The sequence below is a fragment of the Bacillus sp. PK6-16 genome (assembly GCF_056530295.1).
Map to the genome: position 1 here is coordinate 3,652,974 of NZ_CP096511.1, position 230,686 is coordinate 3,883,659.

The window sequence follows — 230,686 nt, forward strand, 5'->3', positions numbered from 1 at the left end:
TGTTCTCGCTGTTCTTTACGATTTTCATCTTTATCTGAATAGCTAATTTGAATATTGATTTCTTTTTCTTTTAACTTTAATCTCAATTCATCAAAAATGATTTCAACACGTTTTTTCGCATCGTGTTTTTCCATTTCTACGTGAACGTCAATTTGATCTCCGTGTTTTTTCATAAACACTGTTAATGTACCAAGTTTTTCTGGATTTAACTGGAATAAAACACGTTCTTGTTTCACTACAAATTTTTGCAGCGCTTCTACTTGCGCTTCCATTTTCTTTCCTAAGTCAGGTAATGAAACTTTCTCAGCACCACTATTTGATTTCCCTACTTGTTCGGTACTCGTCGTTTTATTTAATAATTCTGCACCTGCAGAGCTCGAATCGTTTAATGCATCAACTTCTGGCAACTCTACCTTTGCATCATCGCTCTCAAGTTTCGGAAGATCTACCTCTTTAGACTCTTCTTGTTCCTTTGCAATATTACAAGTTTCTGTTTCTACAACCTTCAATGCTTGCATCGTTTGCTCTGGCATCTTCATTTTGTCTAATACCATTTGCATTGTATCTTCTAAACATATAGCATTTTTGATATTCATATTTGAAAGAAGTTCTTGTAATTGTTGTAATTCAGCTGCAGGTAATTCATTAAGTTTAATATTGCCATATTCTTTATATAGCTCTTGTATTTTTTGTATGTATTGATATAACAATTCCGGCTGCACATGTAATTGCTCAATTGCAACCATTTGCTCAGATACAGCTAATAACAACTGTTCTGTCTCTTTTTTTTCTTCTTTCTTTACAATTGGTTCTTCTTTCGTTACCGATGGTTTAGAAAGGTTATATTCTTTTTTCTCTTCTTTTGGTGCTTCTTCTCGTTTCGTTTTCTCCGTTTTTGGCTGCTTTTTATTTTCGATTCTCATCGTACGATCGAATGAAGAATCTTCATTTTTCGATTGTACTTCTAGCCCTTTTTCTTTTTGCGGAGGTAAACTTTGTTGCACCGGTAATACAGACTGTATCACTACATTCACCTCATCCATTCATACACATTTTCAAATCCAGAAGCATTTTTTCTTCCAGCTTTTCTTGTGCTTTCGCAAGCTTTCTGCAATCTTCTTGATACATCTCATCAATGACACGTTCTTTTTCTTTTACTTGCTCTAAAAGGCTTTCATTTTTTTGAATAAAACCTTCTGTTTTTTTAATTTTTCGATTCCATTCTTCTATTCTTTCAGGTGAAAACGTATGTGAAGAAAGCATGCCAGCCATAATACGTTGCCCAGTTTGTACGACTTTACTACGCGATTTCACAACATATAAATCATATTCTTTTTTTTGTTCTATTTTTCTTTTTTCAGCTGTTAATTCATACACTTCTTTTAAAATATGCTCTTTTTCTTGATTTATTTGCAATTTTATTGTGTCGTACTGCTGTTTATCCACCTGTTTTCATAGCCCCTTCCTATTATAACGTTCTCTTTTTCTATTATATAGTTTTTTTCCAAAAAAATCTGTGAAATATTAAAAAACAAAAAAATAAGACCTCTTGGGCAGAGGCCTTATACTATATGGTGTATCGCTTCAACGATATCATCAAATGGGAAACTATCCGATCGGCCTTGCTTTAAAAATGTATTTATGCCTTCTACTTTATTTTTACATTCAAAAATATAAGCATTTTCTTCATTTTCTTGAATCGTTCCTAACTTAAAATACAATTCATTTTCTTTATAAATTGATAAAATCTTTCTCATTTCATTTGCAAGTTGCCAATGATGTGGTGAAACGATTTCTTCCATAATCCTACTTACTGAATCTAATACTGAAATTGCAGGATAATGACTAAGCGTTGCAAGCTCACGCTTTAATACGATATGTCCATCTAAAATACCACGTGCTAAATCTGGTACAGGACCATTTAAATCATCCCCATCAACAAGTACCGTATAAATACCTGTTATAGATCCCTTTTGTGTTTTCCCAGACCGCTCTAACAACTTCTTCATATAACTTTCCATTAACAGTGTTTTACCACCAATCGGTAACTCTTTAACAGCAATATCAACACTTCTTCGTGCATCGGCAAAACGAGTAACAGAGTCCATCATAAGTAATACGTTATTGCCTTGATCACGGAAGTATTCAGCAATAGACGTTGCGAGTTTCGCTGCACGAAGTTGCATAAGGTGACTTTCATCTGACGTCGCTACAACAACGACGCTTTTTCGCATCCCTTCCTCGCCTAACTCTTTTCGAATAAAGTCTTTTACTTCCCGGCCACGTTCTCCTACTAAACTAATAACGTTTATATCAGCTTTTGCATTTTTTGCTATCATTCCAAGTAAAGTTGATTTACCAACACCTGACCCAGCAAAAATACCAATCTTTTGACCGATACCAATTGTTAGCATAGAATCAATTGATTTTATTCCTGTTTCAAATACATCGGTAATCTCTTCACGTTCAAATGCATGTATAGGCGGTGCATCTAGTTTTATTTTCTGTAATGGAATGTTTTCAGCTTCCTCATTTAACACTTCACCATTTGCACTTAACACTTTTCCGAGCAAGTGATTACCACGTGGTACAACAACATCTTCTGAAACTAGTGTCACTGAATCTCCATAACATACTTTTTCTGTCTGTTCAAATGGAAGTAGCATATTATTTTCTTTTTCAATGGCAATCACTTCACATAAGACGTTATGTTCTCCAACGAAGCAAACATCTCCGATCTTCGCTTTCGGCCCTTTTGCTACGAAAAACTGTTCTTGTACACTATGAACTTTGCCTACTTTCGTATACAGCGGTGTTTCAATGAACTTATTCCATTTTTCGTTCTCATTCATTAACAGGCGGCTCATACATTTTGCTCCTCAAATAACTTCTCTTCTTCCCATTTCTGACGAAGTTTCGCAAATATAGGTGCAAATTTAAATTCAAAGAACTCTTTCTCTTCTTCCAGAACAAATTCACCAAACTGCAGGGAGAAATCATATTTCCATTCTACTAATTGTAGTAACCAATATTCTTTCGTATTCTCCTTCTCTTCTTGAATACGTTCAAACGTTTCTGGATGTACTGTAATGATTAATTTTTCAAACGAAGTTGGCAATGTTTGCACGATGCCAGTTAAAATAGGTAGCACATCAAGCAATCGTGAATCTACCGCTTGATTCACGATTTTTTCTGCTAAATGAAATGATTGATCCCATAATAACTCTGTCCATTCATATGCTATTTCTTGTTGTTCTTTTTGAAACTGCACACGCGCTGCTTCCATCTGTTCCATTTGTTCATGAATATGCATTTGAAATTGTTCTTTATCTTGTAATAACTGCTGACGCTCTCGTTCTAGCATTTGCTGCTCTTGCCTTAGCTGATTCATTTCCATATGTAATGATTCTTGCTGGGCGCGAAGCTCTGCATGATCTGCTTGTAATTCTTCCTCTTCTATTTGGACTGAAGCTGGTTTTGGAAATTGTAATTCATACGTTTCTTCAGAAAAAGAAACAGAATTCTTCGGAATTCTGTTTTTAAATAAGGACATCCTCTTCACCTCTTTGAACGATAATTCTTCCTTCTTTCTCTAGCTTTTTCACTGTACCAGTGATCGTTTGCTGCGCTTTTTCAGCATCCGTCATCTTAAGCGGTCCTAAGCCATCTAATTCTTCTAGAATCATCTCTTTACGGTTTGAAGACATACATGTAAATAATTTCTCTTTAATTTCTTCTTTTGCAATTTTAAGTGCTTTCGCAAGAACACCGTTATCTGTAATTTCTTCTAATACACGGCGAAGCGCAAGATCTTCAAGACCAAGTAAGTCTTCAAAGACAAACATATTTTCTTTAATTTTCTCAGATAACTCATAATCGACTTCATCCAGTTTTTGAAAGACTGTTTTTTCAACACCTCGTGAAACATTATTTAAAATGTTTACGATTGTTTTCAAGCCATCAGTTTTATTAATTGCACTAAATGCCATATTATTTAATTTCGTTTTTAACAACTCACCAATTTGATTAATTAATTCACCATCAACTTGTTCTAGTTTCGCAATACCCATTACCGTTTCTACTCGCTTATGATCTGGCAATCTCTCAATTAATTGAGACGCAAGTTGCGGTTTAATATAAGAAGCGATAATTGCAATTGTTTGTGGTGACTCATCATTAAGCACTGTAAGAAGTGGTTCTAAATCTGTAAGTGAATTTAAGAATTCAAATGGATTATCTTTGTTATACCAAAGGTCTTCCAATAATTTTTCCAGTTCGTCTTCTGGCATGTTTTTAAATATACGACGAATATACTCTTTATCTGGAGTGACTAAGTTCAATTCTTTTACATTTAGTTCATATAAGAACTCTCCTAGTACATTCTCTAACGTTTCTGGTTTATATACACGAAACTTCGCAATTTCACGAAGTAATACTTCTTTTTCCTCAGCTGTCATATATTCAATGACTTTTGCTGCCACCCCTTCGTCTAATGTACGAATGAGGATGGCAGCTTTTTCTTTGGAGGAGATTTCATCTAACATCGTTGTTCCTCCCTTACTGTCCGTTTAACCATTTTTTAATTACTTTTGCAGTACCTTCTACATGTTCTTTCGTAGCATCCTGCACTTGTTCATCTAACGTTGGTTCTTTCGGTTCTTCTGGTTCAGGTTTTGGCTCTGGCACTATTTTTTCTTCAGGAATTTCCAAGATACTTTCATTACTTGCAGCAATTTCATCTTCTGCTAAGTATTCTTCATATTCCTCTTCTTCTTTCTTTCTCTTACGTCTTGCTAATAAGAACCATACTAGACCACCGATTGCTAATAAGCCAGCTGTAATTCCACCGAATAACCACCAGTTCATACCACTTTTTTCTGGCTCTTTCTCTTTTTCAGCTTTCGGCTGATCGAACTGAACAGTTACAACGTTAACTTGACCATTTATAAAGTTACCGTTCGGATCAGCTTGAAGTCCTGCCGCTGTTCCAATTGCTTCTTTGAAAGTAGTCATATCAATTCTTCGTTTTACTAACGTATCATTATCTACCCATACAACAACATTTGTTTTCGTTAATTCTGGGTGTTTCTTAATTGTTTCAACTGTTTTATCTATTTCATAGTTTTCGATTTTGTTGCCATTTTTATTATCGTAGACAACTTTACCATTTTGATTATTGTTCGTACCGTAGTTTGGCACTTCACCGTTCGCTGTAATACCAGCACCTTGCTTCGTATCTGCCCCTTCTTGCGCAGTAGAGCTTTCTTCTTGCTCTTGTTTACTACGAAGTACACCTTTATCACCATACTTCTCTGACTGACGTGTAACTTCATCGTAGTTTACAGATACTTTCGTATTCACTTTATATTCATTCGGTTTAAACATCGTCATTAACGTTGCATCAATATCTTGCTTTAATTTACCTTCAAGTTGGTGCTGCATCTCTACTTCTTTCTCATAAGAAGAGGAACTACTAGAATGTGCTTCATCTGCTCCTTTTGAGATAACACCTTTTTTACTATCAATAACACTTACTTCTTCTGCTTTCACACCAGGAACCGCTGCACTAATCATTTGCTGTATACCTGCAACTTGATCAGCCGTTAACAATTGTCCACGTTTCACTCCAACCGTAATCGCCGCTGTTCCTTTCGCTTTTTCTTCATCAAAAATTGTCTCTTTTTCAGGCAATGTAATTTGAACATTTGCCGTTTCAACTGTCGCAAAGTTTCTTACAATATCTTGTTCCAATTGCTTCTTCGTACCGACAATTTGCTTCATTTTTTTATCTTGTTCACTTGAACCGAGAGAGCTTTCTAATAAAATTTCTTCACCGCTTTTCGAATTAAACGGTAAGCCCATCCCATTCATTTCTTTTCGAACCCATGGAGCATCATTCTTTTGCACACGAATTGAACCATCGGCCGCTAATTGGTAATCGACACCTAACTTCGATAATTCTGCTGTAATCTCTTGTTTATCTGCATCATTTAAATTTTGATATACAACAACATATTTATCTGGCAAGGTGAAGTATAAAAGTGCTCCTGTTACAATCGCTAAAAGCGCAGCACCAATTACTAACTTATGCCACGTTTTTAACGATTGGATAACATTTTTCATCTTTTCCATTTAAACACACCCGTCCACTTTCCTAAATTTGCATATTAATTAGTGACTTATAATTTTCAATAAGATTATCACGTACAAGAGCAGCCGTTTTCATTTGAGACTCAGCTTTCTTTTGCTGAATTAAAACGTCATGTGTTTCTCCTACCCCTTTAGTTAGTAAATCATATACTGCTGTTTGTGCATTGTTTTGCGTTTGATTCATATCTTCCAATAAATCAATAAACTTTTTCTCCGGAGCTACCGATGTTTGAGAAGTTTTCGGTGCACCAATTGACTGAATTGCTCCAAATGGTTGTGTATGTAACATTGGTTGAATTTTCATATTACGATCTTCCCCCTTATCCTCGGCCGATTTCTAAATCTTTATCAAGCATTTTTTTATTCGCATTTAATACACTCGTATTCGCTTCATACATTTTTTGAGCAACCATTACATTCGTCATTTCAGCAGTTACATCAATATTTGGATAACGTACATATCCTTCTTCATTTGCGTGCGGATGCGTCGGATCATACACTAAATTTTCCGTTTTGTCTGCTTCAATACTTTTTATTTTTACTCCATTAGTAGGAGCCCCATCTAACATACTTGCAAAACTATTGTTTGATTCTAACACCACACTACGACGCTCATATAAATCTGCCCCCGGAGCCGCCGTCGTATTTGCATTTACAATATTGTTAGAAGTAACTTCCATCCACTTTCTCGCTGTCGTTAGCCCTGAGCCACTTGCATTAATTGCCTGAAACATCCGTTGTCTCTCCTTCTACTTTTAACGTCCGCGTGCCGCTTGGTTAATTGCATATTGTGTATTAATTGCGTTAATTGAAATACCGTATAACTGATTTGCTTTCATTAAATCTAGCATTTCTGTCGTTACATCCACACTATTTCCGTCTTTATTCGTTTGCATTGATTTTGTTTGAATCTTTGCATATGTATTTTTCGTATTTACTGTCGGTAAGTGCATTTCATTCGTTTGATATAAATCTGGATTGCTCTTTAAATCAGCCGCATTATTTTTATATAACGCACTACTTTTATTCATCTGCTCAGCAAATGTTACATCTTGTGCTTTATAGCCAGGTGTATTCGCATTTGCAATATTACTAGAAACAGTATTTCGTTTCGTCACTAAATAATTCATATAATGGCTTACATCACTCACTAAATCTGGCATATTCCACACCCTTCCTTTTCTAACCTAATGATCCACTGATAGAAGTTTCACTTCATTATTTATTTTCTTATATGCGTTTATTAAAATATTTACTATTATGTACCCTTACATATTTTATTCCATTTTTTCATTGTTGTCTTTAGAAAAATACAAAAATATAAAAAAGAATGCAAAAAACTGTATACACATAGTAATCTATAGAACATTTCAATAGATAAACTACAAACTAAAGTCCATTTTTCTATTATTTAGATTACTATTATTTTTTCATCACAGTCATAAAATGAAACCTCAATCAGCGGCGTTCTTTATGTAAACGAAGGAATAGACCCCCTTTTAAAAGGGGAATCTGTTTCCAAACGTTATTATTAATATTTACCGTAAAATGAATTAGCCTTCATTCGCCCATCATTTGTCATAATCATTTCTTCCAAAATCTTTTGCCTATCCCGAATATGCTGAGCTGCCTTAATAATGAACGGGCTTACTTCTGCTGCAACTTGCGCACGCGTTTCTTCATCCAATGTCATCATCCAGCGATTTAACATCTCACTCTTTTCAGCAAACTCTCTGTCTGACACTTGCAATTCACCGATTTCATTAAAACAGCTGACAAACGTCCGATAAATATCATTGTTCATTTTCAAGTGCTCCGCGGTAACCGTCTATTAAATCTTGTAACACTTTCACAATTGCATCAATATCTTTCGCTTCACGCGTTACTTTCATCGTTTGAATTTGAATGCTAATCCAATCATATAAACCATAGAGACTATCATATAAATCTTTCGTAATTTCAGGATTTAATTGAAGCTTTAGCTCTTCAAAAATACGTTCTAATTTTTCAAGAAGTGCGTCCCCTTCTTGTAGTTTAAAAGTATGTAAAAGTTCTTCTAAATTACGAAACTCTACAATACATCTTTCATAAATAAAAATTGTATTTTTAATCGGATTACTCGTCATAATATCATTTTGCATATAACGTTGCCATGCTTGCATACGATCACTTCCTCAACTTTCATTAATCATCACTTTTTTGTTTTGTCATTGCTTTAATTGTTTTTAGTTGGCTATCAAGCGCTGCTAATGTACTCTCTAGCTTTTGATACTTCTTCACAATTTCATCTTGTTTTTGCAAGTTTTGCGTCTCAATATCTTTAATCTTTTTATCTAAATCACTTACACGTGAGTCAATGTTTTTAACTCTCTCGCCGACTACACCTTTATCACCAAATAGTTTGTCAAGCGGTTCTTCCATCATTTTTCCTAAACCGTTAGAACTAAAGAAAAATTGCTTCGCTGCATCTGGCTTCTCTTTTAATGCTTTCGTTAACTTTTCGTCATCAACTTCCATCGTTCCATCTTGCTTTAATTGAATACCAAATGTGAATAAATAATTACCATCTTGAGAAAATGTTACGACATTGTTCATTGCCTGACGTACACTTTGCATAATAGCTTGACCTTGGAAAGCTCCACCTTTTCCAGCAAAGATATCTACTGTAGAAACAGCTTTATTATAATCAGCTACCATTTTTTTAATAACATTCGATGCATCTGTTACGTTTGAATCACTTACTGTAAATTTCAGATCTATACCTTTTGCTTTTGGATCTGTTGTTGTACCAGCATCTGGCGCTCCTTCTACTTTCGGCTCAGTTACCTTTAACAACTCAATTTTCACACCAGGAAGAGCTTCAATTGTATTAGTAGAACCTTCCCCTTTGATACCATTAATAGTATACATAGCATTTTGTGCTTCATTGATTGTATTGAGCGCTGTGCCATCCGCCTTAGCTAAACCCATATCTTGAAATAGTGTAGATGTGTTCGCCTCAAACTTAATCTGTCCATCTGTTCCCTCTTTTTTCGAGGTCATAAAAATTTTATTTCCAAGTGTATAAGCCGATACGCCATAATCTCCATCATTAATCTTATTAATTAAATCTTTATATGTCATATCAGTTGTTACTTTTAGTTCTTTACCACCTAGTTTTAATGTTTCATCTTTAGGAAGCTTTGCATTTATATCTTTAATTTCATTTGAAGCTATTTGATGACGCTGTGCAAGCTGTGTAATCGTCATATTAAAAGTTCCTGCAATCGCACCACCATCAGCTTTTACATTAATATAACCGTCTTGTGTTGTCGTTACTTTTTTCTCATTTCCTTTAAAAGCCGCTAAGTTTTTAAAAGTTTGTGTAAAAGAACTAAATTCTGATTTTAAACTTGTATATAGTAGTTTATCATTTGTAAGGTCATTCTTTTCTTTCGTATATGGTGTTTTCCTCATATCTAAAGCATTCATTTCTAATTCGACGAAGTTAGAAGTATCGATCATATTATTTCCGAGGTTCCAAATTTGTTGTCTACCACCAATACCTGTCATCGTTGTTCCTGCCATTTTTCTCACTCCTTATAGATTACATGTAGTCTAAAATACTCGTTTTACTCATCGTACTAACCGCTTTAAGCGTCGCTTCATACGTTGCATTTATATATGCCAAGTCAGAAATTGCGACCGCTAAATCAACATCCTCAATTTCTTTACGGTTTTCTTGAAGCGCTAAATTTTGCTCACTTAAAATTGTTTTAAACGTCTCCATTGTGTTCATTGTTGAACCAACTTCAGTCGTACGGTTAATGATGCCATCTAAGTTTTTCTTGTTTTCTCCTAATAACGGTTGTAACGCTTTTTGGTCACCTTTTTGCATCGCTTCGCTCATCTGTTTTAACGTTTTTATAACCGGTGATAATAATGCTTCTCCGTTACGAAATGCCTTTAATTCATAACCATCATTTAATTGCCAGTTCACATCATTTTTTCCGCCCTGGTACGTACCATCTTCTGTAAATGGTGACTTTTCTGCACTATCACCACCGAAAATATAACGACCTTGCTCTTTCGTATTCGCTAAATATACAACTTGTTTTAAAATTTGATCAATCTCTGCACCGATGGCTTTCAATTCTTTTTCACCATTTGGCTCATTTAATGCTTGTACCGTTAATTGATCTGCTCTCGTTAAAGATTTAAAAATACCTTGTAAAGTATTCTCAGTTTGTGTTAATACATTTTTTGAGTCAGCTAAATCTTTTTGCATTTGTTCAATATTCGCCAATGAATGTTGAATCGCAAATGATTTACTCGCTGCAAGTGGATCTTCACTCATAAGAAGATTTTTCTTCCCTGAAGTTACTTGGTTTCTATGGTATTGTTGTTGCACATTCAAATCCATTAACTGATTCTTTGCCCAGTTTGCATTTTGAAATGTAGATACTCTCATTTCTATCTCCTCCTTATATATTTCCAATCAATTATTATCACTTATCGAATAATCGAAAATAGACTATCAAACACTTCATTCATCGTAGTAATAGCTTTAGAGTTTGCGACGAAATATTTTTGGAAGGCCATTAAATTTACCATTTCCTCTTCCATATTTACACCTTCAACGCTCATTTTTTCTTGTTGAATACCTTCTAGTAAGTCGCCATGAATTTTTTGATAACCATTTACTGCACTTTTATCAGATGCGACACGAACTATAAATTGGTCTAATGCTTGTTTATAAGAAAGACCTTCTTTATAATCGTCATCTGTAACTGCTGCTAGTTTATTTGCTGTTTCAGCAGACATTTTCATTTTCGAAACATCTTTTTGGAATTCTGGATTTAACTTCATCTCTTTCGCATAATCTCCAACGAAGAAATCTTTTCCCATCACTGTATTCACTTGATTTTTCATCGAACTCATTAAGTCTTCGAGATTTTTTTTATAATCAACAATCTTCGCTTTCGTATCAATCGCTGATTTTATCGCCCCGCTAGTTACAGAGATTTCTGAACCGTAAATCTCAACTGACATTGGGTCTTTTTCTTTATTTAATTGAAGTGGATATGTATCTTGTCCATTTACTGTTAAAATACCATTCATTCTAACACTCGCGATATTAGGATTCATAGATTCATAAGATACTTCGATGTTTGCATACTTAGACATCTCTGTAACGATGCGATCTCTTTCGTCTAAAAGTTGATTCGGCACTTGTGTACCTGCTTGTCCAATTTTATGATTCGCTTCTGCTAAACTAGCAGCAAGACGATTAAATTCATTAACATGCGCCTCAATATCTTCTGCTGTCTGTGCTTCCACTGTATCTAAGTTTTTCGCAAGACGATTCACTTGACTTGTGAACTTCCCAGTTTCAGAAATTAATGTATCGTAGTAGTTTGGTTGTTCTGGATTTTTTGCCACTTCACGAAAGGCATTAAAGAAACCGTCCATTAAACTAGATAATGAATTCTTTCCTGTCGTTCCAACCATAGACTCTACACGTGATAAAGTCGAATTCATGTAGTTATAGTAAGAGAGTTGAGATAATTGATCATTAAACTGCTTCGTCTTTACCTCATCAGTAATACGGTCAACACCTAGCGTTTGTACACCGTAACCAATTCTCTGTTCTGGCGTATGACCATTGCTTGCTCCAACAGATCCGTAATTCACCATTTGACGCACATAACCCGGTGTATGAATGTTAGACAAGTTTTGTTTCGTTGTTTGTAACCCCATTTGAGCCGCTAACATGCCCGATAGCGGTGTATTATAATCAGATAATCTCATAAAGCTTCACTTCTCCTTTACAATAGTTCGTTCATAAAGATTTGCGAATTATTGTTTCGCTCTAAATTATATTCAGAAACAGAATCCACAATACTTTCTGTAGTTTTTAATAGTACGTTTAAGTAATATTGATTTTTCAAAAGAATCATTTTTACATTCTCTTCTAATTCAGTTACGTTTTTTTGTAATTCTTTCATTTTTTCAATTTCTTCTTGAGAAAAATACGAAAATAACGCACTTACACGAAACGATTCAACTCCTTGTTCTTTACAGAACTGAACAACCATTTCTTCAAATGAGCTTGATAACCCTTTTAAACCATCAATGTACTGCAATTGCTCTACTTGTAACTTTTGAACTGCATTTACATTTTTATTTTTTAAATTCTCATATATTTGCTCTCCAAGCGCTTGAATATTTTCATACGCTTTTTGTATAATAACAAGCTTTTCATATAATTGTATGTACATATAGCTTCCTTCCTTTTACAAGACTAAATTTACAATTAAGCCATGGATTTCTCCAATTTGATTTAACATTTCTAAATGTCCTGTTTTCGTGTTAATTAAATTCATAACATCTTCTAATTCATTCAATCCCATTTCTGCCTGTTTCACAATCGTCATTTTCTGTGAATATCCGTAACGTGGGTGACGAGACATGACATCTTTATACTGCAATACATTATCAACGTAGAAATTCAAAAATGATTTTACTGTATTTTTGTATTCCATTACATTATCAAGCGTTAATTCCATTTCAATTTTCTCTTTAATTTCTCCAATATTATCGACAAACGCTTCCATTTGTTCTAGTAATTTATCTTTTTTCGGATCTGCATGCAAATTATCCGAAAATGCAAGTCCTGTTCTGACATTTGCTTCTTTCGGCATTTGAGTAGCAGGCGGTATATGCGATAAAATTGGATTATGCGAGATAGAACGTAGCATATATATCACCTATTTATTTTTTTATTTCTTCCTAAACTTAATCGTAAAATCCAGTTATTTATAATTATACTCTGAACAGTAATATTTTGCAGTTATTTTTTATAAAAGATATGTTACAATTTAGCATGAGGTGGCACAATTCTATGAATATTTTCCTTTGTGGTTCAAATCAATTAACAGCATTAGATCAAGAAGAAATTAAAAAATTTTTAACTGACTATGCTCACAAACATAAAATTTACATATTATGTTATAAATCTATTGAAAATGAGGTTCTTCGTTTTTTCGTTGAGAATGAAAGACTCGCTCAAAATTTATGCCTTTACACGCTGCAACCATTGCAAGCAATTACAGATGAATTCCAAGAAGTCGTTGATTACTTAAAAAAACACGGAGCCGAATATGTTGCTTTTGATCATCCTTCTGACTCCATTTACCGATCAGATTATATGTTTTTTGTTAAACAAATTATTGAAGACACTGATTTAGTTCTCTGTTTTTATAATGGGGACAAACATACATCTGTCATCCCTGTCGATGTTGCAAAAGAAGCAGGTATTGATGCTGTCATTTATGATTTACCAGGATTACATGAAAAGCAAATGAAAAAAAGCTTTGAACAAAAAATTCGTATGATGTAAAGGGGGAGGCACAATATCATTATTGTGCCCATTGTAAATATGATAATTGAACAAGATTATGATCATTTTATCGCGAGTTTTAAACAACAATTCAATATGGACATCGCTTCATATAAACAAGATAGAATGCGCCGTAGAATCGATGCTTTCATTTCGAGAAAAGGCTTCGAAAACTACACTAATTTTTTAAACAAATTACGCGCTGATCAAAATTTATTTTTAAATTTTATTGACTATATTACAATTAACGTTTCAGAGTTTTTTAGAAATAAAGAACGATGGCAAACTTTAGAGTCGAAAGCACTACCAAAATTACTCGAACAAAATAGCGGAAAATTAAAGGTATGGAGTGCCGCTTGCGCTGCTGGTGAAGAACCGTATACACTCTCTTTAATTTTATCGAAGCATCTTGCTCCATTTCGTTTTGAAATTCAAGCAACAGATCTTGATTTTCATATTTTAGAAACCGCAAAACGCGGTCAATATACAGAACGTTCTTTAAAGGAATTACCTACTGATTTGAAAGAACGTCATTTCACAAAAGAGAATGATCTATATTCATTGCATCAAAACATTAAACAAAACGTCTCGTTTAAACAACATGACCTTTTAATGCAGTCATTCGATACAAATTATGATTTGATTATTTGTCGCAATGTAATGATATATTTCACAGAAGAAGCAAGAGTAAAACTTTACGAAAAATTTAGTCGTTCTTTACGAAAAGGCGGTGTACTATTTGTTGGTAGTACGGAACAAATTTTAACACCCGAGCGTTACAATCTTCAGCGATTTGATACATTCTTCTACGAAAAAATATAAAAGAGGTCGTCACAATGGAGTGACGACCTTTTTACATAACTCGAATTAAAATAATACCGACAATCCATACAAAGAGAAAAAGAAGCGTCATAGACCATTTATGTTCTTGCATCGTTTGTTTCAATGCCTGTGATAATTGTGTCATGTTCATTTCCGCAAGCGCTCTCCATACACTTACATCCCGATCTTTAGCAATGCGGTCTGTAACACTAATTAAAATTGTTTCGTTAGACAATTTCGTTATATAAGCAGTAATAACCGTTACCATCAAATTTATATTTCCTTCTGAAGAATCACTTTCCACTCTAGAGATAAGTGCACTCACATCTAGTAACGGAATATGTACTTTTCTACCAAATGATAGTTGTACTTCAGCGAAATCATATGTTCCATCTAACAAAGGAAGTTCTTTTATATGCGCCTGCTTAACAAGCCCTTGTAGGCTTCTAATTACTTGTTCAAATATTTTTTCTGTTTGCTTACCTTCTCCAGATAACGTATGTAACTTTTTAAAAAGTTGTAACACTGTATCCATCTCTTTAGAAAGCATTTCCTTCATAATCTTTCCATCACTTAAACTTGCAAGTAAAATACCTATTTCATTATTTTTCGAAATAATTTTAGACTGTCCAGTAAACACTAAATTGCTACGCTTTCGTTCTTTCTGGATTTCATGCTCCGAAATAGCTGCAGGCTGTTTTAATGGTTGTAACGCCTTATCTTCAATTGTCGTACGTTTAATCTCCATTTAAGCGCCTCCACTACTATGAAATAATTAGCCCCATTCTTTATTACTCTTTAAAACTAAAAACAGTACGAATAAACCTGACATGATAGTAAACACATCAGAAGCTTGCACTCCCTGTTCACCTTTTTCTTCTTTCTTGTCTTTCGGTTCTTCTTTTTGTTCTTTCTTTTTAGAGGCAACTTGTTTGTTATTTTTCTCTTTTTGGTCCTTCGCCTTATGTACTTCCTTGTTGTCTTCGAACGGCTCTTTTATAACGTAAGTAAATTCCTCTTTCTCTTTCAACGGTTCTTTTATAAACTTATTTACGTTCTCATCTCGCTTCGGAATTTGAACAACTGGCAAATTTTCTTCTGGAACCGGATTTTTGACTTTGGAATCTTCTTGCTTCTCATTTTCTTTCTTATTTTCTAATTCATTTTCTAGTTTATTATCTAATTTATCTTCTTTCTCTTCTATCTTTTTATCATCTTCATTTTTTGGCGCCAAAACAGAAATGGTATATTCACTTTCCTCAACAAGTTTATTACCTGCTGCATCTATTATCTCTACAAGCAATTCGTATGGCCCAGCCGGCAATGCTTCTGTTATTTCAAATACTTTTTGCCAATCCATATCATGCTTGTTGTAGTCTAATAAAAACGAAAGCTCTTTATTTTCTTTCCCTTTTAATGTAACGCGCACTTCTTTTACAACCGATTCTATATCTGACGCTTTTACTCGTATATGTATAGAATCTCCCTGTTTTCGTTCAACTAAGTTCTCTTTTACTTCATCAATAGTAACTTTCTGTAACTTTGGCAATTCTTTATCTATAGTTGGCGTTTCATTTTTAATACGAATGAGCGGGACTTTCACTTCATTTTTTATGAGCTCTTCTTTCTCATTCTCTTTGTAACTTTGAACGAGCTGAAGATTCCAATCACCTTGCAAATCAAAATCCCCTACTTTATAGTTAGCAACCCAGCTCTTCGTTTCTTCATCATACTCAAAAGATAACATTCTTTCTTGCGCATATTGCTCCCCATTTTTTTGTAACTGTAATATACCTTTCATACTTTGAATGTTTTTCCCATTTGGTTCTACAGCAATTCGCACCTCTTCGCCAACTTTAAGCTCCAGCTTATTTACTGTAATAATTCCCTGTTCTGTTTCTATCTTTCTTTCACTCAATTGTTTATTTGCTACTTCTTGTTGTTCTGCTTCTTTTTGTTTCTCTTCTTTTTGTTTCTCTTCATCTTGTTTCGTTTCCACTTGCTCTGAAGATTTTTGAGATTCCTTATTTTCTTCTTGTACATTCACTTCATTTATTTTTTGATCTGACTCAATTTGTTCCTCAGCCTGACTTTGCAAGGGGAAGAACAAGCACACATGTATGCATAGCCAACTCATTAGAAAAAACTTTACGTTTTTCATCTACTAGTTCAAACTCCTATTTCAATGCCTTATAGTGATTTCGTCACTTTTACTCCGAAAAATCCATCTACATTTACAAGTTCACCATACGCCACTAATACATCATTTACATAAATACGAATTGGTTCATCAATATCCTCATCTAGTACAACTGCTTCATTTTCTTGTAAACTTAATATATCTTGAATCGTTTTCACTGTACTTCCAAATACAAATTTCACGTTCATTTCTACATTTTGTAGAATGGACGTGTCCATATATACTGGTTCCATTTGTTTTACTTCTTTAAATTCAATAGGTTGCACAACTGGTTCTACAATTTTTTCTTCTTCAATTTCTTCTGTGGCAATCTCTTCTTCTTCCACCATTGGATACAGAAGTCGCCTTACCATTTCTTTCGCTTCAGAAATTGGCAAAATTTGATACATTTTCGATTGAAGCAGATCACCAATTTCAAGATTGAACGTAATTTGAACGAGTTCGTCCACTTCCATTGACTCTCCCAAATACTCCATTTCTTCTTTTAACGTTACAAATTTAACATTTGGCGGCGTCATGTCCATTTTTTCTTGAAACATTTCTGACATCGCCGTAGCAGCGTGACCCATCATTTGGTTCATAATTTCTTTAATACCGCTCAGTTCTAATTCAGTAAGCTCTTTTTCCGGATCAACTTCCCCTGTTCCCATCATCATTAAATCTACCATTGTTAAGGCGACATCTTTCGTAAATACGAATACATTCTCATTCTTTAGCCCTTCAACAAAGTCAACATTTAAAATAACAAATGGCACTGGTACTCCATCATAATGACGAACATTGATTGCTTCCACATTTGGTGTACTAATTGTAACTGGCTGATTTAAAAGCGTTGACAATACTGTTGAAGCGGAACCAATTGAAATATTTGCAATTTCACCAAGTACATCTTTCTCTTCTTGTGTTAAATGCTCTTTTTCAACTTGTTCTTCTACAATCTCAGTTTCCACTACTTCTGCTGGTTCGACTGTTTCTTCTACTTCACCAGATAATTGCATTAATTTATTTACCATTTGTTTCGCATGATCAACTGAAACAATTTGTACAAGTTTAGAGTTTACAAGATTATCTATCTTTAAATCAAACGACACTTTAACAATCGTATGATTCCCATCAATTTCAGAGATTTTCTCCATTTCTTCTGATAACTTTACAACTTTAATCGTCGGCGGAGACATATCTACTGTATCTTGGAAGAATTCCGACATAGATGTAGCTGCGAATCCCATCATTTGATTCATCGCTTCTTGTACAGCACTTAGCTCTAATTCGCCAAGTTCTTTTCCGTCCTCCACTTCACCTGTTCCCATCATCATTAAATCAGCAATGGATAATGCAACATCTTGCTTAAGGACAAGAAGGTTTTCCATATCTAATCCTTTTGTAAAATGAATGTTTAATACAACATGTGGAACTTCGACATCTCTTGAATCATATAAATCTACCAACTCTATGCGAGGAGCAGTAATGCTTACTTGCCTATTTAAAATTGTTGATAATACAGTCGAAGCTGAACCAAATGATATATTTGCAATTTCGCCAAGAATATCGCATTCTTGAGGCGTTAAATGCTCATTTTCTTTTTCTAGCACAATCGTGCTCGTATCCCCTTTTGTGTGTTGCTCAGGCATTTTCCCTGCCTCCTCATTTCTGTTTTTCTATCAAATAATATAAACTCTTATTTTATTTTAGCAAACTCATTAGTATAAAACGTTACTATGTATCCCATTATTAGATTCGTAGCAATTAGCCAAAAAGCTCCCCAATTGTATACAAGTGGGGAGCTTTCCTTCATTCCTATTATAAACCTTCTGGGTTTAAAATGAGGACCACTCGTCCATCACCGAGAATCGTCGCACCAGAGAAATAGTTAGAACTCTCTGCAAAGAAGTCACCTAATGACTTTAAGACTATTTCTCTTTGACCGATAATTGTGTTTACAATAAGTCCATAGCTGCGATGTGTATTACGAACAATTAACACAGGAACCATTTGACCATCATATGACGCAAACGCCTCATCTACTGTTTTTTCACCAAATACAGTACTTAAATGTTTCACTTCAATAATTTGATTACGATAATTTAACACATCTTTCCCTTGTAAGGATTGGATGTCTTCTCTCTTAATTCGAATTGCTTCAACGATATTTCCAAGAGGTAAAGCATAACGCTTATCATTCGTTTGAACAAGCATAGATTGAATAATAGACAACGTTAATGGAAGTTCAATTCTAAATGTACTTCCCTTTCCTTCCTCAGAATCAATAATTAAATGTCCACCTAAACTATGAATCGTATGTTTTACAACATCTAATCCGACACCGCGCCCAGAAAGATCTGATACAACTTCAGCTGTACTAAATCCTGGTTGGAAAATAAGATCAAACACTTCACGATCTGTTAATCTATTCGCATCTGCTTCAGTTACAACGCCATTTTTAATCGCTTTTTCTAATACTTTCCCTTTATTAATACCGTTTCCATCATCCGTAATTTGAATAACGACATGATTTCCACTATGAAAGGCTTCTAATTTAATCGTACCTGTCTCATTTTTACCTGCATCACGTCGTTTTTCAACAGTTTCAACACCGTGATCGATTGCATTTCGAATTAAATGAACGAGCGGATCACCGATTTCATCAATAACAATTTTATCTACTTCAGTATCTTCACCTGTAATTTGTAAATCGATTTTTTTCCCTAAATCTTTCGCTAACATACGTACCATACGCGGGAAACGATTGAACACAGTTTCAATCGGCACCATACGCATATTTAATAGTACATTTTGAATATCTTTTGAAATATCGCCTAATCGATTTAAATGTTCAATTAGCTCCTTGTTTTGAATCGTTTGAGCCAATTCATCAATGCGCCCACGTTCAATTACACTTTCTTCAAACATATTCATTAATCTTTCGATTTTCTCTAATTGAACACGAATTGAACGATTCTCCACTTTAGCATTTTTCGTTTTTGTAGTACTTTTAGCTGGCATAGCACTTGAAGGTTGATTCGTTGCCTCTATTGGTGATTCTACCTGCGTAGCCACAGCTGGTTGTAGCTTTTCTTCTACTTGCACAACTTCTTGTGTAACGACTTTTTTAGAAGCTACTTCCTTCGATATAGGTTCTCCTTGCTTTACTTCCACTTTCTCAATTTCAGAAACATGAAGTACTACTTGTTTCAATTCTTCTATACTACAATCCGTATCCATAAATACTGTAAATTCAAATCCGAAAGCATCTGCTTCAATTTCTTCAATACTCGGAGCTGTTTTTTGTATATTCCCTACATTTTGCAATGCTTCAATACACATAATGGCACGTACTGCTTTTAAAATCGCTTGCTGTTCAACTGTTATATGCACTTCATGCGAAACTGCATCATCGTTGTCTATATGATTTTGCTCTATATGTTCCGTAGGAGTTTCTACATTGCCGTTCAATAACGCTTCTAATTTCTGTTTAGTTGAGGCTACATCAATATTGCCCATTCCACCTTGTTGCACATCTGCAACCATCTTCTCCAAATTATCAATGCACTCAAAAATCACATCAATAATATCCGCATTTACAACTATATTTCCATGACGAATTTCATCTAACACATTTTCCATCTTATGCGTTAAATCAGCCATCTCCGTAAATTCCATACTCGCAGACATACCTTTGAATGTATGAGCGGAGCGGAATATTTCTCCCACAACATCCATATCAGCAGGATTTTGCTCTAACACTAGCACATTTTCATTTAGCGACTGTAAATGTTCTTCTGACTCTTCGAAAAATATATTTAATAGATCTGTTTGCATTTTTATCCCCTACCTGTCTAACAAACATTTCATTTATGTATAACAATTTAGTGTTTTACAATGAGAAAAAAGGGGGCCACACGTCGATCTGCTATCACTGTTTTGATTCCTTGTGGCACCCCTTCTATATTAACTATTTGCTACTTTTGTTAAAGCTTCAATTACACGATCGGCTTGGAATGGCTTTACAATAAAGTCTTTTGCCCCGCCCTTAATTGCATCTAATACCATACCTTGTTGTCCCATTGCAGAACAAATAACAACCTTTGCACTTGAATCAATTTTAATAATTTCTTTTAATGCTTCAAGCCCGTCCATTTCTGGCATAGTAATATCTAATGTTACAATATCAGGTTGAAGTTCTTTATACTTTTGAATCGCTTCTACCCCATTCTCTGCTTCGCCGATAACTTCAAAGTCAGCATTACTTTTTAATAAGTTTTTAATCATCGTTCGCATAAACATCGCATCGTCTACTACTAAAATTTTATGTGCCATTCTTTTTAATTCTCTCCTTCTATGTATAAATATATCTTAATATTTCACCTTATCATTCTCACTCATTATACAAAATAAAATGATAAAATTTAATATTTTTTTAAAAGAATTTTCGTATTTTTATTATTTTATTATTAAAATAATAATATACTACTCTTTTATATAAATAACAACGCGACGGTTTTTTTCCCAGTTTTGCGGTGAATCATTTGGTACAATTGGCTTTGTGTCTGCATATCCTACCGCAGCTAGCCTTTTATCATCCACATTATACACTTCAATTAAATGGTGAATCATATTTGCCGCTCGTGCTGAAGATAACTCCCAATTAGAAGGGAATTTCTCGTTATGAATAGGTCTACTATCTGTATGTCCCTCTACAACAATTGGGTTAGGTACGGATTGAAAAAATCCAACTAATTGACTTATTATCCCTTTCGCTTCGGGCTTAACGTTTGCATCGCCTGTATCAAATATTAAATTATCTACTATAACGACGCTTACCCCTGTATCCTCCCGATATACATTCACTTGACTAATACCGTTATTATCTACATACGCTTTTAACTTCTTATATAATTCATCCATTCTCTTTTTTGAGATCATTTTTTCATCATTTTTTTCATGTGAAATATCTGGTATTGTATTTTCCATTACTTTTGCATCTACTTGCCCCGTATCACTAAACTTTTCAAGCATCTTTGACAATTTTACTGCATCTTGCTTTGATGTAGCAACTAGTAATACAAAGAAAGTTAATAATAACATCGTTAAATCTGTAAAAGTCGTCATCCAACGAGGCGATCCCTTTTGCGGTCCTTTACTCATCATACCACTCCTTGAAATATTAGGCTGCTCCTTTTACCTTTTTTACCTTTGTTTCGTATACGTATGTATCCAGTTTCAACTTTAATTTAGAAGGGATTTGTCCACGATACAATTCTGAAATTGCTTCTATTACAAACTTCTTCTCTGTATATAAATCTTCAATACCACGATATACTTTTTCCGCAAGAGGGATTGCAATCATATTCGCAAGTACAGACCCATATAATGTCGTTAACATCGCAACTGCCATCCCTGTACCAATTTGCGATGTATCTTGTAAGTTTTGGAGCATAATGATAAGACCAATTAAAGTCCCTATCATGCCCCAAGCTGGAGCAAAATCACCAATTTTATCTAATAATGCTGCTCCTTTTCTTAACTCATACACTTCCGTTTCAATATCTTTCAATAACACTTCTTTTAATTCATCTTCATCGTAACCGCTTAACATTAATCGAATTCCTTTTTGAATAAAAGGATTATCCACTTGCTCTCCATCTACCTCTAAAGAAAGCAAGCCGTGCTTTTTAGACTTTTTCGAAAAATCGACAAACAAATCCGTTAACTGTTCTAAATCTTCTTCTCTTCTATGTAAAACAGTAAAAATGCTTTTCGTATATTTTTTTATTTCTCCAAATCGATATGCCACAACAATTGTCGCTGTTGTTCCCCCTATGACAATTAAAATAGATGAAACATCTAAAAAGTTTTTGAAAGCTTTTATTCCACCGCCGCCAAGCATAATTGCCGCTATCACTATAATGAAACCTACTATAATGCCCACTGGGCTAGAAATATCAAACTTCCTTTTTCTTCTTTGTGGTCTAGCTAATACTTGATTTTTCTCTCCCATATTTCTGCCCTTTCCTTTCCATTTTTATATAACATTTTTTTATTTTAATAATACGTTTTCACATATAACATGTATTATACGCTTATCATCTGTTTATCGCAATATACTCATGAAATTGACACATTTCATTTCTATATTAGAATTATGGTATGAATAAATGAGGAGGATCACGATGGAACACAACATTTTACAAGTCATTGCATTAGCAGAAAAACTAAAATATGAAATGCGACATAGCTGGCTTTCCAACGGACGTCAAGAAAGTGTTGCCGAACATACATGGCGTATGTCTCTAATGGCCATTTTAGTTGAACCTTATTTGGATCAAAAAGTAAATATTGAGAAATTACTTAAAATGGTTATTATTCACGACCTAGTCGAAGCCGAAGCTGGTGATATCCCTGCATTTGATACAATGAATAGTCATGAATTACAGCTACAAAAACAAAAAAATGAACTAGAAGCTATTTTAAATATTAAACAAACATTAACAGGTTCTCTCGGTGAGGAATTATATGACTTATGGATAGAGTTTGAAGCGAAAGAAACGTACGAAGCAAAAGTTGCTAATGCACTCGATAAACTTGAGGTAAAAATTCAGCATAACGAAGCTGATATTGATACGTGGCTACCAATTGAACATAAAATGACATTCCAAGTAGCAAAGCATACAAACTTTGATTCTTTCCTATCTAAATTACAAAAAATTATTGAACAAGATGGAGAAAAGAAGTTAATTGCTGCCGGCATTGATGTTGAGGCATGCAAGCAATAATGAAATAAGACACTCAACAAGAGTGTCTTATTTCATTATTGTTGATATAGCCTGCTTATAAATAAGCTGTTGTTTTCCATCCACTAAGATTAAAACTGTAAATTTATCTACTCCAACAACTTCTCCTATTATTCTAACACCACTCTTTAAGAAAATTGTAACTGTACCTTTTTCTTCTTTTATTTGTTTATACAATTCTTCCTGTAAATGTTCCAATTACTGTCCCCCCTTTCCGTGAAACATCTTAATATAAAAAACTATAAATTTTTTATTTATGCACTTTGTCTTTTACATTCATAAACTTATTAATTAGTATATCTAAATCTCGGCTAAATAACAAAACTTTATCATGATCCAATCCGTGTCTCGCAACAAGTTGAATTAACTCTTTCTTTTTGTTTTCTATTTTATTTTTTAATTGTCCCATCTCCATCTCTATACTAAAACTCCCTTTTCCCATAATATTACTTGTAAAATTATAGTACATATTCTCTCATAAAAAAATAAGAAAATGGTTTTTTTTACAATTTTTTATTTTTTATGCCTAAATTATGAATTACGTAAAGGTTTATTTACAAATCACTAACATGCAATCCTAATGAATCTACAGGCATTTGTCTAATTATAAATGAGACTGGCTCGTTTTCTATACAAAAAACATACTGTATATAGTAGTCCATGAACCATATAGATTAACTTACTAAAAAGGAGGAAAACATATGAGTTATGGTGGAAGTTGCGCTGGTTTCGGCGGTGGATTTGCTTTGCTTATCGTACTATTCATCCTTCTAATCATCATCGGATGTAGCTGTTGGGGTGGCGGCGGATACGGATATTAATATATCCTATCCTTGAAAAATGAACTAAAAACTATAGAAAAACAGCTCAAATATGAGCTGTTTTTTTTCATACTTTCGTATGAATTTATATCCCTCTTATTTGCGATTTCAACTAGCAACATATTGTTTACTATGGAATAAGAAACATTTTTCACTGATATAAAAGGTGGTTATACATACATATTACAAACAAAAATCATTTTAACATTAATTCTTGTCGGCATTTCATGGGGGATTATTGGAGGCGCTTATCAACTACTTCTAACGATCTATGCCGAAAAAATTTTCCATACGAACATTGGGATTTTATATACGGTTCAAGGGGCTGGGCTTATGATTGGAAGCCTTCTCGTTAATCTTTATATATCCCATAATAAAGAAAAAATGAAAAAAGTATTCGGTTGGGCCTACTTATTACAAGGAATTTTCTTTCTCGGATTCATTCTATCCGATCAACTTATTATCGGTATCATTACTTTATTCTGTATGCGTATAGCAGGAGGAATTATCGTTCCACTTGATACGACATTACTTCAAACTTACACACACGAAAATATGATAGGTAAAGTTTTTCATTCCATTATTCTATTTACGGATCTCTTATTCAGTTATCGATGTTTTTTACAGGAGGGCTGTTAGAAATTCTTTCTCCTCAAATGATTGGCTGTTTATTAGCTACATGCTGTATTTTTGTAAGTTTTATATGGCTGTTCTTGTTTTACCGCGGGGATCTCAGTGAATAATTTAATGATAATCAATACATTTTGATCCCACTCATTATTTGTTTCCTCATAATAAAATTGTTTAAAAATACAAGTCAGATTTTTTAGTTAAAGAGCCTTATATGGTAACACTATTTGAGAAAAAACTAGATATTTATGTTAAAATACAAATAAGTTTGTGAAATATTGCACTTAAATAATAGACTTTAACTAGTTAAACTTGATTAAATAGGAGGACTGTTTTGGGTATCACATTCATTTTCATATGTATTATATTAGTGGCTTCTATTTTGCAAGCAAGTACAGGTTTTGGCTTTTCCATAATGGCAACCCCTTTCTTACTTATGTTATTTCTACCACAAGAAGCTATACAAATAAATATTATTTTATCTTTAATTATCTCCATTTCACTCATTTGGAAAATAAGAATGGACGTTGATTTTGTTCTACTGAAAAGGTTTATTTTTGGAAGTATAGTTGGTGTTCCTTTTGGCATTTTAATTTTCATTTCCGTTAACATAAACACTTTTAAATTAGCAGTTAGCATCCTACTCTTACTATTAACATTGTTGCTAATATGCAACGTTAAGGTTAGAGCAACACAATCTAGAGATTTCATAGTTGGCGGATTATCTGGTCTTTTAACGACAAGTATCGGTATGCCAGGTCCTCCCCTGTTACTTTATTTTACAGGAACTAATACTGAAAAAGAGAAGTTAAGAGCAACTACATTAGCTTTTTATCTGTTTATATATTTCATTAGTCTAGTAACCCAAATACTCTTTACTGGCACAAACAAAACCATTTGGGAATCAAGTTTTTATGCCATTCCAATTGTATTTTTAGGTTTGTTTATAGGTCAAATTATTTTTAAATGGCTTAATCAACGAATTTTTAAAATATTTACGTATATTCTTTTGAGCTGCACAGGGGGTTATCTTCTTATTGAAAGTTTGAACTTGTTATAGAAGATGCTTTAGATTGCGCCATAACAGATATGTTCAAACAAAATTATTGCTGTATTTTCCGGCAGGGTATTCCATATCAAAACTTAAATAACTTTATTGACAGTTTACAATTAGCAATAATCTTTCTTTCATAAGATAAACATTTCAAATCAAATACTAAATAAAACGATAAAAAGCGGCTATTATGCCGCTTTTACTTACTATTGGCATTTCATTCTCATTTTCTATCACTTTTGTAAAAAATTATTAATTTTTATTTCTATGTATATGATAACAAACAAAATACCTAAGTTCAGAAAGAATAAACAACTTTCTGGGCTTAGGTATTAACAATCAAACTATTCACTTATACTAAAGTTTTATCACAAATCTCTGTTACATTTTTAAAATATTGCAGGTTCTCCTTCGCTTCACCTTCATTAAATAAATTGAGTTGCTTCATTATTTCAGTAGCAAATTCAACGTACGCAGACCCTACCGCTGTTATTATTTTTCCATCAACAGTTACATCTTTATTTTGTTTATATTCCCATTCATGTAAATGCGCTAAGTATTTTTCACCAGATGTTAATGATGTTGAGAATTTCTTCTTATTAAGCACTCCAGCCGCATGTAGTAAAGATGTTCCTGCACAAATATCCGCTATCCATTTATTTTGCTTATGTAATTCGTTCACGATAGATAACAATTGTTCATTTTCTAAATGATCAAAAATAAACTCGCTATATTCACTTCAAATTCTGCAAATCCCTCAAATAAAAAGATTAAAGCTTTTTTCATATTATCCCCCCCCTCTATACTTATTCGAAGACAATGACCTTTCTCCTCCAAAAAAGACAAACCTACATCACAGGTTTGCCTCTTTACTCACTTCTTATTTAATCCTTTTTCACTTAAGAACTCTTTCATATGCATTCTTTTTTCTTTAGACATAAACGAACTCATTGATTCCGTCCATGTTACGTTTTTCTTGTTTGATGATCTTTCTTTATAATACGCGATCATCGTTTCATCATATTCATTTAATAATTCATCATATTTCTTTTCATCATATCCATTTTCATGAAGGATTGCTGCTACTGGTAAACGTGGTTTCACTCCATGATCTTCATCTGGTACGCCGACTGTCATTCCGAATACAGGATATACTTTATCAGGTAAATGAAGCAGTTCACTCACTTCTCTCGGATTATTACGAATACCACCAATATAACAAATACCGTATCCTAACGATTCTGCTGCTAGTGCTAAGTTTTGCGCAAAAAGCGAAGCATCTACCGTCGCAACGATAAAGTCTTCTACTCCCTCATGCTTTATCTCTGTACTATGTTTTTCACATGCAATTTCAAGTCGTTTTAAATCTGCACAACAAACAAAAAATGCTGCACAGTCCTTCACATGACGATTTCCGGATAGCTCTGCTAGTTTAGCCTTTAATTCCTGATCTGTTACATATATAACAGAATACGCCTGTACAAAATGTGATGAAGCTGCATGTTGCGCAGCGTGCACCATCTTTTCTACTACATCTTTCGGAATTGATTCTTCTTTATATTTACGAACTGAAACATGTTGCTCCATCTTATGTATGATCTCATTCATGAAAATCACTCCTTTTTTCTCTTCATAATGAAAAATTAACATATCTTTTTCAATTTTCACAACTTATAAGCACAAAAAGAGCAATTCTTTTTGAATTACTCTTTTTTAAAACGTTTATCGATACGGTAAATGAAATTATACTTATCTTATTACGCCGTTTTCAAAACTTTAATACCTTTTACGATATTCCAAATGAAGTAGTAAATTCCTACAAGAATGAACACTGCATATGTGATAGCCATTCCAATTCCAGCACCGTCAGATTGATTGAAACCTAAACCGTACATGCCTGATACTGCTAGTCCTCCAAATAAGATTGCGTATGGGAAAACATGTGACCAAAATGCTTTTTTCGCGTGATACTTCACTTCATCTTCTGCAACAAAGTACACGATAATTGGTAGTAAAAATGGTGCAAAAAAGATACTAAAGTAACATAACGAAGATAAAATATTATTTCCTTTCATCCGATTCACCTCTAAATAGTTTTTGTTACCTTCATTATGTCAGGAATTCATTCTAGAAACTATCGCTTTACCTTTCACGAACGTGACATATTTGTAAGATTTCCCTCAAACTAAATCCCGCCTGAAGTTTCAGACGGGATCACTTTCACTATATTCGATTCATAAACCAATACTGTGTAATTGCTAAATATTCTCTTATATTCGATGGAATGATGATTGGTTTCGGTGTTTTTGCCGGAAGACCTTCTAATTGTAAACCTTGTTTGGCCGCTATTTTTTTCGCTCTAAACATGTGAAAATCGTTTGTTACGATCATACCTTTTTTCATATCGGCTGGAATTAACGGTTTTGAGAATGTAATATTCTCATCTGTACTCGTAGATTTGTCCTCCATTATAATGCGGTCTTCTGCGATATTTTGTTTTATTAGTCCTTGTTTCATTGCTAATGCTTCTGAAATGTCTTCGCCTTTTCCTTGTCCTCCAGATACGATAGCGATTGTTTTCTCATGTAATTTTAAATATTCAGCTGCTTTATCAATACGATATTGCAATGAATAAGATGGTTTCGTCCCATTTACTTTCGATCCTAGTACAATTATGTAATCAGCATCGTAGGTTGCATTCATATGCCCATGCTTATAAATGTGATATTGTAAAAACCCCGCATACACGGCGCAAATCATTATAACAACTAAAATGCCCTTCATTATTTTCTTCTTTCTCATATTCATATACTCCTATTTTCTTTTACTTCCTTCATGATAATATCCATTTATTTGTTTGTATACAGACAGATTCCAATAAACCCTAATTTATCCTCTGAAAGGTAATATTTATATTACTTTCGGGAATAGTAAGTACAACTTTACACGAAGGAGTGTCTCTATTGCTTCTCTTTTTATGTAACGTGTCGTTCTTTTTTATCTTATTTTTACTATCGCTTAAGTTACTCGGTAAATCCGCGTTAGCACAACTAACTCCTCATGATTTTGGGGCTATAATCTTTTTATCTTATTTAGCTTTCCAGGCCATACCCGTCTCTGGTGCTTTACAAGCATTTCTCGGTATGGTTGTTATCACATGTTTACATTTACTTCTTACAAAATTAAGCCTATTCAACAAACTAAATCGTTTTATTCTTGGACACCCTATCATTTTAATTAAACATGGTGATATTATTTTTGAGAACTTACAAAAAAGTAGATACCCCATTGCAGAACTACTTTCTAATCTTCGCGTTGCAGGATATCCAAGTGTTCATGAAATTGAATACGCTATTTTAGAAGCGAACGGCGCTATTAGTATTTTACCAAAAAGAGAACTTGTACCATTAACTCCAAAAGATTTAAACATAGAAGTTAAGTATGCTGGATTACCAATTGCACTTATCGTCGATTCACAAATTCAATACGATAACTTAAAGTTAATACATAAAGATGAAAAATGGTTATATAAAGAATTAAAAGAAAAAGGAATTACAAATATTAAAAACGTTGCCTTTGCTTCTGTTCAAGAAACAGATGGATCTTTTGCGATTAGTTTAAAGGAATAAAAAACCCCCTTAATTGCTTAAGGGGATTTTCTTCATCATATCGCTTCTTTCTCTCCTGCCATATTTAATGGCACAGGATGTTTCATGCGATTCATCGTAAATACGATAATTGCTGTCATTACTTCAGCAACTGGCATAACGAGCCAAATTCCATTTATACCAAATAATTTCGGCATAATCCATAACAATGGAATAATAAATAGTAATCCTCGGCTCATTATAATAAGTACTGATTTCTTCGTTTGTCGCACTGATTGGAAATACTCTCCATACACAATGTTATAACCTAAAAATACGTATTGGATAAAGAATAAGCTAATACCTGTTAAGGTTAACTCCAATAATTCTGGAGATTGAACATCAAATAAACCAATGATATATTTCCCGAAGAATAATCCGACAATTATCGCAATGCCTCCGAGGACAACTGCAATTTTCACAGCAAACTTCAATCCTTCACGAAGTCTCTCTGATAAATTTGCCCCATAATGGAAACTAGCAATTGGCTGTAATGCTGCTCCAACACCAAAGAATAATAGTAATGTCATTGCATGAATACTATTCACCATCGCATAGGAAGCTACTCCTACTTCTCCTGCATATTGGACGAATGCGATATTAAAACCAATCGTTACGATTGCAACCGTACTTTCTGCTGTAAAACTTGGGAAACCAATCACCATAATTTGTTTGACAGTATCCCATTCAAAATGGAATTTCGTCCACTTTAAAATACTACTTTTTCTAAAGAAATGAGTTAATAATACAAGGAAACCAATCGCTGCCGAAAGAATAGTCGCTGAAGCAGCACCTGTTACGCCCCATCCAAAGATAAAAATAAAGATATAGTCAAACACTATATTTAATACAGCTGTTACAACAAGACCAGCCATTGCTAAATTAGGATTTCCATCATTTCGTATGAATGTACTTAAAATATTTTCTAAAACGTATATCATTCCAAATGTTAATAATACGTGTAAATAGTCTAACGCATATGGTAGAATCACTTCATTTGCACCAAATAAGTATGCTAAATCTTCTATTCTCCATAAGCAAATCGCTGCTAAAATCCCTACGATAACAACTGCTACCGTCATGGATTGAGTAAAAATAGACCTTGCTCTTTCTCGTTTATTTTCGCCTAATGCAATGGAGTATAACGTTGCCCCGCCCATTCCGATCCATAATGAAATAGAGAAGAAAATCGAAAATGCTGGAATAGCCACGTTCACTCCTGCTAAACCGTTCGCCCCAACTCCTCTACTAATCATGACCGCGTCAATTACAATATTCACTGACATTAATACCATTCCAAGAACGGCTGGTATTAAATAAGAAATAAATAAGCTTTTTATCGGTTTTTCTCTTAATTTTTCTGTTGCTTCCATACTCTAATATGCTCCTTTTTTTCAACTCTCTTTTCTTAGTTTAAACCTTCAAGTAACTTGAAGGTCAAGAGAGAATTAAAAAACAGGTAACTGACTTATACTAATGAATGTAAATTTGTAATCAATTCAAAGGTTTTCATCTTATTTTTTTACTACAGGAATTTGAATTTCTGTTACTTGCTCCTCTGGATTTTCTGTTACAGACCAATCAATCAATCCAATCTCAATCGAATCTCCATGTACTTCGTAACCTTCTTTATCAATGTATGTAAGTAACTCCTTGTACGTTGCATCTGTTTCTTCATACGGTCCATGATGATAAGAGCAAGCATATAAACCTTCTTTAATTTCATCTGAAGTATGCACTTCATACGGCATATAATCCAAAAGAATAAATACACTGCTATATGCTTGAAACTCATTTTGCATTAATCCTTTTTTCGCAACAGTTACACCAATATCTCCAGAAAATAAACTATCATCCATTTGCCTCATATTTTTTTGTAACGAATGGATGTAGTACTCAAACATATCATCCGTCGTATTTGGAGCAACCGCAATTGCTGTAATTTTTCGCTGCGGAATCTCTTTAATTACCATTTGTTCAGCTTTTGCTTTTGTTGCTTTCTTAATTAAATGAATTCTGTGCTCCATTTTCGCCAAAGCATACTCAATTTCTCTTTGTTTCTTCAGCATCATCTCTTGTTGTTTTTCCAGTAAATTGAGTGCGTATGCTGGATTTCTTTCATCAATATATTTCTTAATTTCCTTTAACGGAATATTTAACTGGCGTAAAAATTTAATTGTATCTAACAGTGAAAATTGATCGATTGTATAATAACGATAATTCGTTTGAGGATCCACAATGGACGGATGAAAAATTCCTTTTTCATCATAATACCTTAATGTAGATTCTGCGATATTATGCATTTTCGCCATTTCTCCAATTGTAAAACGTTTATTTAATAACATCTTTTATTTCCTTCCATTTCTATTTATTTCATTATATGTTCATTTTCTCTTCAAAACAAAAAAGAATTCCCATACGAGAATTCTTTTTTACTATTAAACCTCTATTATTATAGGAAGAATCATCGGCTTTCGTTTTGTATTTGTATATATATACTTCCCTAATGCTTCTCTTACCTCCCTTTTCAAAATACCCCAGCTATTCACATTCTCTTTCTTTAAATTATTAATCGTAATAACAGCTAATTTATTTAATTCTCTTAGAAATTCTTCTGAATCACGGACATAGACAAATCCACGAGAAATAATATCTGGACCTGAAATTATTTCTCCATCCACTTTATTAAAAGTAATAACTATAACGAGCATTCCATCTTCTGAAAGTTGTTTACGATCACGTAATAATGCATTTCCAACATCTCCAATTCCTAATCCATCTACATATATATTTCCTGCCTGTATTCTTCTAGATTGAATTGCCACTTCATTACTTATATCTACAACATCTCCATTACGTACAATAAAGATATTTTCCTTTTCAATACCAATTGATTCTGCTAACAAACTATGGTGATGTAGCATTCTAAACTCTCCATGAATTGGAATAAAATATTTTGGCTTCATTAATGTAAGCATTAACTTCAACTCTTCTTGATATGCATGACCGGATACATGCACTCCAGTAGAACTACCTGATCCGTAAATCACCTTTGCTCCTAATGCAAATAAATTATCGATAATTCGAGAAACGTTACGTTCATTTCCTGGGATAGGGGTCGCGGCTATAATAACCGTATCTTCTGGTAAAATATCCACTTGTCTATAGTTTCCACTAGCTAAACGCGCTAAAGCTGCCATTGGTTCTCCTTGACTTCCTGTACAAAGTATTGCAACCTGCTTTGGATCTAAACGATTTACCTCATTTGCTTCAATCAACATACCTTCTGGAATATGTAAATAACCTTTCTCTAGAGCAACCTCTACTACATTTACCATACTTCTCCCTAGCAAAGCTAGTTTTCGATTTGTTTTTATACATGCTTCAACTATTTGCTGAACACGATTCACATTAGAAGCAAACGTAGAAATAATTACTTTTCTATTTGCTTTCATAAATATTTCCTCTATCCGTTCTCCTACTGACCTTTCTGATGGAGTAAAACCTGGGCGTTCTGCATTTGTGCTTTCAGATAATAAAGCTAGTACACCTTCACTTCCTATTTTAGCCATTTTATGAATATCAGGATGTTGATTATTTACTGGTGTTAAATCAAATTTAAAATCACCTGTATGTACTACAGTACCTTCTGGTGTATGAAAAACAATACCGAGACAATCCGGAATACTGTGGTTCGTTTTAAAAAAAGTTGCCTTAATAGAACCACAATCAATTTCTGATTCTGAATGAATAACGATTAATTCCGTATCATTTTGAAGATTGTGTTCCTTTAATTTAATTTCAATTAAACCTAACGTTAACTTTGTTGCATAGATTGGTACATTTAGTTGTTTTAAAAAATATGGTATTCCGCCAATATGGTCCTCATGCCCGTGCGTTACTATTAAACCGCGAATTTTTTCTTTATTTTCTTGCAAATATGTGACATCTGGAATTATTAAATCAATCCCTAATAAACTTTCATCTGGAAATTTAGATCCACAATCAATGACGACAATATCATTTTCATATTGGATAGCATACATATTTTTTCCTATTTCATTTACTCCACCTAAAGCAACAATAGACAAGTTATTTTTTAATGCCTTCAAATTATAAATCCTCCCTTTCACAGTTATAGTTCGTGAAATAGTATGTAGAATTTATTATTTGTAATGGAAAAGGACTTCATACTATTTTATACATATAAAATTCACACACTACTCTTACACCTATATCCCAATAAGACAGCTTCTTCCTCAAAAAGCTCCCATTTTTTCATTGATTTTTTATAAAATCTATTATATATTAATTACAGGTTCAAATTACGAGTTCAAAAGAACTTGTAATAAGACCCTTTTGTTTAATGGGTTTTACATATTTTCATTAGGCAAATTCCGAGAAATCGTATGATAAAATTAAAAATGACGAGGAGAGGATCAGATGGAATTCGAATTTTTCTTTCAAATTGCACTTATTTTATTAAGTACAAAGCTTGCTGGTGATCTTAGTGTTAGATTAGGTCAACCTTCTGTACTAGGTAAATTAATTGTCGGTATCGTTATCGGTCCAGCTGTATTAGGTTGGATTGAAAATTCAGAGCTTCTAACTCAATTAAGTAATGTCGGGGTTATTCTCTTAATGTTTATGGCTGGACTTGAAACAGACTTAGAAGAATTAAACGCAAATCGTAATTCTTCTTTAGCAGTTGCACTCGGAGGTATCATTCTTCCATTCGTAGGTGGTTACGTTTCCGGCCTTATTATGGGAATGGAACAAGGAAACGCTGTATTCTTAGGATTACTTTTATGTGCGACAAGTGTTAGTATTTCCGTTCAAACACTTCGCGATTTAGGAAAGATGAAAACACGTGAAAGTACAACTATGCTAGGCGCAGCTGTATTTGATGACATTCTTGTCGTTATTTTATTAGCATTTGCAATGAGCTTCTTAGGTACTGATGATGTTAACTTAACAATGGTTATCTTGAAGAAAGTAGTATTCTTCGCTTCTATTATTTTAATCGGATGGAAAGGTGTTCCTGCGATTATGCGCTGGTTATCACCACTGCGCGTATCTGAGTCTATCGTGAGCGCGGCCCTTATCATCTGTTTCTCATTCGCATATTTCGGCGAATTATTAGGAATTGCTGGTATTATCGGTGCTTTCGCTGCTGGTATTGCAATTTCTCAAACAAACTACAAACATGAAGTAGAAAAGAAAGTAGAACCAATTGCTTACGCTATGTTCGTTCCAGTATTCTTCGTTAGTATCGGTATGAATATTACATTTGACGGTATCGGCAATCAAATTTGGTTCATCTTAGCATTAACTGTTATCGCTGTATTAACGAAATTAATCGGCTGTGGATTCGGTGCACGAATGACTGGATTTGACGCTAAGTCTTCTGCAATTATCGGTGCTGGAATGGTTTCTCGTGGTGAAGTTGCACTTATCATTGCAGGAACAGGACTTTCTTCAGGTCTATTGGCACAAGATTACTTTACAGCAATCGTTATTGTCGTTATTTTAACTACAATGATTACACCACCAATGTTAAAATACACTTTTGGTGCAAAAGATAAAGCAATGAAAGCAAGTAAATAAGTTTACTATAATAAAAGGAGATTGCTATTTTATAAGATAGCAATCTCCTTTTTGTTTTATCTTTAAACAATCTCGTTCTTTTTTAACCATTTTTCAAAAATAGTTCGTGCTTCTTCATCATTGATATCATTACTAAATGAATACACCTTAATACCATAATCATCTATATATTCACCCAGTTTCATTTCCTCCACTTTCTTATAAAAATCGTCTGCCTCATAGTGCGGAAGATAAGCATCCCAAACTGGTTCATTTATTCTTTTGTACGCCGTCACTTCTAAATCATATCCGTCTTCATAATATCCGATGTGATAATGTTTGTTCGGATCATATTTATCCATTAAAAGTCCCCTCCTACTAAACAAAAGCGAGCCTTATATTAAAGCTCGCTCCTCTCTCTATTTATTAAATACGTTCCATCGCCGTCTTCAACGTTCCAACAACAAAGGCAATTTCTTCACTTGAAATAATAAGCGGCGGTGCTAATGTTAAGACGTTATTATACCCTACTGTTGTCATACCATTGCGTCCTATAATTAAGCCCTTTTCTTTACAAGCATTTACAACACTTGCAATTTTGTCGTTATCAATTGGCTCTTTCGTCTCTTTATCATTTACTAATTCAATTCCAACTAATAGGCCTTTTCCTCTAATATTCCCAACAAGCGGATGTTCCCCAATTTCATCTTTTAGTTGCTCTAATAAAAGGGAACCCATTTGCGCAGATCGCTCGATTAAATTTTCATTTTCCATAATCTCTAAGTTTTTAAGTGCTAATGCACAAGCTGCTGGATTTCCACCAAATGTATTAATATGGCGGAAGAATTCATATTCTCCTTTACCTTTAAAAGCCTCATATATTTCTTTTTTCACAGCTGTTGCAGATAATGGTAAATATGCGCTCGTAATGCCCTTTGCCATTGTAATAATATCTGGCTTCACATCATAATTCATAAACCCAAATGCTTTTCCTGTACGACCGAAACCGCAAATTACTTCATCACTAATAAGCAAGGCACCGTGTTTTTGACACGTCTCATGAACAGCTTTCATATAGTCTTGTGGTGGCATTAATATGCCCCCGCCTGTAATAATTGGTTCCATAATAAAAGCGGCAATTGTTTCACTTAATTCCCACGTCATAACACGATCGACTTCTTTCACACATTCTACATCATAAATATGCTGCCCTTCAATCCCAGGCATACGGTAACAATCCGGTGGTGTTACGTGTAAAAAACCTGAAGCAAACGGTTCATATTGATATCTACGCTGCGCTTGTCCCGTCGCTGCCATTGTCGCCATTGTATTCCCATGATACCCACGATAACGTGACATAAATTTATAACGATGTGGTTCACCTTTTTGAGCATAGTATTGTCTTGCTATTTTAAAAGCTGTTTCGTTCGCTTCTGAACCACTATTTGAGAAGAAAATAACATACTCTCCCCCAAGCCACTCATTTAACTTTTCAGCAAGCTTTATAGCTGGCTCATGGGATTGTGACATTGGAAAGTATGATAATGTTTGTAATTGCTTATAAGCCGCTTCTGCGAGCTCCTTTCTTCCATATCCACTATTGACACACCAAAGGCCACTCATACCATCTAAATATCTTTTTCCTTGTATATCTTCAACCCAGCACCCTTCAGCTTTTGCCCCTACCATTGTACTATTTGGACTAAAGGGACGCATTCCGTGCCAAACATATTGCTCATCTTTTGCTAATAATTCATCAGTTTGCTTCGTTTTCATCATTACTTCCACCTTCCATAACAACTTATTTTTCACAAAAGCTGCGCTGGTGCCATGATGACTTAAATTTCTCCCTACTATATTTTCATTCCACAAAATTAAGACAAATCCTACTTACAACTCAGTAATATTTACAAGAAAATGACAAAAGAAAAAAGAGCTTTTCTTATCTATCGAAAAGCTCCTCTTTTATTTAATGTGAAGACGCATCGCTAATACCGTGACCAGTATTAGATTTTACGAGAATTTCATCAAATTTCGCTGCATCTTCTTTCTTACTAGATAAAACAGTTCCTAAATATGCTGCAAGAAATCCGAGCGGAATTGAAATAATTCCTGGTGTCGTATATGGAAATATCGCTTCCCCAACAAAAATAGCTTTTCCAGCTACAGGGTTCCAAACATTCGGACTCAACGCTACGAGAACAATAGCTGATACGAGACCCACAATCATACCAGAAATAGCACCCGTTGTATTAAAACGCTTCCAATATATTGTAAATAAAATCACTGGTAGATTTGCACTCGCTGCAACTGCAAATGCTAATGATACTAAAAATGCTACGTTTAATGTTTGGGCAAATAATGCAAGTATGATAGATAGTATCGCTACTCCAATAGATGCATAACGAGCCATAGATACTTGCTCTTTTTCCGTTGATTTCCCTCTGCGAATGATTTCATTATAAAAATCATGAGCGAATGCTGATGCTGCTGTTAATACAAGACCTGCCACTACAGCCAAAATCGTTGCAAAAGCAATTGCTGATACGAAAGCAAATAAGAAGTCTCCACCTAACGCTTTGGCTAATAAAGGTGCCGCCATATTACCAGCTGGGTTCGCTTTAATAATCGCTGCATTTCCTACAAACGCTGCCGCACCAAATCCTAAGAAAATCGTCATAATATAAAATGCACCAATTAACCACGTCGCATATACGACAGATTGACGTGCAGTTTTTGCATCACGTACTGTAAAAAAGCGGACAAGTATATGTGGTAATCCAGCTGTACCAAGTACTAGTCCTAAATTTAAAGACAGTGTATCAAGACCATCCTTATACTTTACACCTGGATTTAAAAATGAATCTTTTAAAGGGGTAGCTGTTTTCATTTGAGCGAACATTTCAGTCACGCTGAAGTTGAATTTTGCGAAAACGATAACAGAAATAATAAACGTACCAGCCATAAGTAATACAGCCTTTACAATTTGTACCCAGCTCGTTGCTGTCATACCACCAAAAATAACATACACCGTCATAAGTGTTCCAACGATTAATACAGATGTCGTATATTCAATCCCTAATAATAACTTAATAAGTGCACCCGCGCCAACTAATTGTGCAATCATATAAAAGATAGAAATCGTCATCGTATTAAGAGCTGCAACTCCGCGAACTTTTTTCGCGTCAAAGCGTGCTGCAATCATATCCGCCAAAGTGTACTTTCCTAAATTTCTAAGTGGTTCTGCAACAAGATATAGTACAACTAAATAAGCAACTAAAAAACCGATACTATAAAAGAATCCATCAAACCCAGTTAATGCGATTGCTCCGGCTATACCGAGAAATGAAGCAGCAGACATGTAATCTCCAGCAATGGCCAGACCATTTTGCCAACCAGTTAATCCCCCTCCAGCCGTATAAAATTCACTCGCATTTTTCGTTTTTTTCGATGCAAAATAGGTTATGACGAGCGTACCAAGAACAATAATTAAAAATAGTGCAAATGCAGTAGTATTCAAGTTCAGCCCCTCCCTTTTTGCATATCTTGCAGAATTTTCCGGGAGATTTCATCAAATGATTCTGCTTTTTTGCTATAAATCATACATAGTGCCCATGTCATGATAAATTGGGAAAAAGCAAATACCCACGCCCATGTAACGTCTCCAAATGCAGGTGTATTAAGTACCTTTGAATACGATGTTAAAATAGGTAATGCGATAAAAAAACTAAAAAAGAAAATACTCATTGGAATGATAAACTTCTTTTTCGTATTTAATAACAATTGAAATTCTTCCGACTGAACGACCTCTGTATAATTCACCTCATTTTGCAACTTACGTGCTGACGTATCGTCTCGTTTCATTAACCGATCCCCTCTCTTACTTGAAATACACTTCCCCCTTGCATACCTAAAGACTAAATTTTATAAATATTCAGAAACTTACATTCATTTTAGACAATCCATGCATTCATGCAAAGATTTTTTGATAGACATTTTTCGGCAATTTCCCCTAAATTTTTAATATACTTTTTCAAAATAAAGTGACACTTTACTTATTTATCCTCATTAAGACAAAAGCAGTGCTTAACGCACTACTTTTGTCTTTTTTTCCTTTTCTAAATTACGAGCCGTTTCGCTTAGCTCAACATCTTTTCCGTCTTTCAGTGTTCCAAATATAAAATCGAATACTGGATTTGAAACACCAAACCAAAACTTTTCATTTTTATAATGGTGTAATATATGTTGTTTTTTTAGCCATCTTCCAAACTTAGTGACGGGACGAATCGGTCTATGAGCAATATAATGTTTCCATTCGTAAACGAGCAGCATAATAATCATTCCGATTCCAAATGAAAGTGTAATAGTAACACTTTTTGTAATACCATATGCTATAAGTAAATATATAGTAAAACTAGGTATACTAAACCATACAGGTAAAAACAAAAGTTTTAAATCATCTGGATATACGTGGTGATCATAATGCAATCTTCTTAACATTTTTAATAGAAATGTGTTTTTAGGTGGCTTTATATGGAATAAAAAACGATGTGTCATATATTCATTAAGTGTATAGAAAACAATCCCAAACATACATGCTAACATGCCAAACCACGTAAAAAATTGCATTTTTAAAATAATAATGAAAATAAATAGAATGCTATACATAATAACAATATCATGTTGTAAAAAGAACTCTTTCCCCACTTTCTTCATCTTGTTTCCCCCTTTTCCCAAAAAACAGCCGCAACATATCGTTACGACTATTTCTTTTCTATTCTTATTCTATTCACTTTACAAATTTGCCTGCTGTTCTATTGTCGAGAAAAAATTGTTTGGTCCAAATATATTTTGCTTCGGAATAATATGTTCCACTGCAAACACTGTTACTTCTCCTCTTTGCACTTCTCCAATAATGAGCCCAAATATTTCATGATTTACTGCAAACGTCGGTTGCTTTGTTTGTAACAATCTTGCGGCATTATGAAATACCGCTTCATATAGTGGATTTCTATCAGTAATTTCTTTTCGGATTTTTGGCGCTAACGTAATTATAATTTCTTTTCCGTCAATAGTGGTTCGATACATAAAAATCTCCCCTTCAATCTTATGTGAACAACTGTAAAGCTTTGTATGCAAAATGTATAGAGTAACCTACTAAAATAATACCTGCTCCGGCTGTTATGTAGCCAAGCGCTTTTGGTTTTAATAAAGTTCTTCCAAAATGTACAGAAAAAGCAATATTTAAATTCCATAAAATAATACCAACAATAATGCAAAGACTGTACAAAAAAGCTTCTTGTTTCGTTACCTTCGTAAGTAATGAGCTAAGTGTACTTCCATATATACCAAACCAAAAAACAAGATTTAATGGATTGGATATCGCAATTAAAAATCCTGCCATAAACGATTGCTTAAGGCCACCTACCTCTTCTTTTTTATATTCCATATTCGAGTCGAAAATTCCTTGTTTTACACTTTGAAATCCTAAATAAAATAACAAGAAAAAACCCGTGCAATACATGAGGGCTTGTACATATGTATACATAAACACAGAAGATAAACCGAAATAAATGAGAAGCATAAATAAAACATCTGCAGTCATTCCACCAATTCCAACAACCCAAGCGTGCCAAAACCCACGTTCAATTCCTCGTTTTAACATTTCAATATTAATCGGCCCTACTGGCGCAGCTAATGATATACCTAATACGATTTGCTGTATAATTGCTCCAAACATCGCTCTATCCTTTCTACTCTCTTTACTACTAGTTAATGATGTAATTTGAAAAAATAGACTAGCTTTCATAATAAAATACCCTTTTTTATCCAAAATATACAAAAGAGCCATCTAGGTGATGGCTCTTACTTTTCTATCCTATGAAGAAAAGGACATTTCCCTTTTATTGGCTCTACATCGTCTCCTATGAAATATTGTTTCCATTCACGATGCTCTGGGTCACCATAATGACTAATGTTAGGATGTTTCGACAATTGATCCCACTTTTCAACTCGCTCACGGACCATTTGTCTTGAATATGCTCCTTTAGGACGATCTCCCTCTAATCCATCAAAAATAGTGCGTGGCTGAAACCCAATAACGAGAGAATTCCCTAAATGTCTAGTTTTTCGTTGTTTATAAGCTGGCGCATTTCCAAATGCGAATATTGGCTCACCACCAAATGAAAATTCCCATAAATAATGGTCTGGATCTTCAGGAATTTGCTTTGGCCATGCTTGATTATCGTTTTCATGTAAATACTGTAACACTTTCCAAAAGGAATCACGGTAATATTCGAGTGGCTGTTCTTCACATTCCGGTTCTACAAAAAGGAAAAAGCCCCTTCTTACAATCGGCCTCTCTTTCATTAACTCTAAAAAAGATAACATTGTATGTGGCAAATGACTCCAATCATTATGAGAAAGAAATGAATAACGAAGTTCATTCTTTTTCAAAGCTGTTAAACCGAAATAACATGGAAAAGTTGGTTCTAACACAACATTTGAAAAAATCTCAAATTCTTTTGCAACCCAATCCGGTATGTCGGTTCTCGTTCTCATTCCTTCATTATCTAATAAGTAAGACTTATTCATTCTTTCACCTCATTATGTATAGCATTCAATTAAGAATATTACATACTCGGCCTGTCCTATACCTATTTAAAAATTTGACTGAAAAATTATTTAAAAATACAAAAAAATAAAATCGCTTACTTGACTAAATTCTCCCAATTCGTGTATATTTAAATTAATCATTTAGCAGAATATTCAAGAATATAGCATTTTTAGTTTATATTATTTTTTAAAATGAATTTCACTAAATGAAAATAGTAAACGCTTTTAGGAGGAATTGTAACATGCAAGGAAAAGTAAAATGGTTTAACAACGAAAAAGGTTTTGGATTTATCGAAATGGAAGGCGCTGACGATGTATTCGTACATTTCTCTGCTATTCAAGGCGACGGCTACAAAGCTTTAGAAGAAGGTCAAGAAGTATCTTTCGACATTACTGAAGGTAACCGCGGACCTCAAGCTGCTAACGTAGTAAAACTTTAATCCAACATATAACAGGAGGTTACCTTACTTGGTAACCTCCTTTGTTATTCCTTTGTATATTTCCGTTTTACAGAGCAAAAACTATGTGAAATGCGCACTATACAAAGGAGGAATTATTAATGGGATCAGAAGTAAATGATTTTGAAGAAGTGAAATTCCGTGTAGAAACAGCACAAAAAATGGTAGGATCAGCAACAATTTCAATGGATCCAGATACATTAGAGCATGCTACTACTGCTGTAGAAGCAGCTCGCTCTCAGCTTGAAATTATGAAATCTGTTGCGACTGATTTAGATGAACCATTTTTAATGAATGAGGAAAAGAAATTAAATAAATGTGAGCATCAACTAAACGAAGCAAGACACTAAAAAACATCCAGAGAATTTTCTCTGGATGTTTTTCATGACAACTGGTCCCCATACTTTTTCAATGTTTCTCCAACTGTACATTGCCTTATACAAAATGAATGAGCGTAATACTTACTATTTGTCTTTCGATTATGTTCTCGCAAAAAACAGCCTTCACAATACGTTTCTAATAAGTCATTTACCTCTGTAATGAGTTGCTTTTTATCCACCTTTGCACCTCTCTATTCAGTTATTTCTTTATGACTATCAATAACTGTTCCTTCCAATGCTTGCGTAGCTAATTGATGTGCTTCTTTATTTTGTTTTCTAGATATCGGCTCACATATAAGTTTTAATTTCATTTGCTTCGCCTTTTGTTCAATTTGATCTAAATAATGATTTAAATGTTCATCATAACAAGGCCATTCTCCGGCTAATTGCTGCAGTACCACTTGTGAGTCTCCGCGAAGTGTAACTGCTTCATACTTAATCCCTAGTTCCTCGAGTATATTCATACCGTATAATAATGATGCATATTCCGCTTCATTATTATCATATATACCTTCTATATATGCATTGCGGCGAATGCGGTAGTTTGTATTTCCTTTTTTATAATACACACATATACCAACGCCAGCTTCTTTCGTTTGCACATCATACCCACCATCAAAATAAACGAGTATTTCTTGGGGCTCTTCCTCTACTTGCTTACTTAACTTTTTCATCTCTTTTAATGACCATTCTGCGTCCATTTCATCATAAAATGAAAATTCTTTTACTCTTCCTGTTTTCTCAAAATCCTCTGCAAATTGAAGTACTTCTTCTATGCTCATATACTCTGTTGTTAATTCCGTCTGCAACCCGCGCTTCGTTTTATACAACCAATGAATTTTATATTTCATACTACATTCCCCTTATATAAGACTTCTTATATGTAGCCAGCTAATGAAAGCCTCACTTTATTTTATTATATTTTATCTAGAGTCACAGCATAATATTCAATATGATTACATACAAAAAGAGCTATCCCATAGGAATAGCTCTTTCATCTATTACATAAATCTTTCAAATTGTACTCGCTTATTAATCCAGTACATTACAGGCATACCGATCGCCATTACTACGAATTCTCCTGCTGCACATGTTAACCAAGTCCACATAAATGGTAGATCAAATGCAAGATGAAGTTCAATTGCAATCATAAACATTGTAATCGTAAAGATAACTGTATTAAAAATCATACGAGCCCAAACACCTTTAATAAACCGCATAGAAATAATCGTTGCAACTAATGCAAGAATAGATTGACCTACTCCAAATACTAAATCATAAGCGATCATAGGTGAGAAAAAGAGATTCGTTAAAAATACACCTAATACAATTCCGTAAATTGCTTTCTTGTTAAATACAACGAGATGATTAAACATCTCTGAAATACGAAACTGTACATTCGTAAAGCCAAATGGCTGAATAAGCATAGAAACAGCAATATATAATGCCGCTAAAATACCATTACCGACTAATGTTCTAATATTCATGACAAAATCTCCTTAGTTTTTTTACGTGGGATGGTTTCGAACCACGTTATTCGTTTTTTAAGCAACAAGATTATATTTTACGTGGTAGCCCCTCTTTCGTCAATAGATTCCTATCGTGAACTACCTTTTTTCTTTTAGACAACGTATAATAAAACATATGAAAGATTTAGGAGGTTTCACTTCATGACAGCAACAATTCAAAATGAAAAAGTGATCGTTTCCATTTCTGACAAAGGTGCAGAATTACAGAGCGTTCGCTTAAAAGAAGACAACATTGAATATTTATGGCAAGGTGATTCTACTTATTGGGGACGCCGTGCACCAATTTTGTTCCCAATTGTCGGTCGATTAGTAGATAATACATACTACGTAGACGGTAAAGCATATTCATTAACACAACACGGTTTCGCCCGTGATCTTACTTTCTCTGTGAAAGAACAAAGCGAAACAAAGATCACTTATACCGTTACTAGTAATGAAGAAACATTAAAAAAATACCCATACGAATTCGAATTACTCGTTTCTTATGAGCTAGATGGACAAAGTGTTCATGTAACATATGAAGTAAACAATCCTACTTCAAAAGAGATGTTCTTCTCAATTGGAGCACACCCTGGATTCAACTTCCCTTTATTGGACGGTGAATCATTTACAGATTATCACTTATCGTTTAATGGTTTGGAACGCTTAGAAACAAGCGTATTAGAAGGACCTTATCTTTCAAACAAAAAGCAATTAATCGCTGAAAATACGACTGAATTGCCACTTACATATGATTTATTCAAAAATGATGCGCTTATTTTTGAACATATGAATACGAATGAAATTTCGATTCGTTCTCATAAACATAATAAATTTGTAAAAGTAGAATTTGATGGATTTCCATTTGTCGGCGTATGGACACCAGGGAATAACGCACCTTTCTTATGTATTGAACCTTGGTATGGAATCGCTGATGAAGTAAATCCAGCAAAAGATTTCAAGGACAAAAAGGGAATTCAATCTTTACAAGCGAATGAAACATTTACATGTCGTTACAGCATCACAATCGGATAACTACTCTATCCCCTACTTCAAAAAAATATTTAAGTAGGGGATCATCTTATAATTTGGAGGTTTCTCATTTTGATTGAAGTATATATTGATGGTGCATCAAAAGGAAATCCTGGTCCTTCTGGTGCAGGAGTGTTTATTAAAGGCGTTCAGCCGCCTGTACAATTATCAGTACCACTTGGAACAATGTCCAATCATGAAGCAGAATACCGCGCTTTACTTATAGCATTAAAATATTGCATTGAGCATAATTATAGCACTGTCTCTTTTCGTACAGATTCGCAGCTTGTTGAGCGGGCTGTTGAAAAGGAATACGCAAAAAATACAATATTTGTACCTCTTTTAGATGAAGCACTACAGTACATAAAAAACTTCGATCTCTTTTTTATTAAGTGGATTCCAAGTAGTCAAAATAAAGTAGCTGATGAATTAGCTAGAAAAGCTATCTTACAAAATTAACGGGGGTATGAGTGTGAAAAAAGAGTGGATTGCTCCTCTTGCTTTATTATTTGTCTCTTTTATTTGGGGAGCTACGTTTGTTGTCGTTCAAAACGCTATGTCTTTCGTTGGTCCATTTACGTTTAATGGTATTCGCTTTTTATTCGCTGGAATTATTTTATTATTCGTTCAAATTATTTTTTCACAGAAAACTTCAAAACAAGAATTAAAACATAGTAGTTTAGCTGGATTAATGGTTGGGTTCTTCTTATTTGTCGGCTATTTATTACAAACATTTGGCTTACTTTATACAACTTCTTCAAAAGCAGGTTTCTTAACTGGGCTAAGCATTGTTATGGTCCCAATCTTATCATTTATCTTTTTAAAACAAAAAGCCACCATTTTCATCGTACTTGGTATTGCTGTAGCTACAACAGGTTTGTACTTATTAACAGCTGCTGATTCTTTCCAATTAAATATAGGAGATATACTTGTTCTTGGTTGTGCAGTCGCTTTCGCTGCCCATATTCTTATTAACGGCTTCTTTTCTAAAAAAATATCACCTTTATTATTAAGCACATCTCAAGTATTAGCTGTTGGTATATTTTCTTCTATTTGCGCTTTTTTGTTTGAAGATTGGGAAAAGTTATTTTCAGTATCACTATGGACGAATCAATCCTTTTTATTCGCACTCTTTCTAACTGCCCTGTTTGCAACATCTATTGCTTTTTTCATTCAAACATCGGCACAAAAACACACTTCTCCAACGAGGGTAGCAATTATTTTCGCAATGGAGCCCGTTTTTGCTGCATTAACAGGCGTTCTCGTTGCAAATGAACAACTTTCTATTTCTGCTATTATCGGATGTCTATGTATTTTTCTAGGCATGATTTTTGTTGAATTACCTTCCAAAACAAAAAAAGAAGCGCAGGCTGCGTGAAGTTACGCTTGTAACTTCCGCATAAAAGCCTTAGCGCTTTTTTTATCTGTAATTTCTTCCTCTTTCAATCGTTCTAATAACGCAACGAAATAACTACCATCAAACTGCAATTGATGTTTAATTGTGGCTTCTATTGCTGCGTTCACAATCCCATCAGACGCACCAGTATATCCTTGTCCAAACATAATAAACCCTTGTGCTTCCTCTGATAATTTAAATCCTTTCGTATGTAAGAATGAAAGATAATCTTCTACTGTTTGCATGTTATTCCCACCTACTCAAAAATTCTCCATCTCCTATCATACATGTTTTTACACGCTATGAGAATGAAATTTCTTTGACAACTTTGTAAATCAATCTTCTACTTCGCTTACAATGGAGGATTTTCTAACAATCTGAAGGAATATGTACAGTGGAACTTATTTCATATTAAAGGGGAGACACGATGAAACAAGCACTATTAATTATCGACGCTCAGCAAGAATTAATTGATGGAAATGAGCAAGAAAATGAAGTTTTTCGTAAAACTGAGCTATTATCTACACTAAATATAGCCCTGCAGAAAGCAATAGATTCAAATGCCCTTATTGTTTTCGTAAGAGATATCGATGTTGCTTCTGGTAGTGGCGAAGGATTTGAAGTACATAATCAAATTCAAATACCTCAGTCTGCAATCTTTATTAATAAAGCAGCAACCAATTCATTCTACGGCACTTCTTTACTTGAACTTTTAAAAGAAGAAAACATTAATCATATTGTTATAGGCGGATGTAAAACAGAACATTGCATTGACACTGCAGTTAGAGCAGCAACTGTACAAGGATTTGACGTTACATTAATTAAAAACGGTCATTCAACAACTGATTCTAATGTATTGTCTGCAGAACAAATTATTGGTCATCACAATAAAACTTTACACGGTCATTATAACGTTGATCATTTTTCTATGGTGAGAGATATCGAGGAAGACCTCTTTCAGCCGACTCATGATCAATATCGTGATTAGCGAAAAAGAATCCTTCATTCAGAAGGATTCTTTTTCACCCAAAAATTTGTGCTGCAATGCTATATAACTCATTATTCCTTTTTAATAATTGACCGCTATTTTTCATCATAATTGGTGGTGTATTCACCTTTTTAAAACCAGCAATCTCTAATACTTTCATGAAATCTTTCTTTCCTTCTAGTACATCAATTCTTAATTTACCATTATGCCCTTTTGCTAAATCATGTACAATTCTCATTGCCATCTCATCATTTTTAGCAACAACCGGCCCTATTATCTTATTTTCTGGTATTTGTATGCTTAAACCGTAACCTAATACATTTTGTTCCTTGTCCTTTACAACGATACACTGTTCACTTTGCATAATTCTTTTCTTTAAAAACTCTTTTCTATTTGTTCCAAACGCATATTCATCTATTTTTATTATTTTTTCTAAATCACCCTCTTCATAATTCATCACATAATCTTCATTTCTTGCACAATAATCTTTCGCATTGTATGAGTTACATATGTATTTAGAAACATAACTTACTGCCCTAAATCCTAACTTTTCATATAAAGGTTTTCCTTCATCCGTAGCAATAAGCATAATTGGAGTATGAGCTGATACGCTTTTAACGCACGCTTCCGTTATTATCTTTCCAATCCCTCTCCCCTTATAATCTGGATGTACAATCACCATTCCGATAGATGCTAATTTCTCCCCATATAATATTATTGCCGCGCTAGCAATTAGTTCCTCTTTCTCATTCCAAACACCGTATACAATCCCTGCGTTAAAAATAGTCTCAATTTCTTCTCTGTTATAATCCCAACCAATATAAGAAGATAGCGCTACAATGTCGCTTATTTGCTCTTTCCGAAGACGCTCCACTCTAATTTCCAATTCAATCATATTCCATCCCCTTATCTAGACATTTAAATCATTATTACGAAATCAACTTGTACATGTTTCGCTTTATTTGTCACACACATATGTTATTTTGACCAAGACTATATTGTAAATGAGGTGACAACATGCCCATTACGAATCGATTTTCTACCACCACTAACGGCGCACTCGCTATTACAGGTAATACTTTAGGCTTAAGTAAAATCAGCAATCAAAACCGTGCTGGTACAATCGGGGCAATTGGTGCATTCGCAACTACGAATACTGCTTTACAAGTAACTACTTTTCCTGCTGGTACAACATTAAACTATACACAAAATAGTTCTACCGCTATTTTAAATATCCCTGCTGGTAGTACTATTCTTTACGCAGAACTCGTTTGGGGTGGAAACTATTTATCTCGTGATCAAAACATTACGAGTGTATTAGGAAACCCAGTTTCTTTTACAACACCTGTTTCAACATACTCGATTACTCCTTCAGCTGTTACGGCTTCAAATCAAACTTTCGTTTCAAACTCTATTACATTTGGCTTTTACACTCGTTCAGCAGACGTAACAACTCTTATTCAAGCGGGAGGTGCTGGTTCCTATACTACAGGAGCGGTTCCTGGACTTGTAGATCCTATAGATGCTTCTAATGGAACAATTAATTCGGCTGGATGGACGCTTATCGTTGCTTATCAAAACGGGACATTGCCAGCAAGAAACTTAACCATTTATGTAGCTGGTAACCGTGTTTCTGCAGAAACTGGTAGTGCCGATGTATCTGTTTCTGGATTTTTAACACCTTCAGGAGGACCAGTAAGCGGGAGATTATTTTTAAGTTCTACCGAAGGAGATGCAGATTTAACCGGGGATCAAGCTTTATTTGGACCAAATTTCAGTTCATTAAATGCTTTATCTGGACCAAACAATGCTATAAATAATTTTTTCGGTTCTCAAGTTAATAATGCTGCAGGAAACTTAGATACAACAGGGACATTTGGAACGCGAAATCAAAGTGCTTCTACAAGTACAAACATCTCCGCAGGAAGACAGGGCTGGGACATTACTTCCATTGATATTTCTCCTTATTTAACAAACTCACAAGTATCCGCCGCAATCCGTTTAACTACTAACGGAGATGCATATATGTTAAATACAGTCGGCTTACAAATTAATATAAACTCCCCAAATATACAAGCAACGAAAAGCGTAAATAAAAGTGTTGCTGCAATTGGAGATATTCTCACTTATACAGTTACTATCCCTAACACCGGGCTTCTTCCTGCCAATAACGCTATTTTTATAGATAGTCTCCCTAGCGGTACTTCTTTTATCCCTGGCACTGTAACAGTAGATAACGTACCAAAAACAAATGTAAATCCTGCGGCTGGTATATCTCTTGGAACAATTAATAATGGTGCTTCTCGTACAGTAACTTTCCAAGCAACTGTCGTTTCTCTCCCAAGTCAAAACCCTATCTCTAACACTGCTAATATTACATTTCAATATACACCAATTGCCGGAGGAACAACCTTTAACGGTCTTGCAACAAGTAACTCTGCTGGAACACAAATTAACCTTGCAGATATTAATGGAACAAAATCAGTTAACAAACTTTTTACCGATATTGGTGAAACATTAACTTACAGTATTGCCTTAGCTAATATAGGAAATATCGCTGCAACGAATGTGATATATACGGATCCGATTCCTAGCGGGACTACTTTCATTCCAGGGAGTGTAACTGTGAACGGAGTTACTCAAGCTGGCGCAAATCCCGCTAATGGTATAACAATTGGTTCAATTGCCGCAAATTCCACTACTACTATTTCATTCCAAGTGCTCGTTCCTTCTATCCCTCAAACAAACCCAATATTAAATAGTGGAACAACAACATATCAATACATTCCTGTACCTAATCAACCAGCAGTAAGTGGGACTGATACGACAAATATTGTCTCCACTCAAGTGAATAATGCTACTGTAACAATGACGAAAACAGTAGATAAAAATTTTGCAGATATTGGTGATACACTAACGTACACCGTTTCCTTTACAGGTACAGGTAATACAAATGCGAACAATGTTATTTTTACAGATGTCATCCCTACTGGAACAACTTTCGTTCTAAACAGTTTAACAATAGATGGCACGACACAAGTGGGCGCAAATCCCGCTACCGGCGTGAACATTGGATCCATAACAAGCAGCACAACAAAAAATGTTGCATTTCAAGTAGTAGTAAACACAATACCCACGTCAAATGTCGTATCTAACGGATCAAGCGCTTCTTATCAATATACTGTCAATCCTAGCCAATCACCTGTTACAAAAAATATTTCTTCGAATCTCGTTTCCACTCAAATTAACAATGCGAATGTAACATTAACAAAATCAACAAATAAACAATTTGCTACAATTGGTGAAACAATCAGTTATACAATCCTTATTACAAACAGTGGAAATACAGCCGCTAATAACGTGCAACTAACAGATCCACTTCCAAACGGAACGATATTGACTCCTGGTACTGTAACACTAAACGGAGTTTTACAAAATGTAGATTCTCTCGTTGCTTTACCTATCGGCACAATCCCTGGTGGGGCTACTGTTACCCTTTCTTTCCAAGTAACAGTCATCAATATTACGACCCAAAATCCTATCATTAATAACGCCTTCGCTTCTTATCTATATACTGTAAATCCAAGTTTGCCACCGACTTCAAAAACAGCAAATTCTAATTCTGTTACATCAACAATTAGACTAGCAAATCTCCGTGCTAATAAATCTGTAGATAAAACGTTTGCGGAAGTTGGCGATGTATTAACTTACACCTTTTCTCTTACGAACGATGGGAATGTTGCAGCGAACAATGTATTACTATCCGATTCAGTTGCGAATGGAACCGCCTTTGTACCAAACAGCGTTATAGTTAACGGTGTTACTCAGCCAGGCGCAACACCAGCTAGCATCAATATTGGTAGCATCAATGCTAATACTACAATTACAGCTTCATTCCAAGTAGTAATAACTAGCATTCCAAATCCAAACCCTATTTCAAATAGCGCTTCCATTTCCTATAACTTTATCGTTGATCCAAACGCTTCACCTGTAAGTAAGAACACTGCTTCAACTACTACATTTACTCAAGTAAACGATGCAAATGTCATTTCAGCCAAAACAGTGGATCGAGCGTTCGCTACCGTAGGGGATACATTAACTTATACTGTTACTTTGACGAATGCAGGAAGTGTTTCTGCTGATAGTCCTACTTTCGTAGATACGAATCCAGACGGTACCACCTTTATTCCAAACACTTTTCTTATTAATGGTGTACTCCAAAATAACGCAGATCCAAATATAGGTGTTCCACTACCTTCCATTGCTGCTAATGGCTCACTTACTGTCTCTTATCAAGTAACCGTCACCTCTTTACCAACACAAAACCCAACATTAAATTCATCTAGTACACAGTATAGCTTTATTCTAAATCCGGGCGATCCACCAACTATAGAAACATCTGTAAGTAACACTGTAAGTACACAAATTAATTTAGCAAATGTAGTGATTGTCAAAGAAGTAGATTTAACTATCGCCGATGTCGGGCAACCAATCACATATACAATTTCTTTAGCTAATCTTGGCAATACTACAGCAAATAATGTTATTGTTACCGATATAATCCCTAATGGCTCCACTATCGTACCAAATAGTATTTTTATAGGTGGTACTTTACAACAAGGTGCAGACCCTAGTACCGGTCTTCAAGTCGGCTCCATTCCTTCAGGTGGTTTTGCAACGATTGTTTTTCAAATAAGTGCAAATGGGCTACCTTCACCAAACCCAATTCAAAACAGCGCTTCACTTCAATATAGCTTTATCGCTGATCCAAATTTACCTGCTCTCGTTAGAAACGCTGCTAGCAATATAGTAACTACACAAATTAATACTGCTAATATCGTTGCTACAAAACTAACGAGTACAAACTTCGCTGATGTCGGTGATGTCATACTATATGCAACTATTTTAACAAATAACGGGAATATCCCTGCTGCTAATGTAACGTTTACAGATATCATTCCAGCGGGTACCCTCTTCATTCCTAATACTGTAACGATTAATAATGTCCCTGTAGCTAACGCAAATCCTGCCACCGGCATTTCAATTGGTACGATAGGAGCGAATTCATCACGCACCGTTGCATTTCAAGTTTTTGTACCAACTATCCCTGCTGTAAACCCAATTACAAATCAATCAGGCACAACATTCCAATATACGTATGATCCATCCAAACCTGCTGTGATGCAGATGGTTGCTTCTAACACTGTACAGACAACTATTAATAACGCCTCAATTGCCGCTACTAAATCTGCAGATAAACAGTTTGCTAACGTAAATGATATTATTACGTACACGACTACTTTAACGAATAACGGGAACACACTTGCATCAAATGTAATATTTACAGATGTAATTCCAAACGGAACATCGTTTATTCCTAATAGTGTTACTGTAAATGGGAATACACTGCCTAATGTCAATCCAGCAAGCGGAATTGCAATCGATCCAATAAATCAGAATGCAAATACGATCATCTCGTTCCAAGTACAAGTAAATTCTATCCCGAATCCAAATCCAATTCCGAACCAAAGTAATACAACGTACCAGTATGTCGTAGATCCTAACTTACCTCCAGCATCCGCCAATACGTTAAGTAACGTAATAACAACTCAAATTAATAACGCTACTATTGTCGCTACTAAGTCTGTGAATACACCGACAGCTGCAATTGGTGATATTGTTACTTATACGATTGCAGTAACAAATACAGGTAATATCCCTGCTAGTGCAACTGTTTTAACAGATGGGCTTGGCGCAGGAGCTTCATTTATCCAAAACTCCGTAACGATCAATAATGTTCCACAACCAGGATTAGATCCATCACTTGGTGTTCACTTGGCAGATATTTCGCCAGGAGATACTGTATTCATTACTTTTCAAGCACAAATTTTAGCGATACCACCTAGTGGCACATTAACAAATAATGCTCTTGTAAATTATGAATATACCGTAAATCCAAACCAATCTCCTGCTGTTGGTAGCACTGTAACAAATACAACAGTTACACCAATTATTGACGCTACTTTAGTAATAAATAAAAGCGCTAGTACAACTTTCGCTACAATTGGTGATACAATTACATTCACTTCAGCTGTTACAAACAACGGAAATACTACTGCGAACAACATTATTTTTACTGATACAATTCCAAACGGTACTACCTTTATCCCAAATAGCTTTAAGATAAATGGTGTAACCGTTCCGAATGCAAATCCACAAAACGGTATCAATATTGGTAACTTGAATTCAAATGCATCTGCTACACTCAGTTTTCAAGTAAACATTGCAACACTTCCAAACCCTAATCCAATCCCGAATAAATCATCGCTTCAATATAGCTTTATTGTAGATATAAATGAACCGCCAGTTTCACGAACAGTTCAATCTAATAAAACCTTTACACAAGTAAATACTGCTTCTGTTATCGCAACAAAAACTGCAAGCAGTGCTTTTGCTGCTGTTGGAGATACAATTACGTATACAACTACCCTCACCAATAGCGGAAATACTGCCGCAAACACACCTGTTTTTATCGATATATTACCACCTGAACTTTCATTCGTTCCTGATAGCGTACAAATTAATACCATCCCACAACTTGGATTTAGACCAGATAGCGGGATTTCTTTAGACTCAATTCCAGTTGGAGGAACGACAACAATTAGCTTTCAAGCTATCGTTGGCTCAATACCAGTTACAAATCCAACTTTGAACCAGTCTAGCACGACATACTCGATCATTGTTGATCCTACCCAGCCGCCGGTGACAGAAACAGCTACAAGTAATCCAACTTTAGTTCAAATTAACGAAGCGATTATTCAAGCAACGAAAAGTGTGGATCGGCTATTTTCTGACATAGCACCTGGAAATTCATTTTTAACGTATACAGTTTTATTAGAAAATGTAGGAAACACAACTGCTACGAATATCATTTTTACAGATCCGATTCCAAATGACGCAGTATTTATAGAAGATAGCGTTCGAGTAGGCGGAGTTTTATTACCTGGAGTAAATCCAGCGAACGGGATACCAATTGGAGATATTATTGCCAGAGATTTTATAAATGTTACCTTCCGTGTGCAAGTAGTTAGCATTCCAAATCCAATTTTCACAATTGGACCAGGCGGACCAAACTCACCGGTTGTAAACGGCGCTTCTATTGATTATAAATTTATGACAGGACCTAATTTACCACTTGTTTCACGAAATACGACATCTAATTCTGTTTCGACACAAATAAATTCTGGAGAAATTGTGGCAATCAAATCTGTAGATAAAACTTTCGCAACGATTGGTGATACAATTTCTTATACAATTACATTAAGTAACCCTGGAAATGTCACTTCACAAAATATAATTTTCACGGATACTTTACCTGATGGGACGACATTCATATCTGGCACTCTTACAAACAATTCTGGTACACAGCAAATCGGAAATCCATCTAACGGGATTCAGATTGGAAATATAAACCCAAATGGAACGGCCGTGATTACTCTCAACGTACTTGTTACAAACATTCCAAGTATAAATCCAATTTCTAATTTTAGTTCTGTACAATTTGCACATGTAGTTGATCCTAGCCAGCCTGCGGTAACACAAACGAACGTATCTAATGCTGTTTCGACAACAATTAATAGTGCAATATTAACGACCAAAAAAAGCGTTGATAAATCTATCATTTCTGTTGGAGATACGATTACGTATACAACAACTATTATAAATACAGGAAATACGACTGCAACGAATATAACGTTCACGAGCGCAATTCCAGCTAACACTACCTTTATACCAAACTCAGTCAAAATAAATGGGGTTCAGCAATCTGGTGCGCAACCAGCACTTGGAGTAACTATACCAAATATCGCTCCTGGTGAAACAGTAACCGTTACTTTCCAAGCAAATGTTCTTTCTGTTCCCCCTTCAAGTTCAATTATGGGTAATGACACAATTTTATATTCTTATTCTGTCGATCCAAACGGAACTCCTATTACAACTTCTACTTCAACGAATATCGTTACAAACCCGGTACTAGATGCTATGATAACGATGGCAAAATCGGTCGATCAAACAATTGTTACACTAGGTGATACCATTACCTATACAACCATTTTAACGAATAATGGCAATACAAATGCAACGAATATTACTTTCACTGATCTTATTCCAGACGGCACAACGTTCATTCCGAATAGTGTCACAATCAATGGCAGTACACACATCGGACTCGATCCTAATACAGGTATAACAATCGGATCAATTGCTCCTAACAACTCAATATCTATCGCATTTCAAGTTACTACTACTTCTACACCAAACCAAAATCCTGTAGCCAATTCCGCTACTGCTTCTTACACATTTATCGCTGATCCAAATGCACCGATTGTTTCAAGAAACGTTACTTCAAACACAGTGTTTACTACGATTAATACAGCTAACATTCTTTCATTAAAACAAGTCGATAAATCCTTTAGCCGTATTGGAGATACACTCACTTATACTGTCGTTTTAACAAACAATGGAAACTCATCTGCACAAAATGTTATATTTACAGATACAGTGCCAAGCGTCACTACATTTATTGCAAACACATTTTCTATTAACGGAGTTCCTCAAAGTGGGGCGGATCCATCGAACGGTGTGAATATTGGGACAATAACAGCCGGGACTACAGTAACAGTTTCGTTCCAAGTTACTGTAACATCATTACCAAACCAAAACCCAATTGTAAATTTCTCATCAACATCGTATCAATTAGTCTCACCACCTGATGCAGAAACTTCAATTAGTAATCCTGTTTCAACCCAAATTAACGAAGCAATATTGTCTATGACGAAAAATGAAAGTGTATCCTTTTCAGATATCGGGCAAACTGCTTTTTATACTACTTCTATTACCAATGTAGGCAATACCGATGCAACTAATATTGTGTTCACAGATACATTACCAAGTGGACTCACATTTGTTCCTAACACATTAACTGTCGATGGCGTTTTACAACCTAACGCGGATCCAAATACAGGTGCATTACTTGCAACACTTCCACCAAACGAAATATATAGTATCGTCTTTCAAGTTACAGTGAACAGCATTCCCCCTAGTAACCCAGCACCCAATACAGCATCAACGACGTATGAATTTACTGTTGATCCTGTTAATTCTCCCGTTTCAAGTGCAGCTACTTCCAACACTACACTCCTTCAAATAAACAACGCAACTATTATTAGCACCAAAACAGCAAATCTTACTTTTGCGGATGTTGGTAATACAATAACATTTACACTTAACCTTCCTAATACCGGGAATGTGACCGCAACTGATGTAACTATTATCGATATTCTTGATAGCAATTTAAGTTTCGTTCCAAATAGTTTCACAGCTAATGGGCAAACAATTCCAAACGCCGATTTATCAACTGGTGTAAATATTGGTTCCATTAATGGTGGTAATACGGCAATCGTTACATTCCAAGCAACTGTTATTACACTTCCAACACTTAATCCCATTTCTAACTCTGCTTCTACCACATATCATTATGTCGTTGACCCTAGCCAGCCACCTATTACAACTTCTAATCAATCTAATACAACGACAACACAAATTAATAGCGCTATGCTTACTGCACAAAAAAATTCAAATGTATCTACGGTAGATATCGGGCAGGATATTACCTACACCGTTACAATTACAAATAGCGGAAATGTGAGTGCAACAAATGTTATTTTTACCGACCTTATTCCAGACGGAACTTCCTTTGAACCGAATAGCTTTACACTGAACGGAACTAGCATCCCAAATGCAGATATCATTACAGGCGTTCCAATCGGTGATATCGCGCCAAACGAATCTGTCATCGTAGCATTTCACATTATCGCCAATGAAATTCCGCCTATAAATCCAATTACTAATCAAGCTAGCGTTAGCTTTCAACATATCGTTAATCCAGCTAATCCTCCAGTTTCAAAAAATATTATTTCTAACAACGTTACAACAAAAATTGAAAGTGCTATTTTAAATACTATTAAAATAGGAGATAAAACTTTTGCGACGATTGGTGATACGATTACGTATACAACGACTATTACGAACACAGGCAATATTCCTGCTAACAACGCTATATTCTCAGACCCTTTACCATCGTGGACACAATTTGTTGCAGGATCAGTGATTGTTGATGGCACTCCATTACCATCCGCTTCGATTATTAACGGTGTTGGCATAAATACAATCAATCCAAATCAAACTGTTACAATCATATTTCAAGTACAAATCGTAAGTAATCCAACAACGTTCACACCTGAACTCCAAAACTTAGGATTTGTTAACTTCCAATATAACGTAGGCAATGCATTACTGGCTCAGCCTGGCAATGTGGAAACGAATGTCTTCGTTACTTCTATTAATACAGCAATACTTTCAGCTGTAAAAACTGCTAATACAGCCTTTGCAAATATTGGAGATACGATCACTTATACAGTTTTGATTCAAAATAGCGGCAATACAAACGCTACGAATGTAAATTTCTCAGACCCAGCTCCAGCAGGAACAACCTTTGTTGAAAATAGTTTTTCTGTAAATGGAAGTACCATTCCAGGTGAAAATCCAAATAACGGAGTGAATATCGGAACAATTAGCGCAGGTAGTTCCTTAACCGTTACTTTCCAAGTCATAGTTACATCAACTCCACCTTCAAATCCGATTACAAACGTAGCATCTATTCAATACACATTCATCGTTGATCCGGCCTCTCCTCCTGTTACAGGCACGATAAATTCTAATAGCGCTTCAACACAAATTAATAACGCGACTGTTACAACTGTTTTACAAGCAAATCGTTCAATTGTATCTATCGGGGATATAATTACGTATACAGCAACATTAACGAATACTGGAAACTTCCCTGCAAACTCTGTATTACTCATTAACGGAGTTCCTGAAGGAGCATTATTTGTTCCAAATAGTGTTACGCTCAACGGGATTTCACTTCCAGATGCAAGTCCAACTCTCGGTATTCCAGTTGGTATTATCGCACCAGGTGATTCCGCTACTATTACGTTCCAATTTCTTGCAAGTTCTATTCCACCGCAAGGAGCAATTATAAATCAAGCACTTACAAGTTACACGTATATTGTCGATCCAAGTCAACCTCCTGTTACAGCAACATCCTCGTCTAATACGGTTAATACAGCTGTTGTTGATGCATCGTTATCCGTAATTAAAAGTACAGATTCTCTCGTACAATCTACTGACGGTACAATCACTTACACCGTAGTCGTTCAAAACAACGGAAATACTACTGCAAATACAGTTACTTTAACAGATTTGGTCCCAGAAGGAACTGCCTTTATTCCGAATAGCGTAACTATTAATAGCGTTTCCGTTTCAGGTGCCGATCCTAACGCAGGAATACCATTAAACTCCATCGCACCGTCAGAAAACGTCACTGTAACATTCCAGGTTATCGTTCAATTCATTCCAAACGTCAATCCAATTTCTAATACAGCCCGTATTGACTATACTTTTATCACCGATCCAACTGCTCCTATCGTCTCTCGTACAATTACATCTAATCCTGCTTTCACACAAATTTCGGATGCGACTATCCTTTCTTTAAAAGCAGTCAATGCACAACAAGCAACAACAGGTGATATTTTGACTTACACAATAACACTAGAAAATACAGGAAATATTCCAGCTACGAATCTCATATTTTCAGATACGATCCCCCAAGATACTACATTCGTAAAAAATAGTTTTACACTTAACGGAACAACTATACTTGATGCCAATCCAAATGTAGGTGTTACTTTACCTACTTTAGCAGCAAACGCTACTCACCTTATTTCGTTCCAAATTCTTATTAACGATTCATTCTCCCAAGAATCGATTACAAATCAATCCAATACAACATATACAATCCAACCAAACCCAGGGCAACCGCCTATTACTGAAACATCTACTAGTAATATCGTCATTACAAATTTCGTGCAAGCACAATTGGCAATTACAAAAACATCCAATCCAACAACTGTAGATATCGGTGGAACTATCCTTTATATTTCTGAAGTGAAAAATGTCGGTAATGTTGACGCAATAAATATTAATTTCACAGATTCTATTCCAGCTGGGACTACATTCGTTCCCGATAGTGTCACAATTAACGGTGTCCTTCAGCTAGGTGTAAATCCTGAAAACGGAATACCGATTGGAACAATTCCAGCAAACAGTTCCAAAACGATACTATTTCAAGTGCAAACAAATAATCCACCGAATGAAACTGAAATTGTAAATCAATCTTCAGCAACTTACCAATATGTAAGTATTCCTACAGCCCCACCAGTAAATCGCTCTGCAAATTCTAACATCGTTACAACATCACTTCAAAATGCAAATATTATTTCTGTTAAAAGTGCGGATGTAAATTTCGTATCAATCGGGCAAATGATTACCTACACAAATACACTTCAAAATATAGGAACCGTTCCGGCTAACAATATCGTGTTCATTGATACCATTCCAGAGGGTACTATATTCATTGAAGATAGCTTAGCAATAAATAATGTAATTCAGCCTGGCGTGAATCCTGAAAACGGAGTAACTCTCGGCACGATACAACCAAATGAAACAGTCACTATTTCATTCCAAGTACAACTTACAAATATACCAGAGGGCAATACAGTCATTAATATTTCAGACACTTCGTACGAATACCAAATTGATCCTAGTTCTCCAATTATTCAGCGTAGATCGTTATCAAATGCAGTAAATACTGAAGTGCGAACGGCAAATGTTAGTGCAATTAAATCCGCTAACAGATCCATTACACGTATCGGTCAAATCATCACATATACAGTCGCAGTTACAAACGCCGGTACAATACCTATTACAAACACTCTCCTACTTGACGCAATTGCTTCTGGCACCACATTCGTTCCAAATAGCATTCTTGTAGATGGCGTACCAAGACCTAACGAAAATCCAATTACCGGTATCAACCTTGATATAATTCTTCCAAATAATACGATTATTGTTACGTTCCAAGTAAGCGTAGTCTCTATACCGCCACAAAATAACATTAATAATATCGCCGTCATTCACTATGAGTATCGACCAGACCCAAGCACACCACCAATTTCAGAAACGACCTCTTCCAATGCTACAAACATACAATTTATTGATGCTATTCTTATTACTACAAAATCTGCTAATACTGTATTAGCTACTATTGATGAAACCATTGAATATACAGTATTCATTCAAAATAATGGATCGGCTACAACTAACTCCATCTTTTTTACAGATACTATAACGGATGGAACAGTATTTATTCCAGGAAGTGTAATAGTTAATAATACTGTACTTCCTGCAGCAGATCCGAATATCGGCTTTTCCATTCCTAATGTCGCAGCAGGTCAAATGACTACAATAACATTCCAAGTTTCCGTTACGAATTTACCTACTGTAAATCCAACACCTAATACTGCAAACATCGTCTACGACTTTATTTTCAATCCTGACTTTGCACCAATTCAAAAATCTACTACTTCCAATACTACTTTCGTTCAAATTAATGATGCTGATATCGTTTCACTTAAAACTGTTGATTTAACCTCTGTAACGATTGGTGACATTTTAACTTATACAACAACTTTAACGAATACAGGGAATACGGATGCCACTGCTGTTGTATTTACAGACAATATACCTGATGGAACAACCTTTATTGACGGTAGCGTTTTAGTAAATAACATTCCTCAACTTAACGCCAATCCAAGTGTAGGTATACTTGTAGGAACGATTGCTCCTAACATTTCTATCCCAGTCACATTTTCTGTTACCGTCGTAGCTCTTCCTGCTAGCGGTCATGTTCAAAATCAATCAACTTCTCGTTATACAATAAACACGGAAGAACAAATATCGACTAGCAATATTACCTTCACTGAAGTTATTTCCGCTAATGTAATTGCGACAAAAACAACACCTATCCAATATGCTGACTTACAAACTATCATCCCTTATACAATTTCCATCATAAATAACGGAAATATACAAGTCGAAAACATTCTTGTTACAGATATTATCCCGGCAAATACGAGATTTATAGAGAATAGTGTTATTGTGAACGGCAACGCTCGGCCAAATGACAACCCTCTTAACGGTATACAAATTGATACTATTCCACCTAATACGACAGCAACCATTCTATTCCAAGTACGGGTTACTTCGATTCCACAAACAAATCCAATCTCTAACACGAGTACAATTGAATATGAATACACGGTACCAGATCGACCACCTATTACCGAAACTATTATTTCATCAGCTGCCGCAACAGAAATTAATCACGCAAATTTGAATAGCAATAAAGCTGTTGACCTTTCATTTGCAACGGTTGGTGATACGTTAACGTATACGATTACACTAAATCAAACCGGTAATGTTGCAGTAAATGATGTAATCATTCAAGATATTATTCCTCAAGGTACTACGTTTATAGAAAATAGCGTCATTGTAAACGGAGAAACTCTTCCAGGAGTGAATCCAGTAAGCGGCATACCAATTGGTACTATAACTATTGGTGGAGATGCTATCGTTTCATTCCAAGTAACTGTGACTTCTATTCCAACACCAAACGAACTAAACAACAGCGCAATTACTACTTTTAACTATATAGTCAACCCAAATAACGTACCTGTTACAAATACGACTACAACAAACACCGTCACAACTACTGTCCAAAATGATAATGTCATTGCGATAAAAGCTGTTGATTTCACAAGTGCCTTACCCGGTCAAACTTTAACGTATACCATCACGATTACTAATAATGGTAATATCATTATCGAAGACCTTCTTTTAGTAGACACAGCACCAGCAGATACGACATTTGTTATTGGTAGTGTTACGATTAACGGAATCAATCAACCTAATGCGAATCCGGAAAATGGTATGACGTTAGGAAATCTTGCTCCAAATGAATCTGTTATTATTACTTTCCAAGTGACAATTTCCTCTTCTACTCTTCAATCTACAATCAATAACGATGCTACTATTTCCTATACACCTATTGTCGGTCCAATCCAACCACCTATTACGATTACAAAGCAAACAAATACCGTTACAACGACAGTCGTTGATCCGATGGTTGACATTGAAAAAACAGCTGACAAATCTATTGTCGTTATAGGAGATATCATTACATTCACATTAGCGGTATTTAATCACTCCCCAATTCCGACAATCAGCACTTCCGTTATAGACACAATTCCAGCTGGTACAACATTTATAGAAAACAGTGTAACAATTAACGGTACTCCCGTTCCAAATATTCGTCCAGACACCGGTATTAATATCGGCTCTTTACCTGCAGATTCAGTAGCAATTATAACATTTCAAGTTCTCGTAACTTCTATTCCTTCAAACAGTACAATTATAAATTCTGCAACAGTTACCGCTGCCTTTCAATTGACACCACAGGATCCAATTATTACTTTCATTGTTAATTCAAATATTGTTCGTATACCAATTCAATTTATAACTGCAACAGTCACGAAAAATGCTTCCGTCAGCTCAGCTTATTTAAATCAATATTTTGATTACACGGTACGCATTACAAATACTTCCAAAATTTCACTCTCAAATATTTCTTTACAAGATACTATTCCAGCAGGTTTACACTTTATAAATGGCACTGTCTTTATTAACGGTGAACGCTCTCCACTAGCGAATCCGAATATCGGTTTCCTAGTCGCTACTAATTTGGAACCAAACGAAACAATTATCGTGTTATTCACAGTACAAGTGATAAGCCCACCTGTTAATAATCCATTTAAAAATACGGCCAATATTTCATTACAACTTCAAGTCTCGCCTACCGACCCACCAATTACAGTAACCGTTACAAGTAACGAAAACATCGTCACCTTTGTTCCAGAAAATCCAGATGAAGCACTTCCAAATTTAAATTGCTTCTTTGACGGTGAACGCTTCATTCGCATTACTCCTCGAAATGTACGAAATTACCTTTGGACTTGGATTTGGTGGAAGTAATTGAAACAAAAAAGAGATTGTAGTTTGGTTGAAACCAAATTACAATCTCTTTTTCATTACCTATATCCCACTACGTTGTAACTCGTCCAAAGATATACGATTACACACCATCTCAAGTTATTTTAGTCGTAATAAGTTGGCCAGCTTCATTAATAGTAACTTTCCATTTCACTCCACTAGCAGTCTTCATGATTATACCTTTACTTGCCTCTATTTCAATATCTCCAAACATTCTTCCGCCAGTTGTCGCTAACCAAGCACTCCCATTTTCCATAGAAGATCTTGCAAAGATACGATTAATTCGAAAACGTTTATGATCTTGAGAATAACCACTTAATGTAATTCTAACTTTATATAACTGACTCGCCTTCATATTCGATATAATTGTATCGCCAACATTTAATGGAACATCCAACGCGATAACCCAACTTCCAGTTGTGCTTAATGCATATTCAATTTTAATTTTCTTTGGGCTCTCTCCCCACCCAAAATACATTCCAAAACAATTTAACATTTGTATTGGTTTTTTCGTAAAATCAAGTTCAATTACAACTGGATTACTATCTGGAACGTCAATATAGTTTACACTTTGTTCATCTATTAAATTAAAGCAATTTGCGAGATTCCCCCCGTAAGGCACTTTCCCACTTACTTGCTTAATCGTATACTTCTGCTGAGCATTTACTAAAATATCATCTTGATTCCCTATTAAATGTGGTTTATTTAACGTAATTGGTAACTGAATTCGAAGAGATTCTTCATAGGTAGACTTACAAACATTGTATTGTCCTTTATCTACAATAGTTGTAGAAAGTAAATTTGAAAAAAGGTAGTTACGATGCGAATTAGAAGAAAATTCAATGACAATTTGTTCACTACTCATCCGGTACGTATCCCAAATCATACAATCAAATGTATTATACGCACCTGAACAACGAATTACTTTTTTCGTTTGTTGTCTACATTGCACTTGAATATCATGAAACGTATTTCCTGAACTTTCATTTGGCAAATCACTATTTCCATCTACTTCAATCCCATACACACATCCATCAATAAATATAGATTGAAATACATTGGCGTTAATCCAGCAAGGTGTATTAATATCATCTATATACTCTGTTTTCAAATATATTGCAGTTTGAAAGTTTTTAATTTGAATAAATTTGACTTGAAAGAAACTAATATAATCCCATGCCTTTTGACAATAAAAATGTATAGCTTTTCCTTTATACGATGGAGTTGTATTTATTATATTTATATTTGATATAACAGATTGATTAGGTACTTCGATTTGTTGTGAACCAGAAACATAAATAACAGCAGATTGAAACAATGTATTTATAACTTGAATAGTACCACCAACTATCGAAGCGTTACTTTGTAGCTCAAATGCATTAAAATCCCCATCAATTTGCAGCGTTACGGTAGGATCTAACTCTAATCTTACGTTTGATTTAATAACAATCGGCTTTACAATTTTGTACGTATTTACCCCTGTAATTCTAACCGTCGAAATTCGATTCGCTACACAATAATCAATAGCTTGCTGAATTGCTAATGAGCTATCATTTCCCGAGTTTGGAACTGCGCCAAAACAATCAATGTGAACGCTACTTTCTGGCGCACAATCTTCTTGGGAAGAAATATATTCTGACAAAATAAATTCACTCCTCATATTACCTTTTTTCATATAATATGTGAGTTTTCTCTTAAAAGTTTCTATAATAAAAAAAACAAACGACCTACCCGGTCATTTGTTTAATTCATATATATTTTTCGTTTCTTCTATCATTTTAGCTAACGAGAAATACCTCAATGCTTTCTCTCGTGCTTTCAATCTAATATCATTTACCCTTTCTTCATTCCCTTGTAGTTCCTCAAGTGCATTTGCAAATTCGAATTCACAATATTCAGATATCAAAACACCTGATTCTCCATCTATTGCTTCATGTATTCCACCAACATCTATTGAAACAATTGGTGTCCCTGTAGCCATCGCTTCAATTACTACCATTGGAAACACTTCACGAAAAGATAATAAAAGTAAGGCATCCATATTCCCTATAAACTCATGCGGCTCTGAAATATTCCCTAGCATCTTCACCCTTTGCTGTAATCCATATTTTTCTATTTCTTTCATAATCAATTCTTTCTCTGGGCCATCACCAGCAATATAAAACATAAAATCATTTCTCTTTTTCAACACATTTGCAATTTTGACAAATAGTTGATGGTTTTTCTCTTTGGATAATCTAGCTAATATCCCTATTTTATATGTAGATTCTTTCTTTTTCTGCTGGAATAAAAACTTTTCAATATCGACACCGTTATAAATTGTATTTATTTTTTCTTCTGCTACATGAATTGAAATTAAATTATTCTTTTCAAACTCACTTACTGTAATAATATTGTTCACATATTTATTCATGAAATAACGAAAAAGCGTTGGCATTTTTTTTTCTAATATCGTTACATTATGTTTCGTATAAACAATTTTCATCTTTTTTTTAATAAACTTTTGAAGTAGAAAAGCATATAATACCATTCGCAAACTATTTGCATGAATAAGTTCTATCTTTCGTTTACAAATTTCGTTTCGTAAATAATAAATATTTCTCAAATGATTCCATCGACTAAGTAATATAAAATTTTCTTTTCTAGTAAGAGATTCATATAGTTCTCCATCACCTGCAGCTGTATAAATCTTAAAATCATCATAACGCAAATTACTTTCCAATTTACAGAAATAGCTCTCGGCTCCGCCAGTTATCAATTTATCTGTCATCAACAGTATATTCATAATTGCGTCTTCCCAACTACATTGATTTTATTTTTTTTATAAGCATGATAAGCATACTTACTAAAATAGTAAAAAATTTGCACCGAATTTAGTCGTTCTTGTTCCCTTAACAATTTCCAATACCGGAAAGCTGCTCTAATTTTATTTCTAGAAACAGAATTTGTAACAATTCTATATTTTGCTAACACTTGCTGTATACCTTTTGCTTCATACCCTTCATGTAATAAGTTCAGCCATAACGCTGTATCTTCCGGCTGTATACTAGGCATTTCGACATATGGAATTTTTTCACGATCAATCATCACTGTTAAACAACCGATAATTGTATTTCCTACTAAATAATGATAGTCAACAGATTTTGGTGCACTCACTTCACGATTTAATTCATTACCGTTTTCATCAATTAAACTATACGACGCATATGAAAAAGCAATATTCATTTCTTCCATAAATAACAATTGTGTCTTCAATTTATGCGGCAACCATATATCATCGCTATCTAAAAAGGCAATGTACCTTCCTCTTGCCTCTTGGATCGCTAAATTCCGAGCTTTAGCAGCACCAACATTTTGTTTTAATGATAATAACCTAATACGTGAGTCTCCTTCTATTATATCTTTAATTTTTGTGGCAGATTGGTCGGTTGAACCGTCATCAACGATAAGCATTTCCCAGTTTTCATACGATTGATTCTGTACAGATAAAATTGTCTCACCTATAAATCGTATACTATTATAAGAAGGTGTTATTACAGAAACATAAGGCGGCTCGTTATGTGCTGATAGACATTTTACCATCTATCTTTCCCCTTCCTTCATATATTGAAATATACTTCACAACAACTGCTAAAAATAAAAAGAATGCTTCGTTAATAATGAGTGACAATGACATCATCTGAAATATAAATGCAATCATAGTCAATAGAAGATATGGTTTTTCACGAAACAAAGTATGCTGCGCTAGCTTGAACATTAATATGAATAAAAACGCGCTATATAGAAGAAAACCAATTGTACCCGATTCAGACAAGATTTCTAAAAATGTATTGTGTACATATAATTTTTCATTAAATTGATACTCATAATAATTCGAAAAGTTAAAAGCACCGATTCCGATATATGGATTGGATAAATAATATTTAAAAGCAGCTTCCCATAATGTAAATCTACCACTTCCATTATCATGGGAAAAATCAGAAATTCGTTTATTTAATATGTCATCTAATTGCCCCCCCATTACACTATTCGATAAACTAAAAATAACTACACTAAACAATACTAAACTTATAATTATTTTTATTTTTTTAGCGAAACTAGACATACATATATATACAAAAACGACAAGCACAAGCGCTAGTATACCACCCCTTGAAAAGGTTAATAAACTCGTCGTAACACATAAAATTAACCCTAGAATGTTAGTGATATTTTGTAAATTCGTCATATAGTACATAAAAAATATTGTATTATAGAAAATAAAGATGTTAGGATCATCTAGCAATCCAATTAACCGTGGATATCCTCTATCAACTAATAAACCAGCAAAAATTTCTCTCTCTTCTCCACCGTATAAACTAAAGTATTGTAAACCGATTATATAGAGTATTAGACTTACAACATTAAATACTACTCCTACATAAGCAATAGATGATTCAAGTACCACTATTTCAGTATTCCCCAATAAATTCCTCATTATAAAATAGCATCCTAAAACGAGTAGCACGCCAAAAATCATACGAATACTAGCATTTAAATACATAGAAAGAATTCCACTTAAACAATAAATGAAATAAAACAGTAAAAATATAACTTCATGAAAATATAATTTTTGAATATGAAAGTCTTTAATTGTTAAACAAAAATATATGACTAAAAAAATCATATATATCTTCAATGAAAATCCAATATATAAATTGTATTTACTTAACATAACAAATAATATTAGAAGAATAATCCATCCCATCGATACTTTCATATTATTTTCCATAGGCTATATCCCCTGTTTCGTAATATAATCCTTTTTGCGTATTTTTCTTATAAAAGAAAGAAGAAGTTTTTTTAGCTCATAATCATATAGGAATATGGCAGCTAGTACAATTAGTATATTAAGAACAAGCGCAATTAAATGATATGTATGCAATATATATTGCACTCCAATAAAGGTTACACCAAAATAAATTGCATACGGTATTACAATTTGGAATACAATTTTTTTCTTCACTACACTCACTGCTATATATCCCACTAAAGCGACTATTTCAAATAAAACCATAGCGTATGCCGCTCCTATCACTCCACCAAGACTACTAAAGCTATACAGCATAACCCCACCTATCACCAATGCTACACACTGCACAACAGTTCTCTTATTTTGACATCCACTCGTCGTTAAACCGTCAGCAATAGCAATATTTAAACTTTGTAGCACAATAAGAAATGATAATATTCGGAGTGGTTCTACTGCATTGCTCCATTCCTCATGAAAAAATATAGAAATAAAGTATGGTGCTAAATGATATAAACCGATCGTCATACATATTCCTACAATCGCCATTGATTTAATTTGAAGCAAATTTAATTTCGTATGCTCTTCTAAATTATTCTGGTTATAATGCTTAAAGAGCACCGGAAAAAACGCACCTGCAATTACCCCTGGTACTTGATATAAAGCTGCCGGCATCCGGTACGCCACTGCAAAAACACCTACCATACTTAATGGCAATGTATAGTTGAGCAAGATAGGTGCTAATTGTGGCGTACTCATTATTAAAAAACCGCTAATAATAAAGGGAGTTAATTGCCAAAATAACGCTTTATGAATTACGACTTTCATATTCATTTTCGTCTTTCTTCTCATGATATATATACTAAATAAACCACCGATCATATACCCAAAAGCATATAAACGAGCCGTTACATACACCGGTAACTCTCCGAAAATACAAAAACATGTAATTATAATGACAACTGATGCTGATACAACTTTTATGAGCGCTATATACTTCATACGTTCCGTCAGTTGAAAATAGGCAATTCCTATGTTTTGCCAAGTTAATCCTATTAACATGAAAAACATTACGTTTATCATCATATAAATTAAATTTTTATCCGCATACATATAATGAATAGCAATATAACCGATGATAGAAATAAAAATAAGTAGAATCATCCTTATTTTTATATACGATGATAAAATCTGCTCTAAATCTGCTCCATCCTTTGCCCCTTCTCGAAGAAACGTATTACTAAGTCCTAAGTCTGTAAAGAATAACATAACAAACGTCACTGCTATGGCAACACTAAACATCCCATAATGTTGTGCGTTAAAAAAGTTTGCTAAAACAATTAAACTGACGGCCTGAAGAAGGTTAGCTAAAATCGTACTATAAAACAGATGGATAATATTGTTTAGAATAGATCTACCCATACAAGTTCTCCTTTGCAAGTAACCTACTTACATATGTTGTTTGTTTACATATTTATCTTGCACCATTACCGTTCAATACAATTAAAACGGTTTTACATAAAATACGGATGTCCATCCGAAATGTTTTCATTTCAATATACTCCATGTCCAGCCTCAACTTTTCCTTTGGATCAAGATTATACCCTCCATTTATTTGTGCCCATCCTGTTAATCCTGGTTTTACTATTAAACGTTCCTTAAATTCTGGAATATACGCATCAAACTCATTATAAAAAAACTCTCTCTCTGGTCTAGGGCCTACAAAAGACATATCTCCTCTTAAAATGTTTAAAAGTTGCGGTAATTCATCAATTCTCGTTTTTCTTATAAACAATCCAACTTTTGTAATTCTTGAATCATGCTCTTTTGCCCATTGTGGGCCATTTATTTCAGCATCCTTTACCATTGATCTTAATTTAAATACATTAAACTTCTTCCCGTTTATACCTAAACGTTCTTGAAAGTAAATTGGAGCCCCTGATGTTTCGAAAGTAATCATAATACAAAAGAACAACATAATTGGTATCGTTAATAGTAACAATATGATTGAAAATATAATATCAAACAAGCGTTTTACACTTCGATTCAATATGCTAGGCTTTTCTTGAGCCGGAATCGTATACAACTTGGCTTGATTTGTTTCACGAATCATGGATCGTTACCCCCACATTCAAGAATATAAAATTATACCTATTAATTCACATTCTTTCCTATTTATATCCGCTATTACTTTTTGCACTGTACGTAGTGAATCTTGTCGCTTTTTAACTGCTAACACCACTCCATCGCATTTCTCTGCAATAATGTGCGTAGCAGGAAGATCAAATACTTCAGAAGAATAAAAGAAAATGTAATCAAAATCTTCTTTCCACTTAACAATCGCATTATCAAATTCATCCATAGCAACTAAGGGCGTCCCTGTGTGTACTGTTTTTTTTGCAGGAATACAATATAAGTATTTAGACAAATTACTAGAAAAAGATTCATAATTGCAGGGGGAAGAGCTTATTATATCGTTTACGGTTATCATGTGATCACTTTGTAATAATACATGTAATTGAGGGTCAGAAAAATTCACATCAATAAGTAACACCTTTTTCTTCATTTCTGCAAACACTAGACCCATATTTACTATAAGCGAGGCAACAACCCCTCTGTCCTTCGTTGAACTAACTGTGAATAGTTGTTTTCCAGATTTTTTCAGCTCGTGATACACCGTATAAAACTGCTCTTTCATCAAATCATCATGCAAATCGAATGGCAGCTGTTTCTTTGTTCTAAACATCGACATGTTCACCTCGATATATAGATGATTTTTTATCAACCTCTGTAGGTTTCTTTTTTCTATTTGGTTTCATATTTATGTGACCAATAACAGAGACTGTTGTTATTTTCTCTAAATCCTGTTCCGTGTATATACGTTCATCAAAATAATCTCGAAATACAGCTAAACCTATCCCAACAAAAAAACTAACAATTAAAGAAATAGGAATGATCAGTTGAAATTTTGGAAACAATTTTTCAGCCTGTTCCTGTAACTCAGGATCAGTTAATACTTTCACCCCTTGTACATTTGTGTACTGTTGAAAGCTTTTTTGTGATTGCTCTGCCAATGTCTTTACAATGTCTTTCACGATTTTCGGATTGGAATCTTTTACTGTAACAGTTACAATTTGTGAGTTGTCCGTATTCACAACCGAGATTTTTTGTGCTAATTCATAACTTGATTGCTCTAATTTCAAAGTTTTTTTGACTGTTGAAATAATTAATGGGCTTTTTAAAATATCAACATACGATGTTACTAGTTGCTTATTCTCTTGTGTTTTATTTGTTGAATTTTCCTTATTAAACTCATCTAAATTCCCAACAAGAATTTGCGTTGAATATTGATATGACGGCTTTAAAACATACATAGAGATAAGAACTAAAGAAGCGGTTAAACAACACATCGTTAAAATAATCGTTACGAATCTTCTTTTCAGTAATTGTTGAAAATCTTTTATACTCATTTCTTGCTTCAATTATTTCACCGCCCTTTTCTGAATAACATCCTGCAATTCACTCTTTACAGATAACCCTTTCTCTCTTCTATCCACTTGTTTTGTTACATACTTTCCGACTCCGAATGCAAATTTTTCTACATATACATACGAAAGCATTGCAAGTATAAACGAAAAAACAAGTGAAAAAATTAAAATAATAGGCAACGGTAATATTTCATGGAGCATGTATATAAGGGAAAACAACGATATAATATGGTATAAATAAAGACTGTAAGAAATCTTCCCCAAATATAACAAATATTTATTATGTAGCAAGGACGACAAAGTTGATATTGACAAACTTAATATGACCAATAAACATGCACTTATCGCCACTACGTAGTCTCGAAATATAAAATTATTGAGCACTTTCATTTCTCCAATAAGCCCTTCATACATAAAAAGTAAAATCGCAAATAAAAACCATGCAATTTTCGTGTTTTTAGTACAATTACTATAAAAAACTATTAAATTATTTTTATACTTCGCAACTAGTGCTCCTAGTAAAAACAGCACTGTGTAATGCAATGTTAATGCATAGCTTGTTAATGTTAAGCCCGAGCGAAACAAAAATAATATTACGACAGAACATATACTAAAACTAAACAATAATAGTAATGAACACCTTAACGTTTTTCGTAAGCAAATCATCAAAATTAACGGGAAAATTATTGATATTCGCATTTCATGGACAAGTGACCAAATCACACCGTTATATGCATCTGTATTATATTTCCCAACCAATAAAATATGTTGTGCGATTAAGCTTGAAGAACTTTCAATCGTCCATGAGCGATTAAACCATTCACTTAAATAAGAAATACCATATTCACTAATTGTAATCTGGCATACAATAGCTATAATTATTGCCACAATATAAGGAATATATATTCTGCATATACGTTTTAAAAGGTATGACCCATAGCTACTATAGTTTTTTTGAATAGATTCATACAAAACAAATCCGCTCAAAACAAAAAAGATAATAACTGATTCGTTACCACTACTAAAAATTAGACGAGCAGGCGTTTCTTTTAATAGATACACAACAAATGGTTTATTATCTTCATAACTGTAATTTTGAAATGCTGAAAAAATCATTAAATGATGACCAATCATTACTACTAATGAAGAAATCCCTCTTATAGAGTCCAATTCTTCGTATCTTTTCATCTTTTTACATCAACTCCTAATGAAATGATAATAATCATTTCAAAGCGACATCTTTATTCATATTCCTCTCCTTTCTTTTCATTCCAATTTTTCATATTAAAATGATTTTATAGTATAAATTTGAGTGTATTGTAACATTTTTTGTAATATTTTGAATAGAAAATCTCAAAAATTGGTATATACCAATTTCAACCTCGAAAAATGAGTAATATTGATAGAAAAACGCTATAAAAATATCTTGCATATTTACAAAATTAAAGAGCTGAATAGCGTTTTTTCAATATAAAATAAAAAAGATAGCCTATATAGGCTATCTTTTTTATTTTATTTAATTACTGGCACCACTATATGCTACATGTCGTTTCTCAATTCTCTCTTCAATTTCTTTCATATTTTCTTTATTATTTAATAGTGATTGTTTATTTTCAATTAATAATTGTTTAAAAGATTTTCTCACTTTTTTTCTCATTTTCATTGTCCTCCTTGGGGGATGATTTATATAAAAGATAAAGAATTATCTGTGTGTTCTTATAATAATTGATTGTTGTGAATTCTATTTGAACTTCATATGAAAATCTCGTTTATTTTCTGACAACTTTGTGAACACGAAAAAAAGACTCTCTAAAACTATGTTGAAATTAATTCACTTCATTACAAAAATCACTATTTTCATCAACTTTTATCATTATATCTTGTCGAAACATTTATATATTTAAAATTGAGTTCGACATAATTTTATTTACTATCATACTGTTTACAAAAACAAAAAGAAGGTGTCACCAAGTCAAAGTTCGACTTATGCAACATCCCTCTTTCCAAACTATTTATAGCATATTTATTAATATTTCAGGTCTTCCCCAATTCATTTCTTCACAAACAAATCTAAGTTTTTCTTCATCCATTGTGTGTAATCCTTCTTCTAGTGAACATGAAATTGGAACTTCACAGTGAATTTCGGCTAATTGTAACGAAATATTTAAGTTCTCTAAATCACTTTCAATCTTCGTACGCTGCGCTTTTGTTAATGATTCTACATTTTCTAGTACAGCGGATACTGTTCCGTGCTCTTGAATAAGCTTATACGCTGTTTTTTCACCGATACCTTTTACACCTGGATAATTATCACTTGTATCTCCCATGAAAGCTTTTGCATGGACGATTTGCCACGGCTCTACACCTTTTTCTTCCATGATTTTCTCCGGTGTGTAATATTCGTAATTTCCAATTCCTTTACGCAGAAGCATAACTGTAACGTTCTTATCAACAAGTTGAAGTAAATCTGTATCACCAGTTAAAATATAAACTTCAGCTTCATTGCAATATTGTTTTGCAAGCGTACCGATACAATCATCGGCTTCGTAGCCTTTCATACCGATAACTGGAATGGATAATTTCGCAGTCATTTCTTGCACTAAATCGAATTGAGGAATTAATTCTTCTGGTGGCGCTGCACGATTTGCTTTATAATTCGAGAACGATTCTGTTCTAAATGTCGTACTTCCCATATCCCAGCATGTAACGATATGTGTTGGTTCGATCGCTTGCGTAGCTGTTAATAAGTGTTTCATATAACCATGAATCCCGTTCGTAGGGGTTCCATCTTGTCGTTTCATAAATTGTCCGTAGACACTTGTTGCGTAAAAAGCACGAAATAATAGTGCCATACCATCAACTAATAATACTTTTTTCATAATTCCTCTCCTATTAAAAAAATAATAACCTTACGTTATCACGTAAGGTTATATAAATAGATTACCATTCTACGTTTTTGCTCAACTTTGTCTATTATACATTGTTTTTGTATATTTAGCACCATTAACACATTAAGACGTTCTACTACAACAAGTATGCAATATGCCTGAATACGTATTTTTTCCAGTAGAAACAACGACAGCCTTTGCATTTCCACTAACGATATGTGAACCTTTAAAACATACATTTTCAAGCTCAAGTGGATTATAATCTTTCATCCGTTTTAATGGAATAAATCGTTTACGTTCAAGGTGATAGCAGCTTTCAAACTTCTCTATATTCGCTTCGTTTCCCGTTAACACAGACTCATTCACTAATAAATCATCTGCATAAATAATACGTACATCAGCTGGCACAGCATCTCCAGCCGAAAGAAAAATTATATCTCCAGGTACAAGTTCTTGCACTGGTATCTCCATCATTTTCAGTTCACTATTTAGCCCTGTACTACTAGAACATTCTACTCTAGATACAGTAATCGTTTCACGTTGTAATTCATCACACACACGTTGTTTTGAAAAACCTGGAATCATGCCACCAAGCTTCATCATTACTTCTGCGAGAAGTGCTCTTTTTGAAGTTAGTTCATTTCGGCCATATACTTGAATACGTTTTTGTGCCTCTTTCATTGATAGTCCGTCTCTTGTTGTTTTAAAATATGCAAATACAGATTTTACATCTCTTGTTGCAATTTCAATTAATAAATCTTTATTTTTTTGGAGCATTGTTTGTTCTTTTATTGATTTTTTACTTAGTTTATATGACGTGTTACCCACAGTTTTGTTTGCATATAACATATTATCGTCTCCTCCTTTACAACATAGGAAGAAACGCTTTGTTTCTCAATTTATCCACTTTACTGTGAAAGTGTCTCGCGTTTTATAAACGCTACATTATGATAAATATAGAGGGAGGAACAAATCGTTTCCTGCCTACATCATATATTTTTGATTTGAAGTATATGGGTAACGGAACCGAGTCAGAATTTGACATGCTCCTCACCTCCTCGTTTAATTTTATAGTTTATACTATGAAATTACTCATAGCTTGGTAACAAAAAAGGCCCCTACCCTTAAGAGAGTAGCGGCCATTACATACACAAATAAACGATTTCTAATATAATTAGAAATCTACGGACCTCTCCCTCACCGAGTTTTAGCACTGTATAGCATAGGTACATTACCAGCTACGTTAAGAAAAACCTTAATTCGATCATTCCTGTTGACCCATTGGCGTCTCTCGACATTTTTGGGCAGTAGCATTTCTCTATACAGGAGCCTCACCTAACAGAGACTTATTTTCATTACATTGAAAATGTTACTCTTATTTAAAATAGATGTCAACCGTAGCCTACAATTTTTTCAAAAGGTATGGCAAACTAACATATATAAAGTGAAACTTTAATCAGCCCTCACCAATCGGGCTTTTACGGGATAAAATAAAAAACTTTACGTTTAAACGTAAAGTTTTTAATAAGTTATACAACCAGCAATTACAATCCCAATTGAAATTGCTAAAAACATAAGAAAAAGACCGACTGCTTGATTATCTTCTTCGAGACTTTTGTTTATATTAAAGCGTGGTGTAAGCCACTCAGCTAAATAAAAGACGATAATTTGAGCCAAAATCCCAACTGCTCCCCACGAAATCATATCAAGAAGTGAAATTGAATTAGCTGCTGTCGAATATAAAACAACAGCTAACCCAAGTAATCGTCCTCCAAGCACATAGCTTACCGCCTTATTTCCTTGAGCCATTAACTTAAATTCCTTTACTTTCGTTGTCACTTCCATCAAGAACAGACCTATACATAAAAGGCCGAGTGTTACTACTAAATATAATAAAAAATTAATCATTTTTTCCCCTCCTTTTTATACCTACCGGTAAATAGTACGATTCATTTCCTGTAATCTTTTCTCCCGCGCGAATACCGATACTACTCGCTTTTCCAGCAATTAAAAACGAACCAAACACATATGACAGTTTCTCGATCCCTTTTTCTGTTTCCAAGGATACGACTGGCAGTTCGATATACTTTTGAAATATCGGCAGTGACGTTTTATATGTTTGGTGTGCATTTTGAAGCATAATATTTTCGTCTTTATCGCGAATCGTAATTGTATCTCCTTCTCTCCCAAATGAAGGTTTTTGAACGAAAGAACCTTTTCCTAAAAATAAATCTGGTTCTAAATATGTAGGTAACATATATTCTTTAATCCACTGTTGTTCCTCATTTGTATAAAAGGCCTCTTCTTCTGCTAACCCCCAAATAAGACACTGAATTGATTTTGGCTGAAGTAAAAATGCTGACAAAGGATTTATTATAAAAAGCTTTCCGGCTTTTACAAGTTGTAACAATTCCACACCTACCAAATCTCCTGTTTCAGGATCTTGATCCTCAATTAAATCTTCTATCGGATATGTTTGGCGATATAAAACATCAATCTTCGCCCCATCTTTATCGACTAGAGCATCCTTTGTAATTCTAAGTTCTGACATTGGCACTACTTTATTTTCAACATGGCATAGCTGACTTAAATACATAGTGGTATTCCAATCCTCGATATGTTCAGGATGTGCTGTAAAAACAACATTTGGATTATCTAATCCCTTTGTCGCTTCCATTACTGCTTTCGTTACACCAGAAGATAGCAATCGTTCTTGATCCGAGTTTGGATCATCATAGCCTAGATTTCCACATACTTTCCCATTCATTTGAAAGCATTCCATAATAAAAGTTGGTGTATCACTATTAAACTCAAGCATTTTGATTTGGTTATCCTCTGTTACGGCAAAATCAAATCGCGAAATTACAGATTCAGGATAAAGCCCTTTCATTCTAATGAATGATAAGCTCGCAGGAGGAAAACCAAGCTCAAGAAGCTGTTCGTCACTTAAATTTCGCAAAAGTCTAGCAGTCTTAAAAAATATTTTACCCATTCGTTCAGTCGCTAAGTGTACTTGTTCCAAAGTCTGATTTGTTATAGAAAAAACATGAAACAAACTATACTCACATTCATATAAATCCGACCAAAAATTCGGATATTTTAAATAAAATTCTTTTCTATCCCTTATGTATTGCGACATATTTTAGCCCCCAAATCCTCCCTTTGAACCGCTTCCAATTCCACCTTTAAATTCAGCAGACGATTGATACGATTTAAACGCCGATGAATTTTTAAAAGTGGATTTATTTTGATAGTATCGTCCACCATAGAAGTAATGCCCACGATAACCTGAACTACTATCATCACACTGCCATACCCCAAGTTCATCATCCCAATCCCAATCAGAACAACTATTATCATTCGGTTTTGGGGGAAGATCTTGTGCGCAACCAAATAAAGTGCCAGTCATTAAAGACGTTACGACACCACCTACTAGCCATTTCGTTTTTGTCACCTTCGCACTCCCCTTTTTAAATTCTATTCCTATTATATAGGATGGCATGATAAAGTAGAAGAAAAAGGAAGAAGAGGGATTAAATGCGCTTAGAATATCGACTTAATGATGAAACGAAAGGGTATCCTGCTTTATGGAACTACGCCAATATTTCTAATTCTGAAATTATCGCACGCATGACTTGTGAATATTTTATTAAAGAGAAAAATACTTATGTTGTTACTGCAACTTCGGTTGATCCAGACGGAACAGCAGTTATTTATATTCAAAAAGAAGTTTTCACAAATGACCCTTCAGACCCTACATACTCCTACATCGGTTTTGAAATTAGAGAACTAAGTGAAACGAGTTCAAACATAGTAGATAGTCAAGATGTATGGAACTATGAAGAAATTTTACCATCTCTTCATTCAGATATTATATATATTCAGCGAGACGGCATGTCTATGGAGTTCTCCTTAGATTCAAGAGAGATTGATGAAGACAGAAAGTGCTACATTTATTACGGAAACTTCACAGGTGAATCAAGATAATATTGATATATCTATGCAACAAAAAACCTTACGTATAAAACGTAAGGTTTTTATATAGCCCCACATATGCCGTTCTCTCTAGATGTCCATAAACCTGCTCTCACAGGTGGATGCTCTCACAAATGTTTGTAACTTCCTTCTTAAAAAGATGGCATGTTAGCTACATTTAAATATTGAACTTCCATATTAAACTTATTGGTTTAAGACATGCATAAGCTACGTACACCGTAGGAATTTTATATAAGGTTAGTTGAAATAAGACCCCCGCACGTGCCGCTCCTCGTAAATGTCCAAAAACCCGCTACTCGCAGGTGGATGCCCTCACAGTTACCGTACATCTTCCTCCACAAGGAAGGCTTGATGATGGTCGCTAAATATTGAGCTTCCGTATAACTAACATCGGTTTTAGACATAAATAAGTTACGCACACCGCAGGATGTATTATTTACTTGTCGTTATATTATCACATTGTTTCTAATGTGTAAAATACAAAGTTTTTCGAGCAATCTCTTGCTTGTGACCTTATTTTAATACAAATTATTTTTGCATGCAAGTGATTAATCTTCTTCTTTTGCAATTTGATTTTCTGGATAAGAAATCCAATCACTCCAGCTACCTGCATACAATTTTACATTTTGGAATCCAGCCAATTTTAATGCAACGATATTTGGACATGCCGTAACACCAGAACCACAATATACAATTGTTTCCTTATCTTTCGACAGATTTTGGAATCGTTCTTGTTGCCCAGCTTCATTCTTAAATTGTCCTGATTGCAACATTCCATCCTTCCAGAAATGGTTTACCGCTGTTGGAATATGTCCTGCTTTATGATCGACAAGTTCCTCTACACCAGCATAACGTTTCGGCTCTCTTGAATCAATTAATGTAACATCCGCACCTGCACGGATATTCTCTCTGACCGTTTCCATCGTTACAAGCATATGATCTTGTATATTAGCTTTGAATGTTTTTCGTATAGCAACAGGAATTTCCGCTGTTGTCGGTAGTCCATTCTCTTTCCAAGCCGGGAAACCACCATCTAATATATATACTTTCTCATGTCCTACATAGTTACATAACCACCATAAACGAGCAGCATTTGCACCGGCTTGACTGTCATACGCAATTACTGTCGTATGCTCATCAATACCAGCCTCCGAAAGCTTGTCTGCAAACTCCTCAATATTTGGTAAAGGATGGCGGCCACCATGTTCTGCTATAGGACTTGATAAATCTAAATTCAAATCAAAATATAACGCATGAGGAATATGTCCTTCTTCATACTTTTCTCTACCCCAATTAGGATTCGCTAAATCAAAACGACAATCGATTATACGGACATTCTCATCTTCTATATGCTCACGTAACCATTCGACTGTAACTATCATCTTTAACGACCTTCTTTCTCTTTCAAACGACTTACATACTCCATAACCATTTCTTCTGTAACATATTTACGCTGCAAGGTAACACCATTTTTTGCAAGATCATTAATTTGCTTCGTTACAACATTAATGACATCAACCGAAAATTCTTTCCCATTTGACGCAAGAGATACGGCAGCTTCAATAGCTGCTTCACGCTGTGCATCTAATTGTAAACATGCTTTTACACTTTCATTTTGTTTACGAGAATGTGCTGTAATTGCTTTATGTACTTCCATCTTCTCTTCCCCCTAAATAGTTATACGTTTTTATTCAATTCCATTGCAAGCCGGATCATATCACGACATACAATCCCATTTTCAATAATCTCTTCTTCATAATGCTTCGAAAAGTAATCAAAATCAATAGAAAAAATACGAAATCCACATTTTTGATATAAAGCAAGTTGTGAAACACTAGAATTGCCTGTACCAACTTCAAGTTTTGACATACCGTATCCTTTAGCAGTTTCTACAGCATGCCTTAATAGCTTCTTCCCAATCCCTTTTCCTTGCAAATGCTCTGCAACCGCAATATTCATGATTTCCATCGTCTTTGGCCTTGTTTCCAAAAGAACATATACACCGATAACGCTCCCCCCCTGCTTAGCTACGTATGTTAATCCTCTTTGTACATACGTAGCTATTTGCCGTTCACTTGGATCAGCAAGTAACAATAGAGACTTCGGTATAGCCTCTTTTGGAATACGTTCTATTACAACAGACATAAAAAATTCCCCCTTCTCTATTGTTCTAAACCCTCCTTGTCTACCATAAGTAATAGAAAGGAGGGATTCACCATGGACAACAATGAGAAAAAATGCAACGTCATCTCTATTGATGGAAAGAAGAAGAAAAGCGACACGTATTCCTATCCAAAATTAGTAGTTGAAAACAAAACATATGAATTTTCTTCATTCGTCTTATGCGGTGAAACACCAGATGGCAGACGACTCGTTCTTACTCATATGATTTCTACCGATGAATTTGCTGGATTTGTAAAATCTTTAGATACTGTACTGCAAAAGAAAATTGAACGAATCTTTTTCTCCTAACGATTATATAACATAAATTTCTTTTTCAATCTCTACTAACTGCTTTTGCAATTGTTCTTTACTTTGTTCATATAGAGATACATCAATCGTTTCAGCCAATGCAAACAATATACTTTCATAATAGTTCATCACATCTTGCTGCATCACTTTTTGGAATAAGTTCCACTTCATATCCCACTCTTGCTTATAATGATGAACAAATAAATCTTTTTCATCAGCTACATAGTTTGATACGAGCGGTTCTAATACAGATTTAGCGTCTTCTTGCATAAAAGCTTTGTCATTCTTTTCAAAAAAGCTTTTCTCATTTTTAAAATGTGCCAATGCTTTTTTGAAATCTTTTATTTCAACTGAAGGAAACGGTTCTTTATGTGTAATATCTTTATATTCATACTCCACTGTTCCATTCATAGAAATTGATTCATTTTCTACTTTACAGTTCACTACAATTTCGTCCTTTGCACGCTTCATCGCTTCATCTATCCATTTTTCAAGGCGTAATGATGTCGCACGCATTTCTTGCAATAAATCATGCTGAATAAATGCTACTAATTCCATAACACACTGTTGCAATTGTGTTTTCACATTTCCATCCGTTCGAAGTGACGCCGGATTAATAAATTCAGTAAACACATCGTTATAGCGTAGGAATAGACGCTGTTGCACGTAATAAAGCAACTCTTTCACTTCATTTTGCATCGCCTGTTCTTCAGCAAGTACACTATATGATGAAATGATATGAAGTAGTTGATCACGCTCTGCTTCATATTTTTTCGTTTGCTTCTCTTTCTCTTCATTCCCCTGTTTTGCACCCTTTATCATGTTTACTAAAAGCTGATCTGCCCCTTGCAAAGCACCATATAGAGCATGCACAGAAACAAGCATTAAATCTCTCATCATAAAGGACGTAAATGATTCCTCAAACTTCGTAATCCCAGAGTTTTGTAAAATACCATACTTCTCTTTTTCAACATTCTTTCCTTGTTTCTCTTCAAGCGCACATAAACTTGAAATTGCAAATAAACGCGGATTTCTAATACCGTATTGCAGCAGCTGATCTGCGATATAACCTTTTACCATTTCAAGTTCTTCTTCAGACTCTGCTAAATCCGCCGCATTAATTAAGAAGAACATTTTATCAAGGGCAAAAGTATCCTTTACACGACCAAGCTGAATTAAAAATTCACGGTCAGCACGAGAGAATACATGGTTATAATATGTTACAAATAAAATAGCATCTGCGTTTTTAATATACTGGAATGCAACATCCGTATGGCGAGCATTAATAGAATCCGCTCCAGGTGTGTCTACAAGCGCTACTCCCTGCCTTGTTAAAGCACAATCATAATAAAGTTCCATATACTCAACGAAGCATGATTTCTCTTCATTCGCTACATAATCAGAGAACTCTTCTAATGTAACTTGTACTCGTTCTCCTAAATAAGTAGAAACTGCATCATACCCTTTTTGTACCGCTCGTAAAAAGCTAAATGTTGTTTTTTGCTTCCCAGTTGGTGAAGGATATTTCATAACTTTATCAATTTGTGCTAACGCTTCATCTAACGTAGCAATCTCATAATGAAACAGCTTATAAACAGCTTTCATATCTTCTAATAACGCTTGCTTTGATTTAAACTGAACAATTACTGTTCCGTGTGGTTTTCCCTCTGTAACCGGCAAAATTTGATTAATCGTTGCCGTCGTCGGGTTTGGTGATACAGGAAGTACTTTCTCACCGAGTAAGGCATTGGCAAATGATGATTTTCCAGCACTAAATGCTCCGAATAACGCTACTGTAAATTGTTTTGTTTCCACACGTCTTCTTTTCTCTATTACCTCTTGCTGTACATGTTTCAGCGCTGGCAATGGCTCTAATATCGTTTCAGCTTTTTTCACTTTCTCTAATATCCGCTGAATATTTAAAGCCACCGTTCCTTTCAGCTCTTCTTCATGAACCGCTACGTTATTGTTTACGATTTCCTGCTCTTGTAGTGTAAATTTCTCACTAACAATTTGTGCCTCCCTTTGCAATATCTCATCTATTTGCAACCCTTCAGGCGTAGCAACATGATCGTGCCAAACATTTCGTAAATAGTCTTCATATGCCTCCAAATTGTTACTGTATTGTAATTGTGTTTCTTTCGCCGTTTGCAACATCGTATATGTTTCAATCTCTTCTTCAATACGAGCAACTGCTTCCCTTACCTTTTGCTTCAAAACGACCGCACTTTTATCAAAAATTTGCTGTGCTTTTATAAAATAACGTTTCTTCAGTTCATTCGCTACATCCGCTGTATAAAGAAGTAAGTAATCACCTGTGAAACCTGCACCTTGTTTAATTACTTCGGCCAACATTTCTGGTCCGAAAGCAATTTCTAACCCATATATGTCTTTCCCAATTTCCTCCGTGAACAATCCTTCTTCTTTTAAGAAGGCTACAATAAATTCCTTCACATGAAAATCAAGCTGCGTTTCAACAATTTTTTGAAGGGCAGAATAAAACGCCTCTACACGTCTTTGTTTTTCTTGCTCCGTCTTTCCTTTCGAAAATAGCAAACCGACCTTAAATTTTGTTAATTTCGTTTCTAAATATGCATTTGCCAATTCTCTCATTTCAAATGGCATTAAATAAGCGTTATCTAATATAGCTTGTAAACCTTTTATAAATTCGTTTCTCACATGAGATTCTTTACTTGCCTCACGATTTTTCGCTTCCGTTAACTCTTCCTTCTTTTCAACTACCTCTGAAATAGAAAGTGGTGATGCTAACTCTTCCTCATATTTCAAAAGAGCTTTTTCATTTTCAGAAACAATAAACGAGAAATGTTCCCCCATTAAATATTCTGTTTCTCGCTCCATTCCAGTCCTTACATACTGCTCTTTTTCTTTCATAATAGAAGTAATTAACGCTTCTAAGCTTCTAATTTCATTATGTGGATGGTTCATCATTCGTAATGACGTATAATAAACACCATCTACTTCAATATCCCAGTTAGAGAATGATTGTTTTACACTATCTTTATAATTCTCAAACGATAATTCATTTTCTTTATGTTTATCTATTTGATTTACAACGAGATAAACCGTTTTATTACGTTGTTTCAATTCTTTAACAAATTGTAAATTCACTTCCGATTGGACGTGATTATAATCCATCATATAAAAAATGACATCTGCCAGATGAAGTGTCGACTCTGTCGCTAATTGATGGGCATCATCTGTTGAATCAATCCCTGGTGTATCAACTAACATAACCCCTTCAGGAATCGGCGCGTCGTTTCGATAAATATGAACACCAATTACTTCATCGCCGTCTTTACAAATTTGTTTTAATTCTTCTGCTGAATATGCACCGTCATATTCGTACTGCTCTCCAGATTTAACCGTTACAACAACACGATCCATTCCTTTTTCAATTTTGACAACGTTAGCGCTTGTCGGAATTGGACTTGTCGGTAACAACTGCGCTTTATATAGATGATTCATCATCGTTGATTTCCCTGCAGAGAAGTGACCGCAGAACGCTATCATAAGCTGTTCTTGTTTATATTTTTGAATTACCTCAAACAACTTTAAACTATTCTCTGCATCGCCGTGTTTTTGCCACTCTTCATAAAAACAAACAAGTTTTTTCATACCGTTTGTCTGTACTATGTTTGTCATCCCCTTGTTCCCCTTTATCCAAGATGTATATACTTTTCCCCGCTATTTGCGAGCTCATAACCAGTGAGAGTTACACCTACCCATTGATTACAGTTTCACTTTACTATCATACTAAATTTTCAGCATATTCTCATTAAAAATAAAAAATCCCTTTCATTCTTTTTACAAATGAAAGGGATTTTATGTCATATCACTCATTTTGCTGTTCCTACTCCATTTAAAACATACTTCGCAATAACTGCATATACAGCGACTGTACCTGCTACTAATGCATATACCATACTTACGCACCAACCTTTTTTGATAATGATTATCACTTTTGAATACAGTTTATCATTAAAGAGAATCATTATCAACACTTTTCATAAAGAAAGCTCCTTATAAGAAGGAGCTTTACTGCCTGTTTTGAAAAAGGTTAAAACTTGTTGTGCACTCTTATTATATCTCATCCTACATAACTTAACAGTTTAAAAAAATGGAAATATCCCCTATCCCCTCCACCTTACATTTTGTATAATAAAAGGAAATTACTTAACAAGGAGGAAAAAAATGACACAAAATCTCACACAAGGCGAGAGGATACACTCCATTGATGTTATTAGAGGAATAGCTGTACTAGGTATTTTTCTTGTGAATTGGCCTGTTATCGCCGGGGTTGACTCACGTGATCTTTCAGGAATTTACGAAGGGATAGACAGCTACATTCGCCTATTTTACGATATGTTTATTCAAACGAAATTTTATACAATTTTTTCGTTTTTATTCGGATTAGGTTTTTATATTTTTATGAGTCGTGCTGAAGCGAAAACAGATCATCCAAAAATTTTATTTGTTCGCCGCTTATTTATTTTATTATTATTCGGTTTCTTACATTACGTTCTTTTATGGGACGGAGACATTTTACATACTTATGCGATTGCTGGATTTTTCTTATTTTTATTTTATAAGAGAGAACCTCGTACTATTTTAATATGGGCTATCGTTTTATTGAGTATTTTTCAATTCATTATGCTAATGGCTGGTATTACGGTTGCATTGGTACCAAAGGAAGAGCTAGGTTTTTCCTTACCTATCATGCCATTAGAAGACTGGCTGTCACAAATACAAAATCGTTTCCATGCATTTTACGCTGATGGAATTGGATTAAATTTACTTATGCTTCCAGAAACAGTTGGGCTATTTTTACTTGGTTTATACGCCGGCAAAAAGGATATTTTCCGCCGCACGAAAGAGTTAGATCCAAAACTTAAAAAATGGCAAATTATTATGTTCCTTTTAACATTACCAATGTGGTTCTTCATGGTCCGTTACTTCTTATCAAAACCATTTTATGAACCAATTTATATGCAGGTCTTTACAATGTTTAGCGGAAAAACGTTATTCATATTCTACATTTTCACTCTAATGCGTTTATTACAAAAAGAAAAATGGCAAACGTTATTACGTCCATTCCAATACGTTGGACGAATGGCATTAACAAATTACATCTCGCATACAATTGTTACATTACTTGTATTTGGTCTATTACTTAAAAATTATTATCCTGCTCCATTATGGGTTGGACCAATATTCTGCATTAGTTTCTACACGTTACAAATCTTTATTAGCCGCTGGTGGCTTTCACATTACCAATACGGGCCACTTGAGTACATTTGGCGTCTTGGTACTTACGGGAAAATGATGCCACTTAAAAAGAAAAGCAAGGTCTCATAACGAGACCTTGCTTTTTTACGCTTCTCTTACTGCATTTTGCATAGATACTGGCTCTTCTTCTACTTTCACTTTACGCTGCGGCACCATATTAAATACGATATTTAAAAGTACTGCTGACGCACTTCCAAGTACAATTCCGTTATCTGTTAAAATACGAATGTTTTCTGGAAGTTGTGAAAATAATGTAGGAACGACTGTTACGCCAAGCCCAATTCCGACAGAACATGCAACGATTAATAAGTTTTCTTGTCTTCCGAAGTCAACGCTACTTAACATTTTAATACCGTATGCCATAACCATACCGAACATCGCTAACATCGCACCGCCCAGTACTGATTTCGGAATAATTGTTGTAATAGCTGCGATTTTAGGAATGAAACCAAGTACGATTAACATACCACCGCAAGTATAAATAATAACGCGATTTCTTACTCCAGTTAATTGAACAAGTCCTACGTTTTGAGAGTATGTTGTATATGGGAACGCGTTGAAAATGCCACCTAACACCATCGCTAATCCTTCTGCGCGATAGCCTTTTGTTAATTCTTTTTCACCGATTTTTTTATTGCAAATATCAGATAATGCAAAGTATACACCCGTTGCTTCTACAATCCCTACACAGGCAACGAGAATCATCGTAATAATTGGTGTTAATTCAAATGTTGGTGTACCAAAGTAAAATGGTTGAATACCGTGGAACCAGTCCGCCTCTCCAACCGCTTGCAAACTTACTTTCCCCATAAACGCTGCAACGATAGTACCGAACAACAAACCTAATAGAATAGAAATGGAACGGATAAATCCATCAAAGAAACGATACATAATAATGATAAATAATAACACTCCAAATGCTAACGCTAAGTTTTCAAGACTTCCGAAATCTTTACTTCCTACTCCGCCAGCCATATCATTAATAGCAGCTGGAACAAGTGTAACTCCAATTACTGTAACGACAGATCCTGTTACAACAGGTGGAAACAGTTTTACGAGTTTTCCAAATAATTTCGCAAAAATAACAACGAATAACCCAGCAGCAATAATTGCTCCATAAATTGAAGACACACCGTATTGTTTTCCAATCGCAATCATCGGTCCAACGGCTGTAAATGTACAACCAAGTACAACGGGAAGTCCTATACCGAAAAAGCGATTTGATAATGCTTGTAAAATTGTCGCAACGCCGCACATTAATAAATCAATTGAGACTAAATATGTTAACTCTTTTTGATTTAAACCAAGTCCACCGCCCACAATAAGCGGAACGATAATTGCTCCAGCATACATTGCAAGCATATGCTGCATACCAAGCGATGCAATTTTAAATGGATGCTGCTTCATCGTTTATTTCACCTCCGCAGTTTCTTGCTGTACAAATGTAACTGTGCCGTTATCAAGTGATGCAATTTCTGCTAGTGATTCAACACGAACGCCTTGTTCACGAAGCTTCTTTCCTCCATCTTGAAATGCTTTTTCAATAACAATTCCAATTCCTGCAATACTCGCTCCAGCTTGCTCTACTAAACTCATTAAACCTAAAGCAGCCTGACCATTTGCTAAAAAGTCATCGATGATTAATACACGATCATTTTCATCGATATGATTTCGAGATAATGAAATTTCATTTGTTTCTTGTTTTGTAAATGAATATACGTTTGCAACGTACATATTATCTTGTAACGTTAACGATTTACGTTTTCGTGCAAAAATTACTTTTACACCAAGCTCTAATGCAGCCATAACTGCTGGTGCAATGCCTGAAGATTCAATCGTCACGATTTTTGTAATGTTCTCTTCTTTAAAACGTTTAGCAAATTCTTTTCCGATTTCTTGCATAAGTACTGGATCAATTTGATGATTTAAAAAAGCATCTACCTTTAATACGTCACCAGATAAAACCTTTCCTTCGTTCAAAATCTTTTCTTGTAATACTTTCATGTTTGTTCCCCCTCTTATGCAATAAAAAAACTCCAAAAGCCGCCACCACTCGTTACAAGTGAGAGACGCGCTTTTGGAGTTTCGCAAAAAAAGAATGCTAAACAAGCAATTATATTCGTCCTCACTCATAGTCAAAGTATTTACGGTACTTCGGTAGAAACTTGCAGGCCATATCCCCGCGATTATATGAGTGTAGCTAACTATTTATTTTATAGAAGGATTATAACGTACTTTTTATGCTTTGAAAAGCATTTATCGAAAAAACACGTACAAATTTTTAAAAACCACTATTTTTGTTCGAGTTTTGCAAACTCTTTCATTTCCAATTACAACTTCGTTAAAATGATTGGCCCATCTTTTGTAATCGCAATTGTATGCTCATATTGAGCTGATAATTTCCCGTCCATCGTTCGTGCAGTCCACCCATTTAAACCTACTTTAGAATATCGCATACCTATATTTACAATCGGTTCAATTGTAATTACCATTCCTTCTTGTAACCGAGGTCCTTGTCCTTGTTTCCCAAAATGAAAAATTGCTGGTTCTTCATGAATCTCTTTACCGATTCCATGTCCCGTAAAGTCTCTTGCAACAGAAAAACCTTCATTTGTTACATAACTTTCAATTGCATAGCCAATATCTCCTACACGGTTATCGATTATCGCCTGGTCAATTCCTTTATACAAAGCATTCTCAGCTACTAACAACAACTTTTCTGCTTCATCAGAAACTTTTCCAACTCTATACGTCCAAGCAGAATCTGAAAGACCCCCATTTAAGTTTACTACCGTGTCAATTGTTACAATATCACCCTCAGTTAAAGGAACATCGGCCGGAAACGCATGACACATTTCATCGTTTACAGATGCACATATCGCATATGGATACCCATTGTAACCTTTCTGTTCAGATTTGGCACCATACTTTTTTAAATACATTTCAACAAACGTATCAATCTCTTGTGTCGTTATGCCTGGCTTTATCATTTTCGCAATTTCTTTATGACATGAAGCAAGTAATTTTCCAGATTCATGCATCAAATCTATTTCATTTTTCGTTTTAATTGTAATCATACTACCTCTACCTTTCCTTGCTAAACCTACTATTTGCTACTAAACTTCTATCATACACATCCTCTACCAAAATTTCAAAACCCTCAATTACAACAAGTAAAAAATATGTATCATATATTTCTAAATCAAAATAAAAAAACAGAAGATTTCTCTGTTTTTTAATCACGTTTACATATATAGTTCATTTTCAAAAACTCAAAACAACTACCATTTGTTTTCTGTATAAACGTTCCAACCGCTTCAAATCCCGCCCTTTTATACACTTTTATCGCTCTCTCATTAAATGTCGCTACTGATAGTGTTATATAATTACATCCGTATTTTTCTTCACTAAAAGCTAGTCCAGCATTCACGAACTGTAAACCAAATCCATTGCCAGTTATATCAGGTCTCATTCCAAGTCCTATATCAACCGTTCCATTATTTATTTTACAAACAGTAAAAAAACCAACGAGAATGCCATTTTCCTTCACTGAAAATGTATGATTCCCTCTACTCTCATCATGTAAAAATTCAGCTAAATCTTCTTCATCTGCCTCTATATCATAAAAAGAATATTTCCCCTCATAATGCCAGTTATACGCAATTTCCTCCGCTTCTTCTTGCTTCATTACTGTATATGTATAATCCATTCTATCATCCCCTTTAATAAAAAGAGCTGCAATTAAGCAGCTCTTTTTTACAACTCATAAATCTCTTTATATTTCGCTTCTAAATAATCGGCTAAGTAGTTTGCATTTAAACCTTCACCTGTTACATCTTCTAAAATTTCAAGTGGCTTTTTCGTTTTACCATATTGGTGAATATGTTCTGTTAACCATTCACGAATTGGTGTTACGTTCCCTTCTTCTAATAATGCATCAAAGTTCGGAATGTCTTTTAACATTCTTTGCTTAAATTGCGCTGCATACATGTAACCAAGTGCATAAGATGGGAAGTATCCAAATGAGCCACCAGCCCAGTGAACATCTTGCAATACACCTTGCGCATCATTTTCCGGACGAATTCCTAAATATGCTTCCATCTTATCATTCCAAGCTGCTGGTAAGTCCTTCACTTGTAATGTACCATCAAATAATTCTTTCTCTAATTCATAACGCACCATAACATGAAGCGGGTATGTAAGCTCATCTGCTTCTATACGAATGAATGACGGCTTCGATTCGTTAATTGCATCATAAAATTCATCGACTGACATATCATCAAATTGACCATTGCTATACTCTTTTAATAAATCATAATTTTTCTTCCAGAATGATTTATTACGGCCGATAAAGTTCTCAAAGAATAATGATTGTGATTCGTGAATACCCATAGATGTACCACTGCAAAGTGGTGTACCTTCAAATTGTTCTGCAATATTTTGTTCATATACTGCATGACCACATTCATGAATCGTTCCAAAAACAGCCATACGAAAATCTTTTTCATCATAGCGTGTCGTAATACGAACATCCCCTCTATTTAATGTAATTTCGAAAGGATGCACTGTTTCATCAAGACGACCTGCTTCAAAGTCATAATTCAATTGCTTTAAGAGTTCTAATGTAAAGTTCTTTTGTTTTTCTTTTGAAAATTGTTCTGATAAAACACTTGTTTTTAATCCTTTTTTAGACTCAGAGATTTCTTTTACAAGCGGCACGATGCGCTCACGAAGTTGACCAAATACGTGATCTAAAACTTCTACTGTAATACCTGGCTCATACATGTCTAATAATGTATTGTATTTATATGTTTCATAACCCCAATATGTAATAAATTTCTTTTTAAATTCAACAATTTTTTCTAAGTACGGGCGGAACATTTCGAAATCAGATTTTTCGCGAGCTTCTTCCCACACACTCTCTGCTTTCGCTTCTAATTTCACATAAGCCTCATATTCAGCTTGTGGAATTTTTTTATTTCTATCATATTCTTTCCGACACTCTTCAACCATTTTCTTCGTCGTTTCAGAAAGTTTATCTTCACGTATTAAAGCTTCAAGTTCTGTTAAATAGTTTCCCATCTCATCTGAAGTCGACATAGCAAACACTTCTGACGAAAGCATACCAATTACTTCTGAACGCTGATCTACACCTTTTTTTGGTGCACCTGTTCTTAAATCCCAAAACATTAAACTTAATGCTTCTCCGTAATTCTGTATCTTCTTCACGTATGTTAAAAATTGTTTTTCTACCTCATATGTAGCAACTGTCATCGTATAAAAGCCTCCTTTTTCTACCTCAAACTTAATTCGACACGGAAACATAAATTCCTTTTATAATAGAAAAAAAGCTTGGCAAGCGCCAAGCTTTCTCCTTATAATTCTTTACCTTCTACTGGCAGTACATTTTTCACAGCTGCAACTACTTTCTCATCTTCTGAATTAGATAAGAAAATTGATATGGCACCTTTATCTTCACTTGTACGAATTAAACGCCCAATTCCTTGACGAAGTCGTAAAATCATATATGGTACATCTACATCCCAGAATGGATCATTTACGTGCTTACGTTTCGCTTCAAACACAGGATCGTTTGGAGGGAATGGTAAAGACCAAATAATAACGTGCGATAATGATGAACCAGGAATATCTAAACCTTCCCATAAATGAACCGCACAAAGTACAGTCTCTTCTTCATTTTGGAAACGAGAAACGAGCTGGCTAATTTCCTGATCTCCTTCATATAAGAACGGAACCGACATTTGCTCTTTACTTACATACTCTTTGAACGCTGCAAGCTCTTGCGTTGTACGGAATAATACAAGCGTACGTCCATTTGTTTTTTGTATATTTTCAAGTGTATATTGACACTTTCTTTCCCATTCATTTTCTTTCGTATGTGATAGTAAGTTTACTGTCATTTGCTCTTCGTAATCAAACGGTGAAGCAACTGAGAATGACAAGTAATCTTTTACCCCTAGGCTATTAGCTGTGAAAGCGAATGAATCGTTGTTCGATAATGTCGCAGAAGAGAAAATATACGGTATTTTCTTCGAGAATACTTTCTCTTGTAACACTTCTTCAACTGCACGCGGCATAATAACTAACGTGAAGGCACCATCACCTTCTTCACCCCAAGTAATTACATTTTTCTCGTGCATGAACAGACGAAGTGAATGTTCTAATACATCTAAATGCTCATCAACAATATTTAAATCATACGTGTTTACTGTATGCATTTCACTTTCGAATACTAATGCATCTCCAACTTCACCGATTTTTGCATAAAGTCGTTTCGCTTCAGCTGTTACTTTTTCTGTCACAGTAATTTCTAGACGATCAGAACCGGCAATTTCCTTTTTATTCTCTTGTAACACATCAAAGAATCGTTCAGTTTGCCAAATTGTTTCTTCTACTAAATGTGCAAACTCCTCACGAATATCGTTTTGTAGCAATCTCGTTAATAGTTGCTCCATCATCGTTTGCTTTAAACGATATGTTAAAGCTTTTTGAGCTGCATATTCTACAAGGTGTCCTTCATCAAATACAACGCAGCTACTTTCTGGTAATAATGGAATTTGCCCTTCACGCTTACGAGCGTCGTACGTCCAAATATGATCCATATAGAAATCTTGAGAACAAATAATTAAATCTGCTGCTTTACGATAATGTTCACGAGAAAGAGTTTGTCCACAACGATGACGAGAATCACAAGTAAAGCAATCTTGGAAGTAATCCCAATTTACTTTTGACCATTCTTCGTCATTTAAAAGTGGAAATTCTTTTCTGTCACCATAGTGAGTAAAGTTTTGCATCGTACCATGATCGAATACAAACTGTGGTAACTCGTAATATACGTCTTCAATTACTTCTGGAGCTCGTCCACTCATAACATCTTCAAGTTTACGTAAGCATAAATAATTATCCATTGATTTTGCAAGCCTTACATCAACAGATAGCCCTAATGCTTCAGATAACTTAGCAATGTCTCCTTCTTCTTTCACAAGCTGTTCAATTAACGTTTCATCTGCACAAGCAATAATAGCTGGTTTCCCAGTATAACGCGCGTAACAAATTGCATATAGAAGATATACAATTGTTTTCCCTGTTCCTACACCAGCTTCTGCGAACATAACTTTCTTTTCTTGGAAAGCGCGTTCTAACTGAAACGCCATAAAAATTTGTTCATCACGCTCTTCAAAGCCTTTTTCCGGAAGGATGTCGTAAAACACATCTCCAATCCACTCATTCAACTTATCATAAAAATTATCTTGTTTTCCTACTTCAAATGGTAATCTCTTCTCAGTAAACATCCTTAGCCTCCAACCAAAAAGTTTTTCTATAAAAAGATAATAGCAACTGCTACGCATATGTATGCATTTGCTTTCCCCTGTTGCAATACATAGAAATTCACGAAAAAAAATTTTCCTTTCGAAAAAGGAAAATTTTCTTCTATATTAATGACTTTAAATACCGTTTATCAATCGCTGTTTCATGTGAAAGAGCTGACAAATATTCTTCTTGTGCTTTTTGTATTTCATCTACAATCGCACCTTGACTATCCACTTCTTTTCCGAGCTCATCATACGTACGGTGAATAGCTTTTTGAATCATTGATAATTGAAAATTATCCATATGACTTCCTCCTTTACGCATTACATAATAGCCAGTATATGCGCGCTAGAGGAGTTTTATACTATGAATTACGCGGTGGACGTTTTCCGAAGTATTGGTAGTAATCTGTACGGATAAATCCGTTAAACAGCTTACGCTTCTTCGACGCATCTTTTCCGTAACACTTCTCAAATGCTTCGTAGCTTGTTAATACATACGCTGACCATGTATCTAATGGGCGGAATACTTGTCCCATTTCTTTATACAGTTGTTCAACAAGTGCTTTTTCACTTAAACGTTCTCCGTATGGAGGATTCGTGACAACGTAGCCATAATCCTCTTTTGTTGTGAAATCTTTTACTTGCATTTGTTTAAATGTAATTAAATCGCCTAAGCCTACTTCTTCTGCGTTATCTTGAGCAACTCGAATCATACGATGATCAATATCTGATCCAATGATTTGTAATCGTTGATCATAGTTCGCTAAATCTTCAGCTTCTTGACGAGCTTCACGCCAGTTTTGTTTCCCTACCCAGCCCCACTCGTCAGATGCGAAACCACGGTTAAATCCTGGTGCAATGTTTTGTCCAATTAATGCTGCTTCAATCGGAATTGTACCTGATCCACAGAATGGATCAACAAATGGACGATCTGGCTTCCAGTTTGTTAATTTAATTAAAGACGCAGCTAATGTTTCTTTTAACGGAGCTTCCCCTTGATCCATACGGTATCCACGTTTATGAAGCCCAACACCGCTCGCATCAATTGTTAATGTTGCAATATCCTTGAGCATTGCAATCTCGATACGGAATAACGGACCATCTTCTTCAAACCAAGTTGTACGTTTATATGTTGTTTTTAATTTTTCAACGACAGCTTTTTTAACGATACGTTGGCAATCCGAAACACTGAATAATTCAGATTTTAAAGATTTACCGATAACAGGGAATTCACCATTCTCTGGAATATAATCTCCCCAGTTTAATGCTTTCGTTTTTTCAAATAGCTCATCAAATGTCGTTGCTTTAAATTCGCCAACTTTAATTTTTACACGGTCCGCAGTACGTAACCATAAGTTCGTACGACAAATCGCCTTTTCATCTGCTTCAAATGTTACTTTGCTGTTTTCTACTTGACATTCATAACCAAGATCGCGAACTTCTCGGGCAACTAACGCTTCAATACCCATTGCCGCTGTTGCAATTAAAGTAACTTTTCCCATTTGCATTCACCTCTTATGTATATTCAAACAATAATTAATAGCAATTGGTCCTATTAATTATTACATTTTACGAAAATTTTTCTCATTAACCATTTTAACTCATACTTTATAACTTCATACAAATAAAAAGCCCTCCTCTAACAAAGGAGAGCTGAGTTATTTCATAGTTGGTTCATAACGTTCTGTAAGCCATGTTCTGTTCCTTTGTACTACAAACGGCCCACGCCTCGTACTCCGGTGGCAATCATCTATCTACAGGTTATAAAACCTGTCCTTTCCCGTCGTTCATTTCCTTGGAAAAGATTCCCCTACCATTATTTGGGTTTCTCGCTCGTGGGGTTTACCTCGTTCCACTCCTATCATTTCTTCAAGGACTTCGTCACTGTGGCACTTTAAAGGTAGTCAAACCATATCCGAAAGGACTTAGGTTTTTTCCCTGCCGTTAAACCAGCCTTACAGCCAGAATACCCTAGCTTATGAATTGGCTAGGCACGAACACTACAGCCATCTCAGGCCGTGCGAGCATGGACTTTCCTCTACAACGTTGGCGTTGCAGCGATTACCCAAACGTTATGACATCCATTAGTATAGTGGAAACAAAAAGATTTTGCAACGTTTTTTTCTATGTAAAATGCTTAAACCTTTTCCCACCTTACATCATTCGTATAACTTACTTCCAAATACAGCTTTTTCTAAGTTAGATAAGCGTTTTAAAATATCCGTATTCGTGTTGTTATAAACCGGTTGTGCAACTGGTGTTTGTACAGGTTGTTGTGGAACTTGCGTTACTGCTAGTTTTTGTTCCTCTAATTCACGCTTTAAACGAGCATTTTGTTGCTTTAATTGCTCAAACTCTTTGTGGAAAGCTTCATAGTCTTTAATGATCATATCAAGAAACTTGTCTACTTCTTCTTGTTGATAACCTCTCATACCTGTTTTAAATTCTTTTTCTAAAATATCTTTCGCTGTTAATTTAATTTTATCCGAAATCATTTTCTTCACCTCAAATTTTTACCAAAACTTTCATTAACTAAATTTTTTCAGAAACAATGCTTTTTGTCAATCATATATACGAGTACTATATTACATATTACTCTGCATTATTCCACTGTTCCTCTTCTATTATATCTTGTAAATCAGAAAAAAGAATGAAATAACTGTGATAATTTTCTATTTCCCCTTTTTTCTTTGCTGATTCTACAATATATTTGGGACTTCCTGGTTTTTCTTCATCGTATACCGCTAAAAGCGCATCACTTTTTTCAATAAAAAATTGATTTTTTAATTTAAATTGCTCTGGGCTTTCATACTTCCGTTTCGTGATACTATCAACATGGTCTGCTTGAGAAAGAATAAATTCGTAATATTCACGATTATCTTCTTTCCAATTTTCTTCTTGTTCTAAAAACGGAGTGAATACCGCTAATTTTAAATCTGGATATTCTACTTGCATTTCAAAAACAACTTCAGCAGCCCATAATTCTACACCCAACTGGCCGCTTATTATAACCCACTCTAAACCATCTTCTACAAAAGTCAGTAATTTACGGTGTAATGCTTTCTTTATACACTCCACTCCTGGATGATCATTTTTAAATATTCCAAGTTCAAATGGCTTATATCCTGTTACTGCAATAACTTTCATATCAACACTCCAATTACAAAAAAAGAACTAGCATTTCGCTAGTTCTAACATATCATTTACTTTTTAAATATTCCACCAACGTTTGGTCCGATATTTGGACCTACTGGTGATACATTGTTTGGTAAAAACGGTGATACATTTGGTCCTGGTCCAAACGGTGATACATTCGGTCCTGGCCCAAATGGAGATATTTGATGACCGTGGTGATGATGGTGATGATGACCATGGCCACACGGTCCACATCCGCCACCGAATCCTGGGTCGATTGGGTCCACAACATTTACATTTGAATTTGTTTGCGGGAAGAAGTTTTGGTTTTTAATTTGTTGATGATGTACATGTGTTGTATGTGTTGGGAAAATGTGTGGCACCACCGTTGTTGAAAAAGAGTGTGTTACGCATTGTTTCGTCGGATGAATGACAGGAGCAGTCGTACAAATAGGTCCTGTAGGCTTATGCCCTCCAAAGCAAGGATGACAATGATGCATAGTTTTTTCTCTCCTCTCTCGTTAAAAAAAATCTGATTACACTTTACAGTATGAGAAAAGAGAGAAAGCCGTTTGTTATATATACCCATTTATTACAAGGAAATTTGTCTAGTCCTTTATTTCATTTACATTGTTTTTATAGACAATCCTTCAACATCACTTACCAAAAAAGCCTCCAACTTGCTTTACAATACCTGTCACTTGATTCATCGCATTCATCATTTGTCCAGCTGTATTCATCATTTTATTTACATCATAGTTACCATCTGATGTTTTAAATTGAGAAACAAAACTAGAAAACTGACTTGGCTGTTGTTGCTTTTGCTTACCCTGCGTCGGGTACGGTTGTTTTGGTGGATAAAACATCGCTTGTTGATTAGCATACGGCGATGGTGGTGGCATATAATATTGCGAATTCATATAAGGCTGCTGCTGTGGTTGATTCATGTATGGTTGCTGAGCTTGTGATTGTTGAGCTTGATTCACATAAGGTTGCTGCTGTTGTGGTTGTTGAGCTTGATTCACATAAGGTTGCTGCTGTTGTGGTTGTTGAGCTTGATTCATAAAGGACACTTCAAACGGTTGATAATAATTTTGATTTCCATAATAAGGCTCGAAAGGATACATATTATACCGTAAATATGTATCCGTATTATATTGGTACATATTTTGCTGTGCATATGGATTCGTTTGCTGATATAAGTTAGGTTGTTGAAACATGCATTCTCTCCTCCTTCACATAAGTTTCTACATATATAATATGTACCTATAAAATAATATGTGTGATGGAGTATCTGTCTATTTTTGTCGGAAGTTTAAATTTTTAAAAAATTAAAAAAGAAAACCCTTCCATGCTATGATAATGAAGAAGAAGATTCTCATGGGGGAGGAATCAACATGGTATTAGGGGATTTAAAACAAGCGTTTTCTCAAAAAAAGGGGTATTGCACAGAGAATGCAAATGAATTATTAGACTTTGCGAGACATTGGTATCTCGAAGGAAAAATATGCATATCAGATTATCGAACATTAATAAAAGAATTAGAAATAAACGGCGCAACAAAACCTACAACAATGACAGAAGCATAAAAATAACAAGAGGGCTCTCCCTCTTGTTATTTACATTGCTCAACTATATTTTGCAAAGTATACGAAATGGCTTGGTGTGTTTCAAAGAATCGTTTACCTTTACCTTTATTTACAAAGCATTGCAACACATTCGTTTGTAAATTATCATATACTTGATCAATTTGCTGTACATGTATATATTTTGGCTTTTCTTCTTTAATCCACTTATAAGCTAATTCTTTCCACTTCTTTAATTCCTCATCTACCATATCTACAAACGGTTTCATATCCTTATAAAAGTCGTATTCGGTTAGTTCTCTCTTTTTTGCATTCGCTTCATTATTATACTGCATGAGTTTTTCTGAAGACTGTATTAATGCTTCATTCTTCATTTCTTTCCCACCTTATTATGCACTCACTACGACGTTTTGAAATGTCTTTACCCAATTCCCTTTCTCTTCGTGATGCACTAATTTATTTTCCATATGTTCAATATGCATTTCTGTTATTTCTATCTTATTGCATATTTTTTCACTCGCATCCTTTAATGCATGATTCATTCTAATCCCTATATTCATTTCCAGCAAATCGAGAGAACTTAACATTTGATCCATTTTTTTCATTACATCTTCCTTCTGAACCATCGCCATATACAAAACGCCTCCTTCTTTGCTTTTCCTTTGTCATGTAATTTCGCCGAATGATTCACCACTCCTGCCCACATGACAAAACTAGTTGTTATTCGTCAAAGAAATCATTTCGTATGTCATTTATAGAAATGGTAACAATACAAAAAGGAGGTGTATTACAATGGCAAAGAACAAAAATGAAAAAAAGAAAAACCAAAACAAACAACAAAATAAACCCGAGACTGGCAATCCAAAGCTAGATGGTCCAAACTTCCCTGCTACATAAAGCGAGACTTTATTACGAACAGTTAAATTTCAAGTCACCCTTAATCTCCTACTAGCATTACGTTTTGAGATTAAAGTTGTAGCACACATAGCAGGATTGTTTCAAATTAAGAAGTCCCGTCTTCAAAATGGAAGACGGGACTTCTTTTTTATTATATCATGAACTCATCCATCCTTTTAGCAAAACGATTTGCGATAGATAGCCTATAGATTTGTTCTCTCTTTCTTCTATACCATTCTGTTATATTAACTTCCCCTTTAGGTTCTTCAGGTACAAATAGCACATTCATTTTCATATTTGCACAAAACCAATCTCTCATTTTTATTTCTTCATGTAAAATAACAGGATAAATATCTCTAAGTGTTGGCGTATAAGACTTTCGAGTTTCCTTTGCGTAAACTTCATAATCTTCTCTAGACCCAGTATGTGTAGTTTGCAATGCAAACTTATAAAACGAACCATTATAAATTGGATGAAACAATAACCATGCTAATTTTTTTCCTAGTTCTATACGCTGTTGTAACGTTTCAAATTGATAAACCGAAAATCCATACATTCTCCCTTCAATTGTTGGGAAGATAACTGCACTAATATGAAGTCTTTCTTGTACTTTAAAAAGTGCAGTATGGAATACATGTTTTTTAAAATATGTGTTCTCAATGACTGGTTTTTGAATTTTATTTTGTTCATTTATAATAAGCGCTGTCATAAGCCTATTCATATCTCTTCTTTCCCAGAAAAGTAACCATTCTTTTTCCATAAAAATTGATACGTTGAAATATTGCAACAAATGAAAGAGAGGTGCACGTCTCTTCTTACTTTCCTCATACAATAATAGCTGAGGAAATGCATCTAAAAAAATAATCCAATTAGCCTGTTCGTACAGAATAAATAAATGTTTTTTTACCGTTCTAGGTAAAACAGTAGCATAATATCTCCCTTCTAAATCAGTCATATTCCAGCCCGCATTTCTCGAAACCATACTCGCTAAAAAGGCCCACCTGATTTCACTATTTCTTACATAATATTCTTGATAAGATTGTGTCCGAGAAATATTGTCCACATTAGCTATTTCTGTTTTCTTTTTAATATTGTGAATGATTGCTTTTTCTTCCTCTGTACAAAAATTTTTTTCTCGATTTTGTTTCATTTTCATATAATCATTCCATGTAAACATAAATAAGTCATCATACCTTTCATCAAAAAGGTCACATCTTTTTTCATTTTTTGATATAATCACCTTTGTAAGTAATTCTTAGCAAGTTGGGGGTGGACACACTATGACCATTCGTTACCCAAATGGAAAAAGGTATAATCAAGCTTCACAACCTCAAAAAACACCTATAAAAACACATACTTATAGTAATAGAGGTATGTCCCTTGAAGAGGAATTGAATGAAACAAATCAATATTACTTAACCCATAATATTGCATGTGTACATAAAAAGCCTACACCTCTTCAAATTGTAAAAGTAGATTACCCCGCTCGAAGTGCTGCAGTGGTAAAAGAAGCGTATTTTAAACAACCTTCTACAACAGATTACAACGGTGTATACAAAGGGAAATACATCGATTTTGAAGCAAAGGAAACAAAAAATAAAACTAGTTTCCCACTTCAAAACTTCCACCTTCATCAAATTGAACATATGAAGCAAGTGGTTGCTCATAATGGAATTGCATTTGTTATTATTAAATTTACACTTTTTGATGAATTTTATTTACTAGATGCAAAACATATTATTGCATTTTGGAATCGTCAAAATACTGGTGGACGCAAGTCGATTACGAAAGAAGAAATAGAAGAGCATGGATCCTTATTATCATGCGGTTATCACCCTCGGATTGACTATATCCGTGTACTAGACATGGTTTATTTTTCGTGATAGAGTCATCACTAAGGCTCTTTTTTCGACTTTTGGGGGAGAGAATGAAAGGTAGGAGAAAGTATAATGTCAGATAATTATCGTTCTCGTACAGAACGAAATCATGTGAAAAATCAAGAGAAAAAAACACATAAAGAAGAAAAACCAAAGAAAAAAGGCTCCTTTTTCAAGAAATTTCTTATAGGTTGTCTACTTCTTGGTATCGTTGGTCTTGTAGCCGGCGTTTCCGCTTTCTTTGTTATGGTAAAGGATGCTCCAAAATTAGACAAAGCCAAACTTGTTAATCCTTTATCAACAAAGTTTCTTGATAAAAACGGGAATTTCTTCTATGAATACGGTGCTGAAAAACGAACACACGTTACTTATGATCAAATTCCAAAAGTAGTTGAAAATGCATTCCTTGCAACTGAGGATTCGCGTTTCTATGATCATAATGGAATTGATTTTAAACGAACTACAAAAGCAGTTATGGAAAATGTCACTGGTGGTTTCGGTTCCCAAGGTGGTAGTACGATTACACAGCAAGTCGTTAAAAACTACTTTCTAACGATGGACAAAACTGCTAAAAGAAAAGTACAAGAATGGTACTTATCTTACAAATTAGAGCAACAATACTCTAAACATGAGATTTTAGAAATGTACTTAAATAAGATTAATTTAGGTAACCGTTCATACGGTATTGCGACAGCAGCGCAAAAATATTATGGTAAAGATTTAAAAGACTTGCAATTACATGAAGCTGCTATGCTCGCTGGTTTACCTCAAGGTCCAAACATTTATGATCCAACAAAAAAGGAAAATGTTGAACGAGCAACAAATCGTCGTAATGTCGTATTATCATTAATGAATCGACATGGTTATATAACAAAAGAAGAAATGAATAACGCCGTTAAGATCCCAGTAACTGAGGGCCTTCAACCGTCTTCAGAAGTAACTGAGATGAAGTATCAAGCATTTTTAGATGCGGTTGTAAAAGAAGTTGAAAAAGAATATCCTGATGTAAATATCGGTTCAGATGGTTTAACGATTCATACAACACTTGATCAAGATGCTCAAGATTACGCTGAAAAAATTATGGATGGTAATCTTATTAAGTATCCAAACGATCAATTCCAAGGATCATTCGTATTTATGGATACACAATCTGGAGAAGTTCGAGCAATTGGTGCTGGACGTAAAGAAAATAAGTCCACTTTCAAAGGTCATAATATGGCAACTGATTTAAAACGCCAAGTTGGTTCAACAATGAAACCAATTTTCGACTACGGTCCAGCGATTGAGAATCTTCAATGGTCTACTTACCATCAATTAAATGACTCTGAATATACTTATTCGGATGGCACAAAGATTAAAAATGCTACAGGGAGTTTTAAAGGTGACGTTTCACTTCGTGAAGCATTGAAGAAGTCATTAAACATCCCGGCTTTAAAGACAGCTCAAACAGTTGGACTTAATAAATCAAAAGAGTTTGCTGAAGGTTTAGGCATGACATTTGAAAATGGAGTACATGAATCTACTGCAATTGGTAGTAACGATAGTTCTCCATTAGCAGTAGCAGGTGCATATGCAACCTTCGGTAATAGTGGTAACTATAATAAACCACACTTCGTAAAAGAAGTAACCTTCCCGGACGGGAAAAAGAAAAGCTTTAAACCGAAAGAACAACGCGCTATGCAAGACTATACAGCTTACATGGTAACTGACGTTCTTCGTGACGTAGTAAAACCTGGTTCTGGTGGTACAGGACCAACAGCATATGTTTCAGGTGTTGACGTAGCGGGTAAAACTGGAACGCAAAACTTTGATGCAAAAGATTTAAAGAAATACGGCATTCCAGCTGATGCAAACAGGGATAGCTGGTTCGCTGGATATACACCACAATATACGATGGCTGTATGGACGGGTTACGTAAAGAATGGTCCAGAAAACTACATTAGTGATCGTTATACTAAAATTGCACAGCAAATGTTCCAAGTAATGATGAGCAAATTCGCTACAGATAAATCTCGCTTTGAACGTCCTTCTTCTGTACAAGAAATAAACGGAGAATTATACGTAAAAGGTGCGAAAAAAGATGCAATTAAACAAATTAAAGTAGATGCCCCTAGTGGTCTGAATGTCACTTTTGATGGCGCTAGCACAGTTACACTAAACTGGTCTGGACCAGCAGAAGTCGATGCATATGCAGCCAGCTATAAAGCAACTGATGGTTCAAGTGGTAGCCTATCAATAAGTGGTACGACAGCTACTCTTGGTGGTATTAAACCAGGTGTTACTTACAGCTTCTCTGTAGTAGCGAAAAAAGGCACTGGAACAAGCCCAGCAGTTGGTGCATCCTTCACTGCGCCTGGCGGAACTCCAGATGCGAAAAAAGCTGAGGAAGAGGCTAAGAAAAAGGCCGATGAAGAAGCTAAGAAAAAAGCTGATGAAGAAGCCCAGAAAAAGGCTAATGAAGATAAAGTAAAACAAGACGAAGCTAAGAAAAAGGCTGAAGAAGAGGCTAAGAAACAACAAGAACAACAGCAAGAACAACAACGTAAACAGCAAGAAGAAGCTCAAAAGAAAGCTGATGAGGAAGCTAGAAGAAAAGCTGATGAAGAAGCTAAGAAAAAAGCTGATGAAGAAGCTAAGAAGAAAGCTGAAGAAGAGGCCAAGAAAAAAGCTGAAGAAGAGGCTAAGAAACAACAAGAACAGCAACACCAAAATACCGGAGGAGATACACCTCACGCAGACGGTGCTGTTGTTACAACAGAGTCCTAATATACAAAAAAAGAAGTCCGTTTCTCTTAACGAGAAGCGGACTTCTTTTTTGTTATCATTTTCTTTACATACAGCTTTTCTATTTCGATATACAACTGCGCTAATTGAATATAAGAATGATAATTACTCGGTTTCTTTATAATGAATGAATATCTTTCCATAAAATTAACAGGTTGCACTTTTAATTTATTCGTATTTATTTGCATTTCATTCAAACTATGAACAGGTTGTTCATTTAGCCAATAGACAACCGATAACAAGTGAGCTGCAAAAAGAATCATTGGTCCCTCAGCCTCTTGCTTATTTCTATTTCGAAACAGTATAGCAATGTCTTCATGCTTATTTTTCCATACATTCAACATCGCTGGAATGCTGTTTTCAATTTCCTTCCACGGCTCATACTGTCTTTCAATATCAAATATAAAGTAAGTATTTTGTATTATCTCTTCAAAAGAATTGTCTGTATGATACTTAATTAAATTTACACTTTCTTTAAAAAATGGTAAACAGTGAAATTCTTTCGGTATTTCTATAACTCGCTCCATCCTTTATTTCACCTTCATTCGCTTCTTTCCTTCACGACATACTTCTAACAGTCTGCACTCCTCACATTGCGGTCGTTGTGCTTTACAGTGATAACGTCCAAAGAAAATCATACGATGATGTGTAACTCCCCACTCATCCATCGGTACTTTCTTCATTAATGTTTTTTCTACTTCTAACACCGAATCTTTCCATCTACAAATCGCTAACCGTTTACTCACTCTTTCTACATGCGTATCAACAGCAATTGCCGGGATGCCATACGCTACCGAAACAACTACATTTGCTGTTTTTCTCCCTACTCCTGGTAATTTCGTCAACTCGTCCCGGTCTTCTGGAACTTTTCCATTGTAATCATCCAGCAACATCTGACACAATTTTTGAATGTTTTTTGCTTTATTTCTATACAACCCAATAGAACGTATATCTTGTTGTAACTCTTCCAAAGATACACTTAAATAATCTTCTGGTGTTTTATATTTTTGAAATAAATTTTTCGTCACTTTATTTACAAGTGCATCTGTACATTGTGCAGATAGTGCTACCGCGATTACTAATTCAAAAGGATTCTCATGAATTAATTCACAATGTGCTTCTGGATACATATCCGCCATTGTGTCTAAACAATAGCGAATTTGCGTTTTATTTAACATATACTTCCTCCTATATTACTGCTCCAACCAATTATAAAAAGGCACTTTTCCAGTAAATTTCGTCTCTTGTTTTGTCATTTGTTGTGCTCTTTGTTGATTCGCTCTAAATTTTTGACCTTGATTTTGAGCCTGATCTACCGTTTTAATTCCATTCTTTTTCCACTCAAATAAAATACGATCAATATATCGGAAATTTAGTTTTCCACTCATTACAGCTTCTCTAAGAGCCGCTTGAATTAAATTTGGATGATGTTGATCTTGGTCCTCCCACATTCCTAACGTTTCACATTCGAACGGCGAAAGTGGTCTTCCAAATTCTTTTTCAAATACTGTATATAAATTTACTTGCAGCTGTTTTTTTTCTTTTTGCTCTTCCTCTATCGATTCATCCATTAAGAAATGTAATATTTTTTCCCATAACGGTTGTAAAGAATAACTTTCGCACATCATCGCTTCTGATCTTTGTCCACCTTCTAGTGATAAAAACCCTTTTTGAATCAATGCTTGAATTACTTCCATACATTTCATTTCCGTTATCGTCATCCGTTCAGAAATCTCTGATGGAGTCGGAAACGAATTACCTGATTCTAAAAATGTGTGTACATGAAGTACGACCATAAATTCCGTCTCATTTAAACCTAATTTTTTATAATGCATCATAAGTAATTTTGGAATTGCAATGCTTCCCTGCTCAAACCACTGTAACATCATTTTCTTTTTCATCACCAAACACCTCGCTCTCTAGTATAACACACCTTTAGCTATTTCTTTTTGCCACAATTCGTCAAAAAAACCTCCCTATTAATGGGGAGGTTTTTTATATTACATGAATGAAATATAAAATTAAGCTTGCACTTTACTTTTCATAAATGTATGGATACGCTCTAATGCTTTCTCTACTTGTTCAAGAGATGTCGCATATGATAAGCGAACATTATTTGGAGCACCAAATCCTGTACCTGGTACAAGAGCCACTTTTTCCTCTTCTAATAGAGCTTTTGCCCAATCATCAACTGTTGCATATCCTGATAAAGCTACAGCTTCTTTTACGTTAGGGAATAAGTAAAATGCACCTTGCGGTTTAATGCAAGTAAAGCCAGGGATTTGAATTAATTTATCATAAATGATGTTTAATCTCTCTTCAAAGGCTTGACGCATTGTTTCCACAGGTTCTTGTGAGCCTGCATATGCCGCAATTGCGCCGTATTGAGCGATTGAAGTAGGGTTTGACGTACTATGACTCGCTAAATTCGTCATCGCTTTAATAAGCTGCTTATTTCCTGCAGCATATCCAATACGCCATCCTGTCATAGAATGAGATTTAGATACACCATTAATAATAAGTGTTTGTTCTTTTAATGCATTAGAAAGCTGGGCAATTGAAGTATATTCTACGCCACCATAAATTAATTTTTCATAAATTTCATCAGAAACGATTAAAATATCATGTTCTAAACATACTTCTCCAAGCTGTTGTAATTCTTCTTTGCTATAAATCATTCCTGTTGGATTGCTCGGTGAATTAATAATAACTGCTTTCGTTTTCTCTGTAATTGCCTCACGCAGCTGCTTTGCTGTAATTTTGTACTCATTGTCTTCTAAACCTTCTACATAAACCGGCTTACCGCCAGCAAGCTTTACTTGCTCTGGATAGCTTACCCAGTAAGGAGTTGGGATGATAACTTCATCTCCTTCATCAAGTAATACTTGGAATAATGTATACAATGCATGCTTTGCACCATTACATACAATAATTTCAGATGGATCATACGCAATACCTTGATCGCGAGTAAATTTCTTCACAATTTCTTGTTTTAACGATTGTAATCCACCTGTTGGTGTATACTTCGTATGCCCTTCTAACATCGCTTTATGTGCAGCATCCATAATATGCTCTGGTGTATTAAAGTCAGGTTCCCCTGCCCCTAATGCAATTACATCATGACCCTCTGCTTTTAATGCTTGTGCCTTTGCTGTAATTTCTAAAGTTGAAGACGGTGTTAAAGCAGCTACTCGCTTTGCTAATTTCATTTGTAGTTCCCCCTACATCTATTTTTCAATGCTATATCGTCTTAAAAATTTTCCATCTTTAAATTCAAGATAGTAATAACTATAACGATTGTCATCATCAATATATGTAACTTCCCATAGTGGTACATCATTTTCAAAGCCTAATTTCACTTTCATAATCTCTTTCGGCTTACTTTTTGATTCCTTACTTTCATTGCCGACTTGCTCTATTGTTCTTTGTATAGCCTCTTTTTCAGAAATACCTTCGCTCTTTTTCCTTACTACAGTATCCCCTTTTTTCTCAGGCACCCAAACGATAAGTTGTTCTCCCTTTTCATCTGTACCTTGCACGACTATATATGCAGATTTTCCGTTGTAATAATCAACAGATTTCACCTTTGTAAGCTTTGCTTTTTCTTTAGCAATTTCTACAAATTTCGACTCTTTTGGAATTTTCTTTCCCATCGCTTTATTATAAACATACGCCCCATATATTCCGCTAGCAACGATAACAATAATGATTGCAAAGATCCACTTTTTCATTGTATCACTACGTTCTGTAAATCGTAAATACAGCTGTTTCTTTATCTTTTTCGTCTAATGCTAGTCCGAACATGAGGTCCTGCTCTTTTAACGTACGATTTAAACTATCAACAATTTTATACAAATCCGACGAATATTTAATACGCGTCGTTGATAGTACTTCGATTTTCTTCTCCATGAAAAAACTCCTCCGTTACACAAAAATTTCTAATTATAGAAGAACGCAATGCGGTTACAATAAGAGTACATTCTTTACAACCCCTGCTTCATCACCCATCTATTATAGCAGGACATGTACAGCAAAAAAAGGTTTCAAGTCGAAAACCAACACATTTTGTATACAAGAAGTAAGAAAAATAAAATTCCTCCTACCCACATTTTTTACGCCTGAAGTTTATAAGTACTTCAGGCGTATTTTTCTTCCATTTTTATTCATTTGGTGGTTCTTCTAATTGTACTAACAATTCTTCTAATGGCCCTTCATAAAGAGGTACGTTAGGAATCGATTGTAGAAATCGTTTTCCATAGGAAGAACTCGTCAAACGACGATCTAGCACTACTACCGTTCCTGTATCTGTATTCGTTCGAATTAAGCGGCCGAATCCTTGTTTGAAACGTAATATTGCTTGTGGAAGCGCTAATTTAGCAAATACATCTTCACCTTGATTTTTTAGCCACTCACCTTTCGCTTCCATCATCGGCTGATGAGGAGGTGTAAATGGTAGACGGACTATAACAAGACAACTTAAGGCATCTCCTGGAATATCTATTCCTTCCCAGAAACTGCTCGTCCCTAATAAAATTGATTTGTCGAATTCTTGAAACTTTCGAATTAAGCGGCTTCGACTTCTATTATTCACACTTTGGGTCAGTAATAAATACCCCTCTAATTCATCATTATTTTTTAAATTCGCATACGCTTCTTTTAACATTTCATACGAAGTGAATAAAACGAGCATTCTGCCTTTTGTGGCTTTCGCTATCTTTGCAATATGTTCCGATACAGATTCAATATATCGCTCATTACTTACTTGCTTAATAAAAGGTACATCCGTTGACACCATTAATTTCATCTGTTCATCATAACGAAATGGCGACGGAACCTTTAAAGTATTTGGAGCGAAATCATGTAAACCAAGTTCCTCTTTTATATAATCAAACGTATCGTTAACTGTTAGTGTTGCGGATGTAAAAATAACACTCTTTTTTTCTGTTAAAAATTCATCAGCAAATCTTTCACCAATATGAACAGGCTGTGCATATAGAACTGTTGAATGAATCGTCCCTTTCGTTTCAGTCTCCATCCAAGTTACATACGAATTCTTTTCTAATACGAGTAACTGTAATGATTCTGCCATCTTTCTCAGCAACTCAATTAAATGCATAAATTCACCTGTTACAACATGCATCTCCCATTCTAACTTACTTTGCAATATATCCACTTGCTTCTCAAGAGCAGTTACTACTCTTCTTAATTCATATATAAAACGATTTGTTAATTCGACGATACTATCCCACAACTTACCTTTTTCTAGTTCTGCGTTATACCTATAGATGAGCGGCATATTATTCGTTCCTTGCTCTTGCTTTGTTTGTTTAAATATAAAAGTACGTAACATTTGGAAGAGTTCATCCGCATCAAACTTAAGTTCCTTCAAACTATAACTTATCATACGGAAAGTTGAACGAGATGCTTGCTCTGATTTTTTCATCATTTTATATACTTTGGAGAGTACATCTTCTGTTTCTAGTGTCCCAAGACGAGATATAACCAATTGAAAATACATACAAGAGAACTGTTCACCCAATGTTCTACTCGCGGCTTCTTCAATATGGTGAGCTTCATCAAAAATAATATGTTCGCATGAAGCGAACAACGGTTCTTCACTTGAAAAATCTTGAAATAATAACGCATGATTTGTAATAACGATATCTGCAAATAAAGCTTTATTCTTCGCTCGCTGGTAAAAACAACGACTAAACCAATTACTTTGCATACCGCCTGGACTATACGCATCGCTACAAATACGATTCCAAAGTAACTTTCCGCCCTCAGGAATATTTAATTCGTCTCGATCACCTGTTTCAGTTTGCAATAGCCAAACTAAAATCTTCGCCTTTGTAAGTGCCATATCATAATTTTTTTCTTCCTCTTGCAAAGCATACTCAAATTTATGTAAGCATAAATAATGCTTTCTTCCTTTTAGAAGAGCTGCCTCAAATGAAAATGGCATTATTTTTTGTAATAACGGAATTTCTTTTTCTAATATTTGTTGTTGGAGTTGTACCGTTTGTGTACTTATAATGACAGGTTCTTCTTTTCTCTTTGCAAAATAAAGACTAGGAAGCAAATAAGCGAGAGTCTTTCCTGTTCCTGTACCGGCTTCAATTAGTGAAAAACGAGAATCTCTTAACGCCGTATATATCTCTTTCATCATCAGTTGTTGACTTTCTCTTCTTTCAAACTTTGGCATATGTGATTCCAATTTATCCATCGTTTTATTCAAGAAAGCATCAAATTTTGATGAACACGTTTCTCCAAGGTTTAAGGAATAGTTCCGCTTTTTCAGCGCAATATTTCGATGTATTTCATACTCCGCTATATCTTCTTTACCGTGCATTACTTTCTTTAAAATATTTTCAGAAAGCACATCAGCTATATCGCTTTGGAACACATCACTTAATTCATAAAGCGATTGCAACGTGACAAGTGGTAACTTTTCAATTTCATTTAAAAATTGTAAAAATAATTCCGCTGTTGCAAGAGCATCACTATCCGCACGATGTGGTTGATCGTGCTCTAGTTCATGCTTCTTAGCTAAATCACGTAATTTATAACTATCGGCTGTCGGCAAAAGAATTTGAGCCAATTCAACCGTGTCGATTTTCGGACAATGTATTTCTGTATATCCAGCTTGCCTTAATTCTTCATTTAAAAAATTCCAATCAAAGTGAACATTATGCGCAACGAAAGCCGCACCTTGTAATAGCTCAACAATCATCGGGGCTACATCTTGAAATAACGGGGCTTGTTTTACAAGACTTTCATCAATCCCTGTTAATTCTGTAATAAATGGTGGGATCTCTCTCTTTGGGTTAACAAAAGACGAAAAAATCTCCAATATCTCTCCATCTTCTACTACAACAGCTGCAATTTGGGTAATTTTATCCTTCCCATCTTTCCAGGAGTTCCCTGTCGTCTCTAAATCAACAACGACATAACGCTTACTCATATATGTAACACCTCAATTTCTTACCTTTCAAACAACAATAATTTATATAATGTTACTATACCACGTTTTATCTCATCTTAATGAAAAGATGCACAAAAAAGCTATCTCCGCAATGGAGATAGCCTTTCTACTTATAATATCGTACCCGCTTTTTCAGCACCTAACATTTCAATAATTTGATTATTATCGTCTAGTACTGCAATTTTTGGTTCTTGTGTATGAATCTCTTCTTCCGTAACTAGCCCATAACAAATAATAATTACTTTGTCCCCTGGTTGTACAAGTCTTGCCGCAGCACCGTTTAAACAAACAACACCACTACCGCGTTCCCCTTTAATAACGTATGTCTCTAAGCGAGCACCATTATTATTATTTACAATTTGGACTTTTTCGTTTTCTACAATATTTACTGCATCCATTAAGTCTTCATCAATTGTAATACTACCTACATAATTTAAATTTGCCTCCGTTACAGTTGCACGATGTAACTTTGCTCTCATCATTGTGCGAAACATAGATGCTCCCCCTTATTTAACCGTTAATGTTATATTGTCAATTAATCTTACATTTTCAAACTTAACTGCAATAGCTAAAATGATTCTTCCTTCGACTTTCTCTACCATTGTTAATGACGGATATGCATATAAATCCGCATAATCTACAGTGCCTTTCGTATGCGTCTCAATATAATCTTTCACAAGATTTGTAATGATTTCCGTATTACGTTCACCTGCCTCAATTCTTTCTTTCGCTATACATAGGCTGCGGTATAAATGAAGAGCTTCTTCACGTTCATCTTGTGATAGGTACACGTTACGAGAACTTTTCGCTAAACCATCTTCTTCCCTTACAATATCAACTGGTACGATTGTAACTGGAATATTGAAATCAGTTACAAATCCTTCAATTACTGCAACTTGTTGAGCATCTTTCATACCGAAATAAGCACGCGTTGGCACCGTAATATTAAATAGTTTCATCAGTACAGTTGCAACACCAGCAAAATGACCAGGTCTTTGTTGACCGCATAATACGTCCGTGCGCTTCACAACTTCTACTGTTATTGTTTGTTCTGCTGGATACATTTCTTCTACACTCGGATAAAATAAATAATCTACACCTTTTTCTTTTGCTACATTTTCATCTCTATCAATATCACGAGGATATCGATCTAAATCTTCATTTGGGCCGAATTGCAGTGGGTTTACAAATACACTTAAAACTACAATTTCATTTTCTTCTCTTGCCTTACGTAATAAAGTAGCATGGCCTTCATGTAAATAACCCATTGTTGGAACAAAACCAATACTCTTTCCACTTGCACGAAGTTCGCTTGTAATTTGCTGCATCTCTTGCACTGTAGTTACGATTTTCATTATTGTTTTCCTCCGTATAACGCTAAGCATTCTTCCTCTTTCATTGTGAACGAATGTTTTTCTTCAGGAAATTGCCTTGTCTTTACTTCAGTAACATATTGTGAAATCCCACGCACAATCTCCTCTTGAACAGACGTATATTGCTTCACAAATTTCGGAACACGATTTACGCCGTATGAGATAAGATCATGATAAACAAGCACTTGCCCATCTACTTTTTGTCCTGCACCAATCCCAATTGTCGGTATTGTTAGTTGCTCTGAAATAAGTTCTGCTAACTGCATTGGTACACATTCTAACACAAGCGCTATTGCACCAGCTTCTTCACATTTCTTTGCATCTTCTATTAATTTTTTTGCACTCTCCGCATCTTTTCCTTGCACTTTATATCCACCCAACACTCCTACAGATTGAGGGGTTAAACCTAAATGCGCTACAACAGGAATTCCTGCGTTTGTCAAATATTGAATCGTCGATATAACTTCTCCAGCACCTTCTACCTTCAGTGCGTGTGCCCCGCTCTCTTGAACGATGCGGCGTGCATTCACCATCGTTTCTTGTAATGATACGTGATACGACATAAATGGCATATCAGTTACAATAAACGTCTCTTTCGCTCCACGGCGTACAGCTTTCGTATGATGAATCATATCCTCTACTGTTACAGGTACTGTTGAATCGTATCCGAGTACAACCATCCCAAGAGAATCTCCAACTAGAATCATATCAACTTCAGCTTCTTCTGCTAATTTAGCAGATGGATAATCATACGCCGTTAGCATTGTAATCGGCTCACCTTGCTCTTTCATCTTCAAAAAATCTGTTTTTGTTTTCAAAAACTACTCCTCCTTTATGCAGGAGAGAGGAGATGGCCGAAATCATATAAAAAACCCCTCTGGCCATAAAAGGGCAGAAGGGTTGTGTGTTAGTCGGCATTATTCATCCCTCTGTCCCAGTCCGTTATTGGATCAAGGCAGAATCCAAGTTATTATTTTTCGTATGACTTCGAATCATGGTGCAGTTCGCTCTGATACTGCCCACATTCGAACTAATTATAGCAAACTACAAAAAGGAATTACTACATTTTTTTGAAAAAATAATTTTTTATTCTTATTACGGTATATGAAATTTAACACGAGAGTATATATGCTATACAGTTTTTATGGAGAATTCAATCCTGAAAAGATACATGTTTTTTCAACGCATGCTAAAAAAGTCCAAGTTAATTTTTTCTGTAATCCATTTAACTGTATAGTATAACTCTTAAACTAATGATGCAGGTTAATTGAGGAAAGTACTTAACAAAGGAGAATTGCGGATGTCTATGAACAGGTGGTTATTTCGATTCAGCAGTTTGCTTGTAATGATTGTATGGTGGATGTCTTTAGGATCCTCCCATGTATTTGCCTCAGTTACTGTCGTAACACCCCCCACCGATTTAACGAAAGTGATTGAGGTTGAACTAAATGATGATTACTTTAATCCAAATGTTATCACGATTCCGCTTGAAGGATCAACAACATTACTATTGAAAAATAAAGGTAAAAACGAGCACACCTTTACAGTGAAAAAACTCGGCATTGACGTCGTAATCGAGTCAGGAAAAGAAAAGAATATTACCGTGAAACCTAAAAATACTGGTACATATGAATTAATATGTCGATACCATCTTCTTAAAGGAATGGCAGGCAAAGTAATCGTCAAATAACATGCCCTGCCAACTCGACGGAAGATATTTTGAAATGAACTTTAAATATGAAAAAAATTTATTATCATGTTACAAATTCAACTCAAAACTATTGAAATAAAAAGAAGTTCCAAAAGAGGAACTTCTTTTACTTAATTTCAATATCTGCAGAATGAATATGATGTACTTTCCCCTCATGATCCTCCAGAAGTAATACACCATCCTCTGTGATTCCTTTTGCTAACCCCGTAATTGTCTCTCTCATCGTTCGAGCGGTAATTTCTTTCCCGATGCTCACAGCGTAACTTTCCCAAAGAATTTTAATGACAGAGAAACCATTTTGTAAATACTCTTCATATAATTTTTCTAGTTGTAAATAGATTTGTTGCATAAGTTCTGCACGAACAATCGGCTTACCTGATTCAATCGCTAATGAAGTAGCAATGTGCTGAATTTCTTCATCAAAATGTTCTTGCTTTTGATTCGCATTAATACCAATGCCCATAATGACAGCATTAATTTTATCAGGATCCGCTTGCATTTCTGTTAATATACCTACAGCCTTTTTACCTTGAATTAAAATATCATTTGGCCATTTTATTCCTACGTTTACACCCGTGCATTTTTCAATTGCCTGTGCAACACTAACGGCCGCTAACAAAGTAAGTTGCGGTGCATGATGAACTGGGATTGATGGGCGTAAAATAATACTCATCCAAATCCCTGTTCCTTTCGGTGAATGCCATTTTCTGCTTAAACGACCTCTTCCCGCTGTTTGTTCTTCTGCTACAACGACAGTTCCTTCTTCTGCACCTTCATAAGCAAGTTTTGCTGCAATGTGCTGCGTTGATTCAACAGTTTCTTCAAAATACACTGTTCTACCAATCCGCTTCGTTTGTAGCCCTAACTGAATTTCATTAGCGGTCACTTTGTCTGGCTTACTTGCAATTCGGTAACCTAATCGACGCACAGCTTCAAGTTCATATCCCTCACTCCGCAGATCCTCCATATGTTTCCACACAGCAGTTCTTGAACAACCAAGTTTATCACTAATTGTTTGGCCGGATACAAACTCGCCATCCGCTTCAGAAAAAACTTGCAATAACTGCTTTCTTATAGTAGATTGCATCCTTGTAGCCACTCCCTTATACGCTCTTTCTCATTAACTACGTTTCCTTGTACGATTGCTTCTTCGATTTTCTGAAGCATCTCAGCAACCCACGGACCAGGCTTTTTGTTTGCCCAGTTTAATAAATCATTACCAGTCACATTCATTTCTTGACGCTCCTGGATTGGCAATGCATGAAACATTGATTGTACTCGTTCAACAGATGTAGGGTCATAGCGTTCAATCATCGCTTCATATACTCTCTCTGCCATTTCAGCGATATGAATTCCCGTTTTATAAAGAAGGACTGTATCCCAATCCTTCTCCTTTCTAGTACGGATTGTCAATAAAACTGCAACAATATCTTTTATTTTTTTATTCGAAAACTTCCATTGACGTAAAAAGACAGATGGATGTTCTTCTCCGATACAATATAAGAAAAATGCCCACGCCTCAATATCCGTTTCGAAAGAATCCCATTTATACTGCGTAGCTTTTAACAGTCTCTCTTCTGACATTTGTAAATATGGCAAATGAGAAAATAGCTTCGTCTCTACTAATTCTTTGAGACCTTTCACACAATATGTACCAGTTAACAGTTTCTCAAACTCTACTGTAATACGCTCAATTGCTATATGTTCTAGCAAATGCCCATACGTTTCAATCGCTTGCTTCGTTTTCATTTCTAATGAAAAACCTAACGTGCTTACAAACCGAATACCACGCATCATTCGCAGGGCATCTTCTTGAAAACGATCCGCAGCATTTCCAACTGTCACAATTTCTCTCTGTTGAATGGCTTCCTGTCCAGCAAATAAATCGACCATTTTGCCTTCTTCTGTCATAGCAATTGCATTCATCGTGAAATCACGACGTTTTAAATCCTCTTCTAATGAACGAACAAATTGAACACTACTAGGTCTTCGAAAATCTTCATATTCGCTTTCTGTTCGAAAAGTAGTTACCTCATAGGGCTCACCATTTTCTACAACAATTACAGTTCCATGCTCAAGACCAACAGGAACATTTCTTGGGAATATAGCCATCACTTCTTCTGGTAGAGCAGATGTCGCAATATCAATATCTCCAATCGGCCTATCGATAATAAGATCTCGTACGCTCCCACCAACAAAATAAGCCTCATGTCCTTGTTGCTTTAATGTCTCAATAATAGAACTAGCTTTTTTAAATCTTTCCATTTTTGTCATCCCTTAGTACGTCATAGTAAATCGTTTCATATTGTGAAACAATTTTTTCTGAGCGAAATTGCTCATAAACACTTTCTCTTGCTCGTTCTCCCATATTACGGTGAAGTTCCTCGTCCTTTAATAGCTGAATAGCTTGATTTGCCACTCCTGTTGTATCGCCAACTTCACATAAATATCCTGTTTCCCCGTGTTGAATAACCTCTGGAATACCTCCAACCCGCGTTCCGATACAAGGTACACCACACGCCATTGCTTCTAATAAAACAAGACCAAAACTTTCCTTCTCTGATAGAAGCAACATTAAATCACTCATCGCAAGTAGTTCTGCAACATTATCTTGCTTCCCTAGGAATAAAACGCGATCTTCAATATGTAAATTCTTCACTATCTGTAAAATCGTACAGAATTCTGGTCCGTCTCCAACAAGAAGCAACTTCGCATCTACTTCTTTAACAATTTTAGCAAATGCGTGAACAACATCCTGCACACGTTTCACTTTACGGAAATTCGAAATATGAATAAGTACTTTTTCACTCTCACTTATACCATATTCTTTCTTTAATTGAGACATATTACGCTTGAAATATACACGTTCGTCTATAAAGTTATATACTGTTTGAATTTCTTTACTTGGTTTTACAAGCTCATGTGTTTCGTTAATTAATGAATGCGAGACAGCAGTAACAACATCCGATTGCTCAATACCAAAACGAATTAAATTATTTAACGAAGGGTCGGAACCTAACACAGTAATATCTGTTCCATGTAAGGTTGTAACAATTTTAATACGCTCTCCGATCATTTGTTTTGCTAAATATGCACAAATTGCATGTGGTATTGCGTAATGCACATGTAAAATGTCTAAGTTTTCTCTTTGTGCAACCTCGGCCATTTTACTTGCTAACGCTAAATCGTATGGTGGATATTGAAATACAGAGTATTGATTTACCGTCACTTCATGAAAATAAATGTTTGGATATACTTTATTTAACCGGAATGGTAAACCCGATGTAATAAAGTGAATTTCATGCCCACGTTCCGCCAATTGCTTTCCTAATTCTGTTCCAACAACTCCAGAACCACCTACAGAAGGATAACATGTAATACCTATTTTTAATTTCATTTACATCCCCCTAATAAATCAGCATGTAATAAAACCGGTTTCTTACTCATAAATCCCTCGGCATACAAGACTCCAACTTCTTTTCCAAACATCTTCTCACGAGCAATCACAGTTTCAACGTAACCTTCTGTTAACGGTGTCTTAACACCATCACTCCCTGTTGAAAACTGACTTTCATACGCTTCTAATGCTTCCACCTTTATAGAGAGGTACTCACTTATATCTATACAAAAATTCGGTTTATGAAAACCATTAATCATATAATTATAAAAAGACTCCACACGATGTGGTGAAAGTTCCGGCATATATTTACGGATTCCTGCTGAAAAAATAGCCTCTTCCACAAGCTTTGCACAATTTGCATGATCTGGATGGCGATCTTCATAGTACGGCGCAAAAACTAGTTTTGGTTTATATGTACGGATCACCTTGACAATTTCACGTATATACTCTTCTTTCATATACAAACCACGGTCTGGCATCGCTAAATTCAGCCTCGTTTTTACTCCCATTATACGAGCTGCGACCTTCGCTTCTTCTTTTCTCAACTCTATCGTTCCATTTGAAGAAAGATCAGCTTCTGTTAAATCACAAATACCTACTTCATACCCTTGCTTTGTATATTTAGCGATGGTACCAGCCATGCCGATTTCAACATCATCGGCATGAGCACCAAACGCTAATATATGTAATCCACTCATAATTGTTCCCCTCATTTTCTTAACTTACGATAATCTAAATCTCCTCGCTCTAATGCGTGCATTAACATTTCAGCACTTGCCATATTCGTTGCAAGTGGAATCGCATATACATCACATAAACGAAGTAATGCATTCACATCCGGTTCATGCGGCTGTGCTGTTAATGGATCGCGGAAGAAAATCACCATATCTAAATCGTTCTTTGCAATCATTGCACCAATTTCTTGATCTCCACCAAGAGGGCCAGATTGATATCTTGTTACAACTAATCCAGTCGCTTCCATAATGCGAAGCCCTGTCGTTCCTGTTGCAAATAATTCATGTTGTTCAAAAATTGGTTTATATGCGTATGCAAACGAAACCATATCATTTTTCTTTTTGTCATGTGCGATTAAGGCAATTTTCATCCGTTGTCTCCCCTTTAGTCGATAATATTTTCTAAACCGTACACAAGATGATCAAGGTTCATTACTGTCTCAATTGATAGTTTTACACCTGACATAAATGATGCACGATTGAATGAATCATGACGAACTGTTAACATTTGTCCATCTCCACCAAACATTACTTCTTGGTGTGCAATAAGCCCTGGCAAACGTACACTATGAATGTGAATACCGTCTACATTTGCACCTCGTGCACCTGCTAGTTGCTCTACTTCATTTGGATGACCTTGCTGCTTTGATTCACGATTTTGACGAATTAACTCTACCGTTTTTACAGCTGTACCAGATGGTGCGTCTAATTTTTGATCATGATGTAATTCAATTACCTCAACATCTTGGAAATATTTCGCTGCCATTTGTGAGAATTTCATCATAAGAACTGCACCAATTGCAAAGTTTGGAGCAATAATTGTTCCTACTGCTTTTTCTTTTGCATTCTCTGTTAAACGTGCCAATTCTTCTTCTGTAAATCCAGTTGTACCAATAACCGAACGAAGTCCACGCTCAACTGCAAGTGTAACGTGTTGTTTCCCCACTTCTGGTGTTGTTAAATCTAACAACACATCTGCTTCTACTTCATCTAAACAAGTATGTAAATCAGCGTAAATCGGCGCATGTAATGCTGGCATGCCAGGTAAATCAGAAATCTTCTCACCACCATGCTTATAATCCACTGCTGCTACTAAATTAAAATGTTCCGTTCTTTCCATAAGAAGGACTGCTTCATGTCCCATACGTCCTCTTGGTCCGGCGATAATTACTTTAATTTCTTTCATTATTCTTTCTCTCCCTCATCAATACGTGTCCAGCGATCTTTATCACGTGTATTAAATTTATTCATTACAATGTTATGTGCTGTCTCTAAATCAATATTTAAACTATTTGCCATACAAATCATAACAAATAATACATCTCCAAGCTCTTCTTCAATACTTCTTTCTTTTTCAGTTGTTTTCTTCGGTTTCTCACCATAATAATGATTTACCTCTCTTGCAAGCTCTCCCATTTCTTCCGTTAAACGAGCCATCATTGCAAGCGGACTGAAATAACCTTCTTTAAACTGCCCAATATATGCATCTACTTCTTTCTGCATATCTTTCATCGTTTTTGCTTCCATACTATTCACCTCTAATCCTTCCTCTTTCATGTTAGCCAATTCATCGCAATTTGACAAATATTATTCCCCGCCAAACACCTATTTGCGACCCATTTTTGGATAGACTATAATAAAGTGAAACTTCTTTTGCGATTTTTTTGCAAAAGATTAGTTGAACTAATCGGGTTCCTACGGCTGGTTTGCCTTTCTTCAGAGCTTTATCTCCTACCAGCCGTTGGTACGGGGTAAAGTGAAACTTCTTTTGCGATTTTTGCAAAAGATTAGTTGAACTAATCAGGTTCCTACGGCTAGTTTGCTTCTCTTCTTTGCTTCATCTCCTATCAGCCGTTAGAACCGGATAAAGTGAAACTTTCTTTTGCGATTTTCACAAAAAATCAGCCCGCATCAATCAGGTTCTTACTATTTTCACTAGCAACTAGAAATTACTTATTATTATGTTTTACCGTTTCAGCGGAGCAATGCAATCATTACATAATTAGGGGGATTTCTATATGACATCAAAATTGAAGATGCGAAATATTATTTTTATTTTAATTGGTTCCGCTATATTTTCTTTCGGTATTGTCAATATCAATATTGAAAACCACCTTGCAGAGGGTGGGTTTACTGGTATTACACTATTATTGTATTTTTTATTTAAGTTTGATCCTTCCTACTCAAACTTAATTTTAAATATCCCTATATTTTTTATTGGTTGGAGGTTACTTGGCAGAACGACATTTTTATATACATTAATTGGCACCTTTAGCGTATCTTTATTTCTATGGATTTTCCAGCGTTACGAAGTACTCAACTTACATTTAAACTTGCAAAATGATATGACACTCGCAGCTTTATTCGCCGGGGCATTTATCGGTATCGGCCTTGGAATAATATTTAAATATGGCGGGACTACTGGCGGTGTAGATATTATCGCACGACTAGCTCACAAATATGTTGGCTGGAGTATGGGGAAAACAATGTTTATGTTTGATGCTGTCGTTATCGTCGTCTCTATTCTTACCTATTTATCATACCGCGAGGGCATGTATACGCTAGTTGCTGTTTTTATCGGTGCTAAAGTCATTGATTTTATGCAAGAAGGAGCTTATGCTGCCAAAGGAGCGACTATTATCTCAGAGAAAAACGATGAAATTGCTGCCAAAATTTTATCTGAAATGGAACGCGGAGCAACCTTTTTAAAAGCTGTTGGATCGTATACAAAAGTGGAACGTAATGTATTGTATTGCGTTGTTGCTAAAAATGAAATCGTGAAATTAAAGAATATCATTACTTCTGTAGATCCTCATGCTTTTGTCGCCGTAAGTGATGTACATGATGTAGTTGGTGAAGGATTTACGTTAGATGAAAATAAAAACCCTTTACATAATTAAATGTAACTAGAAAAGCGCCTTAGCTTTTCTAGTTTTTTATTACAAGTCTTTTAAGCTTCTCTAAATCCTCATGAATAAGCTCCAATAAACTCCGATTATAAAAAATGGAAGCTGGATGAAAAGTCGGAAAAACATGATATTCTTTCTCTGACCATGTAAACTCTGCACTTTGCATATCCTTTAATTTTTGAATGGGCTGTTTTAATAATTGCCCGTGTACATCTGTGATTTTTTTATTTTTTCCTGTTAAACGTTGAAGACCGATATTTCCAAGCGTGACGATAAGCTTCGGATGTATTTTCTCTAATTCATAATCTAACAAAGGCGCATGGGCAACTATTTCTCCCTGATTTGGCGTTCTATTATACTTTTTTTGTATGATTTCACCATTTCGTTCTTTTTTCTCTCGCCATTTATAAGGTCTACTCCGAACAGCGCTCGTAATATATACTTCTTCCCTTGTAACGTGAATTCGCTCTAAAAAAACCATTAATTGTTTTCCCGCCCTCCCGCTAAACGGAATCCCATTATGAATTTCTGTTTCACCAGGTGCTTCTCCTAACAACATAAATTTGGGATTTTCAGGACCTTGTCCACTTAAAAAACCTTCTAGTTGATAAGGAGCACTACGCTTTTGCACTTGTTTTACTAAATGGTCTGGATATTTCATTTCCCCCACCACCTTTCCGCATTACTTCTATTATTTCTATTTGCAATACATTATATAATTCAATCCACACAACAAAAAAAGACTATCAAAATTGATAGTCTTTAGTCGTCGCTACGCTGCATACCAGTATACATTAATACGAGACGTAATAATTCAAATACCGCTACAGCTGCAGCTGCTACATATGTTAATGCTGCCGCATTTAATACTTTACGAGCTTGCCCATATTCATCTGTTGATACAATACCTAACGCTTCAATTTGTTGCATTGCGCGCTTTGACGCATCAAACTCAACTGGCAATGTAACGAGCTGGAACACAACACCTGCTGCCATTAAAATGATACCTAATAACAATAGTTTTGACATTGTCGCAAATATACCAATCATAATAAATACCCATGATATATTCGATCCAAAATTAGCCACAGGAACTAACGAATGACGAATACGCATAAAGTTATAATCTTGTGCATCTTGAATTGCGTGTCCTACTTCGTGTGCTGCAACTGCTGTACCAGCAACTGAATGTCCATAATAGTTATCTGTTGATAATCGAACCGTCTTAGCGGTTGGATCATAATGGTCTGATAAATGACCTGGTGTTTCTTCTACAGCTACGTTGTATAATCCATTTTCATCTAAAATTTTTCGAGCCACTTCCGCTCCTGTCATACCTGATGTTGAATAAACTTGTGAATACTTGCTATAGGCACTACGTACTCTTGACTGTGCATACAACGGTATGATCATTATGATCGCGAAGTAAATTAAATAAAACATCATGAACCTCCATTGAAGTTTTAATTATAGTACTTCTCATTCTATTTTCTTCTGCCACTATTGTCAATGAATAAACCTTACAATCCATATCTTTATTTATTGCATTATCTATTTTTAGAATGTACATTACTTTTTCTTTTTTCTCTCTCTCCTTTATACTTTCTCCATCCAACATAAGTTAATGTGAATAAAATAAGTCCCCCAGTAATTGTCATAAACCAAATGAGAGAGGGTGCAATTTCATCTTTTTTTACTGTGTGAAATATCTTTTGCAAATCCCCTTTAATAATCCCTAATTGCATTTGGCCGCCTTTCGTTTTTAACATAACGTTACGAAATTCATCTAAATAAGATAAATGAACATTTACACGCTGGACCTCGTTTTCTGGCAAAGCAATCATTAAGCTTGGATAAATAATATTGAATTCATTTAAAAACGTATTTAACGTTTGTTGAAACTGCCCAGCATCTTCTTTTTCCATCGCTTTTTCCATTTGAGAAAAGGCATCCATTACTTTCCTTTCTCTTTCCATCCAAAGTGGTTGATATTTCGATACTTGTGCATCAACAGCAAGTTGTAATGCCAGCACATTATCAATTTTAGCTTGCTTACCTAAACCTTCTTCAGAGAGCGATTGTTGCGCCTTATCGTAAGCTAAAGAAATAACTCTAACTTGATCTGGTGTTACTTCCTGCTTCTTTTCATTCCCCTTTATTAAAAACTGCTCCGAGAAATGTTGTAATACTTGTACCGCTTTTTCATCTTCATTACGCTTCACTAACTGTAACGAGTCGTCTAACAACCCTGTTAGCTCATTCCACTCTTCAGCATATATACGTAACGGAAACATTATAATTAGAAATGCTATCAATCCAATTAATGTTCTCTTCATCCCGGTCCCCCCTATAACTACTAGTACAAAATATGTTAATTTGGACAAGAATAGAACAGAACTAGACCGAAAAATATATTATCGTTTTACAAAGAAAAAAATTCTCTTTAAGCAGAGAATTTTTTCTGTGACATCCTTTTCTTTTTTACGAAATATCTATATAAGCTGTAACAAAGTATACTCCCACCTAAGATGAATAATAAAATAGCACACGCAGCATGCATAAAGAACTCTTCTGGTAACATTAATATAATTGGATCCTTTTCAGGATCAAAAACCCAATAATCATTACTAAATAAAAGTTTATGGAATAATACAAAACTCTTTTCAAAATTAATAGCAATTGGTAACATAAGCGCTATCGGAAAAATGATTGTTAAAATCGATCCGTGCAGTAAAAACTTTTCATTTTTCTTTTTTAATAAATAAATTCCGCCTATCACTGCAATCATAATTGTCGCATACATCACATATTGAATCTTTACTAAAATATTTTTAACATCTACAAAATGAATACGGCCATTTGTGGACATATCTAATGTGGGCAAATGTAATGCTCCGTCATAAAACGGGGATAAATATGTAATAAGCACATCGTAATTTCTTTTAATTTCATCCTTCGTCATATCCGCTAAATCAGGAATATTTAAAAAATCAATTTCAAAATAATACAACCATTTTCCATACACAACTGCCGTTGTTGCGAGTGCAAAAATAGAAAATGCTATGCTATATGAAACAACTAAAGTAATCAATCGATCCAATATTTTTGTACCACTCTTATTTTTCTCCATGTTCTCCCCCTAAATGTTCTAACCATCATAAAGAAAATTGTTTCCTTTGCTCACGTAAGCAACAATAATATGTAATACATAGTACAGCAATACTTAACCAAAACGTAAAATAACCAATTTCCTCTACAAACAAATGCATAATTCCATATCGCGGCATTTGCCAAAATAAATAATCAATTGCATCGTTATGCAACGTCCACACAGCTGCTACTATAAAATGCCATTTTTTTATACGATAGAATGGAGCATATAAAAATCCTTGCATTGCCATCGCGAAGTGCGAAAGCATTAACATGTAGCCCATAAGGCCTATAGGCCCTTTTACGTAAATCATAATCGCGTTTACAACAACAGCCCAAATACCATATTTTATTAAAGTTACAATCGCTAACGCTTCTATTAATCCCCAGTTTCTCTTTGCCAAAAAAGAAATTAAAACAAAGACAAAAAAGAGAGTCGCCATAGGACTATCTGGTACAAACGGCCAAAATATAGGTGACGTTTCTTTCAATTGATTTCCGTACCATATAAATCCATAAATTGTACCTAATATGTTAACAATTAATAAAAATAATAATACCGAGCGTTGTCTTAACATTGCATACAAGTACACCAATCCGTATGTCCAACACCTTTCAAGCAAAGTAATTCATTCACTAAATCCTACTCTATTATAACAAACTTCATCCAACTAAATAGAAAAGCTGACTACAAATTTTGTAGTCAGCTTTTTTATTATTTTTTATTATACTTTGCAACGAATTCCGAAAGCTTCTTCAGTTCCTCATCCGTACCTTTAAATACACCTTTAGGCATTGAACCTTTTCCCTCTTTCGCAATTTTAGCAATTTCTTCTGGCTTTAAAGTTAAGTTTTGCAGTGCCGGTGCTGCTGCCCCGCCTTGTAAATTGTCACCATGACATGTTAAACAAGTATTTTTTTGCATTAATTTATAGCCATCATCATTTTTATCAACTGGCGCTGTTTTTACAATTGCTCCTTGTTTTTTTGCAGCTTCCCAGTCATGGTGTGCTACAGATTCCCAAGTTAAAAAGATAATCGATGCAATTGCTAAAAGCATAAATCCAGTTGCCACAGGACGCTTCAATGGACGTCTTTCTGGACCTCGATCAAGAAATGGAGCTAACAGTAATGCTCCAAACGCAATCCCTGGCATAATAAATGCTCCAATTACAGTAAATGAACCGGAAGCATACGAATACTTTAATAACTGATACAAGAATAAGAAATACCAATCTGGAAGTGGTATATATCCAGCATCTGTTGGGTCCGCCATTCTCTCAAGCGGCGACGGATGCGCCACTGTTAAACATAAATAACCGATTAAAAAAACTGCACCAACCATCCATTCTTTTAACAAGAAGTTCGGCCAAAATGCTTCTGTTTTCCCTGGGTATTCAGAATAGTCTTTTGGAATATTTGGTTTCCGAGCTACTGGTACCCGAGAATCTCCTACAAACTTCATCCCTTTGCCGCGATGCATAATCTCCCTCCTTTAGTTCTTTCCCCTTTAATTTAGCAATCTCTTATAGTGGACCGGAAATACCTTGTTTGCGAATCATGATGAAGTGGAAGGCCATTAAACCTAGAAGTGCTGCTGGTAAGAAGAAGACGTGAATAGCAAAGAAGCGAGTTAATGTTTGAGCGCCAACAATTTCGGAATGACCAGCGAGTAATGTTTTAATATAAGGACCAATGAGCGGTGTTTGCTCTGCAATTTGAATCCCTACTTTTGTAGCAAATAAAGCTTTCATATCCCACGGTAATAAATATCCGGTAAAACCAAGACCTAACATAACAAAGAAAATAAGAACACCAACAATCCAGTTTAACTCACGGGGCTTTTTATACGCACCTTGGAAGAAAACTCTGAGTGTATGTAAAAACATCATTACAATTACGAGACTAGCACCCCAGTGGTGCATACCACGAACAATTTGCCCATAAGCAACTTCATTTTGTAAATAGTAAACTGATTCCCAAGCATTTTTAATATCAGGCACATAATACATCGTCAAAAACATTCCAGATAAAATTTGAATTACAGTAACGAAAAAGGTAAGTCCTCCAAAGCAATAGACGAATGCAGAAAAGTGATGTGCCGGGTTTACATGTTCAGGTACTTCATGATCAGCGATATCACGCCATATTGGTGTAATATCTAATCTTTCATCCACCCAATCATAAATTTTATTTAACATCTACTTTGCACCCCCTCTTGGCTTCGCTTTTCCTAGATACAGCGTTCCATCTTTCACTTTAGACTCGTACACATCAAGCGGAGCAAGGGGTGGCGTACCTTTAATGTTAATCCCATCTTTTGTATAACGACCCCCGTGACATGGGCAAAAGAATTGATTCGGATGTGCTTTGTCCGAATTCCAGTTAACTGTACATCCTAAATGTTTACATACTGGAGAGAACGCAACAATGTCTCCGCTTTCATCTTTATGAACCCAAGCTGATTTTGGTTCTTCAGACTTGTACCAACCATCAACCTGCTTCACTTTAAAATCGAAACGCTTCGGCTCTGTTGTAATATCCTTTACTTGCGCAACAGCAACCATATCTGTTCCCGCTTCTTTTCTTAACACCGGATCAAGCGCAAATCGCGTCATCGGCATTAAAATACCGGCAGCCATAAAGCCTCCTACCCCTGTGAGTGTGTAATTTAAAAATTGTCTTCTTGACACGCGATGTTCTTTCTCGCTCACGAAAATTTCCCCCCTCTATCAGAAATTGTCCCCTCGTGATAAATTATATAAAAAATAAAAACTAGGACACTATCATGATATAATACGCTCATGCACAGGTCAATATCATACTACTCATAATAATAAGAACTTTCTGTTTATTATGAGTTTCCCCATTTCTCTTCCAACATCACCATTATATTTTTTATATGTGCATGAATAACTTCTCTTTTTGCTTGATCACTAAATTGTTCTAATGCTAATGAAGGAAACCAAAACAAATCTCCCTGTAACTCTTGCATATCCTCTTTCCATGAAAAATCACTTGTAACATAAGCAATATGCTTAAAACCTTCACTTCGTAAATGATTTGTCCATTCTTGCAAACGACCTTTTTCATTCTTTTGACTTTCTACCAAATACGTAAACGCAGGCAGTAAAAGCACTCTTCCTTTATACTCTCTTTCCAATTCCGTGCTCAACAATTCGATAAATTCACCTTGTTCTACAACCATTTTCATTTCTTTTGCTGCCGAAATTGATAACAGCGGTATTACTCCTGTATCAACATACTCTCTTGCTTGCTCAAACTGTTCCACATCTTTTACAATCCACTTCAAATTCCTTCCCTCCTTCACTTACAAATGACAGAACTTTCACTTTATATATATTAAACCATACTAAAAGAGGTAAAAAAAGAAAAACTACCCAATATAGGTAGTTTTTCTTGATGAAAGTCTGAAATTTGTAAAAATTTATTAATCCAAATAAATTCTATAAAGTTTTTAACTCTGCGGTTAATCTATGAAACGCTTCCTTATCTTGCTTATCTAACGCTTCATCAATTTGTTTCAAAAGGCGTTCTCTCCTAAACGAAAATACACTTTCTTCCAAAAACCTTTCTGCAAGTAAACGATCTTTTTCATTTACTTCAATATGCTTTGGTAGATATGGGTTTTCTTCTAATACAGCTACATAATTCGCATTTTGAAACGATGATTTAAAGTTGAGTTGAATATAAATATCCTCATCTCGATTTAAACGAATATCATGAAACGATTTTTCAGCATCTGTTGTCATAACATTTTGTTTAAAAAAGTGAAACGGTGTGTCTTTCACACAATTCGCTGACATCACTAAGCCACGCGGACAATATTTTGCATGCTCTACGAAGTGGACTTTATGCATCAATTGGTCGTGACTCATTAAATAATTCAGAATCCATACACATTCACGCTGTTTCAGTTGGTAATTATTCAAAAACCATTTTACAAAATCCTTCTTCTCGTTTACAGAAACAGGGGTATTCATAGCAATTAAGTCCCTCCTCTGTCTTTCTCTTTTCTTTTTAGATTCAAGAAGCGGCATTCAGTTTCCTTCCAACTTATGAAAAATCCTCTAAATTATATAACAACTCTTCAATATGAATTTGTGTCGGGTCTAGTTGTAATAACTGGGTAAATACTTCTTTCGCCTCTTTTCGTTTTCCTTCTTCCAATAAGAAATAACCGTACTCTTCTAAGAAGTCTGGATGATTCTTAAAAGAAGTATATGCACTTTCATAGTGTTTTAATGCATCCGAATACATTTCTAATTGTTTTTTTGCATACGCAAGATCCCAAAGTAGTTGTGTATCTGGTTCTCCACTATCAATAGCACGCTCTACAATTGCAATTAACTCTTCGTACTTTTCTTGTTCTTTTAAGATATATGCATATTTTAATGTTGCACCTAAATGCCCTGGATCTAACTCAAGCGCTTTTTGAAGAACTTCCTCTGCTTCTACTATTTTTCCTAATTTCGCCGCAATGTTCGCTAACTCTACATAAAATGGAACTGAAAGCTCATCTACTTTAATTCCTTCATGAAGCGTTTCATAGCTTTCTTGAAGCATTCCTTCTTTTTCATAGCTTTTCGCTAAATACATGTACAGTGATGCGTACTCAGGGTCTAATTCTTTTAGTTCTTGCCAAGCACCAATTGCTCTCTGATATTCTTCACCTTGGTATAATGTGAAGGCATATCCAAATAATGAGTGAATATCTTTTTGTTCCTCTAGGCCTGCTTCATAATAAGAAATCGCTTCTTCCCAGTTTCCGATCGCGCTTAACGTTTCTGCGAGGCGAAGTGCGATCACAACACCACCCATTACTTTATGTTCCGCTAATAGCGATTCATAATAAGTAATTGCCTTTTGTTCTTCACCTTTACTACTATATAATTCTGCTAACCCAAACGTAATAACAGGTTCATCAGGCATCATTTCTTTCGCCTTTAATAGTTTTTGCTCTGCTACATCATCAAAACCTTGCATTTGGAATAAATCTGCAACAAGTAATAACGATTGAACATATAAATCGTCATTTTCTGGAATATCATGAAGCACTTCAATCGCTTCATCTTCTTTATCTAGATCAATATATAATTCTGCTAAAAATACAGTGAATTCACTTTCTTCTGGATACAGTAAACGTAAGTCTTCAGTAATTGCTAATGCCTCATCTGTAAATCCAAGTGTATGATAGTAACGAGCGATATCATACTTCTCTTCATCATTCGCAATTTTTAATTGTTCTTTTAATAATTGTAATCCTTTTTCCGCTTCACCATTTTCAATATATGAAACAGCTTGTTCAAACTTTTGCATAAACGTCTCCTTTAATTCTAAAAAATATTCTCTTCTGTTCATTTATCATAAGCAACTCACTGTTAGAACGCAACCTTTAGAATGAGCATGCTTCTTCTTATACTTCTTCTTACAGAGTAATTAATTGTTCAAAAGGTTCGGATATGACACCGATACCTTATCATCATCTTCTATTGTACCGCTTTCTTTTATGACCGTGCAAATAACTTCTCTCACTAATTATCGAGCCATACAAACCGTGGTTTACAGAATAACTTAATTAGCAGTCTTCAACCTTTATTTTGAATGCGATAAAAAAGGCTCCTATAATAGGAGCCTTCACAATCTCTTAAGAATATGTTTCTTCTTTCTGTACTTGCTCATTTACAAGCTCTTTCAGTAACTCTATAATTTCATCATTTTCTTCCTTCAAACCGACAGTAATACGAATACCATCATCGATACCAAATGCAGCACCAGAACGAACGATATATCCTTTTTTCATTAATCGTTCGAAAGCTTCATTACCTGGTATACCGAGTTTTAAGAAAATGAAATTTGTTTGAGATGGATAATAGAATACGTTATATTCTTTACAAAATGCATAATACTGATTTAAACCTTCAGCATTCTTTTGCACACAATCTTGTAAAAAAGCTTGATCTTCTAATGCAGCGAGTGCTACAGATTGGGCTACAGTTGATGTATTGAATGGTAACCTAGCTACTTCTAGCTGTCCGATTAACTTCGCATCCCCAATCGCATATCCGATACGAAAAGCAGCTAAACCATATGCTTTTGAAAACGTGCGTAAAACCATAAGATTTTCATACTTTTCAAGAAGTGGTAATGTTTGCGGATAGTCTTCTGCTTCCGCGTATTCATAATATGCTTCGTCCATAATAACGAGAGCCGACTTAGGAACTGATTCTAAAAATGAAAGTAATTTTTGTTTCTCAACATATGTACCTGTTGGATTATTCGGATTACAAATCCATACAATTTTCGTTTTCTCATCTACTTGCTCTAGCATTGCATCTAAATCGTGAATACCATCTTTAAGTGATACTTCACGAACTTCTGCTCCTTCAATAACAGCATGGTGATGATATTGTGAAAACGTAGGATTCGCCATTACAACGTTTGTTCCTTCATGTAGTAACGCTCGGCTAATCATTTGAATGACTTCATCTAATCCACTACCAAATAGTAGTTGTTCTGCTTTTACACCTAAATGTTCCGCTACTTTTGTCCGAAGTTCAAAGGCATATCCATCTGGATAAAGGGCATATTGGCTCGCTAAAGAAGTTAATGCTTCCGTCACACGTGCTGAGCAACCGAATGGATTTTCGTTGGATGCTAATTTCACAATTTTTGATAAACCATATTCTCTTTTTACTTCTTCAATGTTTTTCCCAGGCACATACGCTCTCAAAGTTAACAATTGCTCTTTCACTCTCATTTTTCTTCCCCCAGTCATTTCATTCAATTTGATTACAATACGGTTATAGCCCCTTACTGTAATCTTTTGTCATAACCGTCACTATTACGAGAATACCTCTAAATGAGCACTTCACTGCACTTCGCTATCATTTTAAACCATATCTTTTTGAAATGCCTCTAACGCAATATGAACAGTCTCATCTGAAATAGATACGACATTCACTACCCCATATTCCTGCATAAGCACCATATGAATTGCTCCTTCATTTGCTTTCTTATCTTGTTTCATCAATTGAACGAGGCGCTCTACATTCAAATCTCTTGGCATTTTTGGATAGCCGTATTTCAAGAACCACTGCTTCATATCTTCATAAGCAAGATCAACCTTGTACACTTGCTCACTTAAAAATATGGCGAATAACATTCCAACCGCTACACCGTCACCGTGAGTAATATTTCCATACCCTAGCTCTTTTTCAAGAGCATGTCCTAACGTATGTCCAAAGTTCAAATGAGCACGTACACCCTTCTCTGTTTCATCTTGTGACACAACATTTGCCTTTACAGGAATCGCCTTCGTTAATATATGGATTAACTTCTCATCATGAAGATCCGCTAATGTTTGCACTTCTTCTTTTAACCAATGGTATAGCTCCACATCACCGATAAGAGCATGCTTTATCACCTCTGCATAACCTGAACGCCACTCTTTTTCAGGAAGAGACTGTAAAAAAGGGGTATGATATACAACTGCTTCTGGCTGATGGAATGCACCAATCATATTTTTACCTAACGGATGGTTAATCGCTACTTTCCCACCCACTGCGCTATCGTGCGCTAATAAAGTTGTCGGAACCTGCACAAAGCGAATACCACGCATAAACGATGCAGCAACAAAACCAGCTAAATCTCCAATCATTCCGCCTCCAAGTGCAAGAATTAAAGAATTTCTATCTAATTTATTTTCAAGAGCTGACGTATGAGCCGCATAGAAATTTTCGAAAGACTTCTCTTTTTCGCCACTTGGTACAACAAACGAAAACACGTGCTGCTCTACTTGTAATGCATCGATAACTGTCTGTAAATGTAGTGATGCAACAGCTTCATCTGAAATGATCATTACGTTAGATACCGCTGGCTGCATATTTTGAACGATCGTTGTTAAGTTTGACAACACTTCTTTACCAACATGTACATCATATTCTTTTGATTTCGTTTGAATATGTATGTTTCCCATTAAAATCCCCTCGCATATTCATTATGTTTCTCAATATTTTCACGAATTAGTTCCATACGATCTAATCCGAATTGTTCTATTAAAGCTGTCGCTAATTCCCAAGCCACAACCGCTTCTGCAACGACACTAGCTGCTGGCACTGCACAACTATCTGAACGTTCAATGCTCGCTGTAAAAGGCTCTTTCGTATCAATATCTACACTTTGAAGAGGTTTATAAAGTGTAGGTATCGGTTTCATCACACCGCGCACAACAATTGGCATTCCAGTCGTCATACCGCCTTCTAATCCCCCTGCATTATTTGTTCTTCGTGTATATCCATGCTCCTCATTCCACAGAATTTCATCATGAACTTCACTTCCTGGTCTATGCGCTGCTTCAAAACCAATTCCAATTTCGACACCTTTAAAAGCATTAATACTCATAATTGCAGCTGCTAATTTCGCATCCAGTTTTCGATCATAATGCACGTAGCTACCTACTCCAATTGGCATCCCTTCCACAATTACTTCAACGATTCCACCAATTGAATCACCATTTGCTTTCGCATCATCAATCGCTTTCATCATTTGGTTACCAGCTTCGTCATCTAAGCAACGTACAGGAGATGCTTCGGTAATACTCTTTAATTCTTCAATTGAACTATACGTAATCTCCTTAGCTTGTACACCGCCAATTTCAATTACATGGCCCGCTACTTTAATACCAAGTTCTGCTAACACCTTTTTAGCAACCGCACCAGCAGCAACACGCACCGTCGTTTCGCGCGCTGACGAACGTTCCAGTACATTCCTCATATCTCTATGACCATATTTAATCGCACCATTTAAATCAGCATGCCCAGGCCTTGGTTTTGTCACTTTCCTTTTCATCTCTTTTTCTTCTTGCTCAGTTAAAGGCTCCGCCCCCATAATTTTTGTCCAGTGTGCAAAATCACGATTTTCAACAACAAGTGCAATAGGGGAACCTAATGTTTCTCCATGTCTAACACCACTTAAAATTTGCACTTGATCCGTTTCAATTTGCATGCGTCTACCGCGCCCATATCCCTTTTGCCTTCTAGCTAACTCTTCGTTTATATCATCTGCTACTAAAGACAATCCTGCCGGAACACCTTCTATAATCGTTGTAAGTTGTGGACCATGAGATTCACCAGCTGTAATATATCGCATACGTTATTCCTCTTTTCGTATATGTATTTATCTCACTATATTAACTTTTATCATTCTAAAAATATTAAAGAAATTATATCATAAATCGACCATTTTCTTATTCTATATTTCCGATAGTCCTAATTTAAATATCAACATATCATAACAGTTCAAACTTCGTAACTAACTGAAAATAAAAAAAGTGCAAGAAGAATACCCCTATTCTCCTTGCACTTTTTACTATTATCACAGTGATTAAAGCGTTTACAAATTATTTCAAAATAATTAGTAAATCCATTCATTCATTAATTTTGAGTAGTCAACTAATTCTTCTTCTTTAAAGAAAATAGCAATCTCGCGCTCTGCGCTTTCTAAAGAATCAGAACCATGGATAATGTTTTTCGCAACAGTTACACCGAAATCTCCACGAATTGTTCCAGGAGCTGCTTCATGTGGTCTTGTTTTCCCCATCATGTTACGAGCTGTATCTACTACACCTTCACCTTGCCATACCATTGCGAATACAGGTCCAGATGTAATAAAGTCTACTAACTCACCAAAGAAAGGTTTTTCCTTATGCTCAGCGTAGTGTTGTCCAGCAATTTCTGGAGTGACTTGCATTAATTTTGCACCAACTAATTGAAAGCCTTTTTTCTCAAAACGAGCTACAATTTCCCCAATGAAGGCACGTTGTACACCGTCTGGTTTTACCATTAGAAATGTTTTTTCCATAAAAAATCTCTCCACTTCTGAATTATGTATGTAATTGTATATCCCCACACACATATTATCACCCTTATCACAATTGTGCAATAGTTTTGAAATAGAGAGATTATTTTATTTTTTAGAATAAACCTTAAAATTTTCGTTTTCCAATATACTTTGCAACATTTTGTAATGCGTACTTTGCTTTTCCACGTGGGAGTGGTTTTATTATTTCTAAAGCTTTATGTAAATAACGTTCACTAAACGCAAATGCTTGATCAATTGCTGTACTATTTTTTACAGCATCAATAATTTCTTGCATTTCACTTGCTGTTGAATTTTCATGTACAGATGTGATTTTCTGACGAAGTACGGGATCTTCCATCGCATATAAAGCAGGAAGTGTAATATTCCCTTGTAGTAAATCTCCACCAGCAGGTTTTCCAAGTTTCTCTTCTGTAGAAACGAAGTCTAAAATGTCATCAATAATTTGATAAGACATTCCTACAAAATACCCATACCAAAATAGACGATTTACCGTATCACGATTAGCACCAGCAGCAATCGCTCCCAATTGACAACTCGCGGCAATTAATAATGCTGTTTTTCGCTTTATTCTTCTTAAATACGTTCTTAAATTTTGGTCATAATTGTATTTATCTTTAATTTGTTCAATTTCACCTTTACAGACTTCTAAAATAGTATGTGATAACGCTTGATGTGCCTCTGGAATTTCGATATTGGTTATACATTCAAGAGACTTAGCGAACAGATAGTCCCCTGTATACATCGCAATACGATCTCCCCATTTCGCATTCACAGTCGCACTGCCGCGTCGTAAAAATGCAGCATCAATAACATCATCGTGAACAAGAGAAGCCATATGAATAAGTTCTAACGCAACAGCAACATGCTTAATCGCATCTAACTTATAATCTCCAAATTTCCCTGCAAGCAACACAAATACAGGACGAATTCGTTTCCCACCAGCTTCAATAAGCTGTAATGCTGCCTCTTCTACTAATGGCTGTTCAGAAGCGACTGTCTTTTTTAATTCTTTTTCTATCACATTAATATCCGATCGTAAAAAAGAGTACATAAGTTGTAACTTCATATTGTTCACCTTAACCTAAAACTTCTTTTTTCTATTTTGATTCTGGTTTAATACCTAAATGCATTGCTGCTACCCCAAAAGTAAATGGTTTCACTTGCACACGTTCAAGTCCAGCTTGCTCAAACATTTGAGCCAATTCTTTCATCCCTGGGAACGTACTAGCAGATTCTTGAAGCCATGAATATTCTTTATAACTTTTCGCAAACATCTTTCCAAATAATGGCATGATATATTTAAAGTATAAAATATACCCTTGTCGAAAACCAATCATTGTTGGTTGAGATGTTTCTAAACAGATTACTTTTCCACCTGGTTTTACTACACGCGTCATTTCTTTTAATACGTGCATATAATCCGGTACGTTACGTAAACCAAACCCAATCGTCACATAATCAAACGTATTATCTTCAAACGGAAGTTCCATTGCATTCCCATGTAGAAGTTCTACTTGTTTTAATTGTAACGCCTCTACCTTTTGCTTACCGACAGATAACATATTTTCACTGAAGTCTAAGCCAACAACCTTTCCTTGCTCACCTACGGCTCCAGCTAGCGCAATTGTCCAATCTGCGGTTCCACAGCATACATCAAGCGCTTGACTGCCTGGTTGTACATCCATAATTCGCATCGTTTCTTTCCGCCACGCTTTATGTCTTTGAAAACTAATTACAGAATTCATCACATCGTATTTATCAGAAATCTTTTCAAATACGTCATGTACTCTTTCTTCTTTTGATTGTTGCATGCTCGTACCTTCTTCCAATGTAAAATTGCTTATGTCTTCTATTTATTCCTTAACACAGAATTTATTTCATTTATGTCTGTGTGATTTTCTAAAAATTGTTTTTCTTTCTTTCTCAATTCCTTCATCCAACCATTAATCACTACTTCTGCTTTATCCCCTAAAGCATCTTGCATAGCTTGAAAAACAGGTGAATGTTGCTTATCAGCATACAATTGAATTTCTTTTTGAAGGCGATTTCCACCTAATACGTATGTGATAAATGGCTTCCAATGTGATAACTGAAAATGATCACATGTTTTTTGAAGGAGCGCAGACTCAATCGTTACTATGCTTTTCATTATGTCATCCGTCGTTTCATGCGCTTTTTGGTATAACATAATTTTGTGTTCATTTATCTCTTTAATTCCTTCAGCAAGTGCACGAATTAAAACAATATCACGATTCATAGACAATAAATAATAATATAGTCCACTATAGTAATCGCCTGCAAGTACTGTTAATTGACGACATTTATGGAATCCAATCTCTTCCTCGCCTGCTTTATTTGATACCCTTTCATGCGTATCAAGCGCAATTTGTACAAGCATAATTGTTACTACGTAATGCTCAATTTGTTCTATATGTAAGTTTGCACTCTTTAAAGCACCATATAACAATGCTATCTTTTCTTCATCAATAAATGGTTCTTCAATATAGTTTATAAAATAAGGATGGCGTAATTTCTCCATCAATTTTTCTTTTATACCCGCATACCCTCCGTAGATGTCACACACAAAAAATCACCCTTGTTTTCTAATTCATAAAACTTATTATAACACATACACTCTATTTTCTATAACCAAAACTTGGCTACACCTACCATTCATGTAAGCAATCTTTCTAATCTCACTCTGTCTAGTTAAAACTATATCATTTATTTACTAAAAAAAAAAAAGAAAAGCAGTTTCCCGCTTTTCTTTACTTCGTTTTAATAAACGATAAAATTTCACTGCGCGCTGCAGCATCATTTTCAAGCACACCACGCACTGCTGTCGTTACTGTTTTCGCACCTGGTTTTTTCACACCACGCATCGTCATACACATATGTTCTGCTTCTACTACTACCATTACACCATGAGGCTCTAGTACTTCCATAATAGAGTTCGCTACTGTTGATGTAATACGTTCTTGCAGTTGTGGGCGACGTGCAATTGTATCTACGGTACGAGCTAATTTACTTAACCCTGTTACCTTTCCACCTTGCGGAATATATGCAACGTGAGCAACTCCATAGAATGGTACTAAATGATGCTCACACATCGAATAAAATGGTATATCTTTTACTAGTACAAGCTCTTCGTGATCTTCTCCGAATACTTTATGCAAATGCTCTTTCGGATCTTCATGCATACCTGAGAACACTTCTGCGTACATTTTTGCAACACGCTTTGGTGTATCAAGTACTCCCTCACGATTTGGGTCATCCCCAATCGCCTCTAAAATAAGGCGTACTGCATGTTCAATTTGTTCTAAATTAACTTTTGCCATCCGCTAGCCCTCCCGAAAACCTAAAAGTGATACGAACACATTCTAGCATATTTATGTTTTTAAAAGCAAAAAGAAGAGTTCCCAAAAAGGAAACTCTTCTTCCCTGTTAATATGTAAGGATTATTTAACCGCATCTTTTAACGCTTTACCAGGTTTGAATGCAGGTACTTTACTTGCAGCGATTTCAATCTCCTCACCTGTTTGTGGGTTACGACCTTTACGAGCCGCACGCTCACGAACTTCGAAGTTACCGAATCCGATCAGTTGTACTTTATCACCTTGTTTTAAAGCTTCTAAGATAGAATCAAAAACAGCGTCTACTGCTTTTGTTGCGTCCTTTTTAGAAAGGGAACTTGCTTCTGCAACAGCATTGATTAAATCTGTCTTGTTCATGCCATTCACCTCCTCCCAAAGATAAGACTGTATAATGATCATAAAATGAGTCTTACTTTCATTTGTAGGCAATTTTTGCAAATTCTATACTACAAAGATGTAGATAAATCATTATCAACGCCTATATTATACGATTCTCCTTTATAATTCAATATTTTTAAGGAAATTGTTACTCTTAAAATGTGAAAATCTGATGAAACTTGACAATTTACAACAATGTATTAGATAATGACTGTTTATTTTTCTATTTTATAATCAAAAAAAACAAAAAATCCCTCTACAATGAGAGGGATTTTTTCTTATAGTATAATCGCAATTAATCCGCCAGATCCTTCATTAATAATTCTTTCTAGCGTTTCTTTTAATTTATATCTAGCATTTTCTGGCATTAAAGATAATTTCGCCTGAATTCCTTCTCGAACAATCGAGCTAAGTGAACGTCCAAATATATCAGAATTCCAAATTGATAACGGGTCATCTTCAAAATCTTGCATTAAATAACGAACTAATTCTTCACTTTGCTTTTCAGTACCAATAATCGGCTCAAACGTTGACTCTACATCTACTTTAATCATATGAATAGATGGCGCTACCGCTTTTAACTTCACACCAAACCTTGAACCGTGACGAATAATTTCTGGCTCATCTAAGCTCATATCCGCTAATGCAGGTGCTGCTACACCATATCCTGTTTGCTTAACCATACGCAATGCATCCGCCACTTGATCGTACTCTATTTTCGCATGAGATAAATCGAGCATAAGCTTTAATAAATGATCTTTCCCTCGAATTTCTACTCCTACTACTTCTTTTAAAATCTGATCATATAATTCATCTGGCGCATATAAATCAATCTCCGCCACACCTTGCCCCATATCAATGCCAGCTAGGCTCGCTCGATCAATAAATTCATATTGACTAAACTGCCAAACAACGCGATCCACATCACGAAGACGTTTTATATCCTTCACAGTTTCTTGAACTGCTTCTTGATAACTTTGACGCAACCAATGCCCTTCATTTAGCACCATTACCCAACTCGGAAGGTTTACATTCACTTCTAATACAGGGAATTCAAATAGCGCTTCACGAAGTACATTATATACATCTGTTTCTCTTAAACTCTCCACACTCATTGCAATAACCGGGATATCATATTCTTCTGATAAACTTTGGCGTAATTGCTCTGTATCTGGATGATACGGCTGTACCGTATTAATTATCATAATGAAAGGTTTTCCTACTTCTTTCAACTCATTTACAACGCGTTCTTCTGCCTCTATATAATCTCTTCTTGGAATTTCACCAATTGTTCCATCTGTTGTAATTACAACACCAATTGTTGAATGTTCTTGAATTACTTTACGCGTGCCGATTTCTGCAGCTTCATGGAATGGAATAGGTTCTTCATACCAAGGGGTATTAATCATACGCGGGCCATTCTCATCTTCATAGCCCTTCGCTCCAGGAACCGTATATCCAACACAATCTACTAATCGAATATTCACTTCAAGTCCTTCATCTACTTCGATAGAAACCGCTTGGTTTGGAACAAACTTCGGTTCCGTCGTCATAATTGTACGACCCGCAGCACTTTGAGGCAATTCATCCTGCGCTCTTTGACGGTCAGACTCATTCTCAATATTTGGAATAACCACAAGTTCCATAAATTTTTTAATGAATGTTGATTTCCCTGTTCGAACAGCTCCTACAACTCCAAAATAAATATCACCGCCTGTTCGTTCTGCAATATCTTTAAAAATATCTACCTTTTCCAAGTGATTCCCTCCCTCAAAATTTTTGGGAATAATTCCGCGTTTATAGTCAACTAATACCTTCTCTAACGTTGCCTATAATATCTGATATAATATAATGGTATTCTAGAAGTTCGGACAATATATCATATAATTTTGTCCAATTTCATATGACTATTAAAAAATATCTTTTGTTTGCATCGTAAGTTGTATAACATAAAAAACCTTTCTTCTAGAACTTATTCACTAAAAGAAAGGTTCATGACTTATCATTTTAAAAAAATTGGTTCTCCGTCCTTTACTGTGTACGGTAAAGAATAAGCTGGTACAAATGGGGAACCTTTCGAAAGTATATTTCGAATATCTTCTCCCTCTGTAAACTGCCCTTCATTTTTTTTCAAAGCGTCATATAAGTCGATTCTATAATCAACAAAAACTTCTCCTTTTTCATTAATTACAAAAGGAAGTCCTTTACCAGAATATGGACTTGTCACTTGTGGCACATCTTTATATCCTAGTTTTTTGAAATCCAATTCATATACACCATCTGAAATTACTTTTTTAAAAGGTGGATATTGATGTTCATCACGATACATCCTAAGCTTTAAAGATAGTTCCTGAATTTGTTCAGCCATCCTAACATCAATTAACTTTACTGTCGGATTTGTTTCAACGTCTATTAATACGTATTGATATACTCCTCCACTTTCATACGCATTCCCTGGCGCTTCTTGTATGTAACGCGGGGCAATCTGTTGAAAATCGATTGGATACTTTTGATAAATAGGTGTACTCATATCCCTCGTCTTAATTGGCAATATCCCATCATTTTGCTCCTTAAATGTCACAACAGCTTTTTGAACAACCTGTAGCTGATCTTCATAAGGAACCGCATTTTGCTTCATATTTTCTTTCGGATACAGACACCCCGTTAAAAGGCTCATACAACAAAATATTAAAATAATATGGAATTTTTTCACTAGCATCACCTTTTCATACTAATCTAATTTGCTCCGTATGTAGTATTTTCGAGACCATTCCATTTACTGCTGTACAGGTCCACTAAATACAACAAGAAAAATAACAATTCCTGACACAATCATAAGGGTGTACGCTACTAACGCTGTAATCCCTTTCAAAAATTTATTCTTTATTCTATGTCTACTTAATAAAATAAAACTTACTGCAAAAAACATAAATCCAATTGCCCCTAAAGCCAACCACATTTTCATAAGCCCTTCTGACATATACACACCCCTTTTTATTAATCTATTTTTATACTATTTTAACAAATTAAAATCTTTAAACAAATACAAAAAGAACATTTTACTACAAATCGCGAGTATGTAACTTTAATCAATAGGTTTTCCAGCATTTCTCACCAATCTAGGCAAAAATAAAACCGAAGCGATTGTATCTCTCGCTTCGGTTGACCAAATATGCCCAAAAACAGCTCTATTCCCATTCTTTCATGGCTATCATATGCAATCTCCAAACTCTTTGTTTCTCATAATTTATTTTTTAAACATTTTGCTTAACGAGCCAAAATCTGTTGGCATATTATTATTAATAATCGCTTTTACAATTTGATCCTCTTGCTCTTTCGGCACTTCACGTCCCGCCATAAGAGCCACTTGATGAATTAATTGACGAAGTACAGTTTCATCACGTAAATTCGCATTTTGCACGGATGATGCTAATTTAAAAATATCCTCTTTATTTACTTTCGCTTCCTTCTCAATATTATTAAAAATATTATTATCCATTCTTTTCACCCTCTCCTCAAGTTACTCTTCATCCTATGCAAAAATGAAAAAATGGTGAAAAGACCCAAAAAATAAAAAAGCGACAGAAGTACAAATGTACTTCTGTCGCTTTTCTTTACAGTAAATCAGGTATAGCTTCCACTTCATGTTTTCGAACACGTCCCATCAATGAGCCTACTGCATCTTTTACGTTATTCCCATTGAACAGCACGTCATATAAAGCAGCTGTAATCGGCATTTCAACTTCCATTTTCTCTGCCAATTCATGAGCAGCTTTCGTTGTTCTTACACCTTCCACAACCATACCCATGCTTTCTAACACTTCTTCTAAAGAGTGTCCTTTTCCAAGCATATTTCCAGCGCGCCAATTTCGGCTATGAACACTTGTACAAGTTACAATTAAGTCTCCCATACCAGTTAGACCAGCAAACGTTAACGGATTCCCGCCCATTTTTCTTCCTAAACGAGCAATCTCTGTTAAACCACGTGTCATCAATGCCGCCTTTGCATTATCACCTAATCCAAGACCATCAGTTATACCAGCAGCTAATGCGATAATATTTTTTAACGCACCACCAAGTTCAACTCCAACGATATCTGGATTTGTGTATACACGAAAATAACTATTCATAAATAAATCTTGTACTTCCTCAGCCGCTTCCATACGCTTTGCTGCAGACGTAACTGTTGTCGCTTGTCGTAAACCGACTTCTTCAGCATGACTCGGTCCAGACAGTACAACAACATCTTTAATTAAGTGCTCTGGAATTTCTTCCTCAATCACTTCCGAAATACGTTTTGACGTACCAGGTTCAATTCCTTTGCTCGCATGAATCCAAGTAATTGGTTCAGTAACAATTTCTTTCATCTCTTGTAATACATCTCTGTACGCTTTCGTTGGTACTACTAGCAGTACTGTATTTACATCTACTAATGCTTCTTCTAAAGAAGAGTAGGCTACGATTGTGCTTGGCAATGTAATGCCTGGGAGATATCGACTATTCTCATGTTTCGTATTAATTTCATCCATAAGTTCTGGGCGATTTCCCCAAATACGTACATCATGTCCATTGTCAGCTAATACCATCGCTAACGCTGTTCCCCAGCTACCTGCTCCTACTACTGTGATTTTTGTCATAAAATCACATCCTCTCCATTAGTCTCTTGCTCTAGCGATAATGTGAATCGGCGTTCCTACGAAGCCAAATGATTCACGTAAGCGATTCTTTAAGAAACGCTCATATGAGAAGTGCAATAATTCTGGATCGTTTACAAACACAACAAATGTCGGTGGTTTTACCGCAACTTGTGTTGCATAGAAAATTTTCAGACGGCTACCATTATGAGTTGGCGTCGGATTCATCGCTACCGCATCCATAATTACATCGTTTAATACGTTCGTTTGAATACGGATACTATGACTTTCATTTACCTCATCGATAACCGGTATTAATGTTTGTGTACGTTTTCTCGTTTTTGCAGATAAGAAAACAATTGGTGCGTATTCTAAGAATTGGAAATGAGCACGGATATTTTCTTCAAATGCTTTCATTGTTTTTTCGTCTTTTTTCACTGCATCCCATTTATTTACAACGATAACAACAGCTCGCCCTGAATCATGAGCATATCCAGCGATTTTTTTATCTTGCTCAATAATTCCTTCTTCACCATCTAAAACAACTAAAACAACGTCAGAACGTTCAATCGCTCTTAGCGCACGAAGTACACTATATTTTTCTGTACTTTCATACACTTTTCCTTTTTTACGCATACCAGCTGTATCAATAATTACATAATCTTTTCCATCTTTACTATATGGTGTATCGACAGCATCACGAGTTGTTCCTGCTACATTACTAACAATTACACGCTCTTGACCAAGAAGAGCATTTACAAGTGATGATTTCCCTACGTTTGGACGTCCAATTAAAGAGAAACGAATTGTGTCTTCATCATATCCGTCTTCTTCAATCTTTGGAAAATGTTGTGCAGCTTCGTCTAGTAAGTCACCTAACCCTAATCCGTGTGTACCTGAAATTGGGAATGGTTCGCCAAATCCTAATGCATAAAAGTCATAAATGTCACTGCGCATTTCCGGATTGTCCACTTTATTTACTGCAAGTACAACCGGTTTATTTGAACGATATAAAATTTTTGCAACTTCTTCATCAGCTGCTGTTACACCGTCACGACCGTTTGTCATAAAAATGATAACATCCGCTTCATCAATTGCTACTTCAGCTTGTTGACGAATTTGTGTCAAAAACGGCTCGTCTCCAATATCAATTCCGCCCGTATCAATAATGTTAAATTCATGATTTAACCATTCTCCAGCGCTATAAATACGATCGCGCGTTACACCTGGAATATCTTCTACGATTGAAACTCTTTCTCCAACAATTCTATTGAAAATAGTAGATTTCCCTACGTTCGGGCGACCTACTATCGCTATTACTGGTTTCGGCATATACTTTCATCCTTTCAACTTGCTTCTGTTTATTATGTAAAAAACCCTTCTTTGTGCAAGAAGGGATTTGCATTCCAGAATATTTCTCAACGTATCAAAACACCTCACATTATAACACACGTTGCTAATGTTTCACAATAATATATACATTCTCTTGTAAGCGATGTGCAATACCATCTAAAATTGCTTCTAAATTATTTGCAACAAATTCTAGTTCCTCCGTCGATTCGCAAACGAATAAAGGAGCACCACCTGCAAATTTTTCTGGAGTCGTTGTTATAACTGCCAGAATAACACTTTCTAACATCATCTCTTATCTCCCCTTCCTTTTGGGGCTTCCGATGACATATGGACAGCACTTTCTAACGTTGGTACATTTCCTATGACACCTATCGCTTTCTCTGCATCTTGATCTTGCGGCAGGACAAAAATCCCAACCCTGCCATCCTCTAAATCACGCTTTGCTAACGGTACAAGCGCTGGTGTACCAGAATCTCTATAAATCCCTAACGCTACTGAAACATCGTGTAAAATAGCTTGTCGTTGCCCTAAATTTGAGATTGTAACCATCGCATCAATTGATTTCGGCTTTAAAATAAAACCCATACCATATTTCATAATTTCTTCTTGTCTTGCTGGCAATCCAATATTCATAATGTAAATATTGTCAATATAAAGCCCTGCTCCTTCAAAACGAAGCGGAACGTGCTCAATTTCAACAAGATCATGTAGCCTTTTACCAGACATTAATTTTTTCGCGATAAAAAATGCGATTATAGCCATAATTACTCCTGCAATCCATGAACGGAATCCTATATACGCAAACGTCGTTGCAAACGACGTTAACATTGCCAAATAGTTGCGACTTTCAAAAACCAATGCAATTCCTTCAATGTATGTATTTCCACGCGGTACGAGCTCATACCCATCTAATTGTTGAAGCGTATTTCTTTCCATATTACGTACATCACGAAATTGTGTCGCTGCTAATGTAAGAAATGTAATGGCAGAAAAATCTTTTTTCAAAATAGACGGGATTGCAATCGCTCCTAAAGCAGCTGCAATTAACCCCATTGCAATATGAATAATTTTCCCATGTAGCCTCGTCGGATATTGCCGCGTATCCGTCCGAAGCATTAGCACCCTTGTAACTGTCCCCGCTATTACGCCGCATAAAATGGCTGGTGTATATTCAGTCATGTATTACCCTCGCCTTTCTTTTACGTGTTTTTCTCTTAAACCGTTCCATGTATACTGATGCTTTTGCAATCCAAAACAATATTGCCATGAATAATGTAGAAATGGCGACGATATCAAAAAATGCTAAACTACCGTAATCATATGGAAAATTCAATTTCCTAAAAATAAATGTCACTAGCAGCTCTCCTTGTAACATCCCTACATATAGAGAACATAATCGTAATATGCGATCCCCATGCAATAACACCGATGCATACACAAGAGCACTACTTAGCAGAAACACTCTATCCACCACAATCCAAATCGGATCATATATTTCTAACAGATGAAAACTTGTATATAACATTGCAATAATAAGTGCCGAAAGTAAGCTATACAATTTTTTCCAGACGGAATATAGCGTGATCCCTATAAAAGAAATAATACAAAGTAAAAGAGCATTTACTGATACCACGAATGAGGCAATCGTTACATGTAACGGAGAGCAAATTATAAAAATCAGTATACAAGCGCCTAACTTCCACCGGATAGAGTCCTTTTTCATAAAAAAGGTTACAATGATCCACCCTATCCAAGCTACAAAATAAAAAGTACTTCCATCCATCAACTTCACCTCCTATGTTTTCCATTATGGGAACTTTTTATGAAAGTTAATCCACTTTATTTACGCATAGTTTTTTCTTATAACAGCAACACTTTTAACAAGGAGGTGTTATTCATTATGGGTAAAGATCGCCAAGAACGAAAACTACGAGAATCACGCCGCGTTGAATCCGATCGTGATCAATCACTACAATATCCAGGTGCAACTGGACTTGATACACCAGAACAGGCTCGAAAACAAAACCAGCACTAATTAATACAAAAAGACGGTTTCTATATTGTACGAAACCGTCTTTTACATAATCAGTTTAATGATTTCTATTTATATTGAAATAATATTTCGCACACTATATCCTCCCATTACTTCTTTTTACCTTCACCTATTCCCATTAAAAATTAAGTTCTCTCCAGTAATTCGACAACACACCATCTACATTTTTCAACCCTTTTTCAATTACAATTTTTACGAAATGATATTTTTATATAATGCTAATTCCATTCTCCACTTTATATTACGAAAAAGAATAGAACAAAAAAAAATCAACCGAACGGTTGATTTTTTATCTCCTACTATAATGCGCAGTATCAATACCACGCTGCATTAACCAATGATATGTTTCACCCTTTACAACAAGAGGTACAGATTGCAACTCTTCTATCGTCTTCGCACCAAGAGCTGTCATTATAAATTTCAAATCTGTATGTAGAAGCTCAATTTCATCCAATAACTTCTCAATACCATCTTGCATTAAAATACGTAAAAAGTAACCAGCAAACGCAGTTGTATTCGCCCCTAATGCGATCGCTTTCGCTACGTCAAGCGCTGTTTGTATACCCCCAGATGCAATAAAAGAGAGGTTATTATTTGTAGAGGTTGCTTCAATAATCGAGGTTGCTGTTTGTATGCCCCAGTTATTAAAATAAGAAAGCATTCGCTGCCTTCTTTCGTTTTCAACAGCAGCAAAATTCGTACCACCTTGCCCACCAATATCAATTGCTGTTACACCTACGTTCACTAACTGTTGCATTGTTTCCTTACTCATCCCAAATCCAACTTCTTTTACAATGATAGGAACTTTACTATTTAAAACAATTTTCTCAATACGCTGAAGTACTCCAGTAAAATCACGGTCTCCTTCTGGCATCGTTAACTCTTGTATGACATTTAAATGAATTTGTAATGCATTCGCTTCAATCATATCAACGGCGCGCTCTGCCTGCTCGATAGTTGCCTCACTACCTAAATTAGCAAAGAAAATACCATTTGGGTTTACCTTTCTAATCACCTTATAAGAAGCAGCTTCACTTTCATCTTTTAACGCCGCCATTTGCGAACCTACAGCCATAGCAAGGTTATGATGTTTCGCTACATATGCTAATTGCTCATTAATATGTAACGTTTTCTCTCCTCCACCACCAGTCATCGCATTGATAAAAATCGGCGAACTTAGTGAAAGTTCGCCGATTTTTGTTTCACATGTTATTGTGTCATAATTTGAATTTGGCAAGCTTTGATGCACAAAATCAATATCATGAAAGCCATGCGTACGAGACTGACCAGTAGAAAGAGCATATTCAATATGATCTAATTTACGTTTTGCCCTTACCACTTGTACCCCTCATTATTTCTTTAATTTTTTCAGTTGTTCACCAATAATATCACTTAATTGGAAAGTAGCAGAATCAGCATTTGGCTCATACTGACTATAATCTTCAGTTACATTATTTTCCTCAAGCGCTTCTTTTATACTTAAAGAAATACGTTTCTCTGCTACGTGAACTTCAAGTACTTTCACTTTTACTTCTTGTCCCATTTCCAATACTTCATTCGGATTTTTCACGTGACGATTTGCAATTTGAGATACGTGTACAAGCCCTTCAACGCCCGGTAAAATCTCAACGAATGCACCAAATGTAACAAGGCGTTTCACTACTCCCTCACGAATATCTCCAGCTTTTATTTCGCCAGCAACGTTTTCCCAAGGTCCTGGTTGAGCTGCTTTAATTGATAAAGAAATACGTTGTGTATCAGCATCAACAGATAACACCTTTACCTTAACCTTTTGACCTTGCTCTAACACTTCAGAAGGTTGCTCTACACGTTCGTGTGAAATTTGTGAAATGTGAACTAAACCGTCCACTCCACCAACGTTAACGAATGCGCCAAAGTCAGTTAATCGTTGTACTGTTCCTTCAACAACGTCCCCTTCTTTTAATGAAGAAATTGCTTCTTTTTTCTTAGAATCTAGTTCTAATTCTACTACCGCTTTATGCGAAAGGATTACACGATTTTTTTCACGGTCTAATTCAACAATTTTCACCGCTAATGTTTTACCTTTATAGTCAGTAAAGTCTTCTACATAATGTACTTCTACAAGTGAAGCTGGAATAAAACCGCGAACACCAAGGTCCACAACTAATCCGCCATTCACAATATCTTTTACAGTAACATCAAATACATGACCAGAAGTAAATTTCTCTTGTAGTTCTACCCATGCTTTTTCTGCATCAACAGCACGTTTAGATAAGACAAGATCATCTTCTTCTAATTTAATAATTTTCAACTCTAGTGTTTGATCTAATTCTACAACATCGCTTGCTTTTTCAATATGAACGTTAGCTAATTCACTAATTGGAATTACGCCATCTGTTTTGTATCCAACATTTACAAGCACTTGTTTCTCTTCAACCTTCGTTACAGAACCTGTAACAACGTCACCAACTTGTAATTCTTTTGAATCCATAACTTCTTCATTCATTTTCTCTACCATGGAAATACCTCCCTACAGAATTGACAAAGCATTTTTTATGTATATACGAAATGAAAACAAAGTTTTCATTTGCATGTTTAAGAATTTCTCATCACATACTCTTTTTCAATAACATTCACAAGAAAATATATTAAACCTATATAAATAGTATACAGCAAAACCAGCTTGAAAAAAGTATGTTTTGAAATATAATAGCGAATATATTCTGACAGTTTTATTCCTCTTTAACTAACTTCTTACAAATCAGCTCATTTGTCAAGGAAAGAGACTCACAATTCACGTATCCTTTACATTTCTATTTAAACAAAAAAAGAAAGAGGATTATCCCCTTTCTTTATTTCGCAAACACTCCAGAAACAATGCTCATAATTTTTTGGACAACTTCTTCAATTGATAAAGAAGTCGTATCTAATTCCAATGCATCATCAGCCTTTTTTAGTGGAGAAACTTCGCGTTCTGAATCTAATTTATCACGCTGAGCAATTTCTTCTTTTAGCTGCTCTAAATTAGAATCGAAACCTTTATTTAAATTTTCTAAATGTCTTCTTTCCGCTCTTTCTTCAACAGAAGCAAGCATAAAGATTTTCACTTCAGCATCCGGTAATACATGTGTACCAATATCACGGCCGTCCATTACAACGCCGCCTTTTTTCGCTAACTCTTGCTGACGACGTACCATTTCTTCACGAACAAGGCGATGTTTCGCTACAATAGATACTCGATTCGTCACATCAGGTGTACGAATTACTTCAGAAACATCTTGTCCATTTAAAAATACAAGCTGTGTATTTTCTCCTTGCTGAAACTCAATATTTACATTCTTTACAACTTCCATTAACTGCTCTTCATTTTCAATGTCTACTTTTTGTTCAAGGGCTGCATATGTAAGCGTACGGTACATTGCGCCTGTATCAATATAAACGTAAGAAAGTTCCTTCGCAACAACTTTTGCCACTGTACTTTTCCCAGCAGCTGCTGGACCATCTATAGCAATTGAAATTCGTTTATCCATTGTAACACCTCATTTTTTCACTTATAAAACAAAACGAAAAGCAGGTGTTCACCCTGCTTCTTCTCATTTGCTTCACGTCATTAAATCCTCAATTATTGTAGCATAATCCTTCATAGAAGAAAATGAAAACTACCTATTCACCTGCAAGATTTCCACTTTGTTTTTTACCATGACACCCTCATAATAAACAATTTTAGATAAATATTTCACTGATGACTTATGTATAAATAACAATTGCACAATAGAAAGACAAATGAATTGTATTATTAATATACGAATAAAAATTCTCTCCATCTTTTTCACCAGAATTCTTCCCTCCTATACTATATTTGCACATTTCGTTTCATAATTTTATACATCGTACATATAGCAGTTAATTTTATTGTCATTTTCGAGGCATACTTTTATACATTTCCATTGTCGAATTTACTCAAAACATGTTATGTTCTAAATGTATTTTTTTACTTGAAAGGGGTATAAGCATTGAAAAGAATCCTAGTTTTACACACAGGTGGAACAATTGCAATGGAGGAAGATAAAGAAACTGGGGTCGTACAACCAGGTGAAAAAAATCCTCTTTTAAAATTCATTCCTGATTTAGAAGGCGATGTTGATTTAATCGTTGAAGATGTGTTCCACCTACCATCTCCTCATATGACACCGAGCGAAATGTTACAATTACAAGTCATCATTGATGAAAGAGTAAAACAAGACAACATTCATGGCGTAGTCATTACGCATGGCACGGATACATTAGAAGAAACAGCTTATTTCTTAGATTTAACAGTACAAGCAACTATTCCGATCGTAGTGACAGGTGCAATGCGCTCTAGCAATGAGTTAGGTGCTGATGGTCTATATAACTTCTTATCAGCTGTAAAAGTTGCTAGTTGTGATGAAGCTGCAGAAAAAGGTGTTTTAGTCGTATTAAACGACGAAATTCATTGCGCTACAAATGTAACGAAAACACATACAAGTAATGTTGCAACATTCCAAAGCCCACAATACGGACCAATTGGAATGGTAACAAAACGCGGGTTGTCTTCCATCACGCTTTAGTACATCACGAAACATATACGATAAACAAAGTGTCTAAAAATGTAGTTGTTCTAAAAGCATATGCTGGCATGGATGATACATTATTAGCAGCAATCGAAAATCTTCCTGTAGACGGCATTGTTATCGAAGCTCTTGGACAAGGTAATCTCCCTCCAAGAACACTACCTAGTCTAGAAAGATTATTAAATAGAGGTATTCCTGTCGTATTAGTTTCTCGCTGTTTCAACGGTATCGTTCAAGACGTATATTCGTATGAAGGTGGCGGTAAACACTTAAAAGATATGGGCATTGTATTCACATACGGCTTAAATGCACAAAAAGCACGCATTAAATTACTTGTTGCATTAGAGAATACAAATTCTCATGAATCCATTCAAAATATGTTTATGCACGAATAAAAAGGAGCTGTCGAGGTTTTCCCGACAGCTCCTTTTTATTTTTCTCTTGATGCAATGGTTTGCGCAATCGCATCTCCATGAAATCTTCCGTTCTCGATAAATATTTCATTTGCATTATTTCCAGCAGCAATGACACCTGCAATGAAAATATTTTCAGCATTCGTTTCCATTCTATCCTCTGTATAAATTGGACGTCCTGTTTCTTCATCAATCTGAACACCCATCTTCGTTAAGAAGCTATGATCAGGATGATAACCAGTCATCGCAAATACAAAATCGTTTTTGATTGTAAGAGCTTCACCATCAACTGTAAACGTTAATGTATGCTCAGTAATTTCTTTCACATGAGCCCCAAAATGCATTTGAATTGTACCATTTCGTACTAACGCCTCAAATTCCGGCAAAATCCAAGGCTTTATGCTTGGTGAATACTCACTTCCACGATACAGTACCGTTACACGTGCACCAGATTTAACAAGTTCTAACGCGGCATCTACACTCGAGTTTTTCCCACCTATAACTACTACATCTCGATCAAAATAAGGATGCCCCTCTTTAAAATAGTGAGCTACTTTCTTCAATTCCTCACCTGGAACATTCATATAATTTGGATTATCATAATATCCAGTTGCTACAACAATATATTTCGCTATATATATTTCCTTACTTCCGTCACGCTTTGTCGTCTCAACCTGAAAAGCTTCTCCATCTTTTTGAACTTTCTCCACTCGCTCAAAAGCATTTACACGTACAGATTTACGTCTTACTACTTCACGATAATACGCAAGCGCTTGATTTCGAACTGGCTTACGATTTTCTGTAATAAAAGCTACATCACCAATTTCTAATTTTTCACTAGAAGAGAAAAATGTTTGATGAGTTGGATAATTATAAATGGCATTTACAATGTTTCCTTTTTCAATTACTAACGGATTTATCCCTATCTTTTGCAACGAAATTGCAGCCGCTAATCCGCACGGACCGCCTCCGATTATAATAACTGTTTCTTTCTGCATACTCGTCCACTCCTAGTCTTCTACCAATACACTATTTATAAAAACAAGAAAAAACCTACTTACAGCAGTAGGCACCTATCTTTATTGTATTCATTTTTCATATATTTGTCATCTAAACGAAACGTACATCCGATAGACATCTGCTAAAAACTGCTGAAATTTAATACCTTGTTTCCCTAATACATTCTCAGGATCAATCTTTCTAGCTGGATCAAGCGTTTTATGTGACACGATATCTTTTTTCGGATTTAAGCCAAAGTTTTGGCATAAATACGCATGATACCATGTAAAACGATTATATGCTTCCCAAAAGTTAACATCACCACCATAACAAAGTTCCACTCCAATGGCCGCCTTATTCGCGTCATAGCCATATAAGTCATTATCCGTCGGCACACCATATCGAACATGATACGCAACTTCATTTATAGGAATAATCTCCAATATTGTTTTATCATCTATAAATGTATGCGCCGAAGCTTTCGGTTGTAATTCATTAAAGTAATCTCGATTCCCTATCGCATTGCTTCCAGGATTCCCCGTATCATGGCTTACAATAAATCTCACTTTAGTCAGAGGAATCCCCGGTCGTGAACTTCCATATCCAATATAGTTGCGCTCTATAGGAAACATCGCCATTGCTACCAACTCCCGCTCTAGAAGATTACCTTACTTCCTTATATATGTATTCGGTAGCAATGTCCTTATCGCATATTTCTTACGCGAAGAGAAAATCGAAAATATTTGAAGTGAACACCATAAACAACAAGATACTTACAGCCACTCCATAAAAACCGTAAAACCAAACACAATCTTCTTTCGTATCTAAACCGAAAAATTTATTTACCGATTGTAATAATGTGCCACGCTTGCTTTGTTTGTTTCGTAATACTTCCACTCGCTCTACAACATCTGCTGGCATCATAAATCTTTGGTCTACTGTCATTTTCATCATTTATCTCTCCTTAAAATCATTTCCGTTTTGTTTATCTAAGGAGAGTATAGCACGTTTGTTCGTATAGAACAAGCGTTCTTTTTATTTTTATTTTATTTTTCAGCAAGCCAAGTAAAAATCGAGATTACAACGGCAATAATCGGCCCTACTACAACCACACCAAATACCAAAAACAGTAACCCTTCCCCGAACATCCGAACGGTACTTATTTTTCGAGCTTTCATCGTTCTTGCAAGTTCTCCCTCTAACCTCTTAACCTTCTCTTCTAATTGTTCTACTCGTTCCAGCATTTCATTCTCCATATACAACACCTCATTTAATACTTCAACAAAAAAACGTGATGCCCTCGAAAGGAAATCACGTTTTCTCAAGATATAATATTTTATACCCAACCTCTGAAGCGGCTTGCTTCAGCCATTTTACGAACACCAACCATGTACGCCGCTAAGCGCATGTTCACTTTACGAACTTGTGCTGTTTCATAAATAGAATCAAATGATCTTACCATTACTTTTTCTAAACGTTGTTCTACTTCTTCTTCAGTCCAGTAGTAACCTTGGTTGTTTTGTACCCACTCAAAGTAAGATACTGTTACACCACCAGCACTTGCTAACACGTCTGGAACAAGCAAAATTCCGCGATCTGTTAAAATTTTAGTCGCTTCTAATGTTGTTGGACCATTTGCAGCTTCAACAACGATTTTCGCTTTAATATCATTAGCATTTTCTTCTGTAATTTGGTTCTCAATTGCAGCTGGTACTAAAATATCGCAATCAAGTTCTAACAATTCTTTGTTTGAAATTGTATTGTTAAATAGCTTTGTTACTGTACCGAAGCTATCACGACGGTCTAATAAATAATCAATATCTAATCCGTTTGGATCATGTAACGCGCCGTAAGCATCTGAGATTGCAATAACTTTCGCACCTGCATCATGCATAAATTTAGCTAAGAAGCTACCAGCATTACCGAATCCTTGAACAACAACGCGTGCACCCTTAATATCAATGCCACGTTTTTTAGCAGCTTCGCGAATACAAATTGTTACACCTTTCGCTGTTGCTGTTTCACGTCCATGTGATCCACCTAATACAAGCGGTTTACCTGTAATAAATCCTGGTGAATTAAATTCATCAATACGGCTATACTCATCCATCATCCACGCCATAATTTGAGAGTTTGTGAATACATCTGGAGCTGGAATATCTTTCGTCGGACCTACGATTTGGCTAATTGCTCGTACATAACCGCGGCTTAATCTTTCTAACTCACGGAATGACATTTCACGTGGATCACAGATAATTCCACCCTTACCTCCACCATATGGTAAATCAACAATACCACATTTTAAACTCATCCAGATTGAAAGTGCTTTCACTTCATTTTCTGTTACATTCGGATGGAAGCGAATTCCACCTTTCGTTGGACCAACAGCATCATTATGTTGCGCACGATATCCTGTAAATATTTTAACAGTCCCGTCATCCATACGAACTGGTATTTTCACTGTCATCATACGAATTGGTTCTTTTAATAATTCATATACTTCGTTTGGATAACCCAATTTTTCTAACGCTTCACTAATAACAATTTGTGTTGAATTCAATAGTTCAAAATGTTGTTCCCTTTGTTGTTGTGTTTTTGTTTGAGTTCCCTTTTCGGCTACCATAGTAAGTAAACCCCCTGTAATTTCACTTGTTTAGTAAACCTTCATTGCCTAGTATACACCCTTAAATTTGGAATGCAATAGAAAACGCTAACAAATATATACAAACTATTTTCTGTTGCAAGCGTTTTCACTATTATTATAGTCCTTTTATTACTTTTAGAAAAGTAAAATACTTAAATATTTAAATATTTTTTATTTTCATCAACCACCCTCCCATAAAACTGCATATTTTATTTTCAAAAAGTATGTTCGAGTATTTACAATCATCCCTTCCCTTCTCCAAATAAAAACAAAACCTCAGCTGTGTTGTATTAGCTGAGGTTTTGTTTTTTCACAAAGTAATTGTGTATTTGTTCTATCGCGTTAACATCCATTAATTCTTTACCGTACTCCATGATGCGATAAATGGTTGCTGTAGACGGATTACCGTATTCCGCTAAAATAGCTATAAAATCCGCCTTTAACAATTGAATTTGTTCCTCTTCTTCCACCCAAAGATAGAAGCGCTCATCCCACGTATATAGCTTTCCGCCAGTTACACCAAGGTTATATAAGCGATTCGACAGGTTAATTACGTCATCTAGCGTAGCAAACTCATATAATATATGCTCACTTTCATCTAGAGTCACTTGCATTTCAATAAACTCGTCACGGAACTCATCATCTGTATCCATTTCTTGATTTTCTTTCGTTACAATTACAACCATCCCTTGTGCTTGTAGAGAAAACACTTCAACTGCAATCGGACCATCTGCTTCAAACCCTAATTCCTTATTTGCTTCTTGCATCATATCACGAAATAATTGCTGTACTTTCGGTGCATTTCTCCATAAATCTTCTTTCGTTAATCCTCGTTCAGATAAATCATCAAATGTTAGAAAAATTTTTATCTTATTGTAATTTAATCGTTCCAGCCTCATCTCATACCCTCCCTACGTAACCAATGCATCTAATTTTTATTATATGAAATAGAAAATAGATGGTTCTTTTCGAACAACTATTCCGACATTTTTAACCATCCATCCCATTCTTCTTTCGTATCACCAATTAAGATTGTTTCAATGTCCAACTGGTTTAGAACGCCTAGCTTTCCGATAAATCCAACAGAAAGAGATTCCCTTTTTTCTTGTAATAAATTTATAAAGTTCATCGTCTTTTTCATTTCTTGTTCGTCAGCAAAAGATATAAATACATATTTCGGCTGTATTTCCTCTACCGCTGATAACATACCATCTTCAGCTAAGCTTGTCCTAATATATATCGCCTCATATCCTTTTAAGCGTAAATAAGTTGAAAAAATAAATCCTTTCAATGCATCCTTTTCTAACACAATAACTTTGTGTAAAGAGGAAAACATTGAGGCATTGTGATACACCATCCCTAGACGCGTTTGTAAAAATGATAGTGCATATTGAAATTGCACCATTGAAATCTCATTATTATTTTTTGACGTTAATAATTTGTCTGTCACTCGAAGAACGATACTGGCAACAACCTTTTCTGTTGAATATATACTAAAAGCTTCGTTTAATAATGCAGCAATTGTAATTTCATCAAATTTTAACAAAGCTTGTAGCAAATCGTCCACTAAAACAACTTCTTTATCGAAATGTATCTCTTTTTGAACTGTACTCTGCAAACGATTCTCTTCTAATAACTGAACTGCTTGTCCAATCATCATACCGGAAGAAACTTTTTCCGTTAACCATTTTAAAATTTGAATATGCTCTTCTGTATATAAGCGATGCCCAGCTTGATTCCGCTTTGGGGCAATAATTTGATATCGTCTTTCCCATGCACGAAGCGTACTCGGCTGAACTCCAATTATATTCGAAACGGCTTTTATATTATATTTCCCACTAAGAGTTGGCATCATTTCCCTCCGCACAATGTAATGATATGTGTTTGAGCAGGTGCTCGGAAACGAAGTGGTATCAATGTTGTTCCATACCCATTACTAACAAAGAGAATCGTATTCAAATGGTTATATACGCCACCTTTTAAATATTTTTTAGATGGGAATAATCGGATTTGTCCTCCATGCGTATGTCCACTTAACACAAGTGAAATCTGTTCATTTCCAGACATTTTTTTTATTATATCAGGGTTGTGACTAACTAGGATACGAAAACCATCTTCTTTACAATCCGCCAATGCCAAATCTAGACGATCACGGTGCAATCCAACATCATCTATACCGAGCAAACAAATTTTCTCTCCTAATTCAGACTCAAATACCACTCTTGTATTATCTAAAACTTTTACGTTATTTTCTAATAATAACGCATCTAATTCATGATATTCTATCTCATAATCATTGTTTCCCCACACAAAATATACAGGACCTATCTCTCTTAACTTTTGAATATTCGCAGAGATTTTTGATAAAGAGACACCTTTCTCTGCTAAATCTCCTCCGATAATTACGAGATCTACTTTTCCTTTTACTTGTTCAATTAACAAATTCGAAATGACCCTTCTATGAATATCAGAAATAAAAAACACATTTACTTTTTGAAAACTTTTCGGAAATTCTTTAAATACTAAAGTATGTTCCAACACCGTATTACGCATCGCTTCTTTATACATCACAAAAAGTAATAAAATCCCCATGCCTATGAGAGTACTGAATAATATAATCCATATCATATTTTTGACTCCCTCCTCATAAAGATAATCCTAGGCTTTTATAACAAACTGTGATCGCTTAACTCGCTAGCTTTCTTGCTTTGTGGACTTATCTTTTATCGGAATTTTTAATTCTTGACCTGCACTCACTTCATCTTCCTGCAAGTTATTATACTTTTTAATTACTTCAATTCCATTTCCATCTGAAAAATATTGCTTCGCTATACTTTCTAAAGTTTCTCCCTCTTTCACAGTATGCGTTATTACTTTTTCAGAATGTTTCTGCGACTCAGATTTAGCTGAATCAAAGAAGATTACTTCAAACGCACTTTTTCCAGCATTATTACTATCACCCTTCACCTGAATATATTTATCCGTGTACCACAAAATACTAATCGGCAGAAGAATGAATAGAAATGTTAAAACCCGGACGAAAATGTGATTTATTTTAAACTTTTGTTTTTTCTCTTTATTTCTATGAATTTCACTACGCGGCGGTAAACTTTCTTTTTCTTCCACTCGCTCAACTTCTAATTCCTCTTCAAAATCAGGAATTCGTTTCCTCATGTTGTTCACCACCACCTTCCATTTATTTTCTTAATTGGAGTCCCATTATAAAATCAACAAGAAAGTGTGCAAAGATTGTTATAAACAAATTTCCTGTCCATTCAAATACATAACCAAAGACAAAACTAATAAAACAGACGAAACAAAATAAAAATGGCTTTGTTATATAACGAATATGTAACACTGCAAATACGAAGCTCGCAATTACAATTCCAAAATGAGTCTGTACTACACCTCTAAATAAAAATTCTTCTGCAAAACCAATCAAGAACGTAATAACGAGTAAGTGTAGAACGGACATTCCTCGAAACATCTTATCGTTAATACCACCATCATCAAACCATGACTCCGGAAACACTCGCATTGCAACATAATCTAATAACACAATACCAATCGCTAACAAACCACCTATAATAAGTATAGATACTGGTTCCCATTTCCATAAATTAAAGACTTCTTTTACATCTTGAAATAATATATATGCCAGTAAACAGCCAATACCGATAATAATTAACTGTGTTATATATAGATTCAGCCTTATTTCCTGCGGACTCATATCTTCAACATTATGCCTTTGAATGTTCATCATTCCTCCATCTTTTCTAGGCCGAAAAGCTTTTGTAACTCTGTTTCCCAATTATAGTCGAAATCCGATTGTTGCGCTCGTCTTTTTTTATAATCTTCTTTGGTAATACCGCAATAATCGCAGCAATTCATTAACTCTTGCTCTTTCCTATAACCGAACTGTTGCAGCACATATTCACGTCTACACCCTTTAACTTGTATCCATGACTTCATATTTTCTAGCTCACTATATTTATTACGCAACCTTATTTCTACTTCAGTTATTAATCGGTTCATGATTTCATCTGACAAACCTTCTAATAATAATCTTCGTTGTTGTATAATTCCAACCTGTTCGAGATGATAACGAACGAAACGCCAATATTGCTCATTAAATCTTGCTGCATTATAACAAATTTCTTCTACATCTTCTATTGGTAATTCTTTCGTTTGAAACATTCTTTCTTGTAGTAAAGAAAATAAAAATTGTATTTGTGACTTACTTGGCAATTCATCCTCAATGATTGAAATTGGTAAATCATGATCCAACGGACTACATAATAAAATAGCTATACTCGGTTCGCCATCTCTTCCAGCTCTTCCGATTTCTTGTAAGTAAGAAGCTATATTAGTTGGATAATGAAAATGAATAATATATCGCGTATTCGCCTTATTTACCCCCATACCAAATGCACTTGTGCATATTACAAGTTGCAATTGATTGTTCATAAACTGCTGTTGAATTAACATACGCTCTTCATGTTCCATACCACCATGATAAAAAGCTACACCAGTAACACCTTTCCCTCTCAAGTATTCCGTTAACCTTTCTGTCCACGCTCTACTTGAGCAATAAACAATCCCCGGCCCTTGTAAATACATCACCTGCTCTAAAAGCGCCTCTTTCTTTTCTTCTATCGTCTCTACAAATTGCACATCCATTGCAATATTAGGACGATCAATAGAGTATACATGTTCCGCGGCACCCTTTAAATTTAAACTATCTGCGATATCCTGCAGTACCCCTTTTGTCGCTGTGGCTGTCAATGCTAATACTGTAGGAGAACCAATATTTTCAATAACTACATTTAGTTTTTTATAGTCCGGTCTAAAATCATAACCCCATTGAGAAATACAATGAGCCTCATCAACAACAAATAATGAAATATGAATTTTCTTCAATTCCCTAATTAATAACTCCGACTGCAACATCTCTGGTGAAACAAAAATAAATTTATATGAAGATAATTTTTTCATCGCTTCTCTTTTTTCATTTAATGTCCGAAAACTATTAAATGCTATCACTCGGTCTTTCACAACGTACTTTAATTGTGTCACTTGATCTTCCATTAAAGATAATAACGGTGATACAACAAGCACGGTTCCTTCTCGCATAAGCCCCGGAAACTGATAGCACATAGATTTCCCTCTTCCAGTCGGAAGCATTGCTATCACATCTTTTCCTTCTAATAAATCTGTAATTACTCCTTTTTGACCTGGACGAAATTCAGAATATCCAAACCACTTATATAAATATTCTTCAAGTTTCATTTACACCCTCCATCCGCGCTAATACAAGACGAACTTCAAAATAAGAGATATCTTCTCCAACCGCTTGTTTCAAAACACGTAACTTCCGCGTTTGCAATGCTTCAATTACTTTTATTACTTTGTCTATCTTTTCTTTTTCCATAAACATTTCAATAGAAAAATCTTTTTCTCGCAAAGCAATTTCAACAAAATGATCTTCTATCGTTGCAACCTTTAAATTCCGAATCGTCGCTATTTCTTCTAAAGAACGTCCTTGTCTCCAAAAATTATATGTTTTTTTCGTGGATAAACTAAATAATTCAGCTCTCTCATTTGGATAAGATATAATTTCAGCTAATAGTGGAAATTCATTTTCTTTATCACGAACTTCTTGTATAAAGAAATGTATTGTACCCCAAAATAAAAAATACACCCTGAATATATCTTGTTTCGTAATTTCTGCTAATTGTTGCAATGTACAACCAATGCGTTCATAACCTGTTAATCGATATGTTACAATCGTCGCTTCTATTGCATTACTCTTTTCTAAAAGATTATGTACTTCCGTCCATAGTTTTTTCGCCAACTCACTTCTCTTATATGGCCTTCCTGTTAGAAAACGTTTCACCCACATCATTATTTCTGTATCTTGCTGAATTGGAATAAACCTCGTATTATTCTGTTGTAAATTTGATATGGTTTGAATAATTAATGATAATCTTTTCCAAAATGTTTCACCTAATTCACCATAATGTAAACCATGCAAATGCGCCGGAAAAGCATAAACTTCCTCCCATTTATGTAACTGCATTTTACCCGTAGGTGTTAACACATATGTATTTTCATGTATTTCTTGAATAAAATCCGCTTGCAACAACTTTGCAACTTCACCATCATAGTCATTTCTATTTAATGATTTATATATTCCGAACAAAAAAGAAATTCGGAACATATTTCCATCTTGTAAAGTTTGCGAAGAACGTTTGCCCTTTAGTAAATAATAAATAGAAGAAACGGTTCTTTCACCATTCAATTGTTTTAAACAATGCAACAAAGTATATTGTATTTGCATGACCGCTTCCACCTTCCAATCTTAACTTCATTCTTTTCAGTACAATTACACTATCTACTGTCGCTCATTAAACTTATCATATAAGAACTATATACTTGTATATATTCTATTGTATCAAACGAAATCATATTTACGTATTTTGAAAATCTTATGACATAATTCAAAAATAAGTTGACACTCTAATTGATAAGCATTATCATTATAATTTTATGTTGAAAAGTTTTACAAACCGTTTTACAATAAGGTTATAATTTTTATGGCGAGCTTTTCACATACATATTATCAGGAGGGAAAAAAGATGGCAAAATATACAATCGTTGATAAAGATACTTGTATTGCATGTGGTGCTTGCGGCGCTGCTGCACCAGACATTTATGACTATGATGATGAAGGTATTGCATTTGTAACATTAGATGATAACCAAGGTATCGTTGAAATTCCAGATGTATTAATTGAAGATATGATGGATGCATTCGAAGGCTGTCCAACTGACTCAATTAAAGTTGCTGACGAATCATTCGACGGAGACGCTTTAAAATTCGAATAGTCTTTTATTAACTTCAAAAAACGCCCCTCCTATTGATGAGGGGCGTTTTTTGTATCTAAATTTTATTTTCCTTAATAAAAAACCATTAGTAGTTTCACACTACTAATGGTTTTAGTATATATTATGCATTTTTCATTTTTGCAAACACCCATACTTTCAGGCGTGAGAATAATGCTACAAATACAATTGTTACAACAATCCCTTTAATTAAATTAAATGGTAAGATTGCCGTTACAACCGTTGTTTTTATAGCTTCGCTAGACATAGCTGGTGAATTTAAAAACCAAGTGTACGCCGGGAATATGATGATGTAGTTTAATACACTCATAATAAGTGCCATTGTAATTGTCCCTAGCATTAATCCTGTAGTTAAACTCTTCACAGTACGATACTTTCTAAATAAGAAAGCTGCTGGCCCAATAAATAAACATCCTGCAATAAAGTTTGCAATTTCTCCAACTGGTACTCCCGTTAAACTTCCTTGAATCCCGTAATGTAAAATGTTCTTTATCGCCTCTACAATCACTCCTGCTACTGGTCCAAAGATAATTGCCGCAATTAGAGCTGGTACATCACTAAAATCAATTTTCAAAAATGGCGGAAGCCCTGGGAACGGGAAATCCAACATCATTAGTAAATATGCAATACTACTTAGCATCGCTACACTCACCATCTGCACTACACTGTTTTTTTGTTTCATCTTTCTCTCTCCTTTTCCATCGATCATCTCATGGAAAGTGGAAAGGTTCTGCTATGCCTATTTTTTCATAGAACGAAAAAACCCTTTGTGTTTTACACAAAGGGAGAATTTAAGGCACATCAAACAGACGTTCAAATCCATATCTTTTTTGAACGCTTGAACCTCCATCTTCTCCCATCCAGACTATACTGTCGGCTTTGGAATCACACCAAATCCTGCCTTAACGGCTCGCGGGCTTAGAACAAAATCATAAATAGTTCATCACCGCCGGTCGGGATTTTCACCCTGCCCCGAAGATAGACCGATATTCTATTTTCCCCTCCATTATACAACAACCTCATAACATTGTGAACTAAAAAATTGTAACTTATTTAAAATTAGTTATTTATTTTTCGTAAAAACAAATAAATTGCGAGATATTTTACAATACAATCCATATTTTTTATTATTCGGCATTTCTCTTTTGAATTACCTAGTCATATATAATTAAAAGTGATAAGATATTGAATTGTTAAGATAAGAACATTTTCTGAGTTATGGAGGAAATGTCATGAAAAAAGACAAGAGACATTCTATTCGAGAAGCAATGAAAAAAAACTTAAGAAAAGAATACTTTTACTTAAAAAAAGAATTACTTTTCTACTGCCCAATTGATTTAGGCACATTCTCAAACGAGACATACTATGCTACTTTCGATGAAGATGGCATCAGTATTTATCAGTATGATAAAAAAACAGAAAGTAAATTAAAATTGTGTGAGCGTCATCCGTGGAAGAGTTGGAATAAAGTGAAGATTGATCACTATTTGACAACTTCTCAATTTATTTTTCAGGGTGAGCGAAATTGGATCTTATCTCTTTTTCAAAAAGGAAAAGAAGCTCAAAAAATTATTGAAGAGCATACATCTTTACAAACAGAAGTTGTTTCCCGCTCTTTCTTAAAAAAACTTCCTGGTTTTCGTTCTAATACACCACTGAATAAATACATCGGTAGTATTTGTTACACTGCACTTATTGCATTTTTATTAAAATGGATGATTCCATTTCAAGCACCACAAATCGCCCTGTATTCTATCTCGATTGGTTGTATGCTTCTTGGCCTACTTTGTTTGACAATCGGTTTAATTGAACCGACTATCGTACTGTTTCGAACAAAAGAGAAAACAAGAACAAAAGTTTTTTACTTATATAGCTATTTAGCTATTTCTGGATTTATATGTGTCTTTATTTTTTGGTAAAAGAAGCCGTCCCAAAATAAATTTTGGGACGGCTTTCTTTTAGATATAGATGCTCTGATTCACTCAATAGTTCTAGCAAAAGCGCCCATATAATTTCATTTACATTGAATCTTATTTAAGAAGAACATAAATTTGTTCAAAGTTTAATTTTCGAAGCGTTTCCTTTACTTAACATATAATTGTTGATTAGGATAAATTAGCTCTTGCTGCAATCCATTTTTTTCTTTAATTTCCTTAAGTGTCATACTAAATTTCCGTGCAATACTAACTAAAGTATCCCCTTTTTGTACGACATATAATGACGAAGAAACAACTTCATTTCTTTGTTCACTTAAAACAAGCAATGGGTTCATCGCATTCTTTTTCGCCATCGTCCATCTTCCTTGATGAAGTTCTAGATGTAAGTGCGCACCTCGCGATTCTCCCGTGTTCCCTACTTCTCCAATTTTTTCTCCTTTGGAAATATAATCTCCTTGATCCACATATCTCTTATTTAAATGTGCATATACAGCCTCATATTCTCCGTGTTTAATAAATACAACATTTCCATAACTACTTGAATAATAAGACCTCGTTACCTTACCATCTTGGATAGCTGCCACAGGCGTTCCAATCGGCGCAGCTACATCAATACCATAATGTTTTCCATGCCTTGTCCCAAAATAATCACTTATCTGACCTTCAACAGGCCATGTCCATCGATTTTCTTCTGCATAAACATGTAATTGAGATACAAACAGTATACTCAATAACATGACACCGCATTTTAAAACTTTCATATACATCCTCCGTTTTCTAATTACCACCATACCTTCTCTATTTTGGTATATTACAGAAAAAAGTATACAAAAAAAGAAAGTGAATTACTCCACTTCCTTCTCTTTTTTATCACGAAAAACTAATGCACTACGGTTATACTCCACATCTTTCACTTGTAATCGGGCATTTATTACTCGAGCTATCGCAAACAAATAATCAGATAATCTATTTACATACTTTAATACAACTTCATTTATTTTCACTTCTTTTTGCAATGATACTATAGAGCGTTCTGCTCTCCTTACAACAGTACGTGCAATATGAATAGTAGCCGCCGCCTCGCTACCACCTGGCAAAATAAAGCGTTCTAGTGGCGGGGCTTCTTCTATATATAAATCAATCTTTTTTTCTAAACTTTCAACCATCTCAATTGTCACTTTATAAGGAATTTTTTGTTCCACTATTGCCAAGTCTCCTCCACAATCAAATAGTTCATGTTGAATATTTTCGAGCTCATTGTAAATATCTATAAAAGCCCCACCTTGAAGCTTAGTCATTGCATATCCAATATGAGAATTTGCCTCGTCTATTGTTCCATACGCTTCCACACGGATATCATCTTTATCAACCCTGCCACCTATTACACTTGTCGTTCCTTTATCTCCTGTTTTTGTATATAATTTCATTTCTTCACAGCACCTCTCTTGTTATTTTTAATTCGACCAAGATAGAAAAAGTTCTACCATTCTTTATTTAATTGAGTTTACAAAAAAATAAAAAACAGCAGAACTTTATTCATTATCAACTTTAAAAACGCATATCTAAATTATACGATTCGGTAAATATACAGAGAATGTAGTTCCTTCTCCAACAACACTTGATACAGAAATTTTACCATCATGGCCTTGAACAATATTTTTCGCAATCGCAAGCCCGAGTCCTGTTCCACCCTTTTTCCCACGTGTTCTTGCTTTATCAGCTTTATAGAAACGATCAAATAAAAATGGAATATCTTCTTCTGGAATGCCTGCACCCGAATCTTGTACTTCAAAAATAAGACCGTTATTTTTCGTATCAATTACAAGCGTTACATGTCCGCCTGCATTCGTATGACGTATTGCGTTATCAATTAAATTCGTCAATACTTGTTCCATACGATCTGCATCAAACGGGTATTGTTCAATTGGATCTTTGAAATCAACCGTTAACGCGACCTCTTTATCCTTTGCAATCCCTTGGAATTTACGACCAATTTTTTCAACAAACGGATGTATATCCACTTCACCAATATGTAACTCTACATGACCGCTTTCCATACGAGCTAAATCTAACAATTCATTTACAAGTTTACCTAAACGAACAGATTCATCATAAATAATTTGAACAAACTCATCTATTTCCTCTTTCGTTTGCACAATATCATCTAAAATCGCTTCACTATACCCTTGCAGCATTACCATTGGTGTACGAAGTTCATGCGATACATTCGCAATAAAATCTTGACGCATCTTTTCAAGACGACGTTCTTCCGTCATATCTCGCAGCACTGCTACAGCTCCACGAATTTTCGTTTGATTGTAAAGCGGCGTCATAAGAACTACATAGTTCCCTTTTTGTAAATTAATTTCAACAACTTGTTGTTGTTCGCTTTCTACAACGAGATGGAATAGTTCCACAAGTTCAGAAGGTAATTTTTTACTTAACTCTATCTCTTTTTCTTCTTGCCAAACTTGTAAGAAATGTTCGGCCGGTGGATTAATAACTACGACTTCCCCTTCTTGATTTAACGTAATAACCCCATCTGCCATACTACTCAAAATACTTGCTAACTGTTCTTTTTCTTGTTGCAAGGCGTTCATATTAAACTTCAACTGTTTTCCCATTTGATTTAAGGCCGTTGCAAGCTCACCAATCTCATCCTGAGATACCATAGGAGCCTTTGCATCAAACTTCCCACGTGACACTTCAAAAGCAACCTCACGCATTTTACGAAGCGGTGCTGTAATCCGAGTAGATAAGAAGAACGCAAAGAAAGTTGTTAATATAATCGCAATTCCAGCCGATAAGAAAATAAAATCAGTTGTTCTTTCCATACCTTGTATCGGTACTTGTAAAGATTCATATACGAACACTGCACTTTGATTTTTTGATTGCACTGGTTTTCCGACGATCATAATATCATTTTCGGTGTTTTTATTCTTCCTACTATTAGACGCTTTTCTAATATTATTCTTAATTTCTTTTTTGTCTGTAAACACAGCCGCTAATTCTTTATCTTCTTTTAAGTCATCCATTGTAAGAGTGACTAACCCTTCTTGTTTCGGTGAAGAAGAGATTTCTTTACCGTCTTCTACAATAATAATCCTTGAAAGTGGATCAGAGAATTTGTAAGCGATATTCTCAATCGTTTTTACATCGGCACCTTCTTCAATTAACTCTGAAACACTTGTTGCAACTTTTTGAAGCCTAGCTTCACTCATATCAACATAATACGTTCTAAAAAACTGTGAAAGTAAAATCGCAACAAATCCAAGAACAAACGAAACGAGAAGTAATATGGTCATCCATAACTTCCCTACTACACTTCTCCAAAGCATCAGTCGTTCACAACCTCAAATTTGTAACCTACACCCCAAACAGTAACGATCATTTTCGCTGCATCTGGTGATTTTTTGCTTAACTTCTCACGTAAACGCTTTACATGTGTATCAACTGTACGTAAATCTCCGAAGAACTCATATTGCCATACTTCTTTTAACAGTTGCTCACGATCGAATACTTTATCAGGAGCTTTCGCTAAAAATAATAGTAACTCATATTCTTTCGGCGTTAAGTTTACTTCATTACCATCTGCAGTAACACGGTGTGCATCGTTATCAATTGTTAAGTGCGGGAATACAGTAACATCTTTTGTCGTTGTATCTTGTGTAAAGAATGTTGTTGGTACAGCACGACGTAATACCGCTTTCACACGTAGTACGACCTCACGTGGACTAAATGGCTTTACAATATAATCATCTGTTCCAACTTCAAATCCTTGTACTCTATTTACTTCTTCACCTTTTGCTGTCAGCATAATAATTGGTGTCGCTTTCTTCTCACGAACCCCTTTACATACTTCAATGCCATCTTTACCAGGCATCATAAGATCTAATAAGATTAAATCGTAATCATTTTGCAACGCCATTTCTAAAGCTGTATCACCATTATCTGCTTCTTCAATCGTATATTGTTCTCTTTCTAAGTACATTTTCAATAAACGACGAATACGATCCTCATCATCTACAATTAAAATTCTTGATTCATTTTCCATCTCTACCCGCTGCGCACTCTCACCTCAGCGGTTCACACCTACCCTTCTTTAACTATTATGTTGCGCTATTCTTGTTTATTTAAGCAATCTTCTAAATGTTTCACTTCCCATATTATGCTTCACAAGAATAATAAATTTTGTTCAATTTTTTTCCAAAACTATGTATTTTTTTTGAACAGTATATAATGTCCTCGACATCATTTTACAAAATCAACCGCTACTTTGTCATGTTTTTCTCAAAAAAGAAGAAAAGTTGACAAAAATAAAATAGGAAAGTGACATGCACTCCCCTATTTTATTTCTCTATGCATATGAATGTAAACCGGCAATAATTAAGTTTACTACAATAAAGTTAAACATAATGATTGCAAAACCAATTACTGCAAGCCAAGCTGATTTCTCTCCATGCCACCCTTTAGATAATCGTAAATGTAGTACTGCAGCATAAAAGAGCCACGTTATAAGTGCCCAAACCTCTTTCGGATCCCAGCCCCAAAAGCGCGTCCACGCTATTTGAGCCCAAATCATCGCAAAAATTAACGCTCCTAATGTGAACACTGGGAATCCAATTGCAATAGATCGATATCCGATTTCATCTAGTAGATCACTATTCGTATTCTTTACTAACGGCTGAAGTGCCGCCGATACTCGCTTCCGTAAAACAAGTCTTAATACAATATACAGTAATGTTCCAACTAACACTGACCAAATAACAGTATTTAATTTTTTCGCATTTACAATTGCTGGAACTTCAACTGCCGGTTCTAATTTATTTTCTGTCAGTAACTTCCCTTCATGCGGTCCAACTAAAGCCGGAAGATTGTACTTCATTTCCGCTTGCTGTTCATTTTTGTCAATCCATTGAAACTTCGCTTCATATTTCATACTAGAAAATACTGTTGTTACCCCAATAAATCCAACTGTACAAACAAGTGTAAATACTACCGTCTCTAGCCAAAATGTACGTTTACTTCTCGTCGATTGATCTACATTTTTCAATAAATACATAACGCCTGTAATAAAACTAATCGCTAAAATGGCTTGTCCTGCTGCTGCAGTCGTCACGTGAATATGTAACCAATTACTTTTTAAAGATGGAATAAGCGGAGATATTTCCCTCGGAAACATACTTGCATAGGCAATTAATAAAAGCGCAACTGGTAATGCAAATAGTCCGATTATGCTTACACGGTACATAAAATACATAACAATAAATGCTCCTACAAGCATCATGCCGAAAAATGTACCGAATTCAAAAAAGTTACTAACTGGCGCATGCCCTGATGCAATCCACCTTGTAACAAAATATACTGTTTGTGCTATAAACCCTAAAATTGTAATCGTTATTCCTACATTTGCCCATTTATGACCCTTTTCTTTAATGGCTCCCCCAAAAAATAGAGTCGCAATTAAATATAAAATAAATGCGGTAAAGAGAAAGTTACTACTTATTTGCACCATATCGTTTCCCCACCTTAACTAATTTTTTTATCAATTACTTTATCATTTGGCTGTGGAATTGCTGTACCTTCTATTACTCTTTCAATATCTTTCTTTAAACCGAACCAATTTTTATTTGTATGCCCTGCAATCCACCATTCATCATTAACACGTTGTATCCAAATACGGCGATGATTCCAATACATACCTTGAATGACACCAACCATAAATATAAATCCTCCAATGCCGAGAATCCAAAGCGTTAAATCTTTTCTTACAGTAAGTGCTGTTGCATTTTGCATTTCAACACCTGCAAACGACATTTTATATTTGTTGTTTCCATCTGGTTCTATATTTTGCTGAATACCAACAAAACTCACTTCACCATCTGGTGTTTCAGGTGTAAACATTTTAAATACAAATGCAGGATTGTTTGGTAATTTCGTTTTTGTATTTGGTTTTCCATTCTCATCAAAATAAAAATCAGGAAAATAGCTTAATAGTTCTAGAGAATAACCATTTCCTAAATCATATTTTTCCTTAGGATTCGTTAAATCTACTTTAATTGGTCCCCACTTTTGATTATTTTCTTTATTTTGCAAGTTAAAGGACATACTTTTAAATTCACTTTCTTTATAAGAAACTTGATACACTGCAAATTGATCAAATTTCAGTGGTTCATTCACTCGAATTTCCGCTTCTTTTACTTTTTCTAATTTCGGTTTTTGTCCTGCTATATTTTCTCCTACCGCTTTATATAATACGGCATTCGTTTGGAAGTTTTTCGCAATCATTTTATCGCCTACACGATCAATCGCTTCATCAAAAACTTCCTTGTCCTTACTTTTATCATAAACTTCTTTTATAAATTTCTCGTTTTTTAAGTAGTATTGTCCATCCGTCCCTGGTATTTCTTTCGTTTCACCGTCACGTAACCAAAGTGCTTCGTCTACGTACATACTCGGTAAAAAACGAAGCATCGCACCGAATAAAAAGATAATAAGACCGATATGATTTACATATGGACCCCAACGCGAGAAGCGTCCCTTTTCTGCTAAAACGTTTCCGTCTTCCACTTTCACGTTATAGTTTCTTTTCTTTAAATTCTCTTGCACTCTTTCCAGGTCACCTTCTTGCGGTGTACCAGTCCCATATAATCTCTGTCTCTTTAAAAAACTAGGATGTCTTTTTACGCCTTGCTTTTTTAAAGCTTTATAAAGTGGAATAACGCGGTCTAAACTACATATCACAAGTGAAATACCGATAGAAGCAATCAAAATCATATACCACCATGAACCGTATAAATTATTAAACCCTAATTGATAGTATAATTGTCCTAAAAATCCGTATTCTTGTTTATAATATTCAGCTGGTGCAATACCTGGAGTTATGTACATTTCTTGCGGAAAAATAGTTCCTATCGCTGATGCAGCTAAAGTTATTACGATTAGCCATACACCTACTTTTACAGAAGAGAAAAAGCTCCAAATTTTATCGACTATCGTTTTTGTCTGCGTGAGAGATCTCCGTGCACTCCCCTCATAGCGCATATCCAATAGTTTTGCATTTTCATTGCTTTCAAATGGTTTCCCGCAAGCTTCACAAAAAACGGTTCCTATCGGATTAACATGTCCACATTCACATTTAATTTCTTTCAACACTCTCACCGCCCCTGTATCTATATGTACTATTGTATATTCTAACCTCAAGTTACCGCAATACTCAGAATTTTTAAACCAGAGGCACTATAAACACGCACCCCTTATGTAAAGGCTTTCTTTATTACGGAGTAATTTTCTTTAAATACCCTTCTAACTGTTCTTTCGTTTGTTCCCCTATAATTTGCTCCACTACTTTTCCATCTTTATCAATCAAAAAGCTTGTCGGTAAAGGACCTACTCCATATGTTCCTATAATCTTTTGTCCTTTATCAATGGCAACTGGGAATTTCAAACCATATTGGTTCACAAAGTTCTTTACTGCAATATCCGTTTCATCTGCATCTAACGCTATGATTTCAACGCCTTTTTCTTTATACTTTGGATATAATTCATTCATATAAGGCATTTCTTTTTCACAAGGTTTACACCACGTGCCCCAAAAGTTTAAAAATACACCTTTTCCCTTTAAATCTTTTAGTTCAATTTTCTTTCCTTCTAAATCCGTCACAATAAAGTTAGGTGCTTCTTTTCCGATTTGCATTTTCTCTTTATTAGCAAAGAATCCTTGATAAAGGGTAAATCCTACAGCACCACATAAAATGAGTAGAATAATAACGCGAAATAATAAACGATTTTTCTTCATATTACCTCTCCTCTCCTCGGTAAATGTTATGTATTATCTTCTGTAAATGTTGTATTGAATAAATCACCAGCAGAGCACTCCACTGGTGAATTTTTAACTCTATAGCTTATCTTGGCTTTGTAGAAGCAAGCGCGCGTAATTGTTTCACCTCATGTGGTGTCAATTCTCTCGCATCACCAGGTCGCAGGCTTCCTACTTCTAAGAAAGCATAACGTTCACGTTTTAATTTCACTACTTTACAGTCTAACGCTTCAAACATACGACGTACTTGACGATTACGTCCTTCATGAATTGTTAATTGTACAATAGCCATCTCTTTACGCTTGTCCCAAGAAATAATTTTCACACGTGCTGGTGCTGTTTTACCGTCTTCTAACGTAACACCGCGTTCTAACATGCGAATTTTCTCACCTGTTAATGGCCCTTTTATTTTTGCAACATATGTTTTTTCAACTTTATATCTAGGATGCATTAATACGTTTGCGAAGTCCCCATCGTTTGTCATTAATAATACGCCAGACGTATCATAATCTAAGCGTCCGATTGGGAATAAACGTTGTGTAATTTCCGGGAAAAAGTCCGTTACAACACTTCTTCCTTTATCGTCTGATACACTTGAAATTACGCCAGTTGGTTTATATAGTAAAAAATAAACAGGTTCTTCTTTTTCAAGAGGGATATTATTTACTTCTACTTTATCTTGAGGAGTTACTTTTGTCCCTAACTCTTTCACTATTTTTCCATTAACTTTCACTTTTCCTTGCTGAATTAATTCCTCAGCCTTTCTTCTCGATGCAATACCTGCTTGCGCAATCACTTTTTGTAATCGTTCCATTTCTTTTTTTCACCTCGAATTTATCTTACCTTACATTAGAAAGACTTGGCAACCGCATACGCTTTACGGCTATTCGCTTCATCTTACTTAAACAACATAGCGATGATAATAAACATATAAAGGTCAAATCATGTTTTTACCCTTTATTATTGTCCATATTTTTCATATTTCTCACAATAAAAGTTCATCATTTTGTCAAAAATACCACATAAAAAAACCACTATTAAGCTACGCCTTAATAGTGGTCGTATACGTATTATAAGCGAAATAGCGTAAAAAATGAATAGTATTACTGAAACAATAAAGAAACGAACACAATTGAGCATATAATCCCGATTAAATCTGCAAAAAGTCCTACTTTTAGTGCATCCCCCATTTTTCTAATCCCAACCGCTCCAAAATATACAGTTAAAATATAGAAAGTCGTATCTGTGCTCCCTTGCATCGTAGAAGCCAATCTCCCAATAAACGAATCTGGCCCATATGTTGCAATTAAATCGGTCGTAATACTTAAACCAGCAGAGCCTGAAATAGGGCGTATAAGTGCTAAGGGTACAATTTCTGCTGGAACATGGATCAAATCTAACATTGGCTTCATTACCGATATCATTGCATCTAACGCACCTGAAGACCGGAATATAGAAATAGACACAAGCATTCCAACCATAAACGGTAAGATGGAAATTGCAATTTGAATCCCTTCTTTTCCTCCCTCAACGAACGATTCATACGTCGGCACTTTCTTTATTGTGCCATATAAAAGGATAAAACCAATTACACAAGGGATTACCCATAAGGAAATTGTATTTACAATGCTCATTTTTTCCGCCCCTTTCTACTCCTTCTTCGGTAAAAATAGCGGTCAATCCAAATTGCCCCAATCATAGAAAGTACTTGTGCAATAAATGTTACCCCAACAATTTCAGTAGGATTCGCTGATTCATACGTCATTCGAATGGAAATGACTGTCGTAGGAATTAATGTAATAGCTGATGTATTTAATGCTAGAAACGTCACCATAGAACGGCTCGCCGAATCCTTTCCTCCATTTAACTCTTTCAGTTGTTCCATCGCTTTAATACCAAGAGGGGTCGCTGCATTACCTAGACCAAAAAAGTTTGCCATCATATTTGATAGAATAAATCCCATAGACGGATGATCCTTTGGTATTTCTGGAAACAACCTTTTTACTATCGGCATAAAAAGTGTAACTAATTTTTTTAACAATCCGGCTTCCTCTGCAATTTTCATTAAACCGAGCCAAAATACTAAAACACTAATAAGTCCTATACAAATCGTTACCGCATCTTTTGCTCCGTCAAATACAGCTTTATTCACTTCTTCCATCGTTCCATTTATCATGGCGTATACAATCCCAATGACAGCCATCGCTACCCATACGAGATTAACCATCGTTCCCAACACCTATCATGTAAGAAAAAATTTCTTTCACATTATTCCAGTAAAGTCCCGTTGTAGCTACTAACTTTCGTTTACTATAAAATAAATTCCGTTCTCCAACTTTTTCATTACCAACATAAATGTCTGTCTTCCCAACCTTTACTCCATCCGTAAGTTTTGTACTTTTATCAAGTTCAACTTTTAATACTACGTTCTTTTTTTCTTCTTCAGTTAACGGTACCGAAAAACTATTTTTCGTATAAACATGGTTGGCATACTTCTTTTCATTTATTTCAGCAATTGCTCCTTGTCCTAAAACTTTCGTTTGTTTGAAACGGTCAAAACCTTTATCAAACAAATTCATATGATCATCCCAATCACTAGAGGCACTCAAAGTTACGACAATTAAATCTAGTCCACCTTTTGATGCCGTTGTAACAAGCGTTCGCCCAGCTTTCTTCGTAAAGCCTGTTTTTCCCCCTGTTGCAAATTCATAATAAGACGTTACCAGCTTATGTTTATTTTTCCACGGGTAATCCCAAGAATCTGATTTATATGTTTTGGTTCCAAAGATTTTCTTAAATGTCTCGTTTCCCATTGCATATTTCGTTAATAATGCCATATCGTAAGCCGACGAATAATGTGATCCATCTCCATCTAAGCCATGAGGGTTTGAGAAGTGCGTATCTTTCATTCCAATTTCTTTCGCTTTTTGATTCATTAAATATACGAATCCATCTATACTCCCACCCACACTTTCAGCAATTACTTGCGCTGCGTCATTACCAGATCTAAGCATGAGTCCGTATACTAAATCTTCTAACTTCACTTTTTGTCCAGGCTTTAAATAGATTGCCGATCCTTCCACCCTCACCGCTTCATTACTAACTGATACCATTTCTTTCATCTTCCCTGATTCAGCAGCTAATAAGGCGGTCATAATTTTTGTTATACTAGCAATTTTTTGAGGCTCATGTTCTGCCTTTCCGTATAATACACGACCAGACTGTTGCTCCATTAATACAGCATTTCGAGCACTAACATTGCTGTTCATCTTTGCATATGTAGGAATCGGCATAACGCTTGCATACATCATAAGAAGCGTTATGATTACACAAATTCGTCTCATATTTCCCCCCACGTCCTTTTGGCACTTTTTGTACAAGTGTATGCTTGGCCTTTTAAAATATGAACGAAATCTTCCTTCTACTTCCATTAAAAAAGACGCAGAGAATTTGCGTCTAATATGGTGTCCATTCAATTTGTTTCGCAGTTTCAAACCTTTTTTCTACATCAGGCCAATTTACAACATTCCACCAGTTTTTAATATATTCATCTTTTCGATTTTGGTATTGTAAATAATACGCATGTTCCCAGACATCTAGTACAAGGAGCGGTATCGTATCCCATTGTGTAAATAATTGATGAAGTGTACTTTGCAAAATTTCTAACCTTCCAGACCGGGGTACCCAAACGAGAATTGCCCAGCCTGAACCTTCTACTTTAGAGGCTGCTTCTGTAAAATGTTTTTGGAAACGTAAAAAGCTCCCAAAATCTTGTTCAATTTGTTGTGAAAAAGTTCCTCTTGGACTTCCACCACCGTCTTTTTTCATGTTATTCCAAAATATCGTGTGTAAGTAATGACCTGACCCATGAAAAGCCGCTTCCCTTTCCCAATGCTTAATTAAATCAAATTTATTTGTTTTTCTCGCTTCTTCCATCATCTTCTCTGCTTTATTTAATCCTTCCACGTAACTCCGATGATGTTTATCATGATGTAACATCATAATTTCTTTAGAAATATACGGTTCTAATGCATTATACGGATAAGGTAATGGCGGGAGTGTATGTCCTCCAATTGGGACAGCTCGTTCACTATCCCCTCTTTCATATAATTCATATTCCTCTTCTTCTTGCATAAATACTTCCTGCAAGTGATGCTGAATATGTTCTACATCATCGCTTATTTCATACATAAACTCTGCATCTGTTTCATACTCATGCTCTTTCATACGCTCTAATAACGTCTGAATTTTATAAGCAAGCATATGGACATCATACACTTCCATTGCGCGACTATCTAATACGTGAAGAACACTTTCACACCAATTTTCTACTTCATGAAAGTAATCTGTAAATACACCTTGCTGATTCATGTTGCACCTCCCTAATGCTATCCACTTAACTATATTCAATGAAAATCCCTTATATAACTGTACAAAAGGAAAAGAAGCTAAGTCACCTTAGCTTCTTTTCCTCAATCAATATTTGTGTAACATCTTTGTCTGATAATCCGTCTCATAATATTCTAGTTCTTCACGCATCAATTGAAATTTACCTTCTAAACTCTTCATCACTTGCTCTAAAGATGCAGGTGGTGTTTGTTGAAAAACGATAGAATTTTTCCCTGTATATGCAGACCGACTATTTTCATACCAATGATCACTCTTCGGTGAAAAAAACTCTGCAATTACTTGATGGTAAATCTTATATAAAATTTTTTCAGCTGCTGTTTTTCGAAATGGCTGGCTATTCAACAAAACAAAACATGCATCCTGTCCTTCTTCGCAAAAAACGAGAAGTCGTCTCATTGATGCTAATAACCCTTTATAATATCGCTCATTCCCTGCTGGTGTTTCCTCTAATAAAGAAGGTAACGTATGATAATTTACATAATTGGTTATCAAATTAATAGCATCTTCTAAAAATATAGAAACTTGTTCTGTTTGATTTTCAACCATCAAATTAGACATTTTTTCTCTCTCCTTTGCCATTTCACGCTATTTCTACTCTTTTATTTTTATGTAATTCAGCCAATATTTCTTGTACTTTCGACACCGTTCCCTCATCAAAATATTGTTGAAATTCTTCCATATTATTTAAATACAAACGTTTTTGCGCACGAAGCTCCTTATCTTTCATTAAACAACATATCGCTACAATATCGCGCAAATATATGTTTTGTTCTTCTACTTTATACACTGGATTTCCTTCAAAAGGAGTAATTTCTTGTAAAACTTCTTCAAAATATCGAACGTATAAAACCGAAAAAGTTTTCTCTTTACCATTTAATATATATGTCACTTCAGATCTGTTAAAAAAATCCTCTGATGTATTAGGTTTCTCTTTTTCTAACTCATATCCTACGTAACCTTTTATAATCATATACTCCCCCCTCACCCTTCTTTCACCTTATTCTAACTTAATTTTCTGATAAACGAAATATTCTTTTAAATATACCTATATAAAAAATAGCTCCCCTATACAGGAAATTACCTTTTTATTTTTCTTGAAGTTTGTCATAATAATATTATTGTCTCAGTTTTCTTATACAAGGAGAGTTGTATTTATGTCGTTTTCATGGAAACGTTTCTTACAAATCGGGAAAATTATCTTCCCATTTGTTGTATTAACAATTGTATTCTTTCAAGCAAAAAAAGAATTAGCGGGCATTTCTTTTTTAGAAGCGATTGATACAATTAAAAACATTCCAACTGGAGGAGTCTTTTTAGCAATTACACTTGGTGCATTCGCTGTATCAACAATGTTCTTTTATGACTATGTTATGCTTCGTTACTTAAAAGCTGATATTCCTGTCCAAAAGATTTTCCGTATCTCGTGGATTGCTAATACTTTAAATGGATTTATCGGGTTTGGTGGTCTTGTTGGAGCCGGCGTACGCACAATGCTTTATCGTCCATATATAAAAGAAAATGGAAAACTTATTAAAAGTATCGCTTGGATGACAACTGCCTTTATTAATGGATTAGCCATTCTTTCATTTCTTGGTCTTATCGGAATATTAGACACGAGATTTATTTTGCATGAAAAACCATGGCTATGGCCTGTTCTTATCTTCTTCGCTCTTTTCGTCCCTATATATATCGGATTTTCTAAATTAAAAAATAGAAAAGCGACGCAAACAGAGGAACAAGAAGAAGAGGAGAAAAACCCAACTGTTTTATACTCATTAGTTTCATTAGTCGAATGGGTATCTGCTGGTATTGTTATGTACGTCATATTACTATTATTTGGCATTGAAATCGAATTCCAAAAGTTTTTAGGCGTATATGTTATTGCTGCTTTAGCTGGTGTCGTTAGCCTTGTTCCTGGTGGCCTTGGATCATTTGATCTTGTCTTCTTAACTGGGCTTGGGCAATACGGCATCGATACAGGTGTTTTACTCCCTGCTATGTTATTATATCGTCTCGTCTATTACATCTTGCCCTTCTGCCTTGGTCTCATTTTTGCAGCTTTTGAAATGACAGGAGTAGCCATTAAAAAGTTTGAAGATAAACCTTTTATTGCGCCTGCATTAGAGACAACTGGTGTTATATGGACTTTGCAGCGTGACTTTCTAGGAAAGTTAGGTTCTTGGGCATCTGCTGCTTTAACAGTATTTGCTGGCTTAATGGTTATTTTATCAACCATTCTACCGACAAGTATAAATCGGGCACACGCCTTACATATTCTAGCTCCAAAACATCTTATTCAATTTTCTTTTAGCTTATCCCTAACATTCGGTATTCTCCTCCTCATTCTTTCGCGGGGGATATATTACGGAACAAAACGTTCTTATTATATGACGATTGTTTCTTTAATTGGAGCGGCTATTTTTAACACACTAAAAGGAATTGATGTTGAAGAAACTTTTATTTTATTAATCGTACTCGCTGTATTGTATATGCTTCGTAAAAGGTTTGTACGTGAGAAAATGGAAGTCTCACTTTCCGATATCGTAAAAGTTTTTATATTCCTACTTGTAACGTTATATTTATATAAAAACTTAGGTATTTTATTTGCAGGTGCAAAAGAAGCTTTCAAACCTGATTTTGTCGTTCGTAATATTACACAAGTAAAACGAAGTGCATTAGCAGCTGCCTTTTTTGTTCCTACTTTTTTACTAATTGGTTCACTCATTGCAAATCGTTATCGAAATGAATTTCCTGGGCAACCAGCTAATGATAAACGATTACAAAACTTCTTAGATGAACATGGTGGAAATGTGCTTAGTCATTTAGGTTTTTTAGGAGATAAACAGTTCTTTTTCAGTAGTGATGGAAAAGCACTCATTCTCTTCTCAATAACTGGAAAACGGCTTATTGTACTAGGTGATCCAATTGGGGACCCTTCCTCCTATCGTACTGTATTGCAAGAGTTTTTAGCTGAGGCTGATCGATTTGGATACATTTGTGTATTCTATCAAATTGAAAGTAAATGGATGAGTTTATACCACGATTTTGGTTATAACTTCTTTAAGCTTGGTGAAGAAGCTGTTGTTGATTTAAATACCTTTACAATAACAGGAAAGAAACGCGCTGGCATGCGAGCTACTTTCAACCGTTTTGAAAGAGAAGGCTATACATTCTCTATTCATGAGCCACCTTTCTCCGACGAATTATATGAAGAGTTAAGAAAAGTTTCAGATGCATGGCTTGGTGGAAAAAAAGAGAAAGGTTTTTCACTCGGATACTTCGATCGTGAATATATTAGTCGCGCTCCTATCGCAACATTATCTGATGCGGATGGAAAAATTATTGCATTCACAACATTCATGCCTGTATATCAAAACGGATCATTATCTGTCGATTTAATGCGATATTATCCAGATGCGCCTAGCGGCATTATGGACGCAATTTTCATCCACTTATTCCAGTGGGCAAAAGAAAATGAATACCACTCCTTTAATATCGGTATGGCACCACTTTCAAATGTTGGTTTATCCACACAGTCTTTCTGGTCTGAACGAGTGGCTGCTGCAATCTTTAATAACGTTCGTTATACGTATAGTTTCAGCGGATTACGACATTTTAAAGAAAAATATAAACCAGCATGGAGCGGTAAATATTTAGCATTTAGGAAGAATCATTCTTTACCAATTACAATGCTCTCTGTAACAAAATTAATAGGAAAAAGAAAAAACAGCTAAATTCTTAGCTGTTTTTTCTTTTTTGAACTTGTACAATAAATTCTTTTTCATACTTCTTACCATTTATATAGAAATTCCCCCACATTTTATACGTGCCCTCGGCAGGAAATGTAATTCGGTATTGTAATTGCTCATCCGTATCTACAGGCATAGCGTATAAAAAATTCTCCTTCGTTTCATCCACTATATAGAGTGACTCTACTTCTCCTCTCTCTGAATGCAATTTCAATTTTTCACCCTTTTTCGCTTGAAACTGAAATGTTAACGTAACTGGTTCATTCGGATGTAATGCGCCAAATAAAAGAGAAACTTCATACTCTCCTATTTTTTTTGTAAGTACACTGTCGATTGGAAATTTCACTTTTTTCTTATTGTTCTCCTCTTTCGTTCTACCAAAATCTTTCTTAGCGAATGACTCTACGGACTTATTTTTGTCTTCGTATAAAAATATTGTATATTCTTCGTCTTTCGCTATTTTGGAAGATAACTTATATGACCCGTTCCCTGCAAATGTGGGTTTAATTTGTTGTATGTTTTTTAACTGTCCATCTACAATCACTGCCCGCATTTGATCATTTACACCACGAATTTCATTATTCTTGTTGTTTAACAACTGAAATACAATATCTACTTTCTCATTTCCCTTTCCATTTGAAACATCCCACTTTACTTCCTGAACATCTCCTACAGTCTCTTCGTTTTCTTGATATTTTTTTATGTAAAATCCTCCTGCCACAATAAGTACTAACGCAATAAGCCCAATGACAAGATTTTTCAAAACATCACCTACCATTTTTATTGTCTCTATTCATACAAAACTTCTTAAGATATATATTCTAGATTATGATTTATGAAATCCTCCTATTTTGCACATATTACAAATAATAAAAAGATTTTAATTGAAAGGATTCGTAGTGTATAATGCAAATGATATTGATTTCTATCAATACATTATAAGGAGGACTTTTTTATGAGTGTACATATCGAAGCAAAACAAGGCGAAATCGCTGAATCTATTCTATTACCTGGTGATCCATTACGTGCAAAATATATCGCTGAAACATTTCTAGAGGACGTTACTTGCTATAATAATGTGCGTGGTATGTTAGGTTTCACTGGAACTTATAAAGGAAAACGTGTATCTGTTCAAGGTACAGGTATGGGTGTTCCTTCTATTTCTATTTATGTAAACGAATTAATCCAAAGCTACGGAGTTAAAAATTTAATTCGCGTTGGAACTTGCGGTGCAATTCAAAAAGATGTAAAAGTTCGTGATGTTATTATCGCAATGACGGCTTGTACTGATTCTAATATGAACCGTTTAACATTCCCAGGATTTGATTTTGCACCAACTGCAAACTTTGACCTTTTAAAGAAAGCTTATGATGCTGGAACTGAAAAAGGATTACACGTTCGTGTCGGTAACGTTTTAACAGCAGATGTGTTTTATCGTGAAAGCATGGACATGGTTAAAAAACTTGGAGATTACGGTGTATTAGCAGTAGAAATGGAAACAACTGCTCTTTACACATTAGCAGCGAAATACGGTGTAAATGCATTATCTGTATTAACAGTTAGCGATCACATCTTCACTGGCGAAGAAACAACATCTGAAGAGCGTCAAACTACATTTAACGAAATGATTGAAATCGCTTTAGATGCAGCAATTCAACAATAATACACTAAAGAACTTGTCATACGTCTGGCGAGTTCTTTTTATGTGACTTTTTATAAATAACTACTTTATAAAGAGACAGATTTCTCCCCTCTACTTTCTTGTAACGTTTGTTATAATGAAGTGAAACTTTAATCAGTGGAGGTTTTTTCCATCCCCCACTGATTATTAGTTGAACCAATCGGATTTTACGGGCAATTGATCTCCCGCCTAACTCCCTTGTATTCGCCGAATTTTGAAGTGGGAGTCTTATTGCCCGTTAAAGCGGGATAAAGAAATCATTTACAGTATTTCTCATAAGAGGTGACGCAGTGAAAAACAGAAGTATCGTCTTTAAACTATTTTTATTAACATCCACTTTATTTACAATCATATTCCTACTTTTTTTCCTAGGACAATCTCTATTTTTAGAGAAATTTTATATTAATAAGAAAGTAAAAACAGTCCAAACTGCTTTTGAAAAATTCGTAGATAATTATGATAAAAGTGATAAAAGTTATGAGCAGGTTAGAAAACTAAAACAAGAATTTCATGATAAAACAAATGCCGATATGCAGTTTTTGGATTCTAACGGTATTATTAAAAGTGATAACAATTACTATATCGATGTATTTAATCCCAACAATAATAAACAGTATTCCATTCCACTCAATAATCTTTTAACACCAGAAGAATATAATAAATTCGAAAATTTAGGTTTAAAAAAAGATGTAATAATCAATGTTGATGGAGTCGTACAAGAGAATAATATAATCACACCACAAAAATTAGGAACGAATTATAATCAATGGCAGAACGAACATTTCTATTCGGATTTTCAGTCAATTAATGGTAACCCTTCTAAGAACAGACTTGCAAGCCGATACAAATCTACAACTCGAATCGTCTTTACAGGTGTTATAACTAAGTTACAGCTCCCATCCAAAGCGGAGGTTCGTCTTGCAAATGATATTGAAACATTACAAGCCGTTCAATATTTTGCAGATATGATTAGAGAGGGAACTTCTAACTCGAACCAATTAAGTACTTTCATATTAGATGGTGGAGAAAATATAAAAAATAGTATCTTTGTAAAACCGATTATAGAAAATGGAAGGATTACAGAATACGCTTTTGCGATAGCATCTTTGCAGCCTGTTAATGAAGCGATGCTCGTTTTAAAAGATTATTATGTCTATGCCTTAATCATCGTGTTTCTCGTAATTATTTTGTTATCCTTCTACTACTCAAAAATCATTGTTAAGCCATTAATTAAAATAAATCGTGTTACAAAAAAAATGGCTAATTTTGATTTCAGCGAGAAATTACCTGTTACAGCTGACGATGAAATTGGCGGGCTTTCTGGCAGTATCAATACATTATCTGTAAATTTAAAAGATCGCATCGATCGATTAAATGTTGCTAATACAAAGTTACAACAAGATATTGAACGTGAACGTCAATTAGAAAAAACAAGAAAAGAATTCATTTCTGGCGTATCACACGAATTAAAAACACCGCTAAGTGTAATTAGAAGTTTTGCAGAAGGAATTAAAGATGGTGTTAGTAAGGATACTTCGTATTATACTGATGTTATTTTAGAAGAAACAGAAAATATGAACAGGCTGATTGTTGAAATGTTAGAATTAGCAAAGTTGGAATCTGGTACTTACAAACTAGATATGACGACGTTCTCAATCGGTGAATTAACGCAACAAGTCTACACAAAATTATTATTTAGCATGGAAGAAAAACATTTACAAGTGAACATCGATGCAGACCCTTCTATACTTGTTAAAGCAAATCGCAGTCGCATTGAGCAAGTAGTTGTGAACTTACTAAGTAATGCAATCCGTTATACGCCAGAGGGAGAAAAAATACAAGTCTCCATTATAGAAGCAGAAGATACCGTAAAAGTCGAAATCGAGAATACAGGAAACCCTATCCCTGAAGAAAGTCTTGAAAAAATTTGGGATCGCTTCTATCGTCTAGATGCATCACGTAGCCGTCACACTGGAGGTACCGGTCTCGGATTATCTATTGTAAAAAACATTTTAGACCTCCATCATGCCGAGTATGGTGTGTATAATACGAGTAACAGTGTTGTATTCTATTTCAATTTACAAAAAGTAAAAGAAGTCAAATAATTTGTCTTAATTTCACTAGGAGTTCACATGAAATTCACACTCTCCCTTTATAGTAAGAAACAAGTTAATCCTTTCCTTTACACATATAAAAGAGGAGAGTGCGTGAAATGAAACAAGCAGGACAACCTATTCAAAATGAAAAACAATTAGAAACTATCAAAAATATACTTTTACAATCTTCGAAACGTGATGGCTTATTATTCGTATTAGCTGTAAATTCTGGCTTAAAAGTAAGTGAAATCTTACAATTAAAAGTTAGTGATGTAATCGATGAAAATGAAAATGTTCGCCATTCCATTTTATTTTACAATGAAAAAGTGAAGAAACATAAATGGTTTGCTGTAAATGAAGACTTACAGCACGCAATCGAAGACTACATGAAAGAACGTAAAACTTGGAAACGTAATGAACCATTGCTAAAATCTCAAAAAGGAACAAAATCTATTACGAGACAACATGCATGGTACATTTTAAACAAAGCTGCAAAAGAAGTTGGATTAGAAGGGATTAGCTCACATACACTTCGAAAAACTTGGGGTTATTGTGCATACAAATCAGGTGTTGATATTGCGTTTTTACAACACTTCTTTGATCACAGTACTCCATCAAAAACTTTAAAGTATATCGGTATTGCTTAATAACTCTTATACATAAAAAAGGTTACCATTTGAAAATTTGGTAACCTTTTTTATATTTCATATTCTCTTTTCTTGTCTCTCCTATACTGTAGTGGTACTCTAATAATAAGGGGGAGAAATTATGAACACACTTACAATTGAATTACCAAAAGAAACGGCTGAAAAACTTGATTTATTAAAACAAGCTTATGAAAAGAAAACAGGTGCTTCTATCTCTGAGAGCACTCTCGTTCAAACACTTATCTCAAAAGAATTTATCCAAGCGATAACTCCTTTTGATTTACAACAATTCGTCAACGGAAAAGAACAGCATTAATGCTGTTCTTTTTTTATCTCTCTTTAAAATATACAAAGTTTTTAATATATTTTTAGAAAAACCATTGACAATGATAATGATAACCATTATCATTTATTATGAAGCCAACAATTGATGAATCAACCAAACGCTCAGTAACATTGTTACCCCTCTTTTTCATATAGAAAGGCACTGTACATTCCCCCTGTTTGTACAGTGCCTTTCTTGTTTATTATCATTCAAAAAAATTTAATTGCTCCGGCTTCGGCTCACCATATGTAATGTTCATCATTTTCATAAGCTGTTTCGCATTATCTGCTGCATCCCCACCTGAATTGTTGTTAAACAGTACGTATATATCCTTTGTTTTCTTTTTTAATTGCTCTAGTCGTTCAACCCATTCTTCCAGTTCTTTATTGTTGTAGCGATATAAACAGCGAACCGCTCTCCAATTTTCCCCTTTATCAAGCCAACCATGAACATTTCGACCGTGAAAACGTATTAATGCCATGTCTGAATTCGTAACCTCTAACACGAGTGGCACAGAACCTATCCCAGCCTGTGGTTCATCACAAATTGTATGAACCCATTTCTCCTGTTCTAGAAACTGTAACGTCTTATCTCTCATTTCTGGATAAAACCATGTTTGATTTCGAAATTCTATCGCACACGGCAAACCTTCCATTTTTTCTTTTGTATATCGGAGAAAATCTACATTTTTCTTTTTACAATCAAACCATGGTGGATATTGAAATAAAATCGTTTTTAATTTACCAGCTTCAATTAAAGGAAGAATAGATTGTTTATATACATCAAACATCTCATCGAACGTAGAAAAAGGAATTTCACCTTTCATATGTCCTGTCATTCCTTGATATGCTTTTACGATAAAAGAAAAATCTTTCGGTGTTTCCATTGCCCATTTTGTATAGTTTCGTGCAGGTTGCATCGCATAAAATGAGCTATCCACTTCTACTATAGGAAAATACTCGCTGTATGTTCGTAATTTATTTCTATTTTCATAGGGATTTATGTATAAAGAATCATGATCTCCCCATCCTGTCACTCCAATAAACAGCACATATACCCCTCCCTTTTTAACTTCATCTTCTATTCACTTTCCAAACACTTTGCATCATGTAGCCTTTTCTTTAAGAGTATCCTTATAAAAATATGATATACTATATGGAAGAATTTTTAAAATGAGGGGTTATTTATTTATGCTTCCAAACGATGCTACTGTATCTCATGAAAAACGAATTGAAGAACTAGAAAATAAAGTACGTTTTTATGAAGAACTTGTGAATCAATTACCACATCATTTCACATACAAAAATCCACATATTGGTTTACGAATAAAGAAAACTAGAACAACCCATTCCATTCAAGAAATACCAAAAGAAAATAAAGAGGCTCATTTTCAACTTACTTGTGATTCATTATTTTTATTTGAACAACTCGAAAAACACTTTGTACATATTTTTGATGCCTTTTCACATCATGTAACCTTTGTCGATAGTAAAGGGAATATTACTTTATGTAATCAAGTTGCTGCAGATGATTTCGGTGTAATACGAAATGATATTATCGGAAAACCGATTCAACAATTACTAAACTTGCCGGAAGAAAAAATTAAAGCGATTGAAACATTAAAAACGGGAACAGAAATATATAATGAAGAAGTTTTAGACAAAAACTATGGCATTATAAATAACCGAATTATTCGTGATTATAACGGGGAGATTTTTAGAGTTATTAGTGTCTTTCATTATTTAAATACAGAACGTGATGCAGAGAAGTTTTCGTTAGCAGGGCGAATCGCAGCTGGAATTGCACACGAAGTACGAAATCCTCTTACAACAGTACGAGGATACTTACAATTTTTACAAGAAAGCGTTTCTCCATCAAATAAAGAGTTATTTAAAAATTTGCTTATCCCTGAATTAGATCGTGCAAATAATATTATTACAAAATTTTTAGCCATTTCAAAAACACGGGAATTTACAAGAGAACCGTTTCCCATTAATACATTTTTACGTGACTATATTCAACAGTTACTAGTTAGTGAAGTTTCCTTGCATAATATTTCAATTGATTATAACTTCTCTAATGAATTAGATGATATTTTAGTCAATATTGATCGACATGAACTTGTTCAAGTGTTTTTAAATCTATTTCAAAATGCCGTCGATGCTCAAGGCGACAAACCTCTTTCTATTCAAATTACTAGTTATCGCCTTGATAACTTCGTTCGGATTACTTTCACAGATAATGGAATTGGTATTCCTCCAGCTATTCAAGAATATATCTTTGATCCATTCTTCTCAACGAAGGATTCGGGAACAGGACTAGGCTTGTCAGTAACAAAAAAAATCATCCAAAATCATAACGGCACGCTCAAAATGACTAGTGCTTCAAACGGTACAACTTTCACTATTTCTATTCCAATCTTACCTAAAACAACCCTTGAAAAATTAAATCAATGTAAATAAAGGACTAATCCACGAACTACATGCCAATTGTTAAACACTCCCAACAATTAGCATGTAGTTTTTTATGTTGCACTTTTCTTCTTTACATTATATAAACCTTTCTCTATATCTTACTTACTTATTTCTTTCTAGGTGGGCCAATTTCTTATTTTTTTAGAAATGGTAGTTTGTCCATCACGAATTTAGTATAAATTTCATTTTAATATATAGTAATGACTAATGATTCTATGAAAGAAAAGAATGAAAAGATGAACAATAAAAATAAAGGAAAAGTATTTTATGGTAATGATTGTTGCGAAGTAAGAGCATGTAGCCATATTAACATCCCTAAGTCAGAACTTACAGAATTTGTTAGACTTCTTCAAACTCTTGGTCAAGCTATTCTAGTTCAATATGGATCTGGTTGCCTAGGCGGAGGAACTACGGGGACTACTGGTGCTCAAGGGCCTCAACAAGGACCTGCGGGCGATACAACTGCGACACTATCTGTCTTCCGAATTTACTAACCACAATTTCCGAAAATATTTTGGGAGGACTAAGCACATTTATAAGTAATAGATGTGATTTTGATTGACTATTAAATCTCTCTTTTAATAAAAAGGAGCACTTGTTTGGGAGGATAAGTGCTCCTTCTTTACGTTTCTTTACCTCAAATTTACTCTATCTTAATCCTCATTTTGTATGATAAATAATGAAGTCAAAGATATGAAAGAGGGATGAAAAATGAGAGTTATGTCACCGATACGCATTTGGATTGCTCTTATGATATGCATTATTTTATGTGTAGGATTTTTTTTAACTCTAAAATATTCCACTATTTCAAAAGCAGAGAGAAAAACAGTTCCATACACACTTTTGTATACGAAACAAAACAACATCCTTTATTCCAATTCCACAAATAATGAAAAAAAAGTTATAAAAGGAATGCTTATTACGGAAGCTCCTAGTTACGAAACTCTACTTCAAATTGCTGAAACGATTAAAAATCAATATACAAATAAAGGAATTGATGAAATCACGCTGTCTATCCATAATGAAAATAATGGTAGTTATGAAGAAGAATTACTATACGAACCGATTAGTAAAGGAACAATAATCATCACATACGATTCCCAATCCTTTGGCAGTACGAACATTACTCTTAATGAATAGTAGCATTTACCTCACAAATTATGAGCAAACTTTATTTTTCACATGAGAAAGAGGCGAATAACGAAATTCGCCTCTTTTTTTACCATAATGATGGAATCCACTCTTTCACTTTATTAAACCACTCTTGCTGTTCTTTTTTCCTTTGTTGTTCTTCTTCTTGCCTTTTCTTTTCTTCTTCTTTTCTTCGCTTTTCTTCTTCAATTGTTTGCAATTGTTTTTTATAGTCCGCTTCAGATATTAACGACAATTGGAACGCTTTTTGGGCTGGGTTTGCATTTGCTTTTTTCATGATATCCCGGAACATCGTCGTTGTAATTTGACTACCACCTGGAACATAATGCTCGCTATCTGTTTTGTCATATCCTACCCAAATCGCACCTACTAAATCTGGTGTGTATCCTACAAACCACGAGTCCTTTGCCCCTACGCTCGGACCATTTACAAGTTGAGTAGTCCCTGTCTTTCCTGCTGTATCAACATTAGTAACTTTCGCTTTTCCACCTGTTCCCTTTTCTACAACACCTTTTAATAAATACGTCATCTTTTGAGCAATTTTCTCACTCGTCACTCGTGTCTCTTTCTTATACCATTTCCCTATTATTTCTCCTTCAGCATTTTGAACTTCTCTAATTGCATGAGCCTCTACTTGAACCCCATCATTAGCAAATGTACTATATGCTTGGGCCATTACAAATGGTGATGTCCCTACATGCATCCCACCTAAAGCAATTGGATACGTACGGTCTTCTGGTACTAATGGAATACCAAATCGCTCTAAAGATTTCAATCCTTTATCTAATCCTATTTGTTCTAATAGCCACACAGCGGAAACATTATACGACTTTGCTACCGCTTCATACATTGTCACATTACCATGAAAAGCCTGATCACTATTTTTCGGTTCATATTCTTTAATATGAAATGGTTCATCCTTTAATATATCGTATACTTCATACCCTTGTTCTAAAGCGGGTACATATACAGCTAGAGGCTTTAACGTTGAACCTGGTTGTCTTTTTAATTGCGTAGCATGATTAAATTGTAAAAACTGATATGGTCCTCTACCACCAACTAAAGCTGGAACACCGCCTGTTTTGGGATTTATAAGGACTACACCCGTTTGCATAAGTTGATCTGAGCCACTATCTTTGAAATAACTATCATTATTCACAACATCTTCTACAGCTTGTTGCTTTTTCGGGTCAAGCTCTGTATAAATACGATAACCACCTGCTAAAATTTCATTTTGTGTTAATTCATACTTATCCATCGCTTCCCTAACTATATAGTCTACATATTGGGAGTATTTACCTTTGTATTTATCATCAACCCCACGTTTTAATACAAGGCCTGACTCTTTTTCTTTATTATACTGTTCGTCAGAAATATACCCTTGCTCTTTCATTAAACTTAATACGACATTACGTCGTTCAATTGATTTATTAAAGTTTTTATAAGGCGAATACGCAGACGGCGCTTTAATTAATCCCGCAATCGTTGCAGCTTCTGAAATTGATAAATCTTTTACCTCTTTATCAAAATAAGATTTAGCTGCCCTCTTTATCCCCCAAGCACCTTCCCCAAAATAAATTTGATTCATATACATTTCAATAATTTCATCTTTTGTATAAGTACGTTCTATTTTTTTTGTTAAAAAGTATTCCTTTATTTTACGAGAAAATGTACGATCTTGTGTCAGAAATACATTCTTCGCAAGCTGCTGTGTAATTGTACTTCCCCCAGCTACAACTTCTCCTGCTGTAATATTTTTAAAAACCGCACTTATAATTCCACTATAATAAATACCATGATGGTTAAAAAATTCCTTATCTTCTACTGCAACAATTGCCTGAACCATAATATCAGGAATATCTTTTCTTTTAACGCCTTCTGTTTTCGAAGAAGCTAATTTAGTTGCGACCTCATTATTTGCATCATAAATTAAAGTCGGTTGTGGAACAGCTTGTTTTAATTCAGATATGTCTTGAATGGAAATTATTATATTTACAGCAATAAATAGAGTAACGAATACACTTCCCAATACAATTAATGAATTACGAAGTTTCTTCCTCTTATTGAACCACTCAAGCATTTTTTTAAAATGAGTGTTCTTCAATTTCATTCGTTCACTTCCTTCATTTATTTACACTCTTCTTTTTAAAAAGAAGAATATACCGCCTTTTAAATTTATTATAATAACGTAGTCATTCCTATAGTGTAAAGCTTTTCTTTTGCATTCATACTTTTTGCAAGAAAAGGACATTCTACAAGTAAGATATTCACTATTGGATATTAATATTATTAATAGAACAACGAGAGTTATGTTAAGTTTTTGTAAACTTTTCGATAAAATGTTTTAAAAAACGACAGTTTTTTGTTAGAATTGATTAGCCAATATATTTTACATATATTACTTTTGTGGGGGTAACAATAATGGTCTTTAAATCAAAAAAAGATAAATTTTCTGAAATGTTAATGAATGTTTCCGAAAATTTAAAAGAAGGCGCGCAGTTTTTCGTGGAGTATAAAATTAAAAATGCTAGCGATTTAAAAGAGTTTTCTATGCGCATGAAAGAGTATGAGTCAAAAGGTGACTCATTTATTCACGAAATCATTATGGAGTTAAACAAAGCGTTTATCACTCCGATTGAGCGTGAGGACATCCTACAACTTGCAATGAGTATGGATGATGTATTAGACGGATTAGATCACAGTGCTGGTCTGTTCGAAATGTATTCTATTACAGAAGCTGATGAATACATGATTAAATTCGTAGAAGCAATTAATCAATGTGCGATTGAGATTGCAAACTCTGTTGAATTAATGTCTAACAAAAAATTAGTCGACATTCGTACAAATGCGATTAAGATTAAGGATTATGAATCACAGTGTGATGATATTCGCCGTCATGCGATTAAGAACTTATTCTCTCGTGAAAAAGATCCGATTAAGATTATTCAATTTAAAGAGATTTACGAAGAGCTTGAAGAAGTAGCTGATAGCTGTCAAAGCGTTGCAAACGTATTAGAAACAATTATTATGAAGAACGCGTAAGGAGTTTGATCATGGATACACTCTTGATACTAACCGTTTTAGTAGTCATTTGCGCTTTAGCTTTTGACTTTATCAATGGATTTCACGATACAGCAAACGCTATTGCAACGGCTGTTTCAACGAAAGCTCTAAAGCCTAGACATGCCATTATTATGGCGGCTATTATGAACTTTTTAGGCGCAATGACATTTACAGGTGTAGCAAAAACGATTACAAAAGATATCGTTGATCCATTCGCCTTACAAAATGGTTCTCTTGTAATTTTAGCTGCTTTGCTTGCGGCGATAGCTTGGAACTTAATTACTTGGTACTACGGTATTCCAAGTAGTTCTTCGCATGCAATTATCGGCTCAATCGCAGGTGCAGCAATTGCGGCCGCTGGGATTAGCTCGCTAAATCTTAAAGGATTTATTAAAATTATTGAAGCTTTAATCATTTCACCGATTATCGCTTTCGTTATTGGTTATACCGTATACAGTATTTTTAAAGTAGTATTTAAAAACTTTAACTTAACAAAAACGAATAAGAACTTCCGTATATTCCAGATTTTCACTGCAGCATTACAAGCCTACACACACGGTACGAATGATGCACAAAAAGCAATGGGAATCATTACGATGGCTCTTATGGCTAATAACTATCATACTTCTAGCGATATCCCGTTCTGGGTACAATTATCTTGTGCTATCGCAATGGGGCTTGGTACTTCTGTCGGCGGATGGAAAATTATTAAAACTGTCGGTGGACAAATTATGAAAATTCGTCCTGTAAATGGTGTAGCTGCCGATTTATCATCATCACTTGTTATTTTCGGTGCAACATTCATTCACTTACCGGTTAGTACGACGCACGTTATCTCTTCTTCTATTTTAGGGGTTGGTGCTTCTCACCGTGTGAAAGGGGTAAAATGGGGAACTGCAAAACGCATGTTAATTACATGGGTTATTACACTTCCTATTTCAGCTTCTTTAGCTGCTCTGTTTTACTACCTATTACATTTTGTTTTCTAATCAAAAGTCGTCTTCCTTATTTTTCTAGGAAGACGACTTTTTTGTGAACAAGCCTATTTCTCATTAAAAAGCGTGTATAATAATTGGTGGATAAGTTATTTAGAGGAGTTGGCAATTTTGGAATACATCATGTTACTTTTCATCGGACTAATCGCCGGAACAGTCGGCAGCCTAGTTGGGCTTGGAGGCGGAATTATTATTGTTCCGTTATTAATTGGATTACACAGTTTATCACCACAACTTGCAGTAGGGACTTCTATGGTAACAGTCGTTTTCACAGGACTATCTTCCACCCTTACTTACATGAAGCATAAGCGAGTAGATTATAAAAGTGGACTTATTTTATTTATCGGAAGCGGCCCTGGTGGTATTATCGGATCATGGGCAAATAAATTTTTAAACCAAGACACATTTTCTTTATACTTTGGGATTTTCCTTATATTCGTCTCAATTCTACTTATGCTTCGAGACAAATTAAAACCTCTTTCCCTCTCAAATACGTCTGTAATTAAGCGTTCTTTTACAGATAATGACGGAAATACTGTACACTACCAATTCCCACCGTTTCTTGCTATCTTTATCGCCTTTATAGTTGGGTTTATATCTGGATTATTTGGAATTGGTGGCGGTGCCTTACTTGTTCCAGCAATGATGCTTCTTTTTGCATTCCCAGCACATATTGCAGTAGCAACTTCAATGTTCATCGTATTTCTATCAGCAATTGTAAGTTCTGCAACTCACATCTCACTTGGAAATGTCAGCTGGATTTATGCATTAATCCTGATTCCGGGTGCATGGATTGGCGGAAAAATCGGGGCTTACATTAATACAAAACTAAGTGGTAACGCCGTAATTAATTTATTACGTATTACGTTGATTATTCTTGGAACTAGATTAATCATTATTTCCCTTTTATAACGTATTCTTTTTAGAATGCGTTTTTCTTATACACATGAATATAAAAATCCTCCGAGGAGAACAAATAAAATTAAACAAACACATAATAACATATAATTTGAAATATGTACTTTCTTCAAGTTGACCACTCCTATAACTGCGACTGTTATCTTTATGATAGCGAAAAAATAGTTCACTTGCAGTTACAGAGTGCTAACAATGCAAAATCAATTATTACAAATTTTATCCTTATATTTCATTTCTTTGTATATTCTATCGATTTAATAAAAAAAGATGTCATATTGACATCTTTTTTAATGAAGAAGTGACCACCCCATGAAGTCTTCATGTACTTGGCACGCCCTCTTATCGTTTCGATCATATAATTCAGCATAGCTATCTGTTTCTTCATCATAAGCCATCGTATAAATAATTTGGCCGTCTACTTCAACGGATAAAACGACTCCACCTTTCATCTCTTCTACATGAATGATAGCATTCGCCGGAATTCTCATATCCGTCATTCTCATCGCATCTAACAATATACTAAACCCCCTACAGCGTATTCATTGCTAGTACTATTACACACTAAATAGTATACTACTGTAATAGCATACATTTCGTCAATGAAATTGCTGTTGAAATAGCATATTGTCTATATACATATACGCTAAAATAGAAGAAATAGAAACATATTAATGGGGGGCTAACATTGATTCTACACAAAGGAGATGTACTATTCCGTCAAGGCGAGGACGGTCCTTTATACTTTATAAAAACAGGCTTATTAAAAGTAGTTCGGCTAGAAGAAGACGGAACACCATTTTTATTCAACATTATCGTTCCAGGTGAAACGATACCTCATCATTCTTTAATTTCACCGAAAGAATATCACGGTACAGCTATCGCTTTAATAAAAACAGAAGTGGAACCGATCACTAGTAGTGAATGGTACGAGAGACTTCAAGCAAATCCCGAATCGTATGCTAACATCGCTATGCAATTGCAATCTAAATTAAGAATGATGCAACAACGAATTGATCAATTGACAACCGTCTCTCCGAAAGAACGTCTTCATCGTTTACAAGAATGGTTCACCCTATATTTAGGTGACATTCCTATATATGAAATATTAACACAAACCGAAATTGGTCAACTGATAGGTATACGTCGTGAAACAGTAAACCGTTTATTACGAGAACAAATAAAAAACGAGGTAAAATAAATACCTCGTTTTTTTGCTTATTGTAAGCTTGTTGCTGGGCCGAAAAATTCATAATGAATATGCTCTTGTTTCACACTTAAATCAGTTAGTGCAGCATTTATATGCTTCATAAATGCTACTGGACCACAGAAATAAAACTCTGCTTCAGTTGTCGGAATAATAGTTTTTAACCATTCACTTTCAATGAAACCTTCTTTATCAAAGTTCTTCATTTCTAAATCTTTTTCAGTCGGTGCAGAATAACAAGTATATGCTTTAACTTGTTCATATTCATTTTCTACTGTCTTAACGTGTTCTTTCATTGCATGTGTATTACTATTTATTGCTGCATGAACAAAATATACATTACGTTTTGAATCTTGTTCAATTAACGTATTTAACATACTCATCATCGGTGTAATCCCTACTCCACCACTAATTAGTACAACTGGTAATGTTGAATCCATATTTAACACGAAATCTCCCGCTGGTGCACTTACTGGTAAAACATCTCCTTCTTTTACATGTTCATGTAAGTAATTAGACACTTTACCGTCTGGTGTATCTACACCTTTTTCTTTTTTTACACTAATACGATAATATTCTTTCCCAGGAGCATCGGATAAACTATATTGACGATTATGTGTATATGTCTCACCTTCAATATTGATTTGAATCGTTACATATTGACCTGGGATGAATGAAGAAACTTTCCCTCCATCTTCAGGTTTCAAATAAAATGACGTAATAACATCGCTTTCCTTCACTTTTTTAACAATCACAAAGTTGCGGAAGTCTTTCCATCCACCTTCTTTATGTGCAGCTTCTTCATACATCTCTGCTTCAATGCTAATGAATGCATCAGCAATGACACCATATGCTTCTCCCCATGCATTTAAAACTTCATCAGGTGCACCTGCGATCTCTTTAATGGCACGTAGTAAACATGTACCTACAATCGGGTAATGCTCTGCTTTAATACCTAAACTTCTATGCTTATGACCAATTTGTTTTACAACTGGAATAATAGCTTCTAAATTATCAATGTACGTTGCAGCTGCATAAACAGCATTCGCTAACGCTTGTTGTTGTCTTCCCTTTTTCTGATTTGTATGGTTGAAAATATTCAATAACTCCGGATGTTCCGAAAATAAAATTTCATAAAATCTCGTTGTAATTTCAACGCCTTTTTCTTGTAATAATGGTACTGTTGACTTTACGATTTCAATTGTTTTTGCACTTAACATTGTATCCCACTCCTCTATTTCCTTAACTGTTTTTAGTTTAACTGAATCTTATAATGCAGATTGTGATTTTAATCACTATTAACACGGTGTTTTTGTGAATAATATATGAACATTATATTTACAAAAGAAAATAAGCTAACTAGAATTCTAGCTAGCTTATTATTTTGTTTGTATAGCTTGTTCAATTACTTTTATATCTTTCCCATCGCCAAACTCCGTATATCCCCAGATATTCGTTTCACCTCTATATTTATTTACGATAATATCCAAGTCATGATATACACGGTGGGCATACACTACATACTCAATATTTTGAAGTTCCACACCTTTTTTTACAATTTCATAGCTTCTATTTACATCGCGTTTTATTTTTTCATTCTTTATTTCTGTATGTATATTTTTTAACGATGATTCTTGTTGTTGAAACCATTGCTTAAATTGATTCCAATCCCCGTCTGTATAATTCTCTGCTTTACCGTAATTTAAGAAATTATTATAGCTTTCATGTGTCATTCGAATAAAATTTAGCACTTTTGTCTCTTCTTGCACATCTTCTATTTGAGCTATTGTATTTACCTCAGCAGGCTTATTCGCATAATGTAACAGCACTTTCATAAGACTATAACTCGCAATGATCATCACGATAATAATCCCGAATACACTTAACAATTTCTTCATATACAGAACTCCTTCTCTACTAAAAATATTACAATGTATGACTATACTTGTAACTTTCTCTCGTAGAAATATAATTCCTGTATAAATTCTTCCTATCATTTCGACAATATTTTTCTATACATTTCTCGTTGGCAAATGTTCTTGTAAAACAATATATCCTTCATAAGCTGTGTAACCGAGTATAGCCATTAATCCGATATAACAAGCAAATACTGTCCATTTCGTTTTCGCATCCACTTTATAATAGTTTTCTTGTTGTTCCTTTTCTGTTTTCCATTCATTTAATTTTCTTTCTGACGCTTCAAATGCTTCCCTTATGTGAATTGTATACTCATCTTTTTCATCTTCATATGGAACATAATCTAACGGTTCGAACTTCGGTAAAAGATACTCTAACACTTCCATTTTTTGAAGTTCACCTATTTGTAACTCTTTTTCCCGTTCTCTTTGTCTTAATGCATTCATCTCATGATGCATCACGTATATAGTCCGATGTACAGCACCCGTTTCTTTTAATTCCTCTTCAAGCCTAGTAACATATTCTTTCATCCCATCAATTTTATGCCCTAATTCCTTAATCGGCTCATCTCTCTTTATTACTCTATATAACTCCATACAACCGATAATAACAATAAATCCTCCCAAAATACTTTTAAAGTAAATTGAATAGCCAAGTAATAAAATAAGGCCTGCTCCCCAAATTTTAGTACTGACAACTGAAATAATTCTCCCACCATCTAGCGGCGAAACGGGAATTAAATTAAAGAAATTAATCATACTTCCAAGCAAAATAACAAGCGCCCAAAATGGCTCTTTCGTCATTATATAAAGCGGTATCGCCGGTAAAAATGACAGAAGTCCGAAAAGCGGCCCCATATAGGCAATGTAAGCTTCATCTTTCGCATTTTTCGGCACCTCTTTCATTCCAATAAGGGCCCCCATAAATGGAATAAAGATTGCTGGCGATGTCGGGATCCCCTTTCTTTTCGCAGCCCATAAATGGCCCATTTCATGAACAAACAACAAATAAATGAGCGCTACTCCAAATTTCCAACCATATAGAACTGCGTATGCGCCAAGCGATAGAAACATACTAAATACCGTTGAAAACTTTGCTAATTTAAAAATTGCAAATACCCACTTTAACTTAGACAGTAAAAATAGACCTATCGCAACAATAATTCCCCATAATCCTTTTTTATTATTTTTCATATTCCTCTCCTTTATCTCTCCTTAATGAATCATATCATTCATCAAAGCTTGTTCTTTTCTCTATTATGACATATTTTTTTCTATTGTTAGAAATAATGTTTATATAATCCATTTTCAGCCAAAAATATAAATAAAAGGAGGTGTACACAAATGAATTTACAATCTCTTATAATAGGTGCTCTATCGTTTTTAGCTTCAACTCTTATTTTTTATACCGTTAGTTACGTATTATTATTAGATTTGTTGCCCAATCACGTATTTATTGCCCTTGTCATCCTTTCCGCTCTTATGATTTCTTTTCTTATTACACGAAAATCAATGAATGAGCCATCTACAAAAGCAAAGTAATAGAGAGGGGTGCTTTCCCCTCTCTATTATCATTTCCTAGGAAAGGCCATATAGATTTGACGAGTTTACATTCATTCCAATCCGTAAGGGCTAATTAAAGTCTCACTTTATCTTTGAAAATTCATTTTTTCACCATAATCTTTAACAATCTGAATTATATTTTGAAACACACCTATTTTTTCTTTTTCACTGTTTAATATTTTCAAATCATAATTTTCGTAATATGTTTCTAATGATTTTAATTGTGATTCTGAAGCGCTTTTTATCGGAACAGTAGCATGTAATTCATATTGCTTATACCCTTCCTTTACTTTTTCACCTAAAATCATTTCACTCTCTTTTGCTCCAATTAATTTTTGAACTTTTTCTGGAAAATTGAGTTGCAAATAATATTCTTGCTCCTTCACTAACTTATTGTATAGTGATTGTGAAATCGTATACCGTACCGTATAATTCACGTTTTGATCGCCTGTTTTAATATGAAACGCGGTAATCTGCAAATCTTTTTTTGTTACTTCCGTTAAAGGGCTTACCTGCATCTCATCTTCTTTTTGTTCTGAGACATTTGGAAATATATCCAAAAGCTTTTCCGTATCTTTTTCATTCAACATATACATAGCTTTCTTATATTGCACCCATCCTCGTCTATCTTCTCCCCTTAACCATGCATAATAAGTTTCTTTTTTCCCATCTCTACTAATTTGTATTTCATATTCAGGTTCACCGAAGCTTCCTGTTATTTCTTGTTTCTCAGCTTTATTCAAAATGTCTATTACTAACTTCGCTTCTGATTCCTGCAACTTTTTCTCTTTATGTTTTTTTTGTATAACGGTTACCCCTATTGTTTCTTTCACTTCATTCACCGTCTCTTCTACTTTTTTTGTTTCTTTTTTCGGCTCAACTTGACCACAAGCTGCTAGTAACATAACAAACAACAACACCAATACATATTTCCCTTTCAAATTAATCCTCCTCTTACGATAAGAAATCCTTATAATCTTCATACATAAAACAAAAACGTGACATCCTATTAAATACGCTATACTAATCATTGAAAGGAGGTCTTTATCATGTCCATTAATTTTCATGATGAAAATAATAAGTACACATATGCAACAAGAAACGCTCATATTTCTTGGGCTGAAATGGTAAAAAACATTACAGAAATACAAAACAAGCAAATAATTGATATCGGCTGTGGTGGTGGGATTTATACGAAAGAACTCGCTCTTATGGGAGCCAAAAATGTTGTGGGACTTGATTTTTCAAAAGAAATATTACAAGCTGCAAAAGAAAATTGTAACAACTTTTCAAACATTTCATTCATCCACGGTGATGCACATAATATCCCATACCCTAATGAAACATTCGACATAGTTATTTCGCGTGCAGTTATTCATCATTTACAAGACATTCCTACATTTTTACGTGAAGCTTCTCGTATATTAAATAAAAACGGTGTACTTATTTTACAAGATCGAACAATTGAAGATTGTACAATTCCAGGAAGTCCCGAACACATTCGCGGATATTTTTTCTCTCTATTTCCAAAACTTATTGAAATAGAGTCAAAAAGACGTCCAAAAACCAACACTATACAGACAGAATTACAAAAACATTCTTTTCATGTACTTCCCACACAAACACAATGGGAAATACGAAAAATACATGATTCTGTAGAAGCATTATTGCAAGATTTATCTCCTCGAACAGGTCGATCTATTCTATATGAGTTAACAGATGATGAACTTTCTCAACTTCTACAACATATACAGACCGCATTACAAAACGTCTCTCCTATTATTGAAAGAGATCGATGGACAATTTGGAGCGCCATGAAGTTGTAAGGAAGGAAGCCTCACAAAATAATGTGAGGCTTCCTTTCTTTCATAATCTAATTTTGCAACACTCTTGATATCCTCCACTTCTGGCCTGTGCACTTCCACACTTCGGACATACTAAATATCTAGACTGATTTGTCAATAAACTACCTTTTTGAAAGAGTAAAACTTCTGCTTGTTTAAACGAACGCGAATAATATAACCACATAAAACCAATTATAGCAATAATGCCAAATAATACTCCCATCGCAAGCATTTCAGTCACCTCTTTTGGTTTGTTCTTTCCAGCAAGTGGATTGTTGTATTATTCTCTATAAATTCAAACAATCCCTTCTTCACTCCTATAAATATCAATTTTCTCTATAAAATTTACAATTCATCATTTCCTTTACAACAACGAATATCACTTTCGATATTTCCGTATATAAATATATCTTTCAAAAAACATATTGACTTTCTAAAAAAAACATGCAACAATACTGTCAGAATACTTGAATAAAAATTCATTGACGAGAACGAGTACGTTATAGAACTGTTCCCCAGAGAGTTGGCGATTTGCTGAAAGCCAACGTTCAGCGCGTAACCGAAAATCATCTCCGAGAAGTAGAACCGAATGTTACAGTAAGTTCTTACCGGCCGTCCCCCGTTACAAGGAACACGTATCATGTTGTACGTTGCAAAGCCGTATACATATAGATTTATTTCTACATGTGTAAATTAGGGTGGTATCGCGGGTAAATATAACTCGTCCCTTTCTTTAGGGACGAGTTTTTTGTGTTCTTACAAATGAATTTAAAAAAGGAGGAAAAACAATGAACACTGTATCAAAAAAACATATTTTTTTCACGGGTCTTATGCTATTTTCTTTATTTTTTGGGGCAGGTAATTTAATTTTCCCTCCCATGCTTGGCCAAAATGCAGGTGAAAACTTTTGGCCAGCAATGATTGGATTTTTACTAACAGGAGTTGGCTTACCACTACTAACTGTTATCGCAATTTCTCTATCTGGAAATGGAATGCAGCAACTTGCAAGTCATGTTCATCCATTATTCGGAATTTTCTTTACAGTAATTGTATACATTGCTATCGGTCCATCTATGGGCATCCCACGTGTTGCAAATGTCGCTTATGAAATGGGTGTTAGTTCTTTCTTACCAGAAACAATCCGCTCTAGCAGCCTAGTGCTATTTGTATATACAATCATCTTCTTTACTATCGTATTTTGGCTCAGTTTGAATCCATCTAAACTTGTTGATCGTATTGGAAATGTATTAACACCTATTTTATTACTCTCTATTTTCTTATTGTTTGTTAAAAGTGTATTTACACCACTTGGGCAATCAGGACCAGCAATGCAAGAGTATCAAACTTCTCCAATCTTCAAAGGCTTTATGGAAGGCTACTTAACAATGGACACTATTTCAGCACTTGCATTCGGAATTATCGTTGTAAATGCAATTCGCTCTAAAGGTGTGAATGATCGTAAGTCCATTGCCATCGCCACAGCAAAAGCAGGGCTTATTGCCGCTACAGGGCTCGTACTTGTATACGGTGCACTCGGCTGGCTTGGGGCAACTAGCGTCTCGCTCGGATATGCAAAAAATGGCGGACAGCTACTTACTGTTATCGTACAACAATTATTCGGTCCATACGGTTTGCTCCTATTATCTCTTATCGTTACACTCGCTTGTTTAACGACATGCGTTGGACTCGTATCTGCGTGCAGCCAATATTTTTCAACATTATTGACTACATTTTCATACAAAACGTTCGCGAGTATCATTTGCGCATTAGGATTACTAGTTGCCAACTTAGGTTTAACGAAAATTATCGCAATCTCTGTTCCAATTCTACTTGTTGTGTATCCAATTGCGATTGTACTCGTACTACTATCATTACTTCATAAATACTTCGGTGGATATCGCTCTGTTTATGTAGGTGCTTTAATTGGAGCAGCTGTAGTGAGCGTATTTGATGGATTAAAACAAGGTGATATTTCAGTTTCATTTATCACACCATATTTTGAATTTATCCCTTTATATAATGAAGGAATCGGCTGGCTAATACCAGCATTAGTAGGAGGTCTTATTGGTCTTGCAATGGCTAAGTTAAGCGGTACGAAAAAAGTTCCATTAGTAACCGAATCTCACGAAGTAAAAGCCTCCTAAAAAAACTCCCAAAAGGGAGTTTTTTTACATTTGATACGCAGCATGATTAAAACTGCTTATTTTATAAGCCTTCGTATAATATTCAATATTCGTATCAACTGTTTCTACCTTGACAACATCATAGCGCTCTTCTTGCTTTACTAAAAATAAATAGTATTCCTCTGTTGCCTCAATAATCGCAATTTTATCTGTTTCAACATTATATTGTTCACAAAGCGCTTGTAATGCGTTCACATAATCCCCTAATTTTTTAGACTTATCCATTCCGAATATAGTTTGAACTAACATATACATTCTCCCCTTTATATGTACTGTTAACACCTCAATGATAACGCTTACATTATTTGTCGTCAATAAAAACATTCAATTGTTTTAACGCCAAATCTATATTGTATCGAGCCAATAATCAGCGAGGAATTCCCCGCCAATTAAAGTTTTACTTTATCCCGCATTAACTGCCCGTAAAAGTCCGATTGGTGAGGGCTGATAATCAGTGGGAGAGGAACAACCTCCCCACTGATTAAAGTTTCACTTTATCACTTCGTTAATTGATGCCTAAATGCATAAATAACCGCCTGAGTACGGTCACTTACATTCAATTTATTTAATATATTACTCACATGTGTCTTTACCGTTTTCAGTGCAATAAATAACTCGTCCGCAATCTCTTGATTACTTTTTCCCTCTGCAATTAATAACAAAATCTCAAACTCTCTTTCCGTTAAATCATCATGCAAAGGTTGCTCTTTCTTTTGACGCATACGGGACATCATTTTCCCGGTAACTTTCGGCTCTAATACTGTTTCTCCATCATAAGTAGCTCGTACAGCATCAGCAATATCACTTGCTCTTGATGTTTTTAATAAGTAACTGGTCGCCCCAGCCTCAATAACAGGATACAATTTTTCGTCATCTAAAAAGCTTGTTACAACTACAATTTTTGCTTCTGGCCATTCTTGAATAATAGCACGTGTTGCTTCGACACCATCCATCTCATCCATAACAAGGTCCATTAAAATAATATCCGGCCTTAATTGCAATGCTAATTTTGATCCTTTTCTTCCATTCTCAGCTTCCCCTACTACTTCAATATCTGGCTGTGTCGATAAATATGCCGATACACCCATACGAACCATTTCATGATCATCGACAAGCAATACTTTTATCATACTTCTCCCCCTCTCTCAATCATAATCGGTACTTTTACTTCTATTTGTGTACCTTTGGCCGGGAAACTAAGTACCTTAAGTGTCCCACCAATTTCATGAACACGCTCTTGCATCGATCTTAGGCCATATGAACCAGCCTTATTAACCCCTACTTCAAACCCAACGCCGTCATCAATGATTTTTAAAATCGCATATTGATCAATTTTTCGAAGGCGCACTTCTGTTTTCTTTGCCTTCGCGTGTCGCAACGTGTTTGATAGCGCTTCTTGCACAATACGGAATAAATGATCTTCTACACCTTTTTTTAATTCTATTGGCTCAATAAGCCATTCAATTTTCATATGTTGTTTTCGCGATAATTCCGTTAATAATTCCTCTATACCTTCTGTCAGTTTCTTACCTTCCAATTGTACAGGACGTAAATGAAGGAGCAATGCTCTCATTTCTGATTGAGCATTTACAACCATATTTTCAACAAGTTGCAATTGTTTTTTTGTCACATCTGGAAATTCAGTTATTTGTTCATTAATCGCTGACATCATCATCGACATTGCGAAAAGCTGCTGACTTACTGAATCATGCAACTCCCTTGCTAAACGATGCCTTTCTTGAGAAATCGCTTCTTGTCTCATCTCTTCATTCCAATGAGCTCGTTCATTCGTTACTTTTTGAAAGAGTCCAGCTTGCTCCTCTAATCGACGAGCCAGAACGATTACTTTTCGTTCCACTTCATGAAATTCATCATCTGCAGTAAACGAAACATCGCTCGGAAAATTCCCTCGCTCTACTTCAAATAGAAAAGTATTTAATCCTTGTATACGCTGCTCTATATAATAACCGATTGCATATCCTACAATTCCCCCGATAAGTAAACTTGTAGTCATAATAAACAAGCCAATTGGAACAGAAGCGATGGATTCCTTCCATAATAAATCATACACTTGTTGCTCGCTTTTCCATACATATACAATTGTACAAATGAGTGCGATACTAACAGAGGACAACATAGAATAACGAATATACATCCACGAAATATTTTTTTGTTTCTTCATTATACTTTCCTCACTTCCGTGTCGCCTACGACAAGCGAAGAAATAATTTTAATACGTCGAGGAGCCTCTTTATACTGCTCTGTTCTAAATGTAACATTGCGGTTAAACCCTGTCTCTTCATGACCTGGCAAGAGCACACGTCCGACAATAACAGAATGATTTAAAGAAAGTTCAATATCATACGGCACATATAAACGAATATTACCAACGACACCCCGAATAACAATTACCGTTTCCCCTTCTGGAATCATAGCAGTTGTTAAATCTATTTCCACATCACAAGCACCATATTGAACATTAATATCCTCAAGTTCATAAATATGATCCATCATTCGCACATTGCCTACAAACATATTTTTCAAATATGTTTCTGTACGATATATTTGCTTCTCTTCGTCTATAATCCCTTTTTCTTTAATTTCAACCTTCATTGCTTTTTGCTGATGCCCTTGTTGAATCAATTGATAACCAATTAAAGCTAAACAAGCAAATACGACAAGAACAAATGCTGCTGATGAAAATAAGAAAAATAAAAATACGATACCACCAACAAATAAAAATACATTTCCCCGTACATAACGATTCTTTTTACGATAATGCCTTCCAAACATAAGCATAATAAATGCAAAAATGAGACCACCTGGTTCAAAATGTCCAAGTATCATATCAAGAAAAAGACCGAATCCAAATATGATGAGGAGCATCCCCATTAATTGTGTCTTTGAAAAATGTTTCTTCATTTCAGCTCCCCCCTTCTTGTCACATATACATAGAAGAAAAGGCATTGCTTTCCAACACCTTTTCTCCTATCACTATATCATAAGCTTGTTTTATAATATACTACTATTATTTTGTTAACTCTTTCGTTAACGATACATCATTCTTTTCTTTCATTTCACGCTCAAGTTTTGCAATTTTCATATCAAATGTATCACGCTCATGCTCTTCATTCATACGAGTTTCTAAGTCACGAATGTGATCTTCAATTTCTTCAAATCGTAAGAACGGATGATTTTCATCCATTTTATGCATCGCAGTATTCATACGACGATTTGCATGTGCCATATTTTCACGTGCCATTAGTTCCATACGCTTTGCGTGCATTTCTTTTAATTTATTTTTCATTTCAGAAAGACGACGCTCTAACTCATCAATTTGCTCTACAACACCTGCATACATTTCTTCTAATCGAGTTACTTGACCTTCATAATAAGCTACCTCTTCTAACGCACGTTCGTGCAATTGCAATTCGCCTGCTTCTTGAGCAATGATAGCTTGCTTTGATCTTTTATTAACGAAATAACGTGCTTGCTCAAGCTCACGAGCAAAGTTAGATTTTAATGTTTTATGACGCTCAATTAACTTCTCAATTTTTGTTATTTCACGCTCACTATCACGTAAATATTGGTTTAACATCGCAATTGGATTTTTTCTTTCCTTCTCATCTAACACGTTATGAAAATCAGCTAAAATTGCATCGCGTACACGTCCGAATAAAGATTGTTTCATTATAAATCTTCCTCTCTTCTACTTTTTTTATAATTTGATTTATTGTTTTAGTTTTTCATTAATTTGTTCCACTCATCTTCAAAGTTGCTATATGGTTTAGAACTTTCTGGAGCAGATTCAACAACTACATCTTTTTCTTTTTTCCACTCACGGTATCCGTAGTATAAAACCACTAAAGCAGCGATACCGATTAATGCTGGCGAATGAGAAAGTGCAATGGATAAACCGATTAAACCAACAATCCCCCAAGCTAACTTTCCAAAAAATGATTTAGCTCGCACAAATGATTTATAGCTCCAATATACAACTCCTGCTCCGATTGCAAATCCTACAATACCAGCAAGACTACCAAGAGCAATTAAAGCCAAAATACCGGCTGCGATAAACGCTAGAAATTGTTTCATCTTGTGCTTGCCTCCCTTCGATTTGATACTCTTATCTTAACTATTTTTTCATCTTTCCATAACGAGCTTAAGAACCGTTTTTAACTCAGACTTAAGACCGAGTCATATTCAGCCCTTTACGCAAAAAAACGTGCAGAGTCTATCCTCTGCACGTTTTTTAATTACTAACATTCATATTAAATTAAGCTGTTTTATGATACTCTTTTTTCTCAGCTACTTTCGAAAACCTTGGAAACCCAATTAAAATAGAAGCAATCCCACATATTCCAACTAAGATTGGATAAAATGCATATGGCAACAATTCAACCGGAGATAACGCTGCAAATCCTGCTGCCGTTAACATTTGGGCACCGTACGGAATTAATCCTTGCACACAACATGAGAAAAGATCTAATACACTCGCTGATTTACGAGGGTCTATTTCATATTGATCTGCAATATTTTTTGCAAGCGGGCCTGTAAAGATAATTGAAATCGTATTATTCGCTGTACACATATTCGTCATACTCACTAAACCAGCAATACCAAATTCCGCTCCTTTTTTCGAACGAATATTACGTGTTAATACATTCATTAAATATTGAATACCACCATTATATTGGATTAATTCAACCATACCGCCAATTAATATAGCAAGTAATACTAACTCCATCATACCGCCCATTCCAGTCGTTACACTTTTAAAGAAACTTTCTAACGTGTAACTTCCATCTATAAGGCCGATAACACCAGATAGTACAGTTCCACCAGTTAATACAATAAGTACATTCCAGCCAAGTAGCGCTGTAATAAGTACTCCTGCGTACGGTAAAATCTTTATCCAATCAAAGCTATGTGCTTTAATCTGCGTGTCACTTCCTGAAGTAACTATTACTAATAGTACAATTGTAATAATAGCCGCTGGTAACACAATTAAAAAGTTCGTTTTAAACTTATCTTTCATTTCTGTTCCTTGTGAACGAACAGCTGCGATTGTTGTATCTGAAATAAATGATAAATTATCACCAAACATCGCTCCGCCAACAACAGTAGCCATTGCAAGCGCAATTGAGATATCGGTTTGACCACTAATACCTACAGCAATCGGCGCTAATGCTGCAATTGTTCCCATTGAAGTTCCCATCGCTAATGAAATAAATGCACCAATAACAAAGATTCCAGCTACGATAAATCCTGGCGGTAAAATAGTTAACGCTAAATTAACAGTTGAGTCTACTCCGCCCATTCCTTTAGCAGTTTCAGAAAATGCACCTGCAAGCACAAAAATTAATACCATAATCATGATATCCGGATTTCCTGCACCTTTAGCGAACCGCTCTACTTTCACATTAAAACTTTCTTTACGATTCATCACTAAAGCGACTCCTACAGCAATTGAAATCGCTACAAGTATCGGCAATTTATAGAAATCACCTGTAATAATTCCAGAACCAATAAATAGCGCCAAAAATAGCCCAAGTGGTAATAAAGCTAAACCATTTCCTCTCGTTTCTTTCAAAGTACCATCTCTCCCTAGTTTCAACCTTTTTCTAATGAATAACAAAAGACCTCTTCCGATGAGAAGAGGTCTTATACATCTATAAGAAACGCTCTTCTCATCTTTCAAGCACATGCTTGCTGGATTTGGCACAGCACTCTGAAATCGAGTCCGCTGCCGAGGCATCGTAGGGCCAGTCCCTCCGCCTCTCTTTATAAGAAGGTTTCATATTTATTTTTTAATAATAATTTCTTCCCTAACTTTACTCGCTTACAAAACAAAAGTCAATTATTTTTTGTATAGATTTTTTTGGTAATTATACAAAAATTCGAATACAACAATCATTTTAACTTTTCGATTTCTTCTTCCAATATTGAAATCCAATAAAATTCACTATTTTTTATTGCTGCTAATATCCATTTCGTAGTGTACCAAGCTAACTCATACTCTTCCTTCGTGACATCGCCACTTTTATAAGCATCCTCTAGCTCTTCTTCATCTAATATATACACCTTACCGCTGGGTAATAATACTACATCTAAATATAAATCATCAAAATACGGTAAACCACGATCGTCTATTTCATATTCTTTCGTCACATCAATATAATATTGCACTAAATTGTGCCTATCATCTAACATAGCTGTAATCGCAAAGTTCTTTCCATTAATGAAATATTGAACCCACGTATACCCATCACTTGCAATACAAATTTCTTTACCATCATATTCTTTACAACTAGGCTCTCTCACCTTTTTTATATCCAGTATTCCGAGCATTCCCTCTTCCACTTGCTTAACCGTATAACTCTTTTCTATTAGTCTCTTCCACGAAGAACCGTCACCATATTTTCGTTTCATTATGTCTGCTCCTCTTCTATATACAGAAAAGCTCCCACATATTATGTGAGAGCTTGTTCATATTATAATTAAGCCGCTTGACCCTTTTCAGAAATCTCTTTTAAATAAGCTTGTCCTTTTTCAGCGTCATATTGACCTTCCCACTTAGACATAACTACAGCTGCTAAAGAGTTTCCTACAACGTTAACTGCTGTACGAGCCATATCTAAAATACGGTCAATACCAGCAATGAACGCTAAGCCTTCAGGTGGAATACCTACTGTACCAAGTGTCGCTAATAATACAACGAATGATACGCCCGGTACACCTGCGATACCTTTTGATGTAACCATTAATACAAGCAACAATGTAATTTGTTGTGTAATAGATAAATCAATACCGTACATTTGCGCTAAGAAAATAGCCGCAATTGCTTGATATAAAGTTGATCCATCTAAGTTAAATGAATAACCTGTCGGAATAACGAAAGATGTAATTGCTTTCGGGCAACCGAATTTCTCCATTTTCTCCATGATTTTTGGTAAAACTGTTTCTGAGCTTGCTGTAGAATACGCTAAGATCAGCTCGTCTTTTAAAATCTTAAAGAATTGGAAAATGTTAATTCCAAATATTTTCGCTGTAAGTCCTAAGACAACTACGACGAAGAAAATCATTGCTCCATATACGACAATTAGTAATTTCCCTAACGGAATTAATGAAGCAAGACCAAATGTAGAAACTGTAACACCAATTAGTGCAAACACACCAAATGGTGCAAATTTCATAACTTGGTTTGTTACGTAAAACATTGCATCAGCTACACCTTGGAAAAATTGAAGAACTGGTCTTCCTCTTTCACCAATCGCTGCTACACCTAAACCAAATAGTACAGAGAAGAAGATAATAGCAAGCATATCTCCGTCAGCTAACGACTTCATAATGTTCGTTGGAACAATATTTACAAATGTATCTGCAAATGAATGACTTTGTACTTGCTCTGTCGTATGTGTATATTTCGAAATATCTGTCTTTGTTAACTGCTCCATATTTACGCCTTTTCCTGGTTGGAAAATATTCGCTATTAATAGACCAACAATAATTGCAATTGTTGTAATAATTTCAAAGTAAAGAATTGTTTTTCCGCCTAGTCGACCTAGTTTTTTAACATCGCCAACACCAGCAACCCCAACAACAATACTTGCTACAACAATCGGTACAACGATCATTTTAATTAATCGGATGAAAATATCACCAATTGGTTGTAAGTACTTCACAACAGCTGGATTATCAAAGAAAATCGCACCAACCGCAATACCAAGCGCAAGTCCTATTAATATTTGCCATGCAAGTCCTATTCTTTTCATATTTGTTGTAACCCCCTCTTCGATGTGTCACTCTATCTCTCATTCTATCTCTATAAAACTAAGAAATTAAGAGTATTACATATTATTCGACAATTCACTACATTTTGTCCCTGTTAAAAATCATAAATCAAAAATTTAAATCTGACAACAAAATAACTTTGCCCGAACACAAATAATTTTCTTGACAAAAAGCAGACCCATGTTAGAAAACCTAACATGAGAACGATTCCTTACTAGTGTTTTATTAGCTTTCAAAGTAATATTTCACCTCATAAAAACGATTACTTTCCTCCTTCATTTCACAGATAAATCCCAAAATTTACCTTTGTTACACATATGAATAAAATGTAAGCACTATGACAATTACAGTTGAAAAATGATAAATTCCGACAAAACTTAGCAATTTTATAAAATTTTCTTTACATTATGATTACAACGATAGACACCCTTCTTCTTATGATATATAACATTCATAGGGAAAGGAGTCAGACAACAATGAAAAAGAAATTTGCAGCGTTTAGCGTTTTAGCAGCAGGAACGATTTTTGCTTCCCCGTTACTTTCACCCGTATACGCTGAAACGAATCAAGATAAATTATCTAACATTCAATCTGAATTAGAAGGCAAACAAAGTGACTTACAAAATAAATCAGTCGAGAAAGAACAAATAGAAAAAGAAATTCAAGAATTACAGAAGAAAATCGATGAATTAACTACTTCCATTAATAAAAATGAGACTGAATTAAACGATACAAAAAAAGAAATTAGCAAAACACAACAAGTAATTACTGACAAAAAGAAACATATAGAACAATTACAAACAAACATAGATACACGTCAGGAAGTTATTAAACAACGATTACAATCTATGCAAGAAAAACCGCGTACAAATATCATTACAGAAGTATTAACAAACTCTACAAACATTGCTGATCTTGTTGATAATATGTACTCCGTAAGTTTAATATTAAACAACGATACAGATATTGTAAAAAAACAAACATCTGATCAAAATGCTGTAACGACAGAAAAAGAGGCTGTTGAGAAAAAAGAACAACAACTGAAAGACTCTGAACAAAAACTAGAACAAAAACAACAAGAATTACAAAATAATCAACAACAGCAACAAACTCTTATTAACGATCTACATACGAAAGTAGCAAAAGTAGATTCAGAGATTGAAGGATTAGAAGAATCCAAGGGCATTTTAGAAAATCAACGTCAAGCTGTTCAAAAAGCAATTGAAGAAGAAAAACGGGCGGAAGAAGCTCGTAAAGCGGAAGAAGTCCGCCAGGCAGAAGAGGCTCGCAAACAACAAGCTACTAAATCTGCTCAAGCGGCCCCAACACCACATGATACAAATATCGGTGGTTTTATCAAACCAGCAGCTGGATCAAAAACTTCCGGATTTGGTGTACGTTCTTTAGATAACCATAAAGGAATTGACATCGCTGCTTCGGGAACGGTTCCAATTATCGCTGCTGCAGATGGCGTTGTTATTCGCTCAGAATTATCATCTAGTTACGGAAACGTAGTGTATTTATCTCACCGTATAAACGGAAAAACATATACGACAGTATATGCTCATATGAATAGTCGTTCTGTATCGAATGGACAAACTGTAAAACAAGGCGATCAGCTTGGATTTATGGGGAATACGGGCCAATCATACGGACAACATTTACACTTCGAACTTCATCTTGGAGAATGGAATGTCGGCAAGACAAACGCAGTTGACCCATCTCCTTATATCGGATTATAAAAAACCTCGGTGCCTACCGAGGTTTTTCATTTACACTTCACACAATATAGGCATTCTACATAGACTATAACTAAATGCCTATAGTTTACGAGGTGATCCATATGAATACGCAATTACAACAAAAAATAGAAGAAGCTAGAGAAACGTATATTGGCCGGATATTTACATTTGGCGGCTCAGTTTTATTTTTAATCGGTTCATTCCTCGCAGTCACCACAGCCTATAAAGCGTATAATCGTCTATTACATTCATCAACATAAAAAAAGACGGGAAATCCCCGCCTTTTTTTATGCAAACATTTTAAATACACCTATCGCATTTAAAAATACAATTATTACAGTTACCGGAATAACATAACGAAGTAAGAAGAACCAAATGTTAAATAACGTTTTCCCTTTCGTTTCCGTCACTTCTAATTCTTTCATCAACAATTCTTTACTCATTTTATTTGGTACAAATAATGAAATAGCTAGTACTCCTAACGGTAGCAATACGTTACTTACCGAAAAGTCGACTAAATCAAAGAACGTTTTCCCAAATATTTTCACGTCACTCATAATCCCAAATGATAACGCTGATGGAATACCGACTGCAAAAATAAGAATACCAATTAATAATGATGCTGACGGACGCTTCTTCTCATTACCTTTCGCAACAGATGCTACTACAATTTCAAGCATTGAAATTGCTGATGTTAAAGTCGCAAAGAAGAATAAAATTAAAAACATAATAAAGAAAAATTGACCAAATGGTATTTTTGCAAATACTGCCGGAAGGACGATAAACAGTAATCCTGGTCCTTCAGTCGGTTTAACTCCTAATGCGAAAATCGCTGGGAAAATTGCTAATCCTGCAAGTACTGTAACAAAAACAGTTAAACTTACAATAGATGTTGCTGATTTCGTTAAATGTTCCTCTTTCTTTAAATACGAACTATACGTTACCATTACTGAGGCACCTACTGTTAGCGAGAAGAAAGATTGTCCCATTGCATATAAAATCGTATCTGCTGTAAGCTTTGAAAAATCTGGCTTTAAGAAGAACTCTACTCCAGCAAAAGCACCATCGAGTGTTAGCGCACGAACAATAATCGCAATAAATAAAATAAATAATAGCGGCATCATGTACTTACTTGCCTTTTCTATACCTTTCTCTACACCTTTACTTACAACAAAAATCGTACAAAGCATAAAGATAAATTGTGCTCCAATCGCACTTAATGGATTTGAAATCGTTTCACCGAACAATTGTCCATAATCAGCTGCACCATTCCAGAAACTTCCTGTCACACTATAATATAAATAAAGTAAAATCCATCCACCTACAACACTATAAAAAGATAGTACACTAAAACAAGTAACAACTCCCATACGACCAATCCAAGGATATAATTTGCTATTTGGCACTAGTACTTTATAAGCTGTAACCGCCTCTTTTTGCGTGCTACGTCCAATAACAAACTCCGCTATTAGAAGGGGCATACCTATAAATAAAGTTAATAGTAAAAATACAAGGAAGAATGCGCCTCCCCCTCCATTACCTGCAACATATGGAAATTTCCATATCGCACCAAGACCTACTGCGGCTCCGGCTGCTGCGAGTACAAAGCCTATTTTCGACGTCCATTGCTGTGTTTCTTTCATCATAAATTCTCCTTTTCTGAATATTTAAACTTTTGTTAATTATACACTTTCATTTCATACTCGCACACCTCCTTTAGAAAATAAAAAAGTCCCCTACACGCAAATATGCATGTAGAGGACGATATATGTAATGTAAATACCGTGGTACCACCTCAATTGGATTGATAAATCCCACTTGTTCAAGTACAGGAATAATTCCGATACTCTATCCTTTTAACGGCGGAACCCGGGTTGCCTACTACAATGTTCAACATACCTCTCGCAAGCCCATTCTGTATATTTTATCGTACCGGGCTCCCACCTAACCCCAGCTCTCTGAACGCATCAAATATACGTACTCTTCTTGCTCATCGATTTCATCTATTGAAGTTACTTGTGATTATAAATTATATTTTTATATTTGTAAAGCGCACTTTATCTTTTATTATTTTAAAACCTTTTCCTCTAATTCTCGTAAAAAACTTTCTCTTTTCCCCTCATTTTGCACATATACTGATTTCAACACTTCTTGGAGCAATATATTTCGTTCCCTCTTTTCTAACTGTAAATCTTTTAACTTCAACCTTACTTCATATAAAAAATCTAAATACGATTCATATGTCTCATCATATTTATTTGCAATATCATCTCGAATTTTTTTTGCGAGCTTCGGGCTCGCTCCCCCAGTAGAAACTGCTATATTAAGTAAACCACGATGAATCGCTGCCGGAAAATGAACATTACCACTTTCCGGATTTGTAATAACATTTACTAATTGATTCTCAGCGGCATCTTCAGCAACTTGTTCATTTAATATTGAATCACTACTCGCTGCAACAACTAAAAAAGCACTTTTAATATCACTTTTTTCATATTCTCTTTGATACCAACGAATTTTCTTTTCTTCCACAAGTTTTACTAAATTCGCATCTAATTCTGGACTTATCACAACTATATCCGCACCCTGTTTGAGTAAAGGAATAATTTTAAATCCTGCAACTTTTCCCCCGCCAATAACAACAACGCGTTTCTCATTAACTCGCACTGTAAGTGGATACATACTGATCTCCTTTCAATAACTCCGTCGTTTTCTGAATTAACATATCTTGAAACGCTTCATTCTTCCCTAAATATGGACTGATTTTTATCTCTTCCACTTCATATTGGCGCACTTCTTTCTCAATATGTTTCATAAGTAAACCTGTAAATAACAAGTAAGGCAGTACAACGATGTTCTTTTCTTTTCGTTCTACAACTTCCTTTAACTTCTCCTCAAATTTTGGCTCTGCAGCCGCTAAATAACAAACTTCTACTTTTTTAACCTTCTCTTTTGTTTGAAATAAAGAAGCAATCCAGTTTATATCTCTTAATACTTCAGGATCACTGCTCCCTCTTGCAACAAGAAGTAACGTCACTTCATTTTTATCTTCCTGTTCGATGCCACTTCCGCTATACACCGATTTAACAAGTGTTTCTGATACACCAAACGGATTACCATAGGTCACTTTAACATCCGAAAATTGATTAGTTAACTTTTCCAATTCAAAAGGGATATCTTTTTTTACATGACCTGCCGCTAATAAAAAAACAGGGATAGCAATAATCTCAGTGGCCCCACGCTTCACACATGTACGAAAACCATCTTCAATAGAAGGATTCGCTAACTCTAAAAAACAAACTTCTTGAATAGTCGCTTCTATACGGCTCATGCACGATGTAATAAATTGAATCGCCTCTTCTTTCGCTGTCTTCAAACGACTTCCATGACATATATATAAGACGGCTTTCATTTTACAACACTCCACTTACTTGATAAGCATTTTCTGTCTGCTTCTCAAACCAATGAATTTTTTCTCTAAAACGGACAACCTCTCCAATTACAATCATACTCGGATTTTGAATTTGCTCTTTTTTCGCAACATCTACAATTGTCCCTAACGTTCCAACAACTGTGCGTTGCATAGACGTCGTCCCCTGCTCAATAATAGCAGCTGGCGTACTTTTATCTTTTCCATGCTTCATAAGTTGCTCACATATGTAGGGCAAATTACTAACCCCCATATATACCGCTAAAGTCTCTACACCTTTCGCTAAACTTTCCCATTTCACTTCTTCTTCAGCACCTTCTTTCCTATGCCCAGTCACAATAGCAAAACTTGCACTTGCATCACGGTGTGTCACTGGAATGCCCGCATAAGCAGGAGCAGCTATTCCAGCTGAAATACCAGGAATGATTTCAAATGGTACACCTTGCTTTGCTAATGCTTCAGCTTCTTCTCCCCCTCTACCAAACACAAATGGATCGCCGCCCTTAAGCCTCGTTACAACTTTTCCTTTTTTCGCATACTTAATAAGAAACGTGTTAATTGTCTCTTGCTTCATCGTGTGATAATTCGGGAGTTTTCCGCAATAAATTAAATCCGCGTCAGGCTTTGCGTATGAAAGCAGCTCTTTATTCACAAGTCGGTCGTATAAAATAACATCTGCCTTCTCAATACATTTCAACCCTTTAACAGTAATTAAATCTGGATCGCCAGGACCCGCTCCAACAATATAAACCTTTCCCATCATCTCTCCTCATTTCTTCTATTAAAATGAAACTTCCATTCGTATATAAGAATGGAAGTTTTTATTTTTTCGTATTACTGATCTCTACTCATGGATAACAAATGCCCCACCTTTTCGAATCTTCTTTTTTTCAAACAAAGAAATCTCTTTTACCTCTGGCAACGGTAAAAAATGCTTTTCAAGCTCAATCTCCGCAAGCTTAAATGCCTGTTCTTCACTTTGAGCAACAACAACAATCGGAACAATACTATTTACTAACACAGCTTCAAATCGATATAAATCCATATCGTCCCTCCTAAGACGCTATTACTTCTTCTAGCACGTTATTTAACGCTATTTGTAATGTATCTACACCAACACGACCTACAAAATCATAAAATGTTTCGGCTGGTAATTTATTCTCTTTGAAATAACTTATAAATGATGCGAGTACATCAGGTAGATCCTCGCCATCTATTTTTCCTTTTAACTTTTGATTGTAGGCACCGCCATCTAACAATGTTCCACCTACGTATATTTCAAACGCTTCAACAATACCTTTTTCCTTCGTTTTCATTTTCACCCCTTGTAACCCAATGTCAGCAATTTGACGTTGACCACATGAATTCGGGCAGCCTACCATATGAATTCGAACTGGAACATCGAGTGCAATTTGTGTATCTAAGTATTCTGCAATTTTTCGTAATCTTTCTTTCGTTTCTACTAGTGCAAGATTACAATATTCAATACCGGTACATGAAACCGCATGACCAATAAATGATTTCGGGCTAGCAGATATCGCTTCAAACAGCGGTTCACTAAGTAATCCTTTTACATTTTCTGGAGGAACGTTCGGAATAATGAAGTTTTGCGAGTTACATGTACGAATTTGTCCATTTCCATATTGCTTTGCGATTCTTGCAATCTCAAACATTTCTTCTGCATGTAAACGACCTACCGGTACATTAAAACCTACATATTTTAATCCCTTTTGTTTTTGGTCTTGAACACCATAAAAATAGCCTGCATTCCATCCTTTGAGTGCACTTTCCCCTTTACTTTGTAAAGGCCCTGTATACTCTATTAGTTTCTCTTTAAATTTCTCTGCTCCCCAGTCCGCAACAAGAAATTTCAACCGAGCTAAATGACGTTTTTCACGATATCCAAAATCACGGAATATAGTAGCAATCGCAATCGCCACCGCCTTCACTTCTTCTGGTAAAACGAATACATCTAATTCATCAGCTAAATACGGTCGAGCTGATAATCCTCCACCTACTTTTATATGAAAACCAACTTTTTTCTCACCATCTATTTCTTTCGTTGCAGGCGTAAATGCAACACAGTTAATTTCTGCGTTTGCTGAATTATAAATATTAGAACTAATAGACATTTTAAATTTACGTGGCAAGTTAGAAAACTCTTCATTATGTTGGAAGTAATCATATACTTCTTTTACAATATGCGTTGTATCGAATAGTTCATTTGCATCAATGCCAGCAAGCGGATTACCTGTAATATTCCGCGTTATATCACCACAAGCCCCCGCTGAAGATAACCCAACTCTTGCTAATCTTTTAAAAATATCTGGAATTTGCTGAATTTCTAACCAGTGAAACTGAATCGCCTGTCTCGTCGTAATATCTATTACATTACGTCCATAATCTTCAGCGATAGAAGCAAGTACTTCTGCCTGTGCATTTGTAATAATCCCTGACGGAATATTTACCCGCATCATAAAATAACCAGCTTCTTTCGGTCTTTGTAAATACAAGCCTGCCCATTTAAAGGCATCCCACTCTTCTTTCGGAATAGATTCGAAACCATTTTCCGCATAGTAAGGAATATCATTAAAAATTTCTAAGCCATCTTTTTCTAATTTATTTTTCTCGGTCTGATTTAATTTTTCATTGTTAGCCCACACTTTTTCATAACTCATTGTTTATCCCCCTATATAAAACTACGCTCTTGTAAGTACTTCACGATTTGTTCTGCACATTCTTCAATAGAATATTTGTGCGTTTCTACAATTAATTCCGCTTGCTCTGGCTCTTCATAAGGCGAATCAATACCTGTGAAATCCTTAATATCACCTTTTCTTGCCTTTTTATAAAGTCCTTTCGGATCACGTTTCTCACACTCTTCAATCGGACACTTCACAAAAATTTCAATAAATTCATCTGCCGCTAATAAATCTCTTACTTGTTTGCGGTCTACTCGAAATGGTGAAATAAATGCTGTAAGGACAACTGCTCCTTGGTCTACAAATAACTTTGCCACTTCGCCAATACGTCTTATATTTTCCATGCGATCACTTTCAGAAAATCCTAAGTCCTTATTTAAACCGTGGCGAATGTTATCCCCATCCAGCACATAATTTCCAATATTCTTTTCAAACAGTTTACGAGCGACCGCATTCGCTACTGTAGATTTACCCGAAGCTGATAAACCAGTAAACCAAATTACAAAACTATGATGTCCATTCTTCACTCTTCTCTCATCTTTTGAAACCGAAGCTGTATGCCAAGTAATATTCGTATCCATCTCGTTCTCTCCCTATTCTGTTACTACTTCTTTTTTCAAGCCTTTAATTAGCACTTCCACTACTTCTTTACGACTAAATGTACTTGGCGGAATCTCACCGTTTCTTAATAATTCTCTTACTTTCGTACCCGATAAAATAACATGATCTTCTTTTCCGTGCGGACATGTTTTCGTTGAAGCCATCGCTTCACATTTCGTGCAGTAAAAACTATGCTCAAAGAATAGTGGTGTAATTCCTAACTCTTCTATCGTAAAATTTGTGAAGATTTCTTGCGCTTCATACGTTCCGTAATAATCTCCTACTCCAGCATGATCACGCCCTACTATAAAGTGGGTACATCCAAAATTCTTTCTTACTAACGCATGAAATATCGCTTCCCTTGGTCCTGCGTAACGCATGGCAGCAGGAAATACACTTAAAAAGACACGATTTTTCGGATAATAGTTTTGAAGAAGTACTTCATAGCTTTCCATTCTTACATCAGCAGGAATATCATCCGATTTCGTTTCTCCAACGAGCGGATTTAAAAAGAGACCATCTACAATTTCAAGAGCAGATTTTTGAATATACTCATGGGCACGATGTACCGGGTTTCTCGTTTGAAATCCGACCACTGTTTTCCACCCACGTTTTTTAAATGCTTCCCTCGTTTTAATTGGGTCTAAATGATAAGAAGGAAATTGATTATTTTCAAAGCGTTTTGTTAGAATAATAGTTCCTCCAACGTAAACGTTTGGTCGTTCATATAATTTTTTCACTCCTGGATGAGCCTCATCCGTTGTTTTATATACAAGTAACGCTTCTTTTTCTTTATCTGGTACAAAAATATCTTCTATTTGAATGACACCGTATATATTTCCATTGTTGACAAGCTTTACTTCCTCTCCAACCTTCAGGCTTTCTGCGACTTTTTCTGTTACCGGTAATGTAATCGGTATACTCCACACACTACCATTTGCTAAACGAAGCGTTTCTACAACAGAATCATAATCTTCCTTCCCTAAAAAACCAGTAAGGGGGCTATATCCACCTGTCGCCAATAGTTCTAAATCACTTAACGCAATATTGTCTAATTTAATTTCTTTTTCAATTTGTGATACGTCATATGTCTCATCTATACGGTTTACTAATTCGTTTACTATGCTCATTTTTCTATATCCTCTCTTAGCTTTATTTCAAGATTCATCTTATTGGTAATGAAGACCACATTCAGTTTTCACTTTTCCAGCCCATCTACCATCTCTTGAATCGCCACCATCCCCTACAGGTAACGTACATTTCTCACACCCAATACTTGGATAGCCAACATCATGCAACGGGTTATACGGCAAGCTATGTTTGTATACATATCGCCAAACTTCTTTCCACGTCCAATGAATGAGTGGACAAACTTTAATAGATTGAAAACGATGATCTTGATTTATAAACTTTGTATGCTTACGTGTTTCTGATTGTTCCCTTCTTAAGCCCGATATCCATGCTTTTTCCACGACTAATGATTTTTCTAAAGGTAAAATTTTTCTAATCTTACAACAAAGATTCGGATTGCTCTCCCACAGTTTTTCACCATGCAACTTCGCCTGTTCATCAAGTGTAAGTTCTGGCTGTTTTTCTATAATATTCAATGAAGGAAATCGTTCCCGCACTTTTTGAATTAATTCATACGTTTCTTGAAAATGAACATTTGTATCCAAAAATACAACTTTAGCAGATGGATTTACTTGGTTTATAATGTGCAGCAATACCATACCTTCCACCCCAAAGCTACATGCGTAGACAACCTCATCTTTATATTCTTTATAAGCCCAATTTAATACTGATAACGCACCTTTTGTTTCATCTTCTTCCGAAAACGAAACAACATTTTCTTCCCACGTTTCATACGTCAACATGTTTTTTCCCCCTGTAAAAGCAAAAAGACGGTTTTAACCTAATGAAAATAGGTTAAAACCGCCTCTAGTTTCTCTAGTCAGCGCTTTTCACTTTAAACGTACTTTTTCACTTTTCTCTAACTGAATTACTTTTCCATCTTGCACAACAATTGTAATTGAACCATATTTCATATCAGCAAGCATCGCTTCAATCTTCTCGGATACTTCATCAAAATGTTCCCGTACACTCACGCGAACAGCCCCCCCTTTTTATTCATAAAAAAAATCTTTCCCATTTCGAAAAGACTGTTCGGTAATATATTTTACCTTATCTTTCAAAATGGATCCCATTTTGCTGGATTTAGCACCTTGCTTTCTATAAGCAGGTTGCCGAGCTTCTTCGGGCCAGTTCCCTCCGCTTCTCTTGATAAGCTTTGTATTTGTATTTTATCACAATTCTGATTTTTTTCAATCCTAGTTTTCCGATATATTTTAATTATTTTATTTTATAAAAAAGGAATTGCCCATTCGAACAACTCCTTTTCCTATTTAGACAAGCTCTTTAATACGTATGCGATCGTTCCCAATAATATTTTCATATGTTTCGCGTTCCACAACTACTTGCGATGTTCCGCCTTTTGCAAAGACAACGGCTGGTCTTCGAATCCGATTGTAATTATTCGCCATCGAGTACCCGTATGCTCCTGTACAGGAAACTGCTAGTAAATCAGAAGCAGCGACTTTCGGTAAATGAATATCCCAAATCAACATGTCTCCACTCTCACAGCATTTCCCAGCAATCGAAACGAGTTCCTCATTCTCATCATTCCCTCGATTCGCTAACATCGCTTCATAACGCGCACTATATAAAGCAGGTCTTAAATTATCTGTCATTCCACCATCGACTGATACATATTTCCGAATACCAGGAATATCTTTCACAGATCCAACTGTATAAATTGTTGTCCCAGCATCACCTACAATGCTACGGCCTGGCTCAATCCATATTTCTGGCAATGGATATTCACATACAGTAAATTGTTCTCTCACTGCACTTGTTACAGCTCGCACATATGCCTCAAGAGTTAATGGTGTATCTGACTCCGTGTAACGTATTCCAAATCCCCCGCCTACATTTAACACTTTTACTACATAGTTTGTTTGCTCTCTCACTTCTTCTAAAAATTGGCGAAGAACTTCAATTGCTCGAACAAAACCAGCTGTTTCAAATATTTGCGACCCAATATGTGAATGGATCCCTAGCACATTATAATTTGATTTTTGTAAAGCAAATCCAATTGCCTGCATCGCTTGACCGTTTGAAACACCAAATCCAAATTTCGAATCATCTTGACCTGTTGTAATATATTCATGTGTGTGCGCCTCTACTCCAGGCGTTACACGAATTAATATGTTCACAAATTTCCCATGTTGCATCGCTAAATCGTGTAAAACTTCTAATTCAAAGAAATTATCTACAACAAAACAACCGATATTCGCCTGAAGAGCCATCACTATTTCTTCTTCTGTTTTATTATTTCCATGAAAATGAATACGTGATGCCGGAAATCCTGCTTGGAGCGCAGTATATAATTCTCCCCCAGAAACAACGTCTAATGACATACTCTCTTCACGAGCTACTCGGCACATCTCCATGCACAAGAACGCCTTGCTTGCATATGCTACTTGATAAGAGAAACCACTTTCTTTAAAAGCACGATGAAATGCTCGGCATTTTCCTCGAATAGACTCTTCATCGTATACATAAAGTGGTGTTCCGTATTGCTTTGCTAGCTGCGTCGTATCGCACCCTCCAATTTCTAAGTGTCCTTGCCCATTAATTCGGCTTGTGCCGTGTAAATACATTTAAATTCCTCCCTTATTTCCTCTAAAACTCATAACCCCAATCTTCTATTCATTGCAGCACGCTTTTAGATAGACAAAAAACGCGCGGAACAATGTTCACACGCGTTTCTTATTAGGAAAAATATATATTGAAAAAATAAACGAGTTGTTATCTCCTCAAAATAAGAAACCGCATCAACATCTCCAAATAGCTCTCCATAAAATAAATCTTATGACAGTACTACATTTATTCAATGCAGTCCCAATATATGAATAAGATGGTTATTCTTATATTTCGGCAATAGTCCCTTTCAACCTATGATCACAGATTCCATTAAATCTCCCATAGCTTACTCTTTCCTATCGCGGCCTCTACCTTTGAGAGTAGATGAGGTAAGTCTATTTAATTTTCAAACATCTAATTGTTGCTATTAACAATACCAAAGGACCATTTTATTTGTCAAACAATTTTTTATATTGTTTTTTTACAGTTTAGTTTCGTATCATTTGGTAAGCGCTTTACTGAAATCTTTGTCACTTCCCATTCGCCTTCTTCGTTATTAAATGTAATCGTTACCTTCTCAAATGGTGGAGCAATTTTCCCAGCAACACGTTCATACTTTGTCACTTCAATACTTGCTTGAAATAAATATGTACCGCTATACACTTTTTTTAAACTAATAATTTTAGGACATTGATAAGGTTTCAAACTTCCATATTGTTTTTCAATTGCTTTATTTATTTTTGGAAATAAAACAGAATAAAGTGCATCTTCCATAAGAGGTGCATCATATTGGGCTACCGACACACTCGGTGAAGTAAAAAGTATAACACTACTGCATGCTATAAAATATAATAATTTTCGCATTATAACCTCCGTATTATCACGCGATTCTTTCTGCGTACGATAATTATCATACATAGAAATTCTGTTTTATTGTCTCCCACCACTCTTTTTCTACTCGATTATTATAAAAAAGCCCACAACCTTCTTTTATTTTCGTATAATGATACTCATAGTATAATAATCATAATAACAAAGGACTGTTCGTATATATAAAATGAGTCGTTAAGCAAACTGACTCACAAGAACTGTCATGCTTTTTTAGGAGAGGAGTATATTATGCTACAACATCTGTTTCCAAAACTGCGATTTGCACTCGTTGCAGTCGTTTTACTATGGATTAAAACATATATTGTGTACAAGCTAGCATTTGATATTAAAATTGATAATTTCTTTGAAGAATTCATGCTTTTTATCAATCCACTAGCTGCGTTACTTTTATTTTTCGGCTTAGCTTTACTTGCATCTAAGCACCGAAACCGAATTATAATTGGAATCAGTTTTATACTGTCATTTATTTTATTTGGAAACGCAATGTTTTATGGGTTCTATAACGATTTCGTTACTTTCCCGGTTTTATTCCAAACAAACAATATGGCTGATTTAGGGACAAGTATAAAAGAACTCTTTACGTACAAAACATTACTTTTATTTGCAGATGCAATTATTTTAATGTTTATTTCACGTAAATTCCCATCATTTGGCGACAAAACACCACTTTCCCGCTCAGAGAAGCGAACTTTCTTTAGCGGTGTAACAGCTTTATTAGCACTACAAATTGTTGTATCAGTTATTTATAAACCACAAATGTTCTCGCGCTCATTTGACCGTCAAACTGTCGTGAAGAATTTAGGTTTATACACATACCATCTATTTGACATTACGCTTCAATCCAAGTCTTCAGCTGAGCGTGTATTTGCAAGTGGGGATGGGTTTTCTGAAATTAAAAACTATACAGACTCAAAAGACAAACAAGTTGATAAAAACTTATTTGGAGCTGCAAAAGGTAAAAATGTAATTTTAATTTCAATGGAATCTACACAAAACTTTGTTATTAATAAAAAAATAAATGGAAAAGAAATTACACCATTTTTAAATGAATTTATTAAGGATAGTTTCTATTTCGATAACTTCTATCATCAAACTGGACAAGGCAAAACTTCTGATGCTGAATTTATCGTTGAAAACTCACTTTATCCGCTAGATCGTGGTTCTGTATTCTTTACTCATGCAACAAATGAATACACAGCGACACCAGAACAATTAAAGAAATACGGATATTCTTCTGCCGTCTTCCATTCAAACGATAAAACGTTTTGGAATCGGGATGTAATGTATCCTGCGCTTGGATATGATCGTTATTTTAATTTAAATGATTACGCAGGAACGGAGCAAATGTCTGTCGGTTGGGGATTAAAAGATAAAGAGTTCTTTGAACAATCTATTCCAAAGTTAAAATCTTTACCGCAACCGTTCTATACAAAATTTATTACATTAACAAATCATTTTCCGTTTCTTCTAAATCCGGAAGATCAATATGTTGATGAATTCAACTCGGAAAGTGGTGTTGTAAACCGCTACTTCCCAACTGTTCGTTACACAGATGAAGCTCTTAAATTATTTATTCAACAATTAAAAGAAGAAGGATTATATGATAATTCCGTTATTGTCATTTATGGTGATCATTACGGTATTTCCGAAAACCATAATGCAGCTATGGCACAGTTCCTAGGAAAAGATACTATTACACCATTCGATTCTATGCAATTACAACGAGTCCCTCTTATTATTCATGTGCCTGGCCAAGAAGGAAAAGTTGTTTCTAAAGTATCCGGTCAAATTGATATTAAGCCAACGCTCCTTCATTTACTTGGTATTAAAACAAATAAATCCGTTGAATTTGGAACTGACTTATTTATTAAAGAGAAAGACCCGCTTATGGTAATGCGTGATGGTAGCTTTGTTTCTGAAGAGTATGTTTATACAAAAAATATGTGCTACAAAAGAAGTACGGGTGAAGAAGCTGACATGACGTTATGTCAGCCGTATATTGAAAAAGCAAAAACAGAATTAAAACTCTCCGATAAATTAATTTATGGAGATTTATTACGCTTCGATCCTAATAATCGATATAAAACCGGAACGATGACAACGAAATTTGAATAGTAAAGGAAGCAACTTTATACAAGTTGCTTCCTCTTTTTATTTTCACTTAATTTTCGAACCATCCTTCTATGAAATCTTTCACAAATTGGTAATTTCTTTCGTATGAGGAATAAATTTATGGTATGATAAAATAAGTAAACTTTCATACACTAATTAAGAATTTATTACAGAAAGCAAGGGATCAGATTTTGTATAGAGCAGCTATTCCAAACTTATTTACGCTCGGAAATTTATATAGCGGATTTTTATCAATCGGCTATGCATCTTTAGGATATTATAAATCAGCTGCTATTTTAGTACTTATCGGGATGATGTTAGATAGTCTTGATGGTCGTGTTGCTCGTTTATTACGTGTTGATTCACAAATGGGAAAAGAGCTCGACTCGCTTGCAGATGTCGTAACATTTGGTGCAGCACCAGCTGTTTTAATGTATTACACATCTTTCTCAAACTACGGAATCATCGGATTATACATAGCGGGATTATTCCCTCTTTTCGGAGCATATCGTTTAGCACGATTTAATGTAACACCATCTTCTACTTCAATGAAATATTTCACTGGAGTACCGATTACAGCAGCGGGAGGGCTTGTTGCTTTCTTAACATTATTTTCACATACCATTCCAAAAATCGTTCTTATTACCGTATTTGTAACGTTCGCATTTTTAATGGTGAGCCGCATTCGTATCCCAAGTTTAAAAGATGTACCAATTCCACGATATAGCATCATTATTACACTATTTTTAGTTGGAATCATTATTACAATGTATCAAACAGGATTTGGAAATTTTTCTGTTTTCTTATTCATTGCCATTCCACTATATATTTTGTACATGTTATCTCAATTCATTAGACAAAGACCGTCTAAAAAAGCGAATAAAGAAAAATAAGAAAACCTTCCGAGTCCGGAAGGTTTCTTTTTATTTTGTAACTAATACCTTTTGATTTACAGGCGTTACTGGCTCTTCGCCGTTTAATACAGCTAAAATATTTCTGACAGCCATTTCAGCCATCGCATCACGAGTTTCAAATGTTGCATTCCCTACATGTGGAGCAAGTACTACATTCTTTAATTCTTTTAGCTCTTCTGTAATTTTCGGTTCAAATTCAAACACGTCAAGAGCTGCTCCTTCAATTTCATTTGTTTTTAATGCATGAGCAAGTGCTGCTTCATTCATAATTGGTCCACGTGAAGCATTTACAATATACGCTGTTTTCTTCATCATTTTAAACTGCTCTTCATCAATCATATGATGTAATTTTGGATTATAAGCACAGTTAATTGTAATAAAGTCTGCTGTTTGTAATAATTCTTCCAACGTCACATACGTTGCTCCCAGTTCACTTTCAGCTTCAAGCTTACGATTTGGCCCTGTATATAAAACATCCATTCCAAATGCTTTCGCACGTTTTGCAACAGCCTTCCCGATTTCTCCAAGACCTATAATTCCGATTGTCTTACCATGGACTTCTCGTCCTAAGAAAAATAACGGTGCCCATCCGTTAAATCCAGTCGTACGACATAACGTATCCCCTTCAGGAATTCTACGCGCCGCTGCTAAAAGAAGTGCAAATGTTAATTCTGCAGTCGCTTCCGTTGATACTTTCGGTGTATTCGTAACTGCAATTCCTTTTTCGCCCGCATACGTGTAATCAATATTGTCGTAACCAGCACCATAGTTTGCAACAATCTTTAACTGAGGCGCTGCATCAATAACTTCTTTTGGCACCTTTGTCGAAAGTAAACTTAACAATGCATCTTTATCTTTTACACGCTCTGTTAATTCATCTATAGAAATTAACTCCTCTTTATTGTACATTTCTACATTATGATCTTTTAATAGTTCTAATCCAATTTCCGGAATTTTTCCCGCTACTAATATTTTTGCCACTACTAACACCTCTTCTATAGAAAATAAGACATCTCTTATATTTCATTGTAAGAAATCCACATATAAAAACCAAGGAATTTGATTATAGTTTTGAAAATCGACACTTTTCCATGAAAAAAGAGGAGATGCAACTCTCCCCTTTTCTTACGCTTTTTCCTGCGATTCTTTTCCGAGCTTCACATCAATAGTTCCTTCTGCAACCGTATCGCTAATTTGCTCCTCAATAACCGATTGAGATGCAGCATTCGTTTCAGAAGTATAAGCTTGTTGCTGTGCACCTTGTACATTTTGTTTATTTTGTTGTTTCGCCATTTCTTACCCTCCTTTTCATTCTTTCTTATTTTGAACAAAAAGGACAGTTTTCATCAAAAAATTGCGTTTCATTTTGAATTTGTTACTTCTTCTTCAAGCGACCTCATTATTCTTGCTCGCTTCGTAAATGTTGCAACCTGAGTAACACCGTGAGCTCGTAATGTTTGTACATTTTCTTGTACATAATTCCCTAAATCATTTGGGTAATGGGCATCCGAAGAAATCGTAATTGGAACACCATACTTAGCTAATACTTGTAAATATAGTGGACTTGGGCACATTTCACGAACAGGATAACGATAGTATAATCCTGCATTTATTTCTGTTGCCGTATTCGTTTCTACTAATGCACAGGCAATTTCCTCATAATAAGAAAGCTGTTCATTCTCATCCAATCGATAATTAAATACCTTTATATTATCAAGATGAGCGATAATATCAAATAACTCGGTACGAATCGCACTCTCAACTGTTTTAAAAAACATATCATATAATGCGCGTAGGTCATGCACCTCAAAATATTCTTTCGTATCTGGATTATCAAATCCCCAGCCATTTAGAAAATGAACGGAGCCAATTACATAATCAAAGTCTCCTAGCGCTAATAATTCTTTTAACTCTCCTTCACAACCAATAAAATAATCCGCTTCAATTCCAAGTTTAAGTGTGACACCTCTTTTACTCCATCGTTCTTTCGCCTCTTCAATTGCCTTTGTAAAATCATACAGTGAAACTACCCTTACTTGATCTAACCATTCTTTCTGTATACGACCGAGCTTAGAATCACTAATATCTACATATTTTTCATAATATCCTTTCGCTTCATGAAAACGATATAGATGATCAACAATTCCCACTTCTTTTATTCCTTTTCGCACAGCTTCTTCTAAATATAGATCTATCCATTCTGTTGTAAATGGCCCTTCCTTCACACGTTTTTGCAAACGCTCTTGTGTTTTCATAAGCCAATCCATAGAATGCCTTTCTTGAAGCGGTTCATAACATTCCAACGCTTCATTTATTTTAGCAAGCCATCCTATTGAATACGGTCCTTCTTCTAAGTGAAGGTGATAATCTACTTTCATATACATTCCCCCTTATAATGTATCTATTTCCCTTCTATCCCCAACTCTCGAAAGCTTTCCATTTCGTTCTTTCACCTCTCGCATGACATCTTCCAATGCAATATTTTTTTCAGCTAATAAAACGAAACAGTGATAAAATACATCAACCATTTCTTTCACTACTTCTTCTTTATCATTATTTTTACATGCGATAATTACTTCAGCACACTCTTCACCAATCTTCTTTAAAATTTTATCTTCTCCTTTTGAAAATAAATAATTTGTATACGATTCAGGAAGTGGGCTTCCCTTTCGTTCTTCAATTGTTTTATACAGCAACTTAAAGGCATTTTCCATATGTATCCCCCTATATAATTTGATAGTGAAAACATGTCTTCTCTCCCGTATGACAAGCAGGTCCTACTTGTTTCACATTCACAACAATTGAATCTTGATCACAATCTAAATATAAAGATTGTACATATTGAACATTCCCTGATGTTTCCCCCTTATTCCATAACGACTGCCTAGAACGAGAATAAAACCATGTTCTTTTCGTCTCTAACGTTTTTTCATATGCTTCTTCATTCATATAAGCTAGCATTAAAACGTCTTTCGTACCTTCTTCGATGACAATTGCCGGTATTAATCCTTTTGAAAAATTAGGTTTCATAACCGCACCTCAATATTTGCATCTCTTAATTTTCGCTTTACACTCTGCACTGTCGCCTCACCATAATGAAAGATGGATGCCGCTAACGCTGCATCAACTGTTGTCTTTTGAAAAACTTCTATAATATGATCCGTATGACCACAGCCCCCTGATGCGATGACTGGAATAGAAACACTTTTTGAAATTTCTTCTGTTAAACGAAGGTCATATCCGCTTTTCGTTCCATCTGCATCCATACTCGTTAACAAAATTTCACCTGCCCCAAGTTTAACAACACGCTTCGCCCATTCTATGGCATCCATTCCTGTGTCAACTCTTCCGCCGTTGACATATACGTTCCATTTACCTTCTGCTACTTTTCTAGCATCAATTGCCACGACAATACATTGTGATCCAAAGTGTTCTGCCCCTTCTTCTATTAACTTCGGGTTTCGCACTGCCGCTGAGTTTATTGAAACTTTGTCTGCCCCAGCTCTTAGTAAATTGTACATATCTTTCACACTTGATATCCCCCCGCCAACCGTAAGAGGAATAAATACTTTTGCTGCTGTTTTTTCTACAACATCTATAATCGTTTTTCTTCCTTCATGAGTCGCCGTAATATCTAAAAATACGATTTCATCTGCCCCTGCCTCGTTATATGCTTCAGCTATTTCAACCGGATCACCGACATCTTGTAATCCTATAAAATTTACACCCTTTACGACTCGCCCTTCTTTCACATCTAGACATGGAATAATTCGTTTCGCTAACATAACTTCGTTACCTGTAACACTTCTTCTAAATCAATCGTTTTCTCGTAAAGCGCCTTTCCAATTATGACACCATATATATTCATATCATTTAACTTTTTCACCTCTTGAATAGATGCCACTCCTCCAGAGGCGATGAGACGAATGCCCACACTTTTTTGAAGTATCGCTAATTGTTCAAAATTTGGACCTGTAAGCGTCCCGTCTTTCGAAATGTCTGTAAACACAATCGTTTGAACACCTAAACTTTCCATTTGTTTCGCTAAACTAACGTAAGAAATTTCAGACAGATCAAGCCAACCTCTCGTTGCTACGAAACCATTTTTCGCATCAATTCCAACAATGATTTTCTCTTTATATAGACGAACTGCTTCCTCTAAAAATGACTTATCATAAAGAGCTGCTGTTCCTAAAATCACTTTTTCTACACCTGCTGACAATAACTTCTCCACCGTTACAAGTGAACGAATTCCTCCTCCCACTTGCACAGGAATACGTACCGCCTTGCAGATTTTTTCAATGACGGGCAAATTTAAAGACTCGCCAGCAATTGCACCGTCTAAATCAACAATGTGTAGTATTTCCGCTCCAAGCTTTTCAAATATGATCGCCTGCGCTACTGGATCTTCATTCATCACCGTTTCTTTACTAAACTCTCCTTGATAAAGTCTAACGCATCGTCCTTCTTTTAAATCGATAGCTGGGAAGATTTCCATGCTTCTACCACCCCTTGAAAATTTTTTAATATTTGCATGCCAATTTCGCCACTTTTTTCTGGATGAAACTGTGCACCAAATACATTTCCTTTCGCGACAAACCCTGGTACTTGCATTCCATAATCACTTACTCCGCATACAATTTCATCTGGACAATCCGCGTAATATGAGTGAACATAATACACGAAAGAACCATCCACTAATCCATTCCAAAGCGGAAATTCTCTTTCCTTCCTTAATTCATTCCATCCCATATGAGGAATTTTATACGAAACTTTTAACTTACGAATTTCCCCTGGTAGTAAACCTAACCCGCTACAATCTTTTAGTTCCTCACTTCGTTCAAATAAAAGTTGCATACCCAAACATATACCGAGGAGTGGTTTTCCTATGTCACAAACTTCTTTTAGTACACACACTAAATCTCTTTCTTCTAATACGTCCATCGCTTTCGGAAATGCACCTACTCCCGGTAAAATCACGCCATCGCTTCTCAATATCTCTTTTTTATCACTCGTTACAATGTACTCTGCGCCAATATATTTTAATGCTTGCTCTACACTGCGAATATTCCCCATTCCATAATCTATAATGGCAATCAATTACAACATTCCTTTCGTTGAATTTACACCAGTAATGTTGGCATTTTTTTCGACCGCTTCTCTAAGCGCTCTACCAAAAGCTTTAAATAATGCTTCAATTTTGTGATGTGTATTACTTCCGTATAGAACGCGCGCATGTAATGTAATATTG

Annotated in this window: 240 protein-coding genes, 3 other RNA genes, 3 pseudogenes, 7 riboswitches and 2 other annotated features (2 of these 255 only partly in view); of the genes and pseudogenes, 47 read left to right on the plus strand and 199 right to left on the minus strand. The window is 35.1% G+C overall.

Annotated features, from left to right (window positions below; all coding sequences use genetic code 11):
- From M1D66_RS18625 to M1D66_RS18700, 16 genes are all read right to left on the minus strand, one after another.
- Nucleotides 1-1,025 carry the 5' portion of a flagellar hook-length control protein FliK gene (locus M1D66_RS18625; RefSeq protein WP_000616450.1) on the minus strand. It extends 85 nt beyond the left edge of the window, so the window shows 1,025 of its 1,110 coding nt (coding positions 1-1,025); it begins with the start codon at nucleotides 1,023-1,025; the stop codon falls past the left edge of the window.
- A gap of 10 nt (nucleotides 1,026-1,035) precedes the next feature.
- On the minus strand, nucleotides 1,036-1,446 hold the full coding sequence (locus M1D66_RS18630; protein ID WP_000360859.1) for a hypothetical protein: 411 nt from the start codon (nucleotides 1,444-1,446) through the stop codon (nucleotides 1,036-1,038).
- A 116-nt stretch (nucleotides 1,447-1,562) separates the two neighbouring features.
- Entirely contained in the window at nucleotides 1,563-2,867 is a 1,305-nt protein-coding gene (locus tag M1D66_RS18635) for a flagellar protein export ATPase FliI (RefSeq protein ID WP_000088690.1), read from the minus strand.
- Nucleotides 2,864-3,553 (minus strand): FliH/SctL family protein, encoded by a 690-nt coding sequence (locus tag M1D66_RS18640; protein WP_000051695.1) that lies wholly within the window; start codon nucleotides 3,551-3,553, stop codon nucleotides 2,864-2,866. The genes M1D66_RS18635 and M1D66_RS18640 overlap by 4 nt, the downstream gene beginning before the upstream one ends.
- On the minus strand, nucleotides 3,540-4,544 hold the full coding sequence (gene fliG / locus M1D66_RS18645) for a flagellar motor switch protein FliG (protein ID WP_000883356.1): 1,005 nt from the start codon (nucleotides 4,542-4,544) through the stop codon (nucleotides 3,540-3,542). The genes M1D66_RS18640 and fliG overlap by 14 nt, the downstream gene beginning before the upstream one ends.
- A 13-nt stretch (nucleotides 4,545-4,557) precedes the next feature.
- Nucleotides 4,558-6,132 (minus strand): flagellar M-ring protein FliF C-terminal domain-containing protein, encoded by a 1,575-nt coding sequence (locus tag M1D66_RS18650; RefSeq protein WP_000413931.1) that lies wholly within the window; start codon nucleotides 6,130-6,132, stop codon nucleotides 4,558-4,560.
- 22 nt (nucleotides 6,133-6,154) lie between these two features.
- A complete protein-coding gene (gene fliE, locus M1D66_RS18655; protein WP_000701670.1) occupies nucleotides 6,155-6,454 on the minus strand; it encodes a flagellar hook-basal body complex protein FliE in 300 nt (99 codons plus the stop codon).
- Nucleotides 6,455-6,470: 16 nt separating this feature from the next.
- Nucleotides 6,471-6,884, minus strand: coding sequence for a flagellar basal body rod protein FlgC (flgC, locus tag M1D66_RS18660; RefSeq protein ID WP_000484680.1), 414 nt, complete (start codon nucleotides 6,882-6,884; stop codon nucleotides 6,471-6,473).
- A gap of 21 nt (nucleotides 6,885-6,905) precedes the next feature.
- Complete coding sequence (flgB, locus tag M1D66_RS18665) at nucleotides 6,906-7,313, minus strand: flagellar basal body rod protein FlgB (RefSeq protein WP_001113108.1); 408 nt, start codon at nucleotides 7,311-7,313, stop codon at nucleotides 6,906-6,908.
- A 368-nt stretch (nucleotides 7,314-7,681) separates the two neighbouring features.
- Nucleotides 7,682-7,954: a hypothetical protein gene (locus tag M1D66_RS18670; protein ID WP_016124342.1), complete on the minus strand. Its 273-nt coding sequence runs from the start codon at nucleotides 7,952-7,954 to the stop codon at nucleotides 7,682-7,684.
- Nucleotides 7,944-8,312: a flagellar export chaperone FliS gene (locus M1D66_RS18675; RefSeq protein ID WP_001149516.1), complete on the minus strand. Its 369-nt coding sequence runs from the start codon at nucleotides 8,310-8,312 to the stop codon at nucleotides 7,944-7,946. Before M1D66_RS18675 ends, M1D66_RS18670 begins: the two co-directional genes overlap by 11 nt.
- A 22-nt stretch (nucleotides 8,313-8,334) precedes the next feature.
- Nucleotides 8,335-9,717: a flagellar hook-associated protein 2 gene (locus tag M1D66_RS18680; protein ID WP_000929296.1), complete on the minus strand. Its 1,383-nt coding sequence runs from the start codon at nucleotides 9,715-9,717 to the stop codon at nucleotides 8,335-8,337.
- A gap of 19 nt (nucleotides 9,718-9,736) precedes the next feature.
- Entirely contained in the window at nucleotides 9,737-10,600 is an 864-nt protein-coding gene (locus M1D66_RS18685; RefSeq protein WP_001266403.1) for a flagellar hook-associated protein 3, read from the minus strand.
- A gap of 41 nt (nucleotides 10,601-10,641) precedes the next feature.
- The gene (gene flgK, locus M1D66_RS18690; RefSeq protein WP_001239711.1) at nucleotides 10,642-11,940 is read right to left on the minus strand and encodes a flagellar hook-associated protein FlgK; all 1,299 of its coding nucleotides are present in this window, start codon (nucleotides 11,938-11,940) and stop codon (nucleotides 10,642-10,644) included.
- 17 nt (nucleotides 11,941-11,957) lie between these two features.
- The gene (locus M1D66_RS18695; RefSeq protein ID WP_000275879.1) at nucleotides 11,958-12,410 is read right to left on the minus strand and encodes a hypothetical protein; all 453 of its coding nucleotides are present in this window, start codon (nucleotides 12,408-12,410) and stop codon (nucleotides 11,958-11,960) included.
- A gap of 15 nt (nucleotides 12,411-12,425) precedes the next feature.
- A complete protein-coding gene (locus tag M1D66_RS18700; RefSeq protein WP_000946323.1) occupies nucleotides 12,426-12,890 on the minus strand; it encodes a YaaR family protein in 465 nt (154 codons plus the stop codon).
- Nucleotides 12,891-13,033: 143 nt separating this feature from the next.
- On the opposite strand from M1D66_RS18700, the gene M1D66_RS18705 reads away from it, so the two are divergent.
- Both M1D66_RS18705 and cheR read left to right on the plus strand, forming a co-directional pair.
- Entirely contained in the window at nucleotides 13,034-13,531 is a 498-nt protein-coding gene (locus tag M1D66_RS18705; protein ID WP_001020110.1) for a flagellar motor switch protein FliG, read from the plus strand.
- Nucleotides 13,532-13,570: 39 nt separating this feature from the next.
- Nucleotides 13,571-14,353: a protein-glutamate O-methyltransferase CheR gene (cheR, locus tag M1D66_RS18710; protein ID WP_000582879.1), complete on the plus strand. Its 783-nt coding sequence runs from the start codon at nucleotides 13,571-13,573 to the stop codon at nucleotides 14,351-14,353.
- Between the two features lie 31 nt (nucleotides 14,354-14,384).
- Here cheR and M1D66_RS18715 read toward each other — a convergent pair whose 3' ends face one another.
- The 7 genes from M1D66_RS18715 to M1D66_RS18745 all read right to left on the minus strand — a co-directional run bounded on the left by M1D66_RS18715 (nucleotide 14,385) and on the right by M1D66_RS18745 (nucleotide 22,551).
- The gene (locus M1D66_RS18715) at nucleotides 14,385-15,101 is read right to left on the minus strand and encodes a hypothetical protein (RefSeq protein WP_000403951.1); all 717 of its coding nucleotides are present in this window, start codon (nucleotides 15,099-15,101) and stop codon (nucleotides 14,385-14,387) included.
- A 27-nt stretch (nucleotides 15,102-15,128) separates the two neighbouring features.
- Nucleotides 15,129-16,514, minus strand: a complete 1,386-nt coding sequence (locus M1D66_RS18720) for a transglycosylase (RefSeq protein WP_242554692.1) — start codon at nucleotides 16,512-16,514, stop codon at nucleotides 15,129-15,131.
- A gap of 29 nt (nucleotides 16,515-16,543) precedes the next feature.
- Nucleotides 16,544-18,184, minus strand: a complete 1,641-nt coding sequence (locus M1D66_RS18725) for a flagellar motor switch protein (protein WP_001115002.1) — start codon at nucleotides 18,182-18,184, stop codon at nucleotides 16,544-16,546.
- Between the two features lie 169 nt (nucleotides 18,185-18,353).
- Nucleotides 18,354-20,372 (minus strand): chemotaxis protein CheA, encoded by a 2,019-nt coding sequence (locus tag M1D66_RS18730; protein ID WP_001192608.1) that lies wholly within the window; start codon nucleotides 20,370-20,372, stop codon nucleotides 18,354-18,356.
- Between the two features lie 129 nt (nucleotides 20,373-20,501).
- The gene (locus M1D66_RS18735) at nucleotides 20,502-20,870 is read right to left on the minus strand and encodes a response regulator (protein WP_000940565.1); all 369 of its coding nucleotides are present in this window, start codon (nucleotides 20,868-20,870) and stop codon (nucleotides 20,502-20,504) included.
- A gap of 150 nt (nucleotides 20,871-21,020) precedes the next feature.
- Nucleotides 21,021-21,698, minus strand: coding sequence for an OmpA family protein (locus M1D66_RS18740; RefSeq protein ID WP_000033627.1), 678 nt, complete (start codon nucleotides 21,696-21,698; stop codon nucleotides 21,021-21,023).
- Nucleotides 21,699-21,717: 19 nt separating this feature from the next.
- Nucleotides 21,718-22,551 carry a flagellar motor protein MotP gene (locus M1D66_RS18745; RefSeq protein WP_000504191.1) on the minus strand — a complete coding sequence of 278 codons (834 nt, stop codon included), beginning with the start codon at nucleotides 22,549-22,551 and terminating at the stop codon, nucleotides 21,718-21,720.
- A 172-nt stretch (nucleotides 22,552-22,723) separates the two neighbouring features.
- Between M1D66_RS18745 and M1D66_RS18750 the strand changes: the two genes are divergently transcribed.
- Nucleotides 22,724-23,326, plus strand: a complete 603-nt coding sequence (locus M1D66_RS18750) for an HD domain-containing protein (protein WP_000400766.1) — start codon at nucleotides 22,724-22,726, stop codon at nucleotides 23,324-23,326.
- Nucleotides 23,327-23,353: 27 nt separating this feature from the next.
- Here the strand turns inward: M1D66_RS18750 and hfq are convergent, their stop codons facing one another.
- The gene (gene hfq / locus M1D66_RS18755) at nucleotides 23,354-23,542 is read right to left on the minus strand and encodes an RNA chaperone Hfq (RefSeq protein ID WP_000400664.1); all 189 of its coding nucleotides are present in this window, start codon (nucleotides 23,540-23,542) and stop codon (nucleotides 23,354-23,356) included.
- Between the two features lie 52 nt (nucleotides 23,543-23,594).
- Complete coding sequence (locus tag M1D66_RS18760) at nucleotides 23,595-23,813, minus strand: aspartyl-phosphate phosphatase Spo0E family protein (protein WP_000291689.1); 219 nt, start codon at nucleotides 23,811-23,813, stop codon at nucleotides 23,595-23,597.
- A gap of 232 nt (nucleotides 23,814-24,045) precedes the next feature.
- Between M1D66_RS18760 and M1D66_RS18765 the strand changes: the two genes are divergently transcribed.
- The 3 genes and pseudogenes from M1D66_RS18765 (at nucleotide 24,046) to M1D66_RS18775 (ending at nucleotide 25,855) form a co-directional block, all read left to right on the plus strand.
- A complete protein-coding gene (locus M1D66_RS18765; protein WP_000120179.1) occupies nucleotides 24,046-24,165 on the plus strand; it encodes a YjcZ family sporulation protein in 120 nt (39 codons plus the stop codon).
- A 141-nt stretch (nucleotides 24,166-24,306) separates the two neighbouring features.
- Nucleotides 24,307-24,908: pseudogene (locus M1D66_RS18770) on the plus strand (MFS transporter); the annotation flags it as partial.
- A gap of 221 nt (nucleotides 24,909-25,129) precedes the next feature.
- Nucleotides 25,130-25,855 carry a sulfite exporter TauE/SafE family protein gene (locus M1D66_RS18775; RefSeq protein ID WP_479831908.1) on the plus strand — a complete coding sequence of 242 codons (726 nt, stop codon included), beginning with the start codon at nucleotides 25,130-25,132 and terminating at the stop codon, nucleotides 25,853-25,855.
- 346 nt (nucleotides 25,856-26,201) lie between these two features.
- On the opposite strand, the pseudogene M1D66_RS18780 reads toward M1D66_RS18775, so the two are convergent.
- From M1D66_RS18780 to M1D66_RS18795, 4 genes and pseudogenes are all read right to left on the minus strand, one after another.
- Nucleotides 26,202-26,635: pseudogene (locus M1D66_RS18780) on the minus strand (DJ-1/PfpI family protein).
- Nucleotides 26,636-26,722: 87 nt separating this feature from the next.
- Complete coding sequence (gene nfsA / locus M1D66_RS18785) at nucleotides 26,723-27,457, minus strand: oxygen-insensitive NADPH nitroreductase (RefSeq protein ID WP_001002390.1); 735 nt, start codon at nucleotides 27,455-27,457, stop codon at nucleotides 26,723-26,725.
- A 149-nt stretch (nucleotides 27,458-27,606) separates the two neighbouring features.
- Nucleotides 27,607-27,924 carry a magnetosome magnetite crystal formation protein family gene (locus M1D66_RS18790; RefSeq protein WP_000678055.1) on the minus strand — a complete coding sequence of 106 codons (318 nt, stop codon included), beginning with the start codon at nucleotides 27,922-27,924 and terminating at the stop codon, nucleotides 27,607-27,609.
- Nucleotides 27,925-28,072: 148 nt separating this feature from the next.
- Nucleotides 28,073-28,651: a YdcF family protein gene (locus M1D66_RS18795; protein WP_242554693.1), complete on the minus strand. Its 579-nt coding sequence runs from the start codon at nucleotides 28,649-28,651 to the stop codon at nucleotides 28,073-28,075.
- Nucleotides 28,652-28,812: 161 nt separating this feature from the next.
- Between M1D66_RS18795 and M1D66_RS18800 the strand changes: the two genes are divergently transcribed.
- Entirely contained in the window at nucleotides 28,813-29,478 is a 666-nt protein-coding gene (locus M1D66_RS18800) for a DUF421 domain-containing protein (RefSeq protein WP_000923924.1), read from the plus strand.
- Between the two features lie 35 nt (nucleotides 29,479-29,513).
- On the opposite strand, the gene M1D66_RS18805 is transcribed toward M1D66_RS18800, so the two are convergent.
- The 3 genes from M1D66_RS18805 to M1D66_RS18815 all read right to left on the minus strand — a co-directional run bounded on the left by M1D66_RS18805 (nucleotide 29,514) and on the right by M1D66_RS18815 (nucleotide 33,608).
- On the minus strand, nucleotides 29,514-30,869 hold the full coding sequence (locus M1D66_RS18805) for an MATE family efflux transporter (protein ID WP_000388389.1): 1,356 nt from the start codon (nucleotides 30,867-30,869) through the stop codon (nucleotides 29,514-29,516).
- Nucleotides 30,870-31,010: 141 nt separating this feature from the next.
- Nucleotides 31,011-31,841, minus strand: coding sequence for a MerR family transcriptional regulator (locus tag M1D66_RS18810; protein WP_000925935.1), 831 nt, complete (start codon nucleotides 31,839-31,841; stop codon nucleotides 31,011-31,013).
- 93 nt (nucleotides 31,842-31,934) lie between these two features.
- The gene (locus tag M1D66_RS18815) at nucleotides 31,935-33,608 is read right to left on the minus strand and encodes a ribonuclease J (RefSeq protein WP_000645618.1); all 1,674 of its coding nucleotides are present in this window, start codon (nucleotides 33,606-33,608) and stop codon (nucleotides 31,935-31,937) included.
- A 331-nt stretch (nucleotides 33,609-33,939) separates the two neighbouring features.
- On the opposite strand from M1D66_RS18815, the gene M1D66_RS18820 reads away from it, so the two are divergent.
- A complete protein-coding gene (locus M1D66_RS18820) occupies nucleotides 33,940-35,103 on the plus strand; it encodes a cation:proton antiporter (RefSeq protein WP_000393889.1) in 1,164 nt (387 codons plus the stop codon).
- 62 nt (nucleotides 35,104-35,165) lie between these two features.
- Here M1D66_RS18820 and M1D66_RS18825 read toward each other — a convergent pair whose 3' ends face one another.
- From M1D66_RS18825 to M1D66_RS18860, 8 genes are all read right to left on the minus strand, one after another.
- Nucleotides 35,166-35,444, minus strand: a complete 279-nt coding sequence (locus tag M1D66_RS18825) for a DUF3986 family protein (protein WP_000362149.1) — start codon at nucleotides 35,442-35,444, stop codon at nucleotides 35,166-35,168.
- Nucleotides 35,445-35,508: 64 nt separating this feature from the next.
- Nucleotides 35,509-36,858: an aspartate aminotransferase family protein gene (locus M1D66_RS18830; protein ID WP_000850966.1), complete on the minus strand. Its 1,350-nt coding sequence runs from the start codon at nucleotides 36,856-36,858 to the stop codon at nucleotides 35,509-35,511.
- Nucleotides 36,859-37,051: 193 nt separating this feature from the next.
- Nucleotides 37,052-38,602 (minus strand): solute symporter family protein, encoded by a 1,551-nt coding sequence (locus M1D66_RS18835; protein ID WP_153595207.1) that lies wholly within the window; start codon nucleotides 38,600-38,602, stop codon nucleotides 37,052-37,054.
- Nucleotides 38,603-38,604: 2 nt separating this feature from the next.
- Complete coding sequence (locus M1D66_RS18840; protein WP_000817366.1) at nucleotides 38,605-38,946, minus strand: DUF485 domain-containing protein; 342 nt, start codon at nucleotides 38,944-38,946, stop codon at nucleotides 38,605-38,607.
- Between the two features lie 222 nt (nucleotides 38,947-39,168).
- Nucleotides 39,169-39,798, minus strand: a complete 630-nt coding sequence (locus M1D66_RS18845; protein WP_000755397.1) for a sterol desaturase family protein — start codon at nucleotides 39,796-39,798, stop codon at nucleotides 39,169-39,171.
- Nucleotides 39,799-39,876: 78 nt separating this feature from the next.
- A complete protein-coding gene (locus tag M1D66_RS18850; RefSeq protein ID WP_000286361.1) occupies nucleotides 39,877-40,170 on the minus strand; it encodes a hypothetical protein in 294 nt (97 codons plus the stop codon).
- A 19-nt stretch (nucleotides 40,171-40,189) separates the two neighbouring features.
- Nucleotides 40,190-40,933, minus strand: a complete 744-nt coding sequence (locus M1D66_RS18855; protein ID WP_140335645.1) for a LysE family transporter — start codon at nucleotides 40,931-40,933, stop codon at nucleotides 40,190-40,192.
- Between the two features lie 14 nt (nucleotides 40,934-40,947).
- On the minus strand, nucleotides 40,948-41,676 hold the full coding sequence (locus M1D66_RS18860) for a YqcI/YcgG family protein (RefSeq protein WP_242554694.1): 729 nt from the start codon (nucleotides 41,674-41,676) through the stop codon (nucleotides 40,948-40,950).
- Between the two features lie 263 nt (nucleotides 41,677-41,939).
- On the opposite strand from M1D66_RS18860, the gene cspB reads away from it, so the two are divergent.
- Both cspB and M1D66_RS18870 read left to right on the plus strand, forming a co-directional pair.
- On the plus strand, nucleotides 41,940-42,137 hold the full coding sequence (gene cspB, locus M1D66_RS18865; RefSeq protein ID WP_001161731.1) for a cold shock-like protein CspB: 198 nt from the start codon (nucleotides 41,940-41,942) through the stop codon (nucleotides 42,135-42,137).
- A 119-nt stretch (nucleotides 42,138-42,256) separates the two neighbouring features.
- The gene (locus M1D66_RS18870; RefSeq protein WP_000534392.1) at nucleotides 42,257-42,505 is read left to right on the plus strand and encodes a DUF2564 family protein; all 249 of its coding nucleotides are present in this window, start codon (nucleotides 42,257-42,259) and stop codon (nucleotides 42,503-42,505) included.
- Nucleotides 42,506-42,537: 32 nt separating this feature from the next.
- Here M1D66_RS18870 and M1D66_RS18875 read toward each other — a convergent pair whose 3' ends face one another.
- The 3 genes from M1D66_RS18875 to M1D66_RS18885 all read right to left on the minus strand — a co-directional run bounded on the left by M1D66_RS18875 (nucleotide 42,538) and on the right by M1D66_RS18885 (nucleotide 44,022).
- Nucleotides 42,538-42,714, minus strand: coding sequence for a zinc-finger domain-containing protein (locus tag M1D66_RS18875; protein ID WP_002023738.1), 177 nt, complete (start codon nucleotides 42,712-42,714; stop codon nucleotides 42,538-42,540).
- Nucleotides 42,715-42,726: 12 nt separating this feature from the next.
- Nucleotides 42,727-43,386, minus strand: coding sequence for a ribonuclease H family protein (locus M1D66_RS18880; protein ID WP_000875557.1), 660 nt, complete (start codon nucleotides 43,384-43,386; stop codon nucleotides 42,727-42,729).
- 150 nt (nucleotides 43,387-43,536) lie between these two features.
- Entirely contained in the window at nucleotides 43,537-44,022 is a 486-nt protein-coding gene (locus tag M1D66_RS18885) for a QueT transporter family protein (protein ID WP_001026471.1), read from the minus strand.
- 6 nt (nucleotides 44,023-44,028) lie between these two features.
- Nucleotides 44,029-44,073, minus strand: a riboswitch (PreQ1 riboswitch).
- Between the two features lie 132 nt (nucleotides 44,074-44,205).
- On the opposite strand from M1D66_RS18885, the gene M1D66_RS18890 reads away from it, so the two are divergent.
- The 3 genes from M1D66_RS18890 (at nucleotide 44,206) to M1D66_RS18900 (ending at nucleotide 46,453) form a co-directional block, all read left to right on the plus strand.
- The gene (locus M1D66_RS18890; RefSeq protein WP_086384965.1) at nucleotides 44,206-45,078 is read left to right on the plus strand and encodes an aldose 1-epimerase family protein; all 873 of its coding nucleotides are present in this window, start codon (nucleotides 44,206-44,208) and stop codon (nucleotides 45,076-45,078) included.
- A 69-nt stretch (nucleotides 45,079-45,147) separates the two neighbouring features.
- Entirely contained in the window at nucleotides 45,148-45,534 is a 387-nt protein-coding gene (locus M1D66_RS18895; protein WP_086384966.1) for a reverse transcriptase-like protein, read from the plus strand.
- A 13-nt stretch (nucleotides 45,535-45,547) separates the two neighbouring features.
- The gene (locus M1D66_RS18900) at nucleotides 45,548-46,453 is read left to right on the plus strand and encodes a DMT family transporter (RefSeq protein ID WP_140335646.1); all 906 of its coding nucleotides are present in this window, start codon (nucleotides 45,548-45,550) and stop codon (nucleotides 46,451-46,453) included.
- Nucleotides 46,454-46,455: 2 nt separating this feature from the next.
- Here M1D66_RS18900 and M1D66_RS18905 read toward each other — a convergent pair whose 3' ends face one another.
- Nucleotides 46,456-46,716, minus strand: coding sequence for a DUF6123 family protein (locus tag M1D66_RS18905; RefSeq protein ID WP_001195212.1), 261 nt, complete (start codon nucleotides 46,714-46,716; stop codon nucleotides 46,456-46,458).
- Between the two features lie 182 nt (nucleotides 46,717-46,898).
- Between M1D66_RS18905 and M1D66_RS18910 the strand changes: the two genes are divergently transcribed.
- Nucleotides 46,899-47,459: a cysteine hydrolase family protein gene (locus M1D66_RS18910; RefSeq protein ID WP_016122201.1), complete on the plus strand. Its 561-nt coding sequence runs from the start codon at nucleotides 46,899-46,901 to the stop codon at nucleotides 47,457-47,459.
- Nucleotides 47,460-47,493: 34 nt separating this feature from the next.
- Here the strand turns inward: M1D66_RS18910 and M1D66_RS18915 are convergent, their stop codons facing one another.
- Nucleotides 47,494-48,354, minus strand: coding sequence for a GNAT family N-acetyltransferase (locus M1D66_RS18915; protein WP_086384969.1), 861 nt, complete (start codon nucleotides 48,352-48,354; stop codon nucleotides 47,494-47,496).
- Between the two features lie 122 nt (nucleotides 48,355-48,476).
- On the opposite strand from M1D66_RS18915, the gene M1D66_RS18920 reads away from it, so the two are divergent.
- Nucleotides 48,477-63,509, plus strand: coding sequence for a DUF7507 domain-containing protein (locus M1D66_RS18920; RefSeq protein ID WP_242554695.1), 15,033 nt, complete (start codon nucleotides 48,477-48,479; stop codon nucleotides 63,507-63,509).
- A 112-nt stretch (nucleotides 63,510-63,621) separates the two neighbouring features.
- On the opposite strand, the gene M1D66_RS18925 is transcribed toward M1D66_RS18920, so the two are convergent.
- From M1D66_RS18925 to M1D66_RS18995, 15 genes are all read right to left on the minus strand, one after another.
- The gene (locus M1D66_RS18925) at nucleotides 63,622-65,169 is read right to left on the minus strand and encodes a glycoside hydrolase family protein (protein WP_144596600.1); all 1,548 of its coding nucleotides are present in this window, start codon (nucleotides 65,167-65,169) and stop codon (nucleotides 63,622-63,624) included.
- A 93-nt stretch (nucleotides 65,170-65,262) separates the two neighbouring features.
- Nucleotides 65,263-66,312, minus strand: a complete 1,050-nt coding sequence (locus M1D66_RS18930; RefSeq protein ID WP_144596602.1) for a glycosyltransferase family 4 protein — start codon at nucleotides 66,310-66,312, stop codon at nucleotides 65,263-65,265.
- Nucleotides 66,309-67,109, minus strand: coding sequence for a glycosyltransferase family 2 protein (locus M1D66_RS18935; protein WP_000237682.1), 801 nt, complete (start codon nucleotides 67,107-67,109; stop codon nucleotides 66,309-66,311). Before M1D66_RS18935 ends, M1D66_RS18930 begins: the two co-directional genes overlap by 4 nt.
- Nucleotides 67,084-68,298 (minus strand): O-antigen ligase family protein, encoded by a 1,215-nt coding sequence (locus tag M1D66_RS18940; protein ID WP_000429874.1) that lies wholly within the window; start codon nucleotides 68,296-68,298, stop codon nucleotides 67,084-67,086. Before M1D66_RS18940 ends, M1D66_RS18935 begins: the two co-directional genes overlap by 26 nt.
- A 3-nt stretch (nucleotides 68,299-68,301) precedes the next feature.
- The gene (locus M1D66_RS18945) at nucleotides 68,302-69,738 is read right to left on the minus strand and encodes an oligosaccharide flippase family protein (protein ID WP_242554696.1); all 1,437 of its coding nucleotides are present in this window, start codon (nucleotides 69,736-69,738) and stop codon (nucleotides 68,302-68,304) included.
- A gap of 52 nt (nucleotides 69,739-69,790) precedes the next feature.
- Complete coding sequence (locus tag M1D66_RS18950) at nucleotides 69,791-70,429, minus strand: sugar transferase (protein ID WP_000617640.1); 639 nt, start codon at nucleotides 70,427-70,429, stop codon at nucleotides 69,791-69,793.
- Nucleotides 70,430-70,447: 18 nt separating this feature from the next.
- Entirely contained in the window at nucleotides 70,448-71,068 is a 621-nt protein-coding gene (locus M1D66_RS18955) for a CpsD/CapB family tyrosine-protein kinase (protein WP_242554697.1), read from the minus strand.
- Nucleotides 71,055-71,798 carry a YveK family protein gene (locus M1D66_RS18960; RefSeq protein WP_149149435.1) on the minus strand — a complete coding sequence of 248 codons (744 nt, stop codon included), beginning with the start codon at nucleotides 71,796-71,798 and terminating at the stop codon, nucleotides 71,055-71,057. The genes M1D66_RS18955 and M1D66_RS18960 overlap by 14 nt, the downstream gene beginning before the upstream one ends.
- Nucleotides 71,799-72,992: an acyltransferase family protein gene (locus tag M1D66_RS18965; protein WP_000833056.1), complete on the minus strand. Its 1,194-nt coding sequence runs from the start codon at nucleotides 72,990-72,992 to the stop codon at nucleotides 71,799-71,801.
- A gap of 328 nt (nucleotides 72,993-73,320) precedes the next feature.
- Nucleotides 73,321-73,461 carry an FbpB family small basic protein gene (locus M1D66_RS18970; RefSeq protein ID WP_001228048.1) on the minus strand — a complete coding sequence of 47 codons (141 nt, stop codon included), beginning with the start codon at nucleotides 73,459-73,461 and terminating at the stop codon, nucleotides 73,321-73,323.
- A gap of 355 nt (nucleotides 73,462-73,816) precedes the next feature.
- On the minus strand, nucleotides 73,817-74,683 hold the full coding sequence (locus tag M1D66_RS18975) for a 5'-3' exonuclease (protein ID WP_000757067.1): 867 nt from the start codon (nucleotides 74,681-74,683) through the stop codon (nucleotides 73,817-73,819).
- Between the two features lie 132 nt (nucleotides 74,684-74,815).
- Complete coding sequence (locus tag M1D66_RS18980; RefSeq protein ID WP_000964947.1) at nucleotides 74,816-75,541, minus strand: P-type ATPase actuator domain-containing protein; 726 nt, start codon at nucleotides 75,539-75,541, stop codon at nucleotides 74,816-74,818.
- 335 nt (nucleotides 75,542-75,876) lie between these two features.
- A riboswitch (M-box (ykoK) riboswitch) is annotated at nucleotides 75,877-76,042 on the minus strand.
- 171 nt (nucleotides 76,043-76,213) lie between these two features.
- Entirely contained in the window at nucleotides 76,214-76,600 is a 387-nt protein-coding gene (locus tag M1D66_RS18985; protein ID WP_000606867.1) for a DUF350 domain-containing protein, read from the minus strand.
- The gene (locus tag M1D66_RS18990; protein WP_000084948.1) at nucleotides 76,593-77,831 is read right to left on the minus strand and encodes a glutathionylspermidine synthase family protein; all 1,239 of its coding nucleotides are present in this window, start codon (nucleotides 77,829-77,831) and stop codon (nucleotides 76,593-76,595) included. Before M1D66_RS18990 ends, M1D66_RS18985 begins: the two co-directional genes overlap by 8 nt.
- Nucleotides 77,832-77,834: 3 nt before the next feature.
- On the minus strand, nucleotides 77,835-78,146 hold the full coding sequence (locus M1D66_RS18995) for a hypothetical protein (RefSeq protein WP_000169030.1): 312 nt from the start codon (nucleotides 78,144-78,146) through the stop codon (nucleotides 77,835-77,837).
- Between the two features lie 83 nt (nucleotides 78,147-78,229).
- On the opposite strand from M1D66_RS18995, the gene M1D66_RS19000 reads away from it, so the two are divergent.
- On the plus strand, nucleotides 78,230-78,679 hold the full coding sequence (locus tag M1D66_RS19000; RefSeq protein ID WP_001235526.1) for a hypothetical protein: 450 nt from the start codon (nucleotides 78,230-78,232) through the stop codon (nucleotides 78,677-78,679).
- A gap of 53 nt (nucleotides 78,680-78,732) precedes the next feature.
- On the opposite strand, the gene ssrS (M1D66_RS19005) is transcribed toward M1D66_RS19000, so the two are convergent.
- The 5 genes from ssrS (M1D66_RS19005) to M1D66_RS19025 all read right to left on the minus strand — a co-directional run bounded on the left by ssrS (M1D66_RS19005) (nucleotide 78,733) and on the right by M1D66_RS19025 (nucleotide 80,833).
- A non-coding RNA gene (gene ssrS, locus M1D66_RS19005) (6S RNA) lies at nucleotides 78,733-78,916 on the minus strand.
- A 21-nt stretch (nucleotides 78,917-78,937) separates the two neighbouring features.
- Nucleotides 78,938-79,120, minus strand: a non-coding RNA gene (ssrS, locus tag M1D66_RS19010) — 6S RNA.
- 116 nt (nucleotides 79,121-79,236) lie between these two features.
- The gene (locus M1D66_RS19015) at nucleotides 79,237-80,070 is read right to left on the minus strand and encodes a sulfurtransferase (RefSeq protein ID WP_000637556.1); all 834 of its coding nucleotides are present in this window, start codon (nucleotides 80,068-80,070) and stop codon (nucleotides 79,237-79,239) included.
- A gap of 2 nt (nucleotides 80,071-80,072) precedes the next feature.
- On the minus strand, nucleotides 80,073-80,345 hold the full coding sequence (locus M1D66_RS19020) for a YpbS family protein (RefSeq protein WP_000451818.1): 273 nt from the start codon (nucleotides 80,343-80,345) through the stop codon (nucleotides 80,073-80,075).
- 20 nt (nucleotides 80,346-80,365) lie between these two features.
- Nucleotides 80,366-80,833: a GNAT family N-acetyltransferase gene (locus M1D66_RS19025; RefSeq protein ID WP_000117689.1), complete on the minus strand. Its 468-nt coding sequence runs from the start codon at nucleotides 80,831-80,833 to the stop codon at nucleotides 80,366-80,368.
- A gap of 72 nt (nucleotides 80,834-80,905) precedes the next feature.
- Here M1D66_RS19025 and M1D66_RS19030 point away from each other — a divergent pair, with 72 nt between their 5' ends.
- Entirely contained in the window at nucleotides 80,906-81,160 is a 255-nt protein-coding gene (locus tag M1D66_RS19030) for a DUF3931 domain-containing protein (RefSeq protein WP_000369740.1), read from the plus strand.
- A gap of 3 nt (nucleotides 81,161-81,163) precedes the next feature.
- Here M1D66_RS19030 and M1D66_RS19035 read toward each other — a convergent pair whose 3' ends face one another.
- On the minus strand, nucleotides 81,164-84,823 hold the full coding sequence (locus tag M1D66_RS19035; protein ID WP_086384975.1) for a dynamin family protein: 3,660 nt from the start codon (nucleotides 84,821-84,823) through the stop codon (nucleotides 81,164-81,166).
- Between the two features lie 194 nt (nucleotides 84,824-85,017).
- Nucleotides 85,018-85,173: a hypothetical protein gene (locus tag M1D66_RS19040; protein WP_000600125.1), complete on the minus strand. Its 156-nt coding sequence runs from the start codon at nucleotides 85,171-85,173 to the stop codon at nucleotides 85,018-85,020.
- A gap of 199 nt (nucleotides 85,174-85,372) precedes the next feature.
- On the opposite strand from M1D66_RS19040, the gene M1D66_RS19045 reads away from it, so the two are divergent.
- Nucleotides 85,373-86,536, plus strand: a complete 1,164-nt coding sequence (locus M1D66_RS19045) for a DUF418 domain-containing protein (RefSeq protein WP_000193194.1) — start codon at nucleotides 85,373-85,375, stop codon at nucleotides 86,534-86,536.
- 15 nt (nucleotides 86,537-86,551) lie between these two features.
- Here the strand turns inward: M1D66_RS19045 and pbuX are convergent, their stop codons facing one another.
- The 13 genes from pbuX to M1D66_RS19110 form a co-directional block, all read right to left on the minus strand.
- On the minus strand, nucleotides 86,552-87,874 hold the full coding sequence (gene pbuX / locus M1D66_RS19050; RefSeq protein WP_086384976.1) for a xanthine permease PbuX: 1,323 nt from the start codon (nucleotides 87,872-87,874) through the stop codon (nucleotides 86,552-86,554).
- A 3-nt stretch (nucleotides 87,875-87,877) separates the two neighbouring features.
- A complete protein-coding gene (locus M1D66_RS19055; RefSeq protein ID WP_000866483.1) occupies nucleotides 87,878-88,471 on the minus strand; it encodes a xanthine phosphoribosyltransferase in 594 nt (197 codons plus the stop codon).
- Between the two features lie 108 nt (nucleotides 88,472-88,579).
- A riboswitch (purine riboswitch) is annotated at nucleotides 88,580-88,681 on the minus strand.
- A 116-nt stretch (nucleotides 88,682-88,797) separates the two neighbouring features.
- Entirely contained in the window at nucleotides 88,798-89,544 is a 747-nt protein-coding gene (locus M1D66_RS19060; RefSeq protein WP_086384977.1) for a type I methionyl aminopeptidase, read from the minus strand.
- Nucleotides 89,545-89,702: 158 nt separating this feature from the next.
- Nucleotides 89,703-90,176 (minus strand): GNAT family N-acetyltransferase, encoded by a 474-nt coding sequence (locus tag M1D66_RS19065; protein WP_000386767.1) that lies wholly within the window; start codon nucleotides 90,174-90,176, stop codon nucleotides 89,703-89,705.
- Nucleotides 90,177-90,223: 47 nt separating this feature from the next.
- Nucleotides 90,224-91,741, minus strand: a complete 1,518-nt coding sequence (gene ypwA / locus M1D66_RS19070) for a carboxypeptidase M32 (protein ID WP_242554698.1) — start codon at nucleotides 91,739-91,741, stop codon at nucleotides 90,224-90,226.
- Between the two features lie 101 nt (nucleotides 91,742-91,842).
- On the minus strand, nucleotides 91,843-93,780 hold the full coding sequence (locus M1D66_RS19075) for an ATP-dependent DNA helicase (protein WP_000493710.1): 1,938 nt from the start codon (nucleotides 93,778-93,780) through the stop codon (nucleotides 91,843-91,845).
- 139 nt (nucleotides 93,781-93,919) lie between these two features.
- Nucleotides 93,920-94,102 (minus strand): DUF3921 domain-containing protein, encoded by a 183-nt coding sequence (locus tag M1D66_RS19080; protein ID WP_000368570.1) that lies wholly within the window; start codon nucleotides 94,100-94,102, stop codon nucleotides 93,920-93,922.
- 61 nt (nucleotides 94,103-94,163) lie between these two features.
- Nucleotides 94,164-95,303, minus strand: a complete 1,140-nt coding sequence (locus M1D66_RS19085) for a THUMP domain-containing class I SAM-dependent RNA methyltransferase (RefSeq protein ID WP_000521224.1) — start codon at nucleotides 95,301-95,303, stop codon at nucleotides 94,164-94,166.
- Between the two features lie 180 nt (nucleotides 95,304-95,483).
- An RNA gene (gene rnpB / locus M1D66_RS19090) (RNase P RNA component class B) lies at nucleotides 95,484-95,874 on the minus strand.
- An 86-nt stretch (nucleotides 95,875-95,960) separates the two neighbouring features.
- Nucleotides 95,961-96,296, minus strand: coding sequence for a cell division regulator GpsB (gene gpsB, locus M1D66_RS19095; RefSeq protein WP_000622431.1), 336 nt, complete (start codon nucleotides 96,294-96,296; stop codon nucleotides 95,961-95,963).
- 97 nt (nucleotides 96,297-96,393) lie between these two features.
- Nucleotides 96,394-96,948 carry an SLOG family protein gene (locus M1D66_RS19100; protein ID WP_000862910.1) on the minus strand — a complete coding sequence of 185 codons (555 nt, stop codon included), beginning with the start codon at nucleotides 96,946-96,948 and terminating at the stop codon, nucleotides 96,394-96,396.
- A 56-nt stretch (nucleotides 96,949-97,004) separates the two neighbouring features.
- Entirely contained in the window at nucleotides 97,005-97,436 is a 432-nt protein-coding gene (locus M1D66_RS19105) for a CotD family spore coat protein (RefSeq protein WP_000546272.1), read from the minus strand.
- 156 nt (nucleotides 97,437-97,592) lie between these two features.
- Nucleotides 97,593-98,156 (minus strand): YppG family protein, encoded by a 564-nt coding sequence (locus tag M1D66_RS19110; RefSeq protein WP_016122190.1) that lies wholly within the window; start codon nucleotides 98,154-98,156, stop codon nucleotides 97,593-97,595.
- Nucleotides 98,157-98,333: 177 nt separating this feature from the next.
- Here M1D66_RS19110 and M1D66_RS19115 point away from each other — a divergent pair, with 177 nt between their 5' ends.
- Entirely contained in the window at nucleotides 98,334-98,525 is a 192-nt protein-coding gene (locus M1D66_RS19115) for a YppF family protein (protein ID WP_000242652.1), read from the plus strand.
- 26 nt (nucleotides 98,526-98,551) lie between these two features.
- On the opposite strand, the gene M1D66_RS19120 is transcribed toward M1D66_RS19115, so the two are convergent.
- Together M1D66_RS19120 and M1D66_RS19125 are read right to left on the minus strand one after the other, a co-directional pair.
- Nucleotides 98,552-98,896 carry a YppE family protein gene (locus tag M1D66_RS19120; RefSeq protein ID WP_242285258.1) on the minus strand — a complete coding sequence of 115 codons (345 nt, stop codon included), beginning with the start codon at nucleotides 98,894-98,896 and terminating at the stop codon, nucleotides 98,552-98,554.
- Nucleotides 98,897-98,911: 15 nt separating this feature from the next.
- Nucleotides 98,912-99,154, minus strand: a complete 243-nt coding sequence (locus M1D66_RS19125; protein ID WP_001252036.1) for a hypothetical protein — start codon at nucleotides 99,152-99,154, stop codon at nucleotides 98,912-98,914.
- Between the two features lie 85 nt (nucleotides 99,155-99,239).
- On the opposite strand from M1D66_RS19125, the gene M1D66_RS19130 reads away from it, so the two are divergent.
- A complete protein-coding gene (locus tag M1D66_RS19130) occupies nucleotides 99,240-99,419 on the plus strand; it encodes a hypothetical protein (RefSeq protein WP_001987054.1) in 180 nt (59 codons plus the stop codon).
- A gap of 151 nt (nucleotides 99,420-99,570) precedes the next feature.
- Here the strand turns inward: M1D66_RS19130 and M1D66_RS19135 are convergent, their stop codons facing one another.
- Nucleotides 99,571-100,596, minus strand: coding sequence for a DUF2515 domain-containing protein (locus M1D66_RS19135; RefSeq protein ID WP_042866562.1), 1,026 nt, complete (start codon nucleotides 100,594-100,596; stop codon nucleotides 99,571-99,573).
- Nucleotides 100,597-100,699: 103 nt separating this feature from the next.
- Between M1D66_RS19135 and recU the strand changes: the two genes are divergently transcribed.
- Nucleotides 100,700-101,302: a Holliday junction resolvase RecU gene (gene recU, locus M1D66_RS19140; protein WP_000155598.1), complete on the plus strand. Its 603-nt coding sequence runs from the start codon at nucleotides 100,700-100,702 to the stop codon at nucleotides 101,300-101,302.
- Nucleotides 101,303-101,368: 66 nt separating this feature from the next.
- Nucleotides 101,369-104,062, plus strand: a complete 2,694-nt coding sequence (locus tag M1D66_RS19145) for a PBP1A family penicillin-binding protein (RefSeq protein WP_001283089.1) — start codon at nucleotides 101,369-101,371, stop codon at nucleotides 104,060-104,062.
- Between the two features lie 26 nt (nucleotides 104,063-104,088).
- Here the strand turns inward: M1D66_RS19145 and M1D66_RS19150 are convergent, their stop codons facing one another.
- The 10 genes from M1D66_RS19150 to panB all read right to left on the minus strand — a co-directional run bounded on the left by M1D66_RS19150 (nucleotide 104,089) and on the right by panB (nucleotide 113,256).
- On the minus strand, nucleotides 104,089-104,607 hold the full coding sequence (locus M1D66_RS19150) for a YpoC family protein (protein WP_000442650.1): 519 nt from the start codon (nucleotides 104,605-104,607) through the stop codon (nucleotides 104,089-104,091).
- A 3-nt stretch (nucleotides 104,608-104,610) separates the two neighbouring features.
- Nucleotides 104,611-105,258 carry an endonuclease III gene (nth, locus tag M1D66_RS19155; RefSeq protein WP_000933030.1) on the minus strand — a complete coding sequence of 216 codons (648 nt, stop codon included), beginning with the start codon at nucleotides 105,256-105,258 and terminating at the stop codon, nucleotides 104,611-104,613.
- A gap of 15 nt (nucleotides 105,259-105,273) precedes the next feature.
- Nucleotides 105,274-105,981: a DNA replication protein DnaD gene (dnaD, locus tag M1D66_RS19160; RefSeq protein WP_000728542.1), complete on the minus strand. Its 708-nt coding sequence runs from the start codon at nucleotides 105,979-105,981 to the stop codon at nucleotides 105,274-105,276.
- A gap of 120 nt (nucleotides 105,982-106,101) precedes the next feature.
- Entirely contained in the window at nucleotides 106,102-107,289 is a 1,188-nt protein-coding gene (aspB, locus tag M1D66_RS19165) for an aspartate transaminase AspB (RefSeq protein ID WP_000761560.1), read from the minus strand.
- Between the two features lie 18 nt (nucleotides 107,290-107,307).
- Nucleotides 107,308-107,811: a cell wall elongation regulator TseB-like domain-containing protein gene (locus M1D66_RS19170; protein ID WP_000758739.1), complete on the minus strand. Its 504-nt coding sequence runs from the start codon at nucleotides 107,809-107,811 to the stop codon at nucleotides 107,308-107,310.
- A 7-nt stretch (nucleotides 107,812-107,818) separates the two neighbouring features.
- Nucleotides 107,819-107,989: a YpmA family protein gene (locus tag M1D66_RS19175; RefSeq protein WP_000412179.1), complete on the minus strand. Its 171-nt coding sequence runs from the start codon at nucleotides 107,987-107,989 to the stop codon at nucleotides 107,819-107,821.
- A gap of 250 nt (nucleotides 107,990-108,239) precedes the next feature.
- Complete coding sequence (dinG, locus tag M1D66_RS19180) at nucleotides 108,240-111,044, minus strand: ATP-dependent DNA helicase DinG (RefSeq protein ID WP_000044956.1); 2,805 nt, start codon at nucleotides 111,042-111,044, stop codon at nucleotides 108,240-108,242.
- Between the two features lie 131 nt (nucleotides 111,045-111,175).
- Entirely contained in the window at nucleotides 111,176-111,559 is a 384-nt protein-coding gene (gene panD / locus M1D66_RS19185; protein ID WP_000490184.1) for an aspartate 1-decarboxylase, read from the minus strand.
- A 12-nt stretch (nucleotides 111,560-111,571) separates the two neighbouring features.
- Nucleotides 111,572-112,420, minus strand: coding sequence for a pantoate--beta-alanine ligase (gene panC / locus M1D66_RS19190; RefSeq protein ID WP_242554699.1), 849 nt, complete (start codon nucleotides 112,418-112,420; stop codon nucleotides 111,572-111,574).
- On the minus strand, nucleotides 112,420-113,256 hold the full coding sequence (gene panB / locus M1D66_RS19195; RefSeq protein WP_000851108.1) for a 3-methyl-2-oxobutanoate hydroxymethyltransferase: 837 nt from the start codon (nucleotides 113,254-113,256) through the stop codon (nucleotides 112,420-112,422). Before panB ends, panC begins: the two co-directional genes overlap by 1 nt.
- Before the next feature lie 482 nt (nucleotides 113,257-113,738).
- Between panB and M1D66_RS19200 the strand changes: the two genes are divergently transcribed.
- On the plus strand, nucleotides 113,739-114,128 hold the full coding sequence (locus M1D66_RS19200) for a cupredoxin domain-containing protein (protein WP_000062388.1): 390 nt from the start codon (nucleotides 113,739-113,741) through the stop codon (nucleotides 114,126-114,128).
- Between the two features lie 127 nt (nucleotides 114,129-114,255).
- Here M1D66_RS19200 and M1D66_RS19205 read toward each other — a convergent pair whose 3' ends face one another.
- The 7 genes from M1D66_RS19205 to M1D66_RS19235 are packed head-to-tail and all read right to left on the minus strand — an operon-like array spanning nucleotide 114,256 to nucleotide 119,810.
- Nucleotides 114,256-115,236 (minus strand): biotin--[acetyl-CoA-carboxylase] ligase, encoded by a 981-nt coding sequence (locus M1D66_RS19205; protein WP_001192063.1) that lies wholly within the window; start codon nucleotides 115,234-115,236, stop codon nucleotides 114,256-114,258.
- Nucleotides 115,221-116,414 (minus strand): CCA tRNA nucleotidyltransferase, encoded by a 1,194-nt coding sequence (locus M1D66_RS19210; protein WP_000439321.1) that lies wholly within the window; start codon nucleotides 116,412-116,414, stop codon nucleotides 115,221-115,223. The genes M1D66_RS19205 and M1D66_RS19210 overlap by 16 nt, the downstream gene beginning before the upstream one ends.
- Nucleotides 116,401-117,546, minus strand: a complete 1,146-nt coding sequence (gene bshA / locus M1D66_RS19215; protein WP_000768304.1) for an N-acetyl-alpha-D-glucosaminyl L-malate synthase BshA — start codon at nucleotides 117,544-117,546, stop codon at nucleotides 116,401-116,403. The genes M1D66_RS19210 and bshA overlap by 14 nt, the downstream gene beginning before the upstream one ends.
- Complete coding sequence (gene bshB1, locus M1D66_RS19220; RefSeq protein WP_000015673.1) at nucleotides 117,543-118,247, minus strand: bacillithiol biosynthesis deacetylase BshB1; 705 nt, start codon at nucleotides 118,245-118,247, stop codon at nucleotides 117,543-117,545. Before bshB1 ends, bshA begins: the two co-directional genes overlap by 4 nt.
- Before the next feature lie 11 nt (nucleotides 118,248-118,258).
- Nucleotides 118,259-118,654, minus strand: a complete 396-nt coding sequence (gene mgsA, locus M1D66_RS19225) for a methylglyoxal synthase (RefSeq protein WP_000684765.1) — start codon at nucleotides 118,652-118,654, stop codon at nucleotides 118,259-118,261.
- A gap of 14 nt (nucleotides 118,655-118,668) precedes the next feature.
- A complete protein-coding gene (dapB, locus tag M1D66_RS19230) occupies nucleotides 118,669-119,469 on the minus strand; it encodes a dihydrodipicolinate reductase (RefSeq protein ID WP_000658810.1) in 801 nt (266 codons plus the stop codon).
- A complete protein-coding gene (locus M1D66_RS19235; RefSeq protein ID WP_002108639.1) occupies nucleotides 119,469-119,810 on the minus strand; it encodes a nucleotide pyrophosphohydrolase in 342 nt (113 codons plus the stop codon). Before M1D66_RS19235 ends, dapB begins: the two co-directional genes overlap by 1 nt.
- Before the next feature lie 491 nt (nucleotides 119,811-120,301).
- Between M1D66_RS19235 and M1D66_RS19240 the strand changes: the two genes are divergently transcribed.
- Nucleotides 120,302-121,183: a YitT family protein gene (locus M1D66_RS19240; protein WP_000202121.1), complete on the plus strand. Its 882-nt coding sequence runs from the start codon at nucleotides 120,302-120,304 to the stop codon at nucleotides 121,181-121,183.
- A gap of 28 nt (nucleotides 121,184-121,211) precedes the next feature.
- On the opposite strand, the gene M1D66_RS19245 is transcribed toward M1D66_RS19240, so the two are convergent.
- The 29 genes from M1D66_RS19245 to M1D66_RS19385 form a co-directional block, all read right to left on the minus strand.
- Nucleotides 121,212-121,853: a uracil-DNA glycosylase gene (locus tag M1D66_RS19245; RefSeq protein ID WP_086385532.1), complete on the minus strand. Its 642-nt coding sequence runs from the start codon at nucleotides 121,851-121,853 to the stop codon at nucleotides 121,212-121,214.
- A 101-nt stretch (nucleotides 121,854-121,954) separates the two neighbouring features.
- Complete coding sequence (locus tag M1D66_RS19250) at nucleotides 121,955-122,638, minus strand: zinc metallopeptidase (RefSeq protein ID WP_011109966.1); 684 nt, start codon at nucleotides 122,636-122,638, stop codon at nucleotides 121,955-121,957.
- Between the two features lie 101 nt (nucleotides 122,639-122,739).
- Nucleotides 122,740-123,528: a sporulation protein YpjB gene (ypjB, locus tag M1D66_RS19255; protein ID WP_000831584.1), complete on the minus strand. Its 789-nt coding sequence runs from the start codon at nucleotides 123,526-123,528 to the stop codon at nucleotides 122,740-122,742.
- A gap of 107 nt (nucleotides 123,529-123,635) precedes the next feature.
- Complete coding sequence (gene lit, locus M1D66_RS19260; protein ID WP_000414377.1) at nucleotides 123,636-124,322, minus strand: lipoprotein intramolecular transacylase Lit; 687 nt, start codon at nucleotides 124,320-124,322, stop codon at nucleotides 123,636-123,638.
- Nucleotides 124,323-124,347: 25 nt separating this feature from the next.
- Nucleotides 124,348-124,938 carry a lipoprotein heptaprenylglyceryl N-acetyltransferase LhaT gene (lhaT, locus tag M1D66_RS19265; protein WP_140335747.1) on the minus strand — a complete coding sequence of 197 codons (591 nt, stop codon included), beginning with the start codon at nucleotides 124,936-124,938 and terminating at the stop codon, nucleotides 124,348-124,350.
- 119 nt (nucleotides 124,939-125,057) lie between these two features.
- Complete coding sequence (gene qcrC / locus M1D66_RS19270) at nucleotides 125,058-125,825, minus strand: menaquinol-cytochrome c reductase cytochrome b/c subunit (protein ID WP_000554603.1); 768 nt, start codon at nucleotides 125,823-125,825, stop codon at nucleotides 125,058-125,060.
- 43 nt (nucleotides 125,826-125,868) lie between these two features.
- The gene (gene qcrB, locus M1D66_RS19275) at nucleotides 125,869-126,543 is read right to left on the minus strand and encodes a menaquinol-cytochrome c reductase cytochrome b subunit (protein ID WP_000932700.1); all 675 of its coding nucleotides are present in this window, start codon (nucleotides 126,541-126,543) and stop codon (nucleotides 125,869-125,871) included.
- Nucleotides 126,544-127,056, minus strand: a complete 513-nt coding sequence (qcrA, locus tag M1D66_RS19280) for a menaquinol-cytochrome c reductase iron-sulfur subunit (RefSeq protein WP_001290418.1) — start codon at nucleotides 127,054-127,056, stop codon at nucleotides 126,544-126,546.
- 140 nt (nucleotides 127,057-127,196) lie between these two features.
- Nucleotides 127,197-127,655 carry a YpiF family protein gene (locus tag M1D66_RS19285; protein ID WP_000871313.1) on the minus strand — a complete coding sequence of 153 codons (459 nt, stop codon included), beginning with the start codon at nucleotides 127,653-127,655 and terminating at the stop codon, nucleotides 127,197-127,199.
- A 154-nt stretch (nucleotides 127,656-127,809) separates the two neighbouring features.
- A complete protein-coding gene (locus tag M1D66_RS19290; protein ID WP_001095925.1) occupies nucleotides 127,810-128,346 on the minus strand; it encodes a ReoY family proteolytic degradation factor in 537 nt (178 codons plus the stop codon).
- 73 nt (nucleotides 128,347-128,419) lie between these two features.
- Nucleotides 128,420-129,682 carry a tetratricopeptide repeat protein gene (locus M1D66_RS19295; RefSeq protein WP_001168671.1) on the minus strand — a complete coding sequence of 421 codons (1,263 nt, stop codon included), beginning with the start codon at nucleotides 129,680-129,682 and terminating at the stop codon, nucleotides 128,420-128,422.
- A gap of 328 nt (nucleotides 129,683-130,010) precedes the next feature.
- Nucleotides 130,011-131,123 carry a histidinol-phosphate transaminase gene (gene hisC / locus M1D66_RS19300; RefSeq protein WP_001264023.1) on the minus strand — a complete coding sequence of 371 codons (1,113 nt, stop codon included), beginning with the start codon at nucleotides 131,121-131,123 and terminating at the stop codon, nucleotides 130,011-130,013.
- A gap of 132 nt (nucleotides 131,124-131,255) precedes the next feature.
- Complete coding sequence (aroB, locus tag M1D66_RS19305) at nucleotides 131,256-132,341, minus strand: 3-dehydroquinate synthase (RefSeq protein WP_242554700.1); 1,086 nt, start codon at nucleotides 132,339-132,341, stop codon at nucleotides 131,256-131,258.
- Nucleotides 132,341-133,513 (minus strand): chorismate synthase, encoded by a 1,173-nt coding sequence (gene aroC, locus M1D66_RS19310; protein ID WP_001269384.1) that lies wholly within the window; start codon nucleotides 133,511-133,513, stop codon nucleotides 132,341-132,343. Before aroC ends, aroB begins: the two co-directional genes overlap by 1 nt.
- Nucleotides 133,514-133,777: 264 nt before the next feature.
- Nucleotides 133,778-134,224 (minus strand): nucleoside-diphosphate kinase, encoded by a 447-nt coding sequence (gene ndk / locus M1D66_RS19315; RefSeq protein WP_000415883.1) that lies wholly within the window; start codon nucleotides 134,222-134,224, stop codon nucleotides 133,778-133,780.
- Nucleotides 134,225-134,348: 124 nt separating this feature from the next.
- Entirely contained in the window at nucleotides 134,349-135,311 is a 963-nt protein-coding gene (gene hepT, locus M1D66_RS19320; RefSeq protein WP_000776077.1) for a heptaprenyl diphosphate synthase component II, read from the minus strand.
- A gap of 31 nt (nucleotides 135,312-135,342) precedes the next feature.
- A complete protein-coding gene (gene menG / locus M1D66_RS19325; protein ID WP_001187674.1) occupies nucleotides 135,343-136,056 on the minus strand; it encodes a 2-heptaprenyl-1,4-naphthoquinone methyltransferase in 714 nt (237 codons plus the stop codon).
- Between the two features lie 38 nt (nucleotides 136,057-136,094).
- The gene (locus M1D66_RS19330; RefSeq protein ID WP_000332854.1) at nucleotides 136,095-136,829 is read right to left on the minus strand and encodes a heptaprenyl diphosphate synthase component 1; all 735 of its coding nucleotides are present in this window, start codon (nucleotides 136,827-136,829) and stop codon (nucleotides 136,095-136,097) included.
- Between the two features lie 184 nt (nucleotides 136,830-137,013).
- Nucleotides 137,014-137,583: a GTP cyclohydrolase I FolE gene (folE, locus tag M1D66_RS19335; RefSeq protein WP_001151482.1), complete on the minus strand. Its 570-nt coding sequence runs from the start codon at nucleotides 137,581-137,583 to the stop codon at nucleotides 137,014-137,016.
- Nucleotides 137,584-137,703: 120 nt separating this feature from the next.
- Complete coding sequence (locus M1D66_RS19340) at nucleotides 137,704-137,976, minus strand: HU family DNA-binding protein (RefSeq protein WP_001043860.1); 273 nt, start codon at nucleotides 137,974-137,976, stop codon at nucleotides 137,704-137,706.
- A 299-nt stretch (nucleotides 137,977-138,275) separates the two neighbouring features.
- On the minus strand, nucleotides 138,276-139,754 hold the full coding sequence (spoIVA, locus tag M1D66_RS19345) for a stage IV sporulation protein A (RefSeq protein WP_000416519.1): 1,479 nt from the start codon (nucleotides 139,752-139,754) through the stop codon (nucleotides 138,276-138,278).
- Between the two features lie 245 nt (nucleotides 139,755-139,999).
- A complete protein-coding gene (locus M1D66_RS19350) occupies nucleotides 140,000-140,710 on the minus strand; it encodes a hypothetical protein (protein WP_000713407.1) in 711 nt (236 codons plus the stop codon).
- Between the two features lie 63 nt (nucleotides 140,711-140,773).
- Complete coding sequence (locus M1D66_RS19355) at nucleotides 140,774-140,977, minus strand: DUF2768 domain-containing protein (protein ID WP_001289008.1); 204 nt, start codon at nucleotides 140,975-140,977, stop codon at nucleotides 140,774-140,776.
- 267 nt (nucleotides 140,978-141,244) lie between these two features.
- Nucleotides 141,245-141,496 (minus strand): stage VI sporulation protein F, encoded by a 252-nt coding sequence (locus tag M1D66_RS19360; protein WP_000369754.1) that lies wholly within the window; start codon nucleotides 141,494-141,496, stop codon nucleotides 141,245-141,247.
- Between the two features lie 115 nt (nucleotides 141,497-141,611).
- A complete protein-coding gene (locus M1D66_RS19365) occupies nucleotides 141,612-142,634 on the minus strand; it encodes an NAD(P)H-dependent glycerol-3-phosphate dehydrogenase (RefSeq protein WP_000161763.1) in 1,023 nt (340 codons plus the stop codon).
- An 18-nt stretch (nucleotides 142,635-142,652) separates the two neighbouring features.
- Nucleotides 142,653-143,963, minus strand: coding sequence for a ribosome biogenesis GTPase Der (gene der, locus M1D66_RS19370; RefSeq protein ID WP_001125893.1), 1,311 nt, complete (start codon nucleotides 143,961-143,963; stop codon nucleotides 142,653-142,655).
- A 124-nt stretch (nucleotides 143,964-144,087) separates the two neighbouring features.
- Entirely contained in the window at nucleotides 144,088-144,273 is a 186-nt protein-coding gene (locus M1D66_RS19375) for a capping complex subunit for YIEGIA (protein ID WP_000979059.1), read from the minus strand.
- Nucleotides 144,270-145,163 (minus strand): YIEGIA family protein, encoded by an 894-nt coding sequence (locus M1D66_RS19380; protein ID WP_000141596.1) that lies wholly within the window; start codon nucleotides 145,161-145,163, stop codon nucleotides 144,270-144,272. Before M1D66_RS19380 ends, M1D66_RS19375 begins: the two co-directional genes overlap by 4 nt.
- On the minus strand, nucleotides 145,156-145,767 hold the full coding sequence (locus M1D66_RS19385) for a YphA family membrane protein (protein WP_000349105.1): 612 nt from the start codon (nucleotides 145,765-145,767) through the stop codon (nucleotides 145,156-145,158). Before M1D66_RS19385 ends, M1D66_RS19380 begins: the two co-directional genes overlap by 8 nt.
- A 117-nt stretch (nucleotides 145,768-145,884) precedes the next feature.
- Between M1D66_RS19385 and M1D66_RS19390 the strand changes: the two genes are divergently transcribed.
- Nucleotides 145,885-146,019: a YpzI family protein gene (locus M1D66_RS19390; RefSeq protein ID WP_000513900.1), complete on the plus strand. Its 135-nt coding sequence runs from the start codon at nucleotides 145,885-145,887 to the stop codon at nucleotides 146,017-146,019.
- A gap of 307 nt (nucleotides 146,020-146,326) precedes the next feature.
- Here the strand turns inward: M1D66_RS19390 and M1D66_RS19395 are convergent, their stop codons facing one another.
- The 4 genes from M1D66_RS19395 to M1D66_RS19410 form a co-directional block, all read right to left on the minus strand.
- A complete protein-coding gene (locus tag M1D66_RS19395; protein ID WP_000251035.1) occupies nucleotides 146,327-147,376 on the minus strand; it encodes a type 2 isopentenyl-diphosphate Delta-isomerase in 1,050 nt (349 codons plus the stop codon).
- A 12-nt stretch (nucleotides 147,377-147,388) separates the two neighbouring features.
- The gene (gene rpsA, locus M1D66_RS19400; RefSeq protein WP_000229559.1) at nucleotides 147,389-148,537 is read right to left on the minus strand and encodes a 30S ribosomal protein S1; all 1,149 of its coding nucleotides are present in this window, start codon (nucleotides 148,535-148,537) and stop codon (nucleotides 147,389-147,391) included.
- A 334-nt stretch (nucleotides 148,538-148,871) separates the two neighbouring features.
- On the minus strand, nucleotides 148,872-149,549 hold the full coding sequence (gene cmk / locus M1D66_RS19405; RefSeq protein ID WP_000361252.1) for a (d)CMP kinase: 678 nt from the start codon (nucleotides 149,547-149,549) through the stop codon (nucleotides 148,872-148,874).
- A 129-nt stretch (nucleotides 149,550-149,678) separates the two neighbouring features.
- A complete protein-coding gene (locus M1D66_RS19410; protein WP_000738054.1) occupies nucleotides 149,679-149,852 on the minus strand; it encodes a YpfB family protein in 174 nt (57 codons plus the stop codon).
- A 180-nt stretch (nucleotides 149,853-150,032) separates the two neighbouring features.
- Here M1D66_RS19410 and ansA point away from each other — a divergent pair.
- A pseudogene (gene ansA, locus M1D66_RS19415) lies at nucleotides 150,033-151,006 on the plus strand (asparaginase).
- Nucleotides 151,007-151,041: 35 nt separating this feature from the next.
- On the opposite strand, the gene M1D66_RS19420 reads toward ansA, so the two are convergent.
- The 12 genes from M1D66_RS19420 to M1D66_RS19475 all read right to left on the minus strand — a co-directional run bounded on the left by M1D66_RS19420 (nucleotide 151,042) and on the right by M1D66_RS19475 (nucleotide 161,007).
- On the minus strand, nucleotides 151,042-152,022 hold the full coding sequence (locus M1D66_RS19420; RefSeq protein ID WP_242554701.1) for a YpdA family putative bacillithiol disulfide reductase: 981 nt from the start codon (nucleotides 152,020-152,022) through the stop codon (nucleotides 151,042-151,044).
- A gap of 108 nt (nucleotides 152,023-152,130) precedes the next feature.
- Entirely contained in the window at nucleotides 152,131-152,661 is a 531-nt protein-coding gene (locus tag M1D66_RS19425; protein WP_001240655.1) for a peptidoglycan recognition protein family protein, read from the minus strand.
- 79 nt (nucleotides 152,662-152,740) lie between these two features.
- Nucleotides 152,741-152,977 carry a DUF3961 domain-containing protein gene (locus M1D66_RS19430; RefSeq protein ID WP_001983018.1) on the minus strand — a complete coding sequence of 79 codons (237 nt, stop codon included), beginning with the start codon at nucleotides 152,975-152,977 and terminating at the stop codon, nucleotides 152,741-152,743.
- A 92-nt stretch (nucleotides 152,978-153,069) separates the two neighbouring features.
- A complete protein-coding gene (locus M1D66_RS19435; protein WP_000426763.1) occupies nucleotides 153,070-153,279 on the minus strand; it encodes a hypothetical protein in 210 nt (69 codons plus the stop codon).
- Between the two features lie 80 nt (nucleotides 153,280-153,359).
- Nucleotides 153,360-154,646: an NAD-specific glutamate dehydrogenase gene (gene gudB / locus M1D66_RS19440; RefSeq protein WP_000225173.1), complete on the minus strand. Its 1,287-nt coding sequence runs from the start codon at nucleotides 154,644-154,646 to the stop codon at nucleotides 153,360-153,362.
- A 311-nt stretch (nucleotides 154,647-154,957) separates the two neighbouring features.
- Entirely contained in the window at nucleotides 154,958-155,566 is a 609-nt protein-coding gene (locus M1D66_RS19445; RefSeq protein WP_001235402.1) for a genetic competence negative regulator, read from the minus strand.
- Between the two features lie 77 nt (nucleotides 155,567-155,643).
- A complete protein-coding gene (locus M1D66_RS19450; RefSeq protein ID WP_242554702.1) occupies nucleotides 155,644-156,519 on the minus strand; it encodes a MerR family transcriptional regulator in 876 nt (291 codons plus the stop codon).
- Complete coding sequence (locus tag M1D66_RS19455; protein WP_000637791.1) at nucleotides 156,519-157,295, minus strand: metallophosphoesterase; 777 nt, start codon at nucleotides 157,293-157,295, stop codon at nucleotides 156,519-156,521. The genes M1D66_RS19450 and M1D66_RS19455 overlap by 1 nt, the downstream gene beginning before the upstream one ends.
- Nucleotides 157,296-157,361: 66 nt before the next feature.
- Nucleotides 157,362-157,841, minus strand: coding sequence for a LysM peptidoglycan-binding domain-containing protein (locus M1D66_RS19460; RefSeq protein ID WP_001231553.1), 480 nt, complete (start codon nucleotides 157,839-157,841; stop codon nucleotides 157,362-157,364).
- Between the two features lie 22 nt (nucleotides 157,842-157,863).
- On the minus strand, nucleotides 157,864-158,427 hold the full coding sequence (locus tag M1D66_RS19465; protein ID WP_001025780.1) for a CPBP family intramembrane glutamic endopeptidase: 564 nt from the start codon (nucleotides 158,425-158,427) through the stop codon (nucleotides 157,864-157,866).
- Entirely contained in the window at nucleotides 158,427-159,956 is a 1,530-nt protein-coding gene (gene recQ, locus M1D66_RS19470; protein ID WP_242554703.1) for an ATP-dependent DNA helicase RecQ, read from the minus strand. Before recQ ends, M1D66_RS19465 begins: the two co-directional genes overlap by 1 nt.
- Entirely contained in the window at nucleotides 159,946-161,007 is a 1,062-nt protein-coding gene (locus M1D66_RS19475) for a YpbB family protein (RefSeq protein ID WP_001167001.1), read from the minus strand. The genes recQ and M1D66_RS19475 overlap by 11 nt, the downstream gene beginning before the upstream one ends.
- A gap of 298 nt (nucleotides 161,008-161,305) precedes the next feature.
- Between M1D66_RS19475 and M1D66_RS19480 the strand changes: the two genes are divergently transcribed.
- Nucleotides 161,306-161,554, plus strand: a complete 249-nt coding sequence (locus tag M1D66_RS19480) for a ferredoxin (protein WP_001151993.1) — start codon at nucleotides 161,306-161,308, stop codon at nucleotides 161,552-161,554.
- Between the two features lie 121 nt (nucleotides 161,555-161,675).
- On the opposite strand, the gene M1D66_RS19485 is transcribed toward M1D66_RS19480, so the two are convergent.
- Nucleotides 161,676-162,254 (minus strand): ECF transporter S component, encoded by a 579-nt coding sequence (locus M1D66_RS19485; RefSeq protein WP_000810855.1) that lies wholly within the window; start codon nucleotides 162,252-162,254, stop codon nucleotides 161,676-161,678.
- A 162-nt stretch (nucleotides 162,255-162,416) separates the two neighbouring features.
- Nucleotides 162,417-162,556: riboswitch (FMN riboswitch) on the minus strand.
- A gap of 248 nt (nucleotides 162,557-162,804) precedes the next feature.
- On the opposite strand from M1D66_RS19485, the gene M1D66_RS19490 reads away from it, so the two are divergent.
- Nucleotides 162,805-163,491 (plus strand): hypothetical protein, encoded by a 687-nt coding sequence (locus tag M1D66_RS19490; RefSeq protein WP_000710837.1) that lies wholly within the window; start codon nucleotides 162,805-162,807, stop codon nucleotides 163,489-163,491.
- A 164-nt stretch (nucleotides 163,492-163,655) separates the two neighbouring features.
- On the opposite strand, the gene M1D66_RS19495 is transcribed toward M1D66_RS19490, so the two are convergent.
- The 14 genes from M1D66_RS19495 to M1D66_RS19560 all read right to left on the minus strand — a co-directional run bounded on the left by M1D66_RS19495 (nucleotide 163,656) and on the right by M1D66_RS19560 (nucleotide 176,708).
- Entirely contained in the window at nucleotides 163,656-164,270 is a 615-nt protein-coding gene (locus M1D66_RS19495; protein WP_000866117.1) for a peptidoglycan DD-metalloendopeptidase family protein, read from the minus strand.
- A gap of 84 nt (nucleotides 164,271-164,354) precedes the next feature.
- A complete protein-coding gene (locus M1D66_RS19500; RefSeq protein WP_000781265.1) occupies nucleotides 164,355-164,936 on the minus strand; it encodes a cob(I)yrinic acid a,c-diamide adenosyltransferase in 582 nt (193 codons plus the stop codon).
- Between the two features lie 135 nt (nucleotides 164,937-165,071).
- On the minus strand, nucleotides 165,072-166,847 hold the full coding sequence (resE, locus tag M1D66_RS19505) for a sensor histidine kinase ResE (protein ID WP_000964673.1): 1,776 nt from the start codon (nucleotides 166,845-166,847) through the stop codon (nucleotides 165,072-165,074).
- Nucleotides 166,847-167,563 carry a DNA-binding response regulator ResD gene (gene resD / locus M1D66_RS19510; RefSeq protein WP_000426861.1) on the minus strand — a complete coding sequence of 239 codons (717 nt, stop codon included), beginning with the start codon at nucleotides 167,561-167,563 and terminating at the stop codon, nucleotides 166,847-166,849. The genes resE and resD overlap by 1 nt, the downstream gene beginning before the upstream one ends.
- Nucleotides 167,564-167,866: 303 nt before the next feature.
- On the minus strand, nucleotides 167,867-169,024 hold the full coding sequence (resC, locus tag M1D66_RS19515) for a cytochrome c biogenesis protein ResC (protein ID WP_000250079.1): 1,158 nt from the start codon (nucleotides 169,022-169,024) through the stop codon (nucleotides 167,867-167,869).
- A 14-nt stretch (nucleotides 169,025-169,038) separates the two neighbouring features.
- The gene (gene resB / locus M1D66_RS19520) at nucleotides 169,039-170,664 is read right to left on the minus strand and encodes a cytochrome c biogenesis protein ResB (RefSeq protein ID WP_000910523.1); all 1,626 of its coding nucleotides are present in this window, start codon (nucleotides 170,662-170,664) and stop codon (nucleotides 169,039-169,041) included.
- Nucleotides 170,665-170,785: 121 nt separating this feature from the next.
- A complete protein-coding gene (resA, locus tag M1D66_RS19525) occupies nucleotides 170,786-171,307 on the minus strand; it encodes a thiol-disulfide oxidoreductase ResA (protein WP_000742192.1) in 522 nt (173 codons plus the stop codon).
- A 106-nt stretch (nucleotides 171,308-171,413) separates the two neighbouring features.
- On the minus strand, nucleotides 171,414-172,142 hold the full coding sequence (rluB, locus tag M1D66_RS19530; RefSeq protein WP_000440556.1) for a 23S rRNA pseudouridine(2605) synthase RluB: 729 nt from the start codon (nucleotides 172,140-172,142) through the stop codon (nucleotides 171,414-171,416).
- Nucleotides 172,143-172,431: 289 nt separating this feature from the next.
- Nucleotides 172,432-172,962: a spore maturation protein SpmB gene (spmB, locus tag M1D66_RS19535; RefSeq protein ID WP_000029514.1), complete on the minus strand. Its 531-nt coding sequence runs from the start codon at nucleotides 172,960-172,962 to the stop codon at nucleotides 172,432-172,434.
- Nucleotides 172,959-173,555 carry a spore maturation protein SpmA gene (spmA, locus tag M1D66_RS19540; protein ID WP_000247811.1) on the minus strand — a complete coding sequence of 199 codons (597 nt, stop codon included), beginning with the start codon at nucleotides 173,553-173,555 and terminating at the stop codon, nucleotides 172,959-172,961. The genes spmB and spmA overlap by 4 nt, the downstream gene beginning before the upstream one ends.
- Complete coding sequence (gene dacB / locus M1D66_RS19545; RefSeq protein ID WP_001252638.1) at nucleotides 173,548-174,672, minus strand: D-alanyl-D-alanine carboxypeptidase DacB; 1,125 nt, start codon at nucleotides 174,670-174,672, stop codon at nucleotides 173,548-173,550. The genes spmA and dacB overlap by 8 nt, the downstream gene beginning before the upstream one ends.
- A 112-nt stretch (nucleotides 174,673-174,784) precedes the next feature.
- Nucleotides 174,785-175,699 (minus strand): superoxide dismutase, encoded by a 915-nt coding sequence (locus M1D66_RS19550; RefSeq protein WP_001075741.1) that lies wholly within the window; start codon nucleotides 175,697-175,699, stop codon nucleotides 174,785-174,787.
- Between the two features lie 105 nt (nucleotides 175,700-175,804).
- Nucleotides 175,805-176,296: a YpuI family protein gene (locus M1D66_RS19555; RefSeq protein WP_000067557.1), complete on the minus strand. Its 492-nt coding sequence runs from the start codon at nucleotides 176,294-176,296 to the stop codon at nucleotides 175,805-175,807.
- 22 nt (nucleotides 176,297-176,318) lie between these two features.
- Nucleotides 176,319-176,708: a hypothetical protein gene (locus tag M1D66_RS19560; RefSeq protein ID WP_000584367.1), complete on the minus strand. Its 390-nt coding sequence runs from the start codon at nucleotides 176,706-176,708 to the stop codon at nucleotides 176,319-176,321.
- Between the two features lie 184 nt (nucleotides 176,709-176,892).
- Between M1D66_RS19560 and mprF the strand changes: the two genes are divergently transcribed.
- A complete protein-coding gene (mprF, locus tag M1D66_RS19565; RefSeq protein WP_000010848.1) occupies nucleotides 176,893-179,472 on the plus strand; it encodes a bifunctional lysylphosphatidylglycerol flippase/synthetase MprF in 2,580 nt (859 codons plus the stop codon).
- A gap of 4 nt (nucleotides 179,473-179,476) precedes the next feature.
- Here mprF and M1D66_RS19570 read toward each other — a convergent pair whose 3' ends face one another.
- Nucleotides 179,477-180,265, minus strand: coding sequence for a hypothetical protein (locus M1D66_RS19570; RefSeq protein WP_000232606.1), 789 nt, complete (start codon nucleotides 180,263-180,265; stop codon nucleotides 179,477-179,479).
- Between the two features lie 177 nt (nucleotides 180,266-180,442).
- Between M1D66_RS19570 and deoD the strand changes: the two genes are divergently transcribed.
- From deoD to M1D66_RS19590, 4 genes are all read left to right on the plus strand, one after another.
- Nucleotides 180,443-181,150 (plus strand): purine-nucleoside phosphorylase, encoded by a 708-nt coding sequence (deoD, locus tag M1D66_RS19575; protein WP_000110709.1) that lies wholly within the window; start codon nucleotides 180,443-180,445, stop codon nucleotides 181,148-181,150.
- 308 nt (nucleotides 181,151-181,458) lie between these two features.
- Complete coding sequence (locus M1D66_RS19580; protein ID WP_242554704.1) at nucleotides 181,459-183,273, plus strand: sensor histidine kinase; 1,815 nt, start codon at nucleotides 181,459-181,461, stop codon at nucleotides 183,271-183,273.
- Nucleotides 183,274-183,380: 107 nt separating this feature from the next.
- Nucleotides 183,381-183,911 carry a tyrosine-type recombinase/integrase gene (locus M1D66_RS19585; RefSeq protein ID WP_000806236.1) on the plus strand — a complete coding sequence of 177 codons (531 nt, stop codon included), beginning with the start codon at nucleotides 183,381-183,383 and terminating at the stop codon, nucleotides 183,909-183,911.
- A 121-nt stretch (nucleotides 183,912-184,032) separates the two neighbouring features.
- Nucleotides 184,033-184,227, plus strand: a complete 195-nt coding sequence (locus tag M1D66_RS19590) for a DUF3924 domain-containing protein (protein WP_001094860.1) — start codon at nucleotides 184,033-184,035, stop codon at nucleotides 184,225-184,227.
- A 214-nt stretch (nucleotides 184,228-184,441) separates the two neighbouring features.
- Here the strand turns inward: M1D66_RS19590 and M1D66_RS19595 are convergent, their stop codons facing one another.
- Nucleotides 184,442-185,287, minus strand: coding sequence for a DUF72 domain-containing protein (locus tag M1D66_RS19595; protein WP_000897359.1), 846 nt, complete (start codon nucleotides 185,285-185,287; stop codon nucleotides 184,442-184,444).
- A 139-nt stretch (nucleotides 185,288-185,426) separates the two neighbouring features.
- Between M1D66_RS19595 and M1D66_RS19600 the strand changes: the two genes are divergently transcribed.
- The 3 genes from M1D66_RS19600 (at nucleotide 185,427) to M1D66_RS19610 (ending at nucleotide 187,850) form a co-directional block, all read left to right on the plus strand.
- Nucleotides 185,427-186,698: an ATP-binding protein gene (locus tag M1D66_RS19600; protein ID WP_000937247.1), complete on the plus strand. Its 1,272-nt coding sequence runs from the start codon at nucleotides 185,427-185,429 to the stop codon at nucleotides 186,696-186,698.
- A 227-nt stretch (nucleotides 186,699-186,925) separates the two neighbouring features.
- Nucleotides 186,926-187,204: a hypothetical protein gene (locus M1D66_RS19605; RefSeq protein WP_002182597.1), complete on the plus strand. Its 279-nt coding sequence runs from the start codon at nucleotides 186,926-186,928 to the stop codon at nucleotides 187,202-187,204.
- A gap of 217 nt (nucleotides 187,205-187,421) precedes the next feature.
- The gene (locus tag M1D66_RS19610) at nucleotides 187,422-187,850 is read left to right on the plus strand and encodes a hypothetical protein (protein WP_006915455.1); all 429 of its coding nucleotides are present in this window, start codon (nucleotides 187,422-187,424) and stop codon (nucleotides 187,848-187,850) included.
- A 79-nt stretch (nucleotides 187,851-187,929) separates the two neighbouring features.
- Here the strand turns inward: M1D66_RS19610 and M1D66_RS19615 are convergent, their stop codons facing one another.
- The gene (locus M1D66_RS19615; RefSeq protein WP_086385526.1) at nucleotides 187,930-189,972 is read right to left on the minus strand and encodes a transglycosylase domain-containing protein; all 2,043 of its coding nucleotides are present in this window, start codon (nucleotides 189,970-189,972) and stop codon (nucleotides 187,930-187,932) included.
- Between the two features lie 311 nt (nucleotides 189,973-190,283).
- Here M1D66_RS19615 and M1D66_RS19620 point away from each other — a divergent pair, with 311 nt between their 5' ends.
- The 3 genes from M1D66_RS19620 (at nucleotide 190,284) to M1D66_RS19630 (ending at nucleotide 192,832) form a co-directional block, all read left to right on the plus strand.
- Complete coding sequence (locus M1D66_RS19620) at nucleotides 190,284-190,904, plus strand: DUF47 domain-containing protein (protein WP_000231449.1); 621 nt, start codon at nucleotides 190,284-190,286, stop codon at nucleotides 190,902-190,904.
- 11 nt (nucleotides 190,905-190,915) lie between these two features.
- Nucleotides 190,916-191,914, plus strand: coding sequence for an inorganic phosphate transporter (locus M1D66_RS19625; RefSeq protein WP_000380273.1), 999 nt, complete (start codon nucleotides 190,916-190,918; stop codon nucleotides 191,912-191,914).
- Between the two features lie 117 nt (nucleotides 191,915-192,031).
- A complete protein-coding gene (locus M1D66_RS19630) occupies nucleotides 192,032-192,832 on the plus strand; it encodes a sulfite exporter TauE/SafE family protein (RefSeq protein ID WP_000455762.1) in 801 nt (266 codons plus the stop codon).
- Between the two features lie 293 nt (nucleotides 192,833-193,125).
- Here M1D66_RS19630 and M1D66_RS19635 read toward each other — a convergent pair whose 3' ends face one another.
- Complete coding sequence (locus M1D66_RS19635) at nucleotides 193,126-193,353, minus strand: hypothetical protein (RefSeq protein WP_000883009.1); 228 nt, start codon at nucleotides 193,351-193,353, stop codon at nucleotides 193,126-193,128.
- Between the two features lie 170 nt (nucleotides 193,354-193,523).
- On the opposite strand from M1D66_RS19635, the gene M1D66_RS19640 reads away from it, so the two are divergent.
- Nucleotides 193,524-194,036, plus strand: a complete 513-nt coding sequence (locus M1D66_RS19640) for a Crp/Fnr family transcriptional regulator (RefSeq protein WP_000600585.1) — start codon at nucleotides 193,524-193,526, stop codon at nucleotides 194,034-194,036.
- A gap of 17 nt (nucleotides 194,037-194,053) precedes the next feature.
- Here the strand turns inward: M1D66_RS19640 and hmpA are convergent, their stop codons facing one another.
- The 3 genes from hmpA to M1D66_RS19655 form a co-directional block, all read right to left on the minus strand.
- Entirely contained in the window at nucleotides 194,054-195,262 is a 1,209-nt protein-coding gene (hmpA, locus tag M1D66_RS19645; protein ID WP_000947317.1) for an NO-inducible flavohemoprotein, read from the minus strand.
- A gap of 159 nt (nucleotides 195,263-195,421) precedes the next feature.
- Nucleotides 195,422-195,940, minus strand: a complete 519-nt coding sequence (locus M1D66_RS19650) for a hypothetical protein (protein WP_000735526.1) — start codon at nucleotides 195,938-195,940, stop codon at nucleotides 195,422-195,424.
- 114 nt (nucleotides 195,941-196,054) lie between these two features.
- Nucleotides 196,055-197,152: a site-2 protease family protein gene (locus M1D66_RS19655; protein WP_000794499.1), complete on the minus strand. Its 1,098-nt coding sequence runs from the start codon at nucleotides 197,150-197,152 to the stop codon at nucleotides 196,055-196,057.
- A 150-nt stretch (nucleotides 197,153-197,302) separates the two neighbouring features.
- Between M1D66_RS19655 and M1D66_RS19660 the strand changes: the two genes are divergently transcribed.
- On the plus strand, nucleotides 197,303-197,500 hold the full coding sequence (locus M1D66_RS19660) for a hypothetical protein (RefSeq protein ID WP_001053357.1): 198 nt from the start codon (nucleotides 197,303-197,305) through the stop codon (nucleotides 197,498-197,500).
- 107 nt (nucleotides 197,501-197,607) lie between these two features.
- On the opposite strand, the gene M1D66_RS19665 is transcribed toward M1D66_RS19660, so the two are convergent.
- Nucleotides 197,608-198,462: a YhfM domain-containing protein gene (locus tag M1D66_RS19665; RefSeq protein WP_000677063.1), complete on the minus strand. Its 855-nt coding sequence runs from the start codon at nucleotides 198,460-198,462 to the stop codon at nucleotides 197,608-197,610.
- 108 nt (nucleotides 198,463-198,570) lie between these two features.
- Here M1D66_RS19665 and M1D66_RS19670 point away from each other — a divergent pair, with 108 nt between their 5' ends.
- A complete protein-coding gene (locus tag M1D66_RS19670; protein WP_149149424.1) occupies nucleotides 198,571-199,347 on the plus strand; it encodes a class I SAM-dependent methyltransferase in 777 nt (258 codons plus the stop codon).
- A 40-nt stretch (nucleotides 199,348-199,387) separates the two neighbouring features.
- On the opposite strand, the gene M1D66_RS19675 is transcribed toward M1D66_RS19670, so the two are convergent.
- Nucleotides 199,388-199,597 (minus strand): hypothetical protein, encoded by a 210-nt coding sequence (locus M1D66_RS19675; protein ID WP_000880630.1) that lies wholly within the window; start codon nucleotides 199,595-199,597, stop codon nucleotides 199,388-199,390.
- Nucleotides 199,598-199,838: 241 nt separating this feature from the next.
- Nucleotides 199,839-200,097 (plus strand) — a binding site (T-box leader).
- A 56-nt stretch (nucleotides 200,098-200,153) separates the two neighbouring features.
- Between M1D66_RS19675 and brnQ3 the strand changes: the two genes are divergently transcribed.
- On the plus strand, nucleotides 200,154-201,509 hold the full coding sequence (brnQ3, locus tag M1D66_RS19680) for a branched-chain amino acid transport system II carrier protein BrnQ3 (protein WP_242554705.1): 1,356 nt from the start codon (nucleotides 200,154-200,156) through the stop codon (nucleotides 201,507-201,509).
- Between the two features lie 24 nt (nucleotides 201,510-201,533).
- On the opposite strand, the gene M1D66_RS19685 is transcribed toward brnQ3, so the two are convergent.
- The 9 genes from M1D66_RS19685 to gltP form a co-directional block, all read right to left on the minus strand.
- The gene (locus M1D66_RS19685) at nucleotides 201,534-201,872 is read right to left on the minus strand and encodes a DUF3922 domain-containing protein (protein ID WP_002025529.1); all 339 of its coding nucleotides are present in this window, start codon (nucleotides 201,870-201,872) and stop codon (nucleotides 201,534-201,536) included.
- A 173-nt stretch (nucleotides 201,873-202,045) separates the two neighbouring features.
- On the minus strand, nucleotides 202,046-202,678 hold the full coding sequence (locus M1D66_RS19690) for a response regulator (protein WP_242554706.1): 633 nt from the start codon (nucleotides 202,676-202,678) through the stop codon (nucleotides 202,046-202,048).
- Nucleotides 202,675-203,730 (minus strand): sensor histidine kinase, encoded by a 1,056-nt coding sequence (locus M1D66_RS19695; RefSeq protein WP_000744326.1) that lies wholly within the window; start codon nucleotides 203,728-203,730, stop codon nucleotides 202,675-202,677. Before M1D66_RS19695 ends, M1D66_RS19690 begins: the two co-directional genes overlap by 4 nt.
- Nucleotides 203,730-204,470 carry a cell wall-active antibiotics response protein LiaF gene (liaF, locus tag M1D66_RS19700; protein ID WP_000716095.1) on the minus strand — a complete coding sequence of 247 codons (741 nt, stop codon included), beginning with the start codon at nucleotides 204,468-204,470 and terminating at the stop codon, nucleotides 203,730-203,732. Before liaF ends, M1D66_RS19695 begins: the two co-directional genes overlap by 1 nt.
- Nucleotides 204,471-204,576: 106 nt before the next feature.
- On the minus strand, nucleotides 204,577-205,239 hold the full coding sequence (locus M1D66_RS19705; RefSeq protein ID WP_086385525.1) for a PspA/IM30 family protein: 663 nt from the start codon (nucleotides 205,237-205,239) through the stop codon (nucleotides 204,577-204,579).
- A gap of 47 nt (nucleotides 205,240-205,286) precedes the next feature.
- Entirely contained in the window at nucleotides 205,287-205,643 is a 357-nt protein-coding gene (locus M1D66_RS19710; RefSeq protein ID WP_000808640.1) for a lmo0954 family membrane protein, read from the minus strand.
- 181 nt (nucleotides 205,644-205,824) lie between these two features.
- The gene (locus M1D66_RS19715; RefSeq protein ID WP_242554707.1) at nucleotides 205,825-207,141 is read right to left on the minus strand and encodes a Na+/H+ antiporter NhaC family protein; all 1,317 of its coding nucleotides are present in this window, start codon (nucleotides 207,139-207,141) and stop codon (nucleotides 205,825-205,827) included.
- Nucleotides 207,142-207,235: 94 nt separating this feature from the next.
- Nucleotides 207,236-207,341, minus strand: a riboswitch (SAM riboswitch).
- A 120-nt stretch (nucleotides 207,342-207,461) separates the two neighbouring features.
- The gene (locus tag M1D66_RS19720; protein ID WP_000824668.1) at nucleotides 207,462-207,980 is read right to left on the minus strand and encodes a ribonuclease FAU-1 family protein; all 519 of its coding nucleotides are present in this window, start codon (nucleotides 207,978-207,980) and stop codon (nucleotides 207,462-207,464) included.
- A gap of 68 nt (nucleotides 207,981-208,048) precedes the next feature.
- Complete coding sequence (gene gltP / locus M1D66_RS19725; protein ID WP_000821130.1) at nucleotides 208,049-209,323, minus strand: glutamate/aspartate:proton symporter GltP; 1,275 nt, start codon at nucleotides 209,321-209,323, stop codon at nucleotides 208,049-208,051.
- A 495-nt stretch (nucleotides 209,324-209,818) separates the two neighbouring features.
- Between gltP and M1D66_RS19730 the strand changes: the two genes are divergently transcribed.
- Entirely contained in the window at nucleotides 209,819-211,084 is a 1,266-nt protein-coding gene (locus M1D66_RS19730) for a murein hydrolase activator EnvC family protein (protein WP_242554708.1), read from the plus strand.
- Nucleotides 211,085-211,185: 101 nt separating this feature from the next.
- Nucleotides 211,186-211,344 (plus strand): hypothetical protein, encoded by a 159-nt coding sequence (locus tag M1D66_RS19735; protein ID WP_001096001.1) that lies wholly within the window; start codon nucleotides 211,186-211,188, stop codon nucleotides 211,342-211,344.
- A gap of 27 nt (nucleotides 211,345-211,371) precedes the next feature.
- Here M1D66_RS19735 and M1D66_RS19740 read toward each other — a convergent pair whose 3' ends face one another.
- From M1D66_RS19740 to M1D66_RS19795, 12 genes are all read right to left on the minus strand, one after another.
- Nucleotides 211,372-212,727, minus strand: a complete 1,356-nt coding sequence (locus tag M1D66_RS19740) for a sodium-dependent transporter (RefSeq protein ID WP_065223950.1) — start codon at nucleotides 212,725-212,727, stop codon at nucleotides 211,372-211,374.
- A gap of 111 nt (nucleotides 212,728-212,838) precedes the next feature.
- Nucleotides 212,839-213,087, minus strand: a binding site (T-box leader).
- Between the two features lie 64 nt (nucleotides 213,088-213,151).
- On the minus strand, nucleotides 213,152-213,766 hold the full coding sequence (locus M1D66_RS19745; RefSeq protein WP_000283356.1) for an NAD(P)-binding protein: 615 nt from the start codon (nucleotides 213,764-213,766) through the stop codon (nucleotides 213,152-213,154).
- A complete protein-coding gene (locus M1D66_RS19750) occupies nucleotides 213,741-214,496 on the minus strand; it encodes a sirohydrochlorin chelatase (protein WP_000648887.1) in 756 nt (251 codons plus the stop codon). Before M1D66_RS19750 ends, M1D66_RS19745 begins: the two co-directional genes overlap by 26 nt.
- Before the next feature lies 1 nt (nucleotide 214,497).
- Entirely contained in the window at nucleotides 214,498-215,274 is a 777-nt protein-coding gene (gene cobA / locus M1D66_RS19755; RefSeq protein ID WP_000521262.1) for a uroporphyrinogen-III C-methyltransferase, read from the minus strand.
- A gap of 84 nt (nucleotides 215,275-215,358) precedes the next feature.
- Nucleotides 215,359-215,559: a DUF3906 family protein gene (locus tag M1D66_RS19760; RefSeq protein ID WP_000366914.1), complete on the minus strand. Its 201-nt coding sequence runs from the start codon at nucleotides 215,557-215,559 to the stop codon at nucleotides 215,359-215,361.
- 10 nt (nucleotides 215,560-215,569) lie between these two features.
- Nucleotides 215,570-217,192, minus strand: a complete 1,623-nt coding sequence (locus M1D66_RS19765) for a nitrite/sulfite reductase (RefSeq protein ID WP_000119621.1) — start codon at nucleotides 217,190-217,192, stop codon at nucleotides 215,570-215,572.
- Nucleotides 217,193-217,203: 11 nt separating this feature from the next.
- Entirely contained in the window at nucleotides 217,204-217,797 is a 594-nt protein-coding gene (gene cysC / locus M1D66_RS19770; RefSeq protein WP_000380499.1) for an adenylyl-sulfate kinase, read from the minus strand.
- Nucleotides 217,798-217,809: 12 nt separating this feature from the next.
- Nucleotides 217,810-218,946, minus strand: coding sequence for a sulfate adenylyltransferase (gene sat / locus M1D66_RS19775; RefSeq protein WP_242554709.1), 1,137 nt, complete (start codon nucleotides 218,944-218,946; stop codon nucleotides 217,810-217,812).
- Nucleotides 218,947-218,985: 39 nt separating this feature from the next.
- A complete protein-coding gene (locus M1D66_RS19780) occupies nucleotides 218,986-219,690 on the minus strand; it encodes a phosphoadenylyl-sulfate reductase (protein ID WP_000959020.1) in 705 nt (234 codons plus the stop codon).
- An 87-nt stretch (nucleotides 219,691-219,777) separates the two neighbouring features.
- Nucleotides 219,778-219,921 carry a YezD family protein gene (locus M1D66_RS19785; protein WP_000116158.1) on the minus strand — a complete coding sequence of 48 codons (144 nt, stop codon included), beginning with the start codon at nucleotides 219,919-219,921 and terminating at the stop codon, nucleotides 219,778-219,780.
- Nucleotides 219,922-219,994: 73 nt separating this feature from the next.
- Nucleotides 219,995-220,103: riboswitch (SAM riboswitch) on the minus strand.
- 115 nt (nucleotides 220,104-220,218) lie between these two features.
- Nucleotides 220,219-221,535 (minus strand): diaminopimelate decarboxylase, encoded by a 1,317-nt coding sequence (lysA, locus tag M1D66_RS19790; protein ID WP_242554710.1) that lies wholly within the window; start codon nucleotides 221,533-221,535, stop codon nucleotides 220,219-220,221.
- Between the two features lie 180 nt (nucleotides 221,536-221,715).
- Nucleotides 221,716-221,897, minus strand: a riboswitch (Lysine riboswitch).
- An 89-nt stretch (nucleotides 221,898-221,986) separates the two neighbouring features.
- Nucleotides 221,987-222,382: a DUF3888 domain-containing protein gene (locus M1D66_RS19795; protein ID WP_001228823.1), complete on the minus strand. Its 396-nt coding sequence runs from the start codon at nucleotides 222,380-222,382 to the stop codon at nucleotides 221,987-221,989.
- 255 nt (nucleotides 222,383-222,637) lie between these two features.
- On the opposite strand from M1D66_RS19795, the gene M1D66_RS19800 reads away from it, so the two are divergent.
- Both M1D66_RS19800 and pssA read left to right on the plus strand, forming a co-directional pair.
- Nucleotides 222,638-224,524 carry an LTA synthase family protein gene (locus M1D66_RS19800; protein WP_000939078.1) on the plus strand — a complete coding sequence of 629 codons (1,887 nt, stop codon included), beginning with the start codon at nucleotides 222,638-222,640 and terminating at the stop codon, nucleotides 224,522-224,524.
- A gap of 188 nt (nucleotides 224,525-224,712) precedes the next feature.
- Nucleotides 224,713-225,414 carry a CDP-diacylglycerol--serine O-phosphatidyltransferase gene (gene pssA, locus M1D66_RS19805; protein WP_000285417.1) on the plus strand — a complete coding sequence of 234 codons (702 nt, stop codon included), beginning with the start codon at nucleotides 224,713-224,715 and terminating at the stop codon, nucleotides 225,412-225,414.
- Between the two features lie 30 nt (nucleotides 225,415-225,444).
- Here pssA and M1D66_RS19810 read toward each other — a convergent pair whose 3' ends face one another.
- The 9 genes from M1D66_RS19810 to hisB form a co-directional block, all read right to left on the minus strand.
- On the minus strand, nucleotides 225,445-226,416 hold the full coding sequence (locus tag M1D66_RS19810) for an NAD(P)-dependent oxidoreductase (protein WP_242285243.1): 972 nt from the start codon (nucleotides 226,414-226,416) through the stop codon (nucleotides 225,445-225,447).
- Between the two features lie 144 nt (nucleotides 226,417-226,560).
- Nucleotides 226,561-226,728 carry a YozQ family protein gene (locus M1D66_RS19815; RefSeq protein WP_001118878.1) on the minus strand — a complete coding sequence of 56 codons (168 nt, stop codon included), beginning with the start codon at nucleotides 226,726-226,728 and terminating at the stop codon, nucleotides 226,561-226,563.
- A gap of 68 nt (nucleotides 226,729-226,796) precedes the next feature.
- On the minus strand, nucleotides 226,797-227,813 hold the full coding sequence (locus tag M1D66_RS19820) for a histidinol phosphate phosphatase domain-containing protein (protein ID WP_242285241.1): 1,017 nt from the start codon (nucleotides 227,811-227,813) through the stop codon (nucleotides 226,797-226,799).
- A 12-nt stretch (nucleotides 227,814-227,825) separates the two neighbouring features.
- Nucleotides 227,826-228,149, minus strand: a complete 324-nt coding sequence (gene hisE, locus M1D66_RS19825) for a phosphoribosyl-ATP diphosphatase (RefSeq protein WP_000426358.1) — start codon at nucleotides 228,147-228,149, stop codon at nucleotides 227,826-227,828.
- Nucleotides 228,150-228,159: 10 nt separating this feature from the next.
- The gene (gene hisI / locus M1D66_RS19830) at nucleotides 228,160-228,465 is read right to left on the minus strand and encodes a phosphoribosyl-AMP cyclohydrolase (RefSeq protein ID WP_000803955.1); all 306 of its coding nucleotides are present in this window, start codon (nucleotides 228,463-228,465) and stop codon (nucleotides 228,160-228,162) included.
- Complete coding sequence (gene hisF / locus M1D66_RS19835) at nucleotides 228,462-229,220, minus strand: imidazoleglycerol phosphate synthase cyclase subunit (protein WP_000880108.1); 759 nt, start codon at nucleotides 229,218-229,220, stop codon at nucleotides 228,462-228,464. The genes hisI and hisF overlap by 4 nt, the downstream gene beginning before the upstream one ends.
- Entirely contained in the window at nucleotides 229,214-229,933 is a 720-nt protein-coding gene (gene hisA / locus M1D66_RS19840; protein WP_242554711.1) for a 1-(5-phosphoribosyl)-5-[(5-phosphoribosylamino)methylideneamino]imidazole-4-carboxamide isomerase, read from the minus strand. The genes hisF and hisA overlap by 7 nt, the downstream gene beginning before the upstream one ends.
- The gene (gene hisH / locus M1D66_RS19845) at nucleotides 229,906-230,535 is read right to left on the minus strand and encodes an imidazole glycerol phosphate synthase subunit HisH (RefSeq protein ID WP_000560360.1); all 630 of its coding nucleotides are present in this window, start codon (nucleotides 230,533-230,535) and stop codon (nucleotides 229,906-229,908) included. The genes hisA and hisH overlap by 28 nt, the downstream gene beginning before the upstream one ends.
- Nucleotides 230,536-230,686, minus strand: the 3' end of a protein-coding gene (gene hisB / locus M1D66_RS19850; RefSeq protein WP_001249960.1) for an imidazoleglycerol-phosphate dehydratase HisB. It continues 434 nt past the right edge of the window; the window shows 151 of its 585 coding nt (coding positions 435-585); the start codon falls outside the window, past its right edge; it ends in the stop codon at nucleotides 230,536-230,538.

Bases quoted from the DNA above. Each gene is read 5' to 3' on its own strand.
- M1D66_RS18635 (WP_000088690.1), bottom strand. From the start codon at position 2,867: ATGAGCCGCCTGTTAATGAATGAGAACGAAAAATGGAATAAGTTCATT.
- M1D66_RS18640 (WP_000051695.1), bottom strand. From the start codon at position 3,553: ATGTCCTTATTTAAAAACAGAATTCCGAAGAATTCTGTTTCTTTTTCT.
- fliG (WP_000883356.1), bottom strand. From the start codon at position 4,544: ATGTTAGATGAAATCTCCTCCAAAGAAAAAGCTGCCATCCTCATTCGT.
- M1D66_RS18650 (WP_000413931.1), bottom strand. From the start codon at position 6,132: ATGGAAAAGATGAAAAATGTTATCCAATCGTTAAAAACGTGGCATAAG.
- fliE (WP_000701670.1), bottom strand. From the start codon at position 6,454: ATGAAAATTCAACCAATGTTACATACACAACCATTTGGAGCAATTCAG.
- flgC (WP_000484680.1), bottom strand. From the start codon at position 6,884: ATGTTTCAGGCAATTAATGCAAGTGGCTCAGGGCTAACGACAGCGAGA.
- flgB (WP_001113108.1), bottom strand. From the start codon at position 7,313: ATGCCAGATTTAGTGAGTGATGTAAGCCATTATATGAATTATTTAGTG.
- M1D66_RS18670 (WP_016124342.1), bottom strand. From the start codon at position 7,954: ATGAACAATGATATTTATCGGACGTTTGTCAGCTGTTTTAATGAAATC.
- M1D66_RS18675 (WP_001149516.1), bottom strand. From the start codon at position 8,312: ATGCAAGCATGGCAACGTTATATGCAAAATGATATTATGACGAGTAAT.
- M1D66_RS18680 (WP_000929296.1), bottom strand. From the start codon at position 9,717: ATGGCAGGAACAACGATGACAGGTATTGGTGGTAGACAACAAATTTGG.
- M1D66_RS18685 (WP_001266403.1), bottom strand. From the start codon at position 10,600: ATGAGAGTATCTACATTTCAAAATGCAAACTGGGCAAAGAATCAGTTA.
- flgK (WP_001239711.1), bottom strand. From the start codon at position 11,940: ATGAGATTATCTGATTATAATACACCGCTATCGGGCATGTTAGCGGCT.
- M1D66_RS18695 (WP_000275879.1), bottom strand. From the start codon at position 12,410: ATGTACATACAATTATATGAAAAGCTTGTTATTATACAAAAAGCGTAT.
- M1D66_RS18700 (WP_000946323.1), bottom strand. From the start codon at position 12,890: ATGCTACGTTCTATCTCGCATAATCCAATTTTATCGCATATACCGCCT.
- M1D66_RS18705 (WP_001020110.1), top strand. From the start codon at position 13,034: ATGAATATTTTCCTTTGTGGTTCAAATCAATTAACAGCATTAGATCAA.
- cheR (WP_000582879.1), top strand. From the start codon at position 13,571: ATGATAATTGAACAAGATTATGATCATTTTATCGCGAGTTTTAAACAA.
- M1D66_RS18715 (WP_000403951.1), bottom strand. From the start codon at position 15,101: ATGGAGATTAAACGTACGACAATTGAAGATAAGGCGTTACAACCATTA.
- M1D66_RS18720 (WP_242554692.1), bottom strand. From the start codon at position 16,514: ATGAAAAACGTAAAGTTTTTTCTAATGAGTTGGCTATGCATACATGTG.
- M1D66_RS18725 (WP_001115002.1), bottom strand. From the start codon at position 18,184: ATGCCTGAGCAACACACAAAAGGGGATACGAGCACGATTGTGCTAGAA.
- M1D66_RS18730 (WP_001192608.1), bottom strand. From the start codon at position 20,372: ATGCAAACAGATCTATTAAATATATTTTTCGAAGAGTCAGAAGAACAT.
- M1D66_RS18735 (WP_000940565.1), bottom strand. From the start codon at position 20,870: ATGGCACATAAAATTTTAGTAGTAGACGATGCGATGTTTATGCGAACG.
- M1D66_RS18740 (WP_000033627.1), bottom strand. From the start codon at position 21,698: ATGAGTAAAGGACCGCAAAAGGGATCGCCTCGTTGGATGACGACTTTT.
- M1D66_RS18745 (WP_000504191.1), bottom strand. From the start codon at position 22,551: ATGGGAGAGAAAAATCAAGTATTAGCTAGACCACAAAGAAGAAAAAGG.
- M1D66_RS18750 (WP_000400766.1), top strand. From the start codon at position 22,724: ATGGAACACAACATTTTACAAGTCATTGCATTAGCAGAAAAACTAAAA.
- M1D66_RS18760 (WP_000291689.1), bottom strand. From the start codon at position 23,813: ATGTACTATAATTTTACAAGTAATATTATGGGAAAAGGGAGTTTTAGT.
- M1D66_RS18765 (WP_000120179.1), top strand. From the start codon at position 24,046: ATGAGTTATGGTGGAAGTTGCGCTGGTTTCGGCGGTGGATTTGCTTTG.
- nfsA (WP_001002390.1), bottom strand. From the start codon at position 27,457: ATGAATGAGATCATACATAAGATGGAGCAACATGTTTCAGTTCGTAAA.
- M1D66_RS18790 (WP_000678055.1), bottom strand. From the start codon at position 27,924: ATGAAAGGAAATAATATTTTATCTTCGTTATGTTACTTTAGTATCTTT.
- M1D66_RS18795 (WP_242554693.1), bottom strand. From the start codon at position 28,651: ATGAGAAAGAAGAAAATAATGAAGGGCATTTTAGTTGTTATAATGATT.
- M1D66_RS18805 (WP_000388389.1), bottom strand. From the start codon at position 30,869: ATGGAAGCAACAGAAAAATTAAGAGAAAAACCGATAAAAAGCTTATTT.
- M1D66_RS18810 (WP_000925935.1), bottom strand. From the start codon at position 31,841: ATGTTATTAAATAAACGTTTTACAATTGGAGAAATGGCGAAAATGCAT.
- M1D66_RS18820 (WP_000393889.1), top strand. From the start codon at position 33,940: ATGGAATTCGAATTTTTCTTTCAAATTGCACTTATTTTATTAAGTACA.
- M1D66_RS18825 (WP_000362149.1), bottom strand. From the start codon at position 35,444: ATGGATAAATATGATCCGAACAAACATTATCACATCGGATATTATGAA.
- M1D66_RS18830 (WP_000850966.1), bottom strand. From the start codon at position 36,858: ATGAAAACGAAGCAAACTGATGAATTATTAGCAAAAGATGAGCAATAT.
- M1D66_RS18840 (WP_000817366.1), bottom strand. From the start codon at position 38,946: ATGAAACGAGACGATACGTCAGCACGTAAGTTGCAAAATGAGGTGAAT.
- M1D66_RS18845 (WP_000755397.1), bottom strand. From the start codon at position 39,798: ATGAAGAAAGTGGGGAAAGAGTTCTTTTTACAACATGATATTGTTATT.
- M1D66_RS18850 (WP_000286361.1), bottom strand. From the start codon at position 40,170: ATGTATCGAACCACTATTGACGGAAAAGAAATTATAATTACGTTAGCG.
- M1D66_RS18855 (WP_140335645.1), bottom strand. From the start codon at position 40,933: ATGGCTCTTTTGTATATTTTGGATAAAAAAGGGTATTTTATTATGAAA.
- M1D66_RS18860 (WP_242554694.1), bottom strand. From the start codon at position 41,676: ATGAATAAGTCTTACTTATTAGATAATGAAGGAATGAGAACGAGAACC.
- cspB (WP_001161731.1), top strand. From the start codon at position 41,940: ATGCAAGGAAAAGTAAAATGGTTTAACAACGAAAAAGGTTTTGGATTT.
- M1D66_RS18870 (WP_000534392.1), top strand. From the start codon at position 42,257: ATGGGATCAGAAGTAAATGATTTTGAAGAAGTGAAATTCCGTGTAGAA.
- M1D66_RS18880 (WP_000875557.1), bottom strand. From the start codon at position 43,386: ATGAAATATAAAATTCATTGGTTGTATAAAACGAAGCGCGGGTTGCAG.
- M1D66_RS18885 (WP_001026471.1), bottom strand. From the start codon at position 44,022: ATGAATATTAGAACATTAGTCGGTAATGGTATTTTAGCGGCATTATAT.
- M1D66_RS18890 (WP_086384965.1), top strand. From the start codon at position 44,206: ATGACAGCAACAATTCAAAATGAAAAAGTGATCGTTTCCATTTCTGAC.
- M1D66_RS18905 (WP_001195212.1), bottom strand. From the start codon at position 46,716: ATGCAAACAGTAGAAGATTATCTTTCATTCTTACATACGAAAGGATTT.
- M1D66_RS18910 (WP_016122201.1), top strand. From the start codon at position 46,899: ATGAAACAAGCACTATTAATTATCGACGCTCAGCAAGAATTAATTGAT.
- M1D66_RS18915 (WP_086384969.1), bottom strand. From the start codon at position 48,354: ATGATTGAATTGGAAATTAGAGTGGAGCGTCTTCGGAAAGAGCAAATA.
- M1D66_RS18920 (WP_242554695.1), top strand. From the start codon at position 48,477: ATGCCCATTACGAATCGATTTTCTACCACCACTAACGGCGCACTCGCT.
- M1D66_RS18930 (WP_144596602.1), bottom strand. From the start codon at position 66,312: ATGAATATACTGTTGATGACAGATAAATTGATAACTGGCGGAGCCGAG.
- M1D66_RS18935 (WP_000237682.1), bottom strand. From the start codon at position 67,109: ATGGTAAAATGTCTATCAGCACATAACGAGCCGCCTTATGTTTCTGTA.
- M1D66_RS18940 (WP_000429874.1), bottom strand. From the start codon at position 68,298: ATGGAAAATAATATGAAAGTATCGATGGGATGGATTATTCTTCTAATA.
- M1D66_RS18945 (WP_242554696.1), bottom strand. From the start codon at position 69,738: ATGGGTAGATCTATTCTAAACAATATTATCCATCTGTTTTATAGTACG.
- M1D66_RS18950 (WP_000617640.1), bottom strand. From the start codon at position 70,429: ATGATTCGTGAAACAAATCAAGCCAAGTTGTATACGATTCCGGCTCAA.
- M1D66_RS18955 (WP_242554697.1), bottom strand. From the start codon at position 71,068: ATGTCGATGTTTAGAACAAAGAAACAGCTGCCATTCGATTTGCATGAT.
- M1D66_RS18965 (WP_000833056.1), bottom strand. From the start codon at position 72,992: ATGAAAAGATACGAAGAATTGGACTCTATAAGAGGGATTTCTTCATTA.
- M1D66_RS18970 (WP_001228048.1), bottom strand. From the start codon at position 73,461: ATGAGAAAAAAAGTGAGAAAATCTTTTAAACAATTATTAATTGAAAAT.
- M1D66_RS18975 (WP_000757067.1), bottom strand. From the start codon at position 74,683: ATGAAAAAAGTATTATTAGTTGATGGTATGGCACTATTATTTCGTGCT.
- M1D66_RS18980 (WP_000964947.1), bottom strand. From the start codon at position 75,541: ATGTTATATGCAAACAAAACTGTGGGTAACACGTCATATAAACTAAGT.
- M1D66_RS18985 (WP_000606867.1), bottom strand. From the start codon at position 76,600: ATGATTAATTTTTTATTATATTTAGTAGTAACACTCGGCCTTTTATGT.
- M1D66_RS18990 (WP_000084948.1), bottom strand. From the start codon at position 77,831: ATGTCGCAATACATAAGGGATAGAAAAGAATTTTATTTAAAATATCCG.
- M1D66_RS19000 (WP_001235526.1), top strand. From the start codon at position 78,230: ATGCGCTTAGAATATCGACTTAATGATGAAACGAAAGGGTATCCTGCT.
- M1D66_RS19015 (WP_000637556.1), bottom strand. From the start codon at position 80,070: ATGATAGTTACAGTCGAATGGTTACGTGAGCATATAGAAGATGAGAAT.
- M1D66_RS19020 (WP_000451818.1), bottom strand. From the start codon at position 80,345: ATGGAAGTACATAAAGCAATTACAGCACATTCTCGTAAACAAAATGAA.
- M1D66_RS19025 (WP_000117689.1), bottom strand. From the start codon at position 80,833: ATGTCTGTTGTAATAGAACGTATTCCAAAAGAGGCTATACCGAAGTCT.
- M1D66_RS19030 (WP_000369740.1), top strand. From the start codon at position 80,906: ATGGACAACAATGAGAAAAAATGCAACGTCATCTCTATTGATGGAAAG.
- M1D66_RS19035 (WP_086384975.1), bottom strand. From the start codon at position 84,823: ATGACAAACATAGTACAGACAAACGGTATGAAAAAACTTGTTTGTTTT.
- M1D66_RS19040 (WP_000600125.1), bottom strand. From the start codon at position 85,173: ATGATTCTCTTTAATGATAAACTGTATTCAAAAGTGATAATCATTATC.
- M1D66_RS19045 (WP_000193194.1), top strand. From the start codon at position 85,373: ATGACACAAAATCTCACACAAGGCGAGAGGATACACTCCATTGATGTT.
- pbuX (WP_086384976.1), bottom strand. From the start codon at position 87,874: ATGAAGCAGCATCCATTTAAAATTGCATCGCTTGGTATGCAGCATATG.
- M1D66_RS19055 (WP_000866483.1), bottom strand. From the start codon at position 88,471: ATGAAAGTATTACAAGAAAAGATTTTGAACGAAGGAAAGGTTTTATCT.
- M1D66_RS19060 (WP_086384977.1), bottom strand. From the start codon at position 89,544: ATGATTACAATTAAAACGAAAAATGAAATAGATTTGATGCATGAATCT.
- M1D66_RS19065 (WP_000386767.1), bottom strand. From the start codon at position 90,176: ATGGATTATACATATACAGTAATGAAGCAAGAAGAAGCGGAGGAAATT.
- ypwA (WP_242554698.1), bottom strand. From the start codon at position 91,741: ATGACAGTTGCTACATATGAGGTAGAAAAACAATTTTTAACATACGTG.
- M1D66_RS19075 (WP_000493710.1), bottom strand. From the start codon at position 93,780: ATGTTTACTGAGAAGAGATTACCATTTGAAGTAGGAAAACAAGATAAT.
- M1D66_RS19080 (WP_000368570.1), bottom strand. From the start codon at position 94,102: ATGGATAATTTTCAATTATCAATGATTCAAAAAGCTATTCACCGTACG.
- M1D66_RS19085 (WP_000521224.1), bottom strand. From the start codon at position 95,303: ATGGGAAAAGTTACTTTAATTGCAACAGCGGCAATGGGTATTGAAGCG.
- gpsB (WP_000622431.1), bottom strand. From the start codon at position 96,296: ATGATTTCGGATAAAATTAAATTAACAGCGAAAGATATTTTAGAAAAA.
- M1D66_RS19100 (WP_000862910.1), bottom strand. From the start codon at position 96,948: ATGAAAGTTATTGCAGTAACAGGATATAAGCCATTTGAACTTGGAATA.
- M1D66_RS19105 (WP_000546272.1), bottom strand. From the start codon at position 97,436: ATGCATCATTGTCATCCTTGCTTTGGAGGGCATAAGCCTACAGGACCT.
- M1D66_RS19110 (WP_016122190.1), bottom strand. From the start codon at position 98,156: ATGTTTCAACAACCTAACTTATATCAGCAAACGAATCCATATGCACAG.
- M1D66_RS19115 (WP_000242652.1), top strand. From the start codon at position 98,334: ATGGTATTAGGGGATTTAAAACAAGCGTTTTCTCAAAAAAAGGGGTAT.
- M1D66_RS19120 (WP_242285258.1), bottom strand. From the start codon at position 98,896: ATGAAGAATGAAGCATTAATACAGTCTTCAGAAAAACTCATGCAGTAT.
- M1D66_RS19125 (WP_001252036.1), bottom strand. From the start codon at position 99,154: ATGGCGATGGTTCAGAAGGAAGATGTAATGAAAAAAATGGATCAAATG.
- M1D66_RS19135 (WP_042866562.1), bottom strand. From the start codon at position 100,596: ATGTTTACATGGAATGATTATATGAAAATGAAACAAAATCGAGAAAAA.
- recU (WP_000155598.1), top strand. From the start codon at position 100,700: ATGACCATTCGTTACCCAAATGGAAAAAGGTATAATCAAGCTTCACAA.
- M1D66_RS19145 (WP_001283089.1), top strand. From the start codon at position 101,369: ATGTCAGATAATTATCGTTCTCGTACAGAACGAAATCATGTGAAAAAT.
- M1D66_RS19150 (WP_000442650.1), bottom strand. From the start codon at position 104,607: ATGGAGCGAGTTATAGAAATACCGAAAGAATTTCACTGTTTACCATTT.
- nth (WP_000933030.1), bottom strand. From the start codon at position 105,258: ATGTTAAATAAAACGCAAATTCGCTATTGTTTAGACACAATGGCGGAT.
- dnaD (WP_000728542.1), bottom strand. From the start codon at position 105,981: ATGAAAAAGAAAATGATGTTACAGTGGTTTGAGCAGGGAAGCATTGCA.
- aspB (WP_000761560.1), bottom strand. From the start codon at position 107,289: ATGAAATTAGCAAAGCGAGTAGCTGCTTTAACACCGTCTTCAACTTTA.
- M1D66_RS19170 (WP_000758739.1), bottom strand. From the start codon at position 107,811: ATGAAAAAGTGGATCTTTGCAATCATTATTGTTATCGTTGCTAGCGGA.
- M1D66_RS19175 (WP_000412179.1), bottom strand. From the start codon at position 107,989: ATGGAGAAGAAAATCGAAGTACTATCAACGACGCGTATTAAATATTCG.
- dinG (WP_000044956.1), bottom strand. From the start codon at position 111,044: ATGAGTAAGCGTTATGTCGTTGTTGATTTAGAGACGACAGGGAACTCC.
- panD (WP_000490184.1), bottom strand. From the start codon at position 111,559: ATGTTTCGCACAATGATGAGAGCAAAGTTACATCGTGCAACTGTAACG.
- panC (WP_242554699.1), bottom strand. From the start codon at position 112,420: ATGAAAATCGTAACTACAGTGCAAGAGATGCAGCAAATTACAAGCGAA.
- M1D66_RS19200 (WP_000062388.1), top strand. From the start codon at position 113,739: ATGTCTATGAACAGGTGGTTATTTCGATTCAGCAGTTTGCTTGTAATG.
- M1D66_RS19205 (WP_001192063.1), bottom strand. From the start codon at position 115,236: ATGCAATCTACTATAAGAAAGCAGTTATTGCAAGTTTTTTCTGAAGCG.
- M1D66_RS19210 (WP_000439321.1), bottom strand. From the start codon at position 116,414: ATGGAAAGATTTAAAAAAGCTAGTTCTATTATTGAGACATTAAAGCAA.
- bshA (WP_000768304.1), bottom strand. From the start codon at position 117,546: ATGAAATTAAAAATAGGTATTACATGTTATCCTTCTGTAGGTGGTTCT.
- bshB1 (WP_000015673.1), bottom strand. From the start codon at position 118,247: ATGAGTGGATTACATATATTAGCGTTTGGTGCTCATGCCGATGATGTT.
- mgsA (WP_000684765.1), bottom strand. From the start codon at position 118,654: ATGAAAATTGCCTTAATCGCACATGACAAAAAGAAAAATGATATGGTT.
- dapB (WP_000658810.1), bottom strand. From the start codon at position 119,469: ATGAAAGAAATTAAAGTAATTATCGCCGGACCAAGAGGACGTATGGGA.
- M1D66_RS19235 (WP_002108639.1), bottom strand. From the start codon at position 119,810: ATGGAAGCAAAAACGATGAAAGATATGCAGAAAGAAGTAGATGCATAT.
- M1D66_RS19240 (WP_000202121.1), top strand. From the start codon at position 120,302: ATGACATCAAAATTGAAGATGCGAAATATTATTTTTATTTTAATTGGT.
- M1D66_RS19245 (WP_086385532.1), bottom strand. From the start codon at position 121,853: ATGAAATATCCAGACCATTTAGTAAAACAAGTGCAAAAGCGTAGTGCT.
- M1D66_RS19250 (WP_011109966.1), bottom strand. From the start codon at position 122,638: ATGATGTTTTATTTAATTTACTTCGCGATCATAATGATCATACCGTTG.
- ypjB (WP_000831584.1), bottom strand. From the start codon at position 123,528: ATGAAGAGAACATTAATTGGATTGATAGCATTTCTAATTATAATGTTT.
- lit (WP_000414377.1), bottom strand. From the start codon at position 124,322: ATGGAGAAAAATAAGAGTGGTACAAAAATATTGGATCGATTGATTACT.
- qcrC (WP_000554603.1), bottom strand. From the start codon at position 125,825: ATGCATCGCGGCAAAGGGATGAAGTTTGTAGGAGATTCTCGGGTACCA.
- qcrB (WP_000932700.1), bottom strand. From the start codon at position 126,543: ATGTTAAATAAAATTTATGATTGGGTGGATGAAAGATTAGATATTACA.
- M1D66_RS19290 (WP_001095925.1), bottom strand. From the start codon at position 128,346: ATGAATACCCCTGTTTCTGTAAACGAGAAGAAGGATTTTGTAAAATGG.
- M1D66_RS19295 (WP_001168671.1), bottom strand. From the start codon at position 129,682: ATGCAAAAGTTTGAACAAGCTGTTTCATATATTGAAAATGGTGAAGCG.
- hisC (WP_001264023.1), bottom strand. From the start codon at position 131,123: ATGAGAGTGAAAGAGCAATTGTTAACTTTGAGAGCGTATGTGCCTGGG.
- aroB (WP_242554700.1), bottom strand. From the start codon at position 132,341: ATGGGAAACATACATATTCAAACGAAATCAAAAGAATATGATGTACAT.
- aroC (WP_001269384.1), bottom strand. From the start codon at position 133,513: ATGCGATATATTACAGCTGGTGAATCTCATGGTCCACAACTTACAACG.
- ndk (WP_000415883.1), bottom strand. From the start codon at position 134,224: ATGGAAAAAACATTTCTAATGGTAAAACCAGACGGTGTACAACGTGCC.
- hepT (WP_000776077.1), bottom strand. From the start codon at position 135,311: ATGAAGTTACAACTTATGTACTCTTTTTTACGATCGGATATTAATGTG.
- menG (WP_001187674.1), bottom strand. From the start codon at position 136,056: ATGCAACAATCAAAAGAAGAAAGAGTACATGACGTATTTGAAAAGATT.
- folE (WP_001151482.1), bottom strand. From the start codon at position 137,583: ATGGCAAAAGTTAATTTAGAACAAATTGAACATGCAGTACGCCTTATT.
- M1D66_RS19340 (WP_001043860.1), bottom strand. From the start codon at position 137,976: ATGAACAAGACAGATTTAATCAATGCTGTTGCAGAAGCAAGTTCCCTT.
- M1D66_RS19355 (WP_001289008.1), bottom strand. From the start codon at position 140,977: ATGTCAGAAGGGCTTATGAAAATGTGGTTGGCTTTAGGGGCAATTGGA.
- M1D66_RS19360 (WP_000369754.1), bottom strand. From the start codon at position 141,496: ATGGATAATAATATTTTTAATAATATTGAGAAGGAAGCGAAAGTAAAT.
- M1D66_RS19365 (WP_000161763.1), bottom strand. From the start codon at position 142,634: ATGACAAAAATCACAGTAGTAGGAGCAGGTAGCTGGGGAACAGCGTTA.
- der (WP_001125893.1), bottom strand. From the start codon at position 143,963: ATGCCGAAACCAGTAATAGCGATAGTAGGTCGCCCGAACGTAGGGAAA.
- M1D66_RS19375 (WP_000979059.1), bottom strand. From the start codon at position 144,273: ATGATGTTAGAAAGTGTTATTCTGGCAGTTATAACAACGACTCCAGAA.
- M1D66_RS19380 (WP_000141596.1), bottom strand. From the start codon at position 145,163: ATGACTGAATATACACCAGCCATTTTATGCGGCGTAATAGCGGGGACA.
- M1D66_RS19385 (WP_000349105.1), bottom strand. From the start codon at position 145,767: ATGGATGGAAGTACTTTTTATTTTGTAGCTTGGATAGGGTGGATCATT.
- M1D66_RS19390 (WP_000513900.1), top strand. From the start codon at position 145,885: ATGGGTAAAGATCGCCAAGAACGAAAACTACGAGAATCACGCCGCGTT.
- rpsA (WP_000229559.1), bottom strand. From the start codon at position 148,537: ATGGTAGAGAAAATGAATGAAGAAGTTATGGATTCAAAAGAATTACAA.
- cmk (WP_000361252.1), bottom strand. From the start codon at position 149,549: ATGGATAAACGAATTTCAATTGCTATAGATGGTCCAGCAGCTGCTGGG.
- M1D66_RS19420 (WP_242554701.1), bottom strand. From the start codon at position 152,022: ATGCAGAAAGAAACAGTTATTATAATCGGAGGCGGTCCGTGCGGATTA.
- M1D66_RS19425 (WP_001240655.1), bottom strand. From the start codon at position 152,661: ATGGCGATGTTTCCTATAGAGCGCAACTATATTGGATATGGAAGTTCA.
- M1D66_RS19430 (WP_001983018.1), bottom strand. From the start codon at position 152,977: ATGATGAAAATGACAGTAGACCAAAGATTTATGATGCCAGCAGATGTT.
- M1D66_RS19435 (WP_000426763.1), bottom strand. From the start codon at position 153,279: ATGGAGAATGAAATGCTGGAACGAGTAGAACAATTAGAAGAGAAGGTT.
- gudB (WP_000225173.1), bottom strand. From the start codon at position 154,646: ATGGTAGCCGAAAAGGGAACTCAAACAAAAACACAACAACAAAGGGAA.
- M1D66_RS19445 (WP_001235402.1), bottom strand. From the start codon at position 155,566: ATGAGGCTGGAACGATTAAATTACAATAAGATAAAAATTTTTCTAACA.
- M1D66_RS19450 (WP_242554702.1), bottom strand. From the start codon at position 156,519: ATGCCAACTCTTAGTGGGAAATATAATATAAAAGCCGTTTCGAATATA.
- M1D66_RS19455 (WP_000637791.1), bottom strand. From the start codon at position 157,295: ATGATATGGATTATATTATTCAGTACTCTCATAGGCATGGGGATTTTA.
- M1D66_RS19460 (WP_001231553.1), bottom strand. From the start codon at position 157,841: ATGAGGAAACGAATTCCTGATTTTGAAGAGGAATTAGAAGTTGAGCGA.
- M1D66_RS19465 (WP_001025780.1), bottom strand. From the start codon at position 158,427: ATGAACATTCAAAGGCATAATGTTGAAGATATGAGTCCGCAGGAAATA.
- recQ (WP_242554703.1), bottom strand. From the start codon at position 159,956: ATGAAACTTGAAGAATATTTATATAAGTGGTTTGGATATTCTGAATTT.
- M1D66_RS19475 (WP_001167001.1), bottom strand. From the start codon at position 161,007: ATGCAAATACAATATACTTTGTTGCATTGTTTAAAACAATTGAATGGT.
- M1D66_RS19480 (WP_001151993.1), top strand. From the start codon at position 161,306: ATGGCAAAATATACAATCGTTGATAAAGATACTTGTATTGCATGTGGT.
- M1D66_RS19485 (WP_000810855.1), bottom strand. From the start codon at position 162,254: ATGAAACAAAAAAACAGTGTAGTGCAGATGGTGAGTGTAGCGATGCTA.
- M1D66_RS19490 (WP_000710837.1), top strand. From the start codon at position 162,805: ATGAAAAAAGACAAGAGACATTCTATTCGAGAAGCAATGAAAAAAAAC.
- M1D66_RS19495 (WP_000866117.1), bottom strand. From the start codon at position 164,270: ATGAAAGTTTTAAAATGCGGTGTCATGTTATTGAGTATACTGTTTGTA.
- M1D66_RS19500 (WP_000781265.1), bottom strand. From the start codon at position 164,936: ATGAAATTATATACAAAAACAGGAGATAAAGGAACGACAAGTGTAATA.
- resE (WP_000964673.1), bottom strand. From the start codon at position 166,847: ATGCTTTGGAGAAGTGTAGTAGGGAAGTTATGGATGACCATATTACTT.
- resD (WP_000426861.1), bottom strand. From the start codon at position 167,563: ATGGAAAATGAATCAAGAATTTTAATTGTAGATGATGAGGATCGTATT.
- resC (WP_000250079.1), bottom strand. From the start codon at position 169,024: ATGGTGCAAATAAGTAGTAACTTTCTCTTTACCGCATTTATTTTATAT.
- resA (WP_000742192.1), bottom strand. From the start codon at position 171,307: ATGAAGAAAAATCGTTTATTATTTCGCGTTATTATTCTACTCATTTTA.
- rluB (WP_000440556.1), bottom strand. From the start codon at position 172,142: ATGGAACGATTACAAAAAGTGATTGCGCAAGCAGGTATTGCATCGAGA.
- spmB (WP_000029514.1), bottom strand. From the start codon at position 172,962: ATGAGCATTGTAAATACAATTTCCTTATGGGTAATCCCTTGTGTAATT.
- spmA (WP_000247811.1), bottom strand. From the start codon at position 173,555: ATGGTTAATCTCGTATGGGTAGCGATGGCTGTCATTGGGATTGTATAC.
- dacB (WP_001252638.1), bottom strand. From the start codon at position 174,672: ATGAGACGAATTTGTGTAATCATAACGCTTCTTATGATGTATGCAAGC.
- M1D66_RS19550 (WP_001075741.1), bottom strand. From the start codon at position 175,699: ATGAATCAGCAAGGTGTATTTACAGATTACTTTCATGAAGTAGAAAAT.
- M1D66_RS19555 (WP_000067557.1), bottom strand. From the start codon at position 176,296: ATGTCTAATTTGATGGTTGAAAATCAAACAGAACAAGTTTCTATATTT.
- M1D66_RS19560 (WP_000584367.1), bottom strand. From the start codon at position 176,708: ATGATTATAAAAGGTTACGTAGGATATGAGTTAGAAAAAGAGAAACCT.
- mprF (WP_000010848.1), top strand. From the start codon at position 176,893: ATGTCGTTTTCATGGAAACGTTTCTTACAAATCGGGAAAATTATCTTC.
- M1D66_RS19570 (WP_000232606.1), bottom strand. From the start codon at position 180,265: ATGGTAGGTGATGTTTTGAAAAATCTTGTCATTGGGCTTATTGCGTTA.
- deoD (WP_000110709.1), top strand. From the start codon at position 180,443: ATGAGTGTACATATCGAAGCAAAACAAGGCGAAATCGCTGAATCTATT.
- M1D66_RS19585 (WP_000806236.1), top strand. From the start codon at position 183,381: ATGAAACAAGCAGGACAACCTATTCAAAATGAAAAACAATTAGAAACT.
- M1D66_RS19590 (WP_001094860.1), top strand. From the start codon at position 184,033: ATGAACACACTTACAATTGAATTACCAAAAGAAACGGCTGAAAAACTT.
- M1D66_RS19600 (WP_000937247.1), top strand. From the start codon at position 185,427: ATGCTTCCAAACGATGCTACTGTATCTCATGAAAAACGAATTGAAGAA.
- M1D66_RS19605 (WP_002182597.1), top strand. From the start codon at position 186,926: ATGAAAGAAAAGAATGAAAAGATGAACAATAAAAATAAAGGAAAAGTA.
- M1D66_RS19610 (WP_006915455.1), top strand. From the start codon at position 187,422: ATGAGAGTTATGTCACCGATACGCATTTGGATTGCTCTTATGATATGC.
- M1D66_RS19615 (WP_086385526.1), bottom strand. From the start codon at position 189,972: ATGAAATTGAAGAACACTCATTTTAAAAAAATGCTTGAGTGGTTCAAT.
- M1D66_RS19620 (WP_000231449.1), top strand. From the start codon at position 190,284: ATGGTCTTTAAATCAAAAAAAGATAAATTTTCTGAAATGTTAATGAAT.
- M1D66_RS19625 (WP_000380273.1), top strand. From the start codon at position 190,916: ATGGATACACTCTTGATACTAACCGTTTTAGTAGTCATTTGCGCTTTA.
- hmpA (WP_000947317.1), bottom strand. From the start codon at position 195,262: ATGTTAAGTGCAAAAACAATTGAAATCGTAAAGTCAACAGTACCATTA.
- M1D66_RS19650 (WP_000735526.1), bottom strand. From the start codon at position 195,940: ATGAAGAAATTGTTAAGTGTATTCGGGATTATTATCGTGATGATCATT.
- M1D66_RS19655 (WP_000794499.1), bottom strand. From the start codon at position 197,152: ATGAAAAATAATAAAAAAGGATTATGGGGAATTATTGTTGCGATAGGT.
- M1D66_RS19660 (WP_001053357.1), top strand. From the start codon at position 197,303: ATGAATTTACAATCTCTTATAATAGGTGCTCTATCGTTTTTAGCTTCA.
- M1D66_RS19670 (WP_149149424.1), top strand. From the start codon at position 198,571: ATGTCCATTAATTTTCATGATGAAAATAATAAGTACACATATGCAACA.
- M1D66_RS19675 (WP_000880630.1), bottom strand. From the start codon at position 199,597: ATGCTTGCGATGGGAGTATTATTTGGCATTATTGCTATAATTGGTTTT.
- brnQ3 (WP_242554705.1), top strand. From the start codon at position 200,154: ATGAACACTGTATCAAAAAAACATATTTTTTTCACGGGTCTTATGCTA.
- M1D66_RS19685 (WP_002025529.1), bottom strand. From the start codon at position 201,872: ATGTTTTTATTGACGACAAATAATGTAAGCGTTATCATTGAGGTGTTA.
- M1D66_RS19690 (WP_242554706.1), bottom strand. From the start codon at position 202,678: ATGATAAAAGTATTGCTTGTCGATGATCATGAAATGGTTCGTATGGGT.
- M1D66_RS19695 (WP_000744326.1), bottom strand. From the start codon at position 203,730: ATGAAGAAACAAAAAAATATTTCGTGGATGTATATTCGTTATTCTATG.
- liaF (WP_000716095.1), bottom strand. From the start codon at position 204,470: ATGAAGAAACATTTTTCAAAGACACAATTAATGGGGATGCTCCTCATC.
- M1D66_RS19705 (WP_086385525.1), bottom strand. From the start codon at position 205,239: ATGAAACAATCTTTATTCGGACGTGTACGCGATGCAATTTTAGCTGAT.
- M1D66_RS19710 (WP_000808640.1), bottom strand. From the start codon at position 205,643: ATGAAACAATTTCTAGCGTTTATCGCAGCCGGTATTTTGGCTTTAATT.
- M1D66_RS19720 (WP_000824668.1), bottom strand. From the start codon at position 207,980: ATGAAACGAAAATATGGTGACGGTTCTTCGTGGAAGAGACTAATAGAA.
- gltP (WP_000821130.1), bottom strand. From the start codon at position 209,323: ATGAAAAGAATAGGACTTGCATGGCAAATATTAATAGGACTTGCGCTT.
- M1D66_RS19730 (WP_242554708.1), top strand. From the start codon at position 209,819: ATGAAAAAGAAATTTGCAGCGTTTAGCGTTTTAGCAGCAGGAACGATT.
- M1D66_RS19735 (WP_001096001.1), top strand. From the start codon at position 211,186: ATGAATACGCAATTACAACAAAAAATAGAAGAAGCTAGAGAAACGTAT.
- M1D66_RS19740 (WP_065223950.1), bottom strand. From the start codon at position 212,727: ATGAAAGAAACACAGCAATGGACGTCGAAAATAGGCTTTGTACTCGCA.
- M1D66_RS19745 (WP_000283356.1), bottom strand. From the start codon at position 213,766: ATGTATCCACTTACAGTGCGAGTTAATGAGAAACGCGTTGTTGTTATT.
- M1D66_RS19750 (WP_000648887.1), bottom strand. From the start codon at position 214,496: ATGAAAGCCGTCTTATATATATGTCATGGAAGTCGTTTGAAGACAGCG.
- cobA (WP_000521262.1), bottom strand. From the start codon at position 215,274: ATGGGAAAGGTTTATATTGTTGGAGCGGGTCCTGGCGATCCAGATTTA.
- M1D66_RS19760 (WP_000366914.1), bottom strand. From the start codon at position 215,559: ATGGATTTATATCGATTTGAAGCTGTGTTAGTAAATAGTATTGTTCCG.
- M1D66_RS19765 (WP_000119621.1), bottom strand. From the start codon at position 217,192: ATGAGTTATGAAAAAGTGTGGGCTAACAATGAAAAATTAAATCAGACC.
- cysC (WP_000380499.1), bottom strand. From the start codon at position 217,797: ATGGATACGAATATTACTTGGCATACAGCTTCGGTTTCAAAAGATGAG.
- sat (WP_242554709.1), bottom strand. From the start codon at position 218,946: ATGAGCATAGTAAACGAATTAGTAAACCGTATAGATGAGACATATGAC.
- M1D66_RS19780 (WP_000959020.1), bottom strand. From the start codon at position 219,690: ATGTTGACGTATGAAACGTGGGAAGAAAATGTTGTTTCGTTTTCGGAA.
- lysA (WP_242554710.1), bottom strand. From the start codon at position 221,535: ATGTATTTACACGGCACAAGCCGAATTAATGGGCAAGGACACTTAGAA.
- M1D66_RS19795 (WP_001228823.1), bottom strand. From the start codon at position 222,382: ATGCGAAAATTATTATATTTTATAGCATGCAGTAGTGTTATACTTTTT.
- M1D66_RS19800 (WP_000939078.1), top strand. From the start codon at position 222,638: ATGCTACAACATCTGTTTCCAAAACTGCGATTTGCACTCGTTGCAGTC.
- M1D66_RS19815 (WP_001118878.1), bottom strand. From the start codon at position 226,728: ATGGCGAAACAACAAAATAAACAAAATGTACAAGGTGCACAGCAACAA.
- M1D66_RS19820 (WP_242285241.1), bottom strand. From the start codon at position 227,813: ATGAAAGTAGATTATCACCTTCACTTAGAAGAAGGACCGTATTCAATA.
- hisE (WP_000426358.1), bottom strand. From the start codon at position 228,149: ATGGAAAATGCCTTTAAGTTGCTGTATAAAACAATTGAAGAACGAAAG.
- hisI (WP_000803955.1), bottom strand. From the start codon at position 228,465: ATGAAACCTAATTTTTCAAAAGGATTAATACCGGCAATTGTCATCGAA.
- hisF (WP_000880108.1), bottom strand. From the start codon at position 229,220: ATGTTAGCGAAACGAATTATTCCATGTCTAGATGTGAAAGAAGGGCGA.
- hisA (WP_242554711.1), bottom strand. From the start codon at position 229,933: ATGGAAATCTTCCCAGCTATCGATTTAAAAGAAGGACGATGCGTTAGA.